At 68.3% G+C, this 203,588-nt stretch carries 181 protein-coding genes, 5 tRNA genes and 1 riboswitch (2 of these 187 only partly in view); of the genes, 100 read left to right on the forward strand and 86 right to left on the reverse strand.

What is annotated here, in order from left to right:
• The 7 genes from oxlT to ACWPKK_RS14420 all read left to right on the forward strand — a co-directional run.
• On the forward strand, positions 1 to 95 hold the 3' portion of the coding sequence (oxlT, locus tag ACWPKK_RS14390; RefSeq protein ID WP_324868923.1) for an oxalate/formate MFS antiporter. Its footprint begins 1,210 nt before the window's first position; the window shows 95 of its 1,305 coding nt (coding positions 1,211–1,305); its start codon lies off the left edge, out of view; its stop codon occupies positions 93 to 95.
• Between the two features lie 266 nt (positions 96 to 361).
• Entirely contained in the window at positions 362 to 1,105 is a 744-nt protein-coding gene (locus ACWPKK_RS14395) for a sulfite exporter TauE/SafE family protein (RefSeq protein WP_452005214.1), read from the forward strand.
• 227 nt (positions 1,106 to 1,332) lie between these two features.
• A complete protein-coding gene (locus tag ACWPKK_RS14400; protein WP_452005217.1) occupies positions 1,333 to 2,358 on the forward strand; it encodes a 2-dehydropantoate 2-reductase in 1,026 nt (341 codons plus the stop codon).
• An 86-nt stretch (positions 2,359 to 2,444) separates the two neighbouring features.
• Positions 2,445 to 2,918, forward strand: a complete 474-nt coding sequence (locus tag ACWPKK_RS14405) for a CBS domain-containing protein (protein WP_452005219.1) — start codon at positions 2,445 to 2,447, stop codon at positions 2,916 to 2,918.
• A 218-nt stretch (positions 2,919 to 3,136) separates the two neighbouring features.
• Positions 3,137 to 4,306, forward strand: a complete 1,170-nt coding sequence (locus ACWPKK_RS14410; protein WP_452005222.1) for a Re/Si-specific NAD(P)(+) transhydrogenase subunit alpha — start codon at positions 3,137 to 3,139, stop codon at positions 4,304 to 4,306.
• A gap of 13 nt (positions 4,307 to 4,319) precedes the next feature.
• A complete protein-coding gene (locus ACWPKK_RS14415) occupies positions 4,320 to 4,739 on the forward strand; it encodes an NAD(P) transhydrogenase subunit alpha (protein ID WP_452005225.1) in 420 nt (139 codons plus the stop codon).
• 4 nt (positions 4,740 to 4,743) lie between these two features.
• Positions 4,744 to 6,138 (forward strand): NAD(P)(+) transhydrogenase (Re/Si-specific) subunit beta, encoded by a 1,395-nt coding sequence (locus ACWPKK_RS14420; protein WP_452005228.1) that lies wholly within the window; start codon positions 4,744 to 4,746, stop codon positions 6,136 to 6,138.
• A gap of 197 nt (positions 6,139 to 6,335) precedes the next feature.
• Here ACWPKK_RS14420 and uraD read toward each other — a convergent pair whose 3' ends face one another.
• Together uraD and puuE are read right to left on the reverse strand one after the other, a co-directional pair.
• The gene (gene uraD, locus ACWPKK_RS14425; RefSeq protein WP_452005230.1) at positions 6,336 to 6,845 is read right to left on the reverse strand and encodes a 2-oxo-4-hydroxy-4-carboxy-5-ureidoimidazoline decarboxylase; all 510 of its coding nucleotides are present in this window, start codon (positions 6,843 to 6,845) and stop codon (positions 6,336 to 6,338) included.
• An 8-nt stretch (positions 6,846 to 6,853) separates the two neighbouring features.
• Positions 6,854 to 7,771 carry an allantoinase PuuE gene (gene puuE / locus ACWPKK_RS14430; RefSeq protein ID WP_452005233.1) on the reverse strand — a complete coding sequence of 306 codons (918 nt, stop codon included), beginning with the start codon at positions 7,769 to 7,771 and terminating at the stop codon, positions 6,854 to 6,856.
• 322 nt (positions 7,772 to 8,093) lie between these two features.
• On the opposite strand from puuE, the gene uraH reads away from it, so the two are divergent.
• Together uraH and gcl are read left to right on the forward strand one after the other, a co-directional pair.
• Positions 8,094 to 8,444, forward strand: a complete 351-nt coding sequence (gene uraH / locus ACWPKK_RS14435; RefSeq protein ID WP_324865297.1) for a hydroxyisourate hydrolase — start codon at positions 8,094 to 8,096, stop codon at positions 8,442 to 8,444.
• Positions 8,445 to 8,562: 118 nt separating this feature from the next.
• Positions 8,563 to 10,332, forward strand: a complete 1,770-nt coding sequence (gcl, locus tag ACWPKK_RS14440; protein ID WP_452005237.1) for a glyoxylate carboligase — start codon at positions 8,563 to 8,565, stop codon at positions 10,330 to 10,332.
• Between the two features lie 71 nt (positions 10,333 to 10,403).
• Here gcl and ACWPKK_RS14445 read toward each other — a convergent pair whose 3' ends face one another.
• Positions 10,404 to 11,225 carry a hypothetical protein gene (locus tag ACWPKK_RS14445; RefSeq protein ID WP_452005239.1) on the reverse strand — a complete coding sequence of 274 codons (822 nt, stop codon included), beginning with the start codon at positions 11,223 to 11,225 and terminating at the stop codon, positions 10,404 to 10,406.
• A gap of 261 nt (positions 11,226 to 11,486) precedes the next feature.
• On the opposite strand from ACWPKK_RS14445, the gene ACWPKK_RS14450 reads away from it, so the two are divergent.
• Positions 11,487 to 12,407 (forward strand): LysR family transcriptional regulator, encoded by a 921-nt coding sequence (locus ACWPKK_RS14450; RefSeq protein ID WP_452005241.1) that lies wholly within the window; start codon positions 11,487 to 11,489, stop codon positions 12,405 to 12,407.
• A 132-nt stretch (positions 12,408 to 12,539) separates the two neighbouring features.
• On the opposite strand, the gene ACWPKK_RS14455 is transcribed toward ACWPKK_RS14450, so the two are convergent.
• On the reverse strand, positions 12,540 to 13,373 hold the full coding sequence (locus tag ACWPKK_RS14455) for an IclR family transcriptional regulator (protein ID WP_452005244.1): 834 nt from the start codon (positions 13,371 to 13,373) through the stop codon (positions 12,540 to 12,542).
• A 277-nt stretch (positions 13,374 to 13,650) separates the two neighbouring features.
• On the opposite strand from ACWPKK_RS14455, the gene ACWPKK_RS14460 reads away from it, so the two are divergent.
• The 7 genes from ACWPKK_RS14460 (at position 13,651) to ACWPKK_RS14490 (ending at position 22,268) form a co-directional block, all read left to right on the forward strand.
• Positions 13,651 to 14,340, forward strand: a complete 690-nt coding sequence (locus tag ACWPKK_RS14460) for a GntR family transcriptional regulator (RefSeq protein WP_149224631.1) — start codon at positions 13,651 to 13,653, stop codon at positions 14,338 to 14,340.
• A 43-nt stretch (positions 14,341 to 14,383) separates the two neighbouring features.
• Positions 14,384 to 16,147 (forward strand): oxalyl-CoA decarboxylase, encoded by a 1,764-nt coding sequence (oxc, locus tag ACWPKK_RS14465; protein WP_324870160.1) that lies wholly within the window; start codon positions 14,384 to 14,386, stop codon positions 16,145 to 16,147.
• 63 nt (positions 16,148 to 16,210) lie between these two features.
• Positions 16,211 to 17,485 carry a formyl-CoA transferase gene (gene frc, locus ACWPKK_RS14470; RefSeq protein ID WP_452005247.1) on the forward strand — a complete coding sequence of 425 codons (1,275 nt, stop codon included), beginning with the start codon at positions 16,211 to 16,213 and terminating at the stop codon, positions 17,483 to 17,485.
• Positions 17,486 to 17,721: 236 nt separating this feature from the next.
• Complete coding sequence (gene sucC / locus ACWPKK_RS14475) at positions 17,722 to 18,921, forward strand: ADP-forming succinate--CoA ligase subunit beta (RefSeq protein WP_452005249.1); 1,200 nt, start codon at positions 17,722 to 17,724, stop codon at positions 18,919 to 18,921.
• A 1-nt stretch (position 18,922) separates the two neighbouring features.
• The gene (gene sucD, locus ACWPKK_RS14480; RefSeq protein WP_452005251.1) at positions 18,923 to 19,798 is read left to right on the forward strand and encodes a succinate--CoA ligase subunit alpha; all 876 of its coding nucleotides are present in this window, start codon (positions 18,923 to 18,925) and stop codon (positions 19,796 to 19,798) included.
• Positions 19,799 to 19,921: 123 nt separating this feature from the next.
• The gene (locus ACWPKK_RS14485) at positions 19,922 to 20,857 is read left to right on the forward strand and encodes an IclR family transcriptional regulator (protein WP_452005253.1); all 936 of its coding nucleotides are present in this window, start codon (positions 19,922 to 19,924) and stop codon (positions 20,855 to 20,857) included.
• 412 nt (positions 20,858 to 21,269) lie between these two features.
• Positions 21,270 to 22,268 carry an NAD(P)H-quinone oxidoreductase gene (locus ACWPKK_RS14490; RefSeq protein ID WP_452005255.1) on the forward strand — a complete coding sequence of 333 codons (999 nt, stop codon included), beginning with the start codon at positions 21,270 to 21,272 and terminating at the stop codon, positions 22,266 to 22,268.
• A 13-nt stretch (positions 22,269 to 22,281) separates the two neighbouring features.
• Here the strand turns inward: ACWPKK_RS14490 and ACWPKK_RS14495 are convergent, their stop codons facing one another.
• From ACWPKK_RS14495 to ACWPKK_RS14505, 3 genes are all read right to left on the reverse strand, one after another.
• Complete coding sequence (locus tag ACWPKK_RS14495) at positions 22,282 to 23,745, reverse strand: hypothetical protein (protein ID WP_452005258.1); 1,464 nt, start codon at positions 23,743 to 23,745, stop codon at positions 22,282 to 22,284.
• A 12-nt stretch (positions 23,746 to 23,757) separates the two neighbouring features.
• On the reverse strand, positions 23,758 to 24,471 hold the full coding sequence (locus ACWPKK_RS14500) for a BON domain-containing protein (protein WP_452005261.1): 714 nt from the start codon (positions 24,469 to 24,471) through the stop codon (positions 23,758 to 23,760).
• A gap of 94 nt (positions 24,472 to 24,565) precedes the next feature.
• Positions 24,566 to 25,420, reverse strand: a complete 855-nt coding sequence (locus ACWPKK_RS14505; protein WP_324866488.1) for an N-acetylmuramoyl-L-alanine amidase family protein — start codon at positions 25,418 to 25,420, stop codon at positions 24,566 to 24,568.
• Positions 25,421 to 25,693: 273 nt separating this feature from the next.
• Here ACWPKK_RS14505 and ACWPKK_RS14510 point away from each other — a divergent pair, with 273 nt between their 5' ends.
• On the forward strand, positions 25,694 to 25,846 hold the full coding sequence (locus ACWPKK_RS14510) for a hypothetical protein (protein ID WP_324866486.1): 153 nt from the start codon (positions 25,694 to 25,696) through the stop codon (positions 25,844 to 25,846).
• A 143-nt stretch (positions 25,847 to 25,989) separates the two neighbouring features.
• On the opposite strand, the gene ACWPKK_RS14515 is transcribed toward ACWPKK_RS14510, so the two are convergent.
• Entirely contained in the window at positions 25,990 to 26,376 is a 387-nt protein-coding gene (locus ACWPKK_RS14515) for a hypothetical protein (RefSeq protein WP_452005265.1), read from the reverse strand.
• A gap of 222 nt (positions 26,377 to 26,598) precedes the next feature.
• Here ACWPKK_RS14515 and purU point away from each other — a divergent pair, with 222 nt between their 5' ends.
• The gene (purU, locus tag ACWPKK_RS14520) at positions 26,599 to 27,465 is read left to right on the forward strand and encodes a formyltetrahydrofolate deformylase (protein ID WP_452005268.1); all 867 of its coding nucleotides are present in this window, start codon (positions 26,599 to 26,601) and stop codon (positions 27,463 to 27,465) included.
• A 53-nt stretch (positions 27,466 to 27,518) separates the two neighbouring features.
• On the opposite strand, the gene ACWPKK_RS14525 is transcribed toward purU, so the two are convergent.
• Positions 27,519 to 28,322: a response regulator gene (locus ACWPKK_RS14525; RefSeq protein ID WP_452005271.1), complete on the reverse strand. Its 804-nt coding sequence runs from the start codon at positions 28,320 to 28,322 to the stop codon at positions 27,519 to 27,521.
• A gap of 820 nt (positions 28,323 to 29,142) precedes the next feature.
• Between ACWPKK_RS14525 and ACWPKK_RS14530 the strand changes: the two genes are divergently transcribed.
• Both ACWPKK_RS14530 and ACWPKK_RS14535 read left to right on the forward strand, forming a co-directional pair.
• On the forward strand, positions 29,143 to 29,646 hold the full coding sequence (locus ACWPKK_RS14530; protein WP_108548066.1) for a hypothetical protein: 504 nt from the start codon (positions 29,143 to 29,145) through the stop codon (positions 29,644 to 29,646).
• A 412-nt stretch (positions 29,647 to 30,058) separates the two neighbouring features.
• Complete coding sequence (locus ACWPKK_RS14535; protein WP_452005274.1) at positions 30,059 to 31,693, forward strand: AMP-binding protein; 1,635 nt, start codon at positions 30,059 to 30,061, stop codon at positions 31,691 to 31,693.
• Between the two features lie 7 nt (positions 31,694 to 31,700).
• Here ACWPKK_RS14535 and ACWPKK_RS14540 read toward each other — a convergent pair whose 3' ends face one another.
• Both ACWPKK_RS14540 and ACWPKK_RS14545 read right to left on the reverse strand, forming a co-directional pair.
• Positions 31,701 to 32,567, reverse strand: a complete 867-nt coding sequence (locus tag ACWPKK_RS14540) for a ChbG/HpnK family deacetylase (protein WP_452005276.1) — start codon at positions 32,565 to 32,567, stop codon at positions 31,701 to 31,703.
• Between the two features lie 75 nt (positions 32,568 to 32,642).
• Positions 32,643 to 33,593: a DMT family transporter gene (locus ACWPKK_RS14545; protein ID WP_452005278.1), complete on the reverse strand. Its 951-nt coding sequence runs from the start codon at positions 33,591 to 33,593 to the stop codon at positions 32,643 to 32,645.
• A gap of 403 nt (positions 33,594 to 33,996) precedes the next feature.
• On the opposite strand from ACWPKK_RS14545, the gene ACWPKK_RS14550 reads away from it, so the two are divergent.
• From ACWPKK_RS14550 to ACWPKK_RS14580, 7 genes are all read left to right on the forward strand, one after another.
• Entirely contained in the window at positions 33,997 to 35,595 is a 1,599-nt protein-coding gene (locus ACWPKK_RS14550) for an ABC transporter substrate-binding protein (RefSeq protein ID WP_324866471.1), read from the forward strand.
• A gap of 214 nt (positions 35,596 to 35,809) precedes the next feature.
• The gene (locus ACWPKK_RS14555) at positions 35,810 to 36,820 is read left to right on the forward strand and encodes an ABC transporter permease subunit (RefSeq protein ID WP_324866469.1); all 1,011 of its coding nucleotides are present in this window, start codon (positions 35,810 to 35,812) and stop codon (positions 36,818 to 36,820) included.
• Positions 36,821 to 36,829: 9 nt separating this feature from the next.
• Complete coding sequence (locus ACWPKK_RS14560) at positions 36,830 to 37,753, forward strand: ABC transporter permease subunit (RefSeq protein WP_452005282.1); 924 nt, start codon at positions 36,830 to 36,832, stop codon at positions 37,751 to 37,753.
• A gap of 4 nt (positions 37,754 to 37,757) precedes the next feature.
• Positions 37,758 to 38,747, forward strand: coding sequence for an ABC transporter ATP-binding protein (locus ACWPKK_RS14565; protein ID WP_452005285.1), 990 nt, complete (start codon positions 37,758 to 37,760; stop codon positions 38,745 to 38,747).
• Entirely contained in the window at positions 38,747 to 39,775 is a 1,029-nt protein-coding gene (locus ACWPKK_RS14570) for a peptide ABC transporter ATP-binding protein (RefSeq protein WP_452005288.1), read from the forward strand. Before ACWPKK_RS14565 ends, ACWPKK_RS14570 begins: the two co-directional genes overlap by 1 nt.
• Positions 39,776 to 39,882: 107 nt before the next feature.
• Positions 39,883 to 40,371 (forward strand): YajQ family cyclic di-GMP-binding protein, encoded by a 489-nt coding sequence (locus ACWPKK_RS14575; protein ID WP_452005291.1) that lies wholly within the window; start codon positions 39,883 to 39,885, stop codon positions 40,369 to 40,371.
• Positions 40,372 to 40,568: 197 nt separating this feature from the next.
• Complete coding sequence (locus ACWPKK_RS14580; protein ID WP_324866458.1) at positions 40,569 to 40,976, forward strand: hypothetical protein; 408 nt, start codon at positions 40,569 to 40,571, stop codon at positions 40,974 to 40,976.
• Between the two features lie 11 nt (positions 40,977 to 40,987).
• On the opposite strand, the gene ACWPKK_RS14585 is transcribed toward ACWPKK_RS14580, so the two are convergent.
• From ACWPKK_RS14585 to ACWPKK_RS14595, 3 genes are read right to left on the reverse strand one after another with little or no spacing between them, the layout of a single operon-like run.
• Positions 40,988 to 41,875: a S49 family peptidase gene (locus ACWPKK_RS14585; protein ID WP_452005293.1), complete on the reverse strand. Its 888-nt coding sequence runs from the start codon at positions 41,873 to 41,875 to the stop codon at positions 40,988 to 40,990.
• 55 nt (positions 41,876 to 41,930) lie between these two features.
• Positions 41,931 to 42,704: a tRNA1(Val) (adenine(37)-N6)-methyltransferase gene (locus ACWPKK_RS14590; RefSeq protein ID WP_452005296.1), complete on the reverse strand. Its 774-nt coding sequence runs from the start codon at positions 42,702 to 42,704 to the stop codon at positions 41,931 to 41,933.
• Positions 42,701 to 42,907 carry a putative signal transducing protein gene (locus ACWPKK_RS14595; RefSeq protein WP_324866452.1) on the reverse strand — a complete coding sequence of 69 codons (207 nt, stop codon included), beginning with the start codon at positions 42,905 to 42,907 and terminating at the stop codon, positions 42,701 to 42,703. The genes ACWPKK_RS14590 and ACWPKK_RS14595 overlap by 4 nt, the downstream gene beginning before the upstream one ends.
• 117 nt (positions 42,908 to 43,024) lie before the next feature.
• On the opposite strand from ACWPKK_RS14595, the gene ACWPKK_RS14600 reads away from it, so the two are divergent.
• From ACWPKK_RS14600 to ACWPKK_RS14610, 3 genes are all read left to right on the forward strand, one after another.
• Positions 43,025 to 44,041, forward strand: a complete 1,017-nt coding sequence (locus tag ACWPKK_RS14600; RefSeq protein WP_149224601.1) for a polyprenyl synthetase family protein — start codon at positions 43,025 to 43,027, stop codon at positions 44,039 to 44,041.
• Positions 44,042 to 44,172: 131 nt separating this feature from the next.
• Positions 44,173 to 44,249, forward strand: a tRNA-Pro gene (locus ACWPKK_RS14605).
• Between the two features lie 202 nt (positions 44,250 to 44,451).
• Positions 44,452 to 44,528, forward strand: a tRNA-Pro gene (locus ACWPKK_RS14610).
• A gap of 64 nt (positions 44,529 to 44,592) precedes the next feature.
• On the opposite strand, the gene ACWPKK_RS14615 is transcribed toward ACWPKK_RS14610, so the two are convergent.
• Both ACWPKK_RS14615 and ACWPKK_RS14620 read right to left on the reverse strand, forming a co-directional pair.
• On the reverse strand, positions 44,593 to 45,267 hold the full coding sequence (locus tag ACWPKK_RS14615) for a substrate-binding periplasmic protein (protein WP_452005299.1): 675 nt from the start codon (positions 45,265 to 45,267) through the stop codon (positions 44,593 to 44,595).
• Positions 45,268 to 45,497: 230 nt separating this feature from the next.
• A complete protein-coding gene (locus tag ACWPKK_RS14620) occupies positions 45,498 to 46,298 on the reverse strand; it encodes a metallophosphoesterase family protein (protein WP_452005302.1) in 801 nt (266 codons plus the stop codon).
• A 277-nt stretch (positions 46,299 to 46,575) separates the two neighbouring features.
• Here ACWPKK_RS14620 and ACWPKK_RS14625 point away from each other — a divergent pair, with 277 nt between their 5' ends.
• Positions 46,576 to 47,838, forward strand: a complete 1,263-nt coding sequence (locus tag ACWPKK_RS14625) for an ABC transporter substrate-binding protein (RefSeq protein WP_452005305.1) — start codon at positions 46,576 to 46,578, stop codon at positions 47,836 to 47,838.
• A gap of 176 nt (positions 47,839 to 48,014) precedes the next feature.
• Here the strand turns inward: ACWPKK_RS14625 and ACWPKK_RS14630 are convergent, their stop codons facing one another.
• Both ACWPKK_RS14630 and ACWPKK_RS14635 read right to left on the reverse strand, forming a co-directional pair.
• Positions 48,015 to 48,659 carry a trimeric intracellular cation channel family protein gene (locus ACWPKK_RS14630; protein ID WP_324866445.1) on the reverse strand — a complete coding sequence of 215 codons (645 nt, stop codon included), beginning with the start codon at positions 48,657 to 48,659 and terminating at the stop codon, positions 48,015 to 48,017.
• A 76-nt stretch (positions 48,660 to 48,735) separates the two neighbouring features.
• On the reverse strand, positions 48,736 to 49,296 hold the full coding sequence (locus ACWPKK_RS14635; RefSeq protein ID WP_452005309.1) for a hypothetical protein: 561 nt from the start codon (positions 49,294 to 49,296) through the stop codon (positions 48,736 to 48,738).
• A gap of 169 nt (positions 49,297 to 49,465) precedes the next feature.
• Between ACWPKK_RS14635 and ACWPKK_RS14640 the strand changes: the two genes are divergently transcribed.
• Both ACWPKK_RS14640 and cueR read left to right on the forward strand, forming a co-directional pair.
• Positions 49,466 to 51,943, forward strand: coding sequence for a heavy metal translocating P-type ATPase (locus tag ACWPKK_RS14640; protein WP_452005312.1), 2,478 nt, complete (start codon positions 49,466 to 49,468; stop codon positions 51,941 to 51,943).
• Positions 51,944 to 51,951: 8 nt separating this feature from the next.
• Positions 51,952 to 52,338 (forward strand): Cu(I)-responsive transcriptional regulator, encoded by a 387-nt coding sequence (gene cueR / locus ACWPKK_RS14645; RefSeq protein ID WP_044551783.1) that lies wholly within the window; start codon positions 51,952 to 51,954, stop codon positions 52,336 to 52,338.
• Positions 52,339 to 52,545: 207 nt separating this feature from the next.
• Here cueR and ACWPKK_RS14650 read toward each other — a convergent pair whose 3' ends face one another.
• On the reverse strand, positions 52,546 to 52,743 hold the full coding sequence (locus tag ACWPKK_RS14650; RefSeq protein WP_452005314.1) for a hypothetical protein: 198 nt from the start codon (positions 52,741 to 52,743) through the stop codon (positions 52,546 to 52,548).
• A gap of 3 nt (positions 52,744 to 52,746) precedes the next feature.
• Complete coding sequence (locus ACWPKK_RS14655) at positions 52,747 to 52,932, reverse strand: hypothetical protein (RefSeq protein WP_149224594.1); 186 nt, start codon at positions 52,930 to 52,932, stop codon at positions 52,747 to 52,749.
• A 164-nt stretch (positions 52,933 to 53,096) separates the two neighbouring features.
• Here ACWPKK_RS14655 and ACWPKK_RS14660 point away from each other — a divergent pair, with 164 nt between their 5' ends.
• Entirely contained in the window at positions 53,097 to 54,509 is a 1,413-nt protein-coding gene (locus ACWPKK_RS14660; protein WP_452005319.1) for an MFS transporter, read from the forward strand.
• A 38-nt stretch (positions 54,510 to 54,547) separates the two neighbouring features.
• Here ACWPKK_RS14660 and ACWPKK_RS14665 read toward each other — a convergent pair whose 3' ends face one another.
• The 4 genes from ACWPKK_RS14665 to metX form a co-directional block, all read right to left on the reverse strand.
• Positions 54,548 to 55,147, reverse strand: coding sequence for a PRC-barrel domain-containing protein (locus tag ACWPKK_RS14665; RefSeq protein WP_452005322.1), 600 nt, complete (start codon positions 55,145 to 55,147; stop codon positions 54,548 to 54,550).
• Positions 55,148 to 55,402: 255 nt separating this feature from the next.
• A complete protein-coding gene (locus tag ACWPKK_RS14670) occupies positions 55,403 to 55,657 on the reverse strand; it encodes a DUF3072 domain-containing protein (protein ID WP_452005324.1) in 255 nt (84 codons plus the stop codon).
• A 77-nt stretch (positions 55,658 to 55,734) separates the two neighbouring features.
• Complete coding sequence (metW, locus tag ACWPKK_RS14675; protein WP_452005327.1) at positions 55,735 to 56,346, reverse strand: methionine biosynthesis protein MetW; 612 nt, start codon at positions 56,344 to 56,346, stop codon at positions 55,735 to 55,737.
• 20 nt (positions 56,347 to 56,366) lie between these two features.
• The gene (gene metX, locus ACWPKK_RS14680) at positions 56,367 to 57,584 is read right to left on the reverse strand and encodes a homoserine O-acetyltransferase MetX (RefSeq protein WP_452005330.1); all 1,218 of its coding nucleotides are present in this window, start codon (positions 57,582 to 57,584) and stop codon (positions 56,367 to 56,369) included.
• Between the two features lie 209 nt (positions 57,585 to 57,793).
• Between metX and ACWPKK_RS14685 the strand changes: the two genes are divergently transcribed.
• Together ACWPKK_RS14685 and hisC are read left to right on the forward strand one after the other, a co-directional pair.
• A complete protein-coding gene (locus ACWPKK_RS14685) occupies positions 57,794 to 58,690 on the forward strand; it encodes a chorismate mutase (protein ID WP_324866421.1) in 897 nt (298 codons plus the stop codon).
• Between the two features lie 148 nt (positions 58,691 to 58,838).
• Positions 58,839 to 59,930: a histidinol-phosphate transaminase gene (gene hisC, locus ACWPKK_RS14690; RefSeq protein ID WP_452005334.1), complete on the forward strand. Its 1,092-nt coding sequence runs from the start codon at positions 58,839 to 58,841 to the stop codon at positions 59,928 to 59,930.
• A gap of 216 nt (positions 59,931 to 60,146) precedes the next feature.
• Here hisC and ACWPKK_RS14695 read toward each other — a convergent pair whose 3' ends face one another.
• From ACWPKK_RS14695 to ACWPKK_RS14750, 12 genes are all read right to left on the reverse strand, one after another.
• On the reverse strand, positions 60,147 to 60,806 hold the full coding sequence (locus tag ACWPKK_RS14695) for a class I SAM-dependent methyltransferase (protein ID WP_452005337.1): 660 nt from the start codon (positions 60,804 to 60,806) through the stop codon (positions 60,147 to 60,149).
• Positions 60,807 to 60,879: 73 nt separating this feature from the next.
• Positions 60,880 to 62,160 carry an amidohydrolase family protein gene (locus ACWPKK_RS14700; protein WP_452005340.1) on the reverse strand — a complete coding sequence of 427 codons (1,281 nt, stop codon included), beginning with the start codon at positions 62,158 to 62,160 and terminating at the stop codon, positions 60,880 to 60,882.
• Positions 62,160 to 63,083, reverse strand: coding sequence for an ABC transporter permease (locus ACWPKK_RS14705; RefSeq protein ID WP_452005343.1), 924 nt, complete (start codon positions 63,081 to 63,083; stop codon positions 62,160 to 62,162). The genes ACWPKK_RS14700 and ACWPKK_RS14705 overlap by 1 nt, the downstream gene beginning before the upstream one ends.
• 9 nt (positions 63,084 to 63,092) lie before the next feature.
• The gene (locus ACWPKK_RS14710; RefSeq protein ID WP_452005346.1) at positions 63,093 to 64,142 is read right to left on the reverse strand and encodes an ABC transporter permease; all 1,050 of its coding nucleotides are present in this window, start codon (positions 64,140 to 64,142) and stop codon (positions 63,093 to 63,095) included.
• Complete coding sequence (locus tag ACWPKK_RS14715; RefSeq protein WP_452005349.1) at positions 64,132 to 65,715, reverse strand: ABC transporter ATP-binding protein; 1,584 nt, start codon at positions 65,713 to 65,715, stop codon at positions 64,132 to 64,134. Before ACWPKK_RS14715 ends, ACWPKK_RS14710 begins: the two co-directional genes overlap by 11 nt.
• Positions 65,716 to 65,732: 17 nt before the next feature.
• On the reverse strand, positions 65,733 to 66,728 hold the full coding sequence (locus ACWPKK_RS14720; RefSeq protein WP_452006644.1) for a BMP family protein: 996 nt from the start codon (positions 66,726 to 66,728) through the stop codon (positions 65,733 to 65,735).
• A gap of 334 nt (positions 66,729 to 67,062) precedes the next feature.
• Positions 67,063 to 67,266: a hypothetical protein gene (locus ACWPKK_RS14725; protein WP_452005352.1), complete on the reverse strand. Its 204-nt coding sequence runs from the start codon at positions 67,264 to 67,266 to the stop codon at positions 67,063 to 67,065.
• 16 nt (positions 67,267 to 67,282) lie between these two features.
• Positions 67,283 to 68,989: a cbb3-type cytochrome c oxidase subunit I gene (locus tag ACWPKK_RS14730; RefSeq protein WP_452005355.1), complete on the reverse strand. Its 1,707-nt coding sequence runs from the start codon at positions 68,987 to 68,989 to the stop codon at positions 67,283 to 67,285.
• A gap of 14 nt (positions 68,990 to 69,003) precedes the next feature.
• Entirely contained in the window at positions 69,004 to 69,672 is a 669-nt protein-coding gene (locus ACWPKK_RS14735; protein WP_452005357.1) for a hypothetical protein, read from the reverse strand.
• Positions 69,673 to 69,756: 84 nt separating this feature from the next.
• Positions 69,757 to 70,074, reverse strand: coding sequence for a hypothetical protein (locus tag ACWPKK_RS14740; protein ID WP_452005360.1), 318 nt, complete (start codon positions 70,072 to 70,074; stop codon positions 69,757 to 69,759).
• Positions 70,075 to 70,159: 85 nt separating this feature from the next.
• Entirely contained in the window at positions 70,160 to 70,339 is a 180-nt protein-coding gene (locus ACWPKK_RS14745; protein ID WP_452005362.1) for a DUF2256 domain-containing protein, read from the reverse strand.
• An 18-nt stretch (positions 70,340 to 70,357) separates the two neighbouring features.
• Positions 70,358 to 71,215 (reverse strand): IclR family transcriptional regulator, encoded by an 858-nt coding sequence (locus tag ACWPKK_RS14750; RefSeq protein ID WP_324869276.1) that lies wholly within the window; start codon positions 71,213 to 71,215, stop codon positions 70,358 to 70,360.
• 191 nt (positions 71,216 to 71,406) lie between these two features.
• Between ACWPKK_RS14750 and ACWPKK_RS14755 the strand changes: the two genes are divergently transcribed.
• From ACWPKK_RS14755 to ACWPKK_RS14785, 7 genes are read left to right on the forward strand one after another with little or no spacing between them, the layout of a single operon-like run.
• Positions 71,407 to 72,498 carry an ABC transporter ATP-binding protein gene (locus ACWPKK_RS14755; protein WP_452005366.1) on the forward strand — a complete coding sequence of 364 codons (1,092 nt, stop codon included), beginning with the start codon at positions 71,407 to 71,409 and terminating at the stop codon, positions 72,496 to 72,498.
• Positions 72,498 to 73,406, forward strand: coding sequence for an ABC transporter permease (locus ACWPKK_RS14760; protein WP_452005369.1), 909 nt, complete (start codon positions 72,498 to 72,500; stop codon positions 73,404 to 73,406). The genes ACWPKK_RS14755 and ACWPKK_RS14760 overlap by 1 nt, the downstream gene beginning before the upstream one ends.
• Before the next feature lie 7 nt (positions 73,407 to 73,413).
• Positions 73,414 to 74,208, forward strand: coding sequence for an ABC transporter permease (locus ACWPKK_RS14765; RefSeq protein ID WP_452005372.1), 795 nt, complete (start codon positions 73,414 to 73,416; stop codon positions 74,206 to 74,208).
• A gap of 42 nt (positions 74,209 to 74,250) precedes the next feature.
• On the forward strand, positions 74,251 to 74,541 hold the full coding sequence (locus ACWPKK_RS14770) for a (2Fe-2S)-binding protein (protein ID WP_310118181.1): 291 nt from the start codon (positions 74,251 to 74,253) through the stop codon (positions 74,539 to 74,541).
• Complete coding sequence (locus ACWPKK_RS14775; RefSeq protein WP_452005377.1) at positions 74,538 to 76,067, forward strand: FAD-dependent oxidoreductase; 1,530 nt, start codon at positions 74,538 to 74,540, stop codon at positions 76,065 to 76,067. Before ACWPKK_RS14770 ends, ACWPKK_RS14775 begins: the two co-directional genes overlap by 4 nt.
• Positions 76,067 to 77,185, forward strand: coding sequence for an NAD(P)/FAD-dependent oxidoreductase (locus ACWPKK_RS14780; RefSeq protein ID WP_452005380.1), 1,119 nt, complete (start codon positions 76,067 to 76,069; stop codon positions 77,183 to 77,185). Before ACWPKK_RS14775 ends, ACWPKK_RS14780 begins: the two co-directional genes overlap by 1 nt.
• 31 nt (positions 77,186 to 77,216) lie before the next feature.
• Positions 77,217 to 78,278: an ABC transporter substrate-binding protein gene (locus ACWPKK_RS14785; protein WP_452005383.1), complete on the forward strand. Its 1,062-nt coding sequence runs from the start codon at positions 77,217 to 77,219 to the stop codon at positions 78,276 to 78,278.
• Between the two features lie 154 nt (positions 78,279 to 78,432).
• Here the strand turns inward: ACWPKK_RS14785 and ACWPKK_RS14790 are convergent, their stop codons facing one another.
• Both ACWPKK_RS14790 and ACWPKK_RS14795 read right to left on the reverse strand, forming a co-directional pair.
• Positions 78,433 to 78,915 carry a GNAT family N-acetyltransferase gene (locus ACWPKK_RS14790; RefSeq protein ID WP_452005386.1) on the reverse strand — a complete coding sequence of 161 codons (483 nt, stop codon included), beginning with the start codon at positions 78,913 to 78,915 and terminating at the stop codon, positions 78,433 to 78,435.
• 36 nt (positions 78,916 to 78,951) lie between these two features.
• Entirely contained in the window at positions 78,952 to 80,091 is a 1,140-nt protein-coding gene (locus tag ACWPKK_RS14795; protein WP_324869268.1) for a PQQ-dependent sugar dehydrogenase, read from the reverse strand.
• Between the two features lie 199 nt (positions 80,092 to 80,290).
• On the opposite strand from ACWPKK_RS14795, the gene ACWPKK_RS14800 reads away from it, so the two are divergent.
• Positions 80,291 to 81,328 (forward strand): sensor histidine kinase, encoded by a 1,038-nt coding sequence (locus ACWPKK_RS14800; RefSeq protein WP_324869267.1) that lies wholly within the window; start codon positions 80,291 to 80,293, stop codon positions 81,326 to 81,328.
• Between the two features lie 109 nt (positions 81,329 to 81,437).
• Here ACWPKK_RS14800 and groL read toward each other — a convergent pair whose 3' ends face one another.
• Both groL and groES read right to left on the reverse strand, forming a co-directional pair.
• A complete protein-coding gene (groL, locus tag ACWPKK_RS14805) occupies positions 81,438 to 83,063 on the reverse strand; it encodes a chaperonin GroEL (RefSeq protein ID WP_452005390.1) in 1,626 nt (541 codons plus the stop codon).
• Between the two features lie 19 nt (positions 83,064 to 83,082).
• The gene (groES, locus tag ACWPKK_RS14810) at positions 83,083 to 83,400 is read right to left on the reverse strand and encodes a co-chaperone GroES (RefSeq protein ID WP_452005393.1); all 318 of its coding nucleotides are present in this window, start codon (positions 83,398 to 83,400) and stop codon (positions 83,083 to 83,085) included.
• Positions 83,401 to 83,886: 486 nt separating this feature from the next.
• Here groES and ACWPKK_RS14815 point away from each other — a divergent pair, with 486 nt between their 5' ends.
• The 4 genes from ACWPKK_RS14815 (at position 83,887) to ACWPKK_RS14830 (ending at position 86,885) form a co-directional block, all read left to right on the forward strand.
• Positions 83,887 to 84,165, forward strand: coding sequence for a hypothetical protein (locus ACWPKK_RS14815; RefSeq protein ID WP_452005396.1), 279 nt, complete (start codon positions 83,887 to 83,889; stop codon positions 84,163 to 84,165).
• Positions 84,162 to 84,545 (forward strand): type II toxin-antitoxin system HicB family antitoxin, encoded by a 384-nt coding sequence (locus ACWPKK_RS14820; RefSeq protein ID WP_324869263.1) that lies wholly within the window; start codon positions 84,162 to 84,164, stop codon positions 84,543 to 84,545. Before ACWPKK_RS14815 ends, ACWPKK_RS14820 begins: the two co-directional genes overlap by 4 nt.
• Before the next feature lie 131 nt (positions 84,546 to 84,676).
• The gene (locus ACWPKK_RS14825) at positions 84,677 to 85,750 is read left to right on the forward strand and encodes an NAD(P)-dependent alcohol dehydrogenase (RefSeq protein WP_452005398.1); all 1,074 of its coding nucleotides are present in this window, start codon (positions 84,677 to 84,679) and stop codon (positions 85,748 to 85,750) included.
• 118 nt (positions 85,751 to 85,868) lie between these two features.
• A complete protein-coding gene (locus tag ACWPKK_RS14830; protein ID WP_452006646.1) occupies positions 85,869 to 86,885 on the forward strand; it encodes an oxidoreductase in 1,017 nt (338 codons plus the stop codon).
• A gap of 5 nt (positions 86,886 to 86,890) precedes the next feature.
• On the opposite strand, the gene ACWPKK_RS14835 is transcribed toward ACWPKK_RS14830, so the two are convergent.
• The 8 genes from ACWPKK_RS14835 to ACWPKK_RS14870 form a co-directional block, all read right to left on the reverse strand.
• Positions 86,891 to 88,543, reverse strand: coding sequence for an ABC transporter permease (locus ACWPKK_RS14835; protein ID WP_452005401.1), 1,653 nt, complete (start codon positions 88,541 to 88,543; stop codon positions 86,891 to 86,893).
• Between the two features lie 201 nt (positions 88,544 to 88,744).
• Positions 88,745 to 89,731, reverse strand: a complete 987-nt coding sequence (locus ACWPKK_RS14840; protein ID WP_452005404.1) for an ABC transporter substrate-binding protein — start codon at positions 89,729 to 89,731, stop codon at positions 88,745 to 88,747.
• An 87-nt stretch (positions 89,732 to 89,818) separates the two neighbouring features.
• Positions 89,819 to 90,637 carry a phosphodiesterase gene (locus ACWPKK_RS14845; protein WP_452005407.1) on the reverse strand — a complete coding sequence of 273 codons (819 nt, stop codon included), beginning with the start codon at positions 90,635 to 90,637 and terminating at the stop codon, positions 89,819 to 89,821.
• Between the two features lie 170 nt (positions 90,638 to 90,807).
• Positions 90,808 to 91,857 carry an ABC transporter ATP-binding protein gene (locus tag ACWPKK_RS14850; protein WP_452005410.1) on the reverse strand — a complete coding sequence of 350 codons (1,050 nt, stop codon included), beginning with the start codon at positions 91,855 to 91,857 and terminating at the stop codon, positions 90,808 to 90,810.
• A 12-nt stretch (positions 91,858 to 91,869) separates the two neighbouring features.
• Positions 91,870 to 92,673 (reverse strand): ABC transporter permease, encoded by an 804-nt coding sequence (locus tag ACWPKK_RS14855; RefSeq protein ID WP_452005413.1) that lies wholly within the window; start codon positions 92,671 to 92,673, stop codon positions 91,870 to 91,872.
• A gap of 5 nt (positions 92,674 to 92,678) precedes the next feature.
• The gene (locus tag ACWPKK_RS14860) at positions 92,679 to 93,503 is read right to left on the reverse strand and encodes an ABC transporter permease (protein ID WP_452006648.1); all 825 of its coding nucleotides are present in this window, start codon (positions 93,501 to 93,503) and stop codon (positions 92,679 to 92,681) included.
• 56 nt (positions 93,504 to 93,559) lie between these two features.
• Positions 93,560 to 94,576, reverse strand: a complete 1,017-nt coding sequence (locus ACWPKK_RS14865) for an ABC transporter substrate-binding protein (RefSeq protein ID WP_452005416.1) — start codon at positions 94,574 to 94,576, stop codon at positions 93,560 to 93,562.
• Positions 94,573 to 95,670: a LacI family DNA-binding transcriptional regulator gene (locus ACWPKK_RS14870; protein WP_452005419.1), complete on the reverse strand. Its 1,098-nt coding sequence runs from the start codon at positions 95,668 to 95,670 to the stop codon at positions 94,573 to 94,575. The genes ACWPKK_RS14865 and ACWPKK_RS14870 overlap by 4 nt, the downstream gene beginning before the upstream one ends.
• A 227-nt stretch (positions 95,671 to 95,897) precedes the next feature.
• On the opposite strand from ACWPKK_RS14870, the gene ACWPKK_RS14875 reads away from it, so the two are divergent.
• A tRNA-Arg gene (locus tag ACWPKK_RS14875) sits at positions 95,898 to 95,974 on the forward strand.
• A gap of 380 nt (positions 95,975 to 96,354) precedes the next feature.
• Here ACWPKK_RS14875 and glmS read toward each other — a convergent pair.
• Together glmS and glmU are read right to left on the reverse strand one after the other, a co-directional pair.
• Positions 96,355 to 98,181, reverse strand: coding sequence for a glutamine--fructose-6-phosphate transaminase (isomerizing) (gene glmS / locus ACWPKK_RS14880; protein WP_452005422.1), 1,827 nt, complete (start codon positions 98,179 to 98,181; stop codon positions 96,355 to 96,357).
• A 56-nt stretch (positions 98,182 to 98,237) separates the two neighbouring features.
• The gene (gene glmU, locus ACWPKK_RS14885; protein WP_324869252.1) at positions 98,238 to 99,590 is read right to left on the reverse strand and encodes a bifunctional UDP-N-acetylglucosamine diphosphorylase/glucosamine-1-phosphate N-acetyltransferase GlmU; all 1,353 of its coding nucleotides are present in this window, start codon (positions 99,588 to 99,590) and stop codon (positions 98,238 to 98,240) included.
• A gap of 711 nt (positions 99,591 to 100,301) precedes the next feature.
• Between glmU and ACWPKK_RS14890 the strand changes: the two genes are divergently transcribed.
• Positions 100,302 to 100,553: a hypothetical protein gene (locus tag ACWPKK_RS14890; RefSeq protein WP_324869251.1), complete on the forward strand. Its 252-nt coding sequence runs from the start codon at positions 100,302 to 100,304 to the stop codon at positions 100,551 to 100,553.
• Here the strand turns inward: ACWPKK_RS14890 and ACWPKK_RS14895 are convergent.
• The gene (locus ACWPKK_RS14895; RefSeq protein ID WP_324869250.1) at positions 100,498 to 101,379 is read right to left on the reverse strand and encodes a DUF3108 domain-containing protein; all 882 of its coding nucleotides are present in this window, start codon (positions 101,377 to 101,379) and stop codon (positions 100,498 to 100,500) included. The genes ACWPKK_RS14890 and ACWPKK_RS14895 overlap by 56 nt on opposite strands.
• A gap of 188 nt (positions 101,380 to 101,567) precedes the next feature.
• Between ACWPKK_RS14895 and ACWPKK_RS14900 the strand changes: the two genes are divergently transcribed.
• The 4 genes from ACWPKK_RS14900 (at position 101,568) to ACWPKK_RS14915 (ending at position 103,601) form a co-directional block, all read left to right on the forward strand.
• A tRNA-Val gene (locus tag ACWPKK_RS14900) sits at positions 101,568 to 101,642 on the forward strand.
• Between the two features lie 201 nt (positions 101,643 to 101,843).
• Complete coding sequence (locus tag ACWPKK_RS14905; protein ID WP_149224507.1) at positions 101,844 to 102,008, forward strand: sugar tyrosine-protein kinase; 165 nt, start codon at positions 101,844 to 101,846, stop codon at positions 102,006 to 102,008.
• A gap of 140 nt (positions 102,009 to 102,148) precedes the next feature.
• Positions 102,149 to 103,030, forward strand: coding sequence for a pantoate--beta-alanine ligase (panC, locus tag ACWPKK_RS14910; protein WP_452005427.1), 882 nt, complete (start codon positions 102,149 to 102,151; stop codon positions 103,028 to 103,030).
• Between the two features lie 160 nt (positions 103,031 to 103,190).
• Positions 103,191 to 103,601, forward strand: a complete 411-nt coding sequence (locus ACWPKK_RS14915) for a flagellar basal body-associated FliL family protein (protein WP_452005430.1) — start codon at positions 103,191 to 103,193, stop codon at positions 103,599 to 103,601.
• Between the two features lie 59 nt (positions 103,602 to 103,660).
• On the opposite strand, the gene ACWPKK_RS14920 is transcribed toward ACWPKK_RS14915, so the two are convergent.
• Positions 103,661 to 105,052: a class II 3-deoxy-7-phosphoheptulonate synthase gene (locus ACWPKK_RS14920; RefSeq protein WP_452005433.1), complete on the reverse strand. Its 1,392-nt coding sequence runs from the start codon at positions 105,050 to 105,052 to the stop codon at positions 103,661 to 103,663.
• A 276-nt stretch (positions 105,053 to 105,328) separates the two neighbouring features.
• Here ACWPKK_RS14920 and ACWPKK_RS14925 point away from each other — a divergent pair, with 276 nt between their 5' ends.
• Entirely contained in the window at positions 105,329 to 106,693 is a 1,365-nt protein-coding gene (locus ACWPKK_RS14925; RefSeq protein WP_452005436.1) for an AmpG family muropeptide MFS transporter, read from the forward strand.
• 186 nt (positions 106,694 to 106,879) lie between these two features.
• Here ACWPKK_RS14925 and ACWPKK_RS14930 read toward each other — a convergent pair whose 3' ends face one another.
• The 4 genes from ACWPKK_RS14930 to ACWPKK_RS14945 all read right to left on the reverse strand — a co-directional run bounded on the left by ACWPKK_RS14930 (position 106,880) and on the right by ACWPKK_RS14945 (position 110,686).
• Entirely contained in the window at positions 106,880 to 107,782 is a 903-nt protein-coding gene (locus tag ACWPKK_RS14930) for a manganese catalase family protein (protein WP_452005439.1), read from the reverse strand.
• A gap of 264 nt (positions 107,783 to 108,046) precedes the next feature.
• A complete protein-coding gene (locus ACWPKK_RS14935) occupies positions 108,047 to 108,529 on the reverse strand; it encodes a hypothetical protein (protein WP_452005441.1) in 483 nt (160 codons plus the stop codon).
• Positions 108,530 to 108,706: 177 nt separating this feature from the next.
• The gene (gene gor, locus ACWPKK_RS14940; RefSeq protein ID WP_452005444.1) at positions 108,707 to 110,074 is read right to left on the reverse strand and encodes a glutathione-disulfide reductase; all 1,368 of its coding nucleotides are present in this window, start codon (positions 110,072 to 110,074) and stop codon (positions 108,707 to 108,709) included.
• 120 nt (positions 110,075 to 110,194) lie between these two features.
• Positions 110,195 to 110,686 (reverse strand): flagellar basal body-associated FliL family protein, encoded by a 492-nt coding sequence (locus tag ACWPKK_RS14945; protein ID WP_452005446.1) that lies wholly within the window; start codon positions 110,684 to 110,686, stop codon positions 110,195 to 110,197.
• Positions 110,687 to 111,143: 457 nt separating this feature from the next.
• Here ACWPKK_RS14945 and ACWPKK_RS14950 point away from each other — a divergent pair, with 457 nt between their 5' ends.
• Positions 111,144 to 112,286 (forward strand): nicotinate phosphoribosyltransferase, encoded by a 1,143-nt coding sequence (locus tag ACWPKK_RS14950; RefSeq protein ID WP_452005449.1) that lies wholly within the window; start codon positions 111,144 to 111,146, stop codon positions 112,284 to 112,286.
• Positions 112,287 to 112,488: 202 nt separating this feature from the next.
• On the opposite strand, the gene deoA is transcribed toward ACWPKK_RS14950, so the two are convergent.
• From deoA to ACWPKK_RS14980, 6 genes are all read right to left on the reverse strand, one after another.
• A complete protein-coding gene (gene deoA, locus ACWPKK_RS14955) occupies positions 112,489 to 113,808 on the reverse strand; it encodes a thymidine phosphorylase (RefSeq protein ID WP_452005452.1) in 1,320 nt (439 codons plus the stop codon).
• A 3-nt stretch (positions 113,809 to 113,811) separates the two neighbouring features.
• Complete coding sequence (gene deoC, locus ACWPKK_RS14960; protein ID WP_452006650.1) at positions 113,812 to 114,552, reverse strand: deoxyribose-phosphate aldolase; 741 nt, start codon at positions 114,550 to 114,552, stop codon at positions 113,812 to 113,814.
• 83 nt (positions 114,553 to 114,635) lie between these two features.
• Complete coding sequence (locus ACWPKK_RS14965; RefSeq protein ID WP_452005455.1) at positions 114,636 to 115,469, reverse strand: purine-nucleoside phosphorylase; 834 nt, start codon at positions 115,467 to 115,469, stop codon at positions 114,636 to 114,638.
• A 15-nt stretch (positions 115,470 to 115,484) separates the two neighbouring features.
• On the reverse strand, positions 115,485 to 115,904 hold the full coding sequence (cdd, locus tag ACWPKK_RS14970) for a cytidine deaminase (RefSeq protein ID WP_452005457.1): 420 nt from the start codon (positions 115,902 to 115,904) through the stop codon (positions 115,485 to 115,487).
• 4 nt (positions 115,905 to 115,908) lie between these two features.
• Entirely contained in the window at positions 115,909 to 116,883 is a 975-nt protein-coding gene (locus tag ACWPKK_RS14975) for an ABC transporter permease (RefSeq protein ID WP_452005460.1), read from the reverse strand.
• 3 nt (positions 116,884 to 116,886) lie between these two features.
• Positions 116,887 to 118,035: an ABC transporter permease gene (locus ACWPKK_RS14980; RefSeq protein WP_452005464.1), complete on the reverse strand. Its 1,149-nt coding sequence runs from the start codon at positions 118,033 to 118,035 to the stop codon at positions 116,887 to 116,889.
• A gap of 185 nt (positions 118,036 to 118,220) precedes the next feature.
• Between ACWPKK_RS14980 and ACWPKK_RS14985 the strand changes: the two genes are divergently transcribed.
• The 8 genes from ACWPKK_RS14985 (at position 118,221) to ACWPKK_RS15020 (ending at position 127,949) form a co-directional block, all read left to right on the forward strand.
• A complete protein-coding gene (locus tag ACWPKK_RS14985; RefSeq protein ID WP_452005467.1) occupies positions 118,221 to 118,553 on the forward strand; it encodes a (2Fe-2S) ferredoxin domain-containing protein in 333 nt (110 codons plus the stop codon).
• 253 nt (positions 118,554 to 118,806) lie between these two features.
• Positions 118,807 to 119,721, forward strand: a complete 915-nt coding sequence (locus ACWPKK_RS14990; RefSeq protein ID WP_452005470.1) for a DMT family transporter — start codon at positions 118,807 to 118,809, stop codon at positions 119,719 to 119,721.
• A 33-nt stretch (positions 119,722 to 119,754) separates the two neighbouring features.
• A riboswitch (TPP riboswitch) is annotated at positions 119,755 to 119,869 on the forward strand.
• 71 nt (positions 119,870 to 119,940) lie between these two features.
• Positions 119,941 to 121,077, forward strand: a complete 1,137-nt coding sequence (locus tag ACWPKK_RS14995; protein WP_452005473.1) for an ABC transporter substrate-binding protein — start codon at positions 119,941 to 119,943, stop codon at positions 121,075 to 121,077.
• 4 nt (positions 121,078 to 121,081) lie between these two features.
• Positions 121,082 to 121,954, forward strand: coding sequence for a branched-chain amino acid ABC transporter permease (locus ACWPKK_RS15000; RefSeq protein WP_452005476.1), 873 nt, complete (start codon positions 121,082 to 121,084; stop codon positions 121,952 to 121,954).
• A gap of 214 nt (positions 121,955 to 122,168) precedes the next feature.
• Positions 122,169 to 123,854 (forward strand): branched-chain amino acid ABC transporter ATP-binding protein/permease, encoded by a 1,686-nt coding sequence (locus tag ACWPKK_RS15005; protein ID WP_452005479.1) that lies wholly within the window; start codon positions 122,169 to 122,171, stop codon positions 123,852 to 123,854.
• Positions 123,851 to 124,552: an ABC transporter ATP-binding protein gene (locus ACWPKK_RS15010; protein WP_452005482.1), complete on the forward strand. Its 702-nt coding sequence runs from the start codon at positions 123,851 to 123,853 to the stop codon at positions 124,550 to 124,552. Before ACWPKK_RS15005 ends, ACWPKK_RS15010 begins: the two co-directional genes overlap by 4 nt.
• Before the next feature lie 126 nt (positions 124,553 to 124,678).
• Complete coding sequence (locus tag ACWPKK_RS15015) at positions 124,679 to 126,046, forward strand: hypothetical protein (protein ID WP_452005485.1); 1,368 nt, start codon at positions 124,679 to 124,681, stop codon at positions 126,044 to 126,046.
• Between the two features lie 61 nt (positions 126,047 to 126,107).
• Complete coding sequence (locus ACWPKK_RS15020) at positions 126,108 to 127,949, forward strand: chloride channel protein (RefSeq protein WP_452005488.1); 1,842 nt, start codon at positions 126,108 to 126,110, stop codon at positions 127,947 to 127,949.
• Positions 127,950 to 128,016: 67 nt separating this feature from the next.
• Here the strand turns inward: ACWPKK_RS15020 and ACWPKK_RS15025 are convergent, their stop codons facing one another.
• Complete coding sequence (locus ACWPKK_RS15025) at positions 128,017 to 128,436, reverse strand: hypothetical protein (RefSeq protein ID WP_452005491.1); 420 nt, start codon at positions 128,434 to 128,436, stop codon at positions 128,017 to 128,019.
• A 185-nt stretch (positions 128,437 to 128,621) separates the two neighbouring features.
• Here ACWPKK_RS15025 and ACWPKK_RS15030 point away from each other — a divergent pair, with 185 nt between their 5' ends.
• A complete protein-coding gene (locus ACWPKK_RS15030) occupies positions 128,622 to 129,464 on the forward strand; it encodes a tellurite resistance TerB family protein (protein WP_452005494.1) in 843 nt (280 codons plus the stop codon).
• 37 nt (positions 129,465 to 129,501) lie between these two features.
• Here ACWPKK_RS15030 and ACWPKK_RS15035 read toward each other — a convergent pair whose 3' ends face one another.
• Positions 129,502 to 129,969 (reverse strand): DUF1810 domain-containing protein, encoded by a 468-nt coding sequence (locus ACWPKK_RS15035; RefSeq protein WP_452005497.1) that lies wholly within the window; start codon positions 129,967 to 129,969, stop codon positions 129,502 to 129,504.
• A gap of 37 nt (positions 129,970 to 130,006) precedes the next feature.
• Positions 130,007 to 131,089, reverse strand: a complete 1,083-nt coding sequence (locus ACWPKK_RS15040; protein ID WP_452005500.1) for a serine hydrolase domain-containing protein — start codon at positions 131,087 to 131,089, stop codon at positions 130,007 to 130,009.
• A gap of 555 nt (positions 131,090 to 131,644) precedes the next feature.
• Between ACWPKK_RS15040 and ACWPKK_RS15045 the strand changes: the two genes are divergently transcribed.
• Genes ACWPKK_RS15045 through ACWPKK_RS15055 form a run of 3 tightly spaced genes read left to right on the forward strand, consistent with a single transcriptional unit; the run spans position 131,645 to position 147,173 of the window.
• A complete protein-coding gene (locus ACWPKK_RS15045; RefSeq protein WP_452006652.1) occupies positions 131,645 to 133,246 on the forward strand; it encodes a PfaD family polyunsaturated fatty acid/polyketide biosynthesis protein in 1,602 nt (533 codons plus the stop codon).
• A 56-nt stretch (positions 133,247 to 133,302) separates the two neighbouring features.
• Entirely contained in the window at positions 133,303 to 138,669 is a 5,367-nt protein-coding gene (locus ACWPKK_RS15050) for an SDR family NAD(P)-dependent oxidoreductase (protein ID WP_452005503.1), read from the forward strand.
• On the forward strand, positions 138,666 to 147,173 hold the full coding sequence (locus ACWPKK_RS15055) for a beta-ketoacyl synthase N-terminal-like domain-containing protein (RefSeq protein WP_452005506.1): 8,508 nt from the start codon (positions 138,666 to 138,668) through the stop codon (positions 147,171 to 147,173). Before ACWPKK_RS15050 ends, ACWPKK_RS15055 begins: the two co-directional genes overlap by 4 nt.
• Here the strand turns inward: ACWPKK_RS15055 and ACWPKK_RS15060 are convergent.
• The 4 genes from ACWPKK_RS15060 to ACWPKK_RS15075 form a co-directional block, all read right to left on the reverse strand.
• Entirely contained in the window at positions 147,167 to 148,354 is a 1,188-nt protein-coding gene (locus ACWPKK_RS15060) for a cyclic nucleotide-binding domain-containing protein (protein ID WP_452005508.1), read from the reverse strand. The genes ACWPKK_RS15055 and ACWPKK_RS15060 overlap by 7 nt on opposite strands.
• Before the next feature lie 87 nt (positions 148,355 to 148,441).
• Positions 148,442 to 149,476, reverse strand: a complete 1,035-nt coding sequence (locus tag ACWPKK_RS15065) for a LysR family transcriptional regulator (RefSeq protein WP_452005511.1) — start codon at positions 149,474 to 149,476, stop codon at positions 148,442 to 148,444.
• 143 nt (positions 149,477 to 149,619) lie between these two features.
• Entirely contained in the window at positions 149,620 to 150,111 is a 492-nt protein-coding gene (locus ACWPKK_RS15070) for a TIGR02588 family protein (protein WP_452005514.1), read from the reverse strand.
• 20 nt (positions 150,112 to 150,131) lie between these two features.
• Positions 150,132 to 150,998, reverse strand: a complete 867-nt coding sequence (locus ACWPKK_RS15075; RefSeq protein ID WP_452005517.1) for a TIGR02587 family membrane protein — start codon at positions 150,996 to 150,998, stop codon at positions 150,132 to 150,134.
• 211 nt (positions 150,999 to 151,209) lie between these two features.
• Here ACWPKK_RS15075 and coxB point away from each other — a divergent pair, with 211 nt between their 5' ends.
• The 3 genes from coxB to ACWPKK_RS15090 are packed head-to-tail and all read left to right on the forward strand — an operon-like array spanning position 151,210 to position 155,140.
• Positions 151,210 to 152,214 carry a cytochrome c oxidase subunit II gene (gene coxB / locus ACWPKK_RS15080; RefSeq protein WP_452005520.1) on the forward strand — a complete coding sequence of 335 codons (1,005 nt, stop codon included), beginning with the start codon at positions 151,210 to 151,212 and terminating at the stop codon, positions 152,212 to 152,214.
• A complete protein-coding gene (gene ctaD, locus ACWPKK_RS15085; protein WP_452005522.1) occupies positions 152,211 to 154,766 on the forward strand; it encodes a cytochrome c oxidase subunit I in 2,556 nt (851 codons plus the stop codon). Before coxB ends, ctaD begins: the two co-directional genes overlap by 4 nt.
• 11 nt (positions 154,767 to 154,777) lie before the next feature.
• Entirely contained in the window at positions 154,778 to 155,140 is a 363-nt protein-coding gene (locus ACWPKK_RS15090) for a hypothetical protein (protein ID WP_324866868.1), read from the forward strand.
• A gap of 115 nt (positions 155,141 to 155,255) precedes the next feature.
• Here ACWPKK_RS15090 and ACWPKK_RS15095 read toward each other — a convergent pair whose 3' ends face one another.
• The 3 genes from ACWPKK_RS15095 to ACWPKK_RS15105 form a co-directional block, all read right to left on the reverse strand.
• On the reverse strand, positions 155,256 to 155,939 hold the full coding sequence (locus ACWPKK_RS15095; RefSeq protein WP_452005525.1) for a peptidoglycan-binding domain-containing protein: 684 nt from the start codon (positions 155,937 to 155,939) through the stop codon (positions 155,256 to 155,258).
• Between the two features lie 141 nt (positions 155,940 to 156,080).
• Positions 156,081 to 157,247, reverse strand: coding sequence for a c-type cytochrome (locus tag ACWPKK_RS15100; protein WP_452005528.1), 1,167 nt, complete (start codon positions 157,245 to 157,247; stop codon positions 156,081 to 156,083).
• Positions 157,248 to 157,251: 4 nt separating this feature from the next.
• Positions 157,252 to 158,106 carry a cytochrome c oxidase assembly protein gene (locus ACWPKK_RS15105; protein WP_452005531.1) on the reverse strand — a complete coding sequence of 285 codons (855 nt, stop codon included), beginning with the start codon at positions 158,104 to 158,106 and terminating at the stop codon, positions 157,252 to 157,254.
• Between the two features lie 198 nt (positions 158,107 to 158,304).
• Here ACWPKK_RS15105 and ACWPKK_RS15110 point away from each other — a divergent pair, with 198 nt between their 5' ends.
• The 3 genes from ACWPKK_RS15110 (at position 158,305) to ACWPKK_RS15120 (ending at position 163,912) form a co-directional block, all read left to right on the forward strand.
• Positions 158,305 to 159,567 (forward strand): efflux RND transporter periplasmic adaptor subunit, encoded by a 1,263-nt coding sequence (locus tag ACWPKK_RS15110; protein WP_452005534.1) that lies wholly within the window; start codon positions 158,305 to 158,307, stop codon positions 159,565 to 159,567.
• Positions 159,568 to 159,571: 4 nt separating this feature from the next.
• Positions 159,572 to 162,709 carry an efflux RND transporter permease subunit gene (locus tag ACWPKK_RS15115; protein WP_452005537.1) on the forward strand — a complete coding sequence of 1,046 codons (3,138 nt, stop codon included), beginning with the start codon at positions 159,572 to 159,574 and terminating at the stop codon, positions 162,707 to 162,709.
• 237 nt (positions 162,710 to 162,946) lie between these two features.
• Entirely contained in the window at positions 162,947 to 163,912 is a 966-nt protein-coding gene (locus ACWPKK_RS15120) for an RNA polymerase factor sigma-32 (protein ID WP_452005540.1), read from the forward strand.
• Here ACWPKK_RS15120 and ACWPKK_RS15125 read toward each other — a convergent pair.
• Positions 163,872 to 164,735 carry a DUF2243 domain-containing protein gene (locus tag ACWPKK_RS15125; RefSeq protein ID WP_452005543.1) on the reverse strand — a complete coding sequence of 288 codons (864 nt, stop codon included), beginning with the start codon at positions 164,733 to 164,735 and terminating at the stop codon, positions 163,872 to 163,874. The two genes, ACWPKK_RS15120 and ACWPKK_RS15125, sit on opposite strands and share 41 nt — an antisense overlap.
• A 356-nt stretch (positions 164,736 to 165,091) precedes the next feature.
• On the opposite strand from ACWPKK_RS15125, the gene ACWPKK_RS15130 reads away from it, so the two are divergent.
• Positions 165,092 to 166,276 carry an OpgC family protein gene (locus tag ACWPKK_RS15130; RefSeq protein WP_452005546.1) on the forward strand — a complete coding sequence of 395 codons (1,185 nt, stop codon included), beginning with the start codon at positions 165,092 to 165,094 and terminating at the stop codon, positions 166,274 to 166,276.
• A gap of 62 nt (positions 166,277 to 166,338) precedes the next feature.
• Positions 166,339 to 166,632 (forward strand): hypothetical protein, encoded by a 294-nt coding sequence (locus tag ACWPKK_RS15135; RefSeq protein WP_324866886.1) that lies wholly within the window; start codon positions 166,339 to 166,341, stop codon positions 166,630 to 166,632.
• 107 nt (positions 166,633 to 166,739) lie between these two features.
• On the opposite strand, the gene ACWPKK_RS15140 is transcribed toward ACWPKK_RS15135, so the two are convergent.
• Positions 166,740 to 167,366: an ATP-dependent Clp protease proteolytic subunit gene (locus tag ACWPKK_RS15140; RefSeq protein WP_014188474.1), complete on the reverse strand. Its 627-nt coding sequence runs from the start codon at positions 167,364 to 167,366 to the stop codon at positions 166,740 to 166,742.
• A gap of 419 nt (positions 167,367 to 167,785) precedes the next feature.
• Between ACWPKK_RS15140 and ACWPKK_RS15145 the strand changes: the two genes are divergently transcribed.
• The 5 genes from ACWPKK_RS15145 to ACWPKK_RS15165 all read left to right on the forward strand — a co-directional run bounded on the left by ACWPKK_RS15145 (position 167,786) and on the right by ACWPKK_RS15165 (position 173,938).
• A complete protein-coding gene (locus ACWPKK_RS15145; RefSeq protein ID WP_452005550.1) occupies positions 167,786 to 168,694 on the forward strand; it encodes a glycosyltransferase in 909 nt (302 codons plus the stop codon).
• A gap of 87 nt (positions 168,695 to 168,781) precedes the next feature.
• On the forward strand, positions 168,782 to 169,129 hold the full coding sequence (locus tag ACWPKK_RS15150; RefSeq protein ID WP_452005553.1) for a hypothetical protein: 348 nt from the start codon (positions 168,782 to 168,784) through the stop codon (positions 169,127 to 169,129).
• Between the two features lie 103 nt (positions 169,130 to 169,232).
• A complete protein-coding gene (locus ACWPKK_RS15155) occupies positions 169,233 to 170,402 on the forward strand; it encodes an efflux RND transporter periplasmic adaptor subunit (RefSeq protein WP_452005556.1) in 1,170 nt (389 codons plus the stop codon).
• Between the two features lie 4 nt (positions 170,403 to 170,406).
• Positions 170,407 to 173,544 (forward strand): efflux RND transporter permease subunit, encoded by a 3,138-nt coding sequence (locus ACWPKK_RS15160; protein ID WP_452005559.1) that lies wholly within the window; start codon positions 170,407 to 170,409, stop codon positions 173,542 to 173,544.
• 13 nt (positions 173,545 to 173,557) lie between these two features.
• Positions 173,558 to 173,938 (forward strand): response regulator, encoded by a 381-nt coding sequence (locus tag ACWPKK_RS15165; protein WP_452005562.1) that lies wholly within the window; start codon positions 173,558 to 173,560, stop codon positions 173,936 to 173,938.
• 309 nt (positions 173,939 to 174,247) lie between these two features.
• Here ACWPKK_RS15165 and ACWPKK_RS15170 read toward each other — a convergent pair whose 3' ends face one another.
• The 3 genes from ACWPKK_RS15170 to folK all read right to left on the reverse strand — a co-directional run bounded on the left by ACWPKK_RS15170 (position 174,248) and on the right by folK (position 175,747).
• Entirely contained in the window at positions 174,248 to 174,406 is a 159-nt protein-coding gene (locus tag ACWPKK_RS15170; protein WP_167562495.1) for a hypothetical protein, read from the reverse strand.
• A 309-nt stretch (positions 174,407 to 174,715) separates the two neighbouring features.
• Complete coding sequence (locus ACWPKK_RS15175) at positions 174,716 to 175,123, reverse strand: hypothetical protein (RefSeq protein WP_452005565.1); 408 nt, start codon at positions 175,121 to 175,123, stop codon at positions 174,716 to 174,718.
• 102 nt (positions 175,124 to 175,225) lie between these two features.
• Positions 175,226 to 175,747 carry a 2-amino-4-hydroxy-6-hydroxymethyldihydropteridine diphosphokinase gene (folK, locus tag ACWPKK_RS15180; protein ID WP_452005568.1) on the reverse strand — a complete coding sequence of 174 codons (522 nt, stop codon included), beginning with the start codon at positions 175,745 to 175,747 and terminating at the stop codon, positions 175,226 to 175,228.
• A 198-nt stretch (positions 175,748 to 175,945) separates the two neighbouring features.
• Here folK and ACWPKK_RS15185 point away from each other — a divergent pair, with 198 nt between their 5' ends.
• From ACWPKK_RS15185 to ACWPKK_RS15195, 3 genes are all read left to right on the forward strand, one after another.
• The gene (locus ACWPKK_RS15185; protein WP_324866903.1) at positions 175,946 to 176,404 is read left to right on the forward strand and encodes a hypothetical protein; all 459 of its coding nucleotides are present in this window, start codon (positions 175,946 to 175,948) and stop codon (positions 176,402 to 176,404) included.
• A gap of 187 nt (positions 176,405 to 176,591) precedes the next feature.
• Positions 176,592 to 177,416, forward strand: a complete 825-nt coding sequence (locus ACWPKK_RS15190) for an SRPBCC family protein (protein WP_452005571.1) — start codon at positions 176,592 to 176,594, stop codon at positions 177,414 to 177,416.
• Positions 177,417 to 177,545: 129 nt separating this feature from the next.
• Positions 177,546 to 177,926, forward strand: coding sequence for a c-type cytochrome (locus ACWPKK_RS15195; protein ID WP_310118044.1), 381 nt, complete (start codon positions 177,546 to 177,548; stop codon positions 177,924 to 177,926).
• 104 nt (positions 177,927 to 178,030) lie between these two features.
• Here the strand turns inward: ACWPKK_RS15195 and pepN are convergent, their stop codons facing one another.
• The 3 genes from pepN to ACWPKK_RS15210 all read right to left on the reverse strand — a co-directional run bounded on the left by pepN (position 178,031) and on the right by ACWPKK_RS15210 (position 181,929).
• Positions 178,031 to 180,688: an aminopeptidase N gene (pepN, locus tag ACWPKK_RS15200; RefSeq protein WP_452005575.1), complete on the reverse strand. Its 2,658-nt coding sequence runs from the start codon at positions 180,686 to 180,688 to the stop codon at positions 178,031 to 178,033.
• Positions 180,689 to 180,844: 156 nt separating this feature from the next.
• Entirely contained in the window at positions 180,845 to 181,462 is a 618-nt protein-coding gene (locus ACWPKK_RS15205; RefSeq protein ID WP_452005578.1) for a hypothetical protein, read from the reverse strand.
• 26 nt (positions 181,463 to 181,488) lie between these two features.
• Positions 181,489 to 181,929, reverse strand: coding sequence for a hypothetical protein (locus ACWPKK_RS15210; protein ID WP_452005581.1), 441 nt, complete (start codon positions 181,927 to 181,929; stop codon positions 181,489 to 181,491).
• Between the two features lie 240 nt (positions 181,930 to 182,169).
• Between ACWPKK_RS15210 and ACWPKK_RS15215 the strand changes: the two genes are divergently transcribed.
• Both ACWPKK_RS15215 and ACWPKK_RS15220 read left to right on the forward strand, forming a co-directional pair.
• Positions 182,170 to 182,688 (forward strand): hypothetical protein, encoded by a 519-nt coding sequence (locus ACWPKK_RS15215; protein ID WP_452005584.1) that lies wholly within the window; start codon positions 182,170 to 182,172, stop codon positions 182,686 to 182,688.
• Positions 182,689 to 182,710: 22 nt separating this feature from the next.
• Positions 182,711 to 183,331 (forward strand): YajG family lipoprotein, encoded by a 621-nt coding sequence (locus ACWPKK_RS15220; protein ID WP_452005586.1) that lies wholly within the window; start codon positions 182,711 to 182,713, stop codon positions 183,329 to 183,331.
• Positions 183,332 to 183,418: 87 nt separating this feature from the next.
• Here the strand turns inward: ACWPKK_RS15220 and ACWPKK_RS15225 are convergent.
• The 4 genes from ACWPKK_RS15225 to erpA form a co-directional block, all read right to left on the reverse strand.
• Positions 183,419 to 183,508 (reverse strand) — tRNA-Ser (locus ACWPKK_RS15225).
• Positions 183,509 to 183,593: 85 nt separating this feature from the next.
• Positions 183,594 to 184,166 (reverse strand): hypothetical protein, encoded by a 573-nt coding sequence (locus ACWPKK_RS15230; RefSeq protein WP_452005589.1) that lies wholly within the window; start codon positions 184,164 to 184,166, stop codon positions 183,594 to 183,596.
• Between the two features lie 116 nt (positions 184,167 to 184,282).
• Positions 184,283 to 185,056 carry an exodeoxyribonuclease III gene (xth, locus tag ACWPKK_RS15235; protein ID WP_452005592.1) on the reverse strand — a complete coding sequence of 258 codons (774 nt, stop codon included), beginning with the start codon at positions 185,054 to 185,056 and terminating at the stop codon, positions 184,283 to 184,285.
• 58 nt (positions 185,057 to 185,114) lie between these two features.
• Positions 185,115 to 185,471: an iron-sulfur cluster insertion protein ErpA gene (gene erpA / locus ACWPKK_RS15240; protein WP_452005595.1), complete on the reverse strand. Its 357-nt coding sequence runs from the start codon at positions 185,469 to 185,471 to the stop codon at positions 185,115 to 185,117.
• Between the two features lie 192 nt (positions 185,472 to 185,663).
• On the opposite strand from erpA, the gene ACWPKK_RS15245 reads away from it, so the two are divergent.
• The 13 genes from ACWPKK_RS15245 to ACWPKK_RS15305 all read left to right on the forward strand — a co-directional run bounded on the left by ACWPKK_RS15245 (position 185,664) and on the right by ACWPKK_RS15305 (position 198,905).
• Complete coding sequence (locus tag ACWPKK_RS15245) at positions 185,664 to 186,863, forward strand: deoxyguanosinetriphosphate triphosphohydrolase (protein ID WP_452005598.1); 1,200 nt, start codon at positions 185,664 to 185,666, stop codon at positions 186,861 to 186,863.
• Positions 186,864 to 186,921: 58 nt separating this feature from the next.
• Complete coding sequence (gene argS / locus ACWPKK_RS15250; protein ID WP_452005601.1) at positions 186,922 to 188,682, forward strand: arginine--tRNA ligase; 1,761 nt, start codon at positions 186,922 to 186,924, stop codon at positions 188,680 to 188,682.
• Positions 188,679 to 189,749, forward strand: a complete 1,071-nt coding sequence (locus ACWPKK_RS15255) for an SPOR domain-containing protein (protein ID WP_452005604.1) — start codon at positions 188,679 to 188,681, stop codon at positions 189,747 to 189,749. The genes argS and ACWPKK_RS15255 overlap by 4 nt, the downstream gene beginning before the upstream one ends.
• A 19-nt stretch (positions 189,750 to 189,768) precedes the next feature.
• On the forward strand, positions 189,769 to 190,836 hold the full coding sequence (gene nagZ, locus ACWPKK_RS15260; RefSeq protein WP_452005607.1) for a beta-N-acetylhexosaminidase: 1,068 nt from the start codon (positions 189,769 to 189,771) through the stop codon (positions 190,834 to 190,836).
• Between the two features lie 16 nt (positions 190,837 to 190,852).
• A complete protein-coding gene (locus tag ACWPKK_RS15265; RefSeq protein ID WP_324866931.1) occupies positions 190,853 to 191,530 on the forward strand; it encodes a site-2 protease family protein in 678 nt (225 codons plus the stop codon).
• Positions 191,531 to 191,540: 10 nt separating this feature from the next.
• Positions 191,541 to 192,356: a segregation and condensation protein A gene (locus ACWPKK_RS15270; protein WP_452005610.1), complete on the forward strand. Its 816-nt coding sequence runs from the start codon at positions 191,541 to 191,543 to the stop codon at positions 192,354 to 192,356.
• Between the two features lie 5 nt (positions 192,357 to 192,361).
• Entirely contained in the window at positions 192,362 to 192,994 is a 633-nt protein-coding gene (gene scpB, locus ACWPKK_RS15275; protein ID WP_324866935.1) for an SMC-Scp complex subunit ScpB, read from the forward strand.
• A 153-nt stretch (positions 192,995 to 193,147) separates the two neighbouring features.
• The gene (locus tag ACWPKK_RS15280; protein ID WP_324866938.1) at positions 193,148 to 193,402 is read left to right on the forward strand and encodes a twin-arginine translocase TatA/TatE family subunit; all 255 of its coding nucleotides are present in this window, start codon (positions 193,148 to 193,150) and stop codon (positions 193,400 to 193,402) included.
• 76 nt (positions 193,403 to 193,478) lie between these two features.
• Entirely contained in the window at positions 193,479 to 194,006 is a 528-nt protein-coding gene (gene tatB / locus ACWPKK_RS15285) for a Sec-independent protein translocase protein TatB (RefSeq protein WP_452005614.1), read from the forward strand.
• A gap of 15 nt (positions 194,007 to 194,021) precedes the next feature.
• On the forward strand, positions 194,022 to 194,813 hold the full coding sequence (gene tatC, locus ACWPKK_RS15290; protein ID WP_324866942.1) for a twin-arginine translocase subunit TatC: 792 nt from the start codon (positions 194,022 to 194,024) through the stop codon (positions 194,811 to 194,813).
• A 144-nt stretch (positions 194,814 to 194,957) separates the two neighbouring features.
• Positions 194,958 to 197,627 (forward strand): alanine--tRNA ligase, encoded by a 2,670-nt coding sequence (gene alaS, locus ACWPKK_RS15295; protein WP_452005618.1) that lies wholly within the window; start codon positions 194,958 to 194,960, stop codon positions 197,625 to 197,627.
• Between the two features lie 75 nt (positions 197,628 to 197,702).
• Positions 197,703 to 198,035 carry a DHCW motif cupin fold protein gene (locus tag ACWPKK_RS15300; protein WP_452005621.1) on the forward strand — a complete coding sequence of 111 codons (333 nt, stop codon included), beginning with the start codon at positions 197,703 to 197,705 and terminating at the stop codon, positions 198,033 to 198,035.
• Between the two features lie 27 nt (positions 198,036 to 198,062).
• On the forward strand, positions 198,063 to 198,905 hold the full coding sequence (locus ACWPKK_RS15305; protein WP_452005624.1) for an AAA family ATPase: 843 nt from the start codon (positions 198,063 to 198,065) through the stop codon (positions 198,903 to 198,905).
• Between the two features lie 164 nt (positions 198,906 to 199,069).
• Here ACWPKK_RS15305 and ACWPKK_RS15310 read toward each other — a convergent pair whose 3' ends face one another.
• Positions 199,070 to 202,876: an AAA family ATPase gene (locus ACWPKK_RS15310; RefSeq protein ID WP_452005627.1), complete on the reverse strand. Its 3,807-nt coding sequence runs from the start codon at positions 202,874 to 202,876 to the stop codon at positions 199,070 to 199,072.
• Positions 202,876 to 203,588, reverse strand: the 3' portion of a protein-coding gene (locus ACWPKK_RS15315) for an exonuclease SbcCD subunit D C-terminal domain-containing protein (RefSeq protein WP_452005630.1). 532 nt of this gene lie beyond the right edge of the window; 713 of the gene's 1,245 nt are visible here — the last part of the coding sequence; the start codon falls outside the window, past its right edge — the gene reads right to left on this strand; the stop codon is at positions 202,876 to 202,878. The genes ACWPKK_RS15310 and ACWPKK_RS15315 overlap by 1 nt, the downstream gene beginning before the upstream one ends.

Consider the following 203,588-nt stretch of genomic DNA (forward strand, 5'->3'; position numbering starts at 1 on the left):
TGGCCCTGTTCGTCTTGAAGCCGATGCGCGCCCGACAGATCGCCGAGGACACCCGCCAGCCGATGGGAAAGCTGGTGACCGAGGGCGCCGACTGAAAGGTGAAGGCTGTCGCGGCCGACCGGGGGGCCGGCCGCGACAGGGTTTAGAGGTCGTCTGACCGCCGGAGTAAGAACCGGCTGCGAAACAGGCCGGCATCGGAGCCACCGCATTGGCTCCGGTGTCGGTTTGTTGCGTTCCGGGAGCGGGTTCGCATGAACCGCGTCGGAGATCCCGCATCCCGGCAGAAGCCCGCTTCAAAGGCTGATATTCTGTATACAGAATACGAAAGCTATCGTCAACATGGATCGAAAGGGGGGCGATCATGCTGAGTCTTGTCGTCCTGATGCTGGCAGCCTTCGCGTCGGGCGCGCTGAACGCCATTGCCGGGGGTGGAGCCTTCATCACGTTTCCCGCCCTGCTGTTCGCCGGCGTGCCGCCGGTGGCCGCCAACGCATCCAGCACCGTGGCACTGTTTCCGGGGCAGGCGGCGAGCAGCTGGGCCTACCGGCGCGAGATCGCGGCCGGCGGTCAGGTGAATGTCCCGGTCTTTGCCGTCCTCAGCCTTGTCGGCGGGCTGATCGGCGCCCTGCTGCTTCTGCTGACGCCGAACGCGGTGTTCGCGCGCTTCGTGCCCTGGCTGCTGCTGTTCGCGACCGCCGTTTTCGCCGTGGGGGCCTATGCGCCGTGGATCGTGTCCCGGCTGCGGCTGGGTGGGCGGAGCGTGCTGGTCGTGCAGTTCGTCATCTCGGTTTATGGCGGCTATTTCGGCGGTGGCATCGGCTTTCTGATGCTGGCGGCGCTGACCCTGTTCGGGCTGCGCGACATCCACGCCATGAACGGGCTGCGGCTGTTGCTGGCGATGTTGATGAATGCGGCGGCGGTCGGCGCCTTCATCGTCGCCGGGGCGGTTTCCTGGCCCGAGACCATGGCGATGGCAGTGGCGGCGGTTGCCGGCGGCTATGCCGGCGCCATGGAGGCGAAACGGGTCGATCCGAAGATTCTGAAGACACTGGTCGTCCTCATCGGAACGGCGCTGACCCTGTACTTCTTTGCGAAGGGAGCCTGATCCGGTTGGAGAAAAAGCAGGTGCCGTATTCTCGTCAGTCCCCCCACATTCCGCATTGACATACGGTATGTGGTATACCAAACTCCAGGTACAGTTTGCGCGACAGACTGTTGGATGCCGCTGCAATAGCAACCGGTCAGCCGATGGATGCGGCCGGTGTGGGCAGGCTGGCGTCGTCCAGCCCCACAGCATTCAAAAAGCGAAATCGGGGGAGAGGGGAATCCGGCATGAAGATCTGCATCTACGGATCCGGGGCCATCGGCGGCTATCTCGGCGTTCGCCTGCACCAGGCGGGTGCCGAAGTCAGTCTGGTGGCGCGCGGTGCGCATCTGGCGGCGATGCGCGAGAACGGCGTCACCCTGCTGATGGGGGAGGAGAAGACCGTCGTCCACCCCCGCTGCACCGACAATCCGGCCGAACTCGGCCCGCAGGACTACGTCATCATCGCGCTGAAGGCCCATTCCGTTCCCGGCGTCGTCCCCGCGATGCAGCCGCTGCTCGGTGATGACACGGCCGTCGTCACCGCCGTCAACGGCATCCCCTATTGGTATTTCTACGGCACCGGCGGTGCCTTCGACGGCCGTACGCTGGAGACGGTCGACCCCGGTTCGGTACAATGGAACGGTCTGGGGCCGGAGCGCGCCATCGGCTGCGTCGTCTACCCAGCGACCGAAGTGGTGGAGCCCGGCGTCATCCAGCATGTCTATGGCGACAAGTTCTCTCTCGGTGAGCCCGACGGCTCAAAGTCCGATCGCGTCGTCGCCCTGTCCCAGGCGATGGAGGCCGGCGGCCTGCGCGCCCCCGTGCTCGACCGCATCCGCGACGAGATCTGGCTGAAGCTGTGGGGCAACCTGTGCTTCAACCCGATCAGTGCGCTGACCCACGGCACGCTGGAGGTCATCTGCGGCGATGCCGAAACCCGCGCCGTCGCCAAGGCGATGATGCTGGAGGCCAAGGAGATCGGCGACAGGCTGGGCGTCCATTTCCGCGTCGATGTGGAGCGCCGCATCAACGGCGCCGCCGCGGTTGGCGCGCATAAAACCTCCATGCTGCAGGATCTCGAGCGCGGCCGGCCGATGGAGATCGACCCGCTGCTGTCGGTGGTGCAGGAGATGGGCCGCATGGTCGGCGTGGCCACCCCGACCATCGACGTGGTGCTGGCCCTGGTGAAACAGCGGGGCGAGACCGCCGGCTGCTACAGCCGGCCGCGGGCCGCGGCGGCTCCGGCGCCGGAAGTGGTGGCGGCCCAGTAAGCAAGGCCCCGGTAAGCAATGCAGGTGGCGCGGCCGGCGCGGATCCCGATGGACCGAGCCGGCCGCATCGAATGGGGAGGACCGTCATGAAGGTCGAGGAGATTCTCCGCAAGAAGGGCACGCGCATCGGCATGGTGCGCATCAACGAAACCGTCGCCACCGCGCTACGCCTGATGAAGGCGGAGAACACCGGGGCGCTGGTGGTCAAGGACGTCTGCCGGACCGAGGGCAACACGGTGGTCGGCGTCATTTCCGAACGCGACGTGGTCCGCGCGCTGGTCGACCGCGGGCCCGGCATCCTGGAGCAGGCGGTGTCGGCGCTGATGACGCGCGATCCCTATTGCTGCAGCCCGTCCGACCCGGTTCGCCATGTGCTGAGCCTGATGGACGAGCATGGCATCCGCCATGTCCCGGTGCTGGAGGGATCGACCCTGGTCGGCGTCGTCAGCGTCCGCGACCTGATCCGTCGGCAGTTGGAAGACATGCGGGCCGACGACATCGCGCCGGTCGCAGTTGCCGGTTCGGACGGCTGGGACTTTCCGGTCGTCGCCAACCAGTAAGCGGTGCGTGCGTGGCCGGCGAGGTTTCGTCGTCGGCCGCGCGGCTTCGCCCGCCTGACATTGCCCATTCCTGATTATTGCCGCTTCGGCGCACGCCCGGCCATGAACCGGATGCGGGCGGACCCATGTGAGCAGACCCATGTGGGCGGACCATGCCCGCCGCCCCTTATCTGCTGTCCCATGCCTGCCCCCGGCGCCGGCCTTCGAAAGCAATCGACATGAAGATCGCCATACCCAGGGAGCGCCGCCCGGGCGAGCGCCGCGTCGCCGCGTCTCCCGAAACAGTCAAGAAATTCAAAACCCTCGGACTGGACGTGGTGGTGGAGAGCGGGGCCGGTCTCGGTTCCAGCCTTCCCGACGCGGCCTATGAGGCGGCGGGGGCCGCCATTGCCGCCGATGCCGCGTCCGCGCTGGGCGATGCTGACATCGTGCTGAAGGTGCAGCGTCCGCTGATCGCCGCCGAAGGGGACGTGGACGAGCTGGCGCTGATGCGCAAGGGCACGCTGCTGTTCGCCATCCTCAACCCCTACAACAGCCGCGACCATGTGAAGGCCTACGCCGATGCCGGCGTGAACGCCTTCGCCATGGAGTTCATGCCGCGCATCACCCGCGCCCAGGTCATGGACGTGCTATCCTCCCAGGCCAACCTCGCCGGCTACAAGGCCGTCGTCGATGCCGCCTCGGAATACGGCCGCGCCTTCCCGATGATGATGACCGCCGCCGGCACCGTTCCGCCAGCGCGCGCCTTCATCATGGGCGTCGGCGTCGCCGGCCTGCAGGCCATCGCCACCGCCAAGCGCCTCGGCGCCATCGTTTCGGCCACCGACGTGCGTCCGGCGGTGAAGGAGCAGGTGCAGTCGCTGGGCGGCAGCTTCGTCGCCGTCGAGAACGAGGAGTTCAAGCAGGCGGAGACCGCCGGCGGCTACGCCAAGGAGATGTCGGACGACTACAAGCGCCAGCAGGCAGCCTTGGTCGCCGAGCACATCAAGAAGCAGGACCTCGTCATCACCACCGCGCTGATCCCCGGCCGCAAGGCGCCGATCCTGGTGACGGCGGAGCATGTGGCGTCGATGAAGCCGGGCTCGGTCATCATCGATCTGGCGGTGGAGCAGGGCGGCAACGTCGAGGGCGCCAAGCTGGGCGAGGTGGTGACCACGGCCAACGGCGTGAAGATCGTCGGCCATGCCAACTACGCCAGCCGCATCGCCGAGTCTGCCTCGCTGCTCTACGCCAAGAACCTGCTGGCGCTGCTGACCTCGCTGCACGGGAAAGAGACCGGTGTGGCCGTCAACTGGGACGACGAGATCGTCAAGGCCATCGCGCTGACCCGCGACGGCGCCGTCGTGCATCCCGCCTTCGCGGACACCCGCGAAGCGCAACCCGCGTGAGGAGGCGGATCCCATGGAACACCCGGATCCCGCAAGCAACATCGCCGCGTTCCGCCAGACCCTGGCGGCCCTGACCAATCAGGTCGACGCGCTGGCCCTGCAGGTGGCGCAACTGTCGCCGGTTCCTGTCACCGAAGTTGCCGGCCATGGCGACTTCTTCGTCACCGGCCTGACGGTGCTCGTGCTGGCCTGCTTCGTCGGCTACTACGTCGTCTGGCGCGTCACCCCGGCCCTGCACTCGCCGCTGATGGCCGTCACCAATGCCGTGTCCTCGGTCATCATCGTCGGCGCGCTCATCGCCGCCGGACCGGCCGGTTTCGGCTTCTCCAAGGTCCTGGGCTTCCTCGCCGTCATCCTGGCATCCGTCAACATCTTCGGCGGCTTCCTCGTGACCCAGCGCATGCTCTCCATGTTCAAGAAGAAGGGCAAGTAAGACCATGGAAACCTTGTCGGCCCTTCTCTACCTCGTCGCCTCCATCTGCTTCGTCATGGCGCTGCGCGGGCTCTCCAGCCCGGAGACCTCGCGCCAGGGCAACATCTACGGCATGGTCGGCATGACCATCGCCATCCTGACGACGCTGGCATCAAACATCGTCCAGTCCTACTGGATGATCGTGCTCGGCATCGCCATCGGCGGCGCCATCGGCTATGTGGTGGCCAAGAAAATCGAGATGACGGCGCTGCCGCAGCTGGTCGCCGCCTTCCACTCGCTGGTCGGCCTCGCCGCCGTCTTCGTGGCGCTCGCCGCCTTCTACTCGCCGGAGGCCTACGGCATCGGCGTGGCCGGCGCCATCGCCAAGGGCTCGCTGGTGGAGATGGCGCTCGGCACCGCCATCGGCGCCATCACCTTCACCGGCTCGCTGGTCGCCTTCGCCAAGCTGCAGGGCCTCGTCACCGGCAAGCCGCTGGTCTTCCCGATGCAGCACCCGCTGAACGCGGCGCTGGGCGTGCTGACCGTCATCCTCATCATCTGGCTGGTGCAGTCGAACTCGTCGGCGGCGATGTGGCTGATCGTGCTGGTGGCGCTGGCTCTCGGCTTCCTGCTGATCCTGCCGATCGGCGGCGCCGACATGCCGGTGGTCATCTCGATGCTGAACAGCTATTCCGGCTGGGCGGCCTGCGGCATCGGCTTCACCCTGCAGAACAATTTGCTGATCATCACCGGTGCGCTGGTGGGCTCCTCGGGCGCGATCCTGTCCTACATCATGTGCAAGGGCATGAACCGCTCGATCTTCAACGTCATCCTCGGCGGCTTCGGCGGCGAGAGTGCCGCTGCCGGCGGTGCGGCCAAGGGGCCGCAGGGTTCGGTCAAGGCCGGCTCGGCCGAGGACGCCGCCTACATCATGAAGAACGCCCAGTCGGTGATCGTGGTGCCCGGCTATGGCATGGCGGTGGCCCAGGCTCAGCACGCCCTGCGCGAGATGTCCGACGCGCTGAAGCATGAAGGCGTGGACGTGAAATACGCCATCCATCCGGTGGCGGGCCGCATGCCCGGCCACATGAACGTGCTGCTGGCCGAGGCCAACGTGCCCTACGACGAGGTGTTCGAGCTGGAGGACATCAACCGAGACTTCGGCACGGCGGATGTCGCCTTCGTCATCGGCGCCAACGACGTCACCAACCCGGCGGCCAAAACCGACCCGTCGAGCGCTATCTACGGTATGCCGATCCTCGACGTGGAGAAGGCCAAGACGGTGTTCTTCATCAAGCGCGGCATGGCGGCGGGCTATGCCGGCGTCGAGAACGAGCTGTTCTTCCGGCCCAACACCATGATGCTGTTCGGGGATGCGAAGAAGGTCACCGAAGAGGTGGTGAAGGCGATGGAAGCGTAGGGTGCTGTTCGACGGACGAGCGCGCCGCTCCGGTTGGGGCGGCGCTTTCCTTTTTCGGAGGGGCGTCGGCTGGCGAATGCCCCCACCCTGACCCTCCCCCGCTGGGCGGGGGAGGGAATTTGACCTTTGTCGGCGTTCGGCGGCAGTCCCTCCCCCGCCCAGCGGGGGAGGTTAGGTGGGGGCATTCGAAGCTGACGCTACACCACCAGATCGTCCAACCGGAACCCTGCGATCTTGTAGATCTCCTCCAGCGCCCGGCCGAACTCCACCTCCGGCTCGTTCGCCACGCGCTCGCGCATCGCCGACAGGATCTCCTGCTTGCTGCTGAAGCGCACCGCCATGATGAAGGGAAAGCCGAAGCGCTCGCGATAGGCGCGGTTCAGGTCGCGCTGTTCCTGCGCCTCCGCCTCCGTCAACTCGTTCAAGCCCGCCTTAGCCTGTTCGGTCTGCGAGAAGGCGGTCAGGTTGGCCGGCCGGCTGGCGCGGTCGGCGAGGTCGGGGTGGGACAGGATCAGCGCGCGCTGCCGCTCCGGTCCCGCAGTACGCACGATGTCGGTCATCGCCGCGCGCAAACCCGCGGCATCGGCGAACGGACGCTTGTCCCAGGCGGCTTCGGCCACCCAGGGGCTTTCCTCGAACACCGCGCCCAGGGCCGCGACGAAGGCGGCGCGGTCCATACTGTTCAGATCGTCCAGGCTGTAGGGCATCGGAGGCCTCACTTCGGGGCGTAGGGGTGTTCGGCGATCCAGTGGCGGGCGATGTCGAGCCGGGTCGCCACCCAGACCTTCTCATGGCTGCGCACGTAATCGAGGAAGCGGGCCAGCGCCGCCGCGCGGCCGGGACGGCCGACCAGACGGCAATGCAGCCCGACCGACATCATCTTCGGCGCCGTCTCCCCCTCCGCATAGAGCGTGTCGAAGCTGTCCTTCAGATAGGCGAAGAACTGGTCGCCGCTGTTGAAGCCCTGGTTGGTGGCGAAGCGCATGTCGTTGGCGTCGAGCGTGTAGGGCACGATCAGCTGCGGCCGGCCATGGCTGTCGTCCCAATAGGGCAGGTCGTCGGCGTAGGAATCGGCGTTGTAGACGAAGCCGCCTTCCTCCGCGACCAGCCGCCAGGTGTTGGGGCTGCAGCGGCCGAGATACCAGCCGTGCGGGCGCTCGCCGGTGACGCGGGTGTGGACCTCGATGGCCCGCAGCATGTGCTCGCGCTCAACCTCGGCCGGCAGATGCTGGTAGTCGATCCAGCGCCAGCCATGGGTGGCGATCTCCCAACCCGCGGCCTTCATGGCGGCGACGACCTCCGGGTTGCGCTCCAGCGCCATGGCGACGCCATAGACGGTGACCGGCAGGCTGCGCTCGGTGAACATGCGGTGCAGCCGCCAGAAGCCGGCGCGGGAGCCGTATTCGTAGATCGACTCCATGTTCATGTGGCGGGCGCCCGGGATCGGTTGGGCGCCGACGATCTCCGACAGGAAGGCCTCCGAGGCGGCATCGCCATGGAGGACGCAGTTCTCGCCGCCCTCCTCGTAATTGATGACGAACTGCACCGCCACGCGGGCGCCGCCCGGCCAATTGGCCTGCGGCGGGGTGGCGCCATAGCCGATCATGTCGCGGGGATAAGCGGTGTCGGTCATCGTCGTCTCGCTCTTCTGCGCTGCGGTCGAAGCGGGGACTACGCTAAGCCATTGGCGGCAGGGGGTTCAATCGGCGGATTGGGCGCAGGGGTGAAGACAGTTTCCGGATTTTCGCGGGTGGGCAGGGGAGGGAGGCTGGGATTAGGCTGTGGGGTGTGAAATGTCGTCGGCTGACGATGCCCCCACCTAACCTCCCCCGCTGGGCGGGGGAGGGACTGCCGCCGAACACCGACAAAGGTCAGATTCCCTCCCCCGCCCAGCGGGGGAGGGTCAGGGTGGGGGCATTCGAAGCCGATGCCTGAAAAATGGAGACCACACACCCATGGGCCGCCTGACCACCCACGTCCTCGACATTGCCGCCGGCCGTCCGGCGCCGGGCATGCGCATCCGCCTGACCGCGCTCGACAGCGGCACCGTCCTTGGCGAGTTCACCACAAACGCCGACGGGCGCCTCGACGCCCCGGCGCTCCAGGGCGACGCCTTCCAGCCCGGCCGCTACGAGCTGCTGTTCATGGCCGGCGAGTATTTCCGCCGCATCGGCACGATCGACGGTGATGGCCCCGACTTCATCGACGAGGTGCCGCTGCGCTTCGGCATCAAGGACGCATCCCAGCACTATCATGTGCCGCTGCTGGTCTCGCCCTGGGCCTATTCGACCTACCGCGGCAGCTGATTCTCCTTTCGGTGCCGCTTTCCAGCCTGTGGAAAAGGCAACCCATTGGTTTGCCGCACACACCATCAGCGCGCTTAGCTGTCCTCACGAACAATCGCGTTTGGTGAGGAGTCGAGCGATGGCGAGAATGACGGCGGCGGAAGCGGCGGTGCGGGTGCTGGAGCGGGAGGGCATCGACGTCTGCTTCGGCGTCCCCGGCGCCGCGATCAACCCCTTCTACGCGGCGATGCAGCGGCGCGGCACCATGCGCCATGTCCTGGCCCGCCATGTCGAGGGCGCCTCGCATATGGCGGAGGGCTACACGCGGGCCAACGCCGGCAACATCGGCGTGTGCGTCGGCACCTCCGGCCCGGCCGGCACCGACATGATCACCGGCCTCTATTCGGCGATCGCGGATTCGATCCCGATCCTGTGCATCACCGGACAGGCTCCGCGCGCCCGCCTGCACAAGGAGGATTTCCAGGCCATCAACGTGCCGGACATCGCCCGGCCGGTGACGAAATGGGCGTTGACCGTGCTGGAGCCGGCGCAGGTGCCCTACGTCTTCCAGCAGGCCTTCCACCTGATGCGCTCCGGCCGTCCGGGCCCGGTGCTGATCGACCTGCCGATCGACGTCCAGATGGCGGAGATCGAGTTCGATGACGAGACCTACGAACCGCTGCCGGTCTACAAGCCCTCGGCCACCCGCGCCCAGGTCGAGAAGGCGCTGGCGATGTTCGCGGCGGCGGAACGTCCGCTGGTCGTGGCCGGCGGCGGCATCATCAATGCCGATGCGTCCGACAAGCTGGTGGAGTTCGCCGAACTGCTGGGCGTGCCGGTGATCCCGACCCTGATGGGCTGGGGCACCATCCCCGACGACCATCCGCTGATGGCCGGCATGGTGGGGCTGCAGACCGCCCACCGCTACGGCAACGCGACGATGCTGAAGTCCGACTTCGTGCTGGGCATCGGCAACCGTTGGGCCAACCGCCACACCGGCTCGGTCGAGGTCTACACCAAGGGCCGCAAGTTCGTGCATGTCGACATCGAACCGACCCAGATCGGCCGCGTCTTCATGCCGGACCTCGGCATCGTGTCGGACGCCGGCGCGGCGCTGGACATGTTCATCGAGGTGGCGCGGGAGTGGAAGGCCGAGGGGCGCTTCAAGGATCTCGGCGGCTGGGTCAAGGACTGCCAGGGCCGCAAGCGGTCGATGCACCGCCGCAGCGACTTCGATCAGGTGCCGATGAAGCCGCAGCGCGTCTATCAGGAGATGAACAGCGCCTTCGGCCAGGACACCACCTACGTCACCACCATCGGCCTGTCGCAGATCGCCGGCGCGCAGTTCCTGCACGTCTACAAGCCGCGCCACTGGATCAACTGCGGCCAAGCCGGCCCGCTGGGCTGGACCCTGCCGGCGGCGCTGGGCGTCCGCGTCGCCGATCCGAAGCGGCGCATCGTTGCGCTGTCCGGCGACTACGACTTCCAGTTCATGATCGAGGAGCTGGCGGTCGGCGCCCAGCACAAGCTGCCCTACATCCATGTGCTGGTGAACAACGCCTATCTCGGCCTGATCCGGCAGGCCCAGCGCGCCTTCCAGATGGACTTCCAGGTGCAGCTGTCCTTCGAGAACATCAACGCGCCGGAGATTGGCGTCTATGGCGTCGACCATGTCGCGGTGGCCGAAGGGCTGGGTTGCAAGGCGATCCGCGTCACCGAACCCGACCGTATCCAGGACGCCTTCGCCCAGGCCCAGGCCTGGATGGACGAGTACCAGGTGCCGGTGGTCGTCGAACTGGTGCTGGAGCGTGTGACCAACATCGCCATGGGCACCGACATCGACAGCGTCAACGAGTTCGAGGAAATCCTCGACCTGCCGGTGGAGGAGAGCGAGACCGTTCTGGTCTGACGGACCGGTCTCCTCAAACGAAAGGCGCGCCCGGCGGCGCGCCTTTTGCTTTTTTCAGGTCGCCCGCATTTTCATGCGGCGAAGCAGCCGCCGCCGGTTTGGATCGGATAGCCGATGGCGGCGAGGCTTTCGGTTGAAAATACGTCCGCCGGGTCGATGCTGTTCAGCGACAGCGATGTGACGATTCCATAGAAGTTGGCGTCGAAATTGATCGGCCCTTCGCGGAAGCGGGAGAAGTTCGCCACCGACTCGCTGTCGGGCGGCGGGATGAAGGTCGCGCTGTCCTCCAGGTCCAGGTCGTCGATCATCGCGCCCGAGGGATCGGTCACGTTGACCTGCGCCCGCATCCACACCTGCTGGCCGTTGGCCGGATCGGTCGAGGTTCCGGCGGCGATGACAGAAATCAGATCCTCCGGCGTCCTCGGCGGCTCCGGAATCACCAGGAATTCGCGATAGAGCGTATCGTCGCCGATCACCAGCGTGGTGCCGTCGTCGGGCTGCACGAAGGCATCCACCACATGCTCCACCTCGCTGTCGCCGATCTGAACCGACAGGAGCAATTTGTTGGGCTGGTCGTCGAAATAGCGGAGGAAGCTGGTGTCGTCGGTGGTGACGACCGGATCGTCGAACAGCATCGCCACCGTCATGCGGAACGGATCGCCGGTCTGCACCTCCTCATCCAGGAAGGGAACCGGCAGGTCGATGGTGCCTTGGATATCGACGACATACAGGCCTTCATAGGCGTCACCGCCGTCGCCATCCCCGTGATGGCCGTGCCCCTTCCCATGCCCCCGGCCATGGCCGTGATGATCATCATGATCGTGACCGCGACCTTCGCCTCGGCCGCGGCCATGGCCGCCATCGTGATTGCCGGACCGACCGCCTTCGAACATGTTGCCCTCCCGACTGATCGCATGAGTTGTCCAAGGCCGCGGATACTGCGACCTTCCGTTGAGGGTAGTCTTCTGCGAGGCGACGACCGCACGGGCATCCGTACATATCTCCGCCCGAATCGCCGGATGGATGGGTTTTTGCGCTGCAGCGCTCCGAACGGGAGTGGCAGATTCACAGCGGCGGCAAAGGCGTGCTAGCGTCGCTGCCGATCCGTAACCCACCGGTCCGGCCCAATCGTCCGAAGGGGAGTCCGCGCGAGCATGGCGTTGCTTGAGAACATGCGCATCTTCGTCCGCGTCGTCGAACTGGGCAGCCTGTCGGCCGCCGGACGGAACCTGCGCATGTCGCCGGCCATGGTCAGCCACCGCATCCAGCAGCTGGAAACCCATCTCGGCGTCCGGCTGCTGAACCGCACGACGCGGCAGTTGCAGGCGACCGAAACCGGGATGGACTTTTACCAAAGCTGCCTGGAGGTTCTGGAGGCGGTGGAGCGTGCGCACAGCAGCATCGCCGCCGGGTCCGGCGTGCCGTCGGGCAGTGTGCGGGTGACGGCGCCGCTCGGCTTCGGCCGCCGCATCCTGGCACCGCTGGTGCCGGATTTCTGCGCCGCACATCCGTTGGTGGAGGTGCGCCTGCGCCTCTCCGACCATCTGCTGGACCTGTTGCGCGAAGCGGTGGACGTGGCGGTGCGGATGGCGGCGCTGAAGGATTCCAGCTTCGTCGTGCGCAAGATCGCCGACATGCGCCGCGTGCTGGTGGCGGCGCCGTCCTACCTGTCGGAGCGCGGCCGGCCGGAAAAGCCCGCGGATCTCTCCGGCCACAACTGCCTGCTTCTGCGCTTCCCCGGCACCCAGCAATATCAATGGAGCGTGCTGGAGAATGGCGAGCCGGTGAAGCTGCCGGTGTCGGGCCGCTTCGACGCCGACGACGGCGACGTGCTGACCGGCTGGGCGCTGGACGGCCGCGGTATCGCCATGAAGCCGCTGTGGGAGGTGGCGGAGCATCTCGCCAGCGGGGCCCTGGTGCCGGTCCTGCCGGAGTTTCCGCCGGAACCGGTGACGTTGGCGGTGCTCTATCCCCACCGCGCCCTGGTGCCGGCCAAGGTTCGGGCCTTCGCCGACCATATGGTGCCGAAGATCAAGGCGGCACTGACGGCGATCTCGCCGGACACGATCCTGTAGAGAGCGGGTGCTGGTGCCCCCTCCCTAACCCTCCCCCACCTTCGGTGGGAGAGGGGACTGCCGCCGCTCTGCGACTGGCTCCCTCTCCCGCGAAGCGGGGGAGGGTTGGGGAGGGGGCAAGACTGCCGCCCCTCACACCCCCCGTGACCGCACCAGCAGCACGCGCGCCTCTTCGGACGCGCGGTACAGGTGGGGGAGGAACTGCACTTCCATCTCCGGGCAGGTGACGCGGGCGGCCTGGGCGCTGATGTTCATCGCCGCGACCACCCCGCCGGCGGCGGTGCGGATCGGCACGGCGATGGAGCGCAGGCCCAGTTCCAGTTCCTGGTCGACCAGGGAGAAGCCGCGGTCGCGCACCCGCTCCAGCTCGCGCTTCAGGGCATCCGCCGCGGTGATGGTGCGTTCCGTGTAGGGCTTCAGCGGGACGCGCGCCAGATAGGCGTCCAACTCCGACTCCGGCAGCGCCGCCAGCAGGACGCGCCCCATGGAGGTGCAGTAGGCCGGCAAGCGGCTGCCGACATTCAGCCCGACCGACATGATCCGTTTTGTCGCCGCACGGGCGATGTAGACGACGTCGTCCTCGTCCAGGACGGCGGCGGAGCAGGATTCCTGCACGGCGCCGCTGACCTGCTCGATCAGCGGGTCCAGGATCGTCGCCAGCGGGGCCGAGGATAGGAAGGAGTAGCCCAGCGCCAGGATCTTCGGCTTCAGATAGAAGGTTCGGCCGTCCGACCCGGCATAGCCCAACTGCATCAGCGTCAGCAGACAGCGCCGCGCCGCCGCCCGCGGCAGGCCGGTAATCTTCGCGATGTCGGCAATGGTCAGGTTCGGCTCGCGTTCCGTGAAGGCACGAATCACCGACAGGCCGCGGGCCAGCGAGGTCATGAAGTTCGGGTCGGACGCCTCCTCCGCTGCAGCGGACGGCGTCTTGTCTGCGGCCCCGGCCAGATGTTGGGTTTCGGCCATGCGCGGGTCCCTTCCCCCGAAGTACGATCCTGAAGCGCCAAAATAGGGCGATTATCGCGCATTGACCAGAAAAATCGAACAAATGAAGCGCCAACTCAGTCGGCAACGGAAATAGTTCGATGTGCCCGCAATTGGCCTTGCGGGTGTCTGGCATCTGGTATACCGTATCGATAATTCAAAACGACGCGCCACAGGGCGTCATCCGAACGCTCGCACAGGAACGCTCACGACAACAAGCGGCGCCGCCGGCGTCGGCGCGCAAAGGGTCGGAACCGTGATGAACCGCGATAGATTCAGTGTCGAACCCCTGGAACAGGGGATGAGTTTCAAGGCGAAGGCCTACCAGTCGCTGCGCCAGGCCATCACGCAGATGAACATCTACGGCCAGAGCAGCGAAATCAGGTTGGACGAACGCCGGCTGTGCGAGGCGTTGGGTGTCAGCCGCACCCCGGTGCGCGAGGCGATGGCGCTGCTGGAACAGGAGGGGTTCATCCGCTCCCAACCGCGGCGCGGGATCTTCGTGGTGCGCAAGACGAAGGCCGAACTGGTGGAGATGATCACGGTGTGTGCCGCCCTGGAAGGCATGGCGGCACGCCTGTTCGTCGAAAACGCCACCACGGAGAAGCTGGAGCTCCTGCACGCCGCGTTCGACAAATATACGAAAGCCGAGTTGGCGGAACACGTCGCCGAGTATTCCGACGCCAACATCGTCTTCCATCAAAGCATCGTCCAGGCTTCGGGCTCCACGCTGATCTCGGATCTGACCGATCGCTTCTTCATCCATATGCGTGCGATCCGCCGCGCGACCATGGGCCTCGGCGACCGTGCCGACCAGTCCATCCACGAACATCGGGACATCATCGAGGCGCTGGCCGCCCGCGATGCCGATCTCGCGGAACGTCGGGTGCGGGAACACACGCTCGGTCTCGCACAGTACGTGGAACGGCATTGCGCCTTCCTCGACTAACCGATCTTGAACCTTTTTGGAGCCTCGGGGAGGAGTCACCCATATGTCTACTGCGGCTGCAACGATCACTAAGAACCAGGCCACGGAAGCATCTGTTGTCGAAGACGCGCCGGCGCTGACCGACGGCTTCCAGCTCGTCATCGACGCGCTCAAGCTCAACGACATCAACAACCTGTATGTCGTCCCCGGTATTCCGATCTCCGACCTGCTGCGCATGGCGCAGGCCGAGGGCATGCGCGTCGTCTCGTTCCGCCATGAACAGAATGCCGGCAACGCCGCCGCGATCGCCGGTTTCATGACCAAGAAGCCGGGCGTCTGCATGACGGTGTCGGCTCCGGGCTTCCTGAACGGCCTGACCGCGCTGGCGAACGCCACCACCAACTGCTTCCCGATGATCCTCATCAGCGGCTCGTCGGAGCGCGAGATCGTCGACCTGCAGCAGGGCGACTATGAGGAGATGGATCAGCTGGCCATCGCCAAGCCGCTGTGCAAGGCCGCCTTCCGCATCCTGCACGCCCAGGACATCGGCATCGGCGTGGCGCGTGCCATCCGCGCCGCCGTGTCGGGCCGTCCGGGCGGCGTCTATCTCGATCTGCCGGCCAAGCTGTTCTCGCAGGTGATGGACGCGGCCGAGGGCGCCAAGTCGCTGGTCAAGGTGGTCGATCCGACCCCGGCGCAGTATCCGTCGGCCGAGGCCGTCAACCGCGCGCTCGACCTGCTGAAGGGTGCCAAGCGTCCGCTGGTCATCTTCGGCAAGGGGGCTGCCTACGCCCAGGCCGACGACACCATCCGCGCCTTCGTCGAGAAGAGCGGCATCCCCTTCCTGCAGATGAGCATGGCCAAGGGCCTGCTGCCCGACACCCATCCGCAGTCGGCCGGCGCCGCCCGTTCGCTGGTGCTGCAGGACGCCGACGTGGTCATGCTGGTCGGCGCGCGGCTGAACTGGCTGCTGTCGCACGGCAAGGGCAAGACCTGGGGCAAGCCCGGTTCCAAGAAGTTCATCCAGATCGACATCGAGCCGAAGGAGATGGACAGCAACGTCGAAATCCATGCTCCGCTGGTCGGCGACATCGCCTCTGTCATGGAAGTTCTGCTGAAGGGCATCGAGGGGGGGCTCACCCCGCCGACCGAGTGGATGGCCACCGTCGCGGCCAAGCGTGAGCAGAACGTCGCCAAGATGGCGCCGAAGCTGATGAGCAACGCGTCGCCGATGAACTTCCACGGTGCGCTGGGCGCGCTCCGCCGCGTCATCAAGGAGCGGCCGGACGCCATGCTGGTCAACGAGGGCGCCAACACCCTCGACCTCGCCCGCGGCATCATCGACATGTACGAGCCGCGCAAGCGCCTCGACGTCGGCACCTGGGGCGTGATGGGCGTCGGCATGGGCTATGCCGTCGCCGCCGCGGTGGAGAGCGGCAAGCCGGTTCTGGCGGTGGAAGGCGACAGCGCCTTCGGCTTCTCCGGCATGGAGGTGGAGACGATCTGCCGCTACAACCTGCCGGTCTGCATCGTCATCTTCAACAACAACGGCATCTATCGCGGGACCGACGTCAACCCGACCGGCGGGGCCGATCCGTCGCCGATGGTCTTCGTGCCTGACTCCCGCTACGACAAGATGATGGAGGCCTTCGGCGGCGTCGGCGTCCATGTCACCAACCCGGACGAGTTGTACCGCGCCGTCACCGAGGCGATGGACAGCGGCCGTCCGACCCTGATCAACGCCGTCATCGACCCGGCCGCCGGCACCGAAAGCGGCAACATCGGCAGCCTGAACCCGACCAGCTCGGTCCGCAAGATGCCGTCCTGACGGCCGACCTGGAAAAGCGGCCTGTCCGACCAACACGACATTAAAAAGCAGGGGGAGAAATACATGGGCAAGGCACTTCAGGGCGTGCGGATTCTCGACTTCACGCATGTACAGTCGGGGCCGACCTGCACCCAGTTGCTCGCCTGGTTCGGCGCCGACGTCATCAAGGTCGAACGGCCGGGCGAGGGTGACATCACCCGCCGCCAGCTGCGCGACCTGCCGGACGCCGACAGCCTGTATTTCACCATGCTGAACCACAACAAGCGGTCCATCACGCTCGACACCAAGACGCCCAAGGGCAAGGAGGTGCTGGAGTCGCTGATCAAGACCTGCGACGTGATGGTCGAAAACTTCGCCCCCGGCGTGCTCGATCGCATGGGGTTCACCTGGGAACGCATCCAGGAACTGAACCCCGCGATGATCGTCGCGTCGGTCAAGGGCTTCGGTCCCGGGCCGTTCGAGAACTGCAAGGTGTACGAGAACGTCGCTCAGTGTGCGGGCGGTGCGGCCTCGACCACCGGCTTCGACGACGGCCCGCCCATGGTCACCGGCGCCCAGATCGGCGACAGCGGCACCGGTCTGCATCTGGCGCTGGGCATCGTCACCGCGCTGTACCAGCGCAAGGAAACCGGCCGGGGCCAGAAGGTGCTGGCCGCCATGCAGGACGCCGTGCTGAACCTGTGCCGCGTCAAGCTGCGCGACCAGCAGCGCCTGGCCCACGGGCCGATGAAGGAATACCCGCAATACCCGAACGGCGAGTTCGGCGACACGGTGCCGCGCGCCGGCAACGCGTCGGGCGGCGGCCAGCCGGGCTGGATCCTGAAATGCAAGGGCTGGGAGACGGATCCCAACGCCTACATCTACTTCATCGCCCAGGCGCCGGTGTGGAAGTCGATCTGCAAGGTCATCGGCAAGGAGGAGTGGATCACCGATCCCGACTACGCCACCCCGGTGGCCCGCCTGCCGCGCCTGATGAGCATCTTCGCGACCGTCGAGGACTGGACCAAGACCCTGACCAAGTTCGAGGTCATGGACATCCTCAACAAGTACGACATCCCCTGCGGCCCGATCCTGTCGATGAAGGAGATCGCCGAGGACAAGTCGCTCTATGAGACCGGCACGCTGGTTGAGGTGGAGCATCCGACCCGCGGCAGCTACCTAACGGTCGGCAACCCGATCAAGCTGTCCGACAGCCCGACGGAGGTCACCCGCTCCCCGCTGCTGGGCGAGCACACCGACGAGATCCTGCGCGACGTGCTGGGTTTCAGCGAGCGCGAGATCGTGGACATCCGCGACAGCGGCGCCATCGGCGCCGTGCAGCGGCTGGCGGCGGAGTAACTCCGCCCTGCAATCTTAGTCCCCTCTCCCGCTCAGCGGGGGAGGGTTAGGGTGGGGGTCTAACCCCACCACCGAATAATGCCTTCGACTATTCAAACGCGCCTCCCTCTCCCCCGACCGTCCCCTTCCCGGTCGCCTGAGAGCCGAAGCCCGGACTTTTAAAAATCCGCCGCCCGTCAGCCGATGCATTTCCGGCTCCCCGCGGCCTCCAAAAGACAAATTCAGAGACGCAAACCATGAACATCCACGAATATCAGGCCAAGGATCTGCTGCGGGGGTACGGCGTCGCCGTTCCGCGCGGTGGCGTGGCCTTCACCCCGGAAGAGGCTGAATCGGTTGCCCGCGAACTGGGCGGTCCGGTCTGGGTGGTGAAGTCGCAGATCCACGCCGGCGGCCGCGGTGCCGGCCGGTTCCAGGACAACCCGAACGGCAAGGGCGGCGTCCGTGTCGTCAAGTCGATCGGCGAAGTGGCGTCCAACGCCGCGGAAATGCTGAACCGGGTGCTGGTCACCAAGCAGACTGGACCTTCGGGCAAGGAAGTGAAGCGCCTCTATGTCGAGGAAGGCGCCGACATCAAGCGTGAGCTGTATCTCGGCATGCTGATCGATCGCGCCACCGGTCGCGTCACCATCATCGCCTCGACCGAAGGCGGCATGGAGATCGAGGAGGTCGCCCACAACACGCCGGAGAAGATCGTCAAGGTCGCCATCGACCCGGCCACCGGCATCCAGGGCTACCATACCCGCAAGGTCGCCTTCGCGCTGGGCCTGGAAGGCAAGCAGGTTTCGGCCGCCGCGCGCTTCATCACCGCCGCCTACAAGGCCTTCACCGAGCTGGACTGCGCCATCGTCGAGATCAATCCGCTGATCGTCACCGGGGCCGGCGAAATCCTGGCGCTCGACGCCAAGATGAGCTTCGACGACAACGCGCTGTTCCGCCACAAGGACGTCGCCTCCCTGCGCGACGAAGCGGAAGAGGATCCGGCGGAGATCGAGGCGGCCAAGCACGACCTCAACTACGTCAAGCTCGACGGCAACATCGGCTGCATGGTGAACGGCGCCGGCCTGGCGATGGCCACCATGGACATCATCAAGCTGTATGGCGGCGAGCCGGCCAACTTCCTCGACGTCGGCGGCGGCGCCACGAAGGAGCGCGTCACCGCGGCCTTCAAGCTGATCCTGTCCGACAGCAACGTCGAAGGCATCCTGGTCAACATCTTCGGCGGCATCATGCGCTGCGACGTGATCGCCGAGGGCGTGGTCGCCGCGGCGCGCGACGTGCACCTGCATGTGCCGCTGGTGGTGCGCCTGGAAGGCACCAACGTCGATCTGGGCAAGAAGATCCTGGCCGAATCCGGCCTGCCGATCCTGTCCGCCGACAATCTGGACGACGCAGCCAAGAAGATCGTCGCCGCCGTCAAGAAGGAGGCCGCGTGAGATGGCTGTTCTCGTCGACAAGAACACGAAGGTGATCTGCCAGGGCTTCACCGGAGCCCAGGGCACCTTCCACTCCGAGCAGGCCATCGCCTACGGCACCAAGATGGTCGGCGGCGTCACCCCGGGTAAGGGCGGCGCCAAGCACCTCGACCTGCCGATCTTCGACACCGTGTCGGAAGCGGTGGAGAAGACCGGTGCCAACGCCTCCGTGATCTACGTGCCGCCGCCGTTCGCGGCCGACGCGATCCTGGAAGCCATCGACGCCGGGATCCCGCTGGTGGTCTGCATCACCGAAGGCATCCCGGTGCTGGACATGGTCCGCGTCAAGCGCGCGCTCGACGGTTCCAAAACGCGCCTGATCGGCCCGAACTGCCCCGGCATCATCACGCCGGACGAGTGCAAGATCGGCATCATGCCGGGCCACATCCACAAGCGCGGCAAGATCGGCATCGTCTCGCGCTCCGGCACGCTGACCTATGAAGCGGTCGCGCAGACCACGGCGGCCGGCCTCGGCCAGACCACCTGCATCGGCATCGGCGGCGACCCGGTCAACGGCACCAACTTCGTCGACAGCCTGGAGCTGTTCGTGAAGGACCCGGAGACCGAGGGCATCATCATGATCGGCGAGATCGGCGGCGACGCCGAAGTCCGCGGCGCCGAGTTCATCAAGGCGTCGGGCACCAAGAAGCCGGTCGTCGGCTTCATCGCCGGCCGCACGGCTCCTCCGGGCCGCCGCATGGGCCATGCCGGCGCGGTGATCTCCGGCGGCAACGACACCGCCGACTTCAAGATCGACTTCATGAAGTCGGTCGGCATCGCCGTCGCCGACAGCCCCGCCAGCCTGGGCTCCACCATGCAGTCGATTTTCAAAGGTTGACCGGTACCCCGCGGGGTCGCCGTTCGCGACGGTCCCGCGGTTCAAGCGAAGCTTCTGTCACTCACGCCATCAGCCGCAACAGACAGGCGCAACAAACGCGCCGGACCCCGAGGGAGATGGGACATGAAAGCGCAAGCCCACACCAACAGCATGACCGCCGCCGCCATCGCACGCCGGATCATCCACGACGACCCCAGCGAGGGCGCCGCGGCGATCATCAAGTCGGCGATCATCGAGGCGCCGCGCGAGAAGAACGACAACGGCAAGGCCGACGCCAAGGCCGAGCGCGGACAGGTGGTGCAGTCCCTCTGCCGCGCGCTGAACATTCTGACCATTCTCGGCGCCAATGACGGTCCGATGACCCTGACCGAGCTGGCGGAAGCGGCGAACCTGTCGCCCTCCACCACCCACCGCCTGCTGACGACCCTGCAGTACGAGCGCTACGTCCGCTTCGACCAGAGCGCGCGCGGCTGGGTGGTCGGCGTCCAGGCCTACATGACCGGCGCCAACTTCCTGAAGACCCGCAATCTGGTCGATGTCGCCCGTCCCCGCATGCGCCGCCTGATGGAGGAGAGCAGCGAGATCGTCAATCTGGCGGTCGAGGAGAACGGCGAGGCGCTCTATCTGGCCCGCGTCGGCGGTCCCCGCGCCGCCCAGGTCGCGGTGCCGCAGACCGACCGCACGCTGCTGCATTGCTCCGCCGTCGGCAAGGCCCTGCTGGCCGGCATGACCGAGACCAAGGTGCAGACCATCGTGACCCAGCGCGGCATGCGCCAGTTCACCCGCAGCACCCTGTCGTCGCTGCCGGCGCTGTACCGCGACCTGACGCTGGTCCGTTCGCGCGGCTATGCCCTGGACCAGGAGGAGCGGGTGTCGGGCCTGCGCTGCGTCGCCGCCCCGATCTTCGACGAGAATTCCCGTGTGATGGGAGCCCTGTCGCTCTCCGGCTCCAGCCGGCGCATCGAGGATGCGCGGCTGCGCGCCCTGGGCGAGATGGTCAAGCGCGCCGCCGCGGCGGTGACGCAGGAGCTGGGCGGGCGCGTTCCGGTTCCGAACTGACCCATCCCACACACGGTCAAGCAACATGCGAGACGCCAAGAGCTGACGGCAGGTGGTGCACGTCGGCATATCCTCCCTGGCGCACTAGAGGCCGCGTTCCCGATGGAGCGCGGCCTTCTTTCTTGGGAAAAGAACCGTTTCCACGGAATGGAAAAGAGGTCGATTTCTCGGGAAATGCCGGCGTTGTGATGCGATTGTCTGTCTCGGGAAAGGCGTTCCTTTCTCATCGGGCGGATGTGTTGTTTTGCATGTTCGCGCTTCTCTCGGAGACTGGCCGTGCTGATGACAGCACGGCCATTTTTTTGACTTTTCCGCAGGACGAAATCGGATCCATCGCCGCGTGGACGGGCATTCCTCCGCAGCGACACAGTGCCCCAAATCCATCACGACGACAGGGCAGGGGACGATCCGAATGACAGACTCCAGAAGCATGACGGCGATCGAGGTGAGCCAGCCCGGCAAGCCGGAGGTGCTGGTCCCGGCGCGCCGCCCGGTCCCCGATCCGGCGCCCGGCGAGATCCGCATCGCGGTCCAGGCCGCCGGCGTCAACCGGCCGGACGTGCTCCAGCGGCTCGGCAAATACAACCCGCCGCCAGGCATCAGCGACATCCCCGGCCTGGAGGTCGCCGGCACCGTCGATGCGCTGGGCGAGGGGCTGGAGGGCTGGAGCGTCGGCGATTCCGTCTGCGCCCTGCTGGCGGGTGGCGGTTATGCCGAGTTCTGCGTCGTGCCCGCCGCCCAATGCCTGCCGATCCCCGCCGGCCTGTCAATGGCCGAGGCAGCGGCCCTGCCGGAGACCTTCTTCACCGTCTGGTCGAATGTGTTCGAGCGCGGTGCGCTCCAGCCCGGCGAAGTTCTGCTGGTCCATGGCGGCACGTCCGGCATCGGCACCACGGCGATCCAGCTTGGCGCCGCTTTCGGTGCGCGGGTCTTCGCCACCGCCCGCGGGGCGGAGAAATGCGGCGCCTGCGTCCGGCTGGGGGCCGAGCGCGCCATCGACTATGGCACCGAGGATTTCGTCGCGGTGGTCAAGGAAGCGACCGGCGGGGCGGGCGTGAATGTCGTGCTCGACATCGTCGGCGGCGATTACGTCGCCCGCAGCATCGACGCGTTGGCGGTCGAGGGACGCTATGTCTGCATCGGCTTCGTCCGCGGAGCGACGGCGACCGTGAATTTCTTCCCCGTCATGACCAAGCGGCTGGTGCTGACCGGCTCCACCCTGCGGGCGCGCCCGGTCGCCTACAAGCAGGCGGTGGCCGAGCAGCTCAAGGCCCGCGTCTGGCCGCTGATCGCCGAGGGGCGGATCAAGCCGGTCGTCCACGAGGTATTCCCGCTCGAATATGCAGCCGACGCCCATCGGCTGATGGAGAGCAACCAGCATATCGGCAAGCTGGTGCTGGCGGTGGGGTGAGGGAACTCCCCCCTCAGTCCAGCATCGGCAGGCCGGACTCGATCCGGACCAGCGCGGCCAGCAGCGGGGCGCCGATGTCGCGGCGGACGAAGTTGCTGGCCTTTTCCGCCGCGTTGATCGCCAGCTGGAAGCTGCGGCGCCAGCGGTCATCGTTGTAGAAGGCCTTCTCCGCCTTCGCCCGCTGCGCCAGCAACCCCGGCCGGCGGCCGGCTGCATCGTCGACCAGCTTGTTAAGGCGGTTCATCAGGTCGTTGGCCGCCGCCGGCTCGCCGCGCTTCATCGCGGCCTCGACCAATTCGGCGAAGGCCTCGCCACGGGTGTCGATGTCGGCCACCTGCTCGGCATAGGCGACGGCCATTCCGGTCTCGCCGCGTTTGGCCAGTCGTCCGAGCACGGCCGGGATCGTCCAGGGATTCTCGTCCTGCACGGTGCTGAGCAGGCCCAGCGCCAGCTTCGGCTCGCCGATGTCGGCGGCGGCCACCGCCAGTTCCGGCGGGCAGCAGTCGCCGCGGGTTTCCTTGAACTTGGAGAACTGCGTCTCGACCGTGTTCAGGAACAGGGTGCGGGCCTGCGCCTCCTTGCCGGCGCGCAGCAGCGACTGGGCGACCAGTCCAAGCTCCCAGGCGCAGTTGTGGCTGGAGGCATAGTTCTTGGCCTCGTCCGCCAGCGCGTTGGTCAACGCGGCGTCACCGCGCCAGGACGCCGCCTTGGCGATGTCGGCGAGGTTGTAGATGCGGGTGGAGCAGTCGTTGATCTGCCGGGTGATGTCGAGCGCCAGCGGCGTCTGCCCCATCAGCGACAGTGCGCGGGCCACGAACAGATCCTGGCCGGAGCTGTCGGCGACGCCGCCGCGGCGCACCGCGCTGACGAAGGGGGCCATGATCTCCTTGGCGCGGCCGGGATCGCCCAGCTGCTGGTAGGCGACGGCCAGCGACAGCCAGTCCCAGCGGGCGGCATTGATCGGCGTTTCCACCGGCGGCAGCATCTCGCCGATGCGGTGGAGGAAGCACAGGCTGCCCAGCGCATCGTTGCAGACCAGCGCCCGGATGCGCGAACGGAATTCGTAGAAGTCGAAGTCGCCGACGAACTGGTTGGTGACGAGCTGTACCGCCAGCGGGCTGTCGGGATATTTCGTCACGATCTCGTTGAACAGCTTGTCCGCCTCCTTCAGCAGGCGGGACTCCTCGGCGACGTCGAAGGTGTTGTCGGCCTGCCGGATCAGCTGCAGAGCCTGGACGAACAGGCGGTTGGCCGGGCCGGGCGTGCCGGCGGTCGGGTTGTCCGCCCCGCCGCCATCCTCCGTCACGGCGCCCGCCATCACGGCGCCGCCCGTCACGGCGCCTCCCGTCACAGCCTCGCCCGTCACCGCGTCCTGCGCCATAACGGGACCGGCCACGGCCGCCGCCGGCAGGATCAGGGCGGCGGCGACGGTGGCGGTGCGGAGTGCGGCGAGGACGCGGGAAAGGGCGGAGGCCATGGCGGTCGGGTTTCAACCCTGGAGGTTTGAGAGCAGACGGACGTAGCTGACGACGCGTTGAACGTTGGGAACCGAACGGGCGTGCTGGATCGCGCGGTCCAGCTCTTCCTGAGAAGCGGCGACACCCATCAGATAGACAACGCCATCGACGGTATCGATGCTGTAGTTCTGGCTATGAATATCCGCATCGAACGTGATCCGGCTGCGAAGCTGGGTCGAAATCCAGGTGTCGCGCGCGGTGTCGACGATGCTGGAGCCGTTGTCGATCTGGATCTCGTTGATGACTTCCTTGACGCCCTGCGCCTGCCAAGCGAGGCGCACCGCGTCGAGCCGCATCTGCGGGTCGGCGGCGCGGCCGGTCAGCAGCACGCGGCCCTGGTCGACCGTCAGCCCGATCCGGTTGGTCATGTCGACCGAATGCTGCAGCCACAGCGAGTTGATGCGGGCACGGATTTCAGTGTCGCTTACGAAGCCGCCGAAGCCGCGTTCCTGCGACGCCACCACCGCGGCGCCGCCGGCGGTGCCGAGCAGCAGAGGCCCGCAGCCGGCCAGCGAAACCCCTGCCGTGCAGGCGAGCGCGAACAACGTCCCAAGGCGGCTCAAACCCGTCACAGCGTGCCTCCCTTCGCCAGCGTGTCGAGCGCCGGGCGGATGCGGCGCGCGGCCGGAAAAAGTCACGGCGGAACGGCGTTTGCAATGGGGAAATTCGGAGCCTTCACCAGTCATCGTCACTTTGTCCCCAGGTGATGCACGGATGTTGCAGTCGCTGCGGCTGCGAAGGGATGATCGCCGCAACGCTTCGGGCAGTCTCAGGGCAAAATCAGGCGAAAGCTGGGCTGGAGAGCACGCTCGCGATTTCTCGCGCCAGGACGCGGGAAACCACCCGGCGCGCCGTGGGATCGCTCAGGATTTCCTCATCCTTCGGGTTGGACAGGAAACCGGTCTCCACCAGCACCGACGGCACGTCCGGCGCCTTCAGCACCGCGAAATTCGCCGCGCGCATCGGGTTGTCGAGCAGGCGAAGCTCCTTCCCGGCCCCCTCGACAAGAAGCTGCCGGGCGGCCAGAGAGGCATGGCGGGTGTGGCGCGCCGTCAGGTCCATCAGGATGTCCTTGACGATGCGGTTGCCGCCGCCCGTCCCCCGCTTGCCGAATCGGTCCGCCTCGTTCTCCTGCTGGGCAAGGCGGGAGGCGAAGGCGTCGGACGCCTTTTCGGACAGGATGTAGGCCGACATGCCGCGGGCATCGGCATTGGGGGCGCTGTCGGCGTGGATCGACACGAACAGGTCGGCCCCGGCCGTGCGCGTCAATGCCACCCGTTCGTCCAGCGCCAGGAAACGGTCGTCGCGCCGCGTCAGCTTGGCCGTGATGCCGTGCCGCTCGGCCAGCAGGCGTGCGACCTCGCGGGCGATGTCCAGCGTCACCGCCTTCTCGTGGGTGCCGCGGGTGCCGATGGCGCCGGGGTCGGCGCCGCCGTGGCCGGGATCGAGCATCACCAGCCGGGACCGTGGGGTGGACTGTGGCGAAGTGCCGCTGGCCGGCTTGCGCTCCGGCCGCTGCTGGCCGGCGAGGGCGGAGCCGGACGAGAGAGGCTGCGCCAGCGCGAGCCCCGCCGCGCCGAACGCGGTTAACCAAAGCTTGCTCAGTCCGAGCCCAAGCAGCTGTCGACGATCCATGGCGAAAAATACCGTGCTGCAAGTGGAGGAAGGGATGCGACGTGCGATTGCCCTATCCGTTGCTCTACCCCGATTCGTTAACCAATGCGGGCACGAATAAGTATTGTCAAGGCCGGGCAGGTTACCATTCCTGAATATTTGTGAGCGTCCCGTCATCCGGGCAGACTTGACGGAACGAGGATTCGACAGACGTGATTGGTTGCTTGGTGACAGTCTGAAAAAGCGCTAAAATTTTAGCGATCAGCTCGGGAGGTGTCGATGTTGAGGAAAGCCTTGTTCAACATCATCCGGCAAGAGCAGCGCGAAGTCGAGGGTGAGCTCGAACGCGAGAAACAGCAGCCGAGGCCTGATGCCGGCCGGATCGTCGGCCTTCGGCAGGAAGCAACCAGCCTGCGACGTGAGTTGGAACACTTCCGCGACGTCTGACCCCCCGGTACCCGGCCGCTATCCCGGCCACCGGGCGTCGCTATGGAGGTTGCCACTGAATTCGACGTGACCGACTTCGAAATCGATCGGTCGCTCCCCTTCTCCGCATGAACGCGGGGGAGGGGTTTTTGTTTTCGGGGCATTCATCCCAACTTCGCGTAGCCGCGTTCGATCACCCGCTCGGCCGCTTCGTACACCGCCAGCATCTCCTCGTAAGCGATACGCAGACGGGCGAGTTCGGCGACGGCGGACTGTTCCGGATGGCGGGCTTCCGACATGTGCAGGCCGGCGCGGATATAGTCGGCGCGCAGTTCGGCGACCCGCACCGCCATCCGCAGGAAGGAGTCCCGGTTCAGGTTCGGCAACTCGCGCCCGATGACCTCGCAGTTGGCCTCCAGGATGGCGGCATCCATGTTTTCCAGGAAGCGGCGGATGCGCTGGCTTCGGCTGCTGTCGGCGGCATCGGCCGTCATCAGCTTGTCGACCTTGCCCTTGCTGTATTCGCCGATGATCTTGCCGCCGGATGCCATGGGGTGACTCCGCCCTGTTTCTGCCGACCGTTGCGCGCTGTGCCGATTGTCGCACCGCCGGCCGGCAGGCGCCAGAGCGGCGTGGGCCGGCCGGACATCCGGGGCAATCCCGCTTGACGGTGCAGCCATGTGCGGGATCGCTCATGAAGCGGGTGCAACATCGCGGCGTTCGTGCTAGGGAAGCCTCCCCCTTTTCATGCTGTACGTCATGGTGGACGCGCGATGTCTGAGACCGGCTCCGACTATATCCTCACCGTTTCCTGCCCCGACACCGTCGGCATCGTCTTCGCGGTGTCCGGCTTCCTGGCGGAGCGGAGCTGCAACATCATCGACAGCGCGCAGTTCGGCGACCGCATCTCCGGCCTGTTCTTCATGCGCGTCAGCTTCAACGGCAACCCGGCCGGCCCGACGAAGGAGCAGCTGGAGGCCGAGTTCGCCGCCCAGGTGGCGGAACGCTTCGGCATGACCTGGAAGATCCACGACGCGCGGCGCCGCCCGCGCGTGCTGATCATGGTGTCGAAGTTCGGCCACTGCCTGAACGACCTGCTGTACCGCTACCGCACCGGCTATCTGCCGATCGAAATCCCGGCCATCGTCTCCAACCACCGGGACTTCTACCAGCTGGCGGCTTGGCACAACATCCCGTTCCACCACCTGCCGGTCGGCCCCGACAACAAGGCGCAGCAGGAATCCCGCCTGCTGGAGATCGTGGAGGAGGAGAAGGTCGACCTCGTCGTGCTCGCCCGTTACATGCAGGTGCTGTCGGGTGCACTGTGCGAGCGGATGGCCGGCCGGGTCATCAACATCCACCACAGCTTCCTGCCCAGCTTCAAGGGCGCCAAGCCCTACCATCAGGCGCATGCCCGCGGCGTGAAGCTGATCGGCGCCACCGCGCACTACGTCACGTCGAACCTCGACGAAGGCCCGATCATCGAGCAGGAGGCCGAGCGTGTCGACCATACGATGACGCCCGACGACCTGGTGGCCATCGGGCGCGACATCGAGAACATCGTGCTGGCCCGCGCCGTCCGCTACCACGTGGAGCACCGGGTGCTGCTGAACGGCAACAAGACCGTCGTTTTCCGCTAAGCCACTTTCGCTGACCTGCTTCCGCTAGGCCACCCGCGTCATGGCGCCGCCCCTCAGTGGGGCTGCGCCGTCGCGTGAGCGTCCTCCGGCTGCGGCATGAACACCGCACGGGTGATCGCCTGTTCGATCTGGTCGCGGGTGAAGGGCTTCGGAATCACCGGCCCCAGATGCTCCAGCCCGTGCTTGGCCAGATCGTCGGGGAAGGCCGTGACGAAGATCACCGGCAGGAAGCGGCGGGCCCGCAGTTCGCGCGCCACCTCCAGCCCGTTGTCGCCGTCGGCCAGCCGGATGTCCATCAGCGCCAGCGTCGGCCGGTGCTCCGCCGCAAGCGACAGCGCCTCGTCCATCGTCGCCGCGTTGCCGCAGACGATGTGGCCCATGCCGCGCACCGTCTCCGCCAGGTCATAGGCGATGATGGCGTCATCCTCCACGATCAGGATGGTGGCGGTCAGGCGGGTGCGAACGCGCTCGCGGGCGTGGGTCAGCCGTTCCAGCGCGTCTTCCGGAGCAAGCTCCAGAACGGCGGCGGCGTCACCCACCGGAAGATCCTCCAGATTGACCAGCAGGTAAAGCCGCCGATCGGTCTCGTCCAGCGTCATCAGCGCAGATTCGACCGGATGGTAGGGAGCGACCGCGGGCGGCGCGCCTTCTTCATCCTGAAGCTTGTTCAGATGGCGGTAGAGCGCGCCGCGCGACAGACCTTCGCCACGGCCGGTCTCATCCTCGTCCGCCTCCAGGTACCATTCCAGGGTGCGGGTCACCAAGGCGTCCCCCCGCCCGTTCGTCCCGGTCAGCGCGCGGGCATAGCGGCGCAGGTAGGGCAAATGCTGCATGAAGTGACCGGTGTACTGCTCCATCTCTCTCCCCGTGCCTTTCTGCGGCGCGTGTTCCTGACGTCCTACCCGTTGTCCGCCCCCGGTTTCCCGGTTGCGGCCGCTCCTTACCCGGTTTGCGTGTCCGACGGCGATTGCGGCGGGCGATGCCGCTGAAGGCTCCAATGCCATCGCCGCTGCTTCGAAGCACAGACTGACGCATCCCGGCCTGCAACGGTCAAATTCATATGGCGCAGTCCACGGCCTAACGGGAGTGAACCCGAAAGATTTATTCGAGATACCGTTAAGGGATTACTCTCTATGCATAGTATGAAAACCGGCGGGGCATGTTCCGACGGAGTGGAAAGGCGGCCTATGACCACTCCCGTATAGGGGGTGGCGGAGTAGGGGCCTTAACCGTTCTGAAAGACTTACCGGACTACTCTGACATTGCCCTCAGGCGATGTGCCTTTTGAGGGCGAGGCGAGTGTTCCCGATCCTCGAAAGCGCCGGCCCTCCCCCAGGCCGGCGCTTTTTTCTTTGCAACCGGTGCGCGGGCGCAAATCCGACCGGGAGGTGAGGGAACCAACCGGCGGTGGTCGTGTTTGAACGGGCAATGGTGTGATTCCTCCCTGAACCGCCAGTCCTTTTCGCCGCCGGGCGCCGCCGCAGCATGCGGACTGGTGCCGGCGGCGAGTTTTTGTGCCCACCCGGTGAATCCACCGTTTCCGCGCGTCAATAGGGGGCTTTCGCAACCCGATGCTTGCAACGCGTTTAATCCAACGTTAAGGACATCGCTTCACCGTTGAAGCGTGCATCGGGTCCGGGTTTGTGCATGGAAGACCAAGAGTTGGATCGGTCCCTGATGGATGGCATTCCGCCGGATGAACTGGCCGACTTCGGCCGGTGGCGGGATCGCGTGCGCGGGACCAACATCTCCGAGAAGACCCTGCTCGCGACCGATTATCTCAATCACTTCAACGAAATCGTGATGCTGATCGAGATGATCCCGGACATGCCGGACATGCTGGAGGAATGCCGCATCTGGCAGCCGAAGAGCTATGCCGAGCATTTCCGCGACAGCGGCTTTTCCGACAAGGAACTGGCGATCGAGGCCTACGGCCATGTGCCGTCCAAGTTCCGCCGTCCCTTCGAGGACACCATCGCCCAAGCCCATCAGGTGATCGCCCACACGCTGGAGCGGATCGGAACCGATATCGACAGCGGCGATCCCGACAAGCTCCGGATGGACTGCCAGACCTCCGTTGCGATGATCCACCGCATCATTCAGGTGGCGAACGGAATCATCCACGGCACCGCCCATGTCATGGAACAGGGCGAGATCGATCTTTATCTGCAGAACGGATGAGTTTTTCTGCCAAAACCCATACTTTCGTTACGAAACGTGCGTCTTACCAACGGAAAACAGGCATTTTCGATCACTTGTCCCGGCATGAATGGCGATTGATGGTGCACCCACCATTCGTTCGTTGCATGGCTCGCATCCGCTCCCTGGCACTATAGTCGGATCATAAAAGACAAGACGGAGGCGTGTTGATGCGTCCTCTGCGGGGGGAAATGGAGCATTGCCCATGAAGGGATGCGCTTTCGCGCCGGCCGACGGCATGGCCGTGTCTGAACCGCGCGTGTGGCGGGGCAACCCGCCCACCGATTACGCCGGCCCCGCTCTTCCCGTCGTCCAACGGGTGGAGGCATCCCAGCGCATGGCACCGGAGCGTGCGGCACCGGAGCGCCCGGAGCGCCCAGGACGTTCCGAGTGCATGGCACCCTCGGGCCATCTCGACAGCTTCACCCGCGACCGGCTGCCGGCCCCGTCCCAGCGCCCCGACCTGATTCTCGAACGCCCCGAACTCCAGTATCCCGAACGCCTTAACGCCGCCTCCGCCCTGATCGACGGTTGGCGCGAGCGCGGCTGGGACGACCGCCCCTGCCTGATCGGCGGCGACGGGGAGGTGTGGAGCTACGGCCGGATGCGCGACACCGTCGACCGCATCGCCCGCGTCCTGACGGAGGATTACGGGCTGGTCACCGGCAACCGTGTGCTGCTGCGCGGACCCAACACGCCGATGCTCGCCGCCTGCTGGCTGGCGGTGATCAAGGCCGGCGGCGTGCTGGTGCCGACGATGCCGCTGCTGCGCGCGCCCGAACTGGCCGACGTCCTGAAGCGCGCGGCGATCGACATGGCGCTGTGCGACACCCATTTCCTCGACGATCTGGAAGAGGCGGCGCTGCCGTCGCTGCGCATCGTCGGCTTCCGCGACGGCGAGCTGGAGCACCGCATCGCCACCAAGCCGGCCGGCTTCGTCGCCGCCGACACCGCCAACGACGATGTGGCGCTGATTGCCTTCACCTCGGGCACCACCGGCACGCCCAAGGCAGCGGCCCATCTGCACCGCCATCTGTTGGCGATCACCGACCTGTCGCCGCGCTCGGTGCTGGGGACGGGACCGGACGACGTGTTCTGCGGCTCGCCGACTCTGGCCTTCGCCTATGGGCTGGGCGGGCTGCTGCTGTTCCCGCTGCGCATCGGCGCCTCCGTCATCCTGCTGGAGCGCGGAACCGCGGACCGGCTGTTGGAGGCGGCGACCCGCCACAAGGCGACTATGATGTTCACGGTGCCCACCGTCTACCGCGGCATGATCGGCCGGATGGCTGCCGATCCTGGGCTGGCGAAGGGGCTTGCGTCCCTGCGGCTCTGCGTTTCGGCTGGGGAGCCGCTGCCGCAGCAGACCTTCGAGGGCTGGCGCGATGCGACGGGGCTGGAGATCCTCGACAGCCTGGGCACCACCGAGCTGCTGAACGCCGTGCTGCATGCCGTCCCCGGCGATGTCCGGCCCGGCTCCACCGGCAAGCCGGTGCCGGGCTATGAGGCGATGGTGGTCGACGAACAGTTCCGCCGGTTGCCGCCGGGACAGGTCGGGCGGCTGGCCGTGCGCGGTGCGACGGGCTGCCTCTATCTCGATGACCCTCGGCAGGAAAGCTATGTCCAGCAGGGCTGGAACCTGACCGGCGACGCCTTCCACGTCGATGAGGACGGCTTCTTCTGGTATCACGCCCGCACCGACGACCTGATCGTTTCGGCCGGCTACAAGATCTCCGGCCTGGAGGTCGAGAACATCCTGCTGAGCCACGAGGCGGTGCAGGAATGCGCGGTGATCGCCGCCCCCGATCCCGTACGCGGCACGATCCCCAAGGCCTTCGTCGTGCTGCGCGACGGGGTGTATCCCGACGAGCGTCTGGCCGAGGAACTGCAGAGTTTCGTCAAGGACCACATCGCGCCCTACAAGTACCCGCGCGCGGTGGAGTTCCTCGACGCGCTGCCGCGGACGGAGACCGGGAAGGTCCAGCGCTTCAAGCTGCGCCGCCGCGCCTGGCAGCCGGACGAAGAGGAGTAACCGGGGCCTATCCGGCGGTCAGGCCGGCGAAGCGGCTCAGGCGGATGTTGCGCCGTTCCAGCAGGGCGGCGAACTCCGGCCCGCGGAGATAGTCGTATTCGGTGCGTCGCGGCTCGACCAGGCTGTCGACACGGCGCAACTCATCGTCGGGCAGGCCGGGGTGGACCATCACCAGGGTGCGGTCACCCATGCCCTCGAGAAAGCGCGGCATCAGTTCGGCAAAGGGTCGGCTGCCGGCGAAGTCGTAGACACCGGCGAAGCGTTTGTTGGCCGGAATGCCGCGTGCCTGCGCCATGCGCTTCAGCCCGCCGCCGAGCCCGCCGATCAGCAGCGTCTTCGGCACCGCGACACGGCGACGCAGGACCGCTGCAACCGGTTCCCCGCAAAGGCGGACATAGGCGCCGGGCAATGCTGCCAGCGCCTCCGTCACCGCGTCGCGCACGCCGGGCAGCTGATGGACATGCTGGTGGCCGTCGATGTAGTCGGGGGCGGCGCCCCAGGCGTCGGTGAAAGCGGCGATCTGGCGTGACAGTTCGTCACGGATCTCGGCCCGCGCGGCCGGCGTGTTCAGCTTTCCGCGATAGGCCCAGCCCATCAGCCGCCCAAGCGGCGGCAGCCGTCCATCCGGCGCCAGCGTCGGCATCGGCCCAAGCGGCGGTTGGTCGGTCAGGGTGAAATGCAGCCCGACGTCCGCTTTGTCCTTCAACTCCCGCAGGGCCGCGGCGTCGGTCCGCCAATGCGGACAGAGGCTCATGACCGACGTGGCGGTGAGCCGGCCGCGGGCGATCAGGTCGCGGATGGCGGTATTCACGCCGGGGGCAAGCCCATAATCGTCGGCACAGAGCAGGAGCGGGGTCGGGGCGTTCTGGGGCATGGCCGGATCGGGACGGGAACGGTCGGGTCCGGCCAAGATGGGCGGGCCGGCGATGCCGATCAAGCGACTTGCCGATCAAGCGGCTTCGGACGCGGCCTGCGCTCGCGGTTTGCGGGCGGGCAGGGTGGCCAGCATCACCCCGGGCAGAACCAGCAGCACTCCCATCAGGTGAAAGCCCTGCAGCGGCTCCGCCAGCAGGAACCAGGAGGCCAGCGCCGCCCACAGCGGCGAGACATACAGCGCGGTGGAGGCACGGGCCGCGCCCATCATCGCGATGGTCTTCTGATAGGCCAGCAGCGCCAGGACCGAGGCGAACAACGCCACCGCCACGATCGACAGGATGGTGGAGGCCGAGAAGGGCACCGGCCGCACCGCCACCGTTTCCCACGCATAGAAGGGCGCCAGCACCAGGACGCCGGCCAGCGCGTTGGCGGCGAAGGCGGTGACCACCGGCAGCGGTGTGCCCGATTGCCGCAGCAGGATGGTGTAGACCGACCAGGACACCGCCCCCGTCAGCACCAGAAGGTCGCCGACATTGAAGGACAGGTGGCGCAGCGCCTCCGGATCGCCGCGGGTCAGGATCACCAGAACTCCGGCCATCGCCAGCAGGATGCCCAGGATCTGCCGCGGCCGGATCGCATCGCCCAGCCAGAGGGCGGCCAGCGCCAGGATCATCGCCGGGCTGGTGGCGTAGATCAGGCTGGCGTTGGTGGCGCTGGTCCGCTCCAGCCCGTAATAGACGATGGCGCCGGAAATTCCCTGTCCCAGCACGCCCAGCAGCAGATAGCGGCGCCACTGCTCCTTCAACTGCTGCCGGTGGGCGAGCAGGCCGGACAGGGCGAAGGGCAGCACGATCAGGAAGGCGATCAGCCAGCGCCAGAAGGCCAGTCCGATCGGCGGCACCACATGGGCCGCCGCCCGGCCGACCACCGGGTTGGACGCCAGCAGCGCCGATCCGACGATATAAAGGCTGTAGGCGGCCAGCGGGCCGGAGCGCAGGGAAGACGGCAGGCTCGGAAGCGGCATCGACCGGTCGGTGTCCGAAAAGGGGGTTCCATGGATGGTGCAACCCAGCCTAGCATGGCGGCCGGCGCCACCCTTCACGGCGGGTGTGCATGGCAGCCGTCCGGATCCCGTCGGCAGCGGGAAGAACCGCGGCCACCCACCCGGATAGCCTGATTCGCAGGGTGAGGGACCTGTCGATTCGGTCAACCGGATGGTTGGCTTTGCAACTGTTTCGTTTCAGGGGTCGGAAATGTGTCCATACGGACGTATTGGCGCCTCAAAATATGCTCTGCGCCACGGTATAGCCACGTATGCATGTTGACGTTGACAGGCGCCTTGGGCACGCGCCAAATGGCGACGCTATTTCCAACGGCGTTCTGGCAAATTTTCCGTACGCTTTAACCGGAATCGGGAGGCAAGACGAATGAAGCGCATCCTGCTGGGTGCCGGGCTTGGTATGGCCGCGGCGCTGGCGCTGTCGGCGCCGGCCCAGGCGGCGAAGACCCTTGTTTACTGCTCCGAGGGTAGCCCCGAAAACTTCAACCCCATGTTGAACACGACCGGCACCAGCTTCGACGTGGCCCTCCCGGTCTACAACAACCTGGTCCAGTTCGAGCATGGCGGCACCAAGGTCATTCCCGGCCTGGCCGAATCCTGGACCATCTCCGACGATGGCCTGGTCTATACCTTCAAGCTGCGCGCCGGTGCGAAGTGGCACAGCGTCGGCGATTTCAAGCCGACGCGCGACGCCAACGCCGACGACGTGATCTTCTCGTTCGAGCGCCAGTGGAAGCCGGACCATCCCTTCCACAAGGTGTCGGGCGGCGCCTACGACTACTTCAACGACATGGCGATGCCCAAGCTGTTGAAGTCGATCGAGAAGGTTGACGACCTGACGGTCAAGTTCACGCTGAACGCGGTCGAGGCGCCGTTCCTGGCCAACCTGGCCATGCCCTTCGCGCCGATCATGTCGGCCGAATATGCGGCGATGCTTCAGAAGAAGGGCACGCCGGAGAAGCTGGACCAGGTTCCGGTCGGCACCGGCCCGTTCCAGTTCGTCGCCTACCAGAAGGACGCCGTGATCCGCTACAAGGCGTTCGAGCAGTTCTGGGGCGGCAAGCAGCCTCTCGACAACCTCGTCTTCGCGATCACGCCCGATGCGGCGGTTCGTCTGGCCAAGCTGAAGGCCAACGAATGCCAGGTCATGCCGTACCCGAACCCGGCCGACATCGACGCGATGAAGAAGGACGGCTCTATCGTCGTTCAGGAGCAGGAAGGCCTGAACGTCGGTTACGTCTCCTTCAACGTGACGAAGAAGCCGTTCGACGACGTCCGCGTCCGCCGCGCCGTCAGCATGGCGATGGACAAGAAGGCGATGGTCGCCGCGGTCTACCAGGCCGCCGGCGTCCCGGCCAAGAACCCGATTCCGCCGACCATGTGGTCGTACAACGACTCGATCGAGGACTATCCGTACGACGTCGAGCGGGCCAAGAAGCTGCTGGCCGATGCCGGCTATCCGAACGGCTTCGAGACCGACCTGTGGGCGATGCCGGTGCAGCGCCCGTACAACCCCAACGCCAAGCGCATCGCCGAGATGATGCAGGCCGACCTCGCCAAGGTCGGCATCAAGGCGAAGATCGTGCAGTACGAATGGGGTGAGTACCGCAAGCGCATGCAGCAGGGCGAGCACCAGTTGGGCATGCTCGGCTGGACCGGCGACAACGGCGACCCCGACAACTTCCTCTACACCCTGCTGGGTTGCGAGGCGGCGCGTCCGGGCGGCAACAACCTGTCGAAGTGGTGCAACAAGGAGTTCGACGACCTCGTCGTCCAGGCCAAGCGCACCACCGACATCGCTGCGCGCACCAAGCTGTACGAACAGTCGCAGGTCATCTTCAAGGAAGAGGCCCCCTGGTACACCATCGCCCACTCGGTGGTTTACATGGGCCTCGCCAAGAACGTCGTCGGCTACAAGATGGATCCGTTCGGCATCCATCGCTTCGAAGGCGTCGACCTGAAGTGATGCGGACCGCACGCCCGGCGAAACGGGCGTGCGGAAAGGAGTGAGGGGGGCGTGGTTGCCGCGCCTCCCGGCTTTTTGAGACGAGTTGCATTCCCGGCTCCGCGTAAGCGGGGTCGGGCCAGGGTGGGGCAAGTGCCCCTGACGGAACGGGGCGTTGTCGAGGCAGCGCTCCGTTCCAGTTTTCACCATAGTTTTAAAAAACGAGTACCCGTCGATGCTTCGCTTCATCCTGACGCGGGTGAGCTTGGTGATTCCGACCTTTCTCGGCATCACCTTTCTGACCTTCATCCTGATCCGGCTGGTTCCCGGCGACCCCATCGAGGTGCGCGTCGGCGAACGGGGCATCGCGCCCGAACGGCTGGCCGCCCTGCGCCATGAACTGGGTCTGGACCGGCCGCTCTGGCAGCAGTTCCTCGATTATGTCGGCAACGTGCTGTCCGGTGATTTCGGCCTGTCGCTGGTCACCCACAATTCGGTGCTGAGCGAGTTCATCGCCCTGTTCCCGGCTACCTTGGAACTGGCGATGTGCGCGATGTTGTTCGCGACGCTGGTCGGGCTGCCCGCCGGGATCCTGGCGGCGGTGAAACGCGGCTCGCTGTTCGACCACGGCGTGATGGGCATCAGCCTGACCGGCTATTCGATGCCGATCTTCTGGTGGGGCCTGCTGCTGATCCTGTTCTTCTCGGTCGGGCTGGGCTGGACCCCGGTGTCGGGGCGCCTGGACCTGATCCATTATGTGGAGCCGGTCACCGGCTTCATGCTGATCGACACGCTGATGGCCGGAGAGTACGAGGCGTTCCGCTCCGCCCTCGGCCATCTGGTGCTGCCGACCATCGTGCTGGGCACCGTGCCGCTGGCCGTGGTGGCGCGCATGACGCGCTCGGCCATGCTGGAGGTGCTGGGCGAGGATTACATCCGCACCGCCCGCGCCAAGGGCCTGGCCGACGGCCGGGTCATCGGCATGCATGCGCTGCGCAACGCGCTGATCCCGGTGGTGACCGTCATCGGCCTGCAGGTCGGCACGCTGCTGGGCGGCGCCATCCTGACCGAGACCATCTTCTCCTGGCCGGGCGTCGGCAAATGGCTGATCGAATCGATCAACCGCCGCGACTATCCGGCCCTGCAGGGCGGTGTCCTGCTGATCGCCACCTCGGTGATCCTGGTCAACCTGCTGGTGGACGTGCTCTACGGCGTCCTCAACCCCCGCATCCGTCACGCGCGGTGAGGCCAATCCATGTCCGCTGAATTCTCGACCAACGCAGAACCCGCCACCCCGGAAACGGTCGCCGTCTCGCGTCCGCCGCACCCGCTGACCGAGTTCTGGTATCATTTCCGGCAGAACAAGGGCGCGCTGGCCGGCCTTGTGGTGATCCTGATGATCGCCACCATCGCCGTGCTGGCCGGCGTGATCGCCCCCCACGACCCCGACATCCAGTACCGCGACGCCATCCTGACGCCGCCGGTCTGGCAGGAGGGCGGAAGCTGGAGCTACATCCTGGGCACCGACGACATTGGCCGCGACATGCTGTCGCGCCTGATGTACGGCGCCCGGCTGTCGATGATGATCGGCCTGATCGTCGTCACCCTGTCGCTGGCCGTCGGTCTGGGTCTGGGCCTGATCGCCGGCTTCTTCGGCGGGATGGCCGACGTGCTGATCATGCGCGCCATGGACATCCTGCTGGCGCTGCCCTCGCTGCTGCTGGCCGTGGTGGTGGCCGCCATCCTCGGGCCGGGGCTGGTGAACGCCATGCTGGCGGTGTCGGTGGTGGTGATCCCGCACTATGCGCGCCTGACCCGCGCCGCCGTGCTGGCGGAGGTGAACAAGGACTATGTCGTCGCCTCGCGCGTCGCCGGGGCCGGGCCGATGCGCCTGATGCTGATCGTGGTGCTGCCGAACTGTCTGGCGCCGCTGATCGTGCAGGCGACGCTGGGCTTCTCCACCGCCATCCTGGACGCCGCCGCCCTTGGCTTCCTCGGCCTCGGCGCGCAGCCGCCGACGCCGGAATGGGGCACCATGCTGGCGTCCTCGCTGCAGTTCCTCCAGCGCGCCCCCTGGGTCGTGACCTGGCCCGGCATCGCCATCCTGGTGACCGTGCTGGCCTTCAATCTGTTGGGCGACGGTCTTCGCGACGCGCTCGACCCCAAGCTGAAGCGTTGACCTCATGCCTCTTCTCGACATCAAGAACCTGTCGGTCGAGTTCACCACCCGCGCCGGCACCTTCCGCGCGGTGGATGGCATCGACCTGACCGTGGACGAGGGCGAGGTCGTCGGCATCGTCGGCGAATCCGGTTCCGGCAAGTCCGTGACCTCGCTTGCCGTCATGGGGCTTCTCGGCTCCAATGGCCGCGTCGTCGCCGACCGGATGATGTTCGCCGGCAAGGACCTGCTGACCATGTCCGCCGCCCAGCGCCGGAAGATGACCGGCAAGGACGTGGCCATGGTCTTCCAGGAGCCGATGACCAGCCTGAACCCCTGCTTCACCGTCGGCTTCCAGATCATGGAGACGCTGCGGGTGCATGAGGGGCTGTCCGGCAAGGCGCTGCGCAACCGCGCCATCGCCCTGCTGGAGCAGGTCGGCATCCCGGCGCCGGAATCGCGCCTGTCCGCCTTCCCGCACCAGCTGTCGGGCGGCATGAACCAGCGCGTGATGATCGCCATCGCCATCGCCTGCAACCCGCGCCTGCTGGTGGCGGACGAGCCGACGACTGCGCTGGACGTCACCATCCAGAAGCAGATCCTCGACCTGCTGGTCCAGCTGCAGCGCGAGCGCGGCATGGCGCTGATCCTGATCACCCACGACATGGGCGTGGTGGCGGAGACGGCCCAGCGCGTCGTCGTCATGTATGCCGGCCAGGTGGCGGAGACGCGCCCCGTCCATTCGCTGTTCGAGCGGCCGCGCCATCCCTACACCGGCGCCCTGCTGGACGCCCTGCCGGAACGGGCGCTGGGCAAGCGCCGGCTGCCGACCATTCCCGGCATGGTGCCGGGCATCGCCGACCGGCCGGCCGGCTGCCTGTTCAGCCCGCGCTGCCGTTTCGCCGATGCCCGCTGCCGTGCCGAGCGCCCGGCCCTGTTCGACGTGGACGACGGGCGCGCGCGCTGTTTCTACCCGCTGCCGGACGGCCATCTCGCCGCCGGGGAGGCGCTGTGATGAGCACCGAGACCGAGACCCCGTTCGCCGGGGCCCCCATCATCGAGGCTGCGGCCGACCGGTCGGTCGTGCTGGAGGCCCGCGACCTGCGCAAGCACTATGCCGTCAAGCGCGGCGCCTTCAAGCCGATGGCGACGGTGAAGGCGCTGGACGGCGTGTCCTTCCGCCTGCAGGCTGGCAAGACGCTGGCCGTGGTCGGCGAATCGGGCTGCGGCAAGTCGACGCTCGCCCGGTCCGTCACCATGATCGAGCCGCCGACCTCGGGCGAGCTGCACTATGACGGCCGCGACGTGGTCGGGCGCAGCGCGGCGGAGATGAAGGAACTGCGCCGCACGGTGCAGATGGTATTCCAGAATCCCTACGGCTCGCTGAACCCGCGCAAGACGGTGGGATCCATCCTGACCGAGCCGCTGGTGATCAACACCGCCATGGACAAGCACGAGCGGCGCGACCGCGCGGTGGCCATGATGGGGAAGGTCGGCCTGCGGCCCGACCAGGTCGACCGCTATCCGCACATGTTCTCCGGCGGCCAGCGCCAGCGCATCGCCATCGCCCGCGCGCTGATGCTGAACCCGCGCGTCGTCGTGGCGGACGAGCCGGTGTCGGCGCTCGACGTGTCGATCCAGGCGCAGGTGCTGAACCTGATGATGGATCTGCAGGAAGAGCTGAACCTCGCCTACCTGTTCATCTCCCACGATCTCAGCGTGGTGCGGCACATCGCCGATTCGCTGATGGTGATGTATCTGGGCAAGCCGGTGGAGCATGGCGCCAAGGACGTGGTCTTCACCCGGCCGCGCCATCCCTACACCCGCATCCTGCTGGCGGCGACGCCGCGGGTGAACCCGGACCTGCGGGTCGAGCGGGTGGTGCCGAAGGGCGAACTGCCGTCGCCGCTGAACCCGCCGCCGGGCTGCGCGTTCCACAAGCGCTGCCCCTTCGCCACCGACCGCTGCGCCGCGGAGGTTCCGCCGCTGCGCCCGGTGGATGAGCGGCTGGTCGCCTGCCATTACGCCGAAGAGATGAACTGAGAAGGGCAGGGTGCCTGTCGGGGAAGGCGGCTGTTGAGTGCGGCGGCCGTCTTCTTTACGGTGCGCCCGATTCGTTCATCGATAGTCCTATCAGGGAGAGCGCCGCCATGCCGTCCTTCGACATCGTGTCCAAGACGGACGTCCACGAGATCGACAACGCCCTCGCCGGCGTCCGCCGCGAGATCGAGACCCGGTTCGACTTCAAGGGCTCGAAATGCACGGTCGAGCGGACCGAGAACGACATCGTTCTGCTGGCCGACGACGCCACCAAGCTGGAACAGATGCAGGAACTGCTGCGCGTCTATGTGACCCGCCGCAAGCTCGATGCCGCGGCGCTGGATTTCTCCGCCAAGCCGGAACGGGCGGCGGGCGACGCGTTGCGCCATACCGTGACGATCAAGCAGGGAATCGCGCAGGATCTGGCGAAGACCATCGTCAAGGGGATCAAGGACAGCAAGATGAAGGTCCAGGTCTCGATCCAGGGCGACGAACTGCGGGTGACGGGCAAGAAGCGCGACGACCTGCAGGACGCCATCGCCGTGGTCAAGCGGATGGGCATCGAGCAGCCGCTGCAGTACCAGAATTTTCGCGATTGATCGGCCGCGACCGAGACATCCCGCCGGCCCGGCAAGCCTTGCCGGGCGCTGGGTAACTTCTGCCGGGCCGCTGGGAAATTTTTGCCGGTCAAATCGTCGCAGGGGCGGCCCTGACCCTTGCGATCCGCCGGTTGTGTTGATGGCGTGATTTTTGCGTGTACCCCTGCGGTTCGCCACTAACCGCAGGGGATCGTCCCATGTCGATGATGGCCAACAGCGAGGCCACGCAAGCCATGCGCATCCGGGCGGAAGACGTCCTGGAGCGCAAAGGGACGGGTGCGTCCAGGCAGGCGGGTGCGCTGGCCGGCCAGTTCGCGGCGATGCTGGAGACCCTGAACGGGGTTGGGGAGGGCGGAATCTCCGCCGCCGACGGCGCCGGGGTGGTGCCGAACGCCCAGCCTGCGGTTCGGCTCGGCGTCGGTGCGGTCACCCTGTTCGCCCAGGATGTGGGGCAGGCCGATTCCGCCATGGACGCCGCTGCGGCGGTGCCCGATCCCCAGGACCCGGCGACCGCCATGCAGGTGGTGGAAAGCGCCATCCAGGCCGGCGACGGCACCAACTTCCGCTGGCTGACCACCCTGCTGACCCAGAACTCCGCGGCTTGAGCTAAGACCGCCTAAAGCCCCAGCCTCGCCCAGGCCGCCCAGTCGTCCAACGACGTGCGGGCGGCGGCCACCAGGGCGTCGGCGAAGGCTTCCGGCGCTCCCGCTTCCGGCAGGGGCGCGCTTCCTCCCGTCCGCAGGCCGAGCCGCCGCAGCATTCCGCGCTCCTGCTGCACCACGCGCAGCCGCACCTTCTCGCCGAAGCGGCCGCGCATGACCGAGCGCAGGTCGCCCAGCCCGTCGATCAGCCCCAGCGCCAGCGCCTTACGCCCCGCCCAGAAGGCGCCGGAGAACAGGTCCTCCTCCGGGCCGGTCAGGCGGGCGCCGCGCCGGGCGCGCACCATCGCCTTGAACGCCTCGTGGATGTCGGCCTGCAGGGCCTTCAGATGGGCGACGCCGTCCTCGCGTTCCGGCGAGAAGGGGTCGAGCAGCACCTTCTTGTCGCCGGCGGTGTAGAGGCGCCGTTCGATGCCGTGGCGTTCGATCAGTTCATGCAGGCCGAAGCCCGACGACACCACGCCGATGGACCCGACGATGGAGCTTTCGTCGGCCCAGATCTCGTCCGCCGCGCAGGCGAGCCAATAGCCGCCCGATGCCGCCGCATCCTCGCAGAAGGCGAAGACCGGCACCTTCTTCTCCTCCGCCAGATCGCGGATCCGCTTGGCGATCAGCGCGGACTGAACCGGCGACCCGCCCGGCGAGTTGATGATCAGCGCTACCGCCTTCTGGTCCTTGGGCGCGAAGGCGCGTTCCAGCAGCGGGGCGACGCCGGCCAGCGACAGGCCGGAGCGGAACGGACCGCCCTGGCCGATGACGCCGGACAGGCGGATGACGGACACCAGCGGCCCGGCCTTGCGCCAGGGGCCGAAGGGGAGTTTGGCGAGGAGGGATTGCAGGCTCATGCCCGCAGAGATGGGATTGAAGTCTCCCGTTTGAAAGGCTCTGTCCGCGCTAAAATCACGGGATCGGCAGCGATTCCGCATCGCGCAGCACCCGCTCCGCCGCCGGGCTGTAGCCGCCTTCGGCATTGTGCACGGCCAGCCCGGCGGTCAGCCGGGCCGGCGCCCTGCCGCCCTTGCGGGCGATCAGCAGGAGCCGCTTGGCCTCCACGCCCGGCTTGGGCCACAGCGGCACCAGGACGAGGCTGCCGAACCGGCCGCGCAGCGCTTGCAGGATGTCGTCGATGCGGTCGGCGCGATGAACCATCGTAAGCGTGCCGCGCGGCTTCAGCATGCGGTCGGCGAAGCGCACCCAGTCGGCCAGCCCTGCCGCACCTTCCATATTCGCCGCGGCCTTCCAGTCGTCGGGCGGGCGGCTGGCTGCGCCGGCCTTCAGATAGGGCGGGTTCATCATCACCCGGTCGAATCCGCCGGCAGGCAAGGTGCCGGGCGGGGCCAGAAGGTCGCCTTGCACCACCTCCACCCGGTCGGCGACCCCGCTCAGGGCGGCGTTGCGGCGGGCGAAGGCGCAGGCGTCGGCCCGCAGCTCCAGCCCGGAGACGGCGACGCCCGGCACCCGGACGGCGAGGCACAGTGCCGCAGCCCCGGTGCCGGTGCCGACGTCGAGCACCCGCTCGCCATTGGTCGCGGCGGTGATGGCGGCGAGGAAGACCGGGTCGATGGCGGCACGGTAGCCTCCGTCGGGCTGGAGCAGCCGCACCCGCCCATTCAGCAGGAAATCCGGCTGTGCTGACAGGGATGCTTTCGAATGCGGAACGATATCGTCACTCACGCTTCGCCGGCCTCGCGCAGGACGCGGATAGCCTGGTCGGCATCGTCGGCATCGACCATCAGCCGTCGTGGAATGGCGCCGATGGAGCCTTCCAGGATGCTGGTGTGGGTGTCCAGCACGATCGCCTCGATCCCGGCGTCGGCCAGCAGGGCGACCAGCCAGGACAGGCGGACGGGGTCGGTGATGCGCAACAGCTCGATCATCGTGTCTCGGAAGAATGGGCGTCTCGAAAGAACGGTCCCCTGCGGACTTGACCGAAGAGGCTAGGCCGTTATGCTCCCTAGCGCAAATTCTGGCGTCAATCACCCGTGGAGTCGACCTTGGCGGTCGTTACCAACTTCGAGCCGAAACGGCGCAAGTCTACCCCGCTCGACGACCTGACCGCTTTGGTGGCCGAGGACCTCAGCGCCGTCAACCAGATCATCCTCGACCGGATGCAGTCGCAGGTCGAGATGATCCCCCAGTTGGCCGGCTACCTGATCGCGGCCGGCGGCAAGCGCCTGCGCCCGGTGCTGACGCTGGCCGCCGCCAACATGTGCGGGTATCAGGGCGAGCATCATCGGCTGCTGGCAGCGGTGGTGGAGTTCATCCACAGCGCGACCCTGCTGCACGACGACGTCGTCGATGAAAGCGACCTGCGCCGCGGCATGGCGTCGGCCAACGCGGTGTTCGGCAACAAGGCCAGCGTGCTGGTCGGCGACTTCCTGTTCTCCCGCGCCTTCGAGATGATGGTGGAGGTGCAGTCGCTCGACGTGTTGCGCATCCTGTCGGGCGCCTCGGCCATCATCGCCGAGGGCGAGGTGCTGCAACTGCGCACCACCAACGACACGGAAACCAGCGAGCAGGCCTATCTGGAGGTCATCAAGGGCAAGACGGCCGAGCTGTTCGCCGCCGCCTGCCGCGTCGGTGCCGTCGTCGCCAACCGCCCGCAGGCGGAAGAGATGGCGCTCTACGACTACGGCATGAATCTGGGCATCGCCTTCCAGCTGGTGGACGACGTGCTGGATTACTCGGCCTTGCAGGCGAAGCTGGGCAAGACCGTCGGCGACGATTTCCGCGAGGGCAAGATCACCCTGCCGGTCGTGCTGGCCTTCCGCCGCGGCAACGACGAGGAACGCACCTTCTGGCGCCGGGTGATGGAGGATCTCGACCAGAAGGACGGCGACCTGGAGCATGCACAGGCGCTGATGGCCCGTCACAACGCGCTGAAGGACACGGTGGAGCGGGCGCGCCATTACGGCTCCATCGCCCGTGACAGCCTGGGGCTGTTCGCCGAGGGGCCGATCAAGCAGGCCCTGCTGGAAGTCATTGATTTCGTGATCGATCGCGATTTCTGAGATGGGTTAAGGGGGTGGGTCGGCGGGCCGGATCTTTTTGCCGATAACGCATTTTTTGCGTTGCGCGCCGGGGCCGGACCGTTTATACACCCCCTCCATCGGCGGACGACAAGGCCCACCGGCGACATGATCGGAGAGTAGCTCAGCCTGGTAGAGCACTGCTTTCGGGAGGCAGGGGCCGGAGGTTCGAATCCTCTCTCTCCGACCAACAGAAAAGGGCTTCCGGAGAAATCCGGGAGCCCTTTTCCTTTTCGCGGCCTTCGATCCCGGTCGCAAGTGCGCCTGACTTCATGTGTTTCGGGAATGGCAAAGATGCAGCATCCAGCCTGTGACTTTGCATTGCGCGGCGGCACGGAACCGTTTATACACCCCCTCCACCGGCGGACGACAAGGCCCGCCGGTGACATGATCGGAGAGTAGCTCAGCCTGGTAGAGCACTGCTTTCGGGAGGCAGGGGCCGGAGGTTCGAATCCTCTCTCTCCGACCAACAGAAAAGGGCTTCCGGAGAAATCCGGGAGCCCTTTTCCTTTTCGGTGCCGCAGCTGGTGCCGTCAGTCCAGGTAAGCATCGATGATGCGCTGGGCGGTGCCGTCCGCCTTCATCCCATCGACCGCCGCCTTCAGCTTCTCGACGATCAGCGGCGAGCATCGGAGAGAGCAGGCGAGATAGACGTCGCTCTGATCGACGGCCTTGCCGATCACGATCTTTTCCGGGCGGCCGGAGTTCTTCCATTTCCACAGGGTTTCCGGCGTCCCGTTGAACCAGGCCTCATCGCCGTTCGCGCTGAGAACCTCGGTTTCCTTCTGTCCGACCCTGATGATGCGAAGCTGGCTCGGCGGGAAGCCCTTGCTTTTCAGCAGTTCTTCCTGGGCGGTGCCTTGGCCGACGATGATGCTGGTCAGTTCGGCCCTGGCCTGACCATAGCTGTCGATCGACTTGCCCACCGCCGCGAAGCTTCGATCCAGTGTGAATATGTTGGCGATCCAGGTGTAGTTCGCTTCCCGTGCCGGAGATCGCGCGAATGGGATGATCAGCAGGTTCTCACCTTCGGCGACCTCCTGCTGCCCGCGCTTCCACGGCATGAAACTCATTTCGCCCTGATATCCGGCGCGCTTTAGTGCCTCCAGCGTGATTTCTGCGACGAAGCCACGCTGGTCCGGCTGCTCCATCGTCATCGGCGGGGCATCGACGCTGTAGATCTTGAGCGTTTCGGCGATGGCGGGCACTGCGGCGGGTGCCGCGGCTGCCAAGGTGTAGACCGCAATGGCGGCGAGACTGACGGTCCGCATGCGCTTCCTCCCCGGCCGGCACCGGCCCGCCACGAAAGCTCTCAGGGCGCAGGACTTCTGGGGCAGGCTCCATTCAGATGAATTCCTGGAGCGGTCCCGTCAATTCGCAGTCTATCCCAGTTAGATGCTTTACGATTTATTAGCGTTGCAATCGGCGGTCGCGTTGGTCAGATCGTGCAGAGGAAGCGTCGATCCGTCCCCTCCAGAACCAGGGCGGTCAGCCGGTTCGTGGCGTAGGCCCCGGTGTCGATGCCGATGCGGTTGTGCAGCATCTCCGGTTCGGGCGCGATGGTGTGGCCGTGGACGACGATCTTGCCATGGTCGGCGCGCGAGGTCAGGAAGGCTTCTCGGATCCACAGGCGGTCCTTGTCCTCCTGCTGGTCGAGCGGAATGCCGGGGCGGACGCCGGCATGGACGAAATGGTAATCGCCGATGGTCAGGTGGTTGCGCAACCCGGTCAGGAAGGCGCGGTGGTGGGGCGGCAGCAGGCCGTTCAGCATCATCTGCGCCTGCAGCAGATGTTCCGGCGGCGCTTCGGGGTCGGGTGCCGGGATGCCATAGCTTTCCAGCGTCGCATCGCCGCCATAGGTCAGCCATCCGGGTGCGACGCGCAGGTCGGACAGGAAACCCAGCATCGTGTCCTCGTGGTTGCCGCGCAGGAACACGGCGCCGAAGACCGGCGGCAGACCGCAGGCAAGCCGTTCGATCACCAGCCGCGAATCCGGCCCGCGATCGACATAGTCGCCAAGGAAGACGAGGTATTTCAGCAGGTTCGGCGCCTGATCGGCGTCGCGGGCGATCTGCCCCAGCATCTGGTTGAGCAAGTCGAGCCGGCCATGGATGTCGCCGACCGCATAGACGCGCATGCCGCGCGGCACCGACGCGGGTCCTGCCCGGCCGCCGAAGGGACCGGCCGAGGGGCCGCCCGATAGGGCCTCCGCCCACAGCTTCCGTGCCAAGCTCAACACGTGGTCGTTCTCGAAGTCGTCACATCCCGTTCCGTAACCTTTGGATGGACCGTGCCTCCTTCAAGTACCTCTTCAAAAGGATAACCCTGTTGCACCGCAATACGTCCTTCTCCCTCCGTCGTTCCTATGGCGAAGGTCGGGTGGCCGGCGGGGTGCGGTCGTTCCGTTGCGCATGGAAGGCCTTCGACGATTCTACTTTGACACGGGGGGGCGTGCCGGTGGAATCTTCGGTCTACCAAAGTCGCATCGCGTCCAGCCAAAAGGCCCCCGCCGCACCATGACCAACGATCATAAGAACCGTTCCACCGGAGGATTCGCCCTTTCCCGCCGCACGCTCGGCCAGGCGGCTATCGCCGGCGGCGTGCTCGCCGGCTTCGGCCGCGCCCCGGTCTTCGCCCAGGACAAGACGCTGAAGGTCGGCGTCCTGCTGCCGCGCTCCGGCCTGCTGGCCCAGGCGGGCCAGGCCTGCCAGCGTGGCGCGGACATCGCGCCGGCGGTGCTCTCCGACCTCGGCTACAAGGTGGAGGTGATGTCGGCGGATACCGAATCGAATGCCGACGTTGCCCGCTCGCGCACGGAAAAGCTGATCAACGACGGCGCCCATGTGATCGTCGGCGCCTTCGACAGCGGCCAGACCGCCGCCGCCGCCCAGGTGTGCGAGCAGCGCGGCGTGCCGCTGGTGATGAACATCGCCGCCGCAGACAAGCTGACGGAGCAGGGCTACAAGACCGTCTTCCGCAATTTCCCGACCTCCACCATGCTGGTGTCGAACGGGATGTCGCTGATGAAGGATTTGTTCGCCGCGACCGGCACCACGCCGAAGACCGCGGTGTTCCTGCACGCCAACGACACTTTCGGCATGGCGAACAAGGCGGCCATCGACGCGCTGTTCCCCAAGCTGGACATGCCCTTCCAGATCCTGGAATCGATCGCCTACGACCCCAAGGCGCAGGATCTGGCGGTGGAGGTGGCGAAGGCCAAGGGCACCGGGGCGGAACTCGCCATCGTCACCACCCGCGCCAACGACGCCATCATGATGGTGCGCGAGATGGTGAAGCAGCGGTGGGAGCCGAAGGGCATCGTCTCCCCCGGTTCGCCCGGCCTGTACGACGAGCAGTTTTACAAGGTGCTGGGCAAATACGCCGACTACGCCATCACCAACCTGCCCTGGTACGACCCCAAGGCGGCGATGACCAAGCGCGTCGAGGCGGCCTTCAAGAAGCAGTTCCCCAATGACCGGTTCGAGGGCTACGCCTTCAACGTCGCCTTCACCTTCGAGGCGATCCTGGTCGCCGCCGACGCCTTCAAGCGCGCCGGCACCGCCGAATCCTCGGCCCTGCTGACGGCGCTGCGCCAGACCAACCTGTCGGACAAGCTGATGGTCGGCCCGGCGATCACCTTCGACGAGAAGGGCCAGAACACCAGCCTGGTTTCCGCCTGCATCCAGAACCACAAGCTGCGCCCGACCGTCGTCCTGCCGAAGGCCTCGGCCGAAGCCGACCCGGTCTTCCCGATGCCGGGGTGGGGCAAGCGGGCGTGAGCCGACATCGCCTGACTATCCCCTCTCCCCCCCGGGGAGAGGGTTAGGGTGAGGGGGAAGCGCGGCCGGGTTTCAACAAACATCCTGCCGCGCATCCCCCTCACCCTCCCCACCGCTTCGCGGCGGGTCCCCTCCCTCTCCCCGGGGGAGAGAGGGTGATTATAGGGAGAGCGCTTTCAGCTCCCCGGTGCCCGCGGTGCGCTCCAGTTGCGCAGCACGCTCACCACGCGCAGCACGAACACAGCGAGCGCCCCCACCACCGCGACCGGCACCGGCGGCAGGTCCAGCCGCTGGCCGGCGATCATCACCGCGGCTCCCAGCAGCGAGGCCATGGCGTAGATCTCCTCGCGCAGGACCCGCGGCACCTCGGCCACCAGCAGGTCGCGCGCCGCCCCGCCGCCGCAGGCGGTCATCACGCCCAGCAGGGCGGCCGGCAGCGGGCTGAGCCCAAAGGCCAGCGCCTTGCCGCAGCCGGCGACGGTGAACAGCCCGAGCCCGGCGGCATCCAGCACCATCACGGGCTTGCCCAGCCGGTTGATCGGCTTGTGGAACAGGAAGGCGGTCAGCCCTGCGGCAAGCGCGACCATCAGATAGCGGTCGTCCTGCAGGCTGGCGGGCGGCAGCGCGCCGATCAGCAGGTCGCGCACGACGCCGCCGGCGAGAGCGGCGGCCAGCGACAGCACCATCACCCCGAACAGGTCCAACCGCTTGCGCACCGCCAGCGTGCCGCCGCTGAGCCCGAAGACGAACACGCCGACGAAATCCATCACCGTCAGCAGTGTGGAGAGGTCGGTCGGCATCGGAATCGGGATCGGCGGCATGGCGGGGCTCGGACGGGGGAGTGAAATGCCTAGCGATTGAGCACAGCCACCCCCGCGGCGCCAAGCGAAACCTGTGCTACACCGTGTCGGGCGCCGACAGCCGGATGCCCATCCGCCGCGCCTCCAGCATGAAAGCGCGGGTCATCTGCAGCAGGTCGGTCCGCCAGTAGAGCTGGGTCAGCGGTTCGTCCAGGAAATCCTCGGGCAGCATGGCGTAGCAGTAGGTCTCCACCACCCGGACATCCTGTTTCCAGGGATCGACGCCGTCGCGCCAGCCGATGGTCCAGCCGGCATGGCCGGCGCCGATGGCCCAGCGTTCGAAATGCGGGGCGATGGTGTTGCTGTCGATCGGGTCCTTCACCGGCACCTGGTAGATCGCAACGAAGCGCCAGACATTCAGTTGAAGCCGCATCAGCAGCGAATCGCCGAAGGCGCCGATGCGGTACAGGCAATCGGGCGAGCCGGGGGCGTGGCTGAAGGTGACCTCCGCTCGCCGCAGCTCGGCCAGCGGCGTGGCGGACGGGGCGTCGGCCAGCGGTGGCGTCTCGTACTCCACGGCGCGCAGATCCTCGACCACGTCATGGGTCAGCATGCGGGAAACGCGGCTCTGCGCCTCGGCAACGGTCAGGCGGGTCAAGGGGCTGGTCCCTTCTCGCTGGTATCGGGTGACTTGCGGTCAGGACACGAACGCCCCGTCCGGCCTTTTGTTCATGAAACGGCGACACTGCGTCGAACAGCCCCTTGACCTTCCAATCGTTGGAAGCCCCATATCACTCCATGCCGAGCGGAATCGAAGGAGAACCGGCATGACCACGACCCAGCACAGCAGCGGCGCGGCGACCACCGCCGCACCCCCGACCGACCTCGACCTCGGCGTGTCGGGCATGACCTGCGCGTCCTGCGTCCGCCGGGTGGAGAAGGCGCTGGGCCGCGTGCCGGGCGTCACCGCCGTCTCGGTCAATCTGGCGACGGAGCGGGCGCGGCTGACCTTCGCCGGCCCGCCCGACGCCAAGGCCGCGGCCGAGGCGGTCGAGGCCGCCGGCTTCCAGGCGGAGCGGCGGGAGTTCGACCTGTCGGTCACCGGCATGACCTGCGCCTCCTGCGCCGGCCGGGTGGAGAAGGCGCTGGGCCGGCTGCCGGGCGTCGAGTCCGCCGCGGTCAACCTCGCGACCGAGCGCGCCCATGTCGTCGCCTTCGCCGGCAGCCTCGACGGCGCCGATCTGGTTGCTGCGGTGGAGAAGGTCGGCTTCGGCGCCGCTCCGGTCGTCGAGGACGGCGGCACTGCGGAGGAGGAGGCGCGGACCGACCGTGGCCGGCGCGACCTGCGCCATGTGCTGATCGCCGCCGCCCTGTCGCTGCCCCTGCTGGCCGGCATGGTCGGCGACCTGTTCGGGGCGGACTGGATGCTGCCGGGCTGGGTGCAGTTGATCCTCGCCAGCATCGTGCAGTTCTGGCTGGGCGCGCGCTTCTACCGTGCCGGCTGGAATGCGGTGCAGGCGGGCGCCGGCAACATGGATCTGCTGGTGGCGCTCGGCACCTCCGCGGCCTGGGGGCTCAGCCTCTACCTGATGCTGACGGCGCCCACAGGTCATGGGGTCGGGCACGAGCCGCATCTCTATTTCGAAGCCTCCTCCGTCCTCATCGCCTTCGTGTTGCTCGGCAAATGGCTGGAAGCGCGGGCGAAGGGGCAGACCGCGGCGGCGATCCGCGCCCTGATGGATTTGCGCCCGGCCACTGCCCGGCTGCGCCGCGACGGCGTGGAGACCGAAGTGCCGGTGGAGCGCGTGCGCGTCGGCGACCATGTGGTGGTCCGCCCCGGCGAGCGGGTGCCGGTCGACGGCCGGGTGGTCGAGGGCAGCGGCGGCGTCGACGAATCGATGCTGACCGGCGAGAGCCTGCCGGTCGACAAGGAGCCGGGTGCCCGCGTCACCGGCGGTTCGATCAACGGTGACGGGCTGCTGGTGGTGGAGACCACGGCGGTCGGCACCGAAACCATGCTGGCGCAGATCGTCCGCATGGTCGAGGGCGCCCAGGCATCGAAGGCGCCGATCCAGCGGCTGGTCGACCGGGTCAGCGCGGTGTTCGTTCCGGCGGTGCTGGTGGTGGCGGCGTTGACGCTCGCCGGCTGGTGGATCGTCGGCGGCGACCTGGAGGCGGCCATCGTCACCGCGGTGTCGGTGCTGGTCATCGCCTGCCCCTGCGCGCTGGGTCTGGCGACGCCGACCGCGATCATGGTCGGCACCGGCGTCGCCGCCCGTCATGGCATCCTGATCAAGGACGCCGAGGCGCTGGAGCGCGCCCATGCCCTGACCGCCATCGCCTTCGACAAGACCGGCACCCTGACGGAGGGCAAGCCGCAGGTCACCGACCTGATCCCGGCCGATGGTGTGGACGGCGCGACCCTGCTGCGCCTCGCCGCCGCGCTCCAGGCCGGCAGCGAGCATCCGCTCGCCCACGCGCTGCGGGAGCGGGCCGCGGCAGCGGGCATGGCGGCGGAGCCGGTGACCGACTTCCGCGCGCTGCCCGGCCGCGGCGTCGCCGGCATGGTGGCGGGACGGCGCCTGCAGCTCGGCAATGCCCGCGCGGTGGAGGAGGCCGGCCTGCAGCCGGGCGCTCTCGCCGCCCGGGCGGAGGCGCTGGCGGCAAGCGGCCGCACCCTGTCCTGGCTGATCGAGGGGGTGATGGAGGTCGGCGATGCGCCGCGCCTGCTCGGCCTCGTCGCCTTCGGTGATACGGTGAAGGAGAGTGCGGTCACCGCCGTCGCGGCGCTGAAGGCGCAGGGGGTGGAACCGGTGATGGTGACCGGCGATGGCTGGGGCGCCGCCCGCTCCGTCGCCGCGGTGCTCGGCATCGAGCGCGTGTTCGCCGAGGTGCTGCCCGGCGACAAGGCCGCCGTGGTCGCGACGCTGAAGGGGGAGGGCAGGAGCGTCGGCATGGTCGGCGATGGCATCAACGATGCGCCCGCCCTGGCAGCGGCCGATGTCGGCATCGCCATGGCGACCGGCACCGACGTAGCGATGCACAGCGCCGGCGTCACCCTGATGCGCGGCGATCCGCGGCTGGTGGCGGGAGCGATCGACGTCTCGCGGCGGACCTATTCGAAGATCCGGCAGGGCCTGTTCTGGGCCTTCGCCTACAACGTGATCGGCATCCCGCTGGCGGCGTCGGGCAACCTCAGCCCGGTGCTGGCGGGGGCGGCGATGGCGCTTAGTTCGGTCAGTGTGGTGGTGAACGCCCTGACCCTGCGCGGCTGGGCACCGCCGAAGCAGGAGGATGTGCGATGAAGGACGGCATGACGATCGGCGACGCCGCCAAGGCCTCCGGCGTCAACGCCAAGCTGATCCGCTATTACGAGTCCATCGGGCTGATCCCGGAGGCCGGGCGGACGGCGTCGGGCTACCGTGTCTACAGCGGCACGGACGTGAATGTGCTGCGCTTCGTCAAGCGGGCGCGGACGCTGGGTTTCGGAATCGAGCGCATCCAGAAGCTGGTCGGGCTCTGGCAGGACCGCACTCGCTGCAGTTCGGAGGTCAAGCGGATCGCGCTCCAGCACATTGACGAGTTGGAGGCGAAGATCGCCGAGCTGCAGGCGATGCGCGATACGCTGCATGAGCTTGCCGACGCCTGCCACGGCGACGAACGGCCGGAATGCCCGATTCTGAAGGACTTGTCGTCGTGATGAATTCTAACCCCCCGACCATCCCCTCTCCCACCCGGGGAGAGGGTTAGGGTGAGGGGGATGCGTTGCGTGGCTCATGGATATTCATGTCACGCTCCATTCTTCCCCAAATCCACCCTATGCATCCCCCTCACCCCGACCCTCTCCCCAGGGGGGAGAGGGGGAATGCCTGTTGAGAGAGGGGGAGCCGGAAAGGGTTCACACACCCTACCGCTTCGTCTTCGGATCATGCGTGTGGTGGCTGTCGCGTTCGCCGCCGCCGCTGGAGCTGCCGGACTGGCGGCCGTTGGTGGGTTCACCCGGATGCGGGTGCTTTTCCTGCGTCGCCGCCGGCTTGTCGGCGTTCTGCTGGCTGCTGCCGGGACCGCCATGGTGGCGGTCGGTCGCCTCATTGCGCTTGGTCATGCCTCACCGATCCTGCTGGTAGCCCTGGTGGGTGGTGTTCTGCCGGGTGTTGCCGGGCTGGCCCTGTTCCTTGGTGTTGGGGGCGCCGCGGTTGCTGGCGCCGTCATCGGGCGAGGCGCTGGTCGCCGGCTCGCCGGGACCCTTGTCGCTGCGGCCCTCGGGCGGGACGGGCGGGATGTGCTTGGTCATGGTGGCGCTCCTTAAGGTTGGCTCGCGTCCCATTCCAACAGGAGGGCGGGAGAGGGGTTCCGGGCCGGAGGCGGAGAGACCGACCGGAGCGCTCGGCTTCCGCATTGCTTTCATGCGAAATTGCTGCGACCGCGCAACGGCGGTCGGCCTCTATGCTGACTGGCATGTCCAGTCCCCCCATGCCGACCGTCTCCGCCGCCCCGTCCGCAGTCCTGAAGCCGCCGGCCGTCGCCGATGGGTTGCCGGTGCCACAACGCTACTGGGCGATGGCGGCGATGACCGTCGCGCTGATCATGGCGGTTCTGGACGGGGTGGTCGCAAACATCGCCCTGCCGACGATCCAGCGCGAGTTCGGGGTGGACGCCGCCGGCGCGATCTGGGTGGTCAACGCCTATCAGCTGGCGGTCACCGTCTCGCTGTTCCCGCTGGCGTCGCTGGGCGATATCATCGGCTACCGCAAGGTCTACTGGGGCGGACTTGCCGTCTTCACCGTTGCCTCGCTGGCCTGCGCGCTGTCGCCCAGCCTGCCGGTGCTGACCGCCGCACGCGTCCTGCAGGGAATTGGCGGCGCCGGGATCATGAGCGTCAATCTGGCGCTGGTCCGTCACATTTACCCGTCCACCCATCTCGGGCGCGGGGTCGGCTACAACGCGATGATCGTCGCCGTATCCTCCGCCGCGGGGCCGAGTTTGGCGGCGCTGATCCTGTCGGTCGCCTCCTGGCCCTGGCTGTTCGCCGTCAATGTGCCGCTGGGGCTGGCGGCGCTGGCGGTGGCGGCGCGGGCGATGCCGGTCTCCACCCCCGCCGGCCACCGGTTCGACTGGGTGAGCGCCCTGCTGAACGCCGGCATGCTCGGCCTGCTGATCATCGGCTTCAAGGGGGTGGACGGCAGCCAGCCCGGCTGGCTGGTCGCGGCGGAGCTGGCCGGCGCGCTGGTTCTGGGCGTGACGCTGGTGCGCCGGGAGCTGTCGCAGTCCGCACCGCTGCTGCCGGTGGACCTGCTGCGCCGGCCGGTCTTCGCCCTGACCGTGGTGACGTCGGTCTGCGCCTTCGCCTCGCAGAACATCGTCTTCGTGGCGATGCCCTTCTTTTTCGAGGACGTGCTGCACCGGTCGCTGGCCGAATCCGGGCTGCTGATGACGCCCTGGCCGCTGATGGTGGCGCTGGTGGCACCAATTTCCGGCCGGCTGGCCGACCGCTACGAGCCGACGCGGCTTGCCGCAGCGGGCTTGGCGCTGTTCGCCACCGGCTTGGCGCTGATGGCGCTGCTGCCGCCCGATCCGGCGACGCTGGACGTTGTGTGGCGCATGGCGCTGGCCGGCTTCGGTTTCGGCCTGTTCCAGACCCCGAACAACAAGGTGCTGGTCACCAGCGCGCCGAAGGAGCGCAGCGGCGGCGCCAGCGGCATCCAGGCGACCGGCCGGCTGTTGGGCCAGACGTTGGGTGCCGCGACGGTCGGGCTGGTCTTCAGTGCGGTGGGCAAGGCGGACGGCAGCGTTACGGTGCTGTGGCTGGGCGCCGGGCTCTGCGCGGTGGCCTGCCTGACCGGCCTCTTCCGCCGCCGCCCGGCCGCCTGAGACGCTGCTGCCCGACGCGTCTTATCGACCATCCGGCTTTACTGGTTGTCGGGGCGGGTCACCGTCGGCTCGCTTCCATACGCGAAGGTCGGCGCCTTGCCGATGTCGGCCTGCTCCATGTCCAGGACCGGCCCGTCCGGACCGTTGGTCAGGGAGCCGGCCGGCACCGCGACCAGCTTGTCGCCCAGCCCCAGAACATCGTTCGGAGCCACGACGATGCGGTCGATCCGGTCGCCCGGCTGGCTCAGGGTGAAGTCGAGGATGCGGCCGCCCGGCTGGCCGTCGCGCGTGCGCAGCTCCGTCCCCACCATCGACCGTGCCTGATCGGGGTTGAGGGCGGCGGAGGGCAGGGCGGCCACCGGCGGCGAACCGGCAGGCGAAGCTGCAACCGGCGGCGCAGGATTCTGCATTTCCTGCGAGGGGGCCTCGCCGCTGACGCCCGGCGGGGAGGTGACCTGGCCAGTGGCCGGCTGGTCGTCCGGCCGGGGCGCGGTCATCAGCGGCGGGGCGGTTCCCTGCGCCATGGTGTCGGGAGCCGCTGTGCCGGTCGTGGCGCCGGGTGCCGGCGCGGTCTGGGCCAGGGCGGTGCCGGTCATCAGCAGCGCTGCGGCGGATAGAAGCAAGATCGGGCGGAGCATGGGGCGACCCTTCCGTTCGGATTCGGTATCGCCCTGGTTAACAGCCCAACATGCCCGCGGGTTGCCGGCTGGGCGCATATCCCCCTCTCCCCCCCGGGGAGAGGGTCGGGGTGAGGGGGATGCATTGCGTGGATCTGGTGGAAATCGGGGGGTACGCAATCCTTGAAGATCCTCGCCGCCCGTCCCCCCCACCCTAACCCTCTCCCCGGGGGAGAGAGGGGACTCTTCTGCGGCGCGAGAGGCGTAAATCCGGTATTACTTCCCGCGCCCGGTCTTGTTCTGAAGCGCGTCGATCCGTTTGGACGCTTCCGCCTTGGTCAGGCCATCGTCGAAGGACTCTCCGGCCTCCTCGCTCAGCGTCTTCAGGTAGGAGGCCTGGGCGCCGGTCATCGGTTCGTCGCCAGTGGTCCAGTCGTCGGGGTTCTTGTCCCGGTTGGAGGTGTCGGCGCCGGTTTTGGGATTCTCGTGGTGGGACTGGTCGTCCCGGTCGGCCGTGTGCTTGGCGGTCATGATCCGTACCTCATCAAAAAGGAACGTATCAAGAACAGGCAGGCGGACGGAAGGTTCCCGCCCGCATGCCGAAAAACTCACCCGCCGCTGCGCTTCAGCAGGAAGACACCCTGCTCGCCCAACAGGTTGGCGAAACCGGAATGGGCTTGGCTGGTGACCCGGCCGGCATGGTCGAGGATGCGGGTCTGTTCGATGGTGATGCCCATTTCCTCCGTCAGCACGACGAAATCGCGCAGCGTGCAGAAATGGATGTTGGGCGTTTCCCACCATTGGTAGCCCAGCTTTTCCGTCACCGGCATGCGTCCGGTCAGCAGAAGCTGCAGCCGCACCCGCCAATAGCCGAAATTGGGGACCGACACGATGGCGCGGCGGCCGATGCGGCACATCATCTGCAGCACGTCGCGCGGCTGCCGCATCGCCTGCAGCGTCTGGCCCAGGATGACGTAGTCGAAGGCGTCGGCGGGATAGTCCTTCAGGTCGGTCTCGGCATCGCCCTGGATCACCGACAGGCCATGCGCCACGCATTGCCGCACGCCGTCCATGCTCAGTTCGATGCCGCGCCCGTCGACGTTCTTGGCGTGGGACAGATAATCCAGCAGGGCGCCGTCGCCGCAGCCGACGTCCAGCACGCGGCTGTTCGGCTCCACCATCTCGGCGATCAGCTTCAGGTCGTCGCGAATGTCCACCATGGTCGGTCGTTCTGCCCCAATCAGCGCGCGCGGCGGCGGGCGGACAGGCCGCGATGCTCGGCGCAGCCCTCCAGGAAGCCGTGGATGACCTGATGGAACTCCGGCTCGTCCAGCAGGAAGGCGTCGTGGCCCTTGTCCGTCTCGATCTCCACGAAGCTGACATTGGCGGCGACGGCGTTCAGCGCATGCACAATGGCCCGCGATTCCGAGGTCGGGAACAGCCAGTCGCTGGAGAAGCTGGCAAGGCAGAAGCGCACCGGCGTCGTCCTGCCCCCCGGCCGGAAGGCGTTGGCCAGCGTGCCCCCCGCATCGGCGGCGAGGTCGAAGTAATCCATCGCCCGCGTGATGTAGAGGTAGGAGTTGGCGTCGAACCGCTCGACGAAGGCCGCACCCTGGTAGCGCAGGTAGCTTTCCACCTGGAAATCGGCGTCGAAGCCGTAGGTGACCGCCTTGCGGTCCTGCAGGTTGCGGCCGAACTTGCGGTGCAGCGCCGCTTCGGACAGATAGGTGATGTGGGCGGCCATGCGGGCGACGGCCAGTCCGGCCTCCGGCTTGGTGCCTTCCAGCAGGTAGTTGCCGCCGCGCCAGTTCGGGTCGGCCATGATCGCCTGGCGCCCGACCTCGTGGAAGGCGATGTTCTGCGCCGAATGGCGGGCGGCGGTCGCGATGGGCACCGCGGCGAACACCGATTCGGGATAGGCCACCGCCCATTGCAGCACCTGCATGCCGCCCATCGAGCCGCCGATGACGCAGAACAGCTTCTCGATGCCCAGATGCTCGACCAGCAGCTTCTGCGCCCGCACCATGTCGCCGATGGTCACCACCGGGAAGGACAGGCCATAGGGCTGGCCGGTGGCGGGATCGATGTCCTTCGGCCCGGTGCTGCCCAGGCAGCCGCCCAGGACGTTGGAACAGATGACGAAATAGCGGTCGGTGTCCACCGGCTTGCCGGGGCCGACCAGCATTTCCCACCAGCCGGGCTTGCCGGTGACGGGATGCTTCTCCACCACGAAATGGTCGCCGGTCAGGGCGTGGCAGATGAAGATCGCGTTGGATTTGTCGGCGTTCAGCGTGCCGTAGGTCTGGTAGGCGATCTGGAAGCCGCCGATCTCCACCCCGCTGTCCAGCCGCATCGGCCGGTCGACCGCCAGGCGCACGCGCTTGCCCGGCATGAGCGGGCTGTCGGCGACCTCGGGGGTGACCAGGGGGGGCTGCTGCGCGGTGGGGGGCGCGGACATGTCGTTTCGTGCCTTAAGAGCGGGTCTTGCCTTCGGAAATCCGGCCTCTTGCAAGCCTTCCGGCGCCTTGGCGGAAACCGTCGGTGAGCTTTGGCGGAACGGGAGGGTATAGCTACGAAGCCGGGCTCAAGAGTGTCAATGTTTTCTTTGATTTCGCGGCGCATGCGGACTACTACTAACCGGCTTTGCATTCGATGGTTTCTTGACCCATGGCCCCCGCCCGGACCCCGCTCGACGATTTGCGCCGCGAGATCGACCAGATCGACGACGCGATCCATGACCTGCTGATGCGCCGCGCCGCCGTGGTGGAACGCATCGGGGCCGCGAAGGGCAATGGCGCGGCGGAAAATGGCACGCAGCCGATCATTCTGCGCCCGGCACGGGAGGCGACGATCCTGCGGCGCCTGATTGCCCGCCATGCCGGTACCTTCCCCGCCCAGGTCGTGGTGCGCATCTGGCGGGAGATGATCACCGCCTTCACCCGCATGCAGGGCCCCTTCGCCGTCGCCGTCTATGCGCCGGAGGACCGCCGCGGCTTTTGGGACGTGGCGCGCGACCATTTCGGCGGATTCGTGCCGATGACCGCCGTCAACACCCCGGCCGCCGCCTTGCGTGCGGTGTCTGAGGGGACGGCCACCGTCGCCGTGGTGCCCTATCCGGCCGACGACGATTCGGATCCCTGGTGGCGTTTCCTGGTGTCGGCCGACGCCGGCCGGCCGCAGGTGGTGGCACGGCTGCCCTTCGGCGGGCGCGGCAACGCCCGCGGCGAGAATCGCGACGCGCTTGCCATCGCCGCAGTCCCGCACGAGCCGACCGGCGACGACCGCACGCTGCTGAGCATCGAGATCGGCGGCGACCTCAGCCGCGGCCGCCTGAAGGACATGCTGGAGGCCTGCGGCCTGCCGCCGGTCAGCTTCTGCACCTGGCATCCGGCCGGCCACGCCATCGGGATGAGCGGCGGCGGGCCGTCCGTCCATCTGGTCGAGGTCGCCGACTTCGTCGGCCAGGCCGACCCCCGGCTTGCCATGCTGCTGGAACGGTCGGGCGACATCCCGGTGCGGGTCAACGTCGTCGGCGGCTATGCCGTGCCGCTCGCTCTGGGCTGATGTGCGCGATTGGGGCGAGCCGGTGGGCCGGCTCCTGCCTTATGCTGCATCGGCATGTCCTGAAACCGAACACCGGCGCCAGGACTGTTCCAAACCGTTCCAAACGTTCCAATAACGCCAATCCAATCTGTCGGAAGGTAAGCAGACCATGACCCAGCCGAACGGCCCGCAGCCGCGTCCGGGGATTCTCGACATCGCCGCCTATGTCGGCGGCGAGCATCAGGGTCATATCCGCCTCGCCTCCAACGAAGGGGCGCTGGGGCCGAGCCCGAAGGCGATGGAGGCCTATTCGGCGGCAGCCTCCACCCTGCACCGCTACCCGGACGGCGCCTCGGCGGCTCTGCGCGGTGCCATCGCCAAGCGCTTCAACCTGGACGCCGACCGCATCGTCTGCGGCGCCGGATCGGACGAGATCATCAGCCTGCTGATCCGCTCCTATGCCGGGCCGGGCGACGAGGTGCTGTATTCGCAGTACGGCTTCCTGATGTACCCGATCGGCGCCAAGTCGGTCGGCGCCACCCCGGTGACGGCGCCGGAGGACGGGCTGACCGCCAGCGTCGACAACCTGCTGGCCCGCGTCACCCCGCGCACCCGTCTGGTCTTCCTCGCCAACCCGAACAACCCGACCGGCACTTACCTGCCGGCGTCGGAGGTGGCGCGGCTGCATGCCGGCCTGCCGCCGGACGTCATCCTGGTCATCGACGCGGCCTATGCCGAATACATGAACAAGGACGACTACACCGCCGGCGAAGAGCTGGTGGAGAAGTTCCCCAACGTGGTGATGACCCGCACCTTCTCGAAGATCTTCGCGCTGGGCTCGCTGCGCATCGGCTGGTGCTATGGCCCGGCCGGGATCGTCGACGTGCTGAACCGGGTGCGCGGCCCCTTCAACGTGTCGAATGCCGCCCATGTCGCCGGCATCGCCGCGGTGGAGGATGCCGAGTTCCTCGACCGCTCCCGCCGCCACAATGAGCAGTGGCGCGAGTGGTTCTCCGCCGCTGTGCGCGAGCTTGGCCTGACGGTTCATCCCAGCGTGACCAACTTCGTGCTGGTCGATTTCAAGGGCCAGCCCGCCGGCAAGGACGACGCCGAGGCCGCCCGCCAGTTCCTGAAGGCCCGTGGCATCCTGGTCCGCCAGATGCCCTCCTACGGCCTGCCGAGCTGCCTGCGCGTCACCATCGGCACCGAGCAGGAAATGCACGCGGTGACTGACGCGCTGCGGGACTTTTTGAAGGCGTAATACCAGCGGTCATTGAAGATGACCGCTGGTATCCGCGCCGACTGGCGCGGCGGCGGCCCGTGCCGCCGAAGCTTTTGATACTGACAGGTCAGGATCAAAAGCCGCTGGTATGATGGCACCCAGGCGCAGGCGCCAAGCAATGCATTCCAGCCCGGTGTGAACCGAAGCGACTGATCCGCCTCGGTTCACACTGGTCTCCTTCCGGAAGCCGCTGCGTCAGCGGGCAACTCCCCGGCGGTTTCCCAGTCCAACCGAATGCGGCATATAGGAGGGGCGCCGCGGCAGCATCTTGGTCGAGATGTCCGCCGCGCCGTTGCCGGCCCGTCCGCGAATGGAGATTCGTCCAAACACGTAATCGTCGGCGGCGGCCGGAGCGATCCGATGGGTCACCTCGACATCCACGAAGCCCACCACTCCCAGCATTTCCCGCAGACAGGCTTCGTTGGGGCTCCACCAGTTGGACGGGTTGTCGTCGAGCGAGCTTCCGGGGTGAAAGACCATCAAGGGCTGAAGCGAGGGTCCGACCGCCAAGGTGGTTTCGATGTGAATGGTCCCGCCCAGTTTGCACAGCTTGCGAAGGCGGAAGAGGAAGGAGAGGGGGTTCTCGACGTGATAGAGTACCCCTGCGCAGTGCACGACGTCGAATTCGGGAAGCTGAAGTGCCTTCTCCGACAAAAGATCGAGTTGTAGGAATGTGAACTGCGCGCTTTCCATCGTTCTGATGAGGTCGGGCGAGGTGCAATAATCGATGCCGAGCACGCTTGCTGCGCCTCTCGCAACGGCCTCTGCACAGATGTCTCCTTCCCAGCAGCCGACATCGACAAAACTCAGCCCGTCCAGCCGTTCCGGTAGCCCGTGTTCTTCCCAGCTTCCCATGGCGTTCCTCCCATATCCTGTGATCCCGGTCCGGTGGGGGTTTTAGAGCCACATGGCTGGCCCTGCTCCAGTCCTACCCCCGGTCCAGCAGGAAATCGACCATCTCCGGCCGGCCCGGCAGGTCGAGTTTTGCCTGCACCGGTTCGCAGTGGCTGACGATTCGGCCGCGGCGCAGGACGTACAGGCGGGCGGCGCGGGTGCGGATCGCCTCCACCGGGCCGCTGGCTTGGAGCACCACGAGGTCGGCGTTGCAGCCCGGTTCCAGCCCGTAGCCGTCCAGGTGCAGCAGGCGGGCAGGGTTGACCGTCACCGCGTCGAAGGCGGCCTTGATGCCGTCCTGGCCGGTCATCTGGGCGACATGCAGGCCCATATGCGCCACCTCCAGCATGTCGCCGGAGCCAAGCGGATACCAGGGGTCCATCACGCAGTCGTGGCCGAAGGCGACGGTCAGGCCGGCGGCCATCAGCTCCGGCACGCGGGTCATGCCGCGGCGCTTGGGATAGGTGTCGTGACGGCCCTGGAGGCTGATGTTGATCAGCGGGTTGGCGATCACCCCCAGCCGAGCCTCGGCCATCAGCGGGATCAGCTTGGAGACATAGTAGTTGTCCATGGAATGCATGGAGGTCAGGTGCGACCCCGTCACCCGGCCATGCAGCCCCAGCCGCTGCGTCTCGTAGGCCAAGGTCTCGACATGGCGGGACAGCGGGTCGTCGGTCTCGTCGCAATGCATGTCGACCAGCAACCCGCGCTCCGCCGCGATCTCGCAGAGCAGGCGGACCGAGGCGGCGCCGTCGGCCATGGTGCGCTCGAAATGCGGGATGCCGCCGACCACGTCGACACCCATGTCCAGCGCCCGGATCAGCAGTTCCTCGGTGCCGGCTGAGCGCAGGACGCCGTCCTGCGGGAAGGCGACCAGCTGCAGATCGAGGTAGGGGGCGACCCGCTTCTTCACGTCCAGCAGGGCTTCCACCGCCAGCAGCCGCGGATCGCAGACATCGACATGGCTGCGCACCGCCAGCAGGCCGCGCCCGACCGCCCAGTCGCAGTAAGCGAGTGCCCGCTCGACGATGGCGTCCTGCACCAGCTGAGGCTTCAGCTCGCCCCACAGCGCGATGCCCTCCAGCAGGGTGCCGCTCTGGTTCACGCGTGGCAGGCCGTAGCTGAGCGTGCTGTCCATGTGGAAATGGGAATCAACGAAGGGCGGGGTGACCAGCCGGCCGGTGGCGTCGATTTCCGAGGCAGCCTCGCCGGCCAATCCGGCTTCGACGGCGGCGATGCGGCCACCCCGGATGCCGATGTCGATGCCGCTGCGGCCATCCGGCAGGGTGGCGCGGCGCAGGATCAGGTCGAACATCAGCGTTCTCCTTTGCGGTACGGGATCATCAGGGCGCGCGGGTAGGAGGCCCGGCGGGCCACCAGCACCAGCGCCAGGATGCTCAACAGATAGGGCATCATCAGGAACAGCTGGTAGGGCAGGACGCCGCCGCTCGCCTGCTGCAACCGCAGCTGCAGCGCGTCGAACACCGCGAACAGCAGGGCGCCCAGCATCGCCTTGCCCGGCCGCCAGGAGGCGAAGACCACCAGCGCGATGCAGATCCAGCCCCGCCCGTTGACCATGTTGAAGAAGAAGGCATTGAAGGCCGACAGCGTCAGGAAGGCGCCGGCCAGGGCCATCAGCGCGCTGCCCGCCATCACCGCGCCGATGCGGATGGCGGTGACGTTCAGCCCCTGCGCCTCGGCCGCGGCCGGATTCTCGCCGACCATCCGCACCGCCAGCCCGACCGGCGTGCGGTACAGCACATAGGCGACGACCGCGCCCAGCAGGAAGGCGAGGTAGGTCAACGGCGTCTGGGCCAGGGCGCCGGGCAGGGCCAGCGGCTGGAACGGCTCGACGGTCGGTGGGGTGCTGGCCTGCGGCAGAACGAGCCGGTAGACGAAATAGGACAGGCTGGTGCCCAGCAGGGTGACGCCGATGCCCGTCACATGCTGCGACAGGCCGAGCGGCACGGTCAGCGCCGCGTGCAGCAGGCCGAGCAGCGCGCCGCAGGCTGCGGCCACCAGCACGCCGGTCCACAGGTCGGCCCCCTGGTAGACCGCCATCCAGCCGGCCATGGCGCCCAGCGTCATGATGCCTTCGATGCCGAGATTCAGCACGCCGGCCCGTTCGCACAGCAGCTCGCCAAGCGTGCCCAGCACATAGGGGGTGGCGATGCGCAGCACCGCGGTCCAGAAGGCGGCCGACAGCAGGATGTCGAGGATGATCGACAGAAAGTCCATGATGGCCCCTTACCCCCGCCGCAGCCGGTAGCGCGCCAGCAGCCCGGCGACCAGCATGCACAGGAGGCTGGCGGCGACCAGGACGTCGGCGATGTAGTTGGGAACCGGCATGGCGCGGCTCATGGCGTCGGCGCCGACGAAGATGCCGGCGATGAACAGCGCCGCACCCACCACGCCGATGGGGTGCAGCTGCGCCAGCATGGCGACGACGATGCCGCTGTAGCCGAAGCCCGGCGACAGGTCGAGCGTCAGATAGCCCTTCAGCCCACAGATCTCCGCCGCCCCAGCCAGCCCGGCGAGACCGCCGGACAGCAGGGCAGTGCGCAGCATCACCCGCGTCACCGGCATGCCGGCGAAGGCGGCGGCGCGCGGGTTGGCGCCGACCGCGCGGTTCTCGTAGCCCCAGATGGTCCGGGTATCGACCAGCCACAGCAGCACCGACAGGCCGAGCGCGATGGCGAGCCCGGCATGCAGGCGGGTGCGCTCCACCAGCTTGGGAAGTTCCGCCGCTTCGGCGACGGGGGCCGACTGCGGCCAGCCCATGCCCATCGGGTCCTTCAAGGCCCCTTCCAGCAGCATCGACACCAGCAGCAGGACGACGAAGTTCAGCAGCAGGGTCGTCACCACCTCGTCGACGCCGAAGCGGACCTTCAGCACGGCGGGACCGAGCAGGGTAACGCCGCCCGCCGCCATGCCGGCGATCATCACCACCGGGATCAGCGCCCAGGCCGGCAGGTCGAGCATGCCGCCGCCCACCACCACGGCCGCCAGCGCGCCCATGTAGAGCTGCCCCTCCGCGCCGATGTTCCACAGCTTGGCGCGGAAGGCGACGGCGGCGGCAAGGCCGGTCAGGATCAGCGGGGTGGCGCGGGTCAGCGTCTCGGTCAGGGCGAAGCGTGAGCCGACCGCCCCCTCGAACAGCAGGCCGTAGGCGCGCAGCACCGGAGCGCCGGTCCAGGCGACCAGCAGGGCGCAGAGCGCCAGCGCCGCAACCACGGCGCCCACCGGCGCCAGCAGCCGCAGGGCGAGCGGGGTATCGGTGCGCGGTTCAAGCCGCATCAACAGTCTCCGGCAGAATGTCGCGCAAAACGTCCCAATGCCCGGCCATCAGCAGGCCGAGCTGGCTGACCGACACCCGGTCATGCGGCAGAAGCGGGGTGAGGCGCCCGTGATAGGCGACGGTGACGCAATCGGCCAGCGCCAGGATCTCGTCCAGATCCTCGGAGATCAGCAGGACGCCGGCTCCGGCAGCGCGGGCGTCGAGCAGCCGGCTGTGGACATAGGACACCGCGCCGATGTCGAGCCCGCGCGTCGGCTGGCTCGCCAGGATCAGGTCCGGCCCATGGGCCAGCGTGCGGCCCAGGATCAGTTTCTGCATGTTGCCGCCCGACAGCAGCTGCGTGCGCGCGTCGGGGCCGGGGCAGCGGACGTCGAACTCTTCGATCACCTCGCGGGCATAGCTCCGCGCCGCACTCCGCCGCAGCACGCCGAAGCGGGAGAAGGATGGGTCGTGATAGCGCTCGGCGATCAGGTTTTCCCAAACCGCCATGGCGCCGACCAGACCGGCGCTGTGCCGGTCCTCCGGGATGCGGGCGACGCCGCGCCGGACCATGTCGGCCGGGTTGGCATGCTCGACCACGCTGCCTTTCAAGGACAATCGGCCGGAGTCGGGGCGGATCAGGCCGCTGACCAGTTCCGCCAGCGCGGTCTGTCCATTGCCCGATACCCCGGCGATGCCGACGACCTGATGGCGCCTCACCGTCAGGTCCACCCCGTCCAGCAGCGGACGGCCGTGGTCCGAGGCGATGGTGACGCCCGCCAGTTCCAGCACCGGTTCGCCGGGGCTGAGCGGGGTGGGGGCCGGCGGCTTGACGCTGCGGCCGACCATCAGCTCGGCCAGCTTGGCGCGGTCGGTGGAGGCGGTGGCGTGGGTGGCGACCAGCTTTCCGGCGCGCAGAACGGCGACGGTGTCGCTGGCGGCGAAGACCTCGTTCATCTTGTGGCTGATGAAGACGACGGCGAGCCCGTCGGCGGTCAGCTTGCGCAGGGTTTCGAACAGTCCGGCCGATTCCTGCGGGGTCAGCACCGCGGTCGGCTCGTCCAGGATCAGGATGCGGGCATCGCGGTAGAGCGCCTTCAGGATCTCAGCGCGCTGGCGCTCGCCGACCGACAGATCGCCGACCAGCGCGTCCGGCCGCACCTCCAGCCCGAAGCGCTGGGAGAGATCGAGCAGCCGGCGGCGGGCGGCGCCCCGGTCGGAACGCCAGCGCCACAGCGATTCGGTCCCCACCGCGATGTTGTCCAGCACCGACAGGTTGTCCGCCAGGGTGAAATGCTGGTGGACCATGCCGATGCCGGCCTCCAGCGCCGCACGGGGCGACCCCGGCGGCAGGGGGCGGCCGAACGCCTCGATACTGCCCTCGTCGGCGACGTAATGGCCGAAGAGGATGTTCATCAGGGTGGTCTTGCCGGCGCCGTTCTCGCCAAGCAGGGCCAGCACCTCGCCAGCGCGGAGCGTCAGCGAGATGTCGTCGTTGGCGAGCAGCGGGCCGAACCGCTTCGAAATGCCGGCGAGCCGGAGGACGACCTCCGGCCCGCCTTTCACGGGTGATGACAACTCGGGTGATGACATTGCAGATACGCCGGGCGTCACATCGTCGACTTCGGCTCGGCGTCGTTGACCTTCACGGTGAACTTGCCGTCGCGGATCTGCTGCTCGCGCTCCTTGACCTTCGCCTTGATGGCGTCGGGGACCTTCGCCTCGAAGGTGCCGAGCGGCGCCAGGCTGGAGCCCTTGTGGGCCATCATGCTGTAGGGGCCGTAATCCTCGGCCTTGTAGCTGCCGGCCTTTACCGCGGCGATGGCGCGCTCCACCGAGGGTTCCATGTGCCACAGGGCGCTGGCGACGACGGTGTCCGGATATTGCGGCTGGGTGTCGATGACGTTGCCGATGGCCAGAACCTTGCGCTCCTTGGCCGCATCCGACACGCCGAACCGCTCGGCGTACATCACGTCGGCGCCGCGGTCGATCATGGCGAAGGCGGCTTCCTTGGCCTTGGGCGGGTCGAACCAGGAACCGATGAAGCTGACGGAGAACTTGACCTGCGGGTTGACCTCCTTGGCGCCTTCCATGAAGGCGTTCATCAGGCGGTTGACCTCGGGAATCGGATAGCCGCCGACCATGCCGATCATGTTCGACTTGGTCATGCCGCCGGCGACCATGCCGGACAGATAGGCCGGCTCCTGGATGTAGTTGTCGAAAACCGAGAAGTTCGGCTCCTGCGGCTTGAAGCTGGAGCCCATGACGAAGGCGGTCTTCGGATAATCCTTGGCGACGGCGCGGGCGGCGCGCTCCACCCCGAACACCTCGCCGAACACCAGCTGCTGGCCGGCTTCGGCATACTGGCGCATCACGCGCTCATAGTCGGTGTTGGCGACCGATTCGGCCCAGACATACTCGATGTCGCCGCGGTCGGCGGCGGCCTTCAGCGCGACATGGATGCGGCTGACCCACTGCTGCTCGATCGGAACGGTGTAGATGCCGGCGACCTTCAGCTTGCTTTGCGCGAACGCCGGCAGGGAGCCGCCGGCCGCCGCCGCGAAGGCGACCGCGGCGATGCCGCACAGCACCGCACGGCGCGTCATTCCCGCTACACCCATGCCCAGGTCCTTCATGCCCAGATTCCCCATCCCCCGAACCGACATCGTGAATCCCCTTCGTCGCAGAGTATCGTTGGCCGCGTATGGTTCGCCGCGTTTCGTCGACCGCCCGTCTTCGGCAGCAGGGCGGCTGACACGCCTAAGCCCATGACTACCCGGGAATGTTACCCCGAATCCATGGGTGCGTGCGTGCCATACATGCAAATGCAACAGAGATGCCAGCGGCCGGGACCGCCACCCGTCTGACGGGGGCGGTCCTCCGGCCGGTCAGAATGCCGGCATGTGATTGAAAAACAGGCAATACTTCCTGGCCATCCGGTCAGGATCGCGTGGTTTCCCCGGTGTTCCGGCCCCTTCCTGCCAGGGTCAGCACGATGGCAAGCAGCAGGAACAGCACGGCCCCTCCGCCCCAGACTCGGACATAGCCGGGCATGCCAAGGCTGGGGACGAGGGCATAGACGGCGGCCAGCGCCGCCCAGACCGCGACGATGGCGAGCATCAACCGGACTTCGTCGTTCTTCATGGCGGGTCTCCTGCGGTCAATGGCCGTGGCCGCCGCCGATGGCGGCGATCGGCAGCGACTGGATCAGTTGGAAGGCGGCGATGGTGAACACATACATGGCTGCCACCAGCGCGGCGATGGACGCGGGACCGGTCCAGGCGGGTGCGGCGCCGATGCGGCTTTGCCCGGCCTTCCAGTCGACCGCCGGCAACTCCATCGCCGACAGCTTGCGGCCGGACAGCAGGGTGCGGACGACGCCATAGACGCTGACAGACAGGGCGGCGGCGAACAGGCTGGCGCCGATGCCGACCAGCGCCATCAGGATCGGCCATGCCGCCGGCGCCATGCCGCCATAGCCGATGTCGAACACCCGGCGCGGCACGCCCATTGTGCCGGCCGCGATGCCGGCTGCGGCGAACAGGATCAGGCCGGCGGTCACCAGGGCGGGCATACGGGCTAGCAGCATCGGCCGCCACAGGTGGCCGCCGTTCAGCGCCGGCAGCATGATCATCAGCGCTGCCAGGAAGGTCTGGGTCAGCACGCCGACGGCGAAGAGATGGAAATAGCCGGGCACGAAGAAGGTGTCGCTCAGCATCGGCGCCAGTTCGCCCTGGATCAGGACGAAGGCGAAGGTGAGGCCGACCATCATGTTGACCACCGCCCAGCCCATGTTCGCCATCGCCGGGTTGCCCCAGGGCAGGCCACGCATCCAGCCGAGGAATCCGGTGCCGCCGTGTGCCCGCGCGCTGGCCTCCAGCGACGAGACGATGATGGCGAAGGCCGCCAGCGTCGGGACCGAGACGAACAGCGACAGCAGCGACCCCACCACCCGCACGCCCTCCGACAGGTTGGGCTCCAGGAACATGTGGTAGAGGCTGGTCGGCGGGACGAAGACGAGATAGGCGGCGAAGACGATCTTAGACAGGCGGGCGCCATGGATGGAGGTGACGCCGGTCAGATGCTCGGTCAGCACGTACCAGACCAGCACCGTCGCCATCAGCGGCAGATAGTGCAGGTTGTGGAACAGGATGTGCCATTCGGTGCCATGGTCGGCCGGGAATGGGCCGGCGCCGAGCGACCAGAGCAGGCCGGGCAGGAAGGCGTTGGTGGCGGCGATGGCGCTGACGATCAGGAAGCCGGCCCAGGCGAACAGGGCGAAGCCGACGGCGCCGAACTCCTCCGCCTCGCCCCGGCGGCGCGGCTGCAGCAGGGTGGCGATGCCGCTGAGGGCGGACGCCGTGAGGCCGGCGGACAGCAGCAGATAGCCGAGCGCGAATAACCCGACCGAGCGTGGATCGTCCGCCGCCAGTTCCGGGCTGCCGTCATAGAGCAGCGGCGTGCCGCTGTAGGAGATCCACTCGCTGACCGCGAAGCCGGCCAGCATCAGGGCGGCCCCCGCCCAGGCTGCCGGACGCAGGGCGAGCCCCCGGCCGTTCTCCGCCGCGGCCAGCGCCAGCAGAAGCGCCGCCTGGATCAGGTAGAGCCAATAGAAGAACACCGACACCCCGTGCAGGGTCAGCAGCCGGTAGGCGTCGTCGGGAAAGAAACTCAATGCGCCGGCACGGGCGAGCGCGGTCAGCAGACCGCCGGCAAGTCCGAGGACGAGGGCGAGCAGGGCGGCGCCGAACAGCAGGTTCAGCAACGCCTTGTCCGGCCGGGGCAGGGTGCGGAGGCGCGCTGTCAGGCCGGGCTTCTTAAGGTCGGGAATGGCCGCGGCGGGGGCGTCGTGCAGGATGGTGTCCATGATCGATCCCCCGGTCAGACGACGATGATGCGGCCCTGCATGGCGTCATGCGCCTGGCCGCAATAGACGGTGCAGTAGACGAGATACTCGCCCGGCTTGGTGAAGGTGATCGTCTGCTCGCTGACGACGTTCGGCCGCAGCCGGATGATCCGGCTGGCCCTGCCGAGCTGGATCGAGGCGCCATGGGTGATGTCGTCCGCCATCATGCGGAACCGGTACGCTTGGCCTGCCTTGAGGCGCAGCAGATCGGGGCTGTAGGCGAATTTCTGCGCCATCAGGAAAACGGTCACCGGCTCGGTGGCGGAGCCGTCGTTGCCATGACCCGCATCGGCGTGGCCACCCTGCGGGCTACCATGTGCGTGGCCGTGCGAATGCGCGTCGCCGTGGGTCGCGGCGTGCGGATCGACGCTGCCGTCCGTCTGCGCATAGGTCCGCAGGAAGGTCTCATGCTCCAGGCGGAAGTCGTCCGCCGTGGGGGCGGCTGTCGCGGCATGGCCGCCATGGCTGTCGCCGTTGCTTCCGCCATGGCCGTGCGCCTCGGGCTCGGGTGCGGCGGAGGGCGTGTGGCCGAAGGGGAGGGGAGCGGCGCCATAGGCCGCCCAGGCGCCGTAAAGGGAAACGGCGCCGAAGCCCAGTCCGGCGATGAAGCCGCGACGGGTCGTGAAATGCCTCGGATCGGGCATGGAGGAAGTCCTCTGATCGCGTTTGAAAGCGCTGGCGGGAACCGCGACCGGCTGGCCGGAATGGACAGCACGGCGCGCGGCCGATCAGAGGCTGGCTTTGGGAGGGGGTGTTTCCGGTGCGATGGCGCGCTTGTCCGGCGCATAGTCCGGGCGCTGCGGCCAGGAGGCGTCGGCCCAGCGGGCCGGAGCGGGGAGCCTGTCGGTCGCCGGTGCTTCGGCGGCCGGGCAGCAGGGGGCGGACACGGTCAGCGCGGCTTTGTGGGTGCCGTCGCGCGTTTCGCCATGATGATGGTCGGCCGGGCCGGCCTGCATGTCCACATGCGCCATCGCTCCGCCCGCCGCGCCGAACAGGAGCGTGAAGGCGAAGAGAAGAACGACAAGGATGTGGCCCGAACGCGTCATGTCCGCCGCAAGGTCGACCGGCCAGGGGCATTCCCCAAGCCATGCCGACCTTAGCCGATCACGGGAACCCCGCCATTGATCGACATCAAGCGGTCGGCAGTTGAGGCTTCAGGACCGCTCGCCCTTGCGCGCCTCCCCCCCGGCAGCGGTCGGAGCAGTATTTCACCTGCTCCCACACCCGCTCCCATTTTTTCCGCCAGGTGAAAGGACGGTTGCAGACCGGGCAGGTCTTGGTGGGAAGGTCGGCCTTCTTGACGCCTTTCATCGCGCGCGGCCTCCGTGCTCAAGCCGAACCGCTGCCCAGCACCGCGGCTGGTCGGCGCAGCACTGGGTCGAAGGGGTTCAACTGGCGGCTGATCGCGGCGGATTCGCGTTTCAGGATGTCGACCACCACCGGCAACCGTTCCTCGTTCAGCCGCTCGCTGATCGTGCCGACGCTGAGCGCCGCCACCGCGTGCCCGTCGCGGTCCAGCACCGGAACGGCCACGCCGGACATGCCCGGCAGCAGGCCGGTGGAGCGGCTGGCATAGCCCAAATCCCGCACGCGTGCGATTTCCGTGCGCAGATAGACCTCGTCGATGATTCCCACGCCCTGCATGCGCGGCAGGTTGAAGCGGATCACCTCCTCCCGCTCCTCCGCATGCAGGAAGGCCATGATGGCGAGGCTGCCCTGGCCGACGCCCAGCGTCACCCGGCCGCCGATGTCGCCGGTGAAGGAGCGGATGGGGAAGGGCCCCTCACTGCGGTCCAGGCACACCGCGTCGAAACCGCTGCGCACCAGCAGGAAGATGGTGTCGCGCAGGGTCGCCGACAGGCGCAGCAGGATCGGCCGGCAGATGTCGCGCAGGTTGTTGGGATTGCCGGCCTGCGCCGCCAGTCCGAACAGGTCGATGCCCAGGCGATAGCGCTTGGTCGCCCGGTCCGGCTCCACCATCCCTTCCTCCGCCAGGATCTTCAGCAGGCGGTGGACGGTCGGCGGTGTGAGGTCGAGCGCGCGGGCGATGTCGGTCAGCCGCGCCCCCGTCTCGTTTGACGAGGCCAGCAGGCGCAGGATCGCCAGTCCGCGCTGCAGGCTGGATTTCGCGCCCGTCTCGTCGCTGCCCGCACTGTCGTTCGCCTTGCCGCGGGTGTCGGCGCTCATGCTCCGGCTCCGTGTGAAAATCGGTGTTGTTTGCTGCCCCATCTATTCCGCATATCGGAAGCTTTTGCAAAATCTTTTCTGTAGACGGAAAAACCGGATTGACGCCACCGGTCGTCAGGCTGAACCATCGGGTCATACAGGTGAGGCCCCGAAAGTCAGAGGCCCGGTCAGCAAGAGGGAGAATTCCCCCCGTGTCGTTCCTCGAATTGAAAAACATCACCAAGCGTTACGGGCCGCTGACCGCGGTCGGCGACGTGTCGCTGTCGGTGGAAAAGGGGGAGTTCGTCTCTCTGCTCGGCCCCTCGGGCTGCGGAAAGACCACGACCCTGCAGATGATCGCTGGTTTCGTCGAACCGTCGGCCGGCACCATCCGGCTGGACGGGCGCGACATCACGCGGGCCAAGGCGAACAGCCGCGGGCTGGGCATCGTGTTCCAGAGCTACGCGCTGTTCCCGCACATGACCGTGTTCGACAATGTCAGCTTCGGCCTGGAGATGCAGCGCGTGCCGAAGGGCGAGCGCAAGCCGCGGGTGGAAGAGGCGCTGTCGCTGGTCCACCTCTCCCCCTACGCCAAGCGCTATCCGCGCGAGCTTTCCGGTGGACAGCGGCAGCGCGTGGCGCTGGCCCGCGCCCTGGTGATCCGCCCGCCGGTGCTGCTGCTGGACGAACCGCTGTCCAACCTGGACGCCAAGCTGCGCGAGGCGATGCAGTTCGAACTGCGCGAAATCCAGCGCAAGGTCGGCACCACCACCGTCATGGTCACCCATGACCAGGCGGAGGCCTTCTCGATCAGCGACCGCGTCGTGGTGATGGAGGCCGGGCGCATCACCCAGATCGACCAGCCCTATCGCATCTATGAACATCCGGAGACGGAGTTCATCTCCCGCTTCGTCGGCAAGACCAACCTGCTGCCGGGCAAGGTCGCGACGGCGACCGGTGCCGGCGCCACGGTGTCGCTGGCCGGCATCGCGGTGCCGGTGGAAATGCCGGGCCTGTCGGTGGGCGAGACGGTGACGCTGTGCATCCGTCCGGAAAAGCTGCGGCTGACCGCCCCCACAAACGGGCTGCTGACCGGCCGGGTCGCCGACCGCTTCTTCCTGGGCAGCCAGTGGCTCTATCACATCGACGGGCCGCTCGGCACGGTGATGGTAGTGACGCCGAACGACGGCTCCGCCCCGGCAGACCAGGGTGCGCCCATCGGTCTGGAGTGGACGCCGTCCGTGGTGCGCGTCCATCGCGGCGCCATGGCGGAGGCGCCCGACGTCGCGCTCGAGGTGACCTGATGAGCGCCGCCCTTCCCGATAGCGCGCCGGCCGCAGATGCGGGCGACGAGGCGCCGGAACGCCGCGTGCGGTCCGCCCCGCTGTTCCTGTCGACGCCGGCGGCGCTGCTGTTCGTGGCGCTGGTGCTGACGCCGCTGTTCCTGACGGCGCTGCTGTCCTTCAACCAGTTCGACTATGCAACCGGGCGCACCGGCGGCTTCACGCTGGAGCATTACCTGTCGGTCCTGACCGACGAGTATTACCTGGAGATCTTCTTCCGCACCTTCCGGATCTCGGCGCTGGCGACCGCCATCTGCGTGGTGATCGGCGTGCCGGAGGCCTACATCCTCAGCCGCATGGGCAATCCCTGGCGCTCCGTCTTCCTGCTGGTGATCCTGGCGCCGCTGCTGGTCTCCGTCGTCGTCCGCGCCTTCGGCTGGAGCATGCTGCTGGGGCCGGAAGGGCCGGTGAACGGGGCGCTGATCGCGCTCGGCATCGGCAGGATGAAGCTGCTCTACACCGAAGGCACGGTGGTCGTGGCGCTGGTCCACGTCATGCTGCCCTTCATGGTCATCCCGGTCTGGACCTCTCTGCAGAAGCTGGATCCCGCGGTGGAGCAGGCGGCGCTGTCCTTCGGCGCCTCGCGCGGGACGGCCATCGTCCGGGTGGTGGCGCCGCAGATCCTGCCAGGCATCCTGTCGGGAAGCCTGATCGTCTTCGGCCTCAGCGCCAGCGCCTTCGCCATCCCCGGCCTGCTGGGCGGGCGGCGTCTGAAGATGGTCGCGACCGTGGTCTACGACCAGTATCTCAGCGACCTGAACTGGCCGATGGGGGCCGCCGTCGCCGTGATCCTGTTGGCCGCCAACCTGATCATCATGCTGACCTACCACCGCGTGGTGGAAGGCCATTACCGCCGCCGGCTGGGGTGAGGATGCCATGACCCGCAACGGACCCGTCGCCCTGCTTTTCCACGCGCTGGTCGTCATCTTCATGCTGGCGCCGCTGGTGATCGTCTGCCTCGTCGCCTTCACGCCGGAGAACACGCTGTCGCTGCCGACCAGGGGCCTCTCGCTGCGCTGGTTCGAGGCGGTGTTCCACCACCCCGACTTCGTGCAGTCCTTCTGGAACAGCCTGTGGCTGGCCTTCTTGGCGGCGACGCTGGCGGTGGTGCTGGCGGTGCCGGCCTCGCTTGCCATCACGCGCTGGGAGTTTCCCGGCCGCGGCTTCCTCAACGCGCTGTTCCTGTCGCCGCTGATCATTCCGCATCTGGTGCTGGGCGTCGCCATGCTGCGGCTGTTCGCCGTCATCGGCGCCACGGGCAGCTTCGGCTGGCTGGTCGCCGCCCACATCGTCATCGTCACGCCTTACGTGATGCGCCTGCTGATCGCCGCAATCTCCGGCTTCGACCGCAGCGTGGAGCAGGCGGCCTTCTCGCTGGGCGCCAGCGAGGCGACGGTGTTCCGCCGCGTCACCCTGCCGATGATCCTGCCCGGCGTCACCGGCGGCTGGCTGATCGCCTTCATCAACAGCTTCGACGAGCTGACCATGTCCATCTTCATCACCTCGCCGTCCACGGTGACGCTGCCGGTGCGGATGTACATGTACGCCACCGAATCCATCGACCCGATGATGGCGGCGGTGTCGGCGCTGATCATCGGCATCACCGCGGTCGCCGTGCTTCTGCTCGACCGCGTCTATGGGTTGGACCGCATCCTGGTCGGCCAGCACTGAGCATCCGCTCCGGCCGACCTCTCTCCTCGGAGACCAGTCATCATGGCTTTGCTGCAGCGTGTGGCCGAACAGGGCCGGCGCGTGGTCCGCTTCACCCTCGACGGGCGCCCGGTGGAGGCGCTGGAAGGCGACACCGTCATGACCGCCATGCTCACCAACGGGGAGCGGCTGCGCCGGACGGAGTTCGCCGACACCCCGCGCGCCGGCTTCTGCATGATGGGCGCCTGCCAGGACTGCTGGGTACGGACGGAGGAGGGCGAGCGCCTGCGCGCCTGCGGCACCTTCATCGCCGACGGCATGCGCCTGCTGAGCAACGGGGAGTGGACGTCGTGAGCCGGATCCTCCCTCCCGTCATCGTCGGCGCCGGCCCGGCCGGCATCCGCGCGGCGGAGCGGTTGGTCGCCGCCGGCCTGCGCCCGGTGGTGGTGGACGAGGCGGCGCGCTGGGGCGGCCAGATCTACCGCCAGCCGCCGGAAGGAGGCTTCACCCGCCCGAAGAAGGCGCTGTACGGTTTCGAAGCGGGCAAGGCCGACGCGGTTCATCGCGCCATGGCGGCGATCCGCGACCGCGTCGACTACCGCCCGCGAACGCTGGTGTGGAACTGCGAGGCCGGCGCGCTCGACCTGCTGTGCGACGGCGCGAGCGAGACCCTGCCCTTCAGCCATCTGATCCTGGCGACGGGCGCCACCGATCGCGTTCTGCCCTTTCCCGGCTGGACTCTGCCCGGTGTCTTCACGCTCGGCGGGTCCCAGGTGGCGCTGAAGTTCCAGGGCTGCGCCGTCGGCCGGCGGGTGGCCTTCCTCGGCACCGGGCCGCTGCTCTATCTGGTCGCCTACCAGTATTTGAAGGCCGGGGTCGAGGTGGCGGGGGTGTTCGACACCACCTCCTTCGCCGCACAGACCCGCGCCACCCCCGGCATGCTGCGCGATCCGGCGACGCTGGCGAAGGGACTGCTGTTCGTCGGCTGGCTGCGCGCCCATGGCGTGCCGATCCACAACGGCGTCCGTCCGGTACGTGCCGAGGGCACGGAGCGGGTCGAGGCATTGGTCTGGCGCGACGCCCGCGGGCGCGAGCGACGCATCTCCTGCGACGCCGTCGCATTCGGGCTTGGCCTGCGGTCGGAGACGCAACTGGCCGATCTCGCCGGCTGTCGATTCCGTTTCGACGAGGCCGACCGGGCGTGGTTGCCCGAGCGGGACGGGGCAGGGCGCAGTTCGGTTCCCGGCGTCTATCTGGCCGGCGACGGCAGCGGCATCGCCGGTGCCGATGCGGCCGAACTGGCGGGGGAGCGCGCGGCACTGGCCCTGCTGGAGGATCTCGGACGACCGGTGGACGGCGCGCGGGTGCAGGAGCTGGACGGCCGGCTCGCCCGCATCGCCGAGTTCCGCCGGGTGCTGAACGCCGCCTTCCCGTTCCCGGCGGACTGGGCCGACGCCATTGCCGACGACACCATGATCTGCCGCTGCGAAGGCGTGACCGCCGGGGCCGTGCGTGAGGTCGCCCGAAGCGGACAGGCCCGCGAGATGAACCGCGCCAAGGCGCTGACCCGCGCCGGCATGGGCCGTTGCCAGGGCCGTATGTGCACCACCACCACGGCGGAGCTGCTGTCCCGCACGCTCGGCACCGGCCCCGACGGGGTGGGGCGCCTGCGGGCACAGCCGCCGATCAAGCCGCTTCCCATCGCGACCGTTGTCCCCTCTCCCCCCCGGGGAGAGGGTCAGGGTGAGGGGGACGCATCGCGAGGATCCGGTCGAGTTTCCGCAACGCTCCATCCCGCCACAAGCGCTCCGCCACGCTCCCCCCTCACCCAACCCTCTCCCCGGGGGGGAGAGGGCTCCAGCGGCAGGGAGGTCGCGTGATGCGGGAACGGATCGACTGCGACGTCGCCATCGTCGGCGGCGGGATCGTCGGCGGCTCGGCGGCGCTGTTCCTGCGGCAGGCCGGCCTGTCGGTGACGCTGCTGGAACGCGACTGGTGCGGCGCCAAGGCGAGCGGCGTCAATTTCGGCGGTGTGCGCCGACAGGGCCGACCGCTGGAGCAGCTGCCGCTGTCGCAGCGCGCCCACGCGATCTGGGGCCGCCTGCCGGAATTGCTGGGCACCGATGCCGAGTATATCCGCTCCGGCCATCTGAAGCTTGCGCGCAGCGAACCCGACCTCGATGCGCTGATCGCCTACCGCGAGCGCAGCCAGGGCTTCGGCCTCGGGCTGGAGATCATCGCGGGTGACGAGTTCCGCCGCCGTTGGCCGGCGCTGGGCGACCGGGCCATCGGCGGCTCGCTCTGCCCGGAGGACGGCCACGCCAACCCGCGCCTCGTCTCCCCCGCCTTCGCCCGTGCCGCAGCCGGGCTGGGCGCGGTGGTGCGCGAACAGACTCCGGTCGACCGGGTGGAGAAGGACGGCGACCGCTTCGTCCTGCTGAGCGGCGATGATCTGGAGGTCCGCGCCCGCTTCCTGCTGAACACCGCCGGCGCCTGGTCCTGGCGGGTGGCGGAGGCGTTCGGCGAGCCCGTTCCGCTGGAATCGCTCCACCCCAACATGGCGGTGACGGAGCCGCTGCCCCGCTTCCTCGACGTCAACATCGGGGTTGAGGGCGGCGGCGTCTATGGCCGGCAGGTGCCGCGCGGCAACATGGTGGTGGGCGGCGGGCGCGGCTTCGCGCTGGACGCCGACCGCGCCCGGCCGCAGCGCGACGCCGTGCTGACCCTGATGCGCGACGCGGCGGAGCTGTTCCCGCAGCTGCGCCACGCCCACGTCATCCGCTGCTGGACCGGGGTGGAGGGCTACACGCCCGACCGCAACCCGATCATCGGCTCCAGCCGCACCACCCCCGGCCTGTTCCACGCCTTCGGCTTCTCCGGCGCGGGATTCCAGATCGGCCCCGGCGTCGGACAGACGCTGGCCGAGCTGGTCACCACCGGCGAGACCACGATGCCGCTGGACCCTTTCCGCATCGACCGCTTTCAACCGACCGCCTAAGACCTCACCCCTTGGCCCATTGGAGGACTGCATGCCCACCTTGCGTTCCCTGTCGCTCACCGGTCTCGCCACGGTTGCCATCACGGCCGCCGCAGCCCTCTCCACCCCGGCCGCCGCGCAGACCAAGACGGTCTATATCGGCATGAACGGCGGCACGATGGAGAAGACCTACACCGAGCATGTCTTCCCCGCCTTCGAGAAGGCGACCGGCATCAAGGTGGTCGTCGTCCCCGGCACCTCGTCGGATATCCTCGCCAAGCTTCAGGCGCAGAAGGACAATCCGCAGATGCACGTCGTCTTCCTTGACGACGGGCTGATGTACCGCGCCATCGGCATGGGCCTGTGCCAGAAGATGGAACCGTCGCCGGTGCTGGACCAGGTCTATCCGTCGGCCCGGCTGAAGGGCGACATGGCGGTCGGCGTCAACATGGGCATGACGGGCCTCGCCTATAACAAGGCGATGTTCGAGGAGAAGGGCTGGACGCCGCCGACCAGCTGGATGGATCTGGCCGACGCCAAGTACAAGGGCAAGATCGTCGTCCAGTCGGCCGCCAGCAGCTCCTTCGGCCTGCATGCCTTCCTGATGTACAACCGCATCAAGGGCGGCAGCGAGACCAACGTCGATCCGGGCTTCACCACCTGGCGCAAGACCATCGGTCCGAACGTGCTGGAATACATCCCCAGCTCCGCCAAGATCGCGGAGATGGTGCAGACCGGCGAGGCGGCCATCTTCCCGCTGACCCCGACCGGCGTCGGCACGCTGAAGGCCAAGGGCATTCCGGTCGAGTATGTCCAGCCCAAGGAAGGCTCGGTCGTCCTGATGGTTGGCGAATGCGTCGTCGCCAAGAACCCGGACAACGAGGCCGCCCAGAAGCTCGCCGCCTATCTGCTGAGCCCGGAAGCGCAGCTTGCCGCCCTCCAGTACGGCGCGCAGATCCCGTCCAATACCACGGTCAAGGCCCCGTCCGATGTGGCCGACGAGATGAACAAGTTCCAGGGCTACATGAAGACCGCCGTGACGGTGGACTGGGACGTCATCAACGAGAAGCGCCCGGACTGGAACCAGCGCTGGAACAAGGAAATCGAACGGTAAGGGGGGCGGTTTTTGGTTGGGGGGAGTTCTTGACGGACGGCCCCCTCCCCAACCCTCCCCCGCTTCGCGGGAGAGGGGGCAAGCACGAGATCGGCGGAGTTCCCTCTCCCGCGAAGCGGGGGAGGGGTAGGGAGGGGGCAAGCGTTGCTTGAGCCTATTCTCGGCCCCTCCCCAACCACTTCTCCATCGCATAGTTGTGGATCGGCACGTCGCCGATCCGCAGCTCGCGGCGTGCCAGCAGGGTGAAGCCGCGGCGCAGGAAGAAGGGGCGGGCGGCCTCGCTCGCCTCCACATGCAGGCGGGGATAGCCCAACGCCGCGGCGCGGTCCTCCAGTAGGTCGACCAGCGCCGACATTGTGCCGCGCCCGGCCGCCTCCGGGGCGCAGTAGAGGAAGTTGATGTGGCCGTCCGGCTCCACGTCGCTGAAGGCGACCGGCCGGTCGTCGTCATCCACCGCGACCAGGGCGACGCGGCCGTCGCCATAGGCCTCCCGCACCCGTTCCACCGTCGGCGCCAGCGCCGCCCAGGCCTCCACCTGCTCGGGAGTGTAGAAGCGCGGGCCGATGCCGCGGACGGAACGGGCGTAGATCTGCGCCAGCACCGGGGCGTCTGACGGTCGGTAGTCGCGGATTCTCATCGGCCCCTGTCCTTTGCGCCCCCCATCCGTCGGAGGCTATTTCGCCGGCGCCAGCCGCAGGACCGCGCCGTCGGACGCATCGGTGATCACATAGAGGGCGCCGTCCGGACCCTGTGCCACATCGCGGATGCGCGCGTCGAGCGGAATGCGCTCCGCCTCCTTCGCGGTGGTGCCGTCGACGGCGACCCGCACCAGCGCCCTGGCGCTCAGGCCGCCGATCAGCGCGCTGCCCTGCCAGTTCGGGAACAGGCTGCCCTGGTAGAAGGCCATGCCGGACGGCGAGATCACCGGCGTCCAGTGGATCACCGCGTCGGTGAACTCCTTGCGGGTCGGTGGATCGGGGATGTCACGGCCATCGTAATGATTGCCCCAGCTGACCAGCGGCCAGCCGTAATTCTTGCCGGCCTCCGGCCGGTTCAGCTCGTCACCGCCCGCCGGTCCCATCTCCGCGATCCACAGCGAGCCGGTGCGCGGGTCGATGGCCGCCGCCTCGATGTTGCGGTGGCCATAGGACCAGACGCTGGCCGCCACCTTGCCTTCGCCAGCGAAGGGGTTGTCCTTGGGCGGCGAGCCGTCGCGGTTCAGCCGCACCACCTTGCCCAGCGTGGCGTTGCGGTCCTGCGCCGGGCTCATTTTGTTGCGTTCGCCCAGCGTCAGGAAGATTTGGCCGTCGCCCGAGAAGACGATCCGGGTGCCGTAATGGTGGCCGCCGTCCATCTTGGGCGACTGGCGGAAGATGACCTGGAAATTCTCGATCCCGCGGTCGGTCAGCGTGCCGCGTCCCAGCGCCGTTCCGGACAGGCCGTTGTCGCCGGCCTCGGCATAGGCGAGATAGATGGTCCGGTTCTGCGAGAATTGCGGATCGACCGCCACGTCCATCAGCCCGCCCTGACCCTGGACCAGAACCTTCGGCGTGCCGCCGAGCGGGGCGGAGAGAGTGCCGTCGCGCGCCACGATGCGCAGCCGCCCCGGCTTTTCCGTCACCAGCGCCCGGCCGTCCGGCAGGAAGTCGATGCCCCAGGGCCGCTCCAGCCCATCGGCGAACCGGCTGACCGCCACCGGGCCGGCGCTGGTCTGGACGGTCTTGACCACCTGTCCGGCGCCCGATTGGGCCAAGCCAGGGGTGGCGGCAAGGGCGGCGAGAAGGGCGGCCGACAGGGTCAGGGTGCTGCGCATCAAGATCCTCCGGTGAGCGGTGAGGCCTTTCAGATGGGGGTATCGGCGGGGCGGCCAAGATCCGTTCGCCGAAAGAATCCCTCCGGCCGGGTGGCCGGCTCCCGCCTTCAGGGTGTCACCCCAATCCGTGCGTCGGCGCAGGCCGTATGAAGAGTTCGGCTGTTATGGGTTCGATCCTGCTGTACGGAGACCTGTCGTCGTGAATCGTGCGCGCGGTATGGAAAAGGTTCTGCACCGGCTGTCGTCCAGCTTGCCGCGTTCCGCCTGGGCGCGCTACGGGATTACATTTGCGCTGGTCGGGCTGACGACGTTGGTGCGCTACATGCTCGATCCACTCCTTTTCAAGTATCCATTTCTGGTCTTCATCCCCACCATCTTCCTGATTTCAATCCTGTTCGACCGCGGATCGGGGTTCGTGGCCGTGATCCTGTCGGGTTTGTGCTCGGCCTGGTTCTTCATGAAGCCGGAAGGCTTGCTTTGGATCGCGGATCCTGGCGACCGGTTGGCCTTTCTGATCTACATGGCATTGGGGTTCGGCATCGCCGCGGTCGCGGATGCCCTGCATCGGGCGAACAAGCAGCTCCGCCTGTCCTGGGACCAGCTGTCGGCGGTCAACGAGGAAAAGGAGCTTATGCTGCACGAGATCCACCATCGGATCCGCAACGACCTGCAGCAGATTTGCGCCCAACTGATGCTGGCCGCCCACCGGTCGGAAAATCCGCAGGAGATCGTCGGCGGCACCATAGAGCGCATCGGCGTGTTGGCCCGGGTCTATGTCCGCCTGCGCCGTGTCGAAGGTGTCACCGTCGTCAATTCCAAGGAGTTCCTGGAAAGCCTGGTGGAGGATCTCCAACTCGGCGTGGTCGGGGTGCGGCCGGTGGCGGTCAACGCCGAGGTGGAGGACGTCGTGCTGGATATGGGCGTCGCCATCGCGGTCGGCACCATCGCCAACGAACTGATCACCAATGCGCTGAAATACGCCTTTCCCGACGGCCGCTCCGGCCGGATCGACCTCAGCTTCCGCAAGGAGGGGAAGGACTGCGTGCTGTGCGTCTGCGACGATGGGGTCGGCATCCTGTCGGATCAGCCGCAGGGGACCGGGCTGGGCGGCAAGATCATGCAGCAACTGGCCCAGCAGCTGCGCGGCAGCCTGGACATCCGGCCGCTGCCGGAGGAGGGGGTGAAGGCAACCCTGCGCTTTCCCCTGCCGGAACCGGGCAAGTCATTCGTCCACTGAGAAAGAATGGGGCCGCGCCGGTGTGGCGCGACCCCGTCCAGGGAACATCCAGTCCGAAACCGTTCGGCTGGGAGGCCTGTGGAAAATGACCCTGATCGGAAGGTTGGGATCAGAAGTCCATGTCGGCGCCGGGGGCGGGAACCGCAGGCTTCTTCTCCGGCAATTGGGCGACCATCGCCTCGGTGGTGATCAGCAGGCCGGCGACGGAGGCCGCGTCCTGCAGCGCGGTGCGCACCACCTTGGCCGGGTCGATGATGCCGGCCTTCACCAGATCGCACCATTCGCCCTTGGCCGCGTCGTAGCCGACGCTGTAGTCCTTGCTGTCGTTCAGTTTGCCGACGATGATCGAGCCGTCGACGCCGGCGTTGGTCGCGATCTGGCGGACCGGCGCGCTCAACGCCCGGCGCACGATCTCCACGCCGACGCGCTGGTCGTCGTTGGCCGGCTTGACGGTTTCCAGCACCGCGACCGCACGGGCCAGCGCCACGCCGCCGCCGGGCAGGATGCCTTCCTCGACCGCCGCGCGGGTGGCGTGCATGGCGTCGTCGACGCGGTCCTTGCGCTCCTTCACCTCGACCTCGGTGGCGCCGCCGACGCGGATCACCGCGACGCCGCCGGCCAGCTTCGCCAGCCGCTCCTGCAGCTTCTCGCGGTCGTAGTCGGAAGTCGTCTCTTCGATCTGCTGGCGGATCTGGGTGCAGCGGGCCTTGATGTCGTCCGTCGACCCGACGCCGTTGACGATGGTGGTGTTGTCCTTGGTGATGACCACCTTGCCGGCGCGGCCCAGCATGTCGATGGTGACGCCGTCCAGCTTGATGCCGAGTTCCTCGCTGACCACCTGGCCGCCGGTGAGGATGGCGATGTCCTCCAGCATCGCCTTGCGGCGGTCACCGAAGCCGGGGGCCTTCACCGCCGCGACCTTCAGGCCGCCGCGCAGGCGGTTGACCACCAGGGTCGCCAGCGCCTCGCCCTCCACCTCCTCGGCGATGATCAGCAGCGGCTTGCCCGACTGCACCACCTTCTCCAGCACCGGGATGATGGCCTGGATGCCGGACAGCTTCTTGTCGTGGATCAGGATGTACGGATCATCCAGCTCCACCTGCATCTTGTCGGCGTTGGTGACGAAGTAGGGCGAGGTGTAGCCGCGGTCGAACTGCATGCCCTCGACGACATCCAACTCGGTCTCCAGGCTCTTGGCCTCCTCGACCGTGATGACGCCCTCGTTGCCGACCTTCTCCATCGCGCGGGCCAGCATGTCGCCGATCTCGCGGTCGCCGTTGGCGGAGATGGTGCCGACCTGGGCGATCTCCTCGTTGGTGGTCACCTTCTTGGAGCGGGCCTTCAACTCGGTCACCACGGCCTCGACCGCCATGTCGATGCCGCGCTTCAGGTCCATCGGGTTGATGCCGGCGGCGACCGACTTGGCGCCCTCCCGCACGATGGCCTGGGCCAGCACAGTGGCGGTGGTGGTGCCGTCACCAGCCAGATCGGCGGTCTTCGACGCCACCTCGCGCAGCATCTGCGCGCCCATGTTCTCGAACTTGTCGGCCAGCTCGATTTCCTTGGCGACCGACACGCCGTCCTTGGTGATGCGCGGGGCGCCGAACGACTTCTCGATCACCACGTTGCGGCCCTTCGGCCCCAGCGTGACCTTCACGGCGTCGGCCAGGATGTCCACGCCGCGCAGCATCTTGTCGCGGGCGGTGGAGCCGAACTTCACGTCCTTCGCAGCCATGGTCCTGTTCCTCCCCTAATCACGCGGCCTTCTTGGCGGGTTCGGCGGCACCCTCGATCACGCCGAGGATGTCGCTCTCCTTCATGATCAGGAGATCCTCGCCGTCGATCTTCACCTCGGTGCCGGACCATTTGCCGAACAGCACGCGGTCGCCGGGCTTCACGTCGAGGGCCACCAGCTTGCCGGCCTCGTCCCGCGCGCCCGCGCCGACGGCGATGACTTCGCCCTCCTGCGGCTTTTCCTTGGCGGTGTCGGGGATGATGATGCCGCCCTTCGTCCTGGTGTCGGATTCGACGCGGCGGACCAGAACGCGGTCGTGAAGCGGTTTGAACTTCATGGTGTGACACTCCTTGTTCTTAAGCGAATGTCGGACTTTCTCAAGCACGCCCGAATGGGCCGTGCTTTCGGTTGGGAAATCTACTCAAGCTGCTTTTGTCGTCAAGAGGATTTTCAAAGAAATTGTTCGCGTGTTTCTTTGTTGTGATCATGAAACGGCAAGTGCCCGTGTCTGCGATCGCAGGCACAGGTGATCCATTCTTCTCGGGAATTCTTGAGATTTTCCGGCCGGATGTGGTCGTTATCTCAGGTGGGCGCCAACTCCGGCCGGACCGGGTAGGGTAGGGGACGCCATAATCTGGTCGTCGGCATCGCACACATCCTCCGCAGAGCAACATGCAGGACACGGATTTCGGGTACGCCGGGATCCTGTGGGTGAGGCACCCCGGCGCGGGCAAAATTTAGTCGGGCGCGGGCGGGCGTCAAGATGGGAGGGCGAGGCCGTCGGCAGCTTGCTTGGCAGTACCGCCAGTGATACCATTCGAGCATGACTCAAACGGACAAGATCCTTGCCCGCATGAAGAACAATCCGCGGGATTGGCGGATTGAGGATCTTGAGGCTGTCGCCCGCACACAGGGTGTGAATATCCGCAAACCTTCCGGCAGCCACGTCATTTTTGACTATCCCGGTATTGTCGAGGCGCCATCTGTTCCCGCTCATCGCCCGATCAAGCCGGTCTATGTCAAAGCCTTCCTCGCCTTCATCGAAGCCGTCCGGGAACGGCAGGCGATGGAGCAGCGCGAAGCACAGGAGAATGACCGATGAAACTCGACTATCCTTTCACCATCCGTCCCCTCAGCGAAGAGGATGGCGGCGGATACCTGATCGAGTTTCCGGATCTTCCCGGCTGCATGTCCGACGGCGACTCCATCGAAGAGGCGGTTGCCAATGGTGCCGACGCCATGCACGGCTGGATCGAGGCGATGCGCGCCGCCGGTCGGGAGATCCCGCCGCCGTCGGTCGCCGATGACGGGGCCTTCAGCGGCAAATGGCAGCAGAGGGTGCCGAAATCGCTGCATCGGCGGCTCACCGAACGGGCCGGACGAGAGGGCGTCAGCCTGAACACCCTGGTCGTCTCGCTCCTCTCCGAAGGGTTGGGGCGCCGTGACGGCGCGGGGGCCGACCCCAAAGCTCCCTCCATTTAATCTGCATCAACGCGGCCTTCTCCCGGCCGCGCTACACTGGCCGGCGTGAAGCACAGCGCCGGCCGCGGGCCGTTTGCGAAGGTCACGCCAAACAGCCCCTCGACCGGCGGCCACCAGAATGGGAGGACGCCATGGTCATGATGAAAGCGGCGGTGTTCGCAGAGCCGGGCCGTATCGTGCTGGACGACAAGCCGGTCCCCGACGTCGGACCGCTCGACGCGCTGATCCGCATCACGACGACGACGATCTGCGGCACCGACATCCACATTCTGAATGGCGAATATCCGGTCAATCGCGGCCTGACCGTTGGGCACGAGCCGGTCGGCATCATCGAGAAGTTGGGCTCCGCCGTCAGCGGCTATCGCGAGGGGCAGCGGGTGATCGCCGGGGCCATCACCCCCAGCGGCCACAGCAACGCCTGCCTGTGCGGCTGCCATTCGCAGGACGGCGCCGGCACCAAGCATGGCTGGAAGCCGCTGGGCGGCTGGCGGTTCGGCAACACCATCGATGGTTGCCAAGCCGAATATCTGCTGGTGCCGGATGCCATGACCAACCTTGCTCCCGTTCCCGACGGTCTGACCGATGAAGAGGTGCTGATGTGCCCCGACATCATGTCCACCGGCTTCGCCGGGGCGGAGCGCGGCAACATCCGCATCGGCGACACCGTGGCGGTGTTCGCGCAAGGTCCCATCGGGCTGTGCGCCACCGCCGGTGCCAAGCTGAAGGGGGCCACCACCATCATCGGCGTCGACACCGTTCCGGCGCGGCTGGAGATGGCGCGGCGCATGGGCGCCGACCATGTGGTCGATTTCCGCAGCGTCGATCCGGTGGAGGAGATCATGCGGCTGACGGGTGGCCGTGGTGTCGACGTCGCCATCGAAGCGCTGGGCACCCAGGCGACCTTCGAGGCGGCGTTGCGTGTCCTGCGGCCGGGCGGAACGCTGTCCAGCCTCGGCGTCTATTCGGGCGACCTGCGCATCCCGCTGGGACCCTTCGCCGCGGGGCTGGGCGACCACACCATCGTCACCTCGCTCTGCCCCGGCGGCAAGGAGCGGATGCGCCGGCTGATGGCGGTCGTCGCCTCCCGCCGGGTGGATCTGAAGCCGCTGGTCACCCACCACTTCACGCTGGACCGGATCGAGGATGCCTATGAACTGTTCGCCCATCAGCGCGACGGCGTGCTGAAGGTGGCGATCACTCCGTAGGGCGGAGCCGGCCAGGGCCGGGTGGGATCGCCCGGCCCTGGTCGATAGCCCCTTGGCCCCTCCCCGCAGGACGCCCATCTGCTGTGCCGGTTGCGAGCCTTGGGGAAGGGGAATGACGATGAGGAGCCTGTCGGTCGGTTTGCTGGGATTCGGCCTTGCCGGGTCGGTTTTCCATGCGCCGCTGATCCTGAGCGAGCCGAGCCTGAACCTGAAGGCGGTCGCCAGTTCGCGCGTGGACGACATCCGCCGCAGCGCACCGGGGGCGGAGGCTACGACGGTGGAGGCGGTGATCGGCGATCCGGGCATCGATCTGGTGGTGATCGCCACCCCCAACACCAGCCACGCTCCCCTGGCGCGCGAGGCGCTGCTGGCCGGCAAGCATGTGGTGATCGACAAGCCGATGGCGACCACCGCGGCGGAGGCCGACGAACTGATCGACCTCGCCAAGCGGAAGGGACGGCTGCTGACGGTTTTCCAGAACCGCCGCTGGGACAACGACTTCCTTACTCTGCGCACCTGCCTGGAAAACGGCGAGGTCGGCCGCCCCTATCACTATGAGGCGCATTTCGACCGCTTCCGGCCGCAGATCAAGCAGGGCTGGCGCGAACAGACGCTGGCAGGATCGGGGGTGCTGTTCGACCTTGGCGCCCATCTGATCGATCAGGGGCTGACCCTGTTCGGCATGCCCGACCGCATCCTCGCAGATGTCGGCGCCCAGCGGCCGGACGCACAGGTCGACGACTGGTTCCACATCGTGCTGGGCTATGGCCCGCTGCGGGCGATCCTGCATTGCGGGACGGTGGTCTGCCGGCCGGGACCGCGCTTCCAGCTGCATGGCGACCGCGGCAGCTTCCTGAAACACGGCATGGACGGGCAGGAGGCGGCGTTGCGTGCCGGCCGCATGCCGACCGAGGCGGATTGGGGCCTGGACGAACCGGAGAACCACGCCTTGCTGGTCCAGGCCGACGGGACGGAACGCCGGGTGGAAACGCTGCGCGGCGACTATCCCGCCTTCTATCGTGGCGTGGCGGCCGCCATCCTCGACGGCGCGCCGCCGCCGGTGACGGCGGAGCAGGCGCGCGACGTGCTGACCGTGCTGGAGGCGGTGCGCAAGGCGGCGGGACTGCCGGCCTGAGACGTCTATTCCCGCCAGGGCACCACGCCGGGCGGCAGGCGGCGGCCCAGCGCCCCGGCGGCGAGCATGGCGCCCAGCACCACCAGAATTGCGATGACGCCTAGCGCGGCGCCCAGCGTCGGGCTGCCGCCTTCCTCCAGCGCATAGACGACGACGCCCAGCGTCTCCCGCCCCTGCGACCACAGCAAGATGGAGACGGTCAGCTCGTTGAAGGCGGTCAGGAAGACCAGCAGGCCGCCGGCCGCCGCCGCCGGTGCGACCAGCGGCGCCACCACCGTCAGCAGGCGGCGCAGCGGCCTGGCGCCGAGCGCGCGGGCGGCCTCCTCCACCGTCGGGTCGAGGGCGGCGCAGGCCGCCTGCACCGGGCGCAGGGCCAGCGGTAGGAAGCGGACCAGATAGGCCGCCAGGATGATCCACAGCGTGCCGTACAGGCTGAAGCCCAGCCCCGGCAGCGGCTTCAGGAACAGCAAGATGCAGCCGATGCCCAGCACCACCCCCGGCACGGCGTGCGGCAATTCCACCAGCACCCCAACCGCGCGGGCGATCCGCCCGGCACCGCCGCCCCGCGCCATGGTGTGGGCCAGCGGAATCGCCAGCAGGGCGAGCAGCAGCGCGGCCGATCCCGACAGCAGCACCGAATTGGCGAAGGCGCGCCCGACCTGATCGAGCGCCAGCACCTCGCGGTAATGGGACAGCGTCAGCGTGTCGAGACCGATGGGCAGGCCGTAGACCCGCACGAGGCTGGTCGCCAGCAATGCCGCAAGCGGCGCCGCGACCAGCAGCAGAAGAATGCCCCAGGCCATCGTCTCGACCGGTGCGCGGGCTGCGCCGAGCGGCAGCGGCGCCAGCGGGCGGGCGCCGCCGGGCAGGCGGGTGGCGATGCGCGATTGCAGGATGGTCTGGGCGGCGATGCCCAGGCAGGCGATGAGGCCGATCAGGGCGGCCAGCACCGCCACCTCGGGCAGGGCGGAGGGACCGAAGCCGGCCAACCGCCGGTAGATCAGCGTCGGCAACATCGGGATGCCGGCCGGCACGCCCAGCAGCGCCGGAACTCCGAAATTCCCCAGCGCCGCGACGAAGGCCATGGCGAGCCCGGCGATCAGCCCCGGCAGGCAGAGCGGCAGCACCACGCCGCGCACCGCACGCCAAGGTCCGGCGCCGGATGCCCGCGCCGCTTCCAGCACATCGCCGGGAATGGCGCGGAGCGCCGCGCGCAGGGCAAGGAAGACCAGCGGCGCATGTTCGATTCCCATTACCAGCACCATGCCCATCGCCGACTGCACCGGGTTCGGCGTGCCGACCGGCGGAGCGAGGCCGAGCGGCTTCAACAGCGGGCTGCCGGACCCGGCAAGATGGGTCCAGGCCATCGCCACGATCTGCGGCGGGATCATCAACGGCAGGATCAGGGCGAAGGTCATCGCCGTCCGGGCGCGCAGCTCGGTCAACCCGATCAGCAGGGCGAAGGGCCCGCCGATCAGCGCCGCCGCCAGCGTGGCGCCCGCGGCGATGGCGATGCTGTTGCCGGTGGCCCGCCAAGTGGCGGGGGAGTCGAGCACACGGCCCAGCACCGCCGGATCGCCCGCTTCCCACAGCAGGCGCAGGACCGGGAGAAGCACGAGCAGGCCGATGAGTAGCGGCCAGCCGGGGAGGGCGGGCAAAGCGCCTTTTCCCACGCTCCAACCTCCCGGGGCAATCCCCCTCTCCCCGCCGGGGAGAGGGTCGGGGTGAGGGGGGTGCACAGCGTGGATTTTCACAGACGGATCGGAGTGCGCGATTTTTGAAAGTCCCCGCAACGCATCCCCCTCACCCTAACCCTCTCCCCGGGGGGAGAGGGGATGCTTACCTCACCTCACCTCACCTCACCCGCCGAACAGATCGGCGAAGGCGCGCTTGTTGGCGTCGTCCTCGGCCAGCGCCTTGGCCGGGTCGTAGGGCAGCAGGGTGATGGTCGCAGGGTCGGGGAAGCCCGGCGGCGGGTTGACCCCCGGAAGGGCCGGCAGGAAGCCCTGGCGGGAGGCGAGATCCTGGCCGTCGCGGCTCAGCAGGAAGTCGATGAAGGCCTTGGCCGCGGTGGGATTCTTCGCGGTGCTGAGGATCGCCACCGGCTCGCTGACCGCGCTGACGCCCTCCTTGGGGAAGACGAAGGCGACGGGCGCGCCCTTCAGCTGTTCGCGGATCGGCAGGTAATCGACCACCATGCCGTAGAGCTTCGCCCCGCCGGCCACGTCCTTCAGGATGCCGCCGTTGCCCTTGGCCGCGGTGACGGCATTGCGCTGCAGCGCCTCGTAGTACGCCATGCCCAGCGACGGCTGCGCCTTAATCGACGCCATGTGGATGGCGGCGGCACCGGAATAGAGCGGGCTCGGCATCACCGTGGTGCCCTTCGCCTCCGGCTTCAGCAGATCCAGCCAGGAGGTCGGCTTCATCGGGGCGGCGGTGTTGTAGACGATGCCGGTGGTGATCAGCTTGGTGCCGAACCAGTAGCCCTGCGCATCGTGGGTGCCGGGACGATAGCCGGCCACCGGAGCGTCGGCATAAGGCTGCAGGCGCTTCTCCGCCTTCAGCGATTCCATCGTCACCGCGTCGGCGATCAGCAGCAGGTCGGGCTGCGGTGCACCGGCGGTGAACTCCGCCCGCAGCTTGTTCATCAGCTCGGTCGTGCCGTTGCGGACCCACTCCACCTCGACGCCGGGGTTCTTCGCCTTGAAAGCCTCGACCGTCTGGCGGGCGTCTGGCTCCAGCTGCGAGGTGTAGAGCACCAGCTTGCCGGTGGCGCCGTCCGCCTGGGCGGTGTGGCTCAGCGCCAATGTCAGGACCGTGGCGAGGGTGGCGAGAAACGCCTTCATCTCTGTCGTCTCCGTGGGATCGGCGGTGAGAGCTGTGTCTTACGCCATGCCCGTGACAGGCGCGTGACAGCCGGCTGAATAGCCGAGCTAGTCGATCAGCTTTCCGTCCTTGAAGAAGGGATAGGGGCCGTCATAGTCGCCGATGACGGCGGTATGGCTGACAACGCCGGTGTCGGCGCCCCACATGTGGATCTGGTAGCCCGGCGGCTCCATCATGAAGGCGGACGGCGCGTCGTCACGCAGGTCGAGCGCCACCTGATGCGCGGTGGAGGGCGCGGTCGAGGCGATGGTCCCGGCCCAGCGCACCTGGATCGGCCGGTGCAGATGGCCGCACAGCACCCGTTCCACCTGCGAATGGCGGCGGATCACGTCGGCCATGGCGTCGGCGCCGCTCAGGCCGAGCCGGTCCATGTGGCCGATGCCGGTGGCGAAGGGCGGATGATGCTGGAAGACGATGGTCGGCCGCTCGGGCTGCTCGGACAGGCGGGCGTCGAGCCAAGCGAGACGCTCCGCACAGACCTCTCCCGCGCCGGAGCCGGGCAGGACGGTGTCCATGGCAATCAAGCGGACCGGCCAGTCCTCCACCGTGTAGTGGAAGAAGCGGCTGTCGCCGACGCGGGCCTTGAGGTCGGGAAAGGCCTCGGCGAGACCGGCGCGTTCGTCATGGTTGCCGGGCACGGCGAAGAGCGGGATGTCGAGCGGGCGGAGCAGACCGAGCAGGCGTTCGTACTCCTCGGCATGGCCGACATCGACGAGGTCGCCGGTGGCGAGGATCACGTCGGGGCGCGGGGTGAGTGCCAGGACGGCGGCGACGGCGCGCTCCAGAAAAGGGGCGGTGTCGACGCGGCGATAGGCGAGGCGGCCGGGCGGCTTGATGTGGGTGTCGGTGATCTGGACGATGATCATGGGGACCTGTTCCAGGGCTTAAAGGTTTGATTTGTGGGGCGTTAGACCCCCACCTAACCTCCCCCGCTGGGCGGGGGAGGGACTGCCGGCGCTCTTCCGCCTCAGCACTTACCCCCTCCCCCGCCCAGCGGGGGAGGTTAGGTGGGGGTCTGACTTAGCAACGAACTCACTCACGGCACCGCCAGCACCCGCGCCGGATCGACGCGCAGCCACACCCGATCGCCGCGCCCCAACTCGCTCCGCCCCAGGGTGTCCACAGTCAGCGCCGGCCCCTCCGTCGGCTCCACCACCAGCCGCGTGCGGTCGCCCAGGAACACCGCGGCGGCGACGCTCCCGCCCAGATGCCCGTCCGCCTCCGATGCGAGCGCCAGATCCTCCGGCCGCACCAGCAGCTCCACCGTGCCGTCCGGCCCCGACCAGGGCAGCGACGCCGCGCCGATGGACAGCGTCCCGCCCTGCACCGTGCCGCCCAGGCGGTTCATCGTGCCGATGAAGTCGGCGACGAAGCCATCGGCCGGCTGGTAATAGATCTCGCGCGGGGTGCCGATCTGCGCCACACGCCCCTTGGCCATCACGACGATGCGGTCGCCGAGCGCCATCGCCTCGCCCTGGTCGTGGGTGACGTAGACCGCGGTGATGCCGAGCCCGCGCAGCAGCCGGTCGATCTCCAGCCGCAGGCTGTCGCGCAGCTTGGCGTCCAGGGCCGTCAGCGGTTCGTCCAGCAGCAGCACGCGCGGACGCACCACCAGGGCGCGGGCCAGCGCCACCCGCTGCCGCTGCCCGCCGGAGAGCTGGTCGATCCGCCGCCCGGCGAACTCGCCGAGATGCATCAGGTCCAGCATCTCCTCCACCCGGCGGGCGCGGTCGGCGCGGGCAACCTTGCGCACCTTCAGGCCGTAGGCGACGTTCTCCGCCACCGTCATGTTGGGGAACAGGGCATAGCTCTGGAACACCATGCCGACATTGCGCCGCTCGATGGGAAGCGCGGTGACGTCCTCCTCGCCGAACAGCACGCGGCCGCCGGGATCGGGGCTCTCCAGCCCGGCGATGATGCGCAGCGTGGTGGTCTTGCCGCAGCCGCTGGGGCCGAGGAAGACGATGGTCTCGCCGCCGCGGATGGTCAGGTCCAGCGGTTCCAGCGCACGGGCGCTTCCGGCGAAGGTCTTGCCGCAGCGCTCCAGGCGGATCGGCACGGCGTCGAGGTGGAAGCTGTCGGACATCTGGGAATGGCCTCAAACGGACGGACGGCCGCGCTTCGCCAGACCCTGCAGCAGGATCAGGCTGGGCACGATCATCAGGAAGAAGACGAGGGTGTAGGCGCTGCCGATCTCGATCCGCAGCGAGGCGTAGCTGTCGGCCAGCCCGACCGGCAGGGTCTTGGTCAGCGGCGTGTGCAGCAGCCAGGTCAGGTTGAACTCGCCCACCGACAGCGTCAGCACCATCAGCGACCCGGCCATGATGCCGGAGCGGCAGTTGGGCAGCACCACCGTGGCGAAGCGGCGCAGGAACCCGGCGCCCAGGCTGGCGGCCCCCTCCTCCAGCGTCTTCAGGTCGATGGAGCCCATCACCGCAAGAACGGCGCGGACCATGAAGGGCAGGGTGAACAGCACATGGCCGATCAGGATGAACAGCCAGCTGCTGCGCAAATCACCCACGCCGCCATAGGTGACGATCAGCGCCAGCGCTGTGGCGAGGCCGGGGATGGCCACCGGCATCATCAGCAGTTCCTCCACCAGCCGGGCGATCCGGCCGGGGCGCCGCGCCAGCGCATAGGCCGCGGGCACGCCCAGCAGCAGCGTGCAGGCGAGGCAGGCGAAGGCGATCTGCAGGGACAGCAGGATGGTGCCGGAATAGACCCGCAACACCTCCTCCACCCAGCGCAGGGTCAGGCCGCTCTTCAGGCCGACGAAATAGTTGGCGGTCAGCCCGGCCAGCATCGACATCACCATCGGCACGGTCAGCAGGGCGCAGACCAGCAGGGTGAAGCCCAATTGCAGCCAGAAGCCCCAGCCGCGGCGATTCGACAAACTCTGCATCACCGTCACCCCGCCGCCGCAACGGAGGTGCCGGCGACGCTGCGCGCCACCGCGAGCGCCGCCCAGGTGATGAGGCCGAGCAGGACACTGAGCGCCGCCGCCGCCGCGATGTTCGCCTGGAGCGTGAATTCGGTATAGATCGTCATCGGCAGCACGTTGATGCGGGTGGCGAGCGTAAAGGCGGTGCCGAACGCGCCCATGGAGGTCGCGAAGCAGAGCGCGCCTGCGGAAATCAGTGCTGGTTTCAGCGCCGGCAGGATCACGTCGGCCACCACCCGCCAGGGGGATGCCCCCAGCGATCGCGCCGCCTCCTCCAGCCGCGGGTCCAGCTTCTCCGCCGCCGCCATCACCGTCAGGATGACGCGCGGGATCGAGAAATAGACGTAGCCCAGGAATAGCCCGGCCATCGAATAGGCGAAGACCAGCTTTCCCCCGGTCAGCGCCTGGGTGATGGTGCCGATCAGCCCCTGGCGTCCGGCCAGCATGATGACCATGAAGCCGATCACCACGCCGGGAAAGGCCAGCGGGAAGGTCAGCAGCGCCACCAGCAGGGCGTGCCCGGGAAAGTGATGGCGCACCAGGAAAAGCCCGGCGACGGTCGAAACCGCCAGTGTCACCAGGGTCACGCCGGCCGACAGCGCCAGCGTGGAGATCAGGCTGTCGAGATGTCCGGTATCGACGAGCGTGGTGAGATAGGCGGACCAGCCCTCCGCCCCGCCGGCGCCGATCAGGATCAGGCGGACCAGCGGCAGCAGGAAGAAGGCAGCGAAAACCGCCGCCGCCGGCGCCAGCAGGGCCGCCAGCCGCAGCGGTTCGCCCGTCCTCCACAACCGGACCGGCGGGCGGGCCGCCGGCCGGGGGAGGGGAGCGTCCTGCACGCAGGCGCTCACTTCACCTCCGCCTGATAGCGGTCCATAAAGCCCTTCTGCGCCTCGGCCATGCGGGCGAGGTCGACCGGCTTGGCGCGGGCGTAGTCGGCGGCCGGCAAGAACTTGGCGGCGGTCTCCGGCGACATTGCCTCGGCCCGGACCGGGCGCATGAAGGCGTTGGCCCACAGGGTCTGGCCCTTGTCGGACAGGACGTAGTCCAGAACCTTCCTGCCGTTCTCGGGATTCGGGCCGTTCTTGACCAGCGCCATCACATAGGGCACCGACACGGTGCCTTCCTTCGGGATGACGAAGGCGACCGGGGCCTTGTCGGTGTATTTGGCGCGGTAGGCGTTGAAGTCGTAATCGATCAGGATCGGAATCTCGCCCGACAGCACGCGGGCGTAGGAGGTCTGCTTCGGCACGATGGGCTGGTTCTTCTGCAGGTCCTTGAACCAGCCGACCGCCTTGTCGAAGCTGCCGTAATCGCCGCCCAGCGCCAGGTTGACCGCAACCGCGCCGACATAGCCGACGGCGGCGCTGGTCGGGTCCAGGTAGCCCACCATGCCGGAATAATCGGGCTTCAGCAGGTCGGCCCAGCTCTGCGGCACCGGCTTTCCGCCCAGCGCCTCGGTGTTGACGAAGAAGCCCAGCGTGCCGCTGTGGATGGCGAACCAGTTGCCGTCGGCGTCCTTCATCCCATCGGGGATCTCGGCCCATGCCGCCGGCTTGAAGGGGGCGACGACGCCGGCTGCCTTGGCCTGTATACCGACCGGCCCGCCGAGATAGACGACGTCGGCCACCGGCTTGTCCTTTTCCGCCAGCATGGCGGCGAGCGACTGGCCGGAGTTCTTGTTGTCGAACGGCACGGCGATGCCGAGATCGGCCTTGATCGCCTTCAACTGCGACGCCCAATCGGCCCATTCCGGCGGGCAGTTGTAGCAGATGGCGGTCTGCTCCGCCGCCTTGGCGGGAGCGACCGTGGCGGTGAGGGCGGCGGCCAGAGCGGCGGCGCCGAGCAGGAACGGCTTCATCATGATCGAGGGTATCTCCGTTCAGGAAGCGCTTGGATCGGTTCGGAAGGCGCGGCCCCGAGCGATTCGCCCGGACGCAAGGTGAAGGGCAGCATCACGGCGCGACCCTGCAGGTCGCCGGAAAAGCCGGTGCGCAGGCATTCGAAGGCGGTGGCACCCATGGCGCGGGCCGGCTGCACCAGGGTGGCGAGGCTGGGCGACATCAGCCGGCCGACCTCGATCCCGTCGAATCCGCAGACCGACACGTCGTCGGGCACCCGCAGGCCGAGGTCGCGCAACGCGCGGATGGTGGCGAGCGCCAGCATGTCGTTGGAGGCAAAGAACGCGGTCGGCCGCTCCGGCCCTTCCAGATGCGGGGCCAGCCGGTGGGCCAGCTGCAAATCGTTGAAATCGACCTCCACCACCGGCCCCGGCAGCAGGCCGGCATCGGCCAGCGCCGCCTGCCAGCCGGCATGGCGCCGGCGCGAGCGGTCGGACTGGCGGAAGCGCCCGGCGATCATGCCGATGCGCCGGTGGCCGAGCACCGCCATCCGCTCCACCACCGCGCGGGAGGCGGCGACGTTGTCGACCGACACATGGGCGCGGAACGGGCGTTCGGGCTGGTTGTAGGCAAGGACATAGGGCAGCCGCACCTCGTCCAGCGTGTCGAGCGACCCGCTGCGGTCGGCATCGGCGACGGTCAGGACCAGCCCTTCCACCCGGTTGGACAGCAGCCCTTCGATGGCGCGGGATTCCTTGCCCGGATCATAGTCCGTGGAGGCGATCAGGACGCTGTAGCCGGCCTCGGCCGCGGCCTCCTGGATGCCGGCGACGCTCTCGGCAAAGACGGGATTGGTCAGCGACGGCACCAGCACGCCGACGGTGCGCGTGCGCGCCGCCTTCAGGCTGCGCCCGATGGTGCTGGGACGGAAGGAGAGGTCCGACGCCGCGACGCGCACCTTTTCCATGGTTTCTGGCGTGGCGCTGCCGCTGCCGTTGAGGACGCGCGACACGGTGGCGATGGACACCCCGGCGCGCGCCGCCACATCGCGGATCGTCGCCACGCGCTCCACCCCGCGGGCGGTGCCCCGCGGCGTCTGCCCATCCGTGAATCGCATCCCATCCCGCACCATCAACCACCCGTCCTTCCGTCACCGGCCGATCCGGTGTGGGGCAGAGTGATGGCGGCGTGTTGCAATCGCGTGACGTCAGGAAAACGGTTTCATGAAGAATGGAAACGTTTCCACGAAGCGGGGGCGAGGCGTTGCGACGTCAGCAGAAAAAGGCTGAATTTAGTGTTTGCGTCGCCGCAGGGCTTGGACTATGTTCCACCTCCACCAGCGATGGACCCGTAGCTCAGCTGGATAGAGCGCTGCCCTCCGAAGGCAGAGGTCATGAGTTCGAATCTCGTCGGGTCCGCCACGAATTCAAGGGCTTAGCCGTTTCAGCGGCTAGGCCCTTTTCGTTTTGGCTCGCCTTGCGTCATGTTGCGGGCGGATTTGGCGTTCACCGTGGTCGCGGCGTCTACCACGGATCCGGCGGCGGTCCAGCCGAACCGCTTCTTGCTTGAACTCTTCCATCGGCCTGCGCCGATAGGCGGCACCGACGCCAAACCTCCCGCTCCCTCAGACCATAGCGGGAGGTTCTTCACGTTCTCTGGGCAAGTTCATGGAGGGCATGCCGCGATCCCGCGGAAGCGTATCCTCAATTGAGGATACGACCTCCCAGGAGCGCAGGACTACTTACTCAGCCCATTCGAAGACTTTATTGTCAGCCGACAACTACACTCTGCGTCTTCTGCTTTACTCGACAGTCACCGACTTGGCCAGATTGCGCGGCTGGTCCACGTCGGTCCCCTTGAGCACCGCGGTGTGATAGGCCAGCAACTGGACCGGGATAGCGTAGAGCAGCGGGGCAACCAGCGGGTCGCAGGCCGGGAGTTCGACCGACCAGCGGACCTTGTCCTTCAGCTTGTCGATGCCCTTCTTATCGGCCAGCAGCAGGACCTTGCCGGAGCGGGCGCAGACCTCCTGCACGTTCGACACCACCTTCTCGAACAGGGCGTCGGACGGGACCAGCACGATCACCGGCACATTGTCGTCGATCAGCGCGATCGGACCATGCTTCAACTCGCCGGCGGCGTAGCCCTCGGCATGGATGTAGCTGATCTCCTTCAGCTTCAGCGCGCCTTCCAGGGCCAGCGGGTACATGGCGCCGCGGCCGAGATACAGCACGTCGCGGGCCTCCGACACCTCCTGCGCCAGTTCCTTCAGCCGCTCGTCATGGGCCAGCACGTCGGCGGCGCGGGCGGGGACTTCGCGCAGGGCGTGGGCGATCTGCTGCATCCGCTCCTGGTCGATGGCGCCGCGGGCGCGGCCGACGGTGACGGCAAGGCAGGCAAGCGTGGTCAGCTGGGTGGTGAAGGCCTTGGTCGAGGCGACGCCGATCTCCGGCCCCGCCATGGTGTAGAGCACCGCATCGGATTCCCGCGCGATGGTGCTTTCCGGGGCGTTCACGATCGACAGGATCTTCTGGCCCTGGCGCTTGCAATAACGCAGGGCCTCCAGCGTATCCAGCGTCTCGCCCGACTGGGAGATGAACAGCGCGATGCCGCCCGGCGGCAGCGGGGCCTCGCGGTAGCGGAACTCCGAGGCGATGTCGACCTCGACCGGGATGCGGGCCAGCGTCTCGAACCAGTATTTGGCGACGAAGCCGGCGTAATAGGCGGTGCCGCAGGCGACGATGGTCAGCTTGGACGCGCCGGCCAGATCGAAGGGGAAGTCCGGCAGAGTGAAGGTGCCGGTTTCAGGGTTGATGTAGGCGTTCAGCGTGTCGCCGATGACCTGGGGCTGCTCGTAGATTTCCTTGAGCATATAGTGGCGGTAGCCGTCCTTGCCGATCAGGGCGCCGGAGACAGCGGTGGTCTTCACCGGCCGCTCCACCACCGCGTCGCTGGCGTCGTGGACGATGGCGGCGGTGCGGCTGACCTCGACCCAGTCGCCGTCCTCCAGATAGCAGATGCGGTTGGTCAGCGGCGCCAGGGCGAAGGCGTCGGACGCCAGGTACATTTCGCCGTCGCCATAGCCGACGGCCAGCGGCGTGCCGTGGCGGGCGCCGATCATCAGCTCATGCTCGCCCGCGAAGATCAGCACCAGGGCGAAGGCGCCGGTGAAGCGCTTGAAGGCGGCGGCCGAGGCCTGGACCGGCGTCATGCCCTGCTGGTCCAGGTAGTAGGTGACGAGATGGACGATCACCTCGGTGTCGGTGGCGCTTTCGAAGACGTAGCCGTGGCCGGTCAGCTCGTCCTTCAGCTCCTGGTAATTCTCGATGATGCCGTTGTGGACGACGGCGACGCGCTTGGTGGCGTGGGGATGGGCGTTGTTCTCCGTCGGGCCGCCATGGGTGGCCCAGCGCGTGTGGCCGATCCCGACCGTGCCGGACAGCGGCTGGTCGCGCAGCTTCATGTCCAGGTTGACCAGCTTGCCCTCGGCGCGGCGGCGCTCGATGTGGCCGTTCACCAGGGTGGCGACGCCCGCGCTGTCATAGCCGCGGTATTCGAGCCGGCGCAGGCCCTCCACCAGCCGGGGGGATGCGTCGTGAATGCCGTTGATGCCGATGATGCCGCACATGGACCTGATGCTCCTGAAAAAAGATGCCGACCGGAGAGTGAGGACCCGAACCGATCCTACGCCTTTTTTGCTTTCTCGTTTTGCTTCCGTTCGCGGAAACGCTGTGCCCAGCCGGCGTAAGCCTTCTGGCTGCCGCGGGCGACCACCAGGGCATCGGCCTCCACCGCCATCGTCACCACGCTGCCGGCGCCGACGATCGCGCCTTCGCCGATGACCACCGGCGCAACCAGCGCGCTGTTGGAGCCGATGAAGGCCCCGGCGCCGATCTCGGTCCGGCTTTTGTTGAAGCCGTCATAGTTGCAGGTGATGGTGCCGGCGCCGATGTTGGCCTTGGCGCCGACGCGGGCGTCGCCGATGTAGGTCAGGTGGTTGGCCTTGGCCCCGGCCTCGATCACCGCGTTCTTCACCTCGACGAAATTGCCGATGTGGGCGTCCGGACCGATTTCCGCACCCGGACGCAGCCGGGCGAAGGGGCCGATGACGGCGCCGCTGTCGATGCGCACGCCCTCCAGATGGCAGTAGGGCTTGATCTCCACCCGGTCGCCCACCGTCACGCCGGCGCCGAAGAAGCAGCCCGGACCGACGACCACGTCGCGTCCGAGCTTGGTGTCGACGCTGAGGAAGGTGCTGTCGGGGTCGATCAGGGTGGCGCCGTTGTCCATCGCGGCCTTGCGCAGGCGGCGCTGCAGCAGCTTTTCCACCTCCGCCAATTCGGCGCGGGAGTTGACGCCGACCACCTCGGCCGGGGCGGCCTCCACCACGGCGCAGGCCATGCCGGCGCGCCGCGCGATCTGGACCACGTCGGTCAGGTAGTATTCGGACTTGGCGTTGTCGTTGCCGACGCTGCCGATCAGGTCGAACATGCGCGCACCGTCGAATGCCATCAGGCCGGCGTTGCACAGGGTGACCGCGCGCTCCTCCTCGCTGGCGTCGAGATACTCGACGATCTTCTCCAGCCCGCCGCGGGCATTCAGGATCAGGCGGCCATAGGCGCCGGGATCGTCGGGCCGCATGCCCAGCACCACCACCGCCGGGTCGGCCGCCTGCCGGCGCGCCTGCACCAGGGCACGCAGCGTGTCGGGAGTGACCAGCGGCGTGTCACCGTACAGGACGATGACGTCGCCGGTGAACCCCTCCAGCAGGCCGAAGGCGGCGCGCACGGCGTCGGCGGTGCCGCGCTGCTCATGCTGGACCGCGGTCGGGTAGGGGGCGACGGCGGCGGCGACGCTGTCCATGCCGGGGCCGACCACCACCACGACATGGTCGGGGTCGAGCGTCTTCACCGCGGCCAGCACATGCCCGACCATCGGCCGGCCGGCCACCCGGTGCAGCACCTTGGGCAGATCGGATTTCATGCGCGTGCCCTTGCCGGCGGCGAGGATCACGCAGGCGAGCGGACGATGGGCCATGGTGGTGTTCCTGGTCGGACCTTGGTGTGGACGGGAAGGGGTGGAGGGAAACCGATCGATGAAAGCGCCGTACTTGAGCCGGGAAAGGTTAAGACATCACTGCTCCTGCGGGCGACGCATCTTCCGGAGTGCGCACTGCACCATCGGCAATTCCGAGAGTGGTGTGCCACAGCACGCAAAGGAAGCCCAAGTCAACTTTTGTTTCAGCCTGTCATAGCCGCGCCGGCCATGGCGTGGTCCTGCACCGGACGGCGGAAATAGCCGCTTCGGTCGGGATCTGCCCTAGGCGGGCATGCATGTGGAAAGGGTGGGTGCCGGCCCGTCCCGCACCACCTTGCCGATGCGCCGAACGCTCCCTGAAGGTTGCGGACAGTCCGTTCACCGCGGCGACCGCCGGTGCAACGGAACGATGCATACGCTGATACTATCCTTTTGGACAGCTGCGGTATCCCTCAGGATCCGCCCACGGCCACGGCAAAGCCCCTACAGTATTAGGGTCGATCCGGGAGGGCGCACCATGATGCAGCACGATGCCGTGACGGCCGGTTCTCTGGCCACCTGCACCACGCTCCTGCTGCTGTCCGCTTTCCGCAGGCAAGACAAGCAATCAAGAACCTGCCGGGTACGGGCCGGGCGGTGGCACGTCGTGCCGCAGTCGACGCCGCGCTACGGCGGTCCCCAATGGGAAGGAACTCCACCATGGTCTCTCGCATGGCTCGGGTCGTTCATATGGGAAAACTGGGCGGCTATGCGGCGCTTCTGGATGGCGCGCTGCTTGAACTGGACGGCCGTCTTCTCTGGCCGTCGGCGGGGGCGCTGAACGAAGCGATGCGGCGCGCCGGCATTCAGCCGTCGGACCTGATCCTCGACACCCGCTCGCCCGCCGGGATCACGCCCGCCGCAACGGTCAACGGATCGGCGGCTGTGAGGCCCCGGTCCGGCGGTCTGCCGCTGGCGGCGTGACGCCCGTCAGGTGGACGACCACGCTGCCGAAATCGCTGTCCGTCTCCAGCCGCACCGGCAGGGGCGGATAGCCGGCGGCGACGGGGGCCAGCCACAGATCCACCGGCGGCCGGTCCGCCGGATTGCTCCGCTGCCAGAAGCGGCCGGTGGGGCCGGACCTGCCGTATCCCGCCACCGGCTTGTAGCTGACCCGGCATTGCTGGGCGACGCCGGAGAAGACCGAATAGCGTGACGGATCGACGATCCGCCGTCCCACCTCGGTGAACATCATGTCATAGCGGCGGCGCCCGTCGAACACCGGCAGCGACCGGTCGCAGCGTTCGGTCGCCCCCACCGCGAAGAGCAGGTCCAGCACGGCGGACAGCGGGTCCAGCGTGCCGCGCTGCAGGGCGGGCGGCACCGGCTCGCGGTCGTCGGTCTCCGGCGGGGGCGTGACGGTGGCGGAAACATCGCCCTGCGGCCCGTAGGTCAGGGTGACGTTGCGCGGCTCCCCCCGGAACTGGCTGGACTGCCGATGGCTGGCTGGCCTCAGGTCGTCGCCCTGGCGGCGGCCGTCGCTCTGCGATTCCGTCTTCCAGGTGAAGAGGCGGCCGATGGTGCCCCCGGTCACCGCCGACACCGCGATCCGGTAGCGGTCGCCGGTCACGTCCAGGGTCGCATCCACGTCCAGCGCGGTGACGCCGCCGACGAACACGCGGTAGGTCGCCTTCAGCGGCTCCGCCATGGCTGCCGGTGCTGCGAGCGGCAGCAGGGGGAGCGACAGGCCGGCGGCCAGCAGGGCCGTTCCGAAACGGTTGGGGAGGCGGAGAGGGCTGGGATGGGGCACGGTCCGGGGCTCCTGCGGTCGGCGAAATCTTTTTTAAGATGGTGATGAATCTGGTGCTTGACACCCGGCGGGGAAGGCCGTAGAAACCCGCCCACCGCAGCGGCGGGGCCGACGAAAGACGGTCGCGACGCTCCCGGGAAAGCCAGCCGGATCGGCTGGACGGAACGGGGCAAAGAGTTTCAAGGTTCGGGCGCGTAGCTCAGCGGGAGAGCATTCGCTTCACACGCGAAGGGTCACAGGTTCAATCCCTGTCGCGCCCACCATTAAGAAAAGGCTTCGGACGAAAGTCCGGAGCCTTTTTCTTTTCCCGGCATTTTTGCCCCGGGGCTACACTGAAAACGTGCATCATATTATGCTTATATAATTGCCGAATCCGCGGTCGATTGACGCAGATCAGCCCCGTTTGCGTTGCAATACGGTAGGTTGGGTCATTCCCTGTCACCCGTTTCGGAAAGCCTCACCTCATGGACGATACCCGCATCGCTCTGCTCTCTCTCGGCCTGCTCGTCGTGGTCCTCGCCATCATCATCGGCTCGGTGATTTTCGTCCCCTCCTTCACCGCCCTGCTCGCCACGCTGCTGGCCTGGGCGAATCTGGCCTATCTGGTCGGCATCACCATCAAGCGCTGATTTTCCAATGTCGACGCGGCGGGGAAGGGGGTGCCTTCGCCGCCGCTTCGGCAACAGTCTGTCTTACGGAAAGCTTTTCTGGACAGGAACGGTCCGACACGTTATCCAGCGCGCGAATTCGACGCGCAAGGACCGCAGCCATGACGTTGACCGCCGCCCAGACCTCCAGCGACCTGCCGATCCTGAGGACAGTCGAGGATCTGCGAGCACAGGTCGCGGCTTGGCGCGGGGAGGGGCTGACCGTCGCCCTGGTGCCGACGATGGGGGCGCTGCATGACGGGCATCTGGGCCTCGTGCGGCGCGGGCGGGAGTTGGCCGACCGGGTGGTCGCCAGCGTCTTCGTCAACCCGACCCAGTTCGCCCCCCACGAGGATTTCGACCGCTACCCGCGGGACGAGGCCGGCGATTCCGCCAAGCTCGCGTCGGCGGGCTGTCACGCGCTCTACGCCCCGTCGGTGCGCGCTATGTATCCGGAAGGCTTCGCCACCGCCATCTCGGTCGGCGGCCCGGCGGAGGGGCTTTGCGGTGCCTTTCGGCCGCAGATGTTCGGCGGCGTCGCCCTGGTGGTGACCAAGCTGTTCCTGCAGGCCCTGCCCGACGTCGCGGTGTTCGGCGAGAAGGACTATCAGCAGCTGATGGTGATCCGCCGCTTCACCCGCGATCTCGACATCCCCGTCCGCGTCGAAGGGCTGCCGACGGTTCGCGAGGCCGACGGGCTCGCCATGTCCTCCCGCAACGCTTATCTCGGCGCTGACGAGCGCGCCCGTGCGCCGGAACTACACCGGGTTCTGACCGCGGCGGCCGAGGCGCTGGCCCGTGGGGCCGAAGCCGACGGTGCCCTGACCGGGATCCGCGGCCGCATCGCCGAGGCGGGATTCGGCGCCATCGACTATGTCGAACTCCGCGACGCCGAAACGCTGGAGCCGGTGACCGCCGTCACCCGCCCCGCCCGGCTTCTCGCGGCGGCCTGGATGGGCAAGGCCCGGCTGATCGACAATGTTCCGGTGATCCCGGTCGGCTGACCGGACAGATTGTTCGCTGCGCTGATCGATCGGCGTTTGACCGGCCTTTGCTGCAGGCCTAGCATCATCGCCGATGGGACGTGAGACCCCCGGCATTGGGGGCGGAAAGGCGATCGTGCGGCTCGTCCGTCGAAACCGGCATGGGGAAACGGTGTCCCTGATGCCGCTGGTTCTGACCGGCCTGCTGCTGGCGCTGGCGGCGCTCGGCACCACGGGTGCCGTGGTGGCCAGCAAGAACCGCGCACCTGCTCCCCAGGCACAGCCGGGGGGCAGCAAGAAATACGCTGCCCTGCCGATGATGACCTTTGGCTTGGGCGGTGGCGGCGCGCGGATGGTCGATGTCAAGGTTCTGCTGGAGATCGACCCATCGGTCGACGGCAAGGTCGCCGATCCCTACGTCCCCCGCATCTCCGACCAACTGTCCGACCGCATGCGCCAGATCGACCCGCAGCAACTGACCGGCGCCGACGGGGCGATGCTGATGAAAAGCACGATCGCGGGCGTGCTCGACCGCGAACTGCGGGGCGTGCGGGTGAAGGATATCCTGCTGGACCGGATGGTGGTGCGGTAGAAGAGAGTGGAGGCAGGCGCCGCGAGGACGCCCGCCCCAATCCGTTCACTCTGTTTCGATCACTCGGCCGCGACGGCGGCGCGGCGCTGGGCGTCGCGCGACTGGCGGCCTTCCTTCAGCTTTTCGGCCAGCAGGAAGGCCAGTTCCAGCGACTGGCTGGCGTTCAGGCGCGGGTCGCAGGCGGTGTGGTAGCGCAGCGCCAGATTGTGGTCGGTGATCGCCTGGGCGCCGCCGGTGCACTCCGTCACGTCCTGCCCGGTCAGCTCGAAATGCACGCCGCCGGCATGGGTGCCTTCGGCCTGATGCACTTCGAAGAAACCGCGCGCCTCGGCCAGCACCCGCTCGACCGGACGGGTCTTGTAGCCGGTGGTCGACTTGACCGTGTTGCCGTGCATCGGGTCGCAGGACCACACCACCGTGCGGCCTTCGCGCTGGACCTTGCGCAGCAGCGGCGGGAACTTCTCCGCCACCTTGTCGGAGCCCATGCGCACGATCAGCGTCAGGCGCCCGGCCTCGTTGGTCGGATTCAGGATGTCGATCAGGCGGATCAGTTCGTCCGGGTCGGTGGTCGGACCGCATTTCAGGCCGATCGGGTTCTTCACCCCGCGCAGGAATTCGACATGGGCGCCGTCGGGCTGGCGGGTGCGGTCGCCGATCCACAGCATGTGGGCCGACACGTCGTACCAGTCGCCGGTGGTGCTGTCGACGCGGGTCAGCGCCTGCTCGAACGGCAGCAGCAGCGCCTCGTGGCTGGTGAAGAAGTCGGTCTCGCGGATCTGCGGCGTCGTCTCCGCAGTGATGCCGCAGGCGGCCATGAAGGCCAGCGCCTCGTCCAGGCGGTTGGCCAATTCCTGGAAATGCTCGCCGGCCGGCGACTTCTCGACGAAGCTCAGCGTCCACTGATGGACCTTGTGCAGGTCGGCGTAACCGCCCTGGGCGAAAGCGCGCAGCAGGTTCAGCGTCGCGGCGGCCTGGGTGTAGGCCTGCATCATGCGTTCCGGATCGGGAACGCGGGCATCGCTGGTGAAATCGAAGCCGTTGATGATGTCGCCGCGGTAGGACGGCAGCTCGACCCCGTCGATGGCCTCCATGTCGGCCGAGCGCGGCTTGGCGAACTGGCCGGCCATGCGGCCGACCTTGATGACCGGGATCGAGGCGCCGAAGGTCAGCACCACGGCCATCTGCAGCAGGACGCGGAAGGTGTCGCGGATGTTGTTGGGGTGGAATTCGGCAAAGCTCTCGGCGCAATCGCCGCCCTGCAGCAGGAAGGCCTGGCCGGCGGCAGCCTCGGCCAGCTTGGCCTTCAACCGGCGGGCCTCGCCGGCGAAGACAAGCGGCGGATAGGAGGACAGACGCTGTTCGACCGCCTCGACCTTGGACTGGTCGGGATAAGTCGGCAACTGCTTCGCCGGTTTCGTCTTCCAACTGGCGGGTGTCCAACGCTCGACCATGACGCGCCTGCTCTTCCTTGACGATTGCGGAACGGGGGCCGGGCGGGCGGCGAACGACCGGCGGCGAATCCCGTTGGGGGGTACTCTATAGCGCGACTCGCGGTAACTTTTCCACAGTTTCGGCCCGCCTGCCGGCAATGCTGTGCCGCGGCGCCCCATGCTTCGCCATCGGGGGTGATTGCAGATGAAAGGAAGTTCGCGTCGGCGCCGCTGGCGGCGGGGCCTTGCGCCCTTTATACATCGGGGGCAACGACCGCCCGAGAGGAGCCCTTTTTGGTGAAAGCGACATCCTGGCGGGCAAGGCGCCTGTCCTCCTGGGGGCAGGCCCTGGCGGTCTACCGCGACCCGCGCGTGCTGGCGATCCTATTCCTGGGCTTTGCCGAAGGGCTGCCGCTGGCGCTGACCGGAGCCACGCTGAATGTCTGGCTGACCGAGGAAGGCGTCAGCCGGACCAACATCGGCCTCTTCGCGCTGGTCACCATGCCCTATGCGCTGAAGTTCCTGTGGGCGCCGCTGATCGACCGCATGAGGCTGCCGGTTATGACGCGGCTGTTCGGCCGGCGGCGCGGCTGGGCGCTGACGGCGCAGGCGGCGCTGATCGCGGCATTGCTGGGGCTGGGCACCACCGATCCCGGGCAGGATCTGTGGTGGACCGCGCTGTGCGCGGTGCTGGTCGCCTTCTGCTCCGCCAGCCAGGACATCGTCGTCGATGCCTACCGCGTCGAGGTGCTGGAGGAGCATCAGCAGGCCGCCGGTGCAGCGGTGCTGGTGCTGGGCTATCGCTTCGGACTGATGGCGGCGGGGGCGGGCGCCCTCTACATCGCGGAGGCCTATGGCTGGCGCACGGCCTATGAGGCGATGGCGGTGCTGGTCCTGGTGGGGATGGCGACCATCCTGCTGTGCCGCGAACCGAAGGAGCCACCGCCCAGCGCCCGCGAAAAGCTGATCGCCGAGTGGCTGGCGCGCCGGCCGCATCTGTCGGGCCGCAGCGCGGTGATGCTCGCCTGGCTCTATGGCGCGGTGGTGGCGCCCTTCCTGCAGTTCATGGAACGGCGGGCCTGGGTGCTGATCCTGGCCTTCATCGCCAGCTACAAGCTGGGGGAGGTTCTGGCCGGCCAGATGTCGTCGACCTTCTACATCAGCCTGGGCTTCACCAAGTCGGAGATCGCCACGGTCAGCAAGCTGTTCGGCCTGTGGGCGACCATCGCCGGGGGACTGCTGGGCGGGCTTCTGGTCGGCAAAATCGGGGTGCTGCGCGGCCTGATGATCGGCGGCATCCTGCAGATGGTGTCGAACCTGGGCTACGTCCTGCTGGCCTGGACCGGCCATGACGTGTCGATTTTGGCGGTGACGGTGGTGATCGACAATGTCTGCGGCGGCATCGCCACCGCGGCCTTCGTCGCCTATCTGTCCGGACTGTGCAACGTTGCCTATACCGCGACGCAATATGCCCTGCTGTCGAGCTTCTACAAGCTGGGCGGCGACCTGTTCGGCGCCTCGTCCGGCTGGTTGGCGGAGCGGATGGACTGGATCAGCTTCTTCCTGCTGTCGATGGCGGGCGCCCTGCCGGCGCTGTGCCTGCTGGTCTGGCTGATGGGGCTCCACCGCCGGGACCAGGAGACCGCCGTCCCCGCGCAGTGACGAAGGTATCGCTTTGGAAATTCGAGTGGAGAGATTTCGATTCGGATACCCTTCTCCTCTTGCGGAGCGGGATGAGGGATGAAACGGCCATAAGTCGTTGGAAACCTTGGATTACCACCCCTCACCCCGACCCCTCTCCCGCAAGGGGAGAGGGGTTTTGTCAGCATGCACCGTGCAGGAGAGCTGTCAGCCCCCGGTGGTGGTCTTGGTCTTGCCGGCGCCCGGCCCGGCGCCCAGATCGGCACCGGTGGTCGGGTCGGCGTCGGGCTTGGACATGGTGCGGGCGGCCACCGCATTGACCGCGGCCATTTCCGAGGCGGCCAGCTTCACCGTCGGGTTGCCGTCGCCGCCGTTGACCGGGCCGTCGCCCATCTTGACGTCCACGAACTCCCACTGGGCGCCCTGGTTCCAGGGGCCGCGCATGTCGCCTTCGCCCTGGCTCATGTTGTAGTACTTGTCGGTGTATTCCGGCTTGCCCGGCAGCTTGCCCGGCGGGAAGTTGTTGTCGATGGAGTACAGCGCCTTCTCGAAGCTCTTCTGGTGGGCGACTTCACGGGTCATCAGGAAGCCCAGCGCATCCTTCACCCCCGGATCGTTGGTGATGTTGATCAGGCGCTCGTAAATGATCTTGGCGCGCGATTCCGCCGCGATGTTGGAGCGCAGGTCGGCCGTCGGGTCGCCGATGCTGTCGATGTAGCCGCCGGTCCACAGCTGTCCGGCCGAATTCACCAGGGCCGGGCCGCCGCCATACAGAAGCGACAGGGTGTGGCTGCCGTTGCCCTGGGTGATGTTGGCATAGAGGTCGGCGGTCTCTTCCGCACCCTCGGCCAGCTTGCCCTTGGCGCCCTTGGTCAGCATGGCGACGATGGAGCCGATCACCTCGAGGTGGCTCAGTTCCTCGGTCGCGATGTCGATCAGCATGTCCTTGCGGCCCGGATCCTCGTCGGCCAGACCCTGGGTGAAGTAGCGCATGGCCGCGGCGAGCTCACCCTGCGGGCCGCCGAACTGCTCAAGCATAAGGCTGGCGAGCACCGGGTTCGGCTCAGACACGCGCACCGTGTACATGAGCTTTTTGTTGTGCATGAACATGCGAGGGACTCCTCCTGGATCAATTGGCCCGCTTTGCAGGGGCCGCGGATCGGTGCGACCGGGTCCGGACCAGATCGCTTCCTGCCCTCAACCGAGGATCTTTAGAAGCGTTCCAGGAGAAATGCCTGTTTTGGAGTGCTATGACGGACGGATCCTAACTGAGGCTGTAATGACTGCCTTCCGTTCAGATTGCCCCGTCGGTGCGCGAGGCGTCCACGCCGGCGCGCTGCCGGGTGGACGCCGTCGGCCATCATCGCCGCGGACTTACTGTGCCTGGGCCCGGCAGGCTTCCAGCGCGGAAATCGCCTTGCGGGTGTCGTCGAGGTAATAGGTATAGGCGTAATCATCGCTCTTGCCGTCGATCTCCATGTAGAGTTCGCGGCCGTTCATCAGGGCGTCGATCGCCTTGGAGGTGGCCGGGATGCCGACAACGGCCATCGTCTTGTCGATGGCGGCGCCCGGAACCTTGTCGCTCCACTTCTTATCGACCGAGAGCGAGATGGTGAGGTCTTCCTTCTCCTTCAGCTTCCAGGCGGAATCGCTGAAGATCAGCACCATGGCCTGGCCTTTGTTCGTATAAGCCAGGGCGATGGCGGCGGTGTCCTTGGAATCGGTCTTCCATTCCTGGCTGATGGCGCAGTCCTTGTCGATCTTGACGTCCCACACGCCGATCTTGGTTTGGGCATGGGCCGTGCCGACCGAGGCGAGTGCCGCAACGCAAGCAGCCGCTGCAAAAATTCCGCGCATGTTTGGAGCCGTTCCCTGGGAAAATTGTTCGTACCACCATGGTAGGTACTACAATCGGGGGAGGTCCAGGACTTTCGGGGTCTTGCGCTGTGGAAACGAACAGGGCCACGGGCGGAAGAGTCCGGCCATGGCCCTGCTGCAGATTTCAGGCTGCAAGTGCGCGATGCGGCCGGCCGTTCAGATCTTCTTTTCCGGCTCCGCCTTCTCGCGCATCAGCACGAATTCCTCCGAGGTGGAGGGGTGAAGCGCGATGGTGCGGTCGAAGTCGCGCTTGGTGGCGCCGCAGTTCAGCGCAATGGCCAGCGGCTGCATCATCTCCGGCGCATCCATGCCCATCATGTGGCAGCCGAGCACGCGCTGGCTCTCGCCGTCGACCACCAGCTTCATCAGCACCCGTTCGTCCCGGCCGGACAGGGTGTGCTTCATCGGGCGGAAGCCGGCCTTGTAGATGTCGACCTGCGCGTATTTGGCGCGGGCCTGCATCTCCGTCAGGCCGACGGTGCCCAGCGGCGGCAGCGAGAACACCGCGGTCGGCACGTTGTCGTAGCCGATGTGCATGGGGTTGTCGTTGAACAGCGTCTCGGCCAGGGCCCGGCCTTCGGCGATGGCGATGGGGGTCAGCGCCATGCGGTCTGTGACGTCGCCGATGGCGTAGATATTGTCCACACCGGTGCGCGACCATTCGTCGACCGGGATCGCGCCGGCCTCGTTCAGGGTGATGCCGACCTCTTCCAGGCCGAGATTCTTCGTGTTCGGGCGCCGGCCGGTGGCGGCCATCACCAAGCCTGCCGAATGCTCGCGGCCCATATGGTCGGTCAGGGTATAGCCGCCCGCGCCCTTTTCCAGCTTCACCGGCTTGCATCGCGAGACGATGTTGATGCCGCGCTTGCGCATCTCCTGCGCCAGGGCGACGCGGATGTCGTCGTCGAATCCGTTCAGCAAATCGTCGCCGCGGATCATCAGCGTCACTTCGGAGCCCAGGCCGCGGAAGATGCTGGCGAATTCCACGGCGATGTAGCCGCCGCCGATGATCAGCACGGAATGGGGGAGCTTTTCGAGGTGAAGCGCCTCGTTGGAGGTCGCGGCATGCTCGATCCCCTCGATCGGCGGCAGCGACGGCCAGCCGCCCGTGGCGATCAGGATGTTGCGGGCGGTGTAGCGCTTGCCGTCGACCTCCACCGTATGGCGGTCGACGATCCGGCCGAACCCTTCATACAGGGTCACGCCGGAATTCTTCAGCATGGTGATGTAGATGCCGTTCAGCCGGTCGATCTCGCGATCCTTGCGCGAGATCAGCGTTTCCCAGTCGAAGGCCGGCGTGTGGGAGCTCCAGCCATAGCCGCAGGAATCCTCGAAGCCGTCGCGGAACTGGGCGGCGTAGACCAGCAGCTTCTTCGGGACGCAGCCGCGGATCACGCAGGTGCCGCCGACGCGGCTGCCTTCGCAGATCGCGACCTTCGCGCCGTAGGACGCGGCGCGCCGGCTTGCGGCGACGCCCCCGGACCCCGCCCCGATGGTGAAGAGGTCGAAATCGAACTCGGCCACGGCCGTCTCCTTCCGCAACTTGACCCTTGAACCCCACGAACGAGTCCCGTGAACGGTCGCGGGCCTGCTGATGTGGTCGGGCAGGATATGGGGAGGCAAGGGGCGTTGGGAAGCGCGCCGTCAGCGCAGCAGCATATCCTGGATCAGCACTTGTCGAAGCTTCAGCGGCCGCATGGTCTTGTTGGCGACGTGGCGCAGCGCGTCCTTGACATAGACCGGCCCGTCGGCGCCCCGCAGTTCGGCCGGATCGACCTCCAGCAGGCGCCGGCTGATGGCGTCGGCGATGCGCGGCAGGTGGGGGGTGACCGTTTCCAGCGGCGTCGCCGGATCGAATTCCAGCACCGCGCGCAGCCGCAATTCCTGCAGGCGGCGGCCATCGTTCAGGGTGAGGGTCAGGGTGGGCAAGGCGGCATAGACCGCAGGGGCGGGTGCCGCGTCGAACCGGGGAGCGGCGAAGGCGCCCTGGGCGGGGACCGGGCGGAGCAGCAGGGCACCGCCGACCCCGGCGCCGGCGAAGGCGAGCATCAGCCCGATCAGTGCCAGAACGATCCGGTTCCCTGTGCCTTCGAAGGAGGGCAGGGCGGCCGGAGCCGATTCGGCGGTCGCGGTCATCTTCGCCATTCCGTTCAGCCGCCCTGTTGCGATCGAAGCCTGTACGACGACTTTAAAAGCGCGGAAGTGGTAGGTCAAATAACGGTATTTGATCTGGTTTTTCTCTGAATGCGACAGGTGAAGCAAGGCAACGACTGCAGCCTCTGCACGGTGATTTTACGAGCATTCGATCTGTTTGCCGGAGATGTCGGCACCGGAAATCTCACCGGAAAATGCAATGCTGCCATCCGTTCCGGGTTGGCAGGATCGGAAGCCTCTTCCCCCGCCTGCCCGGGGCGTATAATGCTGGGATTGCAACACAACCGGCCGGCTGCCCTGTCCGGCGGCCGGGCCATCCAGAACGAAGCATCGCAAAGCCATGCGCGGACACAGGCGCGGACAGGGGCGGAAGGCGAGGGTTACCGGTATGAGCAGCACCGACAACCGATCAGTTGGCGGCCGGGCAGCGGGAAGCGGGATGGCCGGCAAAGGGCCGACCGCCCTCAACCCGTCCTCCGCCCAGGTTCCCGACTGGACGGACACCTATTTCCGCCGCACCAAGGAAGCGGTGGGCAAGTTCGGCGACAAGACCGTCACCTACGCCATCTTCATGCGGCGCCCGGTGGTCTGCGCCCCGCGTCTGGCGGTGGAATGGCTGGAGGCGGTGGCGCGCGAGCGCAACACGACGTTCCAGATCGAACTGAACTACCCCGAGGGCAAATGGGTCGGCGCCGGCGAGCCGATCATGTACGTCACCGGCTCCTTCTACCATCTGGTCGATTGCGAGACGATCATCCTGCAGAAGCTGGGTCCCGCCAGCGTCGCGGCCTACAACGCCTTCACCATGTGCGCCGACCTGCCGAAGGTCGCCTTCCTCGCCATGGACGCCCGCCATTGCGCCGGAACGGAGATGGCGGAGATGATGGCCTATGCCGCCTCCGTCGGGTCGGACCGGGCCAAGCGCAAGGTCGGCGCCAAGGGCTTCATCGGCAACGCCACCGACGCCACCGCTCCCTATTTCGGGCAGGAGAAGGGCATGGGCACCATGCCGCACGCCCTGATCGGCTATGCCGGTTCGACCGTGCGCGCGGCGGAGATGTTCCACGAGACCTTCCCCGATCTGTCGTTGACCGTGCTGGTCGATTATTTCGGCCGCGAGATCACCGACGGGCTTGAGGTCTGCCGCCGCTTTCCACAGCTGGCCGCCCAGGGCAAGCTGGCGCTGCGGCTCGACACCTCCGGCGGGCGTTTCGTCGAGGGGCTCGATCCGCCCGGCTCCTATGCCGTGCTGGAGCGTCATGCGCCGCACGCCATCCGCGGCTATCGCGACGAGACCCAGCTGCGCTACCTGATCGGCACCGGCGTGTCGGCCGCGGCGATCCATTACGTGCGCGAACGGCTGGACGAGGCCGGCTTCCCGGCGGTGAAGATCGTCGCCAGCAGCGGCTTCGGCCCGGCGAAGTGCCGCCTGATGGCGGAGGCCAACGCGCCGGTGGACGTGATCGGCACCGGCAGCTACCTGCCCGAACGCTGGACCGAGACCTACGCGACCGCCGACATCATCGAGTATGACGGCGAACGCCGCGTGAAGGTCGGCCGCGAGTTCCTGTTCCGGCGGTAACGTTCTGCCTCACGCCCTGGATCCCCTCTCCCCCCGGGGAGAGGGTCAGGGTGAGGGGGATCCGCTTCGTGGCTATCTTCGGCTCCGCCGAACCCCCTCATCCCGACCTTCTCCCCGCTTTCGGCGGACCACAGGTCCGCCTGTCGCGTCAGCGCAAACGAAGTTTGCGCGTGAGCAGGGGGGAGAAGGAGTAAGGCGCACTTCACCCCAAACGCTTTGCGATCAGCGGCCCGCGGACCGGCGCCGTGTCGGCCACCGTGACCGACGCGCGCAGGCGGCGTTCGGCTTCGTCGGCCTGCACCTCCGTGCGGGCGTGCAGGATAGCCAGCGGCCGCTCACCCGGACCCACCGCGTCACCCGGCCCGGCCACCTCGTCGAAGCCGACGGCGAAGTCGATGGCGTCGGTGGTCTTGGTCCGGCCGCCGCCCAGCGCCACCACCGCCATGCCGACCCCGCGGGTGTCGATCGCGCCGACGAAGCCATTGCGCTCGGCGAAGACCGGGCGGACGATGGGCGCGCTTTCCAGATGCCGGTCCGGCTGCTCCAGCAGGTCGGCCGGTCCGCCGAGCGCCTTTACCATGCGGGCGAACCGTTCCGCCGCCTCGCCGCCGGCGATGGCGCGGTCGGCCATTGCGCGTCCGGCCGCAGCGTCCGGCGCCAGCCCGGCGAGCGCCAGCAATTCCGCCGCCAGCGCCGCCGTCACCTCGTAGAGCCGCGGTTCGGCTGGCTCGCCGCGCAGGATGGCGAGGCATTCGCGCATCTCCAGCGCATTGCCGGCGCTGCGGCCCAGCACCTCGTTCATGTCGGTCAGCAGGGCGACCGCCGGCAGGCCGGCGCCCTTCGATACGGTGACGATGCTGTCCGCCAGCGCCTCGGCATCTTCGAACCGCTGCATGAAGGCGCCGGTGCCGAACTTCACGTCCATCACCAGCGCGTCGAGCCCGGCGGCGAGCTTCTTCGACAGGATCGACGCGGTGATGAGGTCGAGCGATTCGACCGTCGCCGTCACGTCGCGGATGGCGTAGAGCCGCTTGTCGGCCGGGGCGATGTCGTCGGTGGCGCCGATCACCGCACAGCCGACCTCCTTCACCACCCGGCGCAGCAACGCGTTGTCGGGCTTGGCGCGATAGCCGGGGATGCTCTCGAACTTGTCGAGCGTGCCGCCGGTGTGGCCCAGCCCGCGCCCCGACACCATCGGCACGAAGCCGCCGCAGGCGGCCAGCATCGGCGCCAGGATCAGGCTGACCTTGTCCCCGACGCCGCCGGTGGAATGCTTGTCGATCACCGGGCCGGGCAGGTTCAGCGACCGCCATTCCATCACCGTGCCCGAATCGCGCATGGCGCGGGTCAGCGCCACCCGCTCGTCCAGGCTCATGCCGCGGAAGAAGACGGCCATGGCGAAGGCCGCGGCCTGGGATTCCGACACGCGGCCGTCGGTGATGCCGCGGACGAAGTCCTGGATGGTGGCGGCGTCCAACGGCTGGCCGTCGCGCTTGGCGCGGACGATCTCCTGCGGAAGCATGCCTCAGTACCCTCCCGCCGGGGCCGCTTCGCGCTCGCCCTCGCGTTGCCCATGCCCGGCAGCCTCCAGCAGCGCGTCGAGCAGGCTGGAGGCGCCGAACCGGAAGGTCTGCGGCGTGGCCCAGCCATCTCCCAGGATGTGGTCGGCCAGCGCGAGATAGCGCGCCGCCTCCGCCGCGTCGCGGATGCCGCCGGACGCCTTGAAGCCGACGGTCTTGCCGGATTCATAGATGCTGTCGAGCATCACCGCCGCCGCCGGCAGGGTGGCGGCCGGTTGCGTCTTGCCGGTGGAGGTCTTGAGGAAATCGGCGCCGGCGGCGATGGCGTCGCGCGCTGCCCAGGCCAGCAGGTCGGCGTCGGGGAAGGCGCCCGATTCCAGGATGACCTTCATCAGGGCCTTGTCGGCGCAGGCCTCGCGGCAGGCTTTCACGACGTTCATCGGCTGGGTGCGGGCGCCGTCGATGAAGGCCTTGTAGGGCAGCACCACGTCGATCTCGTCCGCCCCGTCGGCGATGGCGCGCCGGGTTTCCGCCGCCACCGACGATGCGTCGGCCTCGCCGGTGGGGAAATTCACCACGGTGGCGACCTTCACCGGCGTGCCGTCCAGCGCCTTGCGGGCGGTGGGCACGAAGCGCGCCCAGACGCAGACCGCGGCCACCGGCCCAGCGGGCGTGACGGCGCGTGCGCAGAGAGCCTCCACCACGCGGTCGGTGTCGTCGCCGTTCAGGCTGGTGAGGTCGAGCATGCCCACGGCCCGGCGCGCCAGATCGGCGTCGGACGGGGCGTTGGCGCTGGCGTCGAGCGCGCTTTGCAGGTCGGCAGACAGTTTCATGACCGGGACCCGTCCTTTTCGTGCAGGCGTTCGAGGAAACCGACCAGCAGGCGTTCCAGGTCGGCAGCTGCCGCCGATGCGGCGGTCAGGGTCTGGTGATGGTCGACCGGCCCGTCGCCGAGCCCGACGCCCAGATTGGTTACGACGGCGCAGCCGACGACCCGCAGGCCGCAATGGCGCGCGATGATGCATTCCGGGACGGTGGACATGCCGACCGCGTCGGCGCCCAGCAGCTTCATCATCCGCACCTCGGCCGGCGTCTCGAAGGACGGGCCGGGATAGGCGGCATAGACGCCTTCCGCCAGATCGATGGCGAGGCCGACGGCGACATCCTTCAGCAGGCTGCGAAGCTCCGGGTTCCAGGCGTCGGTCATGCTGGGAAAACGATCGCCGAAGGCCTCGTCGTTCGGACCGGTCAGCGGGTTGGCGCCCAGCAGGTTCAGGTGGTCGCTGATCGCCATCAGCCGGCCCGGCCCGACCTCCAGCCGCAGGGAGCCGACGGCGGCGGTCAGAACCAGCGTGTCGCAGCCGGCCAGCTTCAGCGCCCGCACCGCGGTCTTCAGCGCGTCGAAGCCGTTGCCTTCATAGGCGTGGACACGGCCCTGCATGCAGGCGACCTCGACCCCGCCGAGTTGCCCCACCACCAGCCGCCCGGCATGGCCGGACACGCTGGGAATGGGGAAACCGGCGATGTCGGTATAGGGGATGGCGACCCCATCGGCGATTCGGTCGGCGATCCCGCCAAGGCCGGAGCCCAGCACGATGCCGACCCGCGGCCGATGGCCGGAGGCACGGTGAAGGATGTCCGCGGCGGCGCGGGCTGCGGTCATGTCGGGAAACTCCGCTCAGAAGGCTAAATTGGTTGGGCCGAAGGATTCCGGCAACAGGCTCTCCAGTGGAAAGCTCCGCCGCAAGCCGGCCGGGTCGCAGATGTGGATCGGCGTTTCCGGCGTCGCGAATTCGCGGATGCGCTGGCGGCAGCCGCCGCAGGGGGTGCAGATATCCTCCGCCCCAGCCTCGCCGCCCATCACGACGATGGCGCGGATGCGGCGGTCGCCCGCCGTGACCATGGCGCCGATGGCGCTCGTCTCCGCGCATTGGCCCTGCGGATAGGCCGCGTTTTCCACATTGCAGCCGGCGAAGATGCGCCCCGATTCGCCGAGGATCGCCGCACCCACCTTGAACTTGGAGTAGGGGGCGTGGGCGTTCTCGCGCGCGGCGCGGGCCGCTTCGATCAGGCGTGCCAGCTCGGGCGTGTCGGTCATGGCCTCAGCGCTCCTTGACATAGGGGATGCCGCTCGCCTTCGGGGCGATGGCCTTGCCGACGAAGCCGGCCAGCAGCAGCACGGTCAGCACATAGGGCAGCATCTGGATGAACTGCACCGGAATGACGCCGATCACCGGCAGGACGACGCCTTGCAGGCGCACCTGGACCGCGTCGGTGAAGGCGAACAGCAGGCAGGCGAACAGCGTCGGCCCCGGCCGCCATTTGCCGAAGATCAGCGCCGCCAGCGCCAGATAGCCCTTGCCGGCGGTCATGTCGCGGACGAATCCGGCACCATGGCCGGTGGACAGGTAGGAGCCCGCCATCCCCGTCAGCACGCCGGTGACGATCAGCGCCTGATAGCGCAGCTTCGCCACCGACAGGCCGGCGGTGTCGACCGCCGCCGGATTCTCGCCCACCGCCCGCAGCCGCAGCCCGAAGCGGGAGCGGTAGAGCACCCAGTGTGTGGCGATCACCAGCACCAGCGTCACCCAGATCAGTATGTTGTTCCCGTTGAACAGTTCGCGGTAGATCGGCCCCAGAACGGGCACGCCTGCCACCGCGTCGGCCCCCGGCAGCTCCACCGCGGGAATGCGCGCCTGGTTGGGCAGCAGCGGGGTTTGGCCGCCCTGCTGGAACCAGGCATAGGCCAGCGTCGGCGCCAGCCCGGCGACCAGGATGTTGATCGCCATGCCCGACACCACCTGATTGCCGTTGTGGGTGATGCAAGCGAAGCCATGGACCATCGCCAGCGCCACACCCGCGGCGATGCCCGCCAGCAGCCCGAGCCAGGGGTTGAGGGTGGCCGCGGCGACCGCGGCGGAGAAGAAGGCGCCGGCTAGCATCTTGCCTTCCAGCCCGATGTCGACCACGCCGGCCCGCTCGCAATACATGCCGGCGAAGGCGGCCAGCACCAGCGGCGTCGCCACCCGGATGGTGGCGCCCAGCAGCTGCAGCGCCAGAAGAAGCGCGTCCTCCATCGCTCAGCCCCTTCCCCCAGTGGCGATATCTGCGGCGACCGCACCGCGGCGGCGGAACAGCGCCTCCACCTGCGGCTTGAACAGGTTTTCCATCGCGCCGGCGAACAGGATGACCAGACCCTGGATGACCATCACCAGCTCGCGGTTGATCGTGGGGTATTCGAAGGACAGCTGGCCGCCGCCCTGCGCCAGAACCCCGAACAGCAAGGCCGCCAGAATGATCCCGACCGGGTGGTTGCGCCCCATCAGCGCCACGGCGATGCCGACGAAGCCGACGCCGCCGGTGAAGTTCAGGATCACCCGGTGCTGCACGCCCAGGATCTCGTTCACGCCGACGAAGCCGGCCAGCGCGCCGGAGATCAGCATGGCGATGATGATGTTGCGGGCCGGAGAGATGCCGGCATAGACCGCGGCCCGCTCATTGCGGCCGACGGTGCGCAGCTCGTAGCCCCAGCGGGTGCGGCGCAGGAACAGGTGGAACAGAGCGCAGCAGGCCAGCGCCCACAGGAAGGACAGGTTCAGCGGCGAGGCCGGGATGGCGATGCCGAGCCAGCCCAGCGCCCGGTCCATCGACGGCAGCCAGACCCCGGGATCGAATTCACGCGTTTCCGGCGACTGGCTGCCGGGGCGGATCAGCACGTCGACCAGCAGCCAGGTCATGATCGAGGCGGCGATGAAGTTGAACATGATCGTCGTGATGACGATGTGGCTGCCGCGCTTGGCCTGTAGCCAGGCCGGGATGAAGGCCCATGCGGCGCCGAACAGGGCCGACGCCAGGATCGCCAGCACCGCCACCACCGGCCAGGGCCAGCCGGTCAGCGCCAGCGCCACCAGCCCGGCGCCGAGCCCGCCGAGATAGGCCTGCCCCTCGCCGCCGATGTTGAACAGTCCGCAATGGAAGGCAATCGCAACGGCCAGCCCGGTGAAGATGTAGCTGGTGGTGTAATAGAGGGTGTAGCCGATGGCTTCCGGATACCCCAGAGCCTCCGTCACCAGCAGCGACAGCACGTCCACCGGGTTCTCGCCGATCACCAGGATCACCAGCCCCGACAGCACGAAGGCCGCGACGAGGTTGAGAACCGGCAGCAGCGCATACCCGACCCAGCCCGGCACGGCGCCCGGCTGACCCTTCCCCGACCCGCTCAGCAGCACCGGCGTCTCCTGGATTGCCCCTGCCGGGGATTCTTAACCGGCAACCCCGCCGCTGACCAAGCATTTCGTCACGCGGAAAAGCCAAGGGGTGCGAGGACTTGGAAGCGTCACAAAAGTCTTGCCGCAGCGCAGCATTCTGGCATGCTTCTTATCCATATGAAAATTATGGTTATGGAGCATGCCCGATGCCGCTCGACCTGCCGCAGACCTTCCGCCACCACGTCTTCTGCTGCGCCCAGCAGCGTCCGCCCGGCCATCCGCGCGGCAGTTGCGCCGCCAAGGGCGCCCATCCGCTGTGGCAGCGGCTGGACCAGAAAATCCAGGGCAAGGGCCTGACGGATGTGGGCATGGCGCTGACGGGCTGCCTCGGCTTCTGCTCCGCCGGGCCGCTGATGGTGGTGTATCCGGAAGGCATCTGGTACCGGCCGGAGACGCCGGAGGACGTCGACGAGATCGTCGAGTCGCATCTGGTTGGGGATACGCCGGTGGAGCGGCTGGTGATGGTTTTGACGCGGTGAGGGGATGGGGAGTGCTGGCTTCGATTACCCCCACCTAACCTCCCCCGCTGGGCGGGGGAGGGACTGCTGCTGCCTTCCCGAACAAGCGCTTGTCCCCTCCCCCGCCCAGCGGGGGAGGGTTAGGGTGGGGGCACCGTCAGCCGACGCTTAACAAAACCCCACGCCTACCAGACCTGCGGTTGCGGCATTGGGACGCAGAGGCGTTTGCCCATAATGTGGGCAGTCCCAGCCATTGCCGTTCCGAACCGATCCCATGACCGACGCCGAGACCGCCGACCTGCTGCCAGCCGAGGCCGATTCGGTCCCCTATGCCGTCGGCTGCTTCCTGGGTGCGATCCTGCTGTTCGCGGCGATGGACACGCTGATCAAGTTCCTGACCGCCGACTACCCGGTGCCGCAGCTGATGTTCGTGCGCTCGCTGGTCGCTTTCCTTCTTGTGGGCGGCTACACGCTGTGGCGGGGCGGCGGGATCGCGGCGATGCGGACCCGGCGGCCCTGGGGCCATGTCTGGCGGGCCTTCGCCGGGCTGATCTCCATGGGATGCTTCTTCTATGCGTTCCGCGAGCTGCCGCTGGCCGACGTCTATGTGCTGAGCTTCGCCGGGCCACTGTTCATCACCGCGCTGTCCGCCCCGCTTCTGGGGGAGCCGGTGGGCTGGCGCCGCTGGGTCGCGGTGGTGGTCGGATTCGGCGGCGTGGTGGTGATGGCGCAGCCATCGGCGGGGGCGCCGCTGGTGCCGGTTCTGGTCGGGCTGTGCGCCGCCTTGTTCTATGCGCTGGCGGCGCTCGCCGTGCGCGGCCTGTCGCGGACGGAGACCAGCGCGTCGATCGTGCTCTATCTGCTGCTGACGACGACGGTGGTCAGCGGCGCGCTGACGGTTCCCGTCTGGACGGCGCCGACCGCCTACGCGCTCGGTCTGATGGCGCTGGTCGGCGCGATCGGCGCCGGGGCGCAGGTGCTGCTGACCCAGGCCTTCCGCCGTGCGCCGCCGGCCGTGGTGGCGCCGTTCGAATATACCGGCATGGTCTGGGCCAGCCTGTTCGGCTGGATGGTGTTCGGCGACCTGCCGACCGCGCCGGTGCTGCTTGGCGCCATGGTCATCATCGGCAGCGGGCTCTATATCCTGCATCGTGAAACCGTGGTGGCGCGCCGCCGGCTGGGTTCTTGACAGGACAGGCCCGGCGGCGACACTCTCGCCGCCTGTTCACGGCTGGGGTGCCCCTGCCTTCGCCAGATCGGCGGATGCGGGGGCTGAGACAACACCCATCGAACCTGATCCGGGTCATGCCGGCGAAGGGAGCCGACCGGAATCCGACGGAACTGCTGCAAATGCCCCGTCCCCTCCGCGTCGCTTCGCTCGCCGGCGCGTGTTGAGGAGTTTTCGGTCATGCGGCGCGCGCTTCCCCTTCTGATCGGCCTGCTGGCCGCATCCTCCTGCCTGTCGTCCGCCGCGCGGGCCGACGACACGCTGTCCTTTCCGGTGCTGGTGCCGCTGACCGGCTTCCTATCGCTGGAGGGAACCAGCCAGCGCAACGGCGCGGTCCTGGCGCTGAAGCAGACCCCGGCCGGCGTCGCCATCGCATCGGAGGTCGTCGACACCGGCACCTCGCCCGAGGCGGCGGTGACGGCGCTGGAGCGGGCGGCCGGCAGCGGCACGGTCGGGGCGGTCGCCGCCAGCATGCTTGGCACCCAGATGCTGGCGATGCTGCCGCTGGCGCAGGAGTTGAAGCTGCCGCTGGTCACCGTGTCGGGCACCGCCTCGATCACCGAGCAAGGCAACCCTTGGGTCTTTCGCTTTTTCCCCGGCGATGCCGTGACCAAGGCCGCCCACGCCCGCTATGTGGTGGAGGAGTTGGGCAAGCGGCAGCCGGCCGTCATCTATCAGACCACCGCCTACGGGCAGAGCGGCAAGGCCCATCTCGACGCCGCCTTCAAGGCGCTGGGTGTGACCCCGGTGTTCGAGGAGGGGGTGGACCCGGCAGCCAAGGACCTTCTGCCGGTGCTGACCAAGGCGCTGGCCGCGAAGCCCGACGTGCTGGTCCTGCACCTGCATTCCGGCCCGACCGCGCTGCTGCTGCGGCAGGCGGCGTCCAGCGGGGTGGCCGTGCCCATCGTCGCCGGCTCCGCCATGCATCAGCCGAGCACGGCGGCCCTGCTGGAGCCGGCGGAGTTGAAGCGCGTTTGTGCCGAGACCGCGGCCTCGCCCATCTCCGGCGACACGCCGGAGGTCAAGGCCTTCACCGAGGCCTATCGCGCCGCCTTCGGCAAGGAGCCGGACGCCTTCGCGCTCGGCCAGTATGACGGCATGACGATGGTGCTGGAGGCGGTGAAGGCCGGCGCCCGCAGCCCCGACGCCATCCGCAAAGCTCTGTCGTCGGAGAGCTTAAAGGGCCTCGCCATGACCTACAAGTCCGACGGCAAGGGCAACATGGCCCATTCCGCCGTCATCGTCTGCTATGACGGGGCCAGCCGCGTGCCGGTGCTGGTGAAGCGGTACGACAACCCCGCGCTTGCGGCGAAGTGAGCGGATGGCGGCGCTTCAACTGCTGGTCAACGGCGTGGCGCTGGGGGCGGCCTATGCGCTGGTGGCGCTGGGCTTCGTGCTGGTGCTGAACGCCACCTCGGCGGTGAATTTCGCCCAAGGCGATCTTGTCATGGCCGGCGGGCTGCTGGCGGTGGCGCTGGCGCCGCTGATCCCGCTGCCGGGCATCGCCCTGCTGCCGGTGGTGCTGGCGCTGATGGCGGCGCTGGGGCTGCTGCTGGCGCTGGCGGCCTATCTGCCGCTGCGCCGCCGGCCGCCAGTGTCGGTCTTCATCAGCACCATCGCCATCGGCATCATCCTGCAGAACGGCGCCGCCATCCTGTTCGGGCCGGAGCCGCGCGCCGCGCCGCCGCTGTTCGGCGACGACACGCTTTACATCGGCGGGCTGGCGGTTCCCGAGCAGTCGCTCGCCATCGTCGCGGTGGCGGCGCTGCTGATCGGCGCGCAGCAATGGGTGTTCGCCCGCACGCAGCTGGGCCGCCGTCTGCGCGCCACGGCGCAGGACCCGGAGATGGCGCGTGCTTGCGGCGTGCCGGTCACCGCGATGATCCTGGTGACCTTCGCCATCGGGGCCGCCTGCGCCGGGGCGGCCGGGCTGCTGCTGGCCAACCGCTATTTCGTCACGCCGACCGCGGGCGGGGACCTGATTTTGAAGGCCTACATCGCCGTGACCATCGGCGGCTGGGGCTCCGTGCCGGGGGCCGTGGTGGGGGCGCTGCTGATCGCGCTGTTCGAGGTGGGGGTGTCGTCGGTGCTCTCGTACCCGGCGGCGCTGGGGGCGCTGTATCTGACGCTGCTGGCGATCCTGGTGCTGCGGCCGCAAGGCCTGTTCGGCGAAGCGGTGCGGCGCCGTGGCTGATCCGCTCTCCCCGGCAAATATCCCCTCTCCCCCCCGGGGAGAGGGTCAGGGTGAGGGGGTTCCGCTTGCCGGACGATCCTCGCGGCGCGTCCCCCTCACCCCAACCCTCTCCCCGCTTTCGGCGGACCTATGGTCCGCCTGTCGCGTCAGCGCAAACTTCGTTTGCGCGAGAGCGGGGGGGAGAGGGGGCTATGCCGGGGTGGAGAGTGTCGTATTGGGGATTGGTGCCCTCGCTCTCCTTGTCTACGCGCTCGCCTTCGCCTCCCCCTACGGCCTGCGCGTCCTGACCGTCGCCGGCGTCTATGCGCTGGCGACTTTCGGATTTCAGATCGTCTTCGGCCTCGGCGGAGCGCTGTCGCTGGCGCAGGGCGCCTTCTTCGGCGTCGGCGCCTATGTGACGGGCATCCTCGGCAGCCGCTATGGCCTTGGCTTCGAGGCGACCTTTCCGCTGTCGATGCTGGTGCCGCTTCTGCTGGCCCTGCCGGTCGGGCTGGCGGTGCTGCGGCTGGAGTCGCACTATTTCGCCTTGGCGACGCTGGGCATCGCGCAGGTGCTGCATCTGCTGGCGGTCAACCTGCCCGAACTGACCGGCGGCTCCAACGGGCTGGCCGGGGTGCCGGCTGTGGTGCTGTTCGGCTGGATGGTGCCGCGCGGCCTGCCGATGGCGGGGCTGGTCTGGGGGCTGGTGGCGCTGGGCGGGCTGGTGGGGTGGTGGCTGGCGCGCGGGCGGCTCGGGCGGTCGTTGACGATGCTGCGCGACGATCCGCTGGCGGCGGGAACGTTGGGGCTCGACGTCGGGCGGCTGCGGCTGACCGCCTTCGGCATCAGCGCCCTGTTCGCCGGAGCGGCCGGAGCGCTGGCGGTCCACACCCAGCGCGTCGTCTCGCCGGAGGTGCTGGAGTTCCCGGTCATGGTCTCCATCCTCACCATCGCCATCGTCGGCGGGCGGGGGCGGATGGCCGGTGCGGTGCTGGGCGCGGTGCTGCTGCTGCATCTGCCGGAATGGTTCCGCTTCCTGGAGCGCGGCTATCTGGTCGTCTACGGAATGGCCCTGCTGCTGACCGTTCTGCTGGCGCCCGACGGTCTGACCGGGCTGCTGGACCGCGCCGCCGGACGTCTGTTCGGCCGCCCCGCCCGTGCCTTGCCGGAAGCGCGCGAGCCGGCGCCGTCCGTTTCCGTGGACGGGCTGACGGTGGAGGGGCTGGCCAAGTCCTTCGGCGGCGTGCGCGCGGTGGATGGCGTGTCGCTGGAGTTGCGGCCCGGCGGCATCACCGGGCTGATCGGCCCCAATGGGTCGGGCAAGACCACGGTCATCAACCTGCTGTCGGGGCTGGAGCGTCCGGATGCCGGGCGGGTGCGGCTCGGCGGCCGGGACGTGACCGGTGCCCGCACCGACCGTCTGGCCCGTGCCGGGCTGGCCCGCAGCTTCCAGGCGGCGATCCTGCCGGAAGGGGCCGGCGTGCTGGAGGCGGTGGCCGCCGCCCGTCTGGCTTTCGATCCCGACGCGGAAATGGCGGAGGCGCATGCCCGCTGGGCGCTCGACCGGCTGGGCGTCGGCGAGCTTGCCGGGCAGGGCTGCGACGGGTTGCCGGCGGCGCTGCGGCGGCGGGTGGAACTGGCGCGCGCCCTGGTCCGCCGTCCGGCCGTCCTGCTGCTGGACGAGCCCGCCGCCGGGCTGACCGATGGCGAGAAGGCGGAACTGGCCGCGCTGCTGCGCGACCTGGCGGGTGAGGGGATGGCGATCCTGCTGGTGGAGCATGACATGGGCTTCCTGCTGCCGCTGGCCGGGCGGGTGCTGTGCCTCGACCGCGGGCGGGTGATCTATGACGGCCCGGCCGACGGGGTGCGCCGGGATGCGACGGTGGCGGCGGCTTATCTCGGCCGGGCGGGGACCGCATGAGTGCATTGCTGTCCGTCCGCGGCCTGACCGCCGGCTATGGTGGGGCGACGGCGCTTGACGGCGTATCGCTTAGCGTCGCGGCGGGCGAGACGGTGGCGCTGCTCGGCGCCAACGGGGCGGGGAAATCGACGCTGCTGAAGGCGCTGCTCGGCCTCGTGCCGGCGCGGGGCGAGTTGAGCTTCGACGGTGCCGATCTCGCGCCGCTGGCGACGGAGGCGCGGGTCCGGCGCGGCATCGGCTATGTTCCGGAGGGGCGGCGTGTCTTCCCCGGCATGAGCGTGCGCGACAATCTGGAGGTCGCCGGCCTGCCCGCCGCCCGCGACCGCGCCCAGGACGTCGAGCGTGTCTTCGCCCTGTTTCCCGATCTCGCGACCAAAAGCCGGGAAAGCGCCTGGCGCCTGTCCGGCGGCCAGCAGCAGATGCTGAGCCTCGGCCGCGCGCTGATGGGCCGGCCGCGCCTGCTGCTGCTGGACGAACCCTCGCTCGGCCTGTCGCCCAAGCTGGCCGACGAGGTCTTCGCCGCGGTGGGCCGCATATCCTCCGCCGGCACCGCCGTTTTGCTGGCGGAGCAGAGTGCGGCGCGCGCCCTGACGGTCGCCCCGCGCGCCATCCTGTTGCGTCTGGGCCGCGTGGTGGGCGACGGGCCGGTGGCGTCATTGTCGGAAGAAGTGCTGCGCGAGGCCTTCTTCGGCGTTTAGCACAAATCCGCTGCGTGTCCTGTGCAACAGGTGTCGGCCTCCTGCAACAGGATGGGCGGTTGGGCTTGCGGATGGGGGCGGGCGCGGATAGCTTCGCCGCCACAACCATCTATGGATTACCTCGTCATGACCGCCCGTTCCGCCGCTTCGCTGTCCGCGCTTCTCCTGCTGGGTGTGGCGTCGGCGCCGGCGATGGCCGAACTGGTGCCGGTCGAGCCGAGCATTCCTCCCGCGGTTTATTACGGCCTGCCGGTGCCGGAGGCCGAGGTCGTGGTACCGGGTACGCCGGCGCAGGATGCCAGGCCTGCCCAGGGGCCGAACCAGGGGCCGGCCCAGGGGCCGAACGATAAGCCGGCCGAGAAGCAGGGTGCCGCGGCGCCGGCCAAGCCCGATGGGCCGGGCGAACTGATCGAGAGCTGGGACGGCGGCGCCGCCAAGAAGAAGGACGGCAGCTTCGCCTATTGCGTGGCGGAGGGGGAATTCACCTCCGGCCATGTGCTGATGTTCGCCCGCAGCCCCAAGGGGGAGACCAACATCGGCATCGGCATCCCCGGCGCCGACCTGCCCAAGGGCGGCGAATGGCCGGTCATCATCGAGGTGGACAAGAAGCTGAAGCGCGAACGGGTGGCCATCGCTTCGCAGCCGGACATGCTGGTGGTCTCCAACGGCAAGGACGAGGAACTGGTCAACGCCCTGATGGGCGGCAGCGAACTGGTGGTGTCGTCGGCCACGGACCGCATCGCCTTCAAGCTGTCCGGCACCAAGAAGGTGCTGGGCGACCTGAAGACCTGCGTCGACAAGGGAGGCAACGTTCCGCCGATCAAGGTCGCCGCCGGCCGCCCGGCTGAGAAGAAGAACCGCCTTCCGGAAGGGCTGGACAGCCTGCTGAGCGCGGCAGGCGTGCATGACGCCGAACTGGTCCCGATGGACAAGATCCCGCAGGAGCGCCGCCCGGCCGACGTCGCATGGCGCTTCGGCCCCATCGTCGGCGGTATCCGGGAACGCGCGGTGGGTGAGGACGCCAGGATCGACGAGTTGTCGGACGGCTTCGCAGACGCCATGAAGCAGCGGTGCGAAGGCACCCCGACCGTCAGCCTGAGCCCGTCCGAACAGGCCGGTTCGGTCTGGCTTCGCACCGGCTCGGTCGATTGCGCCATGCCCCAGGGCAAGCTGCACGTCACGCTGAACTTCCTGCTGTCGCAACGCCGCCTGTTCACCGTAATCTTCCACGAGGCGGCCGAACCGGACGTGGCACTGGCCGACAAGGTGCGCGACAACCTCACCCATGTTCTGCGCCGTGCTGGCACAACTCCGTCCGCAGCGCCGGCCACAGCGCCGACTGATGCCGCTCCCGCCACTCCGCCGGCAGCCTCCCCGGTAGCACCTCCTGCAACCGAGCCTGCTCCCTCCGCTGCTGCACCCACCGCACCGCAGGCGGGGGCCGTTCCGTCGACGGTGAAACCGCAGGCGAAACCGCAGCCGGGCAAGTCCTGACGGAACACACGCCTGTCCGGCCCATTGTCCAAGGACGAATGGGCCATCAGTCAGCGTGATCATGCCGGACAATTCCGCTTCCATCGACGGCGTGGGCGAAAACGCCCGCGCCGGCAGCGACCCTTACGCGGCGCTCGACGCGTCGGCCGCGACCACGGTGTCTGACCGTTGGAGCGTGCGCAACAGTGCGCTGGCCGTGGTGGTGCTGGCCGGTCTAGTCGGCGGGGCGGTCGGGCTGGCGGTCGGGGCGCTGCACGAGGCGGTGCTGCTTCTGCAGGCGCTGGCCTTCGACCTGCCGGAGGGGGAGAAGCTGGGGCAAGGCGTGCCCGACCTGCTGCGGACGCTGGGCGTGCCGGTGGCGGGTGGGCTGCTGCTGGGGATCCTGTCCACGCTGGTGCGGCGCTGGCGGCCCAACGACATCGTCGACGCCGTGGAGGCGAACGCGCTCTACGGCGGCAAGATGTCGTTGATCGACAGCCTGCGCCTGACGGTGACGACCGCGCTGTCCAATGCCTCGGGCGCGTCGGTGGGCATGGAGGCGGCCTATACCCAGGCGGGCGCCGGTCTCGCCTCCTCCCTCGGGCAGCGGCTGCGGCTGCGCCGCGCCGATCTGCGCACGATGGTCGGCTGCGGGGCGGCGGCGGCCATCGCCGCCGCCTACCACGCGCCGCTGGCCGGCGCCTTCTATGCCTTCGAACTGGTGCTGGGGGGCTATACGCTGGCGGTGCTGGCCCCGGTCGGCGCGGCGGCGGCGCTGGGGGTGGCGGCATCGGCCCTGCTGACCGGCGGCGAGGCGCCGCTGGCCCTCGGCCGGCCGGTGGAGATCGCCGGCTGGGATTACGCCGCCTGCGGCGTGGTCGGCTTCCTGGCCGGCTGGCTCAGCATCCTCGCCATGCAGGCGGTGACGGTGGCGGAGCGCGGCTTCAAGCGCCTGCCGGTCCCGCGCTGGATGCGCCCGGCGGTGGGCGGGCTGATGGTCGGCGGGCTGGCGCTGGCGGTGCCTGCGGTGATGGGCAGCGGCCCGGGTGCCGTGCCGCCGGAACTGGCGGGCGGTGCGCTGGCGCTGGCCCTGACGCTGGTGGCGAAGATCCTGGCGTCGGCCGTGTCGCTGGGATCGGGGTTCCGCGGCGGCCTGTTCAGCGCCTCCCTGTTCATCGGCGGGCTGTTCGGCGGCCTGTTGAGCATCGCCACGGCAAGTTTCCTGCCGGGGCTGGGCATCGACGGCGGGCTTCTGCTGCTGGTCGGGATGGGGTCGGTCGCCGCCGGCGTCGTCGGCGCGCCGGTCACCATGGTGCTGCTGGTGCTGGAGACGACGCAGGATTTATGGGCAGCCTCCGGCGTGCTGATCGGGGTGGTGCTGTCCACCACCGTGGTGCGGCAGGCTTTCGGCTACTCCTTCGCCACATGGCGCTTCCACCTGCGCGGCGTGCCGATCCGCGGCGCCTACGACATCGGCTGGCTGTCGGAACTCACGGCCTTCCGGCTGATGCGGCGCGACGCCAAGACGGTGCCCGCCACCCTGACGGTGGAGGCGCTGCGCCGCCTCTACCCGCTGGGCTCCACCAAGACGGTGTTCGCGGTCGACGAATCCGGCAGATATGCCGGACTGATCGACATGTCGCAGACCCATGACCCCGACCAGGATGCGGAGGCCACCGAAACCCGCGTCGGCACGCTCGCCAGCAAGGCGGACGCCGTTCTGATGCCCGGCGACGACGCCCGCACCGTGCTGAACCGTTTCGGCACGGCAGAGGTGGAGGCGCTGCCCGTGCTGTCCTCCCCCACCGACCGGCGCATCATCGGCTATGTGACGGAGTCCTTCGCATTGCGCCGCTATTCCCAGGCGTTGGAGCGCCAGCGCGGCGAGGATTTGGGCGAACGCGGGCTGTGGGGGGGCGATTAGCCCCCTTATTGGCCCTTCTATGGCACCGGCAGGCGATGACGACATGCGCTGCCTGCCGGATTGCCGGTCACCCGCCGTGGAAGCCCTTCAGCCGTTCCTCGCCGCGGCCGATGTCGGATTTGAAGTGTCCCTTGCTGGCGGCTTCCAGGACATCGTCGATGAAGCTCCGGTATTCGTCGGCGGCTTCCCCCGGACTGGTCCCCACCGGCGCGGCCGAGCCGGCATAGGTGTTGCCGTCGGCGGCGGTGGAGTCGTGAAGGCTGAAGGCGGGGACGAAGATGGTGTCCCCTTCGGGGTTCCCTTCCGCCACATGGTGCGAAGCGCGGGAAATCTCGACCTGCCCGTCGGCATCGGGGGCGGAGAGGATCTTCACGCCGTGGACGACTGTGGCCTTGCTGCGCGCGTTCGACGCCGCGTCCCGTTCAAAGGTATGGCGGTCGTAGATGCGTTCGATGCTCGACCGGTCGTTGATGTTGGCTTTGGCCATGTCTGTCTCCCTGTGGTCGGACTGGGTAACAGCCATGGTCGCATCCGGTCCCCTGCAATGCCGCATGCCGGAGCGAAAAGTTCGTGGTGCGGAATTTTTGGTATTTCAACTTCAGCCCGCCGCCCGAACGGAATGCCGCCTGTGCTGTTGACGGTCCATCGACGGAATTCGAGTGGGAGAGCGAAATGGCCGATCTGCAACGTATCCTCGGGACCATGCTGGCGACCAGGATGGGAGGCCGCAGCCACGGCGGCATGAACGCCATGGGGTCGGTGCTCGGCAACAGCGGCTTCGGGGCCGGCACGCCGGGTGGCGCCCTCGGTGCCGCATCGGGGAACCGCGGCATGGGCGTCGGGTCGGTCGCCGGGCTGGGGGCGCTGGGCTACCTCGCCTTCAAGGCCTTCCAGGAGCGCCAGCGGAACCAGACGGGTGCTGCGGGCCAAGGTGCGCAACCCGCCGCCCGGCCGGGAGGCAGCCCGTGGGGCGATGCCGGCGGTATCCTGGGCGGCCTGTTCGGCGGCGGTGCCGCCGGTTCCACGGGGTCTTCCGGAAGCACTCAGGCAAGTGGACAGGGCAGCGGCCAGGGGAGTGGATCGCTGTCCGACCGCCTGTCGCAGGTGTTCCAGACCCGCAGTGCGCCGCAGGCCGAAGACCGTGACGACGGCGCCTATCCGGCCGTCGCCATGGAGGACCAGCAGGCGCTTCTGCTGATCCGTGCGATGATCGCCGCGGCCAATGCCGACGGGGAGATCACGCCGGACGAGCGCCGGCACATCCTGGCCACACTGGACGAGGCCGGCGCCGGAGCGGAGGAACGGCGCATCGTCGAACAGGAACTCGACCGGCCCCAGTCGCTGGACTCGCTGCTCCAGTCGGTGCGGGATCAGCAGACGGCGGAGCAGGTCTATCTGGCCTCGCGGATGGCGGTGAACGAGCAGTCGGAAGCGGAGCGCTCCTACCTGCAATATCTTGCGTCCCGGCTGAAGCTCGACCCGCAGCGCGTCCAGCAGATGAATCAGGCGGCTTGAGGGCAAGCGGCCTGAAGCACGGTTCCTGTCCCTTCCCTCACCTGCGTGGGGGAGGGGGCGGCGCTGCCGCCAGTGCTCCCAACAGCGTCACGGTCGCATCGTCCATCCGGCCGTCGCACCAGCGGTCCAGCGCCTCATGGTACGGTGAATCGGCCTGTCCGGCGGCCAGCGCGAAGAGCGTCATGGAGGACCGGAACTTCATGTCGTCGGGCGAGCCGAATATCTCGTGCAGCGTTCGTCCCTGCACCCCCAGCACCGCGCGTGTCGCCTGTTCCAGCCGGGGCCCAAGCGTGGGATGGGCCAGATATGCCTGCGCCTCGTCGAGGGAGGCGATGCCGTAGAACTCGGCGGTGGCGGAGCGGCCGAGCCCGCGCAACTGCGGGAAGACGAACCACATCCAATGACTGCGCTTGCGCCCATTCCGCAACTCGTCAAGCACGGTTGCGAAGACAGGCTCCTGTGCGCTCAGAAATCGCTGGAGGTCGAATGGGTCGTCGGTCCGCATGTCGCCGGTCCTTCTTCCAGGGGCAAGGCAGCGCAGGTCAGGCTTGCTCCGCCGCGGGCATGATGTGGCCGGTCAGCAGGGCGCCCAATTCGCCGACATAGCCGTCCGACCGGGCCGGCCGGGCGGGATCGGAAGTGACGACGACGGTCAGCCCCAGCGACGGCACCAGATACAGCATCTGTCCGCCATAGCCGCGGGCATAGGCGATGCGATGGCCGTTCGATTCCGCCAGGAACCAGCCATAGCCGTAGGCGTCGCCGGAATAGGGCGACCGGGTCCGCGGCACCCAGGATGCCTGCGCCCAGGCCGCGCTGACCACGGGACGTCCGTCCCAGACGCCGCCCCGGCTCCACATCTCGCCGAAGCGGAACAGGTCCAGCGGCGACAGCACCATGTTGTTGCCGCCCAGATAGAAGCCCTGCGGATCGCGCGTCCAGCCCGCCAGCTCGATGCCGAGCGGCCGGCCCAGCCACTCCCGCGCCAGGGCCAGCAGGCTGCGTCCGGAGACGCGGGCCAGCACCGCGCCCAGGACGTGATAGCTGCCGGTCGAATAGATCATCCGCTCGCCCGGCCCGGCGACGAAGGGGCGGCCGAGCGCATCGGCGACCCAGTTCCGGCTTTCGATCCAGCGGCCGTAGCCTGGCCCAGAGGTCGGCTCCAGCCCGGCTTGCATGGTGAGAAGCTGCGCGATGGTGATCCCGCCCACCCGCGGATCCGCGCCCTTGGGGATCAGCCCCGGCGCCACGTCGCCCAGCGTCGCTTCGACGCCAAGCAGCAGCTTGCGGTCCAGCGCGATGCCGGCCAGGGACGCGACGATCGTCTTGGACACAGATTTGACGTTCACCGCGCGCCCGACCGGCGGCCCCCGGAAGGCCTCAGCGGCCACCACGGTGCCGTGCCGTCCGATCACCAGCGCGTGGAGCTGATCAAGGCTCGCTGCCCGGTCGAGTGCGCGGGTCAGCAGCACCGGATCCAGCGTCGGATTTGGGGACTTGCCGGCAGCGGGAGGACCGGCAACCGCAGCGGACAGGGGGCGCGGCAGCAGGGAGCCGACGGAAGCGGAAGCGGCAGCGGCGAGGATGGTCCGCCGGTCGAGCGTGGATCGGGGTGTTGGCTCCATGCCCAGCCATATGGTCGCGGCCTGCTGCAATCCAAGCCTGTGCGGATCGGCACCTGATGGGGCGCAAGGCTTCGATCCCTCTTCGGACCCGGTGGCGCTTCGGCAGAATCGTTTAAGGCGGGTAAAGATATTTCCGGGGTGAAATAAACAATATCCACCATGAAATCGAATTCATGCTTGCCATTCTCCAACAGTGGTAAGTAATAAAAATAATGTGCGAAAGTCCTTCGATTAGGGGCCCCTAATGCCATGTCGGGTGCAAGAACGACCATGAACGACATTGTTGCAAAACGGGCGGACTGCCGGCACCGGCAGTGTGGGACTCGAACCGTACGCACTCTCATCGATCGGATCACCAGCCTCGGCAAGGTGGACCCGCGCATGGGCGCCTGACCCTCGCACCGGACCGGCGCATGCGGCGATGCAATGCCCAATTGCGCATGCACAGTCCGGCTCGGCCGTTCGACCGCGCCCCCTTCGGTGGTCGTCGGCCCCCTTGTCGGATCTCCCGTCCCGGGGGATGGCTGTAGGCAATATTCGGGTGTCGATGTGGACATGAATTACCGGGAGACGGCAGTGTCGCCGCTGATGCAGGCGACGGCAGGCTTCGATCCGTCTCTGATTCTGGAAATGGCCCAGAAGATTCGGGAGCCACTTTACATCGTCAGGAACCGTGAAGGCCGTTTGGGAGCCTCGACCCGGCCGCCGGATTTCACGGCGGAGCGGCTGGAGCCCGTCGCCACCCTGCCGTCGCTTTATCCCGAATGGCTGGGTGATCGCAGTTTCCAGGAAGCTCACGGCTGCCGCTTCGCCTATGTGGCGGGGGAGATGGCGCGGGGCATCGCCACGCCGGCCATGGCGGTCGCCGCTGCCCGCGCCGGGCTGCTCGGCTTCTACGGCAGTGCCGGGCTGTCGCCGCAGCGGGTGCAGGAGGGCATCGCCGAAATTCGTGCGGCGCTTGGGTCGCAGGCGCCGGGCTGGGGCGCCAACCTGATCCACAGCCCCAACGATCCCGCCCTAGAAACTGCGGTCTGCCGCCTGTTCCAACAGCAGGGGGTGCGGCGCGTCTCGGCATCGGCCTTCATGGCGCTGACCCCGTCGGTGGTGGAACTGGCCGCCAAGGGGCTGCGCCGCGATCCGGCCATCGGCGCGGTCCGCCGTCTGACCCACATCTTCGCCAAAGTGTCGCGCGCCGAGGTCGCCCGCCAGTTCATGGCGCCGGCCCCGCAGCGCATGCTGGCCGATCTGGTGGCGCAGGGCATCCTCACCGCCGAAGAAGCCGAACTTGCCGCCGCCATCCCGGTGGCCGAGGACATCACGGTGGAGGCGGATTCCGGCGGCCACACCGACAATCGTCCGCTCACCGTCCTGTTCCCGATCATCCAGCGCCTGCGCGACGAGATGGTCGCCGCCCATGGCTATGACCGCAACATCCGCGTCGGTGCCGCGGGCGGGCTGGGGACACCCGCAGCGCTGGCCGGCGCCTTCGCCATGGGCGCGGCCTATGTCGTCGTCGGATCGGTGAACCAGTCGGCGGCGGAGGCGGGGCAGCCACTGTCGGTCCGCCGCATGCTGGCCGACCTGTCCAGCACCGACGTGACGATGGCGCCCGCCGCCGACATGTTCGAGATGGGCGTGAAGGTCCAGGTGATGAAGCGGGGCACCATGTTCCCCTTCCGCGCCCAACGCCTCTACGAGCTGTATTGCCGCCATTCCGGCCTCGACGACCTTCCCACGGCAGAGCGTGCGACCCTCGAAAAGGACGTCTTCCAGGCGCCGCTTGAGGAGATCTGGCGCCAGACCCGCGAACATTTCGCCGTCCGCGACCCGGCGGAACTGGCCCGTGCCGAGGCCGATCCCCGCCACCGCATGGCCCTGGTCTTCCGCTGGTACCTGTTCAACGCCGCCCGCTGGCCGACGCAGGACGACGGCGCGCGCCGCCATGACTTCCAGGTCTGGTGCGGCCCGGCGATGGGCGCCTTCAACGACTGGGTGAAGGGCAGCTTCCTGGAAGCGGCGGACAAACGCACGGTCGAACAGATCGCCCGCAACCTGCTGGAGGGGGCCGCCGTGGTGACCCGCGCCCAGCAGATGCGCACGGCGGGCTTGGCCGTACCGGCTGCGGCCTTCACCTGGGTTCCGCGCCGGCTCGCCTGATCCAGCCTAGCAAGCGCGCTTCCGCCCCAATCCCCCTCCGAACATCCGAGACCGCCTTGAAGAACCGCCACCCCATCGCGATCGTCGGCATCGGCGCCATGTTTCCGGGTTCCGGCACCACGCACGGCTTCTGGCGCGACATCCTCGCCGGCCGGGACTGCATCGGCGACGTGCCCGCCACCCATTGGCTGGTGGAGGATTTCTACGACCCCGATCCCACGGCGCGGGACAAGACCTATTGCCGCCGCGGCGCCTTCCTGCCGCCGGCCACGCTGGACCCGCTGGAGTTCGGCATCCCGCCCCAGGCGCTGAGCGCCACCGACACCGCGCAGCTGTTGGCGCTGATCGTCGCCAAGGAGACGCTGGACGAGGCCTGCCGCACGCAGTTCCGCGACATCGACCGCAGCCGGACCAGCATCGTGCTGGGCGTGGCGTCCGCCACCGAACTGGTGGGGACCATGGGGGCGCGGCTGCAGCGGCCGGTCTGGGTCAAGGCGCTCCGCGAGGCCGGCCTGCCGGAGGACGAGGTGACGGCCATCTGCGACCGCATCTCCTCCCAGTATGTGGAATGGCAGGAGAGCAGCTTCCCCGGCGTACTGGGCAATGTGGTGGCGGGGCGCATCGCCAACCGGCTCGACCTGGGCGGCACCAACTGCGTGGTGGATGCCGCCTGCGCCAGTTCGCTGTCGGCGCTGCTGATGGCGATGAACGAGTTGGAGCTGGGCCATTCCGACATGGTCATCAGCGGCGGCGTCGACGCGCTGAACGACATCTTCATGTACATGTGCTTCAGCAAGACGCCGGCCCTGTCCAAGAGCGGCGATTGCCGCCCCTTCTCCGACGCGTCGGACGGGACCATCGTCGGCGAGGGGCTGGGCCTGTTCGCCCTGCGCCGGCTGGAGGATGCCGAGCGCGACGGCAACCGCATCTATGCCGTCATCCGGGGGATCGGGTCGTCGTCCGACGGCCGCGCTACCAGCGTCTATGCCCCGCGGCCGGAGGGGCAGGCGGTGGCCTTGCGCCGGGCCTATGCCGATGCCGGCCATGACCCGCGCAGCGTCGAACTGGTCGAGGCCCACGGCACCGGCACCCGCGCCGGCGATCTGGCGGAGTTCACCGCGCTGACCCAGGTGTTCCGGGAAGCCGATGCGGAGGCCGGGGCCTGGTGCGCCATCGGTTCGATCAAGTCGCAGATCGGCCACACCAAGGCCGCCGCAGGTTCCGCCGGGTTGCTGAAGGCGGCGCTGTCGCTGCATCAGAAGGTCCTGCCGCCCACCATCAAGGTCGAACGGCCGGACAGCCGCCTGAAGCTGGAGAGCAGCCCCTTCTACCTGAACACCCGTGCCCGGCCCTGGGTGAAGGCGGACGGCCCCCGCCGCGCCTCCGTCAGTTCCTTCGGCTTCGGCGGCAGCAACTATCATGTGGCGCTGGAGGAATACACCGGACCGCAAGCCGCGTCCCGCCTGTGGGCGGGCGGCGCGCTGCTGCTCGTGGGGGCCGCCGATGCGCGGTCCCTGGCCGACGCGGCGCGCTCTCTCGGCGCCCGCGTTGAGAAGGATGGGCTGGAGGCGGTCGCCCGCGACAGCCAGATCGCATTCGATCCGCGTTCGCGCCACTGCCTCGCCATCGTCGCCGCCGATGCCCGGCAGTTCGAGGCGCGCTTGGCGACCGTGCTCAAGCAGACCGGCGCCTTCAGCGCTCCCGGAATCCATCTGGCGGTGGGCGAGGGTAAGGGCAAGGGTGGGGGCGGCAAGGTCGCCTTCCTGTTCCCCGGTCAGGGCAGCCAGTATGTGAGCATGGGTGCCGATCTGGCCGTGGCCTTTGACGAGGCCCGCGCGGTCTGGGACGGCCAAGCCGCTCTGCCGGCCGTTCCGGGCCAGTCGCCGCTGCACCGCGTGGTCTTCCCGCCGCCCGCCTTCACCGGCGAGGAGGGGGAGGCGCAGGAAGCGGTGCTCACCCGCATGATCCACGCCCAGCCCGCCATCGGCACGGCGAGCCTCGCCCTGCTGGCGGTGCTGGAGCGTGCCGGCATTCGCGCCGATGCCGTCGCCGGCCATTCCTTCGGCGAGATCACGGCGCTGTGTGCCGCCGGTGTCCTCGACCGCGACACCGCGCTGTCCCTGGCCGCCGAACGTGCCCGCTGCATGGAAGAGGCCGCATCCGGCAGCGACGGCGCCATGATCGCGGTCGCTGCCGGACGCGAGCGGGTGGAGCCGCTTCTGCAGGGTCTGGATGTGGTGCTGGCCAACGACAACGGGCCGGAGCAGGTGGTCCTGTCCGGAACGCGCGCGGCGGTCGACGCGGCCGCGACCCGGCTGGAGGCCGAAGGGCTGCGGGTGGTCCGGCTGAAGGTCGCCAGCGCCTTCCATTCGCCGGTGGTCGCGCAGGCCGCCGAGACCTTCCGCAGCGTCCTCGACGGCACGGCGTTCGGGTCCTTCGCGATCCCGGTCTATGCCAACCTCACCGCCAGCCCCTACGCCGCTGCCGAGGTCCGCGACCTGCTGGCCGGGCAGATCGCCGGAACGGTCCGCTTCCGCGAGACGGTCGAGGCGCTTTATGCCGACGGCGTCCGGACCTTCGTGGAGGTCGGGCCGGGTTCGGTGCTGAGCGGTCTGGTGGCCCAATGCCTGGGCGACCGTCCGCATCTGGCGGTGGCCCTGGACCGGCGCGGGGCCAACGGCGTCGCCTGCCTGCTGGACGGCTTGGGCGCGCTGGCGGTGCATGGCTTGCCCGTCGATTTCGAAGCGCTGTGGGCCGGCTTCGCCGAAGAACGCAAGCCCAAGCCCGCCTCGCCGGCCGCCGTCCGCATCAGCGGCGCCAATTTCGGCAAGATCTATCCGCCGCCGGGCGGTGCTGCCGCGCTGCCGAAGCCCAACCCGCCGCGCCCCGCCATCGCGCCGCCGGCGCCGGTTGCCTCGGTGCCGGCTACATCCGCCCCGGTTTACTCCCCGTCCATCGAAGAAGCTCCTATCATGGTCACGAACTCTCCCGCTCCGCAGCCGGCGCCCATTCCCGTCGCGACCGCGCCGGTTGAGACGATCTATCACCATGTCGCCGACGCCCATGCCGCCTTCCAGCGCGCCATCGCCGAAAGCCATCAGGCATTTTTGGCCGTCGCCGGTCAGGCGATCCAGAGCCTCAGCGGTGTGCCGGCATGGCCGGCGGCAGCACCCGCCGCCCCGGTGGCGCCGACGTTGGCGCCCAGCATGCCTGCACCCGCTCCCATGCCGGCCTTGGCGCCGGTGCCGCCGGCTGCGCCGGTCATGCCGGTGCAGAGCCACGCGCCTGTCGCCGCAGCGCCGCAGCATTTCGCTCCGGCCAGGGTGGAGCCTGTTCAGGCCAAGCCCCAGCCGGTGACGGCAACCGCCGCGCCCGTTGCCGCTCCGCCCGCGGTCAACGCCCGGGACATCGTGCTGGCGGTGATCGCCGACAAGACCGGCTACCCGGTGGACATGCTTACGGCGGACATGGAGCTTGAAGCCGGTCTCGGCATCGACTCCATCAAGCAGGTGGAGATTTTCTCGACCCTGCAGGAGCGCATTCCGGCGCTGGGCAATGCCGACATGCGCGAACTGAACGCGCTGAAGACCATCGGTCAGATCCTTGGCATGGCCGACAGCCGCAGCGGCGCCTCCGCCCCCACGGCTGCCCCGGCGCCCGTGGTGGCGGCAGCGGTTCCGGCGGCCAAGCCGGCTGCTCCGTCCGTCGATGTCGGCGCGCTGTTCATGGGGCTGGTGGCGGAGAAGACCGGCTATCCCGTCGAGATGCTGAGCCCGGAGATGGAGCTTGAGGCCGGTCTCGGCATCGATTCCATCAAGCAGGTCGAGATCTTCTCGGCCCTGGTCGACCGCCTGCCGGAGCTGGCCTCGGTCGAGATGCGCGAATTGACCGCGCTCAAGACCGTCGGCGCGGTGATCGACCGCATCAAGGGCGACACCCCGGCTGCCCAGCAAACGCCCGCACCGCAGACCCAGGCTCTGCCCGCGTTATCGGCAGGCACCATCCGCACCTGCTCCGTCTTGGAAGAGCGGAAAGCGGGCGGTGCCGACATGTTGCGCGGGCTGACCAGCGTCGCCGTGGTGCCGGATTCGTCCGGTGTCGCCGCCGAACTGGTGGCTCTGCTGTCGGCCAAGGGCATCGCCGCCCGGATCGCCGAGCTGCCGGGCGGGCAGGACGACGCGGTGCTGTTCCTGGCCGGGCTCGACGGGGCCGATGCCGCCTCGGCCGCCGATCTGCACTGGCGCGCGCTTGCCGCCGCCAAGGCCGCCGACGCCCGCTTCGGCAAGACCGGCGGCGCCTTCGTCACTGTCGAGAAGGGTGGTGAGGCTTGGCTGGGGCTTGGCGGTCTCGTCCTGACCGCGGCGCATGAATGGCCGGCAGCGCGGGTCAAGGCCATCGAGCTGGAGCCGGGAAGCCGCTCCGCCGCCGACCTCGCCCGTGCTCTCGCCGCGGAGATCGCCACCGGCGACGGCGATGCGGAGGTCCGGCTGGCGGCCGACGGCAAGCGTCTGGTGCGGACCCTGCGCGAGGGAGAGTCGGCCGACGGTCCGCTGCCGCTGGAGCAGGGCGCGGTGATCGTCGTCTCCGGCGGTGCGCGCGGCGTGACCGCCGTGGCGCTGGAGCAGCTGTCCCGCCGCATCCGCCCGACCCTGGTCATCCTGGGCCGCAGCGATCCCGGCGCAACGCCGGTTCTGCCGGGCATCGCCGAGGATGCAGACGAGGCCACCGTCCGCCGGGCGGTGATCGCCGGTCCCGGCGCCGGCAGGCAGCCGCGCGAGATCGAGGCGATGGTCAAGGCCATCCTTTCCGCCAACGAGGCGCGCGCCACGTTGCGCCGGTTGGAAGCGGCCGGTGCCCGCGTCCGCTACTGCCGCGCCGACGTGCGCGACGCGGCGTCGGTCGCGCAGGCGCTGGCGGCGGTCCGTGCCGAGGCCGGGCCGATCTCCGGCATCGTGCATGGGGCCGGCGTGCTGGCCGACAAGCGCATCGCCGACAAGACGCGCGACCAGTTCGACGCCGTTTTCGGCACCAAGGTGGAGGGCATCGCCAATCTGTTGGCCGCCACCCGCGAGGATCCGTTGCGCGTCATCTGCCTGTTCTCTTCCATCGCCTCGCTGCACGGCAATGCCGGGCAGTGCGACTACGCCATGGCCAATGGCGTGCTGAACGCCGTGGCGCGGTCCGAGGCGGCACGCCGGCCGGACTGCACGGTCAAGGCCATCGCCTGGGGGCCGTGGGACGGCGGCATGGTCGGACCTGCGTTGAAACAGCATTTCCGCCGCATGTCCGTCGATCTGATCGCGCCGGCGGATGGTGCCGACTTCATGCTGCGCGAACTGGCGCAGCCGCCGGCCGGCGACGCGGTCGTCTCCTGCATCGGGCGTTCGGCCGCCGCGGGTACTGCCATCGGACGGGCGGCATGAGCCGGTTCCCGCCCATCGCCATCATCGGCCACGGCTGCGTGTTGCCGGGCGCCCTAAGCCCGGCGGAGCTTTGGCAGGCCGTCGTCGAGGGGCGGGATCTGCTGCGCCCGGTGCCGCCGGGCGTCTGGCGGGTCGATACCGCAAAGGCGCTGTCGCCCGAGGCGCTCGAGCGTTCCGCGACCGACAAGGGCGGCTATGTGCAGGGCTTCGACGCCATCTTCGATCCCAACGGCTTCGCCTGCCCGGCGGAGGAACTGGCCGGGCTCGACCCGCTGGTGCTCTGGCTGGTCCACAGCGGGCGCGAGGCGCTGCGCGAGGCCGGGCTGGACATCGCGCCGGGCGGGCGCTGCGGCCTGATCGCCGGCAACCTGTCCTATCCCACCGCCAGCCTCAGCGCCTTTGCCGAATCGGTCTGGCTGGACCGGGAGGGGCCGAAGCCCGCCAACCGCTTCTCGTCGGGCCTGCCGGCGCAGCTGGCCGCCCGTGCCCTCGGCCTGCAGGGACCGGCCTTCTGCCTGGATGCCGCCTGCGCCTCCTCGCTCTATGCCGTCAAGCTGGCCTGCGACCAGCTGCATGACGGGACCGCCGACCTGATGATCGCGGCGGGCGTCAACCGCGGCGACGACCTGTTCCTTCACATGGGCTTCACCGCGCTGAACGCCCTCAGCCCCACCGGCCGCAGCCGGCCGTTCCACCGCGAAGCCGATGGGCTGATCCCCGCCGAGGGGGCGGCCTGCGTGGTGCTGAAGCGGCTGGACGACGCGGTGCGAGACGGCAACCGCATCCTCGGCGTCATCCGCGGCATCGGCCTGTCGAACGACGGGCGCAGCCGAGGCTTCCTCGTTCCCGACGCCGGGGGCCAGGAGCGCGCCATGGCCGGCGCCTATGCCCAGGCGGGTTTCGCGCCGGAGGCGGTGTCGCTGGTGGAATGCCATGCCACCGGAACGGCGCTTGGCGACGCCACCGAGATCGCCAGCATGAGCCGCATCTTCGCCGGCTTGCGGGATGTGCCGATCGGGTCGCTGAAGTCCAACCTGGGCCACCTGATCGCCGCCGCCGGTCTGGCCGGCATGGTCAAGGTGATCCAGGCGATGGCGGCGGGCACCCGACCGCCGACCCTGCATGCCGATGCGGCGCCGCTGGACGGCATCCATGCCTCGCCCTTCCGCCTGCTCGACCGGGCGGAGCCGTGGGAGGTGGATGGGCCGCGCCGCGCCGGAATCAGCGCCTTCGGCTTCGGCGGCAACAACGCGCATCTGGTGCTGGAGGAGTGGCACCCCGCCACCGTGTCCGTTCCGGTTGTCGCTCCCCCGCCGCCGTTGCGCGTGGCCGTCGTCGGCCTTGCCATCGTTACCGCCGCCGATGACTTCGCCGCGGCGCTGGCCGCCCAACCGGCGGAAGACTCTCCGCGCGCCCTGGACAGCATCACGCTGGACCTCGCCACTATCCGCGTCCCGCCTGCCGACCTGCAGCATGCCCTGCCGCAGCAGCTTCTGGCGATGAAGGCGGTTGCCCGCGCCGTCGCCGACGCCCCGGCCTTGCCGGCGGCCACCACCGGCGTGCTGATGGGCATGGGCTGCGACGCCGAGGTGGCGCGGCGCGGCCTGGGCGTGCGGCTTGCCGACCTGTGCGGCCCGGATGCCAGCGTGGATCTCGGTCCCCCGCTGAACGCGGCCGGCGTCATCGGCACCATGCCCAACATCGTTGCCAACCGCTTCAACGCCCAGTTCGACTGGCGCGGCCCCAGCTATTCGGTATCGGCGGAGGAGTTGTCGGGGCTTGCCGGGTTGCGCATCGCCGCCCGCGCCCTGGTGACGGGCGAGCTGGACGCGGCGGTCGTCGGCGCGGTCGATCTGTCCTGCGAGCCGGTGCACCGCAGCGCGCTCGCCGCCCTGCGCCCCGACCTCGCTACCCCCGGTGACGCCGCCGTCGTCCTGGTGCTGCGCCGGGTGGAGTGCGCCGAGGCCGCCGGCGAGCCGATCCACGCCATCCTCGACCTGTCTGCCGCCACTGATTCCGCCGAAGCGGAGTTCACCATCGCCGGGCCGCAAGGGGCGAGTCCCGTCACCAGCCGCTTCGGCCATGCTCATGCGGCATCGGGCTTGCTTCATGTGGCCGCCGCCGTGGTCGCCTGCCGTGGCCGAATGAAGCCCGGAGAGGGCGCTACCCAACCCTGGCTGGATGCCGGTCGCCTAGGCGCCCGCGTGAGCGTCGAGGCGCTGGGCGGCGCGACCGACGGGCTTCTGGTCGAAAGCGGCGATGCCTCGGTCCCGGCAGTGCTGCCGCCGGACACGCGTCTGCGCTGGTTCGCCGCCGGCAACCGGGCGGAGCTGTGCGCGCGCATCCGGCGCGGCGAGGATGGCGGGCAGGGACCGGTGCGGCTGGCCTTCGCCTGTCCGGCCGGCAGGGAGGCCGAGACCCTGTCCCGCGCGCTGGCCCTTGCCGAGGGGCGCGAGGCCACCGCCGACGGTATCCAGTTCCGCGAGCGACCGCTCGGCGGCGGGCTGGCCCTGGTCTTCACCGGGGCCGCGGCGGCTTACGAGGGGATGGGGCGCGAGCTTTTCCTGTCCATGCCCGATGTCGGCCGGAGCGTGACCGCGCGCTTCCCCATCCTCGCCCATGCGGCGGAGCGGCTGTACGGATCGACCGAGCCGCTCGACGCGATGGCGCAGCTGCAGACCTGCGCGCTGATCTGCCAGAGCCATGTGGAAGTCAGCCGCGGCGTGCTCGGCCTGCGGCCTGCGGCTGTGATGGGCCTGTCCTCCGGCGAGACCAACGCGCTGTTCGCCGCGGGCATCTGGTCGGACATGGGCGCCATGTTCGCGGAAATCGACGCATCGGGCATCTATGGCCGCCATCTGACCGGCGACTGCCTTGCAGCCGCGCGAGTCTGGGGGCAGGCGGATGCCGCCGACTGGCGCAACTGGCGCCTGCTGGCCCCGATCGCGGAGGTGGAGGCGGCGCTGGCCGGCCTGCCCCGCGTGTCGATCACCATCGTCAATGCGCCGCAGGACTGCGTGATCGGTGGCGACGCCGATTCCTGCCGTCAGGTGATCGCGCGCATCGGGGCGCACCGCGCCCTGCCGCTGGGACAGGACATGGTGGTGCATTGCGCGGAGATGGCGCCCTGCGCCCCGGTCTGGCGCCGGATTCACAGCCGCGAGACCACGCCGCCCGAGGGCATTGCCGTCTATGCCAATGCCTTCGGCGAAGCCTACCGGCCGTCGGTTGACCTTTGCGCCGAGGCCCTGACCCGTCAGGCGATGGAACGGGTGGACTTCCCCCGCACGATCCGCCGCGCCCATGACGACGGTGTGCGGATCTTCGTCGAGCATGGTCCGCGCAATGCCCTGACCCGCTCCATCGCCGCCACTCTGGCCGGCCGCGAGCATCTGGCGGTCAGCCTGGACCATCCCGGCCGCGCGCCGCTGGAACAGTTGGCCCATGTGGCGGCCGAGCTGTTCGCCGCCGGGCAGGAGCCCGCCATGGCCGAGGTCGCCCGCCGCCTGGAGCGCCGCACCGCCCCGCCGCCGGCCCAGCCCCTGACCTTCGCCGCCCATGCCGCGCCCGTCGCGGTCGCTCTCGGACAGCCGATGCCCCCCGCACCGCCCCTGCCGCCGGTCGCCGACCTGCCGCCGCCCGATCTGGCCGCACGCCGCCCGCTGGACGAGGCGCCGGAACCGGTGGTGGTGCCGGAACCGGAAGCGGTCCTTGCCGGAATGCAACCTCCCGCCATGCCCAGCTTTCCCGCTTCGGCGCCGGTTCAGCCGTCCGACAGTCCAATTGCCCGCATCCTCGCCCGTACGGCGGAACTTCACACCGGCTATCTGAAGACCGCGTCGGACCTGCACCGGAGCTATCTGCAGGGTTTCGGGGTGCCGACGCTGATCGCTCTCCCTCTCCCCCCCGCTCACGCGCAAACTTCGTTTGCGCTGACGCGACAGGCGGACCTTTGGTCCGCTGAAAGCGGGGAGAGGGTCGGGGTGAGGGGGATGCATGGGGTGGATTCTCGGGTAACGACCGCTGCGGAACCCCCTCACCCTAACCCTCTCCCCGGGTGGGAGAGGGGATTGTCCCGACACCTCCAGATCGAACCGCGTGTCAACACGACTGCCCCCCCGGGCCGTCCGCTCTGGGACCGCGCCCAGCTGGAAATCCTGGCGTCGGGCAAGGTATCCGACATCTTTGGTCCGCTCTTCGCGCAGCAGGACGGCTACGCGCGTCAGGTCCGTATGCCGGAGCCGCCGCTGCTGCTGGTGGACCGCGTCATTTCCATCACCGGCGAACCCGGCAGCATGGGGCTGGGCTCCATCGTCACCGAGACGGACGTCACGGCCGACAGCTGGTATCTGCACAACGACCGCATGCCGGTGGGGCTCGCCATCGAATCCGGGCAGGCCGACCTGCTGCTGATCTCCTGGCTGGGCGCCGATTTTCGCAACAGGGGCGAGCGCGTCTACCGCCTGTTGGGCTGCGAGATGACCTATCACGAGGGCGGCCTGCCGCGGGTGGGCGACACGCTGCGCTACGACATCCACATCGACGGCCATGCCCGCATGGGCGAGGTCGGGCTGTTCTTCTTCCATTACGATTGCCGCATCGGCGACCGGCTGGTGCTGTCGGTCCGCAACGGGCAGGCCGGATTCTTCACCGACCAGGAATTGGCCAACTCCGGCGGCGTGCTGTGGAGCGCCGAGGAGGACCGGCCCAGGGACGGCGCGCGCCTGGACCCGCTGCCCTGTCCGTCGCGACACCGCTCCTTCACCGCCGAACAGCTGGATCTTTGGACCGCCGGACGGGCCTTCGCCTGTTTCGGCGAGGGGTTCGAACTGGCCGGCAGTCACCAGCGCACCCCGGCGATCCCGCAGGGGCGCATGCGCCTGATCGACAGCGTGACCGCCTTCCAACCGCAGGGCGGCCCCTGGGGACGGGGGTATCTGCGGGCGGAAAGCCATGTCCCGACCGACGCCTGGTTCTATGCCGGCCACTTCAAGAACGATCCCTGCATGCCCGGCACGCTGATGGCCGAGGGGGCGGTGCAGGCGGTGGCGACCTTCATGGCGGCCGGCGGCTTCACCATCGGACGCGATTCCTGGCGGTTCGAGCCGGTGCCGGACGAGCCCGCCCGCTTCGTCTGCCGCGGGCAGGTGGTCCCGGACGCCGCCCATCATCTTGTCTACGAAGTCTTCGTCGAGGAGATCGAGGACGGCCCGACGCCCATCGTCCGCGCCGCCCTGCTGTGCAGCGCCGATGGCTTCAAGGTCTTCCATTGCCGCGCCTTCGCCGTGCGGATGGTGCCCGACTGGCCGCTCGGCCATGGGCGCCATGCCCTGCCGGCGCTGGCGGAGGCGCCGCGCATCGTCGGCACCCGCGGCGACGTGCGCGGCGATTACGAGGCGCTGCTGGCCTGCGCCTGGGGGGCGCCGTCCTTGGCCTTCGGCAGCATGTATGCCCGCTTCGATGCCGGGCGGGTGCCGCGCCTGCCGGGGCTGCCCTATCACTTCATGTCGAGCGTGGTCTCGGTGAACTGCCCGGCCGGGGAGCCGACCGTGGGCGGCACGCTCCTCGTCGATTACCAGGTGGAACCGGACGCCTGGTACTTCGCCCGCAATGCCGCGCCGGTCATGCCGTTCTGCGTGCTGATGGAGGTGCTGCTGCAGCCCTGCGGCTGGCTGGCCTCCTACATGGGCTTCGCGCTCGCCTCCACCGAGGATCTGGCGATCCGCAACCTGGACGGCGACGCCGCCCGCGTGCTGGCCGAGGTGACGCCCGCCGACGCCCGCGTCCGTACCGAGGCGACGCTGACCCGCTTCTCCCGCGCCGGCGGCATCACCCTGATCGCCTTCAAGGTCCGGGCCTGGGTCGACGACCGCCCGCTGATGGAGCTGGAAACCTCCTTCGGCTTCTTCGCGTCCGCCGCGCTGGCGAAGCAGAACGGCCTGCCGCCCTTGCCGGCCGATGATGCGCGGGGTATTCCGCCTGCCATGCCCGTCGTGGAGCCGCGCGGCGCGAAGCTGGCGGACGGAATGCTGAGCATGGTGGACGAGGTCACCGGCTGGTGGCCGCAGGGCGGCGCCAGCGGACTGGGACTGGTGCGCGGCCGGCAGGTGGTCGATCCGGAATCCTGGTACTTCAAGGCCCATTTCTTCCAGGATCCGGTTCAGCCCGGCTCGCTGGGGGTCGAGGCGCTGCTGCAATTGCTGGAGCGCGCCATGGTCCTGGCGGGGCTGGACAGCGAACTGCCGGCACCGCGCTTCGAAGGGGCGGCCCTGGACGTGGCGCTGCGCTGGAAGTATCGCGGTCAGGTCGTCCCCACCAACCGGACCGTCACGACGGAAATCGAGATTGTGCGGATCGAGCGCGACGAGCGCGGCATCCTGGCGGTTGCCCGCGGCAGCCTGTGGGCCGACGATCTGCGCATCTACGAGGTGGACGGGCTGGCGGCGCGTCTGGTGCCCGGCGGTGGCGGCAATGGCGGCATCCGCCTGGATTTGGACAGCGCCCCATGGTTGGGCGACCATCGCCCCACCCATACGGCCCCCGCGGTTCCCCTAACCTGTCTTGCCGACATCATGGCAGCGGCGGTTTCGGGCGAATGCGTCGTCACCCTTGAGGATGTCCGGGTGCAGCGCTGGGCGACGGTGCCGGTCACGCTGGTTCCGGAGGTGGAGCCCGACGGCCGCGTGACCTTGCGGGATGGCGGCGACATGCTGGCGACCGGCCGGGTGATCCGGGCGGACGAGTGGCCGGCGCCGCCGCGGCCGTTCGATCCGCTGGAGGATGCCCGGCCGTCGCCATGCCCCTATGCCGCCGCGGAGCTGTTCCACGGCCCGGCCTTCCAGATCCTGAGCGGGCTGCGCACCGGCTCCGGCGGCGCGTCCGCCGATCTGGACGCGGCCAAGGCGGCGCGGGTGCCGGGACTGATCGGTCCCGCGCTGCTGGATGCGGGTCTCCATGCCACCCCCCGCCATGCCCCCGAACTCTGGTGGGGGGAACAGGCGTCGGGGATGCTCGCCTATCCCAGCGCCATCGAGCGGCTGAGCCTTTTCGGCCCGACGCCCTGCGACGGCATGGTCCGCATCGAGGTGCGTGCGCTTCCCCTGGACGCCCAAGGGCGCGCCCGGTCGCGCCTGCAGTGGATTGCCGAGGGCAGGGTCTGGGCCGAGATGGACCTCGCCGACGTGCTGTTCCCCAAGGGGGCGCTCGGCAAGGCTCCCGCCCTGGCGCGGCAGGCGTACCTGCGCGACCGCAAGGCGGCGCCCGGCGTGCGCCTGTCGCGGGCGGAGAACGGAGTCACCCGGCTGAGCGCCCGCGAGGTCGCGGCGAGCAACTGGCTGCCCGGAACCCTGGAAAGCCTCTATGGCGTGTCAGGCAACCCCTCCGACATGGCCCACGCCATCGCGGCGAAGGAGCATGCGGCGGCACAGCTCGGCGTTCATCCGGGGGTGGTGACGGTCGAGGGCGATGTCGCCCGCTGCCCCGGCGCGCAGCTCAACCCGGTTCCGCTGTCGGTCACGCGCGACGGTGCCGACTGGGTGGTGACAGGCACGGTCTCCGCCGCTCCCGACGTTTTGCCGCTGCGGACCTTCTGGCGCTCCCGCCTGGGGACCGGCGACTGGCCGGTGGAGGACCTGTTCCTGGCGCTGGCCGCCGAGTTCGTTGGTCAGGTGCGCGTGGCGGAGCCGAACGGGCTCGCCCGCATCCGCGACCGCGGTGCGCTGTTCCTCGGCAACCATCAGGTGGCGGTGGAATCGCTGACCTTCACGCTGGCGGCGGCCGCCCTGACCGGCAGGCCGATCCTGACCGTCGCCAAGGCGGAGCATCGCGACACTTGGCTTGGCAGCCTGCTGGCCTTGTCCGGCAGCGATTCTGGGCTTCGCCTGCCGCAGATGATGATGCTGTTCGACCGCGAGGATCCGGCGGCGATGCTGGGGCTGATGGAACAGGCGCGCGACGCGGTGAGGCGCGACGGCGTGTCGATCATGGTGCATGCGGAAGGCACGCGGTCGCTGTCCTGCCGGACGCCGGTGTCCCGGCTGTCCGGGGTGTTCCTGGATCTGGCGGCGAGGCTGGAGGTTCCCATCGTGCCGGTCCGCTTCGCCGGCGGCCTGCCGGTCGATCCCGCGCCGGAGCGGCTGGAGTTCCCTCTGGGCTTCGCCCGCCAGGACATCCATATCGGTCGCCCGCTGTGGCCGGAGGAGCTGGCGAGCCTGCCCCTGGCAGAGCGCAAGAGGGCCGTCCTCGACGCCATCAACGGGACCGGCCCATCGCTTGCCGGGGAGCGTCCCAACGAACCGCGCCCGGACTTCGAAGCGGCGGCGATGGCAATGGCGGCAACGCGCGGACTCAGCCTGCCGCGCGCGGCGACCCTCCAGGCGGTGTTGAACGCGATCCCAAGCGACTGCCCGCTCGCCCGTCTCGCCCGCAGCATCGCGGCGGGGGAGGGGGCGGAGGAGGTCGACCCGTGGCTGTCCGCCCTGGCCGGCTGGTTTCGAACTCAGTAGATGGGGATGCCCACGATCATCAGGCCGAAGACGCCGAGGATGGCGTGGGACACGCTGCTGCCGACCAGCGATCCCTGGCGGGCGAAGATCCAGCCCCAATAGAGGCCGATGGGGAACACCGCCAGGGCAAGGCCGATCGACACATGCAGGTGGGTGGCGCTGAACAGCATGTTCGACAGGACGATGGCTTCCGCCGTCTTGTACTTGCTGGTCAGGAAAAGCTGAAAGGATGCCTGGGTGCCGCGGGCGATGGTTTCCTGGATCGGCGTGAAGGCGCAATAGGCGCCGCCGTAGAGAAGGATTTCGCCCAGCGACAGCCCGGTGGACCGCGCGAAGTCGAACACCGGCTGCCCTTGCAGGGACGGGATCATCGTCACGCCGATCCATTTCAGCGTGACGATCAGCAGGGCGATGGGGATGGACAGAACCACCCCTTCCAGGGCGTTGCGCCGCCAGTTCTTCAGGGTGAAGCCATAGGCGCTGGGCGGCCAGGGGCTGGTCTTGACGGTACGGTACACGCCGAAGGCGAAGGCGGTCAGGATGGGCAGGCTGATGAGGGAGGTGTCTGGAACCACCTTGCTGAGCGCCGTGGTGACGCCCAACGCGAACATGTAGAAGCACAGGCCGACCAGCAGGCGGAAGATGAACTTGCTCATCTCCACGCGGTTCTCGGCCTCGTTCAGCTGACGGCGCAGGGTCTGGACCGTCACCTCGTTGGTGCGGCGCAGTCGTGCGGCCAGCTCATAGGCCAGGTTGATCTTGAGACGCCCATCCACGCCGAGTTGGCGGTCGGGATGCTCCTGCAGGCGGGAGAGCGGGACGGCGATGACCTCGCTGTCCTCGGCGGCGCGTACGGCGCCGGAGCGCGGGCCGCTGTCGAGCAGCGACACCTCGCCGATGGACTGGCCCGCCGTCAGCAGGGCAAGCCGGTGGCGGACGTCGCTGCCCTCCTCGCGCTTCAGGACCTCGAAGCTGCCGGAGAGGATGAAGAAGAGCGCGTCGCCGGGATCGCCCTCTTCGAACAGAAGCTGGCCCTGGGGGATCTTGCGGGGGCCATCCACGATGGCGGCCAGGTGCCGGATGTTCTCGTCCGAGAAGCCTTCAAGAAGAGGCGCGCTCCTCAGACGCTCGTCGATTTCCAGATGCCGCGCATCCGACGGCGCGCCACCAAAACCTTCCATCTCATCCCCCTCACCCGAAAAGCGCGGGCACCTTAGCGCAAGGGAGAAAGGGTTAGAAGTGACATGAGAAATCGGGACGTGCCTGGCTCACACGACGCAGAGGCAGGCACCCTCCTGGTCCATGGCGATGGAATCGACGGCGACCGGCAGTTTCTGCGCCTTCTCCGGCATCTTGGGCCGGTGGGCCTCGCCGCGGCAGGCATCGATCGGCACATCCTCCCCCTGCATCAGCGGGCAGCGTTCGAAGATCTCCGCCACCCAGTCGACGAAGACCCGCACTTTGGGCGACAGGTGGCGGTTCTGCGGATAGAGGGCGGAGATCGGCATCAGGGCCGGGCGCCAGTCTGGCAGGATTTCCACCAGGGCGCCGCTGCGCAGGTGGGGCAGGGCCATGAAGCGGGCGGGCTGGATGATCCCCAGCCCTTCCACCCCGCAGGTTACGTAGGCGTCGGCGTCGTTAACGGAGACGGTGCCGGACATCTTCACCTCGCGCTCCACCCCGTCGCGCTCGAAGCTGGGCTCGTGGACCTTGCCGGTCCGGGTGAAATACTTGACGGCGACATGGCTTTGCAGCTCGTCCAGCGTCTTCGGCGTGCCATGGGCGGCGAGATAGGACGGGCTGGCGCAGGTCACCGATCGGAAGGCGCCGACCCGCCGGGCGATCAGGCTGGAGTCCTGAAGCTCGCCGACGCGCAGCACGCAGTCCACCCCCTCCTGGATCAGGTCGATGGGCCGGTCGCTGAGTCCCAGCATCAGTTCGATGTCGGGATAGGCGCTGTGGAACTCGTGGATCGCCGGGATGATGACCAGCCGCCCGATGGAGCCCGGCATGTCCACGCGCAGCCGGCCGCGCGGCGTCTTGCGCGCGCTGGTGAAGGAGGATTCGACCTCCTCCAGTTCCTGCAGGATGCGGGTGGCCCCCTCCAGATAGGCGGCGCCGTCCAGCGTCAGGTTCAGCTTGCGCGTCGTCCGCTGCAGAAGCCGGACGCCCAGCGACGCCTCCAGGTTCTGGATGGTGGTGGTGACGGAGGCGCGCGGCAGCCCCAGCGTATCGGCCGCCTTGGTGAAGCTGTTGGCCTCCACAACCCGAACGAAGACGCGCATCGCGTGAAGCTTGTCCATGGCCGTCCTGTCCCGCCCTGCGTCTGCACCGCTCCCGGGCATGGGTGGTGCCGTTGGTTGAATAGGCGCTATTTAACCACGACGCGCGCCGCTGTCGATCATTCGGACGGACATGGCTGGACCGATAGGACCGGCAGGGAGCGCTACGGTTCGCTGTAGCTGGTGGGGATGATGCGCAGATCGAAGCGGGCTGGGTCCTGCTGGAAGATCAGGCCGCCGAAGCGTTCGGAGTAGGGCGGGAGATAGTCGAACTCGGCCTCCACCGCTTCGACCACGCGGTCGCCGGACCGCAGCTCGCCACGCACGCGCAGGGTGGCGGCGGTGGCGGTCGTGCGGTTGCGGATCTGGAAGCGGACGGTGTGGCCATGGCCGCCGACCTGGGTCTCCACCACGGTGATGTCGATCCTGCCGGGCACTTCACCTTCCTCCCGGAGGCCGTACTGCACCATGTAGGCGATCATGGCGGCGATCAGCAGGGCGCCGATGCCCGCCGCCACCCATTCCAGGGGGGAAGTCGGCGCTGCACGCTCCGCCTTGGTACTGTTCTTGTCCCGGTCCGCCTTTTGCGGTGAAGGCCGGGTCTGCTCCGTCACGGCGTCCTTGCGCAGGGGTGCCGGTCCGCCTTGCGGGGTCATGGTGGTGCCCTTCCTTCCGGTCACAGGATCAGCCGGGCGGACGCCGCGCCGATGGCGCAGGGGAAGCCCAGGACGACGGTGGCGCTGATGATCTCGGCCAGTCCCGTGCCGTCGGTCCGGCCGAAGGTCCACAGCAGGTAGAGGCAGATCGACAGCACGATGACGTAGCCGACGACGGTGAAGCGCAGGAACAAACTCCAGAACCCCACGCCGCCGGGCGGCTTCGACCCGCCGGGGAGCTCAACCGCATAGACGAAGGCGTGCATCAGGACGAGCGACAGCAGCAGAAGCGCGATCTCCCGCCACGGGTCCATCATGTAGGACAGCAGGACCATCTCCTCCGTCGGGGCGACGTTGAGGCCGAGGAAGAGCGCGCCGACGCCCATCAGGAACAGTTCCTGCCCGTATGTCATGGAATCCTGGCGTTGCGTGCTCTCGGCCGTCTTCTCGCCCAGCTGGTCGCGGGCCAGCATGGCGCCGATGGCGGCGGGGAAGCTCTGCAGCGCGATCTTGCCGATCAGCTCGCGCGCGGGCATGTCGAGTGTCAGGACCTTGAAGATGCCGAGGATGACGGCCGACATCGTCACCGCCACCGCGATGGCGACGAAGGCATCGGCGATGTCGTCGCGCAGGCTGGCGTTGGTCTTGAAGCCGCTGACCACCGACAGGCCGATCAGCAGCGGGATCAGCAGGACCAGCAGCAGCACCAGCCGCCAGGGCGTCATGGTGAAGCCGATCCACCACATCTCCATCGTCATCAGCATCGGCAGCGAGAAGATCAGCGCCCCGGCGAAGGCGCGCGCCAGTCCGACGAGGAAGGAGCGGTTGTCCTCGTAGGTGGGCCTTTCCGGTGTGGCGGCGTCCGGCCGGCCGGCATCGGCTGTCATGCATCGTCTCCCCAACCCCGCCGCACGGTCGTCGCGGCCCGCATTCCAGGGTCAACGCTTACGGCCACGCACAGGTTTCCGCGCCACCCAAAGGAAGATGAGGTGCCGAGGAAACCGCCGAGCCTCTGCTGTGTTGACCCTGGTGGGAACCTGGGGGTGGGGAAATGGGGCGAGGGGCGATGAGCCTCCCCCGTTGACGGGAGGAGGTGGCATGGACGGGCCGAGCCGGCGAACAGCGCGAAATCCACTGCGGCCGGTCTTGCCGGCGGTGGTTCTGGCGCTTGCCGGGTGCGAGGGGAGGCAGTCGGCGCTGGATGCGGCCGGCGTCAGCGCGCAGGAGATCCTGGTCACCAGCTGGATCCTGTTCATCGGCGGGGCCGCGATCTTCCTGGCGGTGATGGCGCTGGCGCTCTATGCCGCCTTCGTCCGGCCGGAGCGGTTTCCCGGCCGCAAGGCCTGGGTGATCGGCGGCGGCATCCTGTTCCCGGTCGTCACGCTGACCGCACTCCAGCTGCATGAATTCGCCCTGGCCCGCCGACTGGCGACGCTGGCGCCGGAACCCGCCTTCGTGGTGGAGGTCACCGGGCTGATGTGGTGGTGGGACGTCCGCTACCTCGTGCCGGGGCAGGAGCCGTTGCGCGCCGCCAACGAGATCGTGCTGCCGGCCGGCCGGCCGGTGGAGCTGCGGGTCGCCAGCGCCGACGTCATCCACAGCTTCTGGGTGCCCAGCCTCGCCGGCAAGATCGACATGATCCCCGGCCATGTGAACCGCCTGCCGGTGGTGGCGCAGCGGCCAGGGCTCTACCGCGGCCAATGCGCCGAATATTGCGGGGCGCAGCATGCCCTGATGGCCTTCGACGTCCGTGTCCTGCCTCCGGACGAGTTCGACGCCTGGATGGCGGCACAGCGCCGCCCGGTGCCGGAACCGCCGACGCCGGAGCTGGTGCGCGGCCGCGATGCCTTCTTCGCGCTCGGTTGCCAATCCTGCCATGCGGTGCGCGGCACGGAGGCGGACGGGCTGGTCGGGCCGGACCTCAGCCGCATCGGCGCGCGCGCCTCGCTCGCCGCCGGGACGCTGCCGACGCGGGTGGAGACCATCGCCGCCTGGATCGCCGGCGCCCAGCACATCAAGCCCGAGAACCGCATGCCGTCCTTCGACGTGACCGACGGCGAGACCCTGCATGCCATGGCCGCCTGGCTGGAGAGCCTGAAATGACGCTGCGCACCGACGAGCCCCGCGACGAGTTCACCGGTGGCCGGCCCACACCCAGCCCCATGCCCCGACCGCCGGGGGAGGAAGAGGAACTGCGCCGCCTCTGGCGTCTGCCGCAGGGGATCGCGCGCGTCACCGCGGTGAACAATACCAAGGTCGGCGTCTGGTACATCGGCACCGCGCTGCTGTTCTTCCTGATCTCCGGGGTGCTGGCGCTGGTGATGCGGCTGCAGCTGGCGATGCCCGGAAACGACCTGCTCGACCATGGCACCTACAACCAGTTCTTCACGGTCCACGGCACCGGAATGATGTTCCTGTTCGCCGTGCCGATCGTCGAGGCCATCGGCGTCTTCCTGCTTCCCTCCATGCTGGCGGCGCGCGACCTGCCCTTTCCCCGGCTGTCGGCCTTCGCCTTCTGGGCCTATTTCTTCGGCGGCATCTCCTTCTTCTGCTCGCTGATCTTCGACGCGGCGCCCGACGGCGGCTGGTTCATGTATCCGCCGCTGACCAGCTACGAGCATTCGCCCGGCATCAACGCCGATTTCTGGCTGCTCGGCATCGGCTTCATCGAAATCTCGGCCATCGCCGGCGCCATCGAGATCGTGGTCGGCATCCTGCGCACCCGTCCGCCCGGCATGACGCTGGACAAGCTGCCGATCTATGCCTGGTCGATGCTGGTGATGGCGGGAATGATCATCTTCGCCTTCCCCGCCGTCATCGTCGCCACCGCCCTGCTGGAGATCGAGCGCGCCTTCCACTGGCCGTTCTTCATCGCGGAGCGGGGCGGCGACCCGCTGCTTTGGCAGCATCTGTTCTGGTTCTTCGGCCATCCGGAGGTCTACATCATCTTCCTGCCGGCGGCCGGTCTGGTGTCGATGATGGTGCCGACGCTGGCCCGCCGGCCCCTGGTGGGGCATGACTGGGTGGTGCTGGCGCTGGTCGGCACCGGGTTCTTCAGCTTCGGCCTGTGGGTCCACCACATGTTCGCTACCGGCATCCCGTCGCTGTCGCTCAGCTTCTTTTCCGCCGCCAGCATGGCGGTGGCGGTGCCAAGCGGCATACAGGTGTTCGCCTGGATCGCCACGCTGGGGGCGGGGCGGGTGCAGTGGACGGTCGCCACCCATTTCCTGTTCGGCTTCCTGTTCATCTTCGTGCTGGGCGGGCTGACCGGCGTGATGGTGGCGGTGGTGCCCTTCGACTGGCAGGCCCATGACAGCTACTTCATCGTCGCGCATCTGCATTACGTGCTGATCGGCGGCATGGTGTTCCCGGTCTTCGCCGGGCTTTACCACTGGTGGCCGACGCTGAACGGCCGGCTGCTGTCGGAGCGGCTGGGGCGCTGGGCCTTCTGGCTGATGTTCATCGGTTTCAACGTCGCCTTCTTCCCCATGCACATCAGCGGCCTGCTGGGCATGCCGCGGCGGGTCTACACCTATCCCGGCGATCTCGGCTGGAACCTGCTGAACATGATCTCCACGGTGGGTTCCTTCGTGCTTGCCTTGGGCGTGCTGCTGGTGCTGGTCGACATTGCGCGCAGCGCCTTCGGCGGCGGGGAGAAGGCGTCCGACAACCCGTGGAACGCCGGGACGCTGGAATGGCTGCCGAACGAGCTCTACGCCACGCGCAGCATCCCGCACGTCACCAGCCTCTATCCCCTGTGGGACAAGCCGGACCTGCCGCGCGAGGTGCGTGAGGGCGCCCATTTCCTGCCCGGCGCCCCGACCGGCCGGCGCGAGACCATCGTCACCAGCCCGATCGAGGCCAAGCCGCAATACCTGATGCCGCTGCCGGGGCCACATTGGGGGCCGTTCCTGGCCGGGCTGTTCACGGCCGCGCATTTCCTGTGCCTGACCGTGCAGTGGTATTATCCCTCGCTGGTCCCGGCGGTGCTGGCCATCGCCATGGTGATCTGGTGGCTGTGGGGCCTCGACACCGGTGCCGACCACCCGCCGCAGGATGTCGGCGGCGGCTGGCGCGTGCCGGTCTATATCCAGGGGCCGAAGAACCATTCCTGGTGGGGCGTGGTGGTCCTCCTGCTGGTGGACGGCACCGCCTTCGCCTGCCTGATCTTCACCTACCTGTTCCTGTGGACGGTCAGCCCGGACGTCTGGCCCACGGGTGGAGACGGGTTGCCGGGACTGCCCTGGCTGGCCGGCGGCCTGGCGCTGTGGGGGCTGTCGGCGCTGGCCATCGGATGGGCGCGCAAGTCCGTCGACCGCAACCGGCACGGCCGCGTCCGCATCGGCCTGATCCTGGCCTGGGCGGCGATGGTCGGCGGCATCCTGCTGGACGCCAACGCCCAGATCGGGACCGGCCTCGTCGGCGCGGCCAGCGCCTATGGCGCCATCACCTACATGCTGGTGGCGTGGCAGGCCTTCCATGTGGCGGTGATGACGCTGATGCTGGGCTACACGCTGGCCCGCTCGGCCGCCGGGCTTCTGCATGCGGAGCGGCGGGTGACCTTCGACAACACCCTGCTGATGGGCTGGTACAGCGCGGCGCAGGGGACGATCGCCCTGCTGCTTCTCCACCTGTTCCCACGTCTGGCGATTTGAAAGGGGGCATCATGTCGGGCCGCAGCTTTCCCGTTACCTTCGGCGCGATGCTGGCGCCCTTCCTGATCTGGGCCGGGCATTTCGGCCTGGTCTATGCCATCAACGGCGCGGTCTGCGCGCGGGCACCGGACGGGGCGATGCTGTTCGGCTATCCGATGTCGGCGGCACTAGTCATCGCCGCGACGGTCCTCGCGATGGCCTGGGTCGCGATCCTGCTGGTGATGGCGCTGCGCGGAAGCGGTCCGGCCGGGCATGTCGCCTCCGCCGATCCGCGCCGCTTCGCCCGCTGGTTCGTGGTTACCGGGGCGGGCTCGGCACTGGTCGCCATCCTGTGGGTCGGACTGCCGGCCCTGCTGGTGCCGGCCTGCGGGTGATGCCGAAACCCTGAAAAAGGCTTCGCCGGCTTCGAGGCACCGGCGGCGGCCGGAGGGGCCGCCGCGGATGTCTCGAAACCGGCGTTGCGGTTTCAGAAGACCCTGGCTGCTGGAGTTACTGCTGAGTGCCGGTCTGGCCCATGGAGCCCTGCGGGGTGCTCTGGTTCTGCGGGGTGTCGCTCGGCACGGTGCCGGTGGTGCCCGTCGTACCCGTGGTCCCCGTCGTGCCGGTGCCCGTGTTGCCGGTCGTGCCCGTGCCGCCGGCGGTGCCGGTGTTGCTGGTGCTGCCGCTCAGGTTCAGCGCGGCCATGGTCTGCTCGTCGGCGCGGCCGGTGGCGCGCAGGCCGTTCTCGCGCTGGAACTGCATCAGGGCGCGGCGGGTGTTCGCGCCCCACACGCCGTCGACGGCAACGTCGCGGCCATCGGTGCGGTCGTTCAGCGCCTGCTGGATTTCGCGCACCTGTTCGTTGCTGAGGTTGCTGGAGGCCATGCTGCCGGAGCGGCGGGTCGACGAACGGTCGGAGCCGCTGCCCGACGTCTCTTCCCGGACCTCCTTGGTCGCACGGTCGGTCACGCGGTCGGTCTTCTTGCTCAGGCTTTCGTCCATGCTGTTGCCGGCAACGGCGCCGCCGACGCCACCGACCACCGCACCGACCGGGCCACCGACGACGGCACCGGCCACGGCACCGCTGCCCGCACCGGTCGCCGTCCGCGAGGTCTCCGTGCTGCCGCAGGCGCTGAGCGCGAACAGGGCGCCGGCTGCCGTGGCGGTCATGACGATCTTCGAAATCCCACGCATGGTTGCCATCCTTCTCGATTACGCTTCGATGTTGGCGACCCGCCGCCCGGTGCGGCCTGTACTGTCCTGCCGCACGGCAAGCGACAGCTGGGTCATGTGATGAACAATCAACAGCGGGCCTTCTTGTTCCCTGGCGTCGTCTCAGGATTTTCCGTCATCCCCGTTCACCATGGCGTCACCGTGAGCGCGGCGGGAGTAATACTCGGCGACGGCGTCGATCTGTTCGTCGGTCATCCGGCGGACGGCGGCCTCCATGATGCGGGACAGCGCCGTGTTGCCGCGCGCCTCGTCGCGCCACAGCCGCAGCTGGCCGGCGATGTAGGAGGCATGCAGGCCGTCCAGCGTGGGATAGCGCGGGTCGCGGGCATGGCGGCTGTCGCCCGCCCCTTCATGACAGCCGGAGCAGGCGGCGACGCCCCGTCCCGGATCGCCGGACTCCGCGACCCGGCGGCCCAGTTCCAGCAGCTTCGGATCGGGAACCACGGCTGCAAAGCTTGGCATTGCAGGCTTTTGGGCGGCGTAATGGTCGGCCAGCGCGCGGATGGCCTCCTCGTCCAGGCCGGCGGCGACGGGCTGCATGATGCCGCTGAAGCGGTTGCCCTGGGCGTAGGCGCGCAGCGTCTCGAACAGGTAGTCCGCCGACTGCCCGGCGAGCCGCGGGAAGGCGCCGTCGGCCCCGCCATTGCCGTCGCGCCCGTGGCAGCGGGCGCAGTCCTGCAGCGTCTCGCCCAGCCGGCCGGTTTCCGGGCCGCTGACGGGGCCGGTCAGATCGGCCACGCGGGCACGCCCATCCGGCTGGGTCCCGCCGAAAGCGAGGCCGCGATATTCTTCCGCGCTCATCCCTTTTATCCGCAGGAGAAAGGCGGTAACCGCCCAGGGCTCGTCCTTGCGCTGCTGCGCCGGCCAGGCCGGCATGCCGGCGTATTTGATGCCGTTCAGCGTGATCCAGTACAGCTCCCGCGGCTCCCACTCCGCCACCTGGTTCGGCAGATAGGGCGGCTCCGGCATCATGTGGCGGGAGATCGGGTTGCGCGGCGCGTCGGGCGCACCGTGGCAGGGGGCGCAGCCGTCCTCGTAATGGCCGGCGCCGCGGCGGATCAGCGCCGGGTCGTTCAGGTCGGGCGGCTCTTCGACGAAGGCGGCATGCGTCTCGACCGAACTGCGCATCGCCATCTCGAAGAACATCTCGACGGGCGTCCAGTGCTCCTTGGTCGCCGCGACGCTGTAGAGGCCGGACCACGCGAACAGCAGCCCGCCGATGCCGGCTGCCACCGCCGCCAGGGCGAGGGTCGTCAGGGTGCGCCGCATGCCCTCACCCGGCCTTTCCGCCGGAGAGCCGGCCGTCTTTGATCCGATCGTCCCAAATCCGATCATCGGCGCTCTGCCGCAGCCAGCGCGCCGCACCGGCCAGCACCAGTGCCACATAGGCCAGCGACCCGACCACCCCCATGATCAGCCCGCCCAGCTGCTGGTCGGCCAGCGGCGACAGGCCCCAGGCCGCGGTGGTGGTCAGGTGGTAGGGGAACAGCGGTGTCCCGGCGAAGATCAGCAGGCCTGCCAGCATCGCCAGATGGACCGAGGTGCCGAAGGCCGCCAGCAGCCCGCGCAGGCGCATGGCGTTCCCGGCGGGCGCCAGCACGCTCCTCCACGCCGCCACCGCTCCGGCGAACAGCGTGCCGTGCATCAGCCACAGCACGGCGTCATTCGCCAGCGCCGCCATGTAGGGACCCGGCAGATGCCAGACCCACAGCGAGATGCCGAACAGGCCCCAGGCAAGCTCCGGCCGTTCCAGCGGCCTGACCACAGTCCGAAGCCAGCCCGGCCAGCGCACCGCCCCGGCCGGCCAGCCGAGCACGAACAGCGGAGCCGCGACCTGCACGGTCAGCAGATGCTGGGCGACGCGGGCGGAGAACAGGGCGGAGGTGAGGTTGCACAGGGGAGAGACGAAGGCGATGCCCAGCACCAGCCAGCCGGCGGCGAGGCACCAGGGCCGGTGCCCGGAAGCGCCGCCTGCCGCCTGCATCCGGCGCGTAACCGTCGCCAGCCCGGCCGCCGCCAGGACGAAGACGGCCAACAGCCATGGATCGGTGTTCCAGGCCGTCGGCAAGTCACCCGGCACCGGGGGGACGCCGCAGTAGGGGACGAAGGGAAGGGCGTCTGTCGGCATGGCGTGGCCTCGCGGAATCCGGGATCTCTCCGCCCTGTCCAATGACCGGGGCCGCGGGATGTTCCCGGTAAGGCGACGTTTCAGCCCGATTGACCGTAAGGGGAGGGAGCAGAACGCCGGCTGGGGTGTTGTTCCGCGCATGGCCGATCGGACATCCAGCCGGTTATGGGCCAGTCGGAAATGTCGCCGGAGACCGTGATGCCCGCCGCCCATCCCTGCCGCGCCCGCGTCCTTCCCACCCTATGCGCGGCCGTGCTGGCGGGGCTGTCCGTCTCCGGAGCCGCCATGGGGCAGGGGCAGCCGGGCGCCGGCCAGACTGCGCCGCCGCCTGCGGTGACAACCGTGCCGGTGCAGAACCGCGACGTGGCCCCGGCGACGGAGTTCATCGGCCGGATCGAGGCGATCCGCTCCTTCGATGCAAGGCCGCGGGTCGAAGGCACCGTGGAGCAGGTCGCCTTCCAGGAGGGGCAGGACGTCCATGAGGGCGACCTGCTCTATGTGATCGAGCCGGCGCCCTATCAGGCGTCGCTCGACAGCGCCAAGGCGCAGCTCGCCAGTGCAGAGGCCAAGCTGCGCGAGGCGGAGCGCGCCTATGCCCGTGCCGACGAGCTGCGGCAGCGCGGCAACGTCTCGCAGGCGCAGCTGGATCAGGCGCTGGCCGACCGCGACGCCGCCCAGGCGGACGTGATGATGAACCAGGCGCAGGTCCGCACGGCGGAGATCAATCTCGGCTACACCCGCATTGCCAGCCCGGTGGACGGCCGCATCGGCGCCACGGCTGTGACCCAGGGCAACCTCGTCAACCCGTCCACCGGCGTGCTGGCGACGGTGGTGCAGCTCGACCCCATCCGCGTCGTCTTCTCGGTCGCCGACCGCGACATGCTGGCTTTCCAGCGCCGGTTCGACGCGCGGCAGCCGGCCCAGGCGGCGGCAGAGAAATACGTGCCGACTCTGGTCCTGCCCGACGGCAGCGACTATGCCGAACAGGGCCAGATCGAGTTCGCCAACAACCGCGTCGATCCGCAGACCGGCACCGTCAGCATCCGCGCCACCTTCGCCAACCCGCAACGCCTTCTGCTGCCCGGCCAGTATGTGACCGTACAGATTCGCCGCGACCAGCCGGAACAGCGGCCGGTGGTGCCCGTCGCCTCCATCCAACAGGACCAGCAGGGCAGCTACGTCCTGGTGCTCGACGACCAGAACAGGGTGCAGCGCCGCCCGGTGCAGACCGGGGCGCAGGTCGACCAGTCCCTGGTGGTGGAAAAGGGCCTGACCGCCGGCGAGACCGTGGTGGTCGGCGGCGTGCAGAAGGTGCGTCCGGGCATGGTCGTGCAGCCCACCCCGGCGGAGCAGATGGCCGACCACGCGCAGGCGGGCGCTTCCCCGTCTCCCGCGGCTGCGGCCGGCAGCAGCGGTGCCGCTCCGGCGAACGGTGCCGGCTCCGGTGCGGCGAAGGAGTGAGGCGATGTTCTCCGCGCTCTTCATCCGCCGCCCGAATCTGGCGATCGTCATCGCTGTCGTCACCCTGATCGCCGGCTTCCTGGCGCTGACCGCCATCCCGGTCGCGCAATATCCGTCGATCACCCCGCCGACCGTCCAGGTGTCGGCGACATATCCCGGCGCCAATGCCCAGGTGGTGGCCGACAGCGTCGCCGCCCCCATCGAATCGCAGGTGAACGGCGTGGAGGGCATGCTCTACATGTCCTCCACCAGCACGGACACCGGCAGCTATTCGCTGACCATCACCTTCGCCCCCGGCACCGATCCCGACATCGCCGCGGTGAACGTGCAGAACCGCATGTCGCTCGCCACCGCGAGCTTGCCATCGGAAGTGACGCGCCAGGGCGTCACCGTGCGCCGGCAGTCGTCCAACATGCTGATGGCGGTGAACGTCTATTCGCCCGGCGGCACGTTCGATCCGATCTTCATCTCCAACTATGCCAGCCTGAACCTGCGCGATTCCATCGCCCGCGTTCCCGGTGTCGGCGAGGCGCAGGTGCTGGGCGCGCTGGACTACAGCATGCGCATCTGGATGAATCCGGACCGCATGACGGCGCTGGGCATCACCGCGACGGACGTGGTCGGCGCCATCCAGAAGCAGAATGTCCAGGCGCCCGCCGGCCAGATCGGCGCGCCGCCCATCGGCGGCGACCAGCAGCAGCAGTTGACCATCATCGCCCGCGGTCGCCTTAACGATCCGCAGGAATTCGCCAACATCATCATCCGCAGCAACGAGAATGGCGGCATCGTCCGCGTCGGCGACGTGGCGCGGGTGGAGCTTGGGGCGCAGTCCTACACCTCCTCGTCCAAGCTGAACGGCGCGCCAGCGGCGACGCTGGTGGTCTACCAGTCGCCGGGCGCCAACGCCTTGGATGTCGCCAACTCCGTCCAGGCGGAACTGCAGCGCCTGTCGCAGCGCTTCCCCGAGGGGCTGGAATACGCGGTCGTCTTCAACACCACCAACTTCGTCACCGCGACCATCGAAGAGATCGTGCTGACGCTCGGCATCACCTTCCTGCTGGTGGTGGTGGTCATCTACGTCTTCCTGCAGGACTGGCGGGCGACGCTGATCCCGACGCTGGCGATCCCGGTGTCGATCATCGGCGTCTTCGCCGTTCTGCTGGTTCTGGGCTACAGCGCCAACACCATCACGCTGTTCGCGCTGATCCTCGCCATCGGCCTCGTCGTCGACGACGCCATCGTGGTGGTGGAGAATGTCCGCCGCGTGATGGAGGAGCATCCCGAGCTTTCCGCAAGGGAGGCGTCGGCCAGGGCGATGGGGCAGGTCAGCGGCGCCATCGTCGCCTCCACCCTGGTGCTGGCGGCGGTGTTCGTGCCGGTGGCCTTCCTGCCGGGCATCACCGGGCAGCTCTACCGCCAGTTTGCCGTCACCATCGCGGCGTCCTTCATCATCTCCGGCATCAATTCGCTGACGCTCAGCCCGGCGCTGTGCGGCCTGCTGCTGCGTCCGCCGACGGCGCCCTGGCGGCCGCTGGCAGCCTTCAATCGCGGGCTGGACCGGGTGCGTGACGGCTATGGCCGGCTGGTCCATGGGCTGGGGCGACGGCTGATCGTCGGGCTGCTGCTGTTCGTGGCGATCACCGCCGGCGCCTTCGCCCTGCTGCGGGCCTTGCCCACCGCCTTCCTGCCGGCGGAAGACCAAGGCTATTTCTTCGTCAACGTACAGCTTCCCAGCGCCGCGTCGGTCACCCGGACCCAGGCCGTGATGGACCGCGTCAGCGAAACCATCAGGCAGGAACCAGGGGTCGCCGACGTCATCGCCATCTCGGGCTTCAGCATCCTCAGCGGCCAGGGCTCCAACGTCGGTCTCGTGATCGTGTCGCTCAAGCCCTGGGCGGAGCGGGGGAGCGATCAGACCGTCGACGCCATCATCGGCAGCCTGCGCCCGCGCTTCGGCGCGATGCCGCAGGCGACGGTGACCGCCTTCAACCCGCCCTCCATCCCCGGGCTGGGGGCCACCGGCGGCTTCGACCTGCGCGTGCTCGCCACCGGCGGCCAGACCCCGCAGGAGTTGGGAGCCGTGCTGCGAGGCTTGCTGGTCGCCGCCAACCAGGACCCGAACCTGCAGGCGGTGTTCAGCACCTACAGCGCGGAAGTGCCGCACCTGTACCTGGACGTGGACCGCACCCGTGCCTCGCTGCTGGGGGTCTCGCCGGCCGACATCTTCACCACGTTGCAGGCCCATCTCGGCGCCAGCTACGTCAATGATTTCAACCTGTATGGCCGTGTCTTTCAGGTGAAGGTGCAGGACGCCGCCGGCTATCGCGATCAGGTGAAGCAGATCGACCAACTCTATGTCCGCAGCCAGACCGGCGACATGGTGCCGCTGCGCAGCCTCGTCACGGTTCGCACCACGCTCGCGCCCGACAGCATCACCCGCTACAACCAGTTCATGTCCGCCTCGGTCAACGGGCAGCCGGCGGCCGCCATCAGCACCGGTCAGGCGCTGACCGGGATGCAGGCGGTGGCAAAGAACACCCTGCCGCAGGGCTATGCCACCGAGTGGACCGGCCTGTCCTATCAGGAGAGCCAAGTCGGCAACCAGGGCCTGATGGTGTTCGGTCTGGCCCTGCTATTCGGCTACCTGTTCCTCGTGGCGCAGTACGAGGACTGGCTGGTGCCGCTGGCGGTGCTGTTGTCGGTGGCCGTCGCCGTGCTGGGGGCCGGCGTCGGGCTGTGGGTCGCCGGGATCCCGAACGACATCTATGCGCAGATCGGTTTGGTGCTTCTGGTCGGTCTGGCGGCGAAGAACGCCATCCTGATCGTGGAGTTCGCGCGGGAACAGCGGGCAGACGGCCGATCCATCGTCGATGCCGCGGTGGCCGGCGCCCGCCAGCGCTTCCGCGCCGTCCTGATGACGGCGCTGGCCTTCATCCTGGGCACGGTGCCGTTGCTGATCGCCACCGGCGCCGGAGCGGCCAGCCGGCGGTCGATCGGCACCACCGTCTTCGGCGGCATGGTGGCGGCGACGGTGATCGGCATCATCTTCGTGCCGGTGCTGTTCGTCGCCTTCCAGCGCCTGACCGAACGCCTGCGGCGGCGCCCGGCCGAGGCCCGCGTCCGGCCCGCAACGGAGGGGTAGAGGGCTGTCGAAGGACTGCGGGGGCCTTGATTCGTCTGCATAAGAACCCACATCAGCGTGGTCCCCGACATCCTTGAAATTGGCGTCCTTTGTGCGACGCTTCCCCGCGCATCGGCGCGACGGCGGCCGGCTCCGGGCCAGACGCCGACCGACCCGAACCCTGCCCGGTCTGCGGCTGACCGGGAGGGCGGGCGGCGGCCTTGCAGAGCGATGGGCGGTCGGGGCAGGGAGTTTTCCATGCCGAACAGGAACCTACCGCTTCCCCAAACCCCGTCGGCCGAACCGCTGACCCTATTCCTGAAGGACATGCGCCGCTACGACATCCTCACTGCCGAGGAGGAGCGGGAACTTGCCCGCCGCTGGCGCGACCATGACGATGCCGAGGCGCTGGACCGGCTGATCGGCGGGCATCTGCGTCTGGTCGTCGGCGTGGCCAAGCGCTTCCGGCGCTATGGGCTGCCGCTGGCGGACCTGGTGGCGGAAGGCAACATCGGGCTGATGCGCGCCGCGCGGAAGTTCGACCCCGACAAGGGCTTCCGCTTCTCCACCTATGCCCACTGGTGGATCCGCGCGGCGATCCAGGACCATGTCCTGCAGAACTGGTCGCTGGTGAAGATCGGCTCCACCACTGCGCACCGCACCCTGTTCTTCGGCCTGCGCCACCTGAAGGCCAAGCTGAAGGAACTGGACAGCGGCGACCTGTCGCCCGAGGCGGCGGCGGCCATCGCCACCGAGTTGGACCTTCCGGAACGCGATGTGGTGGAGATGAACCGCCGCCTCACCGCAGACCGATCGCTGAACGCCACGGTGGGCGATGAGGGCGAGATGGAGTGGCAGGATCTGCTGGCCGACGACCGCGCCGACCAGGAAACCGCGCTGGCGGAGACGGAGGAGCGTCTTCAGCACAAGCGCCTGATCGCCCTGGGACTGGAGAAGCTGACCGAACGCGACCGTCAGATCCTGATCGCGCGCCGCTTGCTGGACGAACCGGTGACCGCCGACGAACTCAGCCGGCGGTTCAATCTGTCGCGCCAGCGCATCGGCCAGATCGAGGCCGCGGCGATGCAGACCGTCCGCAAGGCGGTGCTGGCCGGACGGGCCGCCCAGGCGACGCAGCGGCCTGCCATCCGGCCCGCCGCCCGGCCCACCCCTAGGAAGCCGGTCAGAGCGCGGTCGAGCCGGACGGGCGAGGTGCCGGCCTGAACCAGTCCAGGCACCCGGCGGGCACCACGCCGTTGCTGACCAGCAGCGCGCCCTTGCGGTAAAGGCCGAGGGCGCTGCCGCCCTCCGGCAGGTCGATGGCCCACAGCCGCCCGCTGGGGTCGCTCCACACCGTGCGGCCATCCACGGCGGCCAGGGCGGCGAGCGCCTCGGCCGGTGCGGTGCCGGGGCGGAACAGCACAAGCGTGGCGGTGCCCCCCGGCGGCGGCAGGGCGGCGACCGCCCCGGCGATTCCGGCCGCCAGCGCCAGCAGAAGCGGTGCCGCCGCGCGCCGCATGCCTCCGCCGCTGCGATGGCCGGCATCGGACCGCGTCAGCCACCAGCCGGCGGCCACCGCGGCGACGCCGAAGGCGAAGAACCACAGCAGGTCCCAGAACAGCTTGTCGTCCACGTCCATGCGGATGCGGTGCAGCCCCAGAAGCCAGTGCGACATCAGCCCGTCCAGCATGTGCCAGACCCCGAAACCGACCAGTGCCCAGCCCATCAGCCGGCGCCCGCCCACCTCGGCAAGCCCCCGGCGGCCGCGCCACAGCAGCCACAGCCCCACCGCGGCGATCACATACATCAGCGCATGGAACAGCCCATCCGCGAGGATCTGGACCCCGATATCGGCGAAGGCCGGGTCGGCGAGGCCGGAGAGCAGATGGTGCCATTGCAGGATCTGGTGCAGCAGGATGCCATCGAAGAAGCCGCCCAGTGCGAACCCCAGGCTGAACCCGCCCAGCAGCAGGGTCCGGCCGGGGCCGCGCCTGACGTCTGACATCGGCATGGGGTGCGGCAGCGGATCGTTCGGATCTGCGGTCATGGTCTGGTGTTCCCGGCTTTTTGGTTGGATTTGCCCGCGCATTCCCAACAAGGCGGCCATGGGCGGGTTCCTCTCCAATCGGATCGGCCCGATTTCGGGTTGGTTTCCACAGCTCTCATGAGAAGGGCGTAATGCTTTTCCCCTCGTGCGCTGCGATGGAAGGATCCCCCCATCGCGTTGGACACCCGGCCGGTGAAAATGGCCATGGTGGGCTACGTCCCCCGCGGCGATGCCGGACCGGCAGTGGTTCTGCATCGCCGCGATTCGTGCGCCCTTGCCGAAGGTGGTGAGCGGCCAGTCCTGCCCGGCCGATTTCCCGGCAGGAAGCCCCGCGACAGCAGGAGAGGCACCGCTGCATGCAGCAACGTCAGGCTCGCGACGTCCGGCTCGATCTGTTCAAGGGCGTGGCCCTTCTGATCATCTTCATCAACCATGTGGGCGGAAACCCGCTGGCGAAGGTGACGCCCGGCCGGTTCGGTCCGTCCGATTCGGCGGAGATCTTCGTCTTCATTTCCGGCTACGCCATCGCGCTGGCCTATGGCCCGGTCCTGGCGGAGCGCGGGTTCGCCGCCTGCCAGCGCAAGGCGCTCGGCCGCTGCCGCCAGCTGTGGGCGGCCAACATCGCCACCATGCTGGTCAGCGCGCTGGTGGTGGCGCTCGCGGTCTATGTCGGCGATCTGCCGATGGAGGCCTCCAACCGGCTGCATAGCTTCGCGCCGCTGTTCGACAGCCCGGCCATGGCGATGGCGTGGCATCTGGTGCTGATGTATCTGCCCTTCGCGCTCGACATCCTGGCGCTCTACATCCTCCTGGTGGCGGCGGCTCCGCTGTTCCTGTGGTCCTATGCCCGCTTCGGCATGGCGGCGGTGGCGGGGTCGGTGGCGCTCTATCTGCTTGCCCAGGCGGCGCCCGGCCTGATGCCGCCCAACCTGTGGGAGGGGAGCTGGAACTTCAGCCCGCTGGCCTGGCAGTGCGTGTTCTTCCTGGGCACCAGCCTGGCGCTGGTGGTGCGCAGCGGCCGGGTCACGCTTCCGCGCTCCCCCTGGCTGCTGACGGCGGCGCTGGCGGTGGTGGTGGGCATGGCGCTGTGGAAGGGGGCGGCCTCCGACCTCGGCCGGGCGCTGGTTCCGGCAGGGCTGCATGGCTGGCTGCCGGAGCAGACGATCCCCTGGGCGGACAAGGACACGCTGGGCCCGATGCGGCTCCTGCATTTCCTGGCGCTCGCCTGTGCGGCGGCGCTGCTGGTGCCGCGGGATGCGGCATGGCTGCGCTCGGCGCCCGCGCGGCTTCTGACCGCCTGCGGGCGGCACTCGCTGCCGGTCTTCTGTGTCGGGGTCGTGCTGTCCATCACCGGAACCGCGCTGCTGATGGCGGGGAAGGGGGCGGCGATGGTGCTGGCGGTCAATCTGGGCGGCATCGCCCTGCTGCTTGCGCTGGCGGTGGTACTGGAACGGCGGCGGACCCGGCGGCTGCCGGGGAAGGGAGCGGCGGTTGCGGCAACGCCATCACCGTCGGCCGCGGTCGTGCCAGAAACGCCCTGAGGCCGGGGAAAGCTACGGCTGGGCTTCTTGAATCCTGCGCCGGGTGAGCGCATATTTCTTATATGCAACTCAACCCGGCCATACCGTCTTTCCAGACGCTGAAGCCAAACCCGCAGACACCCGCGGTGCAGATCGCGATGTCTCCGGCGGTGCAGGCGGCGCAGCAGACGGCGCCGCCGGTCCGTACCCAGACCATTGCCGCTCCCCAGGCGGCCGGCAAGGCCGACCAGACGCGCGAGACCCGCACCGCGACCCAGGGCAACCAGTCGGTGGACACCGTCGCCAATGCGCTGACCGCCCAGGTGAACGGGCAAGGGTATCGCAAGCGCGGATCGCTGCTGGACGTTTCGGTCTGAGGGTCAGCTTTTCCAAAGCTCTTGCCGCTTGACGCACAGCCGAAAGAAAAAGGGGCTTTCCTCCAGCCGGAGGAAAGCCCCTTTTCAATGCCCACCTGAACGAACGGTTACTTCAGCTCGTCCATCGTGTCGATGACGTGGCTGACGATGCCGTATTCCTTGGCCTCGTCGGCTTGCATCCAGTAGTTCCGATCCGTGTCCTTGGCGACCTTTTCGAACGGCTGCCCGGTCTCGCGCGCGATGATCTTGTTCAGACGCTCGCGCATCCGGATGATTTCCTTCGCCTCGATGGCGATGTCCGTCGCCCGGCCGCCCGTTCCGCCCAGGGGCTGGTGGATCAGGAAGCGGGTGTTCGGCAGGCAGAACCGGTCTTCCTTCTTCGCCGCCAGATAGATGTGGCAGCCGGCGCTGGCGACCCAGCCCGTGCCCAGCATCTTCACGCGCGGCTTGATGAAGCGGATCATGTCGTGGATGGTGTCGCCCGCTTCGACATGACCGCCCGGCGAGTTGACCACGACGGTGATGTCGTCGTCGTTCTCATGGGCGAGCGCCAGCAGCTGGGCCGAGACGACCTGCGCCAGCTTCATGTCGATCTGACCGAAGATCAGGACCGTGCGCGCCTTGAACAGGCTCTGCTGCACGGCGGCGAACTGCGGCTGGGCGCTTTCCTTCGACTTCTCGTCCGGTTCCTTTTCAGGTTCGTCGTCGAACCGGGTGTATCCGACCTGCGCCATTGATGTTCTTCTCCCTGGTATCGGAAGCGGGGTATCGGGACCGGGATGCGCTGCCGGAGGGGTGCCCCGACTGCTGTCCCGCTGCCGCATGCGCCTTGCCTGCTTCACCACATAGCCCGTCCGGGCTTCATGTTCAACGTCCGGCGGGGCAAAATCGATGGGCGGAGCCGCGGCCGGCTGGAACGTTTGAAACACCGTGCAACGGTTTTCCGGCCTTGTTCCACTGTTCAACTCGCCGAACACGAGGGTGTCCTCCAAGGCCGCAGGCACGACGCCCATTCCTACCACGCGGCGGTGGAGCAGGTAAGGGGCGGTTCGAAATCCTGGCCGGGCCACGGGAACGACACGGCTCTGCCCCATTGACGCCGTTCGCCGCCCGCAGCCAAACTACTCGCCCGAGTAGGCGTGGGGGCGGCGGAATGCACGGCATTGGAACGGGGCAGGGCGCGCCAGGCGAGACTCCCGGCGAGACGCCCGCCGATACAGTGACGGGCGTTTCGGTGATCATCGCCGCCCACCGCGCCCACGACACCATCGTCCGGGCGGTGCAAAGCCTGCTGGACCAGGATTGGACGGCCTGGGAGGCGGTGATCGTCAGCGACGACGGTACCGACTACCGCCCGACCCTGCAGGCCGCCGGGATGGACGACCCGCGGCTGGTCTTCACCGGCACCGGCCGGGTGGGCGCCGGGGCGCCCGCCGCCCGCAATGCCGGGCTGGCGGCGGCGCGGCTGGCGCTGGTGGCGCCGCTGGATGCCGACGACCGTTTCCGCCCCGGACGCCTGTCTGCCCTGGCGCCGCTGGCGCTGGCCCACGGGGCGGCCTTCGACAATGTCGCCGTGGTGCGCGACGAGGACGAGTCGCCGCTGCTGTGCCTGTACGAGGAGGGCCAAGCCCCGGCACGGCTGGACGGCCAAGGGTTCCTGGCGACCTCCGTGCCGATGTTCCCGGTGGTGCGGCGCGATCTGGTGCCGGGTTGGGACGAGGACGTGAATTTCTGCGACGACGTGGTGTTCAATGTCCGGGTGCTCGACTCCGCCGGTCCGGTGCCGCTGGTGGCGACGCCATTCTATGAATACCGCCAGCGCGCCGGCTCCATCACCTTCTCCGCCGACAGCGGGGAGCGGGCGGAGCGCTGCTACCGCCATGTGCTGGACCGGCTGGCCGGCGACGGGTTGGGCATCCGGGACGAGGTGCTGCGCCATCGATTCACGCAGGCCATCGCCGCCAAGCGCGCCCGCAACGCCGCATACGAGGCCGCCTTTAGGGCCGGACGCTGCGCCAATTTCCAGGAGTTCCTGGCGCTGGGGGAGGGGGTAAACCCTTAATCGCCAAGCTCCCGCTGGTTTTGCTTTACCATTTTGTGTCAGCCTTGGTGCGTCGCACACCGCCGGACCGGACAAGGGGTAAACCCCATGAGCGCCCCGACCTGCTGCCTCGCCCGCATTCCCGCCAGTGGCAAATTCTGGCTGAAGAACGCGTTGGTTCATGACGGCCTGCGTGACATCAGGATCGAGGATGGACGGGTCCGGGCGCTGGTTCCGGCCGGCGAGTCGCCCTGCTGCGCGCCGGGACTGGACCTTGAGGGCGGGGAGGTGTGCCGGTTGGAGGATGGCGGACCCGTGATGGCCGGCGATCCAGCTGACCTGCGGGTGACTTTGTGCGGCGGCCGGACCGTCGCGATGTGGGGTGGCAAGCTCGAGTCCGGCGAGCGCCAGGATGTTTCGATCATTAACGGTCCGGCGGACGGTTCGGATCGTTGAACCTTCTCGACATCGGATGTGAACTGAACGATATAGTTCAGTTTGCCTCGCGCGCTTTTCGGTTGCGCTGCGGCAAGGTGAAACTCGTCCGGGTCCCGGTCCCATGCGCCACACGCTTCGCATCGCTGCTCTCCTCGTCCTGGCGGCTCTCGCCGGTGGGGCCTACTGGTATTTCGTGAAGCAGGGCGGCACCGTCGGCGGGCTGACCGCGATGCTGAGCGGCGCCGTTTCCGGCGGTGCTCCGGCTGCCGGCGGCGCATCGGGCGGCGCGCCCGGGGGGGCGAAGCCGCCGGGCGGCGCCCCGCCGATGCCGGTGGAGGCCGTGCCCGTGCGCGTCGGCACGGTGGAGCGGACCGTCACCGCGGTCGGATCGCTGCTGTCCAACGAATCGGTGGTGATCCGGCCGGAGATCGCCGGCCGCATCAGCGAGATCGCCTTCAAGGAGGGGCAGCGCGTCGCCAAGGGCAGCGTGCTGGTCCGGCTGGACGACGCCATCGCCCGCGCCACGCTGGCCCAGGCCCAGGCGAGCATCGCCTTCTCCCGCGCCGAGCTGTCGCGTGCCGACCAGCTGGTCCGCCAGAACACCGGCCCCCTTCGCAACCGCGAACAGGCCTCGGCCAAGCTGCTGGCCGACGAGGCGGCGGTGCAACTGGCCAAGGCGCAGCTCGACAAGCAGGTGATCACTGCGCCCTTCGACGGGGTTCTGGGCCTGCGCAAGGTGTCGGTCGGCGACTTCGTCCAGGCCGGCAAGGACATCGTGAACCTGGAGGACATCGATACGCTGAAGCTCGACTTCCGCGTGCCGGAGATGTTCCTGCCGGCGGTGAAGGTCGGCCAGACGGTGAAGGTGGCGGTGGATGCCTTCGGCGGGCGCGGCTTCGACGGCACGGTCTATGCCATCGACCCGCTGGTGGACGTGAACGGCCGCGCGCTGGCGATCCGCGCCCGCGTGCCGAACCCCGACGGCTCGCTGCGCCCCGGCCTGTTCGCTCGCGTGTCGCTGACGCTGACCACGGTGCCGGATGCCGTGCTGGTGCCGGAACAGGCCATCGTCGCCTTTGGCAAGGACCAGTTCGTCTTCAAGGTGGTGGACGGCAAGGTGGCCCAGACCAGGGTCATGCTGGGCGAGCGCCGCAATGCGGAGGTGGAGATCTCCAAGGGCCTCGCCCCCGGCGACATGGTGGTCACCGCCGGCCAGCTGAAGATCCGCGACGGCGCGGCCGTCGCCGTGGTGCCGACCAAGCCGGCCGCCAACAAGTCGACGGGGAGCTGAGGCGATGGTCCTCTCAGACATCTCGATCCGCCGGCCGGTGTTGGCGACGGTGATGAGCCTCGCCCTGATGCTGATCGGCATCGTGTCGTACCAGCGCCTGTCGGTGCGCGAGTATCCGAAGATCGACGAGCCGGTCGTCACGGTGGAGACGACCTACAAGGGCGCCTCGGCCCAGATCATCGAAAGCCAAGTAACCCAGACGCTGGAGGACAGCCTCGCCGGGATCGAGGGCATCGACGTGATGTCCTCCATCAGCCGGGCGGAGAAGTCGCAGATCACCCTGCGCTTCCGGCTGGACCGCAACGTCGACGTCGCCGCCAGCGACGTGCGCGACCGGGTGGGCCGCGTCCGCGCCGCGCTGCCGTCGGAGATCGACGAGCCGGTGATCGCCAAGGTGGAGGCCGACGCCCAGCCGATCATCTATCTGGCTTTCTCCTCCGACCGGCATTCGCCGCTGGAGGTGACGGATTTCGCCGACCGCTACGTCAAGGACCGGCTGCAGAACCTGCCCGGCGTCGCCCAGGTCCGCATCTTCGGCGAACGGCGCTTCGCCATGCGCCTGTGGCTGGACCCGCAGCGGATGGCCGCCTACCGGGTGACGCCGCAGGATGTCGAGAACGCGCTGCGCCGGCAGAATGTCGAAATCCCGGCCGGCCGCGTCGAAAGCGTGGCGCGCGAATTCACCGTGGTGTCGGAGACCGACCTGCGCAGCCCGGCCGAGTTCGAGAACATCATCCTGCGCGACGATTCCGGCTATCTGGTCCGCCTGCGCGATGTCGGCCGGGCGGAACTGGGCGCGCTGGACGAGCGGGTCAGCGCCCGCTTCAACGGCCGTGGTGCCGTCGCCATCGGCGTGGTGAAGCAATCCACCGCCAACCCGCTGGACGTGTCGAAGGCGGTCAACGACGCGCTGCCGAAGATCCGCGCGGCGGTGCCCGACGGCATGGGGGTGGATGTCGGTTACGACAGCTCTGTCTTCATCGCCAAGTCGATCGACGCGGTGTTCCACACCATATTCGAAGCGATCATCCTGGTCGTTCTGGTCATCTTCTTCTTCCTGCGCTCGCTGCGGGCGACTCTGGTCCCGCTGGTGACCATCCCGGTGTCGCTGATCGGCGGCTTCGCCCTGATGTACGCCTTCGGCTTCTCCATCAACACGCTGACGCTTCTGTCGATGGTGCTGGCCATCGGCCTCGTGGTCGACGACGCCATCGTCATGCTGGAGAACATCTTCCGCTATGTGGAGGAGGGGATGCACCCCTTCCAGGCGGCGCTGAAGGGATCGCGCGAGATCGGCTTCGCCGTCATCGCCATGACCATCACGCTGGCGGCGGTCTATGCCCCCATCGGCTTCATGACCGGCCGCACCGGGCGGCTGTTCACGGAGTTCGCGCTGACACTGGCAGGCGCTGTCATCGTGTCGGGCTTCGTGGCGCTGACGCTGTCGCCGATGATGTGCTCCAAGCTGCTGAAGCACGAGACCAAGCATGGCCTCCTCTACCGCGCCATCGAACGCTTTCTGGAGGGGATGACCAACGGCTATCGCAGCCTGCTGCGGCTGTCGCTGCGGGCGCGACCGCTGGTGCTGCTTATCGGCTTCGGCGTTGCGGCGGCGAGCTATGGCCTGTTCACCGGGCTGAAGTCGGAGCTGGCGCCGGTGGAGGACCGCGGCACCATCGTCGGCATCGCCATCGCGCCGGAAGGCTCCACGCTGGACTACACCATGGGCTATGCCCAGCAGATGGAGGCGCTGTTCCGCCAGATCCCGGTGCTGGAGAAGTTCTTCGTCGTCGTCGGCTTCCCCGTGGTCAACCAGGGCATCGCCTTCGTCCGCCTGATCGACTGGGATCTGCGCGACGTGAAGCAGCAGGCGATCACCGCCCAGCTGTTCCCGAAGATGTTCGGCATCCCCGGCATCATGGGCTTCGTCACCAACCCGCCGTCGCTGGGCCAGAGCCCGACCGAGAAGCCGGTGAACTTCGTCATCCAGACCTCCCTGCCGTTCGAGGAGCTGCAGGCGATGGTCAACGCCATGATGGCGGAGGCCCGCAACTTCCCCGGCCTGGTCAACCTCGACACCGACCTGAAGCTGAACAAGCCGGAATTGAAGGTGTCGCTGGACCGCGACAAGGCGGCCGACCTGGGGGTGGACGTCGACACCGTCGGCCGCACCCTGGAAACCCTGCTGGGCGGCCGGCAGGTGACGCGGTTCAAGAAGGACGGCAAGCAGTATGACGTGATCGTCCAGGTCGCCAATGTCGACCGCCGCAACCCGGACGACATCGCCGGCATCTATGTGCGCGGCGGCACCAGCGCGACGGGCGGGGCGGGGCAGATGATCTCGCTCGCCAATCTGGTGAAGGTCGAGGAGCGGGTGGCGCCGAAGGAGCTGAACCACTTCAACAAGCTGCGCTCCGCCACCATCACCGCCACGCTGGCGCCGGGGACCTCACTGGGCGAGGCGCTGGGGGTCATGCAGGCGGCGGCGAACAAGGTGCTGCCGCCCACCGCCCAGACCGACTATGCCGGGCAGAGCCGCGAGTTCCGCGAATCGGCGACCGGGCTCTATTTCGTCTTCGTGCTGGCGCTGGCCTTCATCTATCTGGTGCTGGCCGCGCAGTTCGAGAGCTTCATCGACCCCTTCGTCATCATGCTGACGGTGCCGCTGTCGATGACCGGCGCGCTGGCGGCGTTGCAGATGAGCGGCGGGACGATGAACGTCTACAGCCAGATCGGCCTCGTCACCCTGGTCGGGCTGATCACCAAGCACGGCATCCTGATCGTGGAGTTCGCCAACCAGCTCCAGCGCGCCGGCACCGACATCCGCAAGGCGGTGGAGGAGGCGGCCGTGCTGCGCCTGCGTCCGATCCTGATGACCACCGGCGCCATGGTGCTGGGGGCCCTGCCGCTCGCCTACGCCGAGGGGGCCGGTGCGGAAAGCCGGCAGGCGATCGGTGCCGTGATCGTCGGCGGGATGACCCTGGGGACGCTGCTGACCCTGTTCGTCGTGCCGACGGTCTACAGCTATCTTGCCCGCAAGAAGCCGATGCAGGATGAGGGGGAAGGGGTGGGCGTAGCGCATGGCGCGGCCCATCCGCCCGCCCAGCCGGCCGCCCAGCCGGCCGCCCATCCGGCCGAGTGAGGAGCCTTGCGTCATGGCGAGCGTGCTGATCATCGATGACGACGACGTGGCGCGGACGGTGCTGCTGCGCACGCTGACGAAGGCCGACCACGACGCCATCGGCGCCCGTGACGGGGTGGAGGGGATGGCGCGTTTCCGCGACCATCCTCCCGACCGCCCGGTCGACCTCGTCATCACCGACATCTTCATGCCGAATCAGGAAGGGCTGGCGACGATCATGGAGCTTCGGCGCGTGTCTCCGTCGCTGAAGATCATCGCGATCTCCGGCGGCGGTGCCCGCGCCTCGCTGGACGTGCTGCCGGTTGCCGAGGCGCTGGGCGCGCACCGGACCCTGCGCAAGCCCTTCAGCCCGGCCGAGATGATGGAGACCGTGCGTGCCGTTCTGGAGGGGTGAGGGGGCGGATCGACATCCCCTAACGCCGAAACGCAAAGCACCGCCGTTCCGGACATCATGCCGGTTAGGCGGTGCTTTGCGTTTCGGGGCGTTTCAGGTGATCCCCCCTTGGGAAGGACCTGTCGGATGGCCGAGTTTGTTTGGAAAGGGATCCAGCCGACATGTTCTGGCCGGGCGGCCAGTGACCGGTTCCATCCGACGCGCGGGTCGACGGGCGGGAAGGCCGCCTTGCTCGCCGCCTGCTTGCCCTGCGCCTGCTTGCCCTGCGCCTGCGCGATCGTCAGGCGGTTGAGCCAGGAGGAGGCAGGGTCAGGCGGCGAGCCGCTGCTCCTGTACTCGTCGGCTCCGGCGAAGGCGTTCGAACAGCTGCTGGATGCTGTCGGGGCTGATGCCGTCGCGCGCCATGACGGCGATCACGATCGGATCAGCGAGCAATTCGGAAAGGGTCGGCGTCGTGTTCCGGTCCATGCGTCCCTCCCTTTTGGTCCGGCTTCCGATCACCGTGACCGTCCCGGAAGGGGGATCGGCGGACGGTCGAAGCCGGCAATGGCGATTGGCCTAATCCCTGCTGCGCGCTCGTCTCGGCTTTCGGCATCCGGATGGCCGCCGGGGATATAGCCCCTTTGATCCGGATTGTGCGTTGAAAATACAATATGGCGACCATACCGCAGCCGGAGTGGTATTGTCACCCGTCCTTTTGTCAATAAGCGCTATATCTTTCCGTGATTCAGTAATGGTTGGCGCCGCCACCGGTCGGCGGACCATCGGCGTTACTGTTCAGCCCTGTCCCGGACGGGCCCGCGTCAGGCTGGCCCCGGCGGAGGGACCGCCGGAGTCGGGTGCAGGAATCGTAACGTCCGCCTGGACCCGGCGGACTTTCGCATGGGACAGGCAAAGCTCCGCGGCGCGGTCGGCCAGATAGTCCGGACCGGGTACATCGCATTCGGCACAAAGACGGCGCAAGTCTTCGACGATGTCCTCGTAAGACATCACGGCGGCGATGTCGTCGGGAAAGCCGGGGCCGGGATGGGTGACGGTCAGCGTCAGGTCGAAGGACACCAGCGGCCGGTCGGCGCGGCCGGCGATGGCGACCGGCGCGGCGAAGCCGCGCACCAGGATGGTGTAGGTGAGCGGCGCGCCGCCCGGCTGGACCATGACGGCCCGTTTTGCGCTATCGTCCGACAACACACTCTCCCGGCCGGCGGCCCGCCACCGGCATTGCATTCAGGCCGGCACTATAAGCGGTGCCGCCGCCGCATGCCACCGCACTTGGTCGGCTGTGGACGCTCAGAGCGCTTCGGCGATCCGCACAACGGTCTCCCGCCCCGGCACCTCGTCGCGCAGCGCGCCGATGCGGCGGTTCAGCACCGGATGCATGACATCGGCGGCGATGTCCGCCAGCGGGCAGAGGACGAAGGCGCGCTCCGCCATGCGGGGGTGGGGGATTTCCAGGTCCGGTTCCACCAGCACCCGGTCGGCATAGAGCAGGATGTCGATGTCGATCGGGCGCGGACCGAAGCGGAGCCCGCCCAGGTCGCGGCCCAGCGTCGCTTCGATCTCCTTGAGGAAGCGCAGCAGCGCCTGAGGGTCCAACTGCGTGGTGCCGCGCACCGCCATGTTGAGGAAGGCCGGCTGGTCCGTCACATACATCGGCGCCGTCTCGTAGAGTGCCGACTGCGCGTCGATCTCCACCGCTTCGCCCAGCCGGCGGATCGCCTCGGCCAGATTGGCGGCGCGGTCGCCCATGTTGCCGCCCAGCGCCAGATGGACGGTGACGGGAGAGGAGGGGGTAGGCGTAAGCTCGGCCATGGCGTCGGCGGTCCTGATGTGCTGGGATGGGCGGGTGGCGGAATTCCTAGCAAATCTCCGCCCGCCCGTCATGTCGCCAGTCATGCGGGGGGTGTCCGCTCCTTCGGGGAACGGACGGGCGGCGGCGGGGTTTCAGCATTATATCAACCGGTTGAGATGAACCCGGAAATGACACGATATCCTGGTGGAGGACGAGACATGGGCCGCGTACGGAGCATGGGCGCTGCGGTGATCCTTCTCGGCGGCACGGCCGCCATCCTTGCGGGCTGCGCCACCGGTCCCGATCCCGAGGTGGCGCGGCGCGCCCAGACCGCCATGGTCGGCATGCCGAAGGCCGATCTGCTGGCCTGCGCCGGCGTGCCGGACCGCCAGGCGATGGCGTCGGGCCGGGAATACTACACCTATGTGGCGCGTCCGACGGCCGCCTACAGCCCCGGCAGCAGCATCGGCATCGGTGCCGGCAGCTTCGGCGGCAGCGGCGGGGTGGGGCTCGGCCTCGGCTTCGGCGTGCCGGTCGGCGGCAGCACCACGTCCGGATGCGAGGCGACGGTGGTGGTCGGCCCGCGCGGCACGGTGGAGCAGGTCAGCTACCCCGCGGGCGCCTCGCTGTCGGCCTGCACGCCGATCGTCAGCAACTGCATGGCGCCGCGCGGCTGACGGCATGTCGCGGCGGGGCCTCGCGCCCATAAGACTTAGAGATGAGGCGGTCGGGGCTGTCACGGCACCGGCCGATCCCGTATTCTCGAACTGAACCCCGGCCCCGGAAACTCCGGCCACGGCCGGGGGACCGACGGCCGCAAAGGGCCGCATCAGGGTTGGCATAGGGTTGGAGGAACCACGAACCATGGATATGAGCGGAAGCCACCGGATCGAGGCCAGCCGCGAGGCGGTGTGGGCGGCGCTGAACGATCCGGACATCCTGCGCCAGTGCATCCCCGGCTGCGAGGAGGTGGTCCGGCAATCCGACACCGAGATGACCGCCAAGGTCGTCGCCAAGGTCGGCCCGGTCAGCGCCAAATTCGCCGGCAAGGTCACGTTGTCGGACCTCGACCCGCCCAACGGCTACACCATCACCGGCGAGGGATCGGGCGGAGCCGCCGGATTCGGCAAGGGCGGGGCCACCGTGGCGCTGTCCGACGACGGCGGGGCAACCCTGCTGACCTACACCGCCAAGGCGCAGGTCGGCGGCAAGCTGGCGCAGATCGGATCGCGGCTGGTCGACGCCACCGCCCGCAAGATGGCGGAGGAGTTCTTCGCCCGTTTCACCCAGATCGTCGGACCGGCGCCGGCCGAAGTGGCGCCCGACCAGGTGGCGCCCGATCAGGTGGCGGTGGATGCGGGGGCCTCCGGTGCCGAAGCGGCTCCGGTGGTGACGCCAACGGTCGCAGCCGAACCGGCTGGCGCCAAACCGGCCGTCCGGCCGGCCGTCTACTCCGACACCACGACGGCCGCGGCCGCCACCCCTGCACCGAAGCCCGCCACCCGCATGGCGGAACCGCCGCCGGAGATCCCGTTGCCTCTGCCGGCCGGGCTCGGCGGTGGGCTGGGCAGTGGGCTCGGCAGCCGGATCGGGGGTGCGATCGGCGGCGGAAGCGGCGGTTTCTACGTTCCGTGGGCTGCGCTACTGCTGGTTGTTGTTCTGCTCGCGTCGCTTGCTTTGATTCACTAGTGTGACAGATTGTTCATTGGTCGTACGGCCATATCAAAGGGGTTTGACGTACCCCTGGATTGTGTATGCTGCCGCGCGATTCCGGTCGGCGCCGTCGGCCGGTCGATCCATCGGAAGGGAAGCCGAAGTATGAAGAAGCTGTTGATGGGCGTAGCCACCCTGGCCGCGATCGTGACGGGTGCCGGTGCCGCGCAGGCCGCCGATGCCGCCGCCGGCAAGGATGTCTTCAAGGTTTGCATGGCCTGCCACACCACCGAGCAGGGCAAGAACAAGGTCGGTCCGTCGCTGCACGGCGTCGTCGGCCGCCCGGCCGCTGCGGTCGATGGCTTCAAGTATTCGGGCCCGATGAAGGAAAAGGCCGCCGGCGGCCTGACCTGGACCGCTGAGAACCTGGACGCCTACATCAAGGCCCCGAAGGAAATCGTCCCGGGCGGCACCATGGCCTTCGCCGGCCTGAAGGACGACGCCAAGCGTGCCGACCTGATCGCCTTCCTGGCCGAGCAGAAGTAAGACCACGCATCCCGGCCCAGCCGGGAGCCGCGGACGGCGAAAAGGGCCGGAGGCATAGCCTCCGGCCCTTTGTGTATATGCGTCCGGTCCTTTGGTGCCGAGTCTCAGCCGGCAGCGGCCAGACTCTTGCTCGCCACCTCGTAGACGTCCGGCGAGAGCCCCGCAGTGGCGACGATCCGCTCCAGTTCGGCCTTCATCACGGCCTGACGGGCCGCGTCATAGCGCCGCAGGCGGGAGAAGGGACCCATCAGGCGGGCCGCAACTTGCGGATTCATCGGGTCCAGGCGGAGCACCTGATCGGCGAGGAAGCGGTATCCGGCTCCACTCCGGTCGTGGAAGCGGACCGGGTTGCCGTTGGCGAAACCGCCGATCAGGGCATAGACCTTGTTGGGGTTCCGGATCTCGAAGGCGGGGTGGCCGAGCAGGGCCGTCACCCGGTCCAGAGTGTCGGCGCGGTGCGACATCGCCTGAACGCCGAACCACTTGTCGACCACCAGCGCCTCGCCCTTCCAGCGCTCGTAGAAGTCGGCCAGCGCCTTGTCGCCTTCCGGCGAGGTGGCGTTGGACAGGAACTGCAGCGCCGCGATCTCGTCGGTCATGCCCTTGGCGCCGCGGTACTGGGCCAGGCACAGTTCCAGCGCCTCCGGATCCTCCAGCGCCATCAGGTAGGCGAGGCAGAGGTTCTTCAGCGCCCGCTTGCCGATGGCGTCGGCATCGACGGAGAAGGGCTCCTGGCTGCTGTTGCGGCGGTAGAGGTCGAGGAACTGCGCCCGCAGGCGGCCGGCCAGCGTCTTGCGCGCGAACTCCCGCACCGTATGGATGGCGTCGGGATCGACCACCGCAATCTGGGTGCCGAGATAGGCCTCCGTCGGCAGAACCAGGGCCTGCGCGGCGAAGGCCGGGTCGCGGCCGGCATCGGCCAGGATCCGGGTGAAGGCGTCGGCATAGCCCTCCGGCAGCACCAACTCGCGGCCGGCCTGCCGGTCGGCGACGAGGTTCAGCAGGATGCGGGTGCCCAGGATCTGCCCGGCTTCCCACCGGTTGAAGGCGTCGCTGTCATGCGCCATCAGGAAGGTGAGGTCGGCATCGGTCAGGTCGGTTTTCAGCTTCACCGGGGCGGAGAAGCCGCGCAGCAGCGAAGGGACCGGCCGGGCCGGGATGTCGCGGAAGGTGAAGCTCTGGCTTTCCGACGTGACGTGCAGGATGCGGCTGGTGCCGTCTGCGCTCTCCTCACCATCAAGACGCAGCGGCAGGTCCTGCCCATCGGGGCCGAGCAGGCCGACCACCAGCGGGATGTGCATCGGCTGCTTGGTCGGCTGGCCCGGTGTCGGCGGGACGGTCTGCTTGACCGTCAGGGTGAAGGTCTTCGCCGCCGGGTCATGGCTGCCGGTTATGTCGAGCTCCGGCGTGCCGGCCTGCCGGTACCACAGCTGGAACTGGGTCAGGTCGACGCCGCTGGCATCCGCCATGGCCGCGACGAAATCGTCGCAGGTGACCGCTTGCCCGTCATGGCGCTGGAAATAGAGATCGGTGCCCTTGCGGTACTTCTCCGGCCCCAGCAGGGTGTGGATCATGCGGATGACTTCCGCACCCTTGTTGTAGACGGTGGGGGTGTAGAAGTTGTTGATCTCGACATAGCTGTCCGGGCGCACCGGATGAGCCATGGCGCCGGCATCCTCCTGGAACTGCACGGTGCGCAGCCCCTGGACGTCGGCGATCCGCTTCACCGCGCGGGAATGCATGTCGGACGAGAATTCCTGGTCGCGGAAGACCGTCAGCCCTTCCTTCAGCGACAGCTGGAACCAGTCGCGGCAGGTGACGCGGTTGCCGGTCCAGTTGTGGAAATACTCGTGCGCGACCACCGCCTCGATGTTGAGGAAATCGGTGTCGGTCGCGGTTTCCGGCTTCGCCAGGATGTATTTGGTGTTGAAGACGTTGAGCGACTTGTTTTCCATCGCCCCCATGTTGAAGTCGCCGACCGCGACGATGTTGAAGATGTCCAGGTCGTATTCCAGGCCATAGACCTCTTCATCCCAGCGCATCGACTTGACCAGCGAGCGCATGGCGTGGTCGATCTTGTCCTCGTTCCCCGGCTCCACATAGATGCGGAGCGTCACGTCGCGGCCCGACGCGGTGCGGAAGCGGTCCTCGCCATGGACGAGGCTGCCCGCGACCAGAGCGAACAGATAGCAGGGCTTGGGGAAGGGGTCCTCCCAGCGCGCCCAGTGGCGCCCACCCTCCAGATCTCCCGACGCGGCGAGGTTGCCGTTGGACAGCAGCACCGGATAGCGCACCTTGTCCGCGGTGATGGTGGTGCTGTAGCGCGCCATCACGTCCGGCCGGTCGATGAAATAGGTGATCTTGCGGAAGCCTTCGGCCTCGCATTGGGTGCAGAAGTTGCCGGAGGACTTGTAGAGCCCTTCCAGCGCGGTGTTCTCCTGAGGCTTGATGCGGACGATGGTTTCCAGCGTGTAGCTGTCCGGCACCTCCAGCACGATCAGGTGATCGGGCGTGACGGTGAACTCGTCCGGCCCCAGCGTCCGTCCGTCCAGCGCCACCGACACCAGCTCCAGCCTCTGCCCGTCGAGCGACAGCGGCTCGTTCGCCGCCTCCGGACGGTCGGGGTTGCGGCGGATCGCCAGCACCGTGCGGACGGTGGTGACATCCTCGCCCAGGTCGACGAACAGGTCGACCGTGTCGATCAGATGCGCCGGCGGGCGATAGTCCTGAAGCCGGATGGCCTTCGGCGTGCCTTTGTCCATGTGCCTTGTCTCTGGTTTGGGTCTCTGGTCTGTGTCTGTCTTGCGGAACAAGCCGTTCGGGACAGGTCCGAGGAACAGGGACTGTAGCAAGGCGGCGGCGGGCTGTCTTGAGTGGGAATGGGGGTGGAACCGGGGGGATGCCCGGCGGGGAAGGCCCTACCGCTTCACCTGCGCCACCTTCAGCAGGGAGAAGGCGCCCATCTGGTCGATGTATTGCTGATAGAAGAAGCGCCATTTCTTGCCGTTGCGCACGCCCACCAGCGTGACCTTCACCGCATCGGTGCCCGGCACGTTCATGTATTGCGACTTGTGCAGGGTGGTGGCGTGCATGCGCATGCCCTGGCGCAGCCCGGCCTCGTCAATGCGTCCCTGGGCGGTCTGCAGATTGCCGTGCGAGGCGGAGAAGGTGCCGCCGCCATGGTCGCTGAAGCCGAAGGAGCAGCCGTCCATCGTCGGCGTGAACATCACGTCGGCCTCGTCCTCCAGCACGACAAGATGCTTGAAATCCTGGTCGTAGGGCAGCCAGTAGGCTTTCCAACTGCCCGGCTGGTTGCCCTGGTCGTACCGCACCGACCAGACATCGGCGTTCTTGGTGGAGAATTGGGAGATGATGCCGGTGCCCTTGCGCGTGCAGGTCATGCCGTCGTTGTCGAGCGTGAAGCTCTTGACGCCGCCGACGCGGTAATTGGGCTGGTAGGACTGATACTGGATCCAGATCAGGTTGTTCTTGAGGAAGCTTTCGGGGTTCGCGACCAGATCGGCGATGTTCGGCATGGGGGGTGTGCTCCTTGCGCGGCGGATCAGACGATGCCGAAGACGGGCCGCTTGAACCCGGCCACCGTCTCGTTCCCGGCGAGGAACCAGTAGGGCTTCATCACCGCGAACTGCTGGTTGTCATCGCGCAGCAGCACATAGGCGCAATAGACGGTCCCGTCATCCGGCCGCAGGAAGGCCGCGATCCAGGGATTCTGCTTGGTGCCGATATGGGCGGCGTGCCCCAGCTTGCGGGTGATGTCGTTGCGGTATCCGACCAGCGTCGCCGCATGCGCCTGACGGAAGGGAAGTGCGGCAAGTTCCTGATAGTTCTGGAGAATGCGCGGGTTGCCGTCGCCTTCCTCGGCATACCACTGCGCCACTTCCATGTAGTCGTTGGCGCGCGCGTTGGCCCGGTCGTAGCGGGCCTGCTTCTGCCGGTCGGTATGGCCGGCGGCGGTCTTCTTCAGAAAGCTGATCAGTCCCACGATACGCTCCTCCCCCTGTCTCGGATGGGACGCTACCAGAGCAAGCGGGGAGGCGCAAAAGGGTTGGGGGTCATATGATGGTATGCGGTTCGTTTTGCGTCTCCGAGCAACGATGAGCAGATGGCGCCTTTGGCGAGTTACCCCGAGAGATAGCGCTACTATCGACATCGGAAGCACGCTCTGCCATTCTTAGGTTGAGCCTAAGCTTTTGTTATCGCAGAAATGAGGCGTTGAGTCGGAATGCGAAAGCTATTGATTTCAGCAGCCACGAGCATATGCCTTGCGGCGAGCTTAACTGGTTGCGCCACGCAGGGACAAAGCCGCTATAGCTTCCAAGATGTCGGCCGCGCATCGGCTGTCGAATTCGGCACGGTCGTGGCCTCCCGTCAGGTGGACATTCGGGGACAGAACACGGGCGTTGGCGGCGTCGTAGGCGGGACGGCCGGCGGTTTGGCGATGTCGAATGTCGGACAGGGGTCTGGCAACGTCGCGGCGATCTTGGGCGGCGTTCTCGTGGGTGCCGCAATTGGAGCCATGGCGGAGCAGGCCGCCAGCGACCGCGTCGGGATTGAGTACACCATTACTCTCGCGAACGGAAAAACCATCACCATCGTGCAGGAGCAGGCGGCGGGTGACCGCGTGTTCAGTCCGTCCGACCGCGTGATGGTGCAAGCAAATGGAACTTACCAGCGCGTTCTGCCTGCCGATCATCTGCCGAATCAAATTGCACGGCCTCAAGGCATCAAAGTCGTTGATTGAAATACTGTAGGACCAAACCAAAATGATTAAAATTCTTACCTGCGCTCTTCTCGCTGCAATGGTTTCCGGTTGTGCATTGACCGAGGATGCCATTCCAGTCAAATATTCTGCCCCGGTCAACATTTCGGTGGTGCAGGGAGCCAAGGACGTTACCATTAACGTTACTGCAGCCGATGGCCGCGTGTCGAACCGTGACCGTGTGTCCACCAAGAAGAACGGCTACGGCATGGAGATGGCCAAAATCACCGCTGCCAACGATGTGGTCGCCGAAGTCAGTCAGGCGGTGCAGACGGAGTTGGCGTCTCTCGGCTTCAACGTCGGCCCCGGCGGAATCGTCATCACCGTGCAGACCACCAACTTCTATAACGACTTCAAACCCGGTTTCTGGACGGCGGAAGCGGTCGCGGAAGTTGCGTTTGACCTGACGGCGAAGCGTCAGGACGGCACCCTTGTCTACAGCCGGAGCTATCGGGCGATCGGTGTGAACAAAGATGTCATGCTCATGATGGGTGAGCAGGCTGCGCCGGCCTTGTCGGCCGCATTGCGGGACGCCGTGCAGTTGGTCGTTCAGGATGCGAATTTGCACCAAGCCCTGGTGCAGGCCGGTACTAAGCCGAAAATTGCGACTTTGCCGACGTCCTGACGGGCGTTTGATACGAAGCGAGTGCGAACCCGTTGCCCATGCGGCGGGTTCGTCCGTTTCAGTATGCTGATGAATTCTTGAATTGAATGGCGGATGGGGTGGGATTCGAACCCACGGTAGGCTCACACCTACGGCGGTTTTCAAGACCGCTGCCTTAAACCACTCGGCCACCCATCCTTCGGCCCACGGGAGTAGCGAATGCGTGGCGGTGGGTCAAGTGTCGCGCGCAAGGTTCTGTGATTTGCCCGTCAATTGCGGCCCATCAGTTGCGGATCGGGCGGCCCAGGGTGCGCAGGCGGCGGGTCGGTTTGGGTGGGCTGGGGCTGTCGGAGAAGTCGGGCAGGCTGGGGGCGCGGGCGATGGTCTTGCGGATCAGGTCGGCGGTGGCGTCCAGATCCTCCAGAACCTCCGGCGCCACGCGGTCGGCGTAGCGCGGGCTCAGCAGGCGGGTGCGGGTCTGGTCGATGCTGCGCAGTTCTGGTTCGAACAACTCGCGGGCACCGATGGGCAGGACCTGATCCTGGCGCATGCCGGAGAAATAGTTGCGCATCGCCCGCACCAGCATGCGGGTCAACAGCAGGTCCATCCGTTCGAACTCTGCGCGCAGATCGGTCAGGCGCGACTCGTCGATGCCCTGCAGGCGTTCCTCGGTCAAGGCGAACAGGGCGCGGATTTCCTCCACCTTGCGGCGGAAGTCGAGGAAGGAGGCGAAACGGTCGTCGCCCATGTCGCGCTGGGCTCGGTCGGCAAGCCGCGACGCCTCGGTCGCCTGACGTTCAAGCGCCGCCAGCAGCCGCTTTACCTCGTCCCGGCCGTTGTCGCGCCTCCACGCCATGCCGCCCTTCGCTCCCACCGTGACCGTGGCGGCCGGTTGTCATGCCGGCCTCCCAGTCATCTTAGAAGCGAGAGTTTTAACAAAATGCTGTTGTTACGCAGATTCCACGGGCACGGTCACACGTCGCGCAATTCCAGGATGACCGGGGTGTGGTCGGACGCCTTTTCCAAGCCGCGCGGTCGGCGGTCGATGGTGCAGCCGGCCAGACGGTCGGCGGCCTGGGGCGACAGCAGGAAATGGTCGATGCGCAGTCCGTTGTCGCGCGGCCAACTGCCGGCCTGATAATCCCAGAAGGTGTAGGCGTGGTCGTCGTCATGCAGGGCGCGGTACGCCTCGGTCAGGCCGAGATTCAGCAGGGCGCGGAACTTGGCCTTCGATTCCGGGCGGAACAGCGCATCGCCGGCGAAGGCCTGCGGCGAGAACACGTCGCGCGCCTCGGGGATGATGTTGTAGTCGCCGCCCAGCACCACCGGGATTTCCTGGGCCAGCAGGGTCCGGGCATGGTCGTACAGCCGGTCCATCCAGCGCAGCTTGTAGGCGAACTTCTCGCCCGGCACCGGGTTGCCGTTGGGCAGATAGAGCGAGGCGATGCGCACGCCGGACACGGTGGCCTCGACATAGCGCGCCTGCTCGTCCTCCGGCTCGCCGGGCAGGCGGGTCAGCACATCCTCCGCCGGGGCCTTCGACAGCATTGCCACGCCGTTGTAGGCCTTCTGCCCGACGGCATTGACGTGATAGCCGAGCTCCTCGAACGCCGCGGCAGGGAAGGCGGCGGTCTCGCATTTGATTTCCTGGAAGAGCACGACGTCCGGGGACGCCGTGCGCAGCCAGTCGGTGATCAGCGGAAGGCGGGCCTTCGCCGAGTTGACGTTCCAGGTGGCGATCTTCACGAAACAGGCCTGCCTATTCTTGTGCGGTGGTCTCGGATGGCGGCCTCAGGCCGGGGCATCAGACCGCGAATGAGTTGCCGCAGCCGCAGGACGCGCTGGCATTCGGGTTCTTGATCTGGAAGGCGGCGCCCATCAGGTCCTCGACATAATCCAGCGTGGCGCCGGCCAGCAGGTCGAGCGAGGCGTCGTCGGTGACCACCCTGGTGCCGTCCTTCTCGAAGACATGGTCCTCGTCGGTCGCGGTCTCGTCGAAGGTGAAGCCGTATTGGAAGCCGGAGCAGCCGCCGCCGGACACGGTCAGGCGCAGCATCAGCTTGGGATTGCCCTCCTGCTCGATCAGGAAGGCGACGCGCTTGGCCGCACTCTCGCTGACGGCGAGGACGCGGGCTTCGGCGGGGAGTGCGGTATCGGGCATGGGATGGCCCCTTTGGTGCGATGCGGGAGTTGCCACAAATGTAAGGGGGAACGGCGCCTTCGTCAAAGTATGGGCACCGATGCGCCAAACCGTTGCGCTTCTGGCACGCTCTTTTGCACGCTGGCCTTGGGGCTGGGGCATAGCACGCCTTCGCCGTTGCACCCGCGTCCCCCCGCCGGTAGTGTCCGCCCCATGACGGCGGACTGTTTTCACGATCGGCTGGCTCCCTATGCCTGCAACCCGGCGGACACGCGCGGGCGGCTGGTGGCGGAGCCGGAAAGCCCGACGCGCTCGTGCTTCCAGCGCGACCGCGACCGCATCGTGCATTCCGGGGCCTTCCGCCGGCTGAAGCACAAGACGCAGGTCTTCGTCTACCACGAGGGCGACTATTACCGCACCCGGCTGACCCACAGCCTGGAGGTGGCGCAGATCGCGCGCTCCATCAGCCGCACGCTGTCCCTGAACGAGGATCTGGCGGAGGCGGTGGCGCTGGCCCATGACCTTGGCCACACCCCCTTCGGCCATGCCGGGGAAGACGCGCTGAACGCCTGCATGGAGCCCTATGGCGGCTTCGCCCACAACGACCAGACCCTGCGCATCCTGACGCGGCTGGAGCGGCGCTATGCCGAGTTCGACGGGCTGAACCTGACCTGGGAAGCGCTGGAGGGCGTGGTCAAGCACAATGGACCGCTTCTGCCGCTGCTGCCGGGTTTCCGCCTGCCCACCACCATCGCCGCCTTCCAGGGCGAGTGGGATCTGGAACTGCAGACCAATCCGGGCGCCGAGGCGCAGGTGGCGGCGCTGGCCGACGACATCGCCTACAACAACCACGACATCGACGACGGCCTGCGCGCCGGGCTGTTCACGGTCGAGGAGGTGGCGGAGCTGCCGCTGGTCGGCCCGATCATCCGCGAGGTGTGCGACCGCTATCCGGGGCTGGAACGCTCGCGCCTGATCCACGAGACGGTGCGGCGGATGATCAACGCCATGGTCGTCGATCTGGTGACCGAGACGCGGCGGCGGCTGGCGGAGCACAAGCCGGGATCTGCGGCCGAACTGCGCGCCCTGCCGCTGGCGATGGTCAGCTTTTCCGATGGGATGCTGGAGGCGCAGCGGCCCTTGCGTGCCTTCCTGCGCCAGCGCATGTACCGGCACTATCGCGTGAACCGGGAGATGAGCAAGTGCAAGCGCGTGGTGCGCGCCCTGTTCCAGCTGTTCATGGACGAGCCGAACACATTGCCGACCGAATGGCAGCGCGATATCGCCAAGCATGGCGGAGACGCCGATCTTGCGGTGCGCGCCCGCCATGTGGCCGATTACATCGCCGGCATGACCGACCGCTATGCGCTGGCCGAGCATGACCGGCTGTTCGACCTGCATGTGAAGACGTGAAGCGTGAAGACCTGAGCCGCGAGGCTCCTGTGACCTCCTGAAAAGACGACCTGAGACGATGAATATTTTCAAGGCCTTCGAGACCGATATTCGCAAGCTGCTGGAAGAACTGGCCGCGGAGGGTGCCATCCCCGCCGGGCTGGACAGCAGCCGTCTGACGGTCGAGCCGCCGCGCGAGGCCTCGCACGGCGACCTCTCCACCAACGCCGCCATGATCCTGGCGAAGCCGGCGAAGATGGCGCCGCGCGCGCTGGCGGAGCTGCTGGTCGCCAAGCTGAAGGGCCGCGCCGACGTGGCGTCGGTGGAGATCGCCGGTCCGGGCTTCGTCAACCTTCGCCTGACGCCGGACGTCTGGCGCGACCGCATCCGCGACGTGCTGAACGCCGGCACCGCCTATGGCGACAGCGACCTGGGCGGCAAGACTCCGGTCAATGTGGAGTATGTGTCGGCCAACCCGACTGGCCCGCTGCACGCCGCCCATGGCCGCGGCGCGGTGTTCGGCGACGCGCTGGCCTCCCTGCTGGAGAAGGCCGGCTACGCCGTCAGCCGCGAATACTACATCAACGATGCCGGCGCCCAGGTCGACGTGCTGGGGCGGTCCACCTTCATCCGCTACCGCGAGGCGCTGGGCGAGGAGGTGGGCGAGATCCCGGCCGGCCTCTATCCCGGCGAGTACCTGAAGGAGGTCGGTCAGGCCCTGGCCGAGCGCGACGGCAACCGTTGGGTCGGCACCGACGAATCCGAATGGCTGCCGGCCTGCCGCGACTTCGCCATCGCCATGATCATGGGCTGGATCAAGGAGGATCTGGGCGTTCTCGGCGTCACCATGGACGTCTACAGCAGCGAGCGCGCGCTGGTGACGGCCGGTGCGGTCGACAAGGCGCTGACGGCGCTTGAGGAACGCGGCCTGATCTACACCGGCGTGCTGGAGCCGCCGAAGGGCAAGAAGCCCGACGATTGGGAACCGCGTCCGCAGACCCTGTTCAAGTCCACCGATTTCGGCGACGACGTCGACCGGCCGCTGAAGAAGTCGGATGGCTCCTTCACCTACTTCTCGAACGACATCGCCTATCACTTTGATAAATATAAGCGTGGCTTCAGCAGCCTGATCGACGTGTGGGGCGCCGACCATGGCGGCTACGTCAAGCGCATGCAGTCGGCGACCACCGCGGTGACCGAAGGCAAGGCCTCGCTGGACGTGAAGCTCTGCCAGTTGGTCCACCTGATGCAGAACGGCCAGCCGGTGAAGATGTCCAAGCGGGCCGGCACCTTCGTGACGCTGCGCGACGTGATCGATCAGGTCGGCAAGGACGTGGTCCGCTTCATCATGCTGACCCGCCGCAACGACCAGACGCTGGACTTCGACTTCGCCAAGGTGACGGAGCAGTCGAAGGACAACCCGGTCTTCTACGTGCAGTACGCCCACGCCCGCTGCCGGTCGGTCCTGCGCCATGCCGCGACGGCCCTGCCGAACCTGGACCAGACGCCGGCCGGCCTGGCCGCGGCGGCGAACCTCGCCCGCCTGGATGCCGAGGAGGAGATGGCGCTCGCCAAGCGCATGGCCACCTGGCCGCGCGTGGTCGAGGCGGCGGCGGAAGCGCATGAGCCGCACCGCATCGCCTTCTTCCTCTACGATCTCGCCAGCGATTTCCACGCGCTGTGGAACCGGGGCCGCGACGATGCCTCGCTGCGCTTCCTGATCGAGGACGATGCGGAGCTGACGACGGCCCGTCTGGCGCTGATCGCGGCAGTGGCGACGGTCATCGCCTCGGGCCTGACGGTGATGGGTGTCGAACCGGTGGAGGAACTGCGTTCATGAAGTACGACGGCGACGTCAACTACGCGGCCAATCCCTATGGGATGCCGCCCCGACAGGCCGCGAGCAAGCGCGGGCTGCTGGCGCTGGGCTTTGCCGTGGTCGGCGTCGTTACGTTCGCCGGTGCGGCGGTCGTGGGCCTGCGCGGGCCGTCGCGGCTGTCGGGCGACGGCCCGCCGCTGCTGACCGCCGATCCGGGGCCGGTCAAGGCCCGCCCCGACCAGCCGGGCGGGCTGGAGGTGCCGCATCAGGACATCCTGGCCTATGAGCGGTTGCGCGACCATGACGGCGGACGCGGCCAGCAGGTCGAACGTCTGCTGCCGCCGCCGGAGGTGCCGCTGCCGCGTCCGGTGGTGACGCCGCAGATGCCGGCGGTGGTCCCGCTGCCCTCGGTGCCGTCGGTTGCCCAGCTTCCGCCGGGGGCCACCGCCACGGTGCCGCGCGACAGCGTCGCCGCCGCGGTGGCCGCCGCCGCGCCGCTGGCGGCGCCCGAGCCGGCACCCGGGCTGCCCGCCCTGCCGGCCGGCACTCCGCAGGCGCAAACGCCTTCCACCCAGCTGCCGCCCAATACGGCTGGCAAGCCGCAGCAGCCTGCCGCCGTTCCGGCCAAGCCCGCCGCGGTTCCGCAGCAGCAGGTCGCCGCAGTCAAGCCGCCGGCCGCTCCGCCGCCCCAGGCACAGCAGCAACAGGCGCAGAACGCGGCACCCTCGGTCGGCCAGCTGATCGCCAAGCTGGAGGCGGCATCGCTGCCCGCCCCGGCCAAGGCGGTACCCCAGCCGGCGAAGGCCGCCCCCGCTCCCACCCCGGCCGTGACGGGCGGCAGCGGAAGCTGGCGCATCCAGCTCGCCTCGGTGCGCAGCGAGGGCGAGGCCGCAGCCGAATGGCGCCGTCTCGCCGGCCGTCACCCGGATGCGCTGGGCGGTCTGTCGATGCAGGTCGCCAAGGTCGATCTCGGCGACAAGGGCGTGTTCTACCGGGTGCAGGGCACCGGCGCCGACGAGGCGCGGGCAAAGTCGGTCTGCGCCCAGCTGCGCGCGCAAAGTGTGGGGTGTGTGGTTGTCCGTCCCTAGTTTTTCGGGCCCTGAGTCCATGGGCCGCAGTTCGGTGAGCTCCTTCCCGGTTGCCCATCCGCGCGCAGTCGTTTTCGGCTGCGCCGGGCTGGAGGTGACGCCGGACGAAGCCGCCTTCTTCCGCGATGCCGATCCGCTCGGCTTCATCCTGTTCCGCCGCAACTGCGACAGCCGCGACCAGATGCGCCGGCTGGTGGACGACCTGCGCGCCAGCGTCGGCCGGCCGGATGCCCCCGTCCTGATCGATCAGGAGGGCGGCCGCGTCGCGCGCATGCGCCCGCCGCATTGGCCGGCCCACCCGCCGATGGGCGTGTTCGGCGCGCTGGCCGGGCGCGATGCCGACGCCGGGCGCGAAGCGGCCCAAGAGGCTGCTTGGATCAACGGCCGGCTGCTCGCCCATATGCTGGCGGAAGTCGGCATCACGGTGGATTGTGCGCCTGTGTGCGACGTTCCGGTGGAGGGCGCGCACGACATCATCGGCGACCGCGCCTTCTCGCGCGATCCCGCCGTGGTGATCGCGCTCGCCCGCGCCACCGCCGAAGGGCTGCTGGCCGGCGGCGTGCTGCCGGTCGTCAAGCACATTCCCGGCCATGGCCGCGCCTTCGCCGACAGCCATGCCGAACTGCCGGTGGTGGAGGCGGACCGCGCGGCGCTGGAGGCCACCGACTTCGCCCCCTTCCGCGCGCTGGCCGACCTGCCGCTGGCGATGGTCGCGCATGTGGTGCTGAAGGCGATCGACCCGACCGCCCCGGCCAGCACGTCGCCCATCGTGGTGCGCGAGGTGGTGCGGGGGCCGTCCATCGGTTTCGGCGGCCTGCTGTTCAGCGACGACCTGTCGATGAACGCGCTGCAGGGCGATCCGCGCACGCGGGCCGAAGCTGTGCTGGCGGCGGGCATGGATGTCGTGCTCCACTGCAACGGCGATCTGGACGAGATGCGGTCGCTGCTCGGCGCCGTTCCGGTGTTGAGCGGTGCCGCGGCGGAGCGCTGGGCGCGAGCCGAGGAGATGCGGCATGCGCCGGAACCCGCGGACATCGCGGCATTGACGAACCGGCTGGCCGAGCTTCTCGGCACGGCCCAGGCCTGACGGACGGGAGCGGACGATGGAGGAATGGATCTTCCAGGTGACGGCCGTGGCCCTGCCGGCCATCATCGCCATCACCTTGCACGAGGCGGCGCACGGCTTCGTCGCCTGGAGGCTGGGCGACGACACCGCCTATCGGCTGGGGCGGGTGACCTTCAACCCGATCCGCCACATCGATCCGTTCGGCACGGTCCTGCTGCCGGCGCTGATGTACTTCACCACCGGTTTCGTCTTCGGCTGGGCCAAGCCGGTACCGGTGAACTTCGCCCGGCTGGACCATCCGCGCCGCGACATGGTGTGGGTGGCGCTGGCCGGTCCGGGCACCAACTTCCTGCTGGCGGTGGCGTCGGCGGTGGTCTGGCGGCTGGTCAACCCGGAAAACAGCCTTCCCGAGTTGTGGATCCGCTCCGCCGCCGAGGTGTCTGTACTGGTCAACGTCATCCTGATGGTCTTCAACCTGATCCCGCTGCCGCCGCTGGACGGCGGGCGGGTGGCGGTCGGCATCCTGCCGGACGTGCTGGCCGTGCCGCTGGCCCGGCTGGAGCGCTTCGGGCTGCTGATCCTGATGGCGGCCTTCTTCCTGCTGCCGATGCTGGGGCGCCAGATCGGCATGGATCTGAGCGTCATGCATTGGGTCCTGGGGCCGCCGGTGGATGCGGTGATCGACTTCATCCGCATCCTGACCGGCAACGACTGAAGGTTTTGCAATGGCCGATCTGCTGGCCGAGCGCACGGTCGACACACCCGCCGCGGCGGAGGTGTCGCCGTCCGAACAGCTGTTGCTGGTTCTGGACGGGTTCGAGGGGCCGCTCGACATGCTGCTGGCGCTGGGGCGCGACCAGAAGGTCGACCTGACGCGCATTTCCATCCTCGAACTGGCCGACCAGTACCTTGCCTTCGTGGCGGAGGCGCGGAAGGTGCGGCTGGAACTGGCGGCCGACTATCTGGTTATGGCGGCGTGGTTGGCCTACCTGAAGTCGCGGTTGCTGCTGCCCGAACCGGAGGGGGAGGAGCCGTCCGGCGAGGACATGGCCGCGGCACTGGCCTTCCAACTCCAGCGGCTGGAGGCGATGAAGGGCGTTGCGGCCAAGCTGTTCGCCCGCCCGCGGGTGGGCATCGACGTCCACCCCCGTGGCGCGCCGGAGGATTTGGACCTGCGCCGCAAGTCGGTCTATGAGGTCACGCTGTTCGACCTGCTGCGCGCCTATGGCCGGCAACGTGCCCGCAAGGAGGCCGGCGTCCTGCACATCGCCCCGGTCCGCCTCTATTCCATGGAGGAGGCGGTGCAGCGCCTGTCCACTTTGCTGGGCCGCATGCCGGATTGGGCGACGCTGGCCAGCTTCCTGCCGGGCGGGGAGGGCGGCGGGCTGCTGACCCGCTCCGCCTTGGCCGCCCATTTCGCGGCGACGCTGGAATTGGCGAAGGCCGGCCGGGTGGAACTGCGCCAGGAGGGTGCCTTCGCCCCACTTTATGTCCGCGGACGCCAAGCCGGCGACACGCCCGCGGACCCATCGGATTCTTGAGGACCATGATCAAGGAAGTCACCGACGCCCAGGAGGCGGAGGCCCGCATCGGCCGGCTGCGCCTGCTGGAAGCGCTGCTGTTCGCCTCGGCCGAACCGCTGGACGAGGAGACGCTGGCCGGCCGCGTCGGGCCGGAGGTCGGTCTGCTGCTGGAGGAACTGCGCGCCCATTACGCCCCGCGCGGCGTCAATCTGGTGCGCACCGGCGGCGGCTGGGCCTTCCGCACCGCGGTCGATTTGGCGCCGGAGTTGCGCCGGGAGGAGGAGGTGTCGCGCAAGCTGTCGCGCGCGGCGATCGAAACCCTGGCGATCATCGCCTATCACCAGCCGGTGACCAGGGGCGAGATCGAATCCATCCGCGGCGTGGCGACCAGCAAGGGCACGCTGGACCTGTTGATGGAGCATGGCTGGATCCGGCCGGGCAAGCGGCGGGAGACGCCGGGCCGGCCGCTGACCTGGATCACCACCGACCATTTCCTCGATCATTTCGGCTTGGAAAGCCTGCGCGATCTGCCCAGCGTCGACGACCTGCGTGCCGCCGGCCTGCTTGACAGCCGTCCGGTGCTTCTGGGACTTGGGTCGGCCGGGGATGACGGCGGCTTTGCCGCATCGGGCGACGACGGCGACGAGGAGTCCTGAGCCGGCCGGTGATTTTCCGGCCGGTCCGCGCGAATTCCCGTGAAACCTCAATGACAACCGGTTAAGGATGGTGGGGCGAACGTTGCGGCCCAATGGCCTTTCTGCCATAGTGCCGGCCCGCCGCAAAGGCCGTTCAAACGTGATAGGCGCGCCATGGGTTCTTTCAGCATCTGGCACTGGATCATCGTTCTACTGATCGTTCTTCTCCTGTTCGGCGCTGGAAAGTTGCCGAAGGTGATGGGCGATCTCGCCAAGGGTGTGAAGTCCTTCAAGGCGGGCCTGCAGGACGACAGCGATGACGCCGCGTCCGGCGCCAATGCCCCCGGCGCCAATGCCAAGGTCATCCCGAACCAGCCGGCCAACACGGCCGAAACCGCGGCCAAAAAGGACGAGGCGGTCCGCAGCTGACCGGCGGGCGCGCGGGTTCCTCGTGGGTTCCGTTCGCGCGCCATCCTGCCCACCGCATTCGTGAAGCCGGAAGAACATGTTCGACATCGCTTGGTCCGAACTGATGGTGATCGCCGTCATCGCCCTTGTGGTCATCGGGCCCAAGGATCTGCCCAAGGCGATCTTCACGCTCGGCAAATGGGTGCGTAAGGCGAGAGGCGTCGCGCGCGAATTCCAGACCCACATCGACGACATGATGCGGGAGACCGAGTTGGACGAGCTTCGCAAGGAAGCCCTGAAGACCCGCGACCTGAACATCAAGAAGATGATGGAGGACACCATCGACCCGAAGGGGGAGGTGGGGAAGGCCTTCGATCCCAAGGGCTTCGACGTGGGGCTGAACGGCCATGCCGGCAGCACCCCGGAACCGGATCTGCCCCAGGCGCCGGTGCCGACGCAGACGCCGATGCCGGCCCCGGCGGTGGCCGACAGCACGCCGCCGTCTGCCGCTCCGTCGCCGATCACCACCCAGCCGCCCCAGCCGGCCCCTGTGCCGCCGGCCACCCAACCGGCGGCACAGCCGGCCGAAGTGGCCTCCGCCCAGTCCACCGATAAGCAGACCTAAGGTCGAAGACGGACCATGACCGGCGAAACGCATCAGGACGAACTCGAAGACAGCAAGATGCCGCTGATCGATCATCTGATCGAGCTGCGGAACCGGCTGATGTGGTCGGTCGGCGCCATCCTGATCGCCTTTCTGCTGTGCTACGCCGTGTCGGACCGGATCTACAATTTCCTGGTCCAACCGCTGGCCGACCTGCTGGCGGGGCAGGGGCGGCGGATGATCTACACCGGCCTGACGGAAGCCTTCTTCACCTACGTGAAGGTTGCGTTCTGGGCCGGCTGCTTCATCTCCTTCCCGATCATCGCCAGCCAGATCTGGATGTTCGTGGCGCCGGGCCTGTACAAGCACGAGCGCAAGGCGTTCCTGCCCTTCCTGGTCGCGACTCCGGTGATGTTCCTGACCGGTGCCGGCATCGTCTATTACTTCATCTTCCCGATGGCCTGGCGCTTCTTCCTGGGCTTCGAGTTCCACCCCGGCGGCGACGCCAATGCCCTGCCCATCGAGTTCGAGGCGCGCGTCGGCGAATACCTGCATCTGGTGATGTCGCTGATCTTTGCCTTCGGCATCGCCTTCCAGCTGCCGGTGCTGCTGACCCTGTTGGTGCGCGTGGGGATCGTCAGCACCGACGCGCTGGCGTCGAAGCGGCGCTATGCCATCGTCGGCGCTTTCGTCGCCGCGGCGATCCTGACCCCGCCGGACGTCATCAGCCAGGTCAGCCTGGCGGTTCCGCTGATCGGGCTGTACGAGATCGCCATCATCATCGGCCGTCGCATCGAAAAGGCACGCGCCGCGGCGGAGACCGAGTAAGCCCGCCGCCGGCCGACTGTTTGCCTGTTGTCTGCCGTGACGCAGGGTAATAATCCGTCCGTCGTGGACATGCCGCCATTCTCGCGCTAAAAGCACGGTTCGGCCAATGGAAGGCCTTAGCCGCGCACCCGGAGCCTTGACCGTATGCAGACCGCCAACGACATCCGTCGCACGTTCCTGGATTTCTTCGCCAAGCAGGGCCATCAGATCGTCGACTCGTCGCCGCTCGTGCCGCGCAACGACCCGACGCTGATGTTCACCAATGCCGGCATGGTCCAGTTCAAGAACGTCTTCACCGGTGCCGAAACGCGGCCCTACAAGCGCGCGGTCACCTCGCAGAAATGCGTGCGCGCCGGCGGCAAGCACAACGACCTGGACAATGTCGGCTACACCGCGCGGCATCACACCTTCTTCGAGATGCTGGGCAACTTCTCCTTCGGCGATTATTTCAAGGACGACGCCATCGCGTTCGCCTGGAACCTGATCACCAAGGAATACGGCCTGCCGGCCGATAAGCTGCTGGTGACGGTCCACACCTCCGACGAGGACGCGGCGGGCATCTGGCGCAAGGTCGCCGGCCTGTCGGACGACCGCATCATCCGCATCCCGACCGACGACAATTTCTGGCGCATGGGCGACACCGGCCCCTGCGGCCCCTGCTCCGAGATCTTCTTCGACCACGGCCCGTCCATCGCCGGTGGCCCGCCGGGCAGCCCGGACCAGGATGGCGACCGCTTCATCGAGATCTGGAACCTCGTGTTCATGCAGTATGAACAGCTGGGTCCGGACAATCTGGTTCCGCTGCCCAAGCCGTCGATCGACACCGGCATGGGGCTGGAGCGTCTGGCCGCCGTCCTGCAGGGCAAGCACGACAATTACGACATCGACCTGATGCGGGCGCTGATCGTGGCGTCGGCCGAGGCGACCAAGACGGCGCCGGACGGCGCGCATGCCGTGTCGCACCGCGTCATCGCCGACCATCTGCGCTCCACCTCCTTCCTGATCGCCGACGGCGTGCTGCCGTCGAACGAAGGCCGCGGCTATGTGCTGCGCCGCATCATGCGCCGCGCCATGCGTCACGCCCACATGATCGGCGCGCGCGAGCCGCTGATGCACCGTCTGGTCCCGGCGCTGATCCAGCAGATGGGCGACGCCTATCCGGAACTGAACCGCGCCCGTGCCCTGATCGTCGAGACGCTGAAGCTGGAGGAAACCCGCTTCAAGCAGACGCTGGAACGCGGCCTGCGCCTGCTGGAGGATGAGGTCGGTCATCTCGGCGAAGGCCAGCCGCTGGCCGGCGACGTCGCCTTCAAGCTGTACGACACCTATGGCTTCCCGCTCGACCTGACGCAGGACGTTCTGCGCGGCCAGGGCCGCGGTGTCGACGAGGCCGGCTTCAAGGCGGCGATGGACGAGCAGCGCCGCAAGGCTCGCGAATCCTGGGCCGGCTCGGGCGAGGTCGGCACCGAGAAGCTGTGGTACGAGATCAAGGACGAACTGGGCGCCACCGAGTTCTTCGGCTACGACACCGAAGTCGCCGAGGGCAAGGTGACCGCCATCGTCAAGGGCGATGCCCGGGTCGAGGCCGCCAACATCGGCGATCAGGTGATGGTCGTCGTCAACCAGACGCCGTTCTACGGCGAATCGGGCGGTCAGGTCGGCGATGCCGGCGTGATCTTCTCCGCCGGCGGGGCCGAGGTCGCGGTCTCCGACACGCTGAAGAAGCTGGGTGCGGTGTGGGCCCATGTCGGCACCGTCACCAAGGGCACCCTCAAGGTCGGCGATGTTGTCGAACTGCGCGTCGACAGCGAGCGCCGCGCCGCCATCCGCGCCAACCACTCCGCCACCCACCTGCTGCACGAGGCGCTGCGTCACCGGCTGGGCGACCATGTCACCCAGAAGGGCTCGCTGGTCGCGCCGGAGCGTCTGCGCTTCGACATCAGCCAGCCGACCGGCCTCTCCGCCGCCGACATCGCCGCCGTCGAGGACGAGGTGAACCGCCGCGTTCTGGGCAACAGCGAGGTCATCACGCGCCTGATGTCCCCGGACGAGGCCCGTGGCCAGGGCGCCATGGCCCTGTTCGGCGAGAAGTACGGCGACGAGGTCCGCGTGGTCTCCATGGGCGGTCCGCATGGTGAACTCGACCGCGACTATTCCATCGAGCTGTGCGGCGGCACCCATGTCCGCCGCACCGGCGACATCGGCGTGTTCAAGATCGTCTCCGAGGGTGCCGTCGCCGCCGGCGTCCGCCGCATCGAGGCGCTGACCGGCACCGGCGCCAAGGCGTGGCTGTCCGAACGCGACCATCTGCTGACCGAGGCGGCGAGCGTCCTGAAGGTGAAGCCCGACGAGGTCCCGGCCCGCGTGGCGGTCCTGGTCGAGGAACGCCGCAAGATGGAGCGTGAACTGGCCGACCTGCGCCGCCAGGTGGCCATGGGAGGTGGCGCCAAGGCCGAGGGCGGCAACGAGGCCAAGGACGTCGCCGGCGTGAAGGTCGCCGCCCGCGTGGTCGAAGGCCTGCCGGCCAAGGACCTGAAGCCGATGGCCGACGAGCTGAAGAAGCAGGTCGGCTCCGGCGTCGTGGTTCTGATCGCGTCCAACGAGGGCAAGGCGTCCATCGTCATCGGCGTGACCGACGATCTGACCGGCACCTTGAGCGCCGTCGATCTGGTCCGCGTCGGCGCCGAGGCGCTGGGCGGCAAGGGCGGCGGCGGCCGGCCGGACATGGCCCAGGCCGGCGGCCCCGACGCCTCGCTGGCCCCGGCGGCGGTCGAGGCCATCGAAAAGGCCATCGCGGCCAAGAAGGCCTCCTGATCCTGATGGAACCCGGCCCCCGGACTGCTCCGGGGGCCGTTTTTCCGTTCATGCCGTTTTTGTCGAGGTCCGGCGATGGAACTCCCGACTCTTCCCTTCACCGTGACCGACTGGGCCGCTGTCCCGGTCACCGAACATCCGGGCGAATCCGGCAAGGCGCTGTGGCGCACGTTCCGCACCGGGGAACTGCGGGTGCGGATGGTCGAATACACGCCGGGCTACCTGGCCGACCATTGGTGCGACCGCGGCCATGTTCTGTTCGTGGTCAGCGGTGAACTGATCACCGAATTGAAGGATGGCCGCCGCTTCGTCCTGACCGCGGGCATGAGCTATCAGGTCTCGGATTTCGGCGACCACCCGCATCGGTCCTCGACCGAAATCGGCGCCACACTGTTTATCGTGGACTGAAACATCGTCGTTTGAGGGAGCAGGCCCATGCGCTTCACCGGCACCGACCGCTATGTCGCCACCGACGACCTGATGGTGGCGGTCAATGCCGCGATCACGCTGGAACGGCCGCTTCTGGTGAAGGGGGAACCCGGCACCGGCAAGACTGTGCTGGCGGTGGAAATCGCCCGCGCGCTGAACAAGCCGCTGCTGTCCTGGCATGTGAAGTCCACCACCAAGGCGCAGCAGGGCCTTTATGAATACGATGCGGTCAGCCGCCTGCGCGACAGCCAGCTGGGCGAGGCGAAGGTCCACGACATCGCCAACTACATCGTCCGCGGCAAGCTGTGGGAAGCCTTCGAGGCGCCGGAGGCCCCCGTCCTGCTGATCGACGAGATCGACAAGGCCGACATCGAGTTCCCCAACGACCTGCTCCTGGAACTCGACCGCATGGAGTTCCACGTCTACGAAACCCGCCAGACGATCAAGGCGGCCAATCGCCCCATCGTCATCATCACCTCCAACAACGAGAAGGAACTGCCGGACGCCTTCCTGCGCCGCTGCTTCTTCCACTACATCCGTTTCCCCGACCGCGAGACGATGGAGCGGATCGTCGATGTCCATTACCCCGGCCTGAAAGCCGCGCTGCTGCGCGAGGCGCTGAACCTGTTCTACGACCTGCGCGAGGTTCCCGGCCTGAAGAAGAAGCCCTCCACCTCCGAACTGCTGGACTGGATCAAGCTGCTGATGGTGGAGGACGTGGATCCCGAGACCCTGCGCGCCAAGGATGCCCGCACGCTGATCCCGCCGCTGTGCGGCGCGCTGCTGAAGAACGAGCAGGACGTGCACACGCTGGAACGGCTGGCGTTTCTGGCGAAGCGGGGGCGCTGAGGGGAGTTCAGGAAGCGGTTGCCCCCTCCCCATCCCTCCCCCGCTTCGCGGGAGAGGGGTTAGGATTTTTGGCGGCGTATACTGAAACGTGAAGCGGCGGCAGTCCCCTCTCCCGCGTTAGCGGGGGAGGGCTAGGGAGGGGGCAACCGCCGCAACCACTCCCCTCAAACCCCCTCCACCTCCTCCATCGCCACCCCCAGCGCCGTCCCCGCCACCGACTGCACCGTCACCCGGCTGCGCCCGCCGCCCAGCGGCATCACGCGGATCTGCGTGCCGATGCGCTCGACCATCGCCGGAACGTGGCTGATCACCCCCACCTGACGCCCGCCCGCCTGCAAGGCTTCCAGACAGGACAACGCCACGTCCAGGCTGTCGGGGTCGAGTGTGCCGAATCCCTCGTCGATGAACAGCGTGCCGATCCCGCCGGAGGTCCCCGCGGCCATCGCCGACAGTCCGAGCGCCAGGGCAAGCGACACCAGGAACAGCTCGCCGCCCGACAGGCTGTGCACCCCGCGCCGTTCGTCGCCCATCTCGCGGTCGACCACCTGGATTTCCAGATCGGCCCCCGCCACCCGTTCCAGCCGATAGCGGCGGGCAAGTTCCTCCAGATGCCGGTTGGCGTGGGTCAGCAGAAGGTCCAGGCTCAGGCTCTGGGCGAAATTGCGCATCTTCTGCCCGGTCGCCGAACCGATCAGCTGCGCCATCTTGCCCCACAGTGCGCAGCGCGCCTGCTGCGCCTCGATCGCCGCCGTCAACCCGGCCAGCCGCTGCCGGTTGGCGTCATCGGCCTCCAACCGCCCGCGCGCCGAGCCCAGCCGGTCGCGGTCCCGTTCCAACACCACGCGGGTGCTCTCCGCCACCGCGGCGGCTTCGTCGACACTCAGCGCCGGGCGGCCGGCCGGATGATGGCCCGCCGCATGATGGCCCGGCGCATGATGGTCAGCGCGCTGCAGGCGTCGTTCGGCAACCACGAGCGCCGCGTCGCCACGCGCCCGCTCCAGCACCGCCAGCGCCAGTTCTTCCGCCTCCAGTTCGCTTTCGGCGGCCGCCAGCAGCCGGCGGACCTCCTCCAACCCGACCCCCCGTTCGGCCACCGCCCGTTCTAGCCGCTCCCCGGCAACCCTGGCCTTGTCGGCGCACAGCCGGGCGGCCTCGCCGCGGGTCTCCCGTTCCTGTTCCGCTGCCGATAGCCGGGCGATGGCATCCTGCCGCGCAAAGGTGGCCTTCTCCATCAGTGCTTCGGCCTCGTGCCGCTCGCCGGCCAGCAGCTTGCGCACCAAGGCCACCGCCCGCCCGCCCAGCAGAGCGCCGCGCGCCGTCCGCGCCTCCGCCAGCCGCGCGGCCAGATCGCCGGCCCGCCCGCGTGCCTCCTCCTCCGCCCGCAGTGCGGCGTCCATCTCGGCGGTCTGCACCGCCCGCACGCCGCTGGCCCGCTCGACCTCGCGGGTGGCACGGGCCAGCGCATCGGTCTTTTTCCGATATTCGGCCACCCGTGCCGCCAACCCGGCCCAGTAATCCTCCGGCCCCCGCTCCAGCCGAGACCGCCACTCGGCATCTCCGGCCAGCCCTTCGGCCAACTCCGCCAGAGCGGATTGCCGGTCGGCCTCGGTCCGCTCGAGTGCGGCCACCGCGAGCGCCAAGGCCTGCCGTCCGTCCGCCAGCCGCTGCCGGGTCGCTTCGCATTCCGTTGCCAGCCCGGCCGCCGCGGTCTCCAGCCGCCGATGCTCCTGCTGCGCCGCATCCAGCCGCCGGCGATGGTCAAGTGCCTGTTCCTCGTCGGATGCAATGGCCGCAAGCTGCCGGTCCACCGTTTCGACCGCCCGACGGATGTCGGCGAGCGTTCCGCCCTCAACCTCCCAGCCGACAACATCCCAGCCGGCCACCGCCGCCTGCTCGGCCCAACGGACCGCAAGCCCTTCGGCCTCCCGTGCGAGAGCCGCCAGCCGTGCCGCCAGCCCGTCGGCCTCCTTGCGCGCCGCCCGTTCGGCCGCCTCCAGTGCCGCGTGGCGGGCGACCGTCGCGGCCAGTATCTCGCGCAACCCGGCAAGGTGCCGCTCCTGATCCTGCGTCACCCGGCCGAGCGGAGTCACGCCGGCGCCTGCCCAGGGATGGTCCGCCGATCCGCAGACCGGGCAGGCTTCCCCCTCCACCAGCCTCCCGCGCAGGCTTTCCACATCCTCGCGCTGGGCCAGCAGCAGCCGTTGCAGGGTCCGTTCCGCCTCCTCGACCGCCGCGCGTTGCCCGGCCCGGCTTTCGGCAAGCTGCCGCGCCGCCGTTCCGTCACGCTCCGCCTCGCCCAGCCGTTGCAGCCGCTCTCTCTCGGCCGTTTCACGCTCCGTGGTAAGCCGCTGGCGCGCGTCGCCGGTGGCGAGCAGCGCCAGCAGCCCGTCCCGCCGGCGGCCGGCCTCGCCCCGTGCCTGCCGTGCCTCGTCGAGCGACGGTGCCGCCTCGCTCCGCAGGGTCTCCAGCCGCTGCTCGGCCGTGCGGCAGCGCTCCCTCGCCTCGGCGAGCCGGATTCCCACGCCTTCGGCAGCGGCTTCCGTCGAGGCAAGCTCCTGCTCCAGCCGTAGACGCTCCCGGGCGGCAGCCTCCCTTGCTCGTCCATCGGCGATGGCGCGTTCCAACAGCCGATCCCAGCGCTCCCACTGGTTAGCCACCACGGCGAAGATCGCCTGATCCCGCAGCCAGACCTCCAGCCGCGCGGCATCGTTGCGTGCCGCCGACAGGGTGGTGTCGATGTCCTGCGCCGCTTTCCGCGCCGTGCCGCTCCGCTGCGCCGCCGCCTTTGCCGTCGCCTCGGCGGTTTCTTGCTCGCTCGTCAGCGCCGTAATCCGCCCGTCCAGGTCGGCCGCTCGTTCAAGATCCGGTTCCGCCTTGGCTTGCTCCGCGCAAGCGGCTTCGAAGCGCCGCCGGGATTCGCCATGACGGGCGGCGGCTTGCTCCACCGCCAGCCGCGCCGCTTCCCGGGCCTCCGTTGCGCGCTCCACGGCCGCTGTTGCTTCGGCAGCTTCGCCGCTCGCCCTGTCGGCATCGGCCAGCAGCGGGCGCAGCGGTTGAAGCCCGCGCAGCCGGGCAGCCGCCTCACGCCGTCCCTCCGCCTCGACCCATTCCCGCTCCGCCGCTTCGGCTGCCTCGACCGCCTTGCCCTCGGCCGCCGCGAGTTGCCCGTCGCGCTCATGCCAAGCCAGCGCTGCCTGGGCAAGGGCCAGCGCCTGCTCACCGCCACGCACCGCATCCGCCGCTTCGCCGGCCTCAGTCTGCAAGGCGGCGCGGTCATCGTCGTTCAGCACCCCGATGCCGCCGCCTTGCGCCACCAACCTGTCGAGCGTTTGCTTCTCCGCATTCCCCCGCTCATGCGCCGCGACGGACAGCCGGGAGTAGATTTCCGTCCCCGTCAGCAGTTCCAGCAGGGCAGACCGCTCGCGCGGCGGCGCCTTCAGGAAGGTGGCGAAATCGCCCTGGGCCAGCAGGACCGCCCGACGGAACTGCTCGAACGTCAGGCCGAGCCGCCATTCGATCTCCTCCAATACGCTCTTCTTGCCGTCGCCGAAGCGCCGCTCGCCGTCGAGGCTGCTCAGCGACATGCTCTGTTGCTGCAAGGCACCCTGCGCCTTCTGCCGCGCCCTTCGCACCTCCCAGCGCGCGCGATAGGCGTCGCCGTCGATCCCGACGAAATCCACCTCCGCCCAGCCGAACCCTGCGCCCCGCCGCAGGACCGTGCGCACGTCGGTGGTGCGGATGCTGTTGGGATCGCCCTCGGGGCCCAGCATCTCGCCGCGCCCCTCCGGGAGCCGCGGCATGCTGTCGAACAGGGCAAGGCACAAGGCATCCAGGATCGTGCTCTTGCCGGCGCCGGTCGGCCCGGTGATGGCGAAAAGGCCGGCCCGCCGCAACGGCTCCCGGTCGAAATCGATGGCGAAGGGGCCGTCCAGGCTGGTCAGGTTGGCGCCGCGCACCGCGAGAATCCGCATCACATCGTCTCCTGAACGCCGGTCAGCAACTCATGGAAGGCCGTCATCAGGTCCGGGTCCGGGTCGCCTTCATGGCTGCGGCGGTAGAGCCGCCGGAACACCTCTTCAGGCTCCAGCGAAGCCAGATCGACCGGCGGCGCGCTGTCCGCCAGCGTTTGCCCGCTGCCGGTCAGCCGCACCCCCAGCTTCAGCAGCCGCACCGGCCGGCCGGCCAGCACCGCCTCGACCTCGTCGCGCAGGGCGGGGCGCGGCTCCGGCAGGGTGACCGTCACCTCCAGGAATGGCCAGGCGTCGCGGGGCAGGGCGCCGTCCAAGTCTAGCCGCTTCAGCCTGTCGAGTGCCGCCTCCGGACTGGCTTCGCTGACCCGGTGGATCGTCACATGCCGCGGCACCCGCAACGCCTCATGCCCGACCAGCCGGCCGCCTGCGAACTCGGTCAGAACCACCTGATGGGGATAGGGTTGCTCGTCCAGCGCCAGCGGGATCGGCGAACCGCTGTAACGCACGGCCTCGCGCCCGCCGACCGCCTGCGCCCGATGCAGGTGGCCCAGCGCGACATAGGCCGCGTCTTCTGGGAAAATGTCGACCGGCAAGGCGTGCAGGTTGCCGCCCAGGATCTTGCGCTCGCTCAGCTCGGACAGGGCGCCGCCCCGCATATAGCAGTGTCCGGTCAGGATCAGCGCTTCGCCGGGGCGGCAACGGTCGCGGCCGC

It is taken from the genome of Azospirillum largimobile (assembly GCF_977007025.2).

What these genes read in the sequence shown, in the direction of transcription:
- hisC (WP_452005334.1), top strand. Translation starts at nt 58,839, where the DNA reads ATGACCCAGCCGAACGGCCCGCAGCCGCGTCCGGGGATTCTCGACATC.
- ACWPKK_RS15105 (WP_452005531.1), bottom strand. Translation starts at nt 158,106, where the DNA reads ATGCCGACAGACGCCCTTCCCTTCGTCCCCTACTGCGGCGTCCCCCCG.
- ACWPKK_RS14890 (WP_324869251.1), top strand. Translation starts at nt 100,302, where the DNA reads ATGGCTCGGGTCGTTCATATGGGAAAACTGGGCGGCTATGCGGCGCTT.
- cueR (WP_044551783.1), top strand. Translation starts at nt 51,952, where the DNA reads ATGACGATCGGCGACGCCGCCAAGGCCTCCGGCGTCAACGCCAAGCTG.
- scpB (WP_324866935.1), top strand. Translation starts at nt 192,362, where the DNA reads ATGATCAAGGAAGTCACCGACGCCCAGGAGGCGGAGGCCCGCATCGGC.
- ACWPKK_RS14395 (WP_452005214.1), top strand. Translation starts at nt 362, where the DNA reads ATGCTGAGTCTTGTCGTCCTGATGCTGGCAGCCTTCGCGTCGGGCGCG.
- ACWPKK_RS15115 (WP_452005537.1), top strand. Translation starts at nt 159,572, where the DNA reads ATGTTCTCCGCGCTCTTCATCCGCCGCCCGAATCTGGCGATCGTCATC.
- ACWPKK_RS14790 (WP_452005386.1), bottom strand. Translation starts at nt 78,915, where the DNA reads ATGAGAATCCGCGACTACCGACCGTCAGACGCCCCGGTGCTGGCGCAG.
- metW (WP_452005327.1), bottom strand. Translation starts at nt 56,346, where the DNA reads ATGGTGGACATTCGCGACGACCTGAAGCTGATCGCCGAGATGGTGGAG.
- ACWPKK_RS14575 (WP_452005291.1), top strand. Translation starts at nt 39,883, where the DNA reads ATGCCGTCCTTCGACATCGTGTCCAAGACGGACGTCCACGAGATCGAC.
- ACWPKK_RS14485 (WP_452005253.1), top strand. Translation starts at nt 19,922, where the DNA reads ATGAAAGCGCAAGCCCACACCAACAGCATGACCGCCGCCGCCATCGCA.
- ACWPKK_RS14585 (WP_452005293.1), bottom strand. Translation starts at nt 41,875, where the DNA reads ATGAGCCTGCAATCCCTCCTCGCCAAACTCCCCTTCGGCCCCTGGCGC.
- ACWPKK_RS14450 (WP_452005241.1), top strand. Translation starts at nt 11,487, where the DNA reads ATGGCGTTGCTTGAGAACATGCGCATCTTCGTCCGCGTCGTCGAACTG.
- tatC (WP_324866942.1), top strand. Translation starts at nt 194,022, where the DNA reads ATGACCGGCGAAACGCATCAGGACGAACTCGAAGACAGCAAGATGCCG.
- tatB (WP_452005614.1), top strand. Translation starts at nt 193,479, where the DNA reads ATGTTCGACATCGCTTGGTCCGAACTGATGGTGATCGCCGTCATCGCC.
- ACWPKK_RS15305 (WP_452005624.1), top strand. Translation starts at nt 198,063, where the DNA reads ATGCGCTTCACCGGCACCGACCGCTATGTCGCCACCGACGACCTGATG.
- ACWPKK_RS15120 (WP_452005540.1), top strand. Translation starts at nt 162,947, where the DNA reads ATGCCGAACAGGAACCTACCGCTTCCCCAAACCCCGTCGGCCGAACCG.
- ACWPKK_RS14950 (WP_452005449.1), top strand. Translation starts at nt 111,144, where the DNA reads ATGGCCGGCAAAGGGCCGACCGCCCTCAACCCGTCCTCCGCCCAGGTT.
- ACWPKK_RS15010 (WP_452005482.1), top strand. Translation starts at nt 123,851, where the DNA reads ATGAGTGCATTGCTGTCCGTCCGCGGCCTGACCGCCGGCTATGGTGGG.
- ACWPKK_RS14935 (WP_452005441.1), bottom strand. Translation starts at nt 108,529, where the DNA reads ATGCGCGGAATTTTTGCAGCGGCTGCTTGCGTTGCGGCACTCGCCTCG.
- ACWPKK_RS15155 (WP_452005556.1), top strand. Translation starts at nt 169,233, where the DNA reads ATGCGCCACACGCTTCGCATCGCTGCTCTCCTCGTCCTGGCGGCTCTC.
- ACWPKK_RS15090 (WP_324866868.1), top strand. Translation starts at nt 154,778, where the DNA reads ATGTCGGGCCGCAGCTTTCCCGTTACCTTCGGCGCGATGCTGGCGCCC.
- ACWPKK_RS15070 (WP_452005514.1), bottom strand. Translation starts at nt 150,111, where the DNA reads ATGACCCCGCAAGGCGGACCGGCACCCCTGCGCAAGGACGCCGTGACG.
- ACWPKK_RS14930 (WP_452005439.1), bottom strand. Translation starts at nt 107,782, where the DNA reads ATGTTCATGCACAACAAAAAGCTCATGTACACGGTGCGCGTGTCTGAG.
- alaS (WP_452005618.1), top strand. Translation starts at nt 194,958, where the DNA reads ATGCAGACCGCCAACGACATCCGTCGCACGTTCCTGGATTTCTTCGCC.
- frc (WP_452005247.1), top strand. Translation starts at nt 16,211, where the DNA reads ATGGGCAAGGCACTTCAGGGCGTGCGGATTCTCGACTTCACGCATGTA.
- ACWPKK_RS15230 (WP_452005589.1), bottom strand. Translation starts at nt 184,166, where the DNA reads ATGGCGTGGAGGCGCGACAACGGCCGGGACGAGGTAAAGCGGCTGCTG.
- ACWPKK_RS14765 (WP_452005372.1), top strand. Translation starts at nt 73,414, where the DNA reads ATGACCCGCAACGGACCCGTCGCCCTGCTTTTCCACGCGCTGGTCGTC.
- groES (WP_452005393.1), bottom strand. Translation starts at nt 83,400, where the DNA reads ATGAAGTTCAAACCGCTTCACGACCGCGTTCTGGTCCGCCGCGTCGAA.
- ACWPKK_RS14560 (WP_452005282.1), top strand. Translation starts at nt 36,830, where the DNA reads ATGTCCGCTGAATTCTCGACCAACGCAGAACCCGCCACCCCGGAAACG.
- ACWPKK_RS14535 (WP_452005274.1), top strand. Translation starts at nt 30,059, where the DNA reads ATGGCACCCTCGGGCCATCTCGACAGCTTCACCCGCGACCGGCTGCCG.
- ACWPKK_RS15125 (WP_452005543.1), bottom strand. Translation starts at nt 164,735, where the DNA reads ATGACCGCAGATCCGAACGATCCGCTGCCGCACCCCATGCCGATGTCA.
- ACWPKK_RS14745 (WP_452005362.1), bottom strand. Translation starts at nt 70,339, where the DNA reads ATGAAAGGCGTCAAGAAGGCCGACCTTCCCACCAAGACCTGCCCGGTC.
- purU (WP_452005268.1), top strand. Translation starts at nt 26,599, where the DNA reads ATGTCTGAGACCGGCTCCGACTATATCCTCACCGTTTCCTGCCCCGAC.
- ACWPKK_RS15145 (WP_452005550.1), top strand. Translation starts at nt 167,786, where the DNA reads ATGCACGGCATTGGAACGGGGCAGGGCGCGCCAGGCGAGACTCCCGGC.
- ACWPKK_RS14870 (WP_452005419.1), bottom strand. Translation starts at nt 95,670, where the DNA reads ATGCGATTCACGGATGGGCAGACGCCGCGGGGCACCGCCCGCGGGGTG.
- ACWPKK_RS14780 (WP_452005380.1), top strand. Translation starts at nt 76,067, where the DNA reads ATGCGGGAACGGATCGACTGCGACGTCGCCATCGTCGGCGGCGGGATC.
- ACWPKK_RS14650 (WP_452005314.1), bottom strand. Translation starts at nt 52,743, where the DNA reads ATGACCAAGCGCAATGAGGCGACCGACCGCCACCATGGCGGTCCCGGC.
- ACWPKK_RS14905 (WP_149224507.1), top strand. Translation starts at nt 101,844, where the DNA reads ATGGACGATACCCGCATCGCTCTGCTCTCTCTCGGCCTGCTCGTCGTG.
- ACWPKK_RS15280 (WP_324866938.1), top strand. Translation starts at nt 193,148, where the DNA reads ATGGGTTCTTTCAGCATCTGGCACTGGATCATCGTTCTACTGATCGTT.
- argS (WP_452005601.1), top strand. Translation starts at nt 186,922, where the DNA reads ATGAATATTTTCAAGGCCTTCGAGACCGATATTCGCAAGCTGCTGGAA.
- ACWPKK_RS15020 (WP_452005488.1), top strand. Translation starts at nt 126,108, where the DNA reads ATGCCGGACAATTCCGCTTCCATCGACGGCGTGGGCGAAAACGCCCGC.
- ACWPKK_RS15015 (WP_452005485.1), top strand. Translation starts at nt 124,679, where the DNA reads ATGACCGCCCGTTCCGCCGCTTCGCTGTCCGCGCTTCTCCTGCTGGGT.
- ACWPKK_RS14725 (WP_452005352.1), bottom strand. Translation starts at nt 67,266, where the DNA reads ATGAAGAACGACGAAGTCCGGTTGATGCTCGCCATCGTCGCGGTCTGG.
- pepN (WP_452005575.1), bottom strand. Translation starts at nt 180,688, where the DNA reads ATGGACAAAGGCACGCCGAAGGCCATCCGGCTTCAGGACTATCGCCCG.
- uraH (WP_324865297.1), top strand. Translation starts at nt 8,094, where the DNA reads ATGGGCCGCCTGACCACCCACGTCCTCGACATTGCCGCCGGCCGTCCG.
- ACWPKK_RS15000 (WP_452005476.1), top strand. Translation starts at nt 121,082, where the DNA reads ATGGCGGCGCTTCAACTGCTGGTCAACGGCGTGGCGCTGGGGGCGGCC.
- ACWPKK_RS14415 (WP_452005225.1), top strand. Translation starts at nt 4,320, where the DNA reads ATGGAACACCCGGATCCCGCAAGCAACATCGCCGCGTTCCGCCAGACC.
- ACWPKK_RS14445 (WP_452005239.1), bottom strand. Translation starts at nt 11,225, where the DNA reads ATGTTCGAAGGCGGTCGGTCCGGCAATCACGATGGCGGCCATGGCCGC.
- ACWPKK_RS14715 (WP_452005349.1), bottom strand. Translation starts at nt 65,715, where the DNA reads ATGTCATCACCCGAGTTGTCATCACCCGTGAAAGGCGGGCCGGAGGTC.
- ACWPKK_RS14795 (WP_324869268.1), bottom strand. Translation starts at nt 80,091, where the DNA reads ATGCGCAGCACCCTGACCCTGTCGGCCGCCCTTCTCGCCGCCCTTGCC.
- ACWPKK_RS14865 (WP_452005416.1), bottom strand. Translation starts at nt 94,576, where the DNA reads ATGATGAAGCCGTTCCTGCTCGGCGCCGCCGCTCTGGCCGCCGCCCTC.
- ACWPKK_RS15030 (WP_452005494.1), top strand. Translation starts at nt 128,622, where the DNA reads ATGGCCGATCTGCAACGTATCCTCGGGACCATGCTGGCGACCAGGATG.
- ACWPKK_RS14845 (WP_452005407.1), bottom strand. Translation starts at nt 90,637, where the DNA reads ATGATCATCGTCCAGATCACCGACACCCACATCAAGCCGCCCGGCCGC.
- ACWPKK_RS14815 (WP_452005396.1), top strand. Translation starts at nt 83,887, where the DNA reads ATGACTCAAACGGACAAGATCCTTGCCCGCATGAAGAACAATCCGCGG.
- ACWPKK_RS14975 (WP_452005460.1), bottom strand. Translation starts at nt 116,883, where the DNA reads ATGGAGGACGCGCTTCTTCTGGCGCTGCAGCTGCTGGGCGCCACCATC.
- ACWPKK_RS14700 (WP_452005340.1), bottom strand. Translation starts at nt 62,160, where the DNA reads ATGTTCGACCTGATCCTGCGCCGCGCCACCCTGCCGGATGGCCGCAGC.
- ACWPKK_RS14685 (WP_324866421.1), top strand. Translation starts at nt 57,794, where the DNA reads ATGGCCCCCGCCCGGACCCCGCTCGACGATTTGCGCCGCGAGATCGAC.
- ACWPKK_RS14830 (WP_452006646.1), top strand. Translation starts at nt 85,869, where the DNA reads ATGAGGAGCCTGTCGGTCGGTTTGCTGGGATTCGGCCTTGCCGGGTCG.
- ACWPKK_RS15255 (WP_452005604.1), top strand. Translation starts at nt 188,679, where the DNA reads ATGAAGTACGACGGCGACGTCAACTACGCGGCCAATCCCTATGGGATG.
- ACWPKK_RS14665 (WP_452005322.1), bottom strand. Translation starts at nt 55,147, where the DNA reads ATGCTCCGCCCGATCTTGCTTCTATCCGCCGCAGCGCTGCTGATGACC.
- nagZ (WP_452005607.1), top strand. Translation starts at nt 189,769, where the DNA reads ATGGGCCGCAGTTCGGTGAGCTCCTTCCCGGTTGCCCATCCGCGCGCA.
- ACWPKK_RS14505 (WP_324866488.1), bottom strand. Translation starts at nt 25,420, where the DNA reads ATGGATCGTCGACAGCTGCTTGGGCTCGGACTGAGCAAGCTTTGGTTA.
- ACWPKK_RS14760 (WP_452005369.1), top strand. Translation starts at nt 72,498, where the DNA reads ATGAGCGCCGCCCTTCCCGATAGCGCGCCGGCCGCAGATGCGGGCGAC.
- ACWPKK_RS14750 (WP_324869276.1), bottom strand. Translation starts at nt 71,215, where the DNA reads ATGAGCGCCGACACCCGCGGCAAGGCGAACGACAGTGCGGGCAGCGAC.
- folK (WP_452005568.1), bottom strand. Translation starts at nt 175,747, where the DNA reads ATGGCCGAGCTTACGCCTACCCCCTCCTCTCCCGTCACCGTCCATCTG.
- metX (WP_452005330.1), bottom strand. Translation starts at nt 57,584, where the DNA reads ATGTCCGCGCCCCCCACCGCGCAGCAGCCCCCCCTGGTCACCCCCGAG.
- ACWPKK_RS14530 (WP_108548066.1), top strand. Translation starts at nt 29,143, where the DNA reads ATGGATGGCATTCCGCCGGATGAACTGGCCGACTTCGGCCGGTGGCGG.
- ACWPKK_RS14500 (WP_452005261.1), bottom strand. Translation starts at nt 24,471, where the DNA reads ATGACTGGTGAAGGCTCCGAATTTCCCCATTGCAAACGCCGTTCCGCC.
- ACWPKK_RS15065 (WP_452005511.1), bottom strand. Translation starts at nt 149,476, where the DNA reads ATGGACAAGCTTCACGCGATGCGCGTCTTCGTTCGGGTTGTGGAGGCC.
- sucC (WP_452005249.1), top strand. Translation starts at nt 17,722, where the DNA reads ATGAACATCCACGAATATCAGGCCAAGGATCTGCTGCGGGGGTACGGC.
- uraD (WP_452005230.1), bottom strand. Translation starts at nt 6,845, where the DNA reads ATGCCCTACAGCCTGGACGATCTGAACAGTATGGACCGCGCCGCCTTC.
- ACWPKK_RS14670 (WP_452005324.1), bottom strand. Translation starts at nt 55,657, where the DNA reads ATGACCGCCAAGCACACGGCCGACCGGGACGACCAGTCCCACCACGAG.
- erpA (WP_452005595.1), bottom strand. Translation starts at nt 185,471, where the DNA reads ATGCCCGATACCGCACTCCCCGCCGAAGCCCGCGTCCTCGCCGTCAGC.
- ACWPKK_RS14915 (WP_452005430.1), top strand. Translation starts at nt 103,191, where the DNA reads ATGCCGCTGGTTCTGACCGGCCTGCTGCTGGCGCTGGCGGCGCTCGGC.
- ACWPKK_RS14720 (WP_452006644.1), bottom strand. Translation starts at nt 66,728, where the DNA reads ATGACGCGCCGTGCGGTGCTGTGCGGCATCGCCGCGGTCGCCTTCGCG.
- ACWPKK_RS14540 (WP_452005276.1), bottom strand. Translation starts at nt 32,567, where the DNA reads ATGCCCCAGAACGCCCCGACCCCGCTCCTGCTCTGTGCCGACGATTAT.
- ACWPKK_RS15035 (WP_452005497.1), bottom strand. Translation starts at nt 129,969, where the DNA reads ATGCGGACCGACGACCCATTCGACCTCCAGCGATTTCTGAGCGCACAG.
- ACWPKK_RS14460 (WP_149224631.1), top strand. Translation starts at nt 13,651, where the DNA reads ATGAACCGCGATAGATTCAGTGTCGAACCCCTGGAACAGGGGATGAGT.
- ACWPKK_RS14840 (WP_452005404.1), bottom strand. Translation starts at nt 89,731, where the DNA reads ATGAAGGCGTTTCTCGCCACCCTCGCCACGGTCCTGACATTGGCGCTG.
- ACWPKK_RS14730 (WP_452005355.1), bottom strand. Translation starts at nt 68,989, where the DNA reads ATGGACACCATCCTGCACGACGCCCCCGCCGCGGCCATTCCCGACCTT.
- deoA (WP_452005452.1), bottom strand. Translation starts at nt 113,808, where the DNA reads ATGCTTCCGCAGGAGATCGTCCGCGCCAAGCGCGACGGCCAGCCGTTG.
- ACWPKK_RS15045 (WP_452006652.1), top strand. Translation starts at nt 131,645, where the DNA reads ATGAATTACCGGGAGACGGCAGTGTCGCCGCTGATGCAGGCGACGGCA.
- ACWPKK_RS14855 (WP_452005413.1), bottom strand. Translation starts at nt 92,673, where the DNA reads ATGCAGAGTTTGTCGAATCGCCGCGGCTGGGGCTTCTGGCTGCAATTG.
- ACWPKK_RS14565 (WP_452005285.1), top strand. Translation starts at nt 37,758, where the DNA reads ATGCCTCTTCTCGACATCAAGAACCTGTCGGTCGAGTTCACCACCCGC.
- ACWPKK_RS14705 (WP_452005343.1), bottom strand. Translation starts at nt 63,083, where the DNA reads ATGGACTTTCTGTCGATCATCCTCGACATCCTGCTGTCGGCCGCCTTC.
- ctaD (WP_452005522.1), top strand. Translation starts at nt 152,211, where the DNA reads ATGACGCTGCGCACCGACGAGCCCCGCGACGAGTTCACCGGTGGCCGG.
- ACWPKK_RS15135 (WP_324866886.1), top strand. Translation starts at nt 166,339, where the DNA reads ATGCAACTCAACCCGGCCATACCGTCTTTCCAGACGCTGAAGCCAAAC.
- ACWPKK_RS14640 (WP_452005312.1), top strand. Translation starts at nt 49,466, where the DNA reads ATGACCACGACCCAGCACAGCAGCGGCGCGGCGACCACCGCCGCACCC.
- ACWPKK_RS15095 (WP_452005525.1), bottom strand. Translation starts at nt 155,939, where the DNA reads ATGCGTGGGATTTCGAAGATCGTCATGACCGCCACGGCAGCCGGCGCC.
- puuE (WP_452005233.1), bottom strand. Translation starts at nt 7,771, where the DNA reads ATGACCGACACCGCTTATCCCCGCGACATGATCGGCTATGGCGCCACC.
- ACWPKK_RS15270 (WP_452005610.1), top strand. Translation starts at nt 191,541, where the DNA reads ATGGCCGATCTGCTGGCCGAGCGCACGGTCGACACACCCGCCGCGGCG.
- ACWPKK_RS15110 (WP_452005534.1), top strand. Translation starts at nt 158,305, where the DNA reads ATGCCCGCCGCCCATCCCTGCCGCGCCCGCGTCCTTCCCACCCTATGC.
- ACWPKK_RS15055 (WP_452005506.1), top strand. Translation starts at nt 138,666, where the DNA reads ATGAGCCGGTTCCCGCCCATCGCCATCATCGGCCACGGCTGCGTGTTG.
- ACWPKK_RS14515 (WP_452005265.1), bottom strand. Translation starts at nt 26,376, where the DNA reads ATGGCATCCGGCGGCAAGATCATCGGCGAATACAGCAAGGGCAAGGTC.
- ACWPKK_RS14990 (WP_452005470.1), top strand. Translation starts at nt 118,807, where the DNA reads ATGACCGACGCCGAGACCGCCGACCTGCTGCCAGCCGAGGCCGATTCG.
- ACWPKK_RS14405 (WP_452005219.1), top strand. Translation starts at nt 2,445, where the DNA reads ATGAAGGTCGAGGAGATTCTCCGCAAGAAGGGCACGCGCATCGGCATG.
- panC (WP_452005427.1), top strand. Translation starts at nt 102,149, where the DNA reads ATGACGTTGACCGCCGCCCAGACCTCCAGCGACCTGCCGATCCTGAGG.
- ACWPKK_RS15245 (WP_452005598.1), top strand. Translation starts at nt 185,664, where the DNA reads ATGACGGCGGACTGTTTTCACGATCGGCTGGCTCCCTATGCCTGCAAC.
- glmU (WP_324869252.1), bottom strand. Translation starts at nt 99,590, where the DNA reads ATGGCCCATCGTCCGCTCGCCTGCGTGATCCTCGCCGCCGGCAAGGGC.
- ACWPKK_RS14545 (WP_452005278.1), bottom strand. Translation starts at nt 33,593, where the DNA reads ATGCCGCTTCCGAGCCTGCCGTCTTCCCTGCGCTCCGGCCCGCTGGCC.
- ACWPKK_RS14570 (WP_452005288.1), top strand. Translation starts at nt 38,747, where the DNA reads ATGAGCACCGAGACCGAGACCCCGTTCGCCGGGGCCCCCATCATCGAG.
- deoC (WP_452006650.1), bottom strand. Translation starts at nt 114,552, where the DNA reads ATGCTCGACCTCACCAGCCTGAACGGCGACGACACCGACCGCGTGGTG.
- ACWPKK_RS14490 (WP_452005255.1), top strand. Translation starts at nt 21,270, where the DNA reads ATGACAGACTCCAGAAGCATGACGGCGATCGAGGTGAGCCAGCCCGGC.
- ACWPKK_RS14455 (WP_452005244.1), bottom strand. Translation starts at nt 13,373, where the DNA reads ATGGCCGAAACCCAACATCTGGCCGGGGCCGCAGACAAGACGCCGTCC.
- ACWPKK_RS14735 (WP_452005357.1), bottom strand. Translation starts at nt 69,672, where the DNA reads ATGCCCGATCCGAGGCATTTCACGACCCGTCGCGGCTTCATCGCCGGA.
- ACWPKK_RS14550 (WP_324866471.1), top strand. Translation starts at nt 33,997, where the DNA reads ATGAAGCGCATCCTGCTGGGTGCCGGGCTTGGTATGGCCGCGGCGCTG.
- ACWPKK_RS14410 (WP_452005222.1), top strand. Translation starts at nt 3,137, where the DNA reads ATGAAGATCGCCATACCCAGGGAGCGCCGCCCGGGCGAGCGCCGCGTC.
- ACWPKK_RS14710 (WP_452005346.1), bottom strand. Translation starts at nt 64,142, where the DNA reads ATGCGGCTTGAACCGCGCACCGATACCCCGCTCGCCCTGCGGCTGCTG.
- ACWPKK_RS14660 (WP_452005319.1), top strand. Translation starts at nt 53,097, where the DNA reads ATGTCCAGTCCCCCCATGCCGACCGTCTCCGCCGCCCCGTCCGCAGTC.
- ACWPKK_RS15300 (WP_452005621.1), top strand. Translation starts at nt 197,703, where the DNA reads ATGGAACTCCCGACTCTTCCCTTCACCGTGACCGACTGGGCCGCTGTC.
- ACWPKK_RS15310 (WP_452005627.1), bottom strand. Translation starts at nt 202,876, where the DNA reads ATGCGGATTCTCGCGGTGCGCGGCGCCAACCTGACCAGCCTGGACGGC.
- ACWPKK_RS14985 (WP_452005467.1), top strand. Translation starts at nt 118,221, where the DNA reads ATGCCGCTCGACCTGCCGCAGACCTTCCGCCACCACGTCTTCTGCTGC.
- ACWPKK_RS15215 (WP_452005584.1), top strand. Translation starts at nt 182,170, where the DNA reads ATGCGAAAGCTATTGATTTCAGCAGCCACGAGCATATGCCTTGCGGCG.
- groL (WP_452005390.1), bottom strand. Translation starts at nt 83,063, where the DNA reads ATGGCTGCGAAGGACGTGAAGTTCGGCTCCACCGCCCGCGACAAGATG.
- ACWPKK_RS14920 (WP_452005433.1), bottom strand. Translation starts at nt 105,052, where the DNA reads ATGGTCGAGCGTTGGACACCCGCCAGTTGGAAGACGAAACCGGCGAAG.
- glmS (WP_452005422.1), bottom strand. Translation starts at nt 98,181, where the DNA reads ATGTGCGGCATCATCGGCATCAACGGCATTCACGACGCATCCCCCCGG.
- ACWPKK_RS15195 (WP_310118044.1), top strand. Translation starts at nt 177,546, where the DNA reads ATGAAGAAGCTGTTGATGGGCGTAGCCACCCTGGCCGCGATCGTGACG.
- ACWPKK_RS14850 (WP_452005410.1), bottom strand. Translation starts at nt 91,857, where the DNA reads ATGTCCGACAGCTTCCACCTCGACGCCGTGCCGATCCGCCTGGAGCGC.
- oxc (WP_324870160.1), top strand. Translation starts at nt 14,384, where the DNA reads ATGTCTACTGCGGCTGCAACGATCACTAAGAACCAGGCCACGGAAGCA.
- ACWPKK_RS15185 (WP_324866903.1), top strand. Translation starts at nt 175,946, where the DNA reads ATGGGCCGCGTACGGAGCATGGGCGCTGCGGTGATCCTTCTCGGCGGC.
- ACWPKK_RS14995 (WP_452005473.1), top strand. Translation starts at nt 119,941, where the DNA reads ATGCGGCGCGCGCTTCCCCTTCTGATCGGCCTGCTGGCCGCATCCTCC.
- ACWPKK_RS15075 (WP_452005517.1), bottom strand. Translation starts at nt 150,998, where the DNA reads ATGACAGCCGATGCCGGCCGGCCGGACGCCGCCACACCGGAAAGGCCC.
- ACWPKK_RS15100 (WP_452005528.1), bottom strand. Translation starts at nt 157,247, where the DNA reads ATGCGGCGCACCCTGACGACCCTCGCCCTGGCGGCGGTGGCAGCCGGC.
- ACWPKK_RS15190 (WP_452005571.1), top strand. Translation starts at nt 176,592, where the DNA reads ATGGATATGAGCGGAAGCCACCGGATCGAGGCCAGCCGCGAGGCGGTG.
- ACWPKK_RS14625 (WP_452005305.1), top strand. Translation starts at nt 46,576, where the DNA reads ATGACCAACGATCATAAGAACCGTTCCACCGGAGGATTCGCCCTTTCC.
- ACWPKK_RS14770 (WP_310118181.1), top strand. Translation starts at nt 74,251, where the DNA reads ATGGCTTTGCTGCAGCGTGTGGCCGAACAGGGCCGGCGCGTGGTCCGC.
- ACWPKK_RS15130 (WP_452005546.1), top strand. Translation starts at nt 165,092, where the DNA reads ATGCAGCAACGTCAGGCTCGCGACGTCCGGCTCGATCTGTTCAAGGGC.
- ACWPKK_RS14630 (WP_324866445.1), bottom strand. Translation starts at nt 48,659, where the DNA reads ATGCCGCCGATCCCGATTCCGATGCCGACCGACCTCTCCACACTGCTG.
- ACWPKK_RS15140 (WP_014188474.1), bottom strand. Translation starts at nt 167,366, where the DNA reads ATGGCGCAGGTCGGATACACCCGGTTCGACGACGAACCTGAAAAGGAA.
- ACWPKK_RS14525 (WP_452005271.1), bottom strand. Translation starts at nt 28,322, where the DNA reads ATGGAGCAGTACACCGGTCACTTCATGCAGCATTTGCCCTACCTGCGC.
- ACWPKK_RS14655 (WP_149224594.1), bottom strand. Translation starts at nt 52,932, where the DNA reads ATGACCAAGCACATCCCGCCCGTCCCGCCCGAGGGCCGCAGCGACAAG.
- ACWPKK_RS14555 (WP_324866469.1), top strand. Translation starts at nt 35,810, where the DNA reads ATGCTTCGCTTCATCCTGACGCGGGTGAGCTTGGTGATTCCGACCTTT.
- ACWPKK_RS15040 (WP_452005500.1), bottom strand. Translation starts at nt 131,089, where the DNA reads ATGGAGCCAACACCCCGATCCACGCTCGACCGGCGGACCATCCTCGCC.
- ACWPKK_RS15150 (WP_452005553.1), top strand. Translation starts at nt 168,782, where the DNA reads ATGAGCGCCCCGACCTGCTGCCTCGCCCGCATTCCCGCCAGTGGCAAA.
- ACWPKK_RS14740 (WP_452005360.1), bottom strand. Translation starts at nt 70,074, where the DNA reads ATGACGCGTTCGGGCCACATCCTTGTCGTTCTTCTCTTCGCCTTCACG.
- ACWPKK_RS14785 (WP_452005383.1), top strand. Translation starts at nt 77,217, where the DNA reads ATGCCCACCTTGCGTTCCCTGTCGCTCACCGGTCTCGCCACGGTTGCC.
- ACWPKK_RS15160 (WP_452005559.1), top strand. Translation starts at nt 170,407, where the DNA reads ATGGTCCTCTCAGACATCTCGATCCGCCGGCCGGTGTTGGCGACGGTG.
- ACWPKK_RS14945 (WP_452005446.1), bottom strand. Translation starts at nt 110,686, where the DNA reads ATGACCGCGACCGCCGAATCGGCTCCGGCCGCCCTGCCCTCCTTCGAA.
- ACWPKK_RS15170 (WP_167562495.1), bottom strand. Translation starts at nt 174,406, where the DNA reads ATGGACCGGAACACGACGCCGACCCTTTCCGAATTGCTCGCTGATCCG.
- ACWPKK_RS14820 (WP_324869263.1), top strand. Translation starts at nt 84,162, where the DNA reads ATGAAACTCGACTATCCTTTCACCATCCGTCCCCTCAGCGAAGAGGAT.
- ACWPKK_RS14965 (WP_452005455.1), bottom strand. Translation starts at nt 115,469, where the DNA reads ATGACCGCAGCCCGCGCCGCCGCGGACATCCTTCACCGTGCCTCCGGC.
- coxB (WP_452005520.1), top strand. Translation starts at nt 151,210, where the DNA reads ATGGACGGGCCGAGCCGGCGAACAGCGCGAAATCCACTGCGGCCGGTC.
- ACWPKK_RS14420 (WP_452005228.1), top strand. Translation starts at nt 4,744, where the DNA reads ATGGAAACCTTGTCGGCCCTTCTCTACCTCGTCGCCTCCATCTGCTTC.
- sucD (WP_452005251.1), top strand. Translation starts at nt 18,923, where the DNA reads ATGGCTGTTCTCGTCGACAAGAACACGAAGGTGATCTGCCAGGGCTTC.
- ACWPKK_RS15165 (WP_452005562.1), top strand. Translation starts at nt 173,558, where the DNA reads ATGGCGAGCGTGCTGATCATCGATGACGACGACGTGGCGCGGACGGTG.
- ACWPKK_RS14400 (WP_452005217.1), top strand. Translation starts at nt 1,333, where the DNA reads ATGAAGATCTGCATCTACGGATCCGGGGCCATCGGCGGCTATCTCGGC.
- ACWPKK_RS15060 (WP_452005508.1), bottom strand. Translation starts at nt 148,354, where the DNA reads ATGGAAGGTTTTGGTGGCGCGCCGTCGGATGCGCGGCATCTGGAAATC.
- ACWPKK_RS15205 (WP_452005578.1), bottom strand. Translation starts at nt 181,462, where the DNA reads ATGCCGAACATCGCCGATCTGGTCGCGAACCCCGAAAGCTTCCTCAAG.
- ACWPKK_RS14695 (WP_452005337.1), bottom strand. Translation starts at nt 60,806, where the DNA reads ATGGGAAGCTGGGAAGAACACGGGCTACCGGAACGGCTGGACGGGCTG.
- gcl (WP_452005237.1), top strand. Translation starts at nt 8,563, where the DNA reads ATGGCGAGAATGACGGCGGCGGAAGCGGCGGTGCGGGTGCTGGAGCGG.
- ACWPKK_RS14595 (WP_324866452.1), bottom strand. Translation starts at nt 42,907, where the DNA reads ATGATCGAGCTGTTGCGCATCACCGACCCCGTCCGCCTGTCCTGGCTG.
- ACWPKK_RS14825 (WP_452005398.1), top strand. Translation starts at nt 84,677, where the DNA reads ATGGTCATGATGAAAGCGGCGGTGTTCGCAGAGCCGGGCCGTATCGTG.
- ACWPKK_RS15265 (WP_324866931.1), top strand. Translation starts at nt 190,853, where the DNA reads ATGGAGGAATGGATCTTCCAGGTGACGGCCGTGGCCCTGCCGGCCATC.
- ACWPKK_RS15025 (WP_452005491.1), bottom strand. Translation starts at nt 128,436, where the DNA reads ATGGCCAAAGCCAACATCAACGACCGGTCGAGCATCGAACGCATCTAC.
- cdd (WP_452005457.1), bottom strand. Translation starts at nt 115,904, where the DNA reads ATGACCGACACGCCCGAGCTGGCACGCCTGATCGAAGCGGCCCGCGCC.
- ACWPKK_RS14580 (WP_324866458.1), top strand. Translation starts at nt 40,569, where the DNA reads ATGTCGATGATGGCCAACAGCGAGGCCACGCAAGCCATGCGCATCCGG.
- ACWPKK_RS15220 (WP_452005586.1), top strand. Translation starts at nt 182,711, where the DNA reads ATGATTAAAATTCTTACCTGCGCTCTTCTCGCTGCAATGGTTTCCGGT.
- ACWPKK_RS14495 (WP_452005258.1), bottom strand. Translation starts at nt 23,745, where the DNA reads ATGGCCTCCGCCCTTTCCCGCGTCCTCGCCGCACTCCGCACCGCCACC.